Source organism: Amycolatopsis sp. VC5-11 (assembly GCF_037034185.1).
Taxonomy (GTDB): domain Bacteria; phylum Actinomycetota; class Actinomycetes; order Mycobacteriales; family Pseudonocardiaceae; genus Amycolatopsis; species Amycolatopsis nivea.
The window spans coordinates 281,991-506,805 of sequence record NZ_JBAGKF010000003.1; the positions used below are offsets into that span (position 1 = coordinate 281,991).

At 70.5% G+C, this 224,815-nt stretch carries 211 protein-coding genes, 1 tRNA gene, 1 pseudogene and 1 riboswitch (1 of these 214 running past the window's edge); of the genes and pseudogenes, 104 read left to right on the top strand and 109 right to left on the bottom strand.

Annotation, left to right across the window (positions count from 1 at the left end):
* Both cysD and cysC read left to right on the top strand, forming a co-directional pair.
* Positions 1-534: the 3' portion of a sulfate adenylyltransferase subunit CysD gene (gene cysD / locus WA670_RS12835; RefSeq protein WP_336157804.1), read on the top strand. The gene continues 384 nt to the left of window position 1, outside the view; the window shows 534 of its 918 coding nt (coding positions 385-918); its start codon lies beyond the left edge, outside the window; its stop codon occupies positions 532-534.
* Positions 534-2,396: an adenylyl-sulfate kinase gene (gene cysC / locus WA670_RS12840; protein ID WP_336157805.1), complete on the top strand. Its 1,863-nt coding sequence runs from the start codon at positions 534-536 to the stop codon at positions 2,394-2,396. The genes cysD and cysC overlap by 1 nt, the downstream gene beginning before the upstream one ends.
* Positions 2,397-2,407: 11 nt before the next feature.
* Here the strand turns inward: cysC and WA670_RS12845 are convergent, their stop codons facing one another.
* From WA670_RS12845 to WA670_RS12855, 3 genes are all read right to left on the bottom strand, one after another.
* The gene (locus WA670_RS12845; RefSeq protein WP_336157806.1) at positions 2,408-3,112 is read right to left on the bottom strand and encodes a type 1 glutamine amidotransferase domain-containing protein; all 705 of its coding nucleotides are present in this window, start codon (positions 3,110-3,112) and stop codon (positions 2,408-2,410) included.
* Positions 3,109-4,053 carry an acetoacetate decarboxylase family protein gene (locus tag WA670_RS12850; RefSeq protein ID WP_336157807.1) on the bottom strand — a complete coding sequence of 315 codons (945 nt, stop codon included), beginning with the start codon at positions 4,051-4,053 and terminating at the stop codon, positions 3,109-3,111. The genes WA670_RS12845 and WA670_RS12850 overlap by 4 nt, the downstream gene beginning before the upstream one ends.
* Positions 4,054-4,133: 80 nt before the next feature.
* Complete coding sequence (locus tag WA670_RS12855; RefSeq protein WP_037811537.1) at positions 4,134-4,715, bottom strand: TetR/AcrR family transcriptional regulator; 582 nt, start codon at positions 4,713-4,715, stop codon at positions 4,134-4,136.
* A gap of 63 nt (positions 4,716-4,778) precedes the next feature.
* Here WA670_RS12855 and WA670_RS12860 point away from each other — a divergent pair, with 63 nt between their 5' ends.
* A complete protein-coding gene (locus WA670_RS12860) occupies positions 4,779-6,047 on the top strand; it encodes an NADH:flavin oxidoreductase/NADH oxidase family protein (protein WP_037811539.1) in 1,269 nt (422 codons plus the stop codon).
* Here the strand turns inward: WA670_RS12860 and WA670_RS12865 are convergent.
* Both WA670_RS12865 and WA670_RS12870 read right to left on the bottom strand, forming a co-directional pair.
* Positions 6,016-7,647: an ABC transporter substrate-binding protein gene (locus tag WA670_RS12865; RefSeq protein ID WP_134727399.1), complete on the bottom strand. Its 1,632-nt coding sequence runs from the start codon at positions 7,645-7,647 to the stop codon at positions 6,016-6,018. The genes WA670_RS12860 and WA670_RS12865 overlap by 32 nt on opposite strands.
* A 25-nt stretch (positions 7,648-7,672) precedes the next feature.
* Positions 7,673-9,784, bottom strand: a complete 2,112-nt coding sequence (locus tag WA670_RS12870) for a hypothetical protein (RefSeq protein WP_238605849.1) — start codon at positions 9,782-9,784, stop codon at positions 7,673-7,675.
* Between the two features lie 210 nt (positions 9,785-9,994).
* On the opposite strand from WA670_RS12870, the gene WA670_RS12875 reads away from it, so the two are divergent.
* On the top strand, positions 9,995-11,272 hold the full coding sequence (locus WA670_RS12875; RefSeq protein WP_238605850.1) for a threonine/serine exporter family protein: 1,278 nt from the start codon (positions 9,995-9,997) through the stop codon (positions 11,270-11,272).
* Between the two features lie 118 nt (positions 11,273-11,390).
* Here WA670_RS12875 and WA670_RS12880 read toward each other — a convergent pair whose 3' ends face one another.
* The 4 genes from WA670_RS12880 to WA670_RS12895 are packed head-to-tail and all read right to left on the bottom strand — an operon-like array spanning position 11,391 to position 17,308.
* Positions 11,391-12,572 carry an alkyl sulfatase dimerization domain-containing protein gene (locus tag WA670_RS12880; protein ID WP_336157808.1) on the bottom strand — a complete coding sequence of 394 codons (1,182 nt, stop codon included), beginning with the start codon at positions 12,570-12,572 and terminating at the stop codon, positions 11,391-11,393.
* Positions 12,572-13,894, bottom strand: coding sequence for an MFS transporter (locus WA670_RS12885; protein ID WP_336157809.1), 1,323 nt, complete (start codon positions 13,892-13,894; stop codon positions 12,572-12,574). Before WA670_RS12885 ends, WA670_RS12880 begins: the two co-directional genes overlap by 1 nt.
* 53 nt (positions 13,895-13,947) lie before the next feature.
* Positions 13,948-15,267, bottom strand: a complete 1,320-nt coding sequence (locus WA670_RS12890; RefSeq protein WP_336157810.1) for an alkyl sulfatase dimerization domain-containing protein — start codon at positions 15,265-15,267, stop codon at positions 13,948-13,950.
* Complete coding sequence (locus tag WA670_RS12895) at positions 15,260-17,308, bottom strand: acetate--CoA ligase family protein (RefSeq protein WP_336157811.1); 2,049 nt, start codon at positions 17,306-17,308, stop codon at positions 15,260-15,262. Before WA670_RS12895 ends, WA670_RS12890 begins: the two co-directional genes overlap by 8 nt.
* A gap of 80 nt (positions 17,309-17,388) precedes the next feature.
* Between WA670_RS12895 and WA670_RS12900 the strand changes: the two genes are divergently transcribed.
* Complete coding sequence (locus tag WA670_RS12900; protein WP_275292018.1) at positions 17,389-18,558, top strand: PucR family transcriptional regulator; 1,170 nt, start codon at positions 17,389-17,391, stop codon at positions 18,556-18,558.
* Here WA670_RS12900 and WA670_RS12905 read toward each other — a convergent pair whose 3' ends face one another.
* The 7 genes from WA670_RS12905 to WA670_RS12935 form a co-directional block, all read right to left on the bottom strand.
* Positions 18,559-19,545, bottom strand: coding sequence for a hypothetical protein (locus WA670_RS12905; RefSeq protein ID WP_336157812.1), 987 nt, complete (start codon positions 19,543-19,545; stop codon positions 18,559-18,561).
* A 19-nt stretch (positions 19,546-19,564) separates the two neighbouring features.
* Entirely contained in the window at positions 19,565-20,377 is an 813-nt protein-coding gene (locus WA670_RS12910) for a DUF3592 domain-containing protein (protein ID WP_275292016.1), read from the bottom strand.
* 9 nt (positions 20,378-20,386) lie between these two features.
* Positions 20,387-20,914 (bottom strand): hypothetical protein, encoded by a 528-nt coding sequence (locus tag WA670_RS12915; protein WP_275292015.1) that lies wholly within the window; start codon positions 20,912-20,914, stop codon positions 20,387-20,389.
* A 54-nt stretch (positions 20,915-20,968) separates the two neighbouring features.
* A complete protein-coding gene (locus WA670_RS12920) occupies positions 20,969-23,839 on the bottom strand; it encodes a hypothetical protein (RefSeq protein ID WP_336157813.1) in 2,871 nt (956 codons plus the stop codon).
* Between the two features lie 124 nt (positions 23,840-23,963).
* The gene (locus tag WA670_RS12925) at positions 23,964-24,995 is read right to left on the bottom strand and encodes a hypothetical protein (RefSeq protein ID WP_336157815.1); all 1,032 of its coding nucleotides are present in this window, start codon (positions 24,993-24,995) and stop codon (positions 23,964-23,966) included.
* On the bottom strand, positions 24,992-26,290 hold the full coding sequence (locus WA670_RS12930; RefSeq protein WP_336157816.1) for a hypothetical protein: 1,299 nt from the start codon (positions 26,288-26,290) through the stop codon (positions 24,992-24,994). Before WA670_RS12930 ends, WA670_RS12925 begins: the two co-directional genes overlap by 4 nt.
* A 26-nt stretch (positions 26,291-26,316) precedes the next feature.
* Positions 26,317-29,724: an AfsR/SARP family transcriptional regulator gene (locus tag WA670_RS12935; RefSeq protein WP_336157817.1), complete on the bottom strand. Its 3,408-nt coding sequence runs from the start codon at positions 29,722-29,724 to the stop codon at positions 26,317-26,319.
* Between the two features lie 160 nt (positions 29,725-29,884).
* Here WA670_RS12935 and WA670_RS12940 point away from each other — a divergent pair, with 160 nt between their 5' ends.
* Complete coding sequence (locus WA670_RS12940) at positions 29,885-31,099, top strand: MFS transporter (protein WP_336157818.1); 1,215 nt, start codon at positions 29,885-29,887, stop codon at positions 31,097-31,099.
* A gap of 26 nt (positions 31,100-31,125) precedes the next feature.
* Here the strand turns inward: WA670_RS12940 and WA670_RS12945 are convergent, their stop codons facing one another.
* The 5 genes from WA670_RS12945 to WA670_RS12965 all read right to left on the bottom strand — a co-directional run bounded on the left by WA670_RS12945 (position 31,126) and on the right by WA670_RS12965 (position 34,222).
* Entirely contained in the window at positions 31,126-31,527 is a 402-nt protein-coding gene (locus WA670_RS12945) for a hypothetical protein (protein ID WP_336157819.1), read from the bottom strand.
* Between the two features lie 247 nt (positions 31,528-31,774).
* Positions 31,775-32,260: a bacterioferritin gene (gene bfr, locus WA670_RS12950; RefSeq protein ID WP_037811561.1), complete on the bottom strand. Its 486-nt coding sequence runs from the start codon at positions 32,258-32,260 to the stop codon at positions 31,775-31,777.
* A 78-nt stretch (positions 32,261-32,338) separates the two neighbouring features.
* Positions 32,339-32,527 carry a (2Fe-2S)-binding protein gene (locus WA670_RS12955; RefSeq protein ID WP_037717597.1) on the bottom strand — a complete coding sequence of 63 codons (189 nt, stop codon included), beginning with the start codon at positions 32,525-32,527 and terminating at the stop codon, positions 32,339-32,341.
* Positions 32,528-32,775: 248 nt separating this feature from the next.
* Complete coding sequence (locus tag WA670_RS12960) at positions 32,776-33,603, bottom strand: DUF1932 domain-containing protein (RefSeq protein ID WP_275292007.1); 828 nt, start codon at positions 33,601-33,603, stop codon at positions 32,776-32,778.
* Between the two features lie 43 nt (positions 33,604-33,646).
* Complete coding sequence (locus WA670_RS12965; protein ID WP_037811562.1) at positions 33,647-34,222, bottom strand: PadR family transcriptional regulator; 576 nt, start codon at positions 34,220-34,222, stop codon at positions 33,647-33,649.
* 68 nt (positions 34,223-34,290) lie between these two features.
* Here WA670_RS12965 and WA670_RS12970 point away from each other — a divergent pair, with 68 nt between their 5' ends.
* On the top strand, positions 34,291-34,680 hold the full coding sequence (locus WA670_RS12970; protein WP_037811563.1) for a nuclear transport factor 2 family protein: 390 nt from the start codon (positions 34,291-34,293) through the stop codon (positions 34,678-34,680).
* The gene (locus tag WA670_RS12975) at positions 34,677-35,435 is read left to right on the top strand and encodes an SGNH/GDSL hydrolase family protein (RefSeq protein WP_336157821.1); all 759 of its coding nucleotides are present in this window, start codon (positions 34,677-34,679) and stop codon (positions 35,433-35,435) included. Before WA670_RS12970 ends, WA670_RS12975 begins: the two co-directional genes overlap by 4 nt.
* 97 nt (positions 35,436-35,532) lie before the next feature.
* On the opposite strand, the gene ggt is transcribed toward WA670_RS12975, so the two are convergent.
* Together ggt and WA670_RS12985 are read right to left on the bottom strand one after the other, a co-directional pair.
* On the bottom strand, positions 35,533-37,329 hold the full coding sequence (ggt, locus tag WA670_RS12980) for a gamma-glutamyltransferase (RefSeq protein WP_037811565.1): 1,797 nt from the start codon (positions 37,327-37,329) through the stop codon (positions 35,533-35,535).
* Positions 37,330-37,457: 128 nt separating this feature from the next.
* The gene (locus tag WA670_RS12985) at positions 37,458-38,093 is read right to left on the bottom strand and encodes a TetR/AcrR family transcriptional regulator (RefSeq protein WP_238605868.1); all 636 of its coding nucleotides are present in this window, start codon (positions 38,091-38,093) and stop codon (positions 37,458-37,460) included.
* Positions 38,094-38,171: 78 nt separating this feature from the next.
* Here WA670_RS12985 and WA670_RS12990 point away from each other — a divergent pair, with 78 nt between their 5' ends.
* Complete coding sequence (locus WA670_RS12990; RefSeq protein WP_336157822.1) at positions 38,172-41,357, top strand: acetyl-CoA carboxylase family protein; 3,186 nt, start codon at positions 38,172-38,174, stop codon at positions 41,355-41,357.
* Between the two features lie 14 nt (positions 41,358-41,371).
* Positions 41,372-43,063: an AMP-binding protein gene (locus WA670_RS12995; protein WP_238605870.1), complete on the top strand. Its 1,692-nt coding sequence runs from the start codon at positions 41,372-41,374 to the stop codon at positions 43,061-43,063.
* A gap of 18 nt (positions 43,064-43,081) precedes the next feature.
* Here WA670_RS12995 and WA670_RS13000 read toward each other — a convergent pair whose 3' ends face one another.
* Positions 43,082-43,885 carry an MBL fold metallo-hydrolase gene (locus tag WA670_RS13000; protein WP_336157823.1) on the bottom strand — a complete coding sequence of 268 codons (804 nt, stop codon included), beginning with the start codon at positions 43,883-43,885 and terminating at the stop codon, positions 43,082-43,084.
* 36 nt (positions 43,886-43,921) lie between these two features.
* Between WA670_RS13000 and WA670_RS13005 the strand changes: the two genes are divergently transcribed.
* Complete coding sequence (locus WA670_RS13005) at positions 43,922-44,482, top strand: TetR/AcrR family transcriptional regulator (protein ID WP_336157824.1); 561 nt, start codon at positions 43,922-43,924, stop codon at positions 44,480-44,482.
* A gap of 46 nt (positions 44,483-44,528) precedes the next feature.
* Here WA670_RS13005 and WA670_RS13010 read toward each other — a convergent pair whose 3' ends face one another.
* From WA670_RS13010 to WA670_RS13030, 5 genes are all read right to left on the bottom strand, one after another.
* The gene (locus WA670_RS13010) at positions 44,529-44,915 is read right to left on the bottom strand and encodes a hypothetical protein (RefSeq protein WP_336157825.1); all 387 of its coding nucleotides are present in this window, start codon (positions 44,913-44,915) and stop codon (positions 44,529-44,531) included.
* Positions 44,912-45,508: a DUF6461 domain-containing protein gene (locus WA670_RS13015; RefSeq protein WP_336157826.1), complete on the bottom strand. Its 597-nt coding sequence runs from the start codon at positions 45,506-45,508 to the stop codon at positions 44,912-44,914. The genes WA670_RS13010 and WA670_RS13015 overlap by 4 nt, the downstream gene beginning before the upstream one ends.
* 199 nt (positions 45,509-45,707) lie before the next feature.
* A tRNA-Pro gene (locus WA670_RS13020) sits at positions 45,708-45,781 on the bottom strand.
* 152 nt (positions 45,782-45,933) lie between these two features.
* Positions 45,934-46,704: an enoyl-CoA hydratase/isomerase family protein gene (locus WA670_RS13025; RefSeq protein WP_336157827.1), complete on the bottom strand. Its 771-nt coding sequence runs from the start codon at positions 46,702-46,704 to the stop codon at positions 45,934-45,936.
* Positions 46,701-47,591, bottom strand: a complete 891-nt coding sequence (locus WA670_RS13030) for a PaaX family transcriptional regulator (RefSeq protein WP_078870119.1) — start codon at positions 47,589-47,591, stop codon at positions 46,701-46,703. The genes WA670_RS13025 and WA670_RS13030 overlap by 4 nt, the downstream gene beginning before the upstream one ends.
* Positions 47,592-47,712: 121 nt before the next feature.
* On the opposite strand from WA670_RS13030, the gene WA670_RS13035 reads away from it, so the two are divergent.
* Positions 47,713-49,350, top strand: a complete 1,638-nt coding sequence (locus WA670_RS13035; protein WP_336157828.1) for an ABC-F family ATP-binding cassette domain-containing protein — start codon at positions 47,713-47,715, stop codon at positions 49,348-49,350.
* Between the two features lie 13 nt (positions 49,351-49,363).
* On the opposite strand, the gene WA670_RS13040 is transcribed toward WA670_RS13035, so the two are convergent.
* Both WA670_RS13040 and WA670_RS13045 read right to left on the bottom strand, forming a co-directional pair.
* Complete coding sequence (locus WA670_RS13040) at positions 49,364-50,227, bottom strand: NAD(P)H-binding protein (RefSeq protein WP_336157829.1); 864 nt, start codon at positions 50,225-50,227, stop codon at positions 49,364-49,366.
* Between the two features lie 103 nt (positions 50,228-50,330).
* Complete coding sequence (locus WA670_RS13045; protein WP_336157830.1) at positions 50,331-51,278, bottom strand: methionyl-tRNA formyltransferase; 948 nt, start codon at positions 51,276-51,278, stop codon at positions 50,331-50,333.
* A gap of 137 nt (positions 51,279-51,415) precedes the next feature.
* Here WA670_RS13045 and WA670_RS13050 point away from each other — a divergent pair, with 137 nt between their 5' ends.
* Together WA670_RS13050 and WA670_RS13055 are read left to right on the top strand one after the other, a co-directional pair.
* Positions 51,416-52,753: a lysine N(6)-hydroxylase/L-ornithine N(5)-oxygenase family protein gene (locus WA670_RS13050; RefSeq protein ID WP_336157831.1), complete on the top strand. Its 1,338-nt coding sequence runs from the start codon at positions 51,416-51,418 to the stop codon at positions 52,751-52,753.
* Between the two features lie 20 nt (positions 52,754-52,773).
* Complete coding sequence (locus WA670_RS13055) at positions 52,774-52,977, top strand: MbtH family protein (protein WP_336157832.1); 204 nt, start codon at positions 52,774-52,776, stop codon at positions 52,975-52,977.
* 32 nt (positions 52,978-53,009) lie between these two features.
* Here WA670_RS13055 and WA670_RS13060 read toward each other — a convergent pair whose 3' ends face one another.
* From WA670_RS13060 to WA670_RS13070, 3 genes are all read right to left on the bottom strand, one after another.
* Positions 53,010-54,773, bottom strand: coding sequence for an ABC transporter ATP-binding protein (locus WA670_RS13060; protein ID WP_336157833.1), 1,764 nt, complete (start codon positions 54,771-54,773; stop codon positions 53,010-53,012).
* Between the two features lie 210 nt (positions 54,774-54,983).
* Positions 54,984-56,660, bottom strand: coding sequence for an ABC transporter ATP-binding protein (locus WA670_RS13065; RefSeq protein WP_275291994.1), 1,677 nt, complete (start codon positions 56,658-56,660; stop codon positions 54,984-54,986).
* Positions 56,661-56,766: 106 nt separating this feature from the next.
* On the bottom strand, positions 56,767-57,657 hold the full coding sequence (locus WA670_RS13070) for a hypothetical protein (protein ID WP_336157834.1): 891 nt from the start codon (positions 57,655-57,657) through the stop codon (positions 56,767-56,769).
* A 43-nt stretch (positions 57,658-57,700) separates the two neighbouring features.
* On the opposite strand from WA670_RS13070, the gene WA670_RS13075 reads away from it, so the two are divergent.
* The 6 genes from WA670_RS13075 to WA670_RS13100 all read left to right on the top strand — a co-directional run bounded on the left by WA670_RS13075 (position 57,701) and on the right by WA670_RS13100 (position 62,971).
* Complete coding sequence (locus WA670_RS13075; protein WP_336157835.1) at positions 57,701-58,201, top strand: mycothiol transferase; 501 nt, start codon at positions 57,701-57,703, stop codon at positions 58,199-58,201.
* Positions 58,202-58,216: 15 nt separating this feature from the next.
* Entirely contained in the window at positions 58,217-58,927 is a 711-nt protein-coding gene (locus WA670_RS13080) for an MBL fold metallo-hydrolase (protein ID WP_238605882.1), read from the top strand.
* Positions 58,928-59,318: 391 nt separating this feature from the next.
* Positions 59,319-60,131, top strand: a complete 813-nt coding sequence (locus tag WA670_RS13085) for an ABC transporter permease (RefSeq protein ID WP_238605883.1) — start codon at positions 59,319-59,321, stop codon at positions 60,129-60,131.
* Complete coding sequence (locus WA670_RS13090) at positions 60,116-60,820, top strand: ABC transporter ATP-binding protein (RefSeq protein ID WP_238605884.1); 705 nt, start codon at positions 60,116-60,118, stop codon at positions 60,818-60,820. Before WA670_RS13085 ends, WA670_RS13090 begins: the two co-directional genes overlap by 16 nt.
* Entirely contained in the window at positions 60,807-61,817 is a 1,011-nt protein-coding gene (locus WA670_RS13095) for an ABC transporter substrate-binding protein (RefSeq protein WP_167756312.1), read from the top strand. The genes WA670_RS13090 and WA670_RS13095 overlap by 14 nt, the downstream gene beginning before the upstream one ends.
* Positions 61,814-62,971 (top strand): LLM class flavin-dependent oxidoreductase, encoded by a 1,158-nt coding sequence (locus tag WA670_RS13100; RefSeq protein WP_238605885.1) that lies wholly within the window; start codon positions 61,814-61,816, stop codon positions 62,969-62,971. Before WA670_RS13095 ends, WA670_RS13100 begins: the two co-directional genes overlap by 4 nt.
* Before the next feature lie 26 nt (positions 62,972-62,997).
* Here WA670_RS13100 and WA670_RS13105 read toward each other — a convergent pair whose 3' ends face one another.
* From WA670_RS13105 to WA670_RS13115, 3 genes are all read right to left on the bottom strand, one after another.
* Positions 62,998-63,663 (bottom strand): GntR family transcriptional regulator, encoded by a 666-nt coding sequence (locus tag WA670_RS13105; RefSeq protein ID WP_336157836.1) that lies wholly within the window; start codon positions 63,661-63,663, stop codon positions 62,998-63,000.
* A 60-nt stretch (positions 63,664-63,723) separates the two neighbouring features.
* Positions 63,724-64,986: an alpha-hydroxy acid oxidase gene (locus WA670_RS13110; RefSeq protein WP_336157837.1), complete on the bottom strand. Its 1,263-nt coding sequence runs from the start codon at positions 64,984-64,986 to the stop codon at positions 63,724-63,726.
* Positions 64,987-65,122: 136 nt separating this feature from the next.
* Positions 65,123-66,073 carry a helix-turn-helix transcriptional regulator gene (locus tag WA670_RS13115; protein ID WP_336157838.1) on the bottom strand — a complete coding sequence of 317 codons (951 nt, stop codon included), beginning with the start codon at positions 66,071-66,073 and terminating at the stop codon, positions 65,123-65,125.
* Positions 66,074-66,226: 153 nt separating this feature from the next.
* On the opposite strand from WA670_RS13115, the gene WA670_RS13120 reads away from it, so the two are divergent.
* Positions 66,227-67,672 carry an amidase gene (locus WA670_RS13120; RefSeq protein WP_336157839.1) on the top strand — a complete coding sequence of 482 codons (1,446 nt, stop codon included), beginning with the start codon at positions 66,227-66,229 and terminating at the stop codon, positions 67,670-67,672.
* Here the strand turns inward: WA670_RS13120 and WA670_RS13125 are convergent.
* Positions 67,650-68,498: an alpha/beta hydrolase gene (locus WA670_RS13125; protein ID WP_134727453.1), complete on the bottom strand. Its 849-nt coding sequence runs from the start codon at positions 68,496-68,498 to the stop codon at positions 67,650-67,652. The genes WA670_RS13120 and WA670_RS13125 overlap by 23 nt on opposite strands.
* The gene (locus WA670_RS13130) at positions 68,495-69,712 is read right to left on the bottom strand and encodes a metal-dependent hydrolase family protein (RefSeq protein WP_275291983.1); all 1,218 of its coding nucleotides are present in this window, start codon (positions 69,710-69,712) and stop codon (positions 68,495-68,497) included. Before WA670_RS13130 ends, WA670_RS13125 begins: the two co-directional genes overlap by 4 nt.
* A 52-nt stretch (positions 69,713-69,764) precedes the next feature.
* Here WA670_RS13130 and WA670_RS13135 point away from each other — a divergent pair, with 52 nt between their 5' ends.
* Positions 69,765-70,331: a TetR/AcrR family transcriptional regulator gene (locus tag WA670_RS13135; RefSeq protein WP_336157840.1), complete on the top strand. Its 567-nt coding sequence runs from the start codon at positions 69,765-69,767 to the stop codon at positions 70,329-70,331.
* On the opposite strand, the gene WA670_RS13140 is transcribed toward WA670_RS13135, so the two are convergent.
* A complete protein-coding gene (locus WA670_RS13140; protein ID WP_336157841.1) occupies positions 70,332-71,087 on the bottom strand; it encodes an IclR family transcriptional regulator in 756 nt (251 codons plus the stop codon).
* A 39-nt stretch (positions 71,088-71,126) separates the two neighbouring features.
* Here WA670_RS13140 and WA670_RS13145 point away from each other — a divergent pair, with 39 nt between their 5' ends.
* Both WA670_RS13145 and dmpG read left to right on the top strand, forming a co-directional pair.
* Positions 71,127-72,029, top strand: coding sequence for an acetaldehyde dehydrogenase (acetylating) (locus tag WA670_RS13145; RefSeq protein WP_037805678.1), 903 nt, complete (start codon positions 71,127-71,129; stop codon positions 72,027-72,029).
* Positions 72,026-73,051: a 4-hydroxy-2-oxovalerate aldolase gene (gene dmpG, locus WA670_RS13150; RefSeq protein ID WP_037805680.1), complete on the top strand. Its 1,026-nt coding sequence runs from the start codon at positions 72,026-72,028 to the stop codon at positions 73,049-73,051. Before WA670_RS13145 ends, dmpG begins: the two co-directional genes overlap by 4 nt.
* Here the strand turns inward: dmpG and WA670_RS13155 are convergent.
* Entirely contained in the window at positions 73,045-73,650 is a 606-nt protein-coding gene (locus WA670_RS13155) for a TetR/AcrR family transcriptional regulator (RefSeq protein WP_037805682.1), read from the bottom strand. The genes dmpG and WA670_RS13155 overlap by 7 nt on opposite strands.
* A 92-nt stretch (positions 73,651-73,742) precedes the next feature.
* Between WA670_RS13155 and WA670_RS13160 the strand changes: the two genes are divergently transcribed.
* The 5 genes from WA670_RS13160 (at position 73,743) to WA670_RS13180 (ending at position 79,302) form a co-directional block, all read left to right on the top strand.
* Positions 73,743-74,669: an oxygenase MpaB family protein gene (locus tag WA670_RS13160; protein WP_037805684.1), complete on the top strand. Its 927-nt coding sequence runs from the start codon at positions 73,743-73,745 to the stop codon at positions 74,667-74,669.
* A gap of 67 nt (positions 74,670-74,736) precedes the next feature.
* Positions 74,737-75,765, top strand: a complete 1,029-nt coding sequence (locus WA670_RS13165; RefSeq protein WP_037805685.1) for an LLM class F420-dependent oxidoreductase — start codon at positions 74,737-74,739, stop codon at positions 75,763-75,765.
* Between the two features lie 177 nt (positions 75,766-75,942).
* Entirely contained in the window at positions 75,943-77,250 is a 1,308-nt protein-coding gene (locus WA670_RS13170) for an MFS transporter (RefSeq protein WP_037805686.1), read from the top strand.
* Positions 77,247-78,662 carry a pyridoxal phosphate-dependent decarboxylase family protein gene (locus tag WA670_RS13175; protein WP_336157843.1) on the top strand — a complete coding sequence of 472 codons (1,416 nt, stop codon included), beginning with the start codon at positions 77,247-77,249 and terminating at the stop codon, positions 78,660-78,662. The genes WA670_RS13170 and WA670_RS13175 overlap by 4 nt, the downstream gene beginning before the upstream one ends.
* Positions 78,663-78,732: 70 nt before the next feature.
* Complete coding sequence (locus WA670_RS13180) at positions 78,733-79,302, top strand: hypothetical protein (protein ID WP_336157844.1); 570 nt, start codon at positions 78,733-78,735, stop codon at positions 79,300-79,302.
* A 62-nt stretch (positions 79,303-79,364) separates the two neighbouring features.
* Here the strand turns inward: WA670_RS13180 and WA670_RS13185 are convergent, their stop codons facing one another.
* Positions 79,365-80,099, bottom strand: a complete 735-nt coding sequence (locus WA670_RS13185) for a dienelactone hydrolase family protein (RefSeq protein WP_336157845.1) — start codon at positions 80,097-80,099, stop codon at positions 79,365-79,367.
* A gap of 231 nt (positions 80,100-80,330) precedes the next feature.
* Between WA670_RS13185 and WA670_RS13190 the strand changes: the two genes are divergently transcribed.
* Positions 80,331-81,233 (top strand): quinone oxidoreductase family protein, encoded by a 903-nt coding sequence (locus WA670_RS13190; RefSeq protein WP_336157846.1) that lies wholly within the window; start codon positions 80,331-80,333, stop codon positions 81,231-81,233.
* A gap of 1 nt (position 81,234) precedes the next feature.
* Here the strand turns inward: WA670_RS13190 and WA670_RS13195 are convergent, their stop codons facing one another.
* Complete coding sequence (locus tag WA670_RS13195) at positions 81,235-82,923, bottom strand: MFS transporter (protein WP_336157847.1); 1,689 nt, start codon at positions 82,921-82,923, stop codon at positions 81,235-81,237.
* Between the two features lie 132 nt (positions 82,924-83,055).
* On the opposite strand from WA670_RS13195, the gene WA670_RS13200 reads away from it, so the two are divergent.
* Positions 83,056-84,120, top strand: coding sequence for a zinc-binding dehydrogenase (locus WA670_RS13200; protein ID WP_238605896.1), 1,065 nt, complete (start codon positions 83,056-83,058; stop codon positions 84,118-84,120).
* On the opposite strand, the pseudogene WA670_RS13205 reads toward WA670_RS13200, so the two are convergent.
* From WA670_RS13205 to mrf, 5 genes and pseudogenes are all read right to left on the bottom strand, one after another.
* A pseudogene (locus WA670_RS13205) lies at positions 84,101-84,349 on the bottom strand (GTP-binding protein); the annotation flags it as partial. The gene WA670_RS13200 and the pseudogene WA670_RS13205 overlap by 20 nt on opposite strands.
* Before the next feature lie 44 nt (positions 84,350-84,393).
* On the bottom strand, positions 84,394-85,521 hold the full coding sequence (locus tag WA670_RS13210) for a GTP-binding protein (RefSeq protein ID WP_336157848.1): 1,128 nt from the start codon (positions 85,519-85,521) through the stop codon (positions 84,394-84,396).
* A complete protein-coding gene (gene rpmF / locus WA670_RS13215) occupies positions 85,518-85,676 on the bottom strand; it encodes a 50S ribosomal protein L32 (protein WP_037805693.1) in 159 nt (52 codons plus the stop codon). Before rpmF ends, WA670_RS13210 begins: the two co-directional genes overlap by 4 nt.
* Positions 85,676-85,939: a type B 50S ribosomal protein L31 gene (locus WA670_RS13220; protein WP_037805695.1), complete on the bottom strand. Its 264-nt coding sequence runs from the start codon at positions 85,937-85,939 to the stop codon at positions 85,676-85,678. Before WA670_RS13220 ends, rpmF begins: the two co-directional genes overlap by 1 nt.
* A complete protein-coding gene (mrf, locus tag WA670_RS13225) occupies positions 85,936-87,177 on the bottom strand; it encodes a ribosome hibernation factor-recruiting GTPase MRF (protein WP_134727465.1) in 1,242 nt (413 codons plus the stop codon). The genes WA670_RS13220 and mrf overlap by 4 nt, the downstream gene beginning before the upstream one ends.
* A 78-nt stretch (positions 87,178-87,255) precedes the next feature.
* On the opposite strand from mrf, the gene rpmB reads away from it, so the two are divergent.
* From rpmB to WA670_RS13265, 8 genes are all read left to right on the top strand, one after another.
* Positions 87,256-87,492, top strand: a complete 237-nt coding sequence (gene rpmB, locus WA670_RS13230; RefSeq protein WP_009078885.1) for a 50S ribosomal protein L28 — start codon at positions 87,256-87,258, stop codon at positions 87,490-87,492.
* Positions 87,493-87,660 (top strand): 50S ribosomal protein L33, encoded by a 168-nt coding sequence (rpmG, locus tag WA670_RS13235; RefSeq protein ID WP_037805699.1) that lies wholly within the window; start codon positions 87,493-87,495, stop codon positions 87,658-87,660.
* On the top strand, positions 87,660-87,965 hold the full coding sequence (gene rpsN / locus WA670_RS13240) for a 30S ribosomal protein S14 (protein ID WP_037805700.1): 306 nt from the start codon (positions 87,660-87,662) through the stop codon (positions 87,963-87,965). Before rpmG ends, rpsN begins: the two co-directional genes overlap by 1 nt.
* Positions 87,962-88,207: a 30S ribosomal protein S18 gene (gene rpsR, locus WA670_RS13245; protein ID WP_037805702.1), complete on the top strand. Its 246-nt coding sequence runs from the start codon at positions 87,962-87,964 to the stop codon at positions 88,205-88,207. Before rpsN ends, rpsR begins: the two co-directional genes overlap by 4 nt.
* Positions 88,208-88,302: 95 nt before the next feature.
* On the top strand, positions 88,303-89,364 hold the full coding sequence (locus tag WA670_RS13250; protein WP_336157849.1) for a MoxR family ATPase: 1,062 nt from the start codon (positions 88,303-88,305) through the stop codon (positions 89,362-89,364).
* Positions 89,361-91,253, top strand: a complete 1,893-nt coding sequence (locus tag WA670_RS13255) for a vWA domain-containing protein (protein ID WP_336157850.1) — start codon at positions 89,361-89,363, stop codon at positions 91,251-91,253. Before WA670_RS13250 ends, WA670_RS13255 begins: the two co-directional genes overlap by 4 nt.
* A gap of 138 nt (positions 91,254-91,391) precedes the next feature.
* A complete protein-coding gene (cobA, locus tag WA670_RS13260; RefSeq protein WP_037806542.1) occupies positions 91,392-92,618 on the top strand; it encodes a uroporphyrinogen-III C-methyltransferase in 1,227 nt (408 codons plus the stop codon).
* 29 nt (positions 92,619-92,647) lie between these two features.
* Positions 92,648-93,415 carry a PIG-L deacetylase family protein gene (locus tag WA670_RS13265; protein ID WP_336157851.1) on the top strand — a complete coding sequence of 256 codons (768 nt, stop codon included), beginning with the start codon at positions 92,648-92,650 and terminating at the stop codon, positions 93,413-93,415.
* Positions 93,416-93,763: 348 nt separating this feature from the next.
* On the opposite strand, the gene WA670_RS13270 is transcribed toward WA670_RS13265, so the two are convergent.
* Positions 93,764-94,639, bottom strand: a complete 876-nt coding sequence (locus tag WA670_RS13270) for an alpha/beta fold hydrolase (RefSeq protein ID WP_037805709.1) — start codon at positions 94,637-94,639, stop codon at positions 93,764-93,766.
* Positions 94,640-94,740: 101 nt separating this feature from the next.
* Here WA670_RS13270 and WA670_RS13275 point away from each other — a divergent pair, with 101 nt between their 5' ends.
* Both WA670_RS13275 and WA670_RS13280 read left to right on the top strand, forming a co-directional pair.
* The gene (locus WA670_RS13275; protein WP_442893093.1) at positions 94,741-95,592 is read left to right on the top strand and encodes a crotonase/enoyl-CoA hydratase family protein; all 852 of its coding nucleotides are present in this window, start codon (positions 94,741-94,743) and stop codon (positions 95,590-95,592) included.
* Between the two features lie 35 nt (positions 95,593-95,627).
* Positions 95,628-97,334: an AMP-binding protein gene (locus tag WA670_RS13280; protein WP_134727469.1), complete on the top strand. Its 1,707-nt coding sequence runs from the start codon at positions 95,628-95,630 to the stop codon at positions 97,332-97,334.
* Between the two features lie 23 nt (positions 97,335-97,357).
* Here the strand turns inward: WA670_RS13280 and WA670_RS13285 are convergent, their stop codons facing one another.
* Positions 97,358-97,588 (bottom strand): hypothetical protein, encoded by a 231-nt coding sequence (locus WA670_RS13285; RefSeq protein WP_037714276.1) that lies wholly within the window; start codon positions 97,586-97,588, stop codon positions 97,358-97,360.
* 28 nt (positions 97,589-97,616) lie between these two features.
* Between WA670_RS13285 and WA670_RS13290 the strand changes: the two genes are divergently transcribed.
* The 7 genes from WA670_RS13290 (at position 97,617) to WA670_RS13320 (ending at position 102,081) form a co-directional block, all read left to right on the top strand.
* Positions 97,617-97,796: a hypothetical protein gene (locus WA670_RS13290; protein WP_336157853.1), complete on the top strand. Its 180-nt coding sequence runs from the start codon at positions 97,617-97,619 to the stop codon at positions 97,794-97,796.
* Between the two features lie 351 nt (positions 97,797-98,147).
* Positions 98,148-98,381 (top strand): hypothetical protein, encoded by a 234-nt coding sequence (locus tag WA670_RS13295; protein ID WP_037805714.1) that lies wholly within the window; start codon positions 98,148-98,150, stop codon positions 98,379-98,381.
* Positions 98,382-99,005: 624 nt separating this feature from the next.
* Positions 99,006-99,602, top strand: a complete 597-nt coding sequence (locus WA670_RS13300; protein WP_336157854.1) for a CDP-alcohol phosphatidyltransferase family protein — start codon at positions 99,006-99,008, stop codon at positions 99,600-99,602.
* 46 nt (positions 99,603-99,648) lie between these two features.
* Positions 99,649-100,032 carry a glycine cleavage system protein GcvH gene (gene gcvH / locus WA670_RS13305; protein ID WP_037805718.1) on the top strand — a complete coding sequence of 128 codons (384 nt, stop codon included), beginning with the start codon at positions 99,649-99,651 and terminating at the stop codon, positions 100,030-100,032.
* Between the two features lie 124 nt (positions 100,033-100,156).
* Positions 100,157-100,627 carry a glycogen accumulation regulator GarA gene (gene garA / locus WA670_RS13310; RefSeq protein ID WP_009078859.1) on the top strand — a complete coding sequence of 157 codons (471 nt, stop codon included), beginning with the start codon at positions 100,157-100,159 and terminating at the stop codon, positions 100,625-100,627.
* Complete coding sequence (ftsR, locus tag WA670_RS13315) at positions 100,624-101,394, top strand: transcriptional regulator FtsR (RefSeq protein WP_063697699.1); 771 nt, start codon at positions 100,624-100,626, stop codon at positions 101,392-101,394. Before garA ends, ftsR begins: the two co-directional genes overlap by 4 nt.
* 213 nt (positions 101,395-101,607) lie before the next feature.
* Entirely contained in the window at positions 101,608-102,081 is a 474-nt protein-coding gene (locus WA670_RS13320) for a bifunctional nuclease family protein (protein WP_009078856.1), read from the top strand.
* A 36-nt stretch (positions 102,082-102,117) separates the two neighbouring features.
* Here WA670_RS13320 and WA670_RS13325 read toward each other — a convergent pair whose 3' ends face one another.
* Positions 102,118-102,747, bottom strand: coding sequence for a TetR/AcrR family transcriptional regulator (locus WA670_RS13325; protein WP_037805720.1), 630 nt, complete (start codon positions 102,745-102,747; stop codon positions 102,118-102,120).
* Between the two features lie 259 nt (positions 102,748-103,006).
* Between WA670_RS13325 and WA670_RS13330 the strand changes: the two genes are divergently transcribed.
* The gene (locus WA670_RS13330; protein ID WP_009078853.1) at positions 103,007-103,588 is read left to right on the top strand and encodes a MerR family transcriptional regulator; all 582 of its coding nucleotides are present in this window, start codon (positions 103,007-103,009) and stop codon (positions 103,586-103,588) included.
* A 33-nt stretch (positions 103,589-103,621) separates the two neighbouring features.
* Positions 103,622-103,721, top strand: a riboswitch (glycine riboswitch).
* A gap of 230 nt (positions 103,722-103,951) precedes the next feature.
* Here the strand turns inward: WA670_RS13330 and WA670_RS13335 are convergent.
* On the bottom strand, positions 103,952-104,326 hold the full coding sequence (locus WA670_RS13335) for a nuclear transport factor 2 family protein (protein WP_238605902.1): 375 nt from the start codon (positions 104,324-104,326) through the stop codon (positions 103,952-103,954).
* A gap of 125 nt (positions 104,327-104,451) precedes the next feature.
* On the opposite strand from WA670_RS13335, the gene WA670_RS13340 reads away from it, so the two are divergent.
* The 3 genes from WA670_RS13340 to WA670_RS13350 are packed head-to-tail and all read left to right on the top strand — an operon-like array spanning position 104,452 to position 106,487.
* On the top strand, positions 104,452-105,036 hold the full coding sequence (locus tag WA670_RS13340; protein WP_240691194.1) for a nucleotidyltransferase family protein: 585 nt from the start codon (positions 104,452-104,454) through the stop codon (positions 105,034-105,036).
* 60 nt (positions 105,037-105,096) lie between these two features.
* Positions 105,097-105,672 (top strand): TetR/AcrR family transcriptional regulator, encoded by a 576-nt coding sequence (locus WA670_RS13345; RefSeq protein WP_336157855.1) that lies wholly within the window; start codon positions 105,097-105,099, stop codon positions 105,670-105,672.
* Entirely contained in the window at positions 105,669-106,487 is an 819-nt protein-coding gene (locus tag WA670_RS13350) for an SDR family oxidoreductase (RefSeq protein ID WP_336157856.1), read from the top strand. The genes WA670_RS13345 and WA670_RS13350 overlap by 4 nt, the downstream gene beginning before the upstream one ends.
* Here the strand turns inward: WA670_RS13350 and WA670_RS13355 are convergent.
* Positions 106,477-107,379 (bottom strand): LysR family transcriptional regulator, encoded by a 903-nt coding sequence (locus tag WA670_RS13355; protein WP_238605906.1) that lies wholly within the window; start codon positions 107,377-107,379, stop codon positions 106,477-106,479. The genes WA670_RS13350 and WA670_RS13355 overlap by 11 nt on opposite strands.
* A gap of 70 nt (positions 107,380-107,449) precedes the next feature.
* Between WA670_RS13355 and WA670_RS13360 the strand changes: the two genes are divergently transcribed.
* Genes WA670_RS13360 through WA670_RS13380 form a run of 5 tightly spaced genes read left to right on the top strand, consistent with a single transcriptional unit; the run spans position 107,450 to position 111,061 of the window.
* The gene (locus WA670_RS13360; RefSeq protein WP_238605907.1) at positions 107,450-108,139 is read left to right on the top strand and encodes a nitroreductase family protein; all 690 of its coding nucleotides are present in this window, start codon (positions 107,450-107,452) and stop codon (positions 108,137-108,139) included.
* A gap of 36 nt (positions 108,140-108,175) precedes the next feature.
* Positions 108,176-108,973, top strand: coding sequence for a helix-turn-helix domain-containing protein (locus tag WA670_RS13365; RefSeq protein WP_043834352.1), 798 nt, complete (start codon positions 108,176-108,178; stop codon positions 108,971-108,973).
* A gap of 20 nt (positions 108,974-108,993) precedes the next feature.
* Positions 108,994-109,980 (top strand): zinc-dependent alcohol dehydrogenase, encoded by a 987-nt coding sequence (locus tag WA670_RS13370; RefSeq protein ID WP_336157857.1) that lies wholly within the window; start codon positions 108,994-108,996, stop codon positions 109,978-109,980.
* A gap of 40 nt (positions 109,981-110,020) precedes the next feature.
* Entirely contained in the window at positions 110,021-110,506 is a 486-nt protein-coding gene (locus WA670_RS13375) for a GNAT family N-acetyltransferase (protein ID WP_037805737.1), read from the top strand.
* 57 nt (positions 110,507-110,563) lie between these two features.
* Entirely contained in the window at positions 110,564-111,061 is a 498-nt protein-coding gene (locus tag WA670_RS13380; protein WP_336157858.1) for a hypothetical protein, read from the top strand.
* A gap of 111 nt (positions 111,062-111,172) precedes the next feature.
* Here WA670_RS13380 and WA670_RS13385 read toward each other — a convergent pair whose 3' ends face one another.
* The 3 genes from WA670_RS13385 to WA670_RS13395 form a co-directional block, all read right to left on the bottom strand.
* Positions 111,173-111,613, bottom strand: coding sequence for an SRPBCC family protein (locus WA670_RS13385; RefSeq protein WP_336157859.1), 441 nt, complete (start codon positions 111,611-111,613; stop codon positions 111,173-111,175).
* A gap of 81 nt (positions 111,614-111,694) precedes the next feature.
* Positions 111,695-112,078 (bottom strand): STAS domain-containing protein, encoded by a 384-nt coding sequence (locus WA670_RS13390; RefSeq protein WP_336157860.1) that lies wholly within the window; start codon positions 112,076-112,078, stop codon positions 111,695-111,697.
* Between the two features lie 162 nt (positions 112,079-112,240).
* Positions 112,241-112,726: a hypothetical protein gene (locus tag WA670_RS13395; protein ID WP_134661611.1), complete on the bottom strand. Its 486-nt coding sequence runs from the start codon at positions 112,724-112,726 to the stop codon at positions 112,241-112,243.
* Between the two features lie 123 nt (positions 112,727-112,849).
* Between WA670_RS13395 and WA670_RS13400 the strand changes: the two genes are divergently transcribed.
* The 4 genes from WA670_RS13400 (at position 112,850) to WA670_RS13415 (ending at position 118,683) form a co-directional block, all read left to right on the top strand.
* Entirely contained in the window at positions 112,850-113,800 is a 951-nt protein-coding gene (locus tag WA670_RS13400) for a zinc-binding dehydrogenase (protein WP_336157861.1), read from the top strand.
* A gap of 182 nt (positions 113,801-113,982) precedes the next feature.
* Entirely contained in the window at positions 113,983-114,912 is a 930-nt protein-coding gene (locus WA670_RS13405) for a sensor histidine kinase (RefSeq protein ID WP_336157862.1), read from the top strand.
* Positions 114,913-115,315: 403 nt separating this feature from the next.
* Positions 115,316-116,287, top strand: coding sequence for an L-threonylcarbamoyladenylate synthase (locus tag WA670_RS13410; RefSeq protein ID WP_336157863.1), 972 nt, complete (start codon positions 115,316-115,318; stop codon positions 116,285-116,287).
* Positions 116,288-116,577: 290 nt separating this feature from the next.
* Positions 116,578-118,683, top strand: a complete 2,106-nt coding sequence (locus WA670_RS13415) for an ANTAR domain-containing protein (protein WP_336157864.1) — start codon at positions 116,578-116,580, stop codon at positions 118,681-118,683.
* A 151-nt stretch (positions 118,684-118,834) separates the two neighbouring features.
* Here WA670_RS13415 and WA670_RS13420 read toward each other — a convergent pair whose 3' ends face one another.
* From WA670_RS13420 to WA670_RS13430, 3 genes are all read right to left on the bottom strand, one after another.
* The gene (locus WA670_RS13420; protein WP_336157865.1) at positions 118,835-119,656 is read right to left on the bottom strand and encodes a GAF and ANTAR domain-containing protein; all 822 of its coding nucleotides are present in this window, start codon (positions 119,654-119,656) and stop codon (positions 118,835-118,837) included.
* 143 nt (positions 119,657-119,799) lie between these two features.
* Complete coding sequence (locus WA670_RS13425; protein ID WP_275293106.1) at positions 119,800-119,976, bottom strand: CsbD family protein; 177 nt, start codon at positions 119,974-119,976, stop codon at positions 119,800-119,802.
* A 73-nt stretch (positions 119,977-120,049) separates the two neighbouring features.
* Positions 120,050-120,541, bottom strand: a complete 492-nt coding sequence (locus WA670_RS13430) for a hypothetical protein (RefSeq protein WP_336157866.1) — start codon at positions 120,539-120,541, stop codon at positions 120,050-120,052.
* 252 nt (positions 120,542-120,793) lie between these two features.
* Here WA670_RS13430 and WA670_RS13435 point away from each other — a divergent pair, with 252 nt between their 5' ends.
* Both WA670_RS13435 and WA670_RS13440 read left to right on the top strand, forming a co-directional pair.
* Entirely contained in the window at positions 120,794-121,228 is a 435-nt protein-coding gene (locus tag WA670_RS13435) for an ATP-binding protein (RefSeq protein ID WP_336157867.1), read from the top strand.
* Between the two features lie 17 nt (positions 121,229-121,245).
* The gene (locus tag WA670_RS13440) at positions 121,246-121,896 is read left to right on the top strand and encodes a hypothetical protein (protein WP_336157868.1); all 651 of its coding nucleotides are present in this window, start codon (positions 121,246-121,248) and stop codon (positions 121,894-121,896) included.
* Positions 121,897-121,965: 69 nt separating this feature from the next.
* Here WA670_RS13440 and WA670_RS13445 read toward each other — a convergent pair whose 3' ends face one another.
* Genes WA670_RS13445 through WA670_RS13460 form a run of 4 tightly spaced genes read right to left on the bottom strand, consistent with a single transcriptional unit; the run spans position 121,966 to position 126,525 of the window.
* Positions 121,966-123,426 carry a glycoside hydrolase family 3 protein gene (locus WA670_RS13445; RefSeq protein WP_336157869.1) on the bottom strand — a complete coding sequence of 487 codons (1,461 nt, stop codon included), beginning with the start codon at positions 123,424-123,426 and terminating at the stop codon, positions 121,966-121,968.
* On the bottom strand, positions 123,423-124,253 hold the full coding sequence (locus WA670_RS13450) for a carbohydrate ABC transporter permease (protein ID WP_043834374.1): 831 nt from the start codon (positions 124,251-124,253) through the stop codon (positions 123,423-123,425). Before WA670_RS13450 ends, WA670_RS13445 begins: the two co-directional genes overlap by 4 nt.
* Positions 124,250-125,236, bottom strand: a complete 987-nt coding sequence (locus WA670_RS13455; RefSeq protein ID WP_134727489.1) for a carbohydrate ABC transporter permease — start codon at positions 125,234-125,236, stop codon at positions 124,250-124,252. Before WA670_RS13455 ends, WA670_RS13450 begins: the two co-directional genes overlap by 4 nt.
* Positions 125,233-126,525 carry a sugar ABC transporter substrate-binding protein gene (locus WA670_RS13460; protein WP_134727490.1) on the bottom strand — a complete coding sequence of 431 codons (1,293 nt, stop codon included), beginning with the start codon at positions 126,523-126,525 and terminating at the stop codon, positions 125,233-125,235. Before WA670_RS13460 ends, WA670_RS13455 begins: the two co-directional genes overlap by 4 nt.
* A 662-nt stretch (positions 126,526-127,187) precedes the next feature.
* Between WA670_RS13460 and WA670_RS13465 the strand changes: the two genes are divergently transcribed.
* Genes WA670_RS13465 through WA670_RS13475 form a run of 3 tightly spaced genes read left to right on the top strand, consistent with a single transcriptional unit; the run spans position 127,188 to position 129,423 of the window.
* Positions 127,188-128,492 (top strand): lysozyme, encoded by a 1,305-nt coding sequence (locus WA670_RS13465; RefSeq protein ID WP_037805761.1) that lies wholly within the window; start codon positions 127,188-127,190, stop codon positions 128,490-128,492.
* Positions 128,493-128,551: 59 nt separating this feature from the next.
* On the top strand, positions 128,552-128,917 hold the full coding sequence (locus tag WA670_RS13470) for a YrdB family protein (RefSeq protein WP_037805762.1): 366 nt from the start codon (positions 128,552-128,554) through the stop codon (positions 128,915-128,917).
* A gap of 53 nt (positions 128,918-128,970) precedes the next feature.
* Complete coding sequence (locus tag WA670_RS13475; protein WP_336157871.1) at positions 128,971-129,423, top strand: hypothetical protein; 453 nt, start codon at positions 128,971-128,973, stop codon at positions 129,421-129,423.
* A 4-nt stretch (positions 129,424-129,427) separates the two neighbouring features.
* On the opposite strand, the gene WA670_RS13480 is transcribed toward WA670_RS13475, so the two are convergent.
* Entirely contained in the window at positions 129,428-131,638 is a 2,211-nt protein-coding gene (locus WA670_RS13480) for a serine/threonine-protein kinase (protein ID WP_336157872.1), read from the bottom strand.
* Positions 131,639-131,728: 90 nt separating this feature from the next.
* On the opposite strand from WA670_RS13480, the gene WA670_RS13485 reads away from it, so the two are divergent.
* Both WA670_RS13485 and WA670_RS13490 read left to right on the top strand, forming a co-directional pair.
* Positions 131,729-133,318, top strand: coding sequence for an acyl-CoA synthetase (locus tag WA670_RS13485; protein ID WP_336157873.1), 1,590 nt, complete (start codon positions 131,729-131,731; stop codon positions 133,316-133,318).
* Positions 133,319-133,373: 55 nt separating this feature from the next.
* Entirely contained in the window at positions 133,374-133,907 is a 534-nt protein-coding gene (locus tag WA670_RS13490; RefSeq protein WP_134661601.1) for a GNAT family N-acetyltransferase, read from the top strand.
* Here WA670_RS13490 and WA670_RS13495 read toward each other — a convergent pair.
* The gene (locus WA670_RS13495; RefSeq protein ID WP_134661600.1) at positions 133,897-134,346 is read right to left on the bottom strand and encodes a MarR family winged helix-turn-helix transcriptional regulator; all 450 of its coding nucleotides are present in this window, start codon (positions 134,344-134,346) and stop codon (positions 133,897-133,899) included. The genes WA670_RS13490 and WA670_RS13495 overlap by 11 nt on opposite strands.
* Before the next feature lie 56 nt (positions 134,347-134,402).
* Here WA670_RS13495 and WA670_RS13500 point away from each other — a divergent pair, with 56 nt between their 5' ends.
* On the top strand, positions 134,403-136,682 hold the full coding sequence (locus WA670_RS13500; protein WP_336157874.1) for an FUSC family protein: 2,280 nt from the start codon (positions 134,403-134,405) through the stop codon (positions 136,680-136,682).
* Between the two features lie 12 nt (positions 136,683-136,694).
* Here WA670_RS13500 and WA670_RS13505 read toward each other — a convergent pair whose 3' ends face one another.
* Positions 136,695-137,336 (bottom strand): S1 family peptidase, encoded by a 642-nt coding sequence (locus WA670_RS13505; RefSeq protein WP_336157875.1) that lies wholly within the window; start codon positions 137,334-137,336, stop codon positions 136,695-136,697.
* 322 nt (positions 137,337-137,658) lie between these two features.
* On the opposite strand from WA670_RS13505, the gene WA670_RS13510 reads away from it, so the two are divergent.
* From WA670_RS13510 to WA670_RS13530, 5 genes are read left to right on the top strand one after another with little or no spacing between them, the layout of a single operon-like run.
* A complete protein-coding gene (locus WA670_RS13510; RefSeq protein WP_037805769.1) occupies positions 137,659-138,600 on the top strand; it encodes an ABC transporter permease in 942 nt (313 codons plus the stop codon).
* On the top strand, positions 138,597-139,598 hold the full coding sequence (locus WA670_RS13515; protein WP_336157876.1) for an ABC transporter permease: 1,002 nt from the start codon (positions 138,597-138,599) through the stop codon (positions 139,596-139,598). Before WA670_RS13510 ends, WA670_RS13515 begins: the two co-directional genes overlap by 4 nt.
* Before the next feature lie 19 nt (positions 139,599-139,617).
* Entirely contained in the window at positions 139,618-141,306 is a 1,689-nt protein-coding gene (locus tag WA670_RS13520) for an ABC transporter substrate-binding protein (RefSeq protein WP_336157877.1), read from the top strand.
* A gap of 4 nt (positions 141,307-141,310) precedes the next feature.
* Positions 141,311-142,927, top strand: coding sequence for a dipeptide ABC transporter ATP-binding protein (locus WA670_RS13525; protein ID WP_134661597.1), 1,617 nt, complete (start codon positions 141,311-141,313; stop codon positions 142,925-142,927).
* Between the two features lie 53 nt (positions 142,928-142,980).
* Positions 142,981-143,499: a dihydrofolate reductase family protein gene (locus tag WA670_RS13530; protein WP_336157878.1), complete on the top strand. Its 519-nt coding sequence runs from the start codon at positions 142,981-142,983 to the stop codon at positions 143,497-143,499.
* On the opposite strand, the gene pip is transcribed toward WA670_RS13530, so the two are convergent.
* Positions 143,496-144,440, bottom strand: coding sequence for a prolyl aminopeptidase (pip, locus tag WA670_RS13535; RefSeq protein WP_336157879.1), 945 nt, complete (start codon positions 144,438-144,440; stop codon positions 143,496-143,498). The two genes, WA670_RS13530 and pip, sit on opposite strands and share 4 nt — an antisense overlap.
* A gap of 143 nt (positions 144,441-144,583) precedes the next feature.
* Here pip and WA670_RS13540 point away from each other — a divergent pair, with 143 nt between their 5' ends.
* Together WA670_RS13540 and WA670_RS13545 are read left to right on the top strand one after the other, a co-directional pair.
* Positions 144,584-145,249, top strand: a complete 666-nt coding sequence (locus WA670_RS13540) for a hypothetical protein (protein WP_336157880.1) — start codon at positions 144,584-144,586, stop codon at positions 145,247-145,249.
* A gap of 55 nt (positions 145,250-145,304) precedes the next feature.
* Positions 145,305-146,159 (top strand): SAM-dependent methyltransferase, encoded by an 855-nt coding sequence (locus WA670_RS13545; protein WP_037805777.1) that lies wholly within the window; start codon positions 145,305-145,307, stop codon positions 146,157-146,159.
* 3 nt (positions 146,160-146,162) lie between these two features.
* On the opposite strand, the gene WA670_RS13550 is transcribed toward WA670_RS13545, so the two are convergent.
* The 6 genes from WA670_RS13550 to WA670_RS13575 all read right to left on the bottom strand — a co-directional run bounded on the left by WA670_RS13550 (position 146,163) and on the right by WA670_RS13575 (position 152,822).
* Positions 146,163-147,638: an APC family permease gene (locus WA670_RS13550; protein WP_336157881.1), complete on the bottom strand. Its 1,476-nt coding sequence runs from the start codon at positions 147,636-147,638 to the stop codon at positions 146,163-146,165.
* A gap of 33 nt (positions 147,639-147,671) precedes the next feature.
* Positions 147,672-149,015: an MFS transporter gene (locus WA670_RS13555; RefSeq protein ID WP_336157882.1), complete on the bottom strand. Its 1,344-nt coding sequence runs from the start codon at positions 149,013-149,015 to the stop codon at positions 147,672-147,674.
* A 154-nt stretch (positions 149,016-149,169) separates the two neighbouring features.
* Complete coding sequence (locus tag WA670_RS13560; RefSeq protein ID WP_336157883.1) at positions 149,170-150,576, bottom strand: aspartate ammonia-lyase; 1,407 nt, start codon at positions 150,574-150,576, stop codon at positions 149,170-149,172.
* Positions 150,577-150,601: 25 nt separating this feature from the next.
* Positions 150,602-151,726, bottom strand: coding sequence for a M20 family metallopeptidase (locus WA670_RS13565; RefSeq protein ID WP_336157884.1), 1,125 nt, complete (start codon positions 151,724-151,726; stop codon positions 150,602-150,604).
* Positions 151,726-152,403 carry a DUF1028 domain-containing protein gene (locus tag WA670_RS13570; protein ID WP_037805785.1) on the bottom strand — a complete coding sequence of 226 codons (678 nt, stop codon included), beginning with the start codon at positions 152,401-152,403 and terminating at the stop codon, positions 151,726-151,728. The genes WA670_RS13565 and WA670_RS13570 overlap by 1 nt, the downstream gene beginning before the upstream one ends.
* Positions 152,400-152,822 carry a RidA family protein gene (locus tag WA670_RS13575; protein WP_037805786.1) on the bottom strand — a complete coding sequence of 141 codons (423 nt, stop codon included), beginning with the start codon at positions 152,820-152,822 and terminating at the stop codon, positions 152,400-152,402. Before WA670_RS13575 ends, WA670_RS13570 begins: the two co-directional genes overlap by 4 nt.
* 226 nt (positions 152,823-153,048) lie before the next feature.
* Between WA670_RS13575 and WA670_RS13580 the strand changes: the two genes are divergently transcribed.
* Positions 153,049-154,329, top strand: coding sequence for a flavin-containing monooxygenase (locus WA670_RS13580; protein ID WP_336157885.1), 1,281 nt, complete (start codon positions 153,049-153,051; stop codon positions 154,327-154,329).
* A 49-nt stretch (positions 154,330-154,378) separates the two neighbouring features.
* Here the strand turns inward: WA670_RS13580 and WA670_RS13585 are convergent, their stop codons facing one another.
* Complete coding sequence (locus WA670_RS13585; protein WP_275293125.1) at positions 154,379-155,317, bottom strand: beta-ketoacyl-ACP synthase III; 939 nt, start codon at positions 155,315-155,317, stop codon at positions 154,379-154,381.
* Positions 155,318-155,382: 65 nt separating this feature from the next.
* Between WA670_RS13585 and WA670_RS13590 the strand changes: the two genes are divergently transcribed.
* Positions 155,383-155,976 (top strand): TetR/AcrR family transcriptional regulator, encoded by a 594-nt coding sequence (locus WA670_RS13590; RefSeq protein ID WP_336157886.1) that lies wholly within the window; start codon positions 155,383-155,385, stop codon positions 155,974-155,976.
* A 13-nt stretch (positions 155,977-155,989) separates the two neighbouring features.
* Here WA670_RS13590 and WA670_RS13595 read toward each other — a convergent pair whose 3' ends face one another.
* Both WA670_RS13595 and WA670_RS13600 read right to left on the bottom strand, forming a co-directional pair.
* Positions 155,990-156,901: a LysR substrate-binding domain-containing protein gene (locus WA670_RS13595; RefSeq protein ID WP_134661587.1), complete on the bottom strand. Its 912-nt coding sequence runs from the start codon at positions 156,899-156,901 to the stop codon at positions 155,990-155,992.
* A gap of 14 nt (positions 156,902-156,915) precedes the next feature.
* Positions 156,916-158,850 (bottom strand): primary-amine oxidase, encoded by a 1,935-nt coding sequence (locus tag WA670_RS13600; RefSeq protein ID WP_442893094.1) that lies wholly within the window; start codon positions 158,848-158,850, stop codon positions 156,916-156,918.
* A gap of 99 nt (positions 158,851-158,949) precedes the next feature.
* Between WA670_RS13600 and WA670_RS13605 the strand changes: the two genes are divergently transcribed.
* Positions 158,950-159,558 carry a TetR/AcrR family transcriptional regulator gene (locus WA670_RS13605; protein WP_336157888.1) on the top strand — a complete coding sequence of 203 codons (609 nt, stop codon included), beginning with the start codon at positions 158,950-158,952 and terminating at the stop codon, positions 159,556-159,558.
* Positions 159,559-159,599: 41 nt separating this feature from the next.
* Positions 159,600-159,812, top strand: coding sequence for a hypothetical protein (locus WA670_RS13610; protein WP_336157889.1), 213 nt, complete (start codon positions 159,600-159,602; stop codon positions 159,810-159,812).
* Here the strand turns inward: WA670_RS13610 and WA670_RS13615 are convergent.
* Positions 159,803-161,263, bottom strand: coding sequence for an aldehyde dehydrogenase family protein (locus tag WA670_RS13615; protein WP_336157890.1), 1,461 nt, complete (start codon positions 161,261-161,263; stop codon positions 159,803-159,805). The genes WA670_RS13610 and WA670_RS13615 overlap by 10 nt on opposite strands.
* 103 nt (positions 161,264-161,366) lie before the next feature.
* Complete coding sequence (gene erm / locus WA670_RS13620; protein ID WP_336157891.1) at positions 161,367-162,128, bottom strand: 23S ribosomal RNA methyltransferase Erm; 762 nt, start codon at positions 162,126-162,128, stop codon at positions 161,367-161,369.
* Positions 162,129-162,590: 462 nt separating this feature from the next.
* Here erm and WA670_RS13625 point away from each other — a divergent pair, with 462 nt between their 5' ends.
* Positions 162,591-163,460 carry a DUF2382 domain-containing protein gene (locus tag WA670_RS13625; RefSeq protein WP_037805795.1) on the top strand — a complete coding sequence of 290 codons (870 nt, stop codon included), beginning with the start codon at positions 162,591-162,593 and terminating at the stop codon, positions 163,458-163,460.
* A gap of 66 nt (positions 163,461-163,526) precedes the next feature.
* Here WA670_RS13625 and WA670_RS13630 read toward each other — a convergent pair whose 3' ends face one another.
* From WA670_RS13630 to WA670_RS13645, 4 genes are all read right to left on the bottom strand, one after another.
* A complete protein-coding gene (locus WA670_RS13630) occupies positions 163,527-163,658 on the bottom strand; it encodes a hypothetical protein (RefSeq protein WP_439098577.1) in 132 nt (43 codons plus the stop codon).
* A gap of 114 nt (positions 163,659-163,772) precedes the next feature.
* Positions 163,773-164,516, bottom strand: a complete 744-nt coding sequence (locus WA670_RS13635) for a succinate dehydrogenase/fumarate reductase iron-sulfur subunit (RefSeq protein ID WP_037805796.1) — start codon at positions 164,514-164,516, stop codon at positions 163,773-163,775.
* Complete coding sequence (locus tag WA670_RS13640) at positions 164,513-166,441, bottom strand: fumarate reductase/succinate dehydrogenase flavoprotein subunit (protein WP_336157892.1); 1,929 nt, start codon at positions 166,439-166,441, stop codon at positions 164,513-164,515. The genes WA670_RS13635 and WA670_RS13640 overlap by 4 nt, the downstream gene beginning before the upstream one ends.
* Before the next feature lies 1 nt (position 166,442).
* The gene (locus WA670_RS13645) at positions 166,443-167,150 is read right to left on the bottom strand and encodes a succinate dehydrogenase cytochrome b subunit (protein WP_107050837.1); all 708 of its coding nucleotides are present in this window, start codon (positions 167,148-167,150) and stop codon (positions 166,443-166,445) included.
* 83 nt (positions 167,151-167,233) lie between these two features.
* Between WA670_RS13645 and WA670_RS13650 the strand changes: the two genes are divergently transcribed.
* Positions 167,234-168,157, top strand: a complete 924-nt coding sequence (locus WA670_RS13650) for a LysR family transcriptional regulator (protein WP_336157893.1) — start codon at positions 167,234-167,236, stop codon at positions 168,155-168,157.
* On the opposite strand, the gene WA670_RS13655 is transcribed toward WA670_RS13650, so the two are convergent.
* A complete protein-coding gene (locus WA670_RS13655; RefSeq protein WP_336157894.1) occupies positions 168,158-168,718 on the bottom strand; it encodes a TetR/AcrR family transcriptional regulator in 561 nt (186 codons plus the stop codon).
* 90 nt (positions 168,719-168,808) lie between these two features.
* Here WA670_RS13655 and WA670_RS13660 point away from each other — a divergent pair, with 90 nt between their 5' ends.
* Entirely contained in the window at positions 168,809-169,621 is an 813-nt protein-coding gene (locus tag WA670_RS13660) for an SDR family NAD(P)-dependent oxidoreductase (RefSeq protein ID WP_134661577.1), read from the top strand.
* Here the strand turns inward: WA670_RS13660 and WA670_RS13665 are convergent, their stop codons facing one another.
* From WA670_RS13665 to WA670_RS13675, 3 genes are read right to left on the bottom strand one after another with little or no spacing between them, the layout of a single operon-like run.
* Positions 169,622-170,002, bottom strand: coding sequence for a PPOX class F420-dependent oxidoreductase (locus WA670_RS13665; protein WP_037805805.1), 381 nt, complete (start codon positions 170,000-170,002; stop codon positions 169,622-169,624). It lies immediately after the preceding gene.
* 11 nt (positions 170,003-170,013) lie between these two features.
* Positions 170,014-170,616: a dihydrofolate reductase family protein gene (locus tag WA670_RS13670; RefSeq protein WP_238605954.1), complete on the bottom strand. Its 603-nt coding sequence runs from the start codon at positions 170,614-170,616 to the stop codon at positions 170,014-170,016.
* Between the two features lie 19 nt (positions 170,617-170,635).
* Positions 170,636-171,817, bottom strand: coding sequence for an FAD-binding oxidoreductase (locus WA670_RS13675; RefSeq protein ID WP_336157895.1), 1,182 nt, complete (start codon positions 171,815-171,817; stop codon positions 170,636-170,638).
* A 284-nt stretch (positions 171,818-172,101) separates the two neighbouring features.
* Here WA670_RS13675 and WA670_RS13680 point away from each other — a divergent pair, with 284 nt between their 5' ends.
* Genes WA670_RS13680 through WA670_RS13700 form a run of 5 tightly spaced genes read left to right on the top strand, consistent with a single transcriptional unit; the run spans position 172,102 to position 175,687 of the window.
* Positions 172,102-172,863, top strand: coding sequence for a hypothetical protein (locus WA670_RS13680; RefSeq protein WP_336157896.1), 762 nt, complete (start codon positions 172,102-172,104; stop codon positions 172,861-172,863).
* Complete coding sequence (locus tag WA670_RS13685) at positions 172,860-173,489, top strand: cytochrome c oxidase subunit 3 (RefSeq protein WP_134661575.1); 630 nt, start codon at positions 172,860-172,862, stop codon at positions 173,487-173,489. The genes WA670_RS13680 and WA670_RS13685 overlap by 4 nt, the downstream gene beginning before the upstream one ends.
* A 55-nt stretch (positions 173,490-173,544) precedes the next feature.
* On the top strand, positions 173,545-174,288 hold the full coding sequence (locus WA670_RS13690; protein ID WP_336157897.1) for an SDR family NAD(P)-dependent oxidoreductase: 744 nt from the start codon (positions 173,545-173,547) through the stop codon (positions 174,286-174,288).
* Positions 174,285-175,400 carry a zinc-binding dehydrogenase gene (locus WA670_RS13695; protein WP_336157898.1) on the top strand — a complete coding sequence of 372 codons (1,116 nt, stop codon included), beginning with the start codon at positions 174,285-174,287 and terminating at the stop codon, positions 175,398-175,400. The genes WA670_RS13690 and WA670_RS13695 overlap by 4 nt, the downstream gene beginning before the upstream one ends.
* Positions 175,397-175,687 carry a cytochrome C oxidase subunit IV family protein gene (locus WA670_RS13700; RefSeq protein WP_199817145.1) on the top strand — a complete coding sequence of 97 codons (291 nt, stop codon included), beginning with the start codon at positions 175,397-175,399 and terminating at the stop codon, positions 175,685-175,687. The genes WA670_RS13695 and WA670_RS13700 overlap by 4 nt, the downstream gene beginning before the upstream one ends.
* A gap of 45 nt (positions 175,688-175,732) precedes the next feature.
* On the opposite strand, the gene WA670_RS13705 is transcribed toward WA670_RS13700, so the two are convergent.
* Together WA670_RS13705 and WA670_RS13710 are read right to left on the bottom strand one after the other, a co-directional pair.
* Positions 175,733-176,728, bottom strand: coding sequence for an AraC family transcriptional regulator (locus WA670_RS13705; RefSeq protein ID WP_238605960.1), 996 nt, complete (start codon positions 176,726-176,728; stop codon positions 175,733-175,735).
* A gap of 50 nt (positions 176,729-176,778) precedes the next feature.
* On the bottom strand, positions 176,779-177,609 hold the full coding sequence (locus WA670_RS13710; protein ID WP_238605961.1) for an alpha/beta fold hydrolase: 831 nt from the start codon (positions 177,607-177,609) through the stop codon (positions 176,779-176,781).
* A gap of 213 nt (positions 177,610-177,822) precedes the next feature.
* Here WA670_RS13710 and WA670_RS13715 point away from each other — a divergent pair, with 213 nt between their 5' ends.
* The 7 genes from WA670_RS13715 (at position 177,823) to WA670_RS13745 (ending at position 183,671) form a co-directional block, all read left to right on the top strand.
* Positions 177,823-178,164, top strand: a complete 342-nt coding sequence (locus tag WA670_RS13715; protein WP_336157899.1) for a 2Fe-2S iron-sulfur cluster-binding protein — start codon at positions 177,823-177,825, stop codon at positions 178,162-178,164.
* Positions 178,165-178,179: 15 nt separating this feature from the next.
* A complete protein-coding gene (locus WA670_RS13720; RefSeq protein ID WP_238605963.1) occupies positions 178,180-179,094 on the top strand; it encodes a catechol 2,3-dioxygenase in 915 nt (304 codons plus the stop codon).
* A gap of 13 nt (positions 179,095-179,107) precedes the next feature.
* The gene (locus WA670_RS13725; RefSeq protein WP_238605964.1) at positions 179,108-179,713 is read left to right on the top strand and encodes a flavin reductase family protein; all 606 of its coding nucleotides are present in this window, start codon (positions 179,108-179,110) and stop codon (positions 179,711-179,713) included.
* 24 nt (positions 179,714-179,737) lie between these two features.
* Positions 179,738-181,009 (top strand): LLM class flavin-dependent oxidoreductase, encoded by a 1,272-nt coding sequence (locus tag WA670_RS13730; RefSeq protein ID WP_238605965.1) that lies wholly within the window; start codon positions 179,738-179,740, stop codon positions 181,007-181,009.
* Positions 181,006-181,809, top strand: coding sequence for an alpha/beta fold hydrolase (locus WA670_RS13735; protein ID WP_336157900.1), 804 nt, complete (start codon positions 181,006-181,008; stop codon positions 181,807-181,809). Before WA670_RS13730 ends, WA670_RS13735 begins: the two co-directional genes overlap by 4 nt.
* Before the next feature lie 216 nt (positions 181,810-182,025).
* Positions 182,026-183,336 (top strand): ammonium transporter, encoded by a 1,311-nt coding sequence (locus WA670_RS13740; RefSeq protein WP_336157901.1) that lies wholly within the window; start codon positions 182,026-182,028, stop codon positions 183,334-183,336.
* On the top strand, positions 183,333-183,671 hold the full coding sequence (locus WA670_RS13745; protein WP_037805822.1) for a P-II family nitrogen regulator: 339 nt from the start codon (positions 183,333-183,335) through the stop codon (positions 183,669-183,671). The genes WA670_RS13740 and WA670_RS13745 overlap by 4 nt, the downstream gene beginning before the upstream one ends.
* A 171-nt stretch (positions 183,672-183,842) precedes the next feature.
* Here the strand turns inward: WA670_RS13745 and WA670_RS13750 are convergent, their stop codons facing one another.
* The 17 genes from WA670_RS13750 to WA670_RS13830 form a co-directional block, all read right to left on the bottom strand.
* On the bottom strand, positions 183,843-185,051 hold the full coding sequence (locus WA670_RS13750; protein ID WP_336157902.1) for an NAD(P)/FAD-dependent oxidoreductase: 1,209 nt from the start codon (positions 185,049-185,051) through the stop codon (positions 183,843-183,845).
* Entirely contained in the window at positions 185,048-185,368 is a 321-nt protein-coding gene (locus WA670_RS13755) for a 2Fe-2S iron-sulfur cluster-binding protein (RefSeq protein WP_037805825.1), read from the bottom strand. Before WA670_RS13755 ends, WA670_RS13750 begins: the two co-directional genes overlap by 4 nt.
* A 20-nt stretch (positions 185,369-185,388) precedes the next feature.
* On the bottom strand, positions 185,389-185,661 hold the full coding sequence (locus WA670_RS13760; protein WP_336157903.1) for a hypothetical protein: 273 nt from the start codon (positions 185,659-185,661) through the stop codon (positions 185,389-185,391).
* A complete protein-coding gene (locus WA670_RS13765; RefSeq protein WP_336157904.1) occupies positions 185,662-186,261 on the bottom strand; it encodes an aromatic-ring-hydroxylating dioxygenase subunit beta in 600 nt (199 codons plus the stop codon).
* Entirely contained in the window at positions 186,258-187,577 is a 1,320-nt protein-coding gene (locus WA670_RS13770; protein ID WP_336157905.1) for an aromatic ring-hydroxylating oxygenase subunit alpha, read from the bottom strand. The genes WA670_RS13765 and WA670_RS13770 overlap by 4 nt, the downstream gene beginning before the upstream one ends.
* Complete coding sequence (locus tag WA670_RS13775) at positions 187,574-189,130, bottom strand: flavin-containing monooxygenase (RefSeq protein ID WP_336157906.1); 1,557 nt, start codon at positions 189,128-189,130, stop codon at positions 187,574-187,576. The genes WA670_RS13770 and WA670_RS13775 overlap by 4 nt, the downstream gene beginning before the upstream one ends.
* Positions 189,127-190,623 carry a cytosine permease gene (locus WA670_RS13780; protein ID WP_107050839.1) on the bottom strand — a complete coding sequence of 499 codons (1,497 nt, stop codon included), beginning with the start codon at positions 190,621-190,623 and terminating at the stop codon, positions 189,127-189,129. The genes WA670_RS13775 and WA670_RS13780 overlap by 4 nt, the downstream gene beginning before the upstream one ends.
* 25 nt (positions 190,624-190,648) lie before the next feature.
* Positions 190,649-192,136, bottom strand: coding sequence for a glutamine synthetase family protein (locus WA670_RS13785; RefSeq protein ID WP_336157907.1), 1,488 nt, complete (start codon positions 192,134-192,136; stop codon positions 190,649-190,651).
* Between the two features lie 22 nt (positions 192,137-192,158).
* Positions 192,159-192,947 carry an SDR family oxidoreductase gene (locus WA670_RS13790; protein WP_336157908.1) on the bottom strand — a complete coding sequence of 263 codons (789 nt, stop codon included), beginning with the start codon at positions 192,945-192,947 and terminating at the stop codon, positions 192,159-192,161.
* Positions 192,944-195,082 (bottom strand): hydantoinase/oxoprolinase family protein, encoded by a 2,139-nt coding sequence (locus tag WA670_RS13795; protein WP_336157909.1) that lies wholly within the window; start codon positions 195,080-195,082, stop codon positions 192,944-192,946. Before WA670_RS13795 ends, WA670_RS13790 begins: the two co-directional genes overlap by 4 nt.
* Positions 195,082-196,857 (bottom strand): hydantoinase B/oxoprolinase family protein, encoded by a 1,776-nt coding sequence (locus WA670_RS13800; protein ID WP_037805840.1) that lies wholly within the window; start codon positions 196,855-196,857, stop codon positions 195,082-195,084. Before WA670_RS13800 ends, WA670_RS13795 begins: the two co-directional genes overlap by 1 nt.
* The gene (locus tag WA670_RS13805) at positions 196,854-198,029 is read right to left on the bottom strand and encodes a M24 family metallopeptidase (RefSeq protein WP_336157910.1); all 1,176 of its coding nucleotides are present in this window, start codon (positions 198,027-198,029) and stop codon (positions 196,854-196,856) included. The genes WA670_RS13800 and WA670_RS13805 overlap by 4 nt, the downstream gene beginning before the upstream one ends.
* 96 nt (positions 198,030-198,125) lie before the next feature.
* The gene (locus WA670_RS13810; protein ID WP_336157911.1) at positions 198,126-199,175 is read right to left on the bottom strand and encodes a LuxR C-terminal-related transcriptional regulator; all 1,050 of its coding nucleotides are present in this window, start codon (positions 199,173-199,175) and stop codon (positions 198,126-198,128) included.
* A gap of 51 nt (positions 199,176-199,226) precedes the next feature.
* Positions 199,227-200,270, bottom strand: coding sequence for a LuxR C-terminal-related transcriptional regulator (locus tag WA670_RS13815; protein ID WP_336157912.1), 1,044 nt, complete (start codon positions 200,268-200,270; stop codon positions 199,227-199,229).
* A gap of 569 nt (positions 200,271-200,839) precedes the next feature.
* Positions 200,840-201,673, bottom strand: coding sequence for a helix-turn-helix domain-containing protein (locus tag WA670_RS13820; RefSeq protein ID WP_238605976.1), 834 nt, complete (start codon positions 201,671-201,673; stop codon positions 200,840-200,842).
* 482 nt (positions 201,674-202,155) lie between these two features.
* Positions 202,156-203,499 carry an NADP-specific glutamate dehydrogenase gene (gdhA, locus tag WA670_RS13825; protein ID WP_037805849.1) on the bottom strand — a complete coding sequence of 448 codons (1,344 nt, stop codon included), beginning with the start codon at positions 203,497-203,499 and terminating at the stop codon, positions 202,156-202,158.
* A gap of 72 nt (positions 203,500-203,571) precedes the next feature.
* Positions 203,572-206,907: a molybdopterin-dependent oxidoreductase gene (locus WA670_RS13830; RefSeq protein ID WP_336157913.1), complete on the bottom strand. Its 3,336-nt coding sequence runs from the start codon at positions 206,905-206,907 to the stop codon at positions 203,572-203,574.
* Between the two features lie 93 nt (positions 206,908-207,000).
* On the opposite strand from WA670_RS13830, the gene WA670_RS13835 reads away from it, so the two are divergent.
* Positions 207,001-207,642 (top strand): GntR family transcriptional regulator, encoded by a 642-nt coding sequence (locus tag WA670_RS13835; RefSeq protein ID WP_336157914.1) that lies wholly within the window; start codon positions 207,001-207,003, stop codon positions 207,640-207,642.
* 16 nt (positions 207,643-207,658) lie between these two features.
* Here the strand turns inward: WA670_RS13835 and WA670_RS13840 are convergent, their stop codons facing one another.
* The 3 genes from WA670_RS13840 to sucC are packed head-to-tail and all read right to left on the bottom strand — an operon-like array spanning position 207,659 to position 210,616.
* A complete protein-coding gene (locus tag WA670_RS13840; protein ID WP_134727531.1) occupies positions 207,659-208,513 on the bottom strand; it encodes a LysR family transcriptional regulator in 855 nt (284 codons plus the stop codon).
* A 51-nt stretch (positions 208,514-208,564) separates the two neighbouring features.
* Positions 208,565-209,452 carry a succinate--CoA ligase subunit alpha gene (gene sucD, locus WA670_RS13845; RefSeq protein ID WP_037805855.1) on the bottom strand — a complete coding sequence of 296 codons (888 nt, stop codon included), beginning with the start codon at positions 209,450-209,452 and terminating at the stop codon, positions 208,565-208,567.
* Between the two features lie 3 nt (positions 209,453-209,455).
* On the bottom strand, positions 209,456-210,616 hold the full coding sequence (sucC, locus tag WA670_RS13850; RefSeq protein WP_037805857.1) for an ADP-forming succinate--CoA ligase subunit beta: 1,161 nt from the start codon (positions 210,614-210,616) through the stop codon (positions 209,456-209,458).
* 735 nt (positions 210,617-211,351) lie between these two features.
* Here sucC and WA670_RS13855 point away from each other — a divergent pair.
* The 4 genes from WA670_RS13855 (at position 211,352) to WA670_RS13870 (ending at position 218,317) form a co-directional block, all read left to right on the top strand.
* Positions 211,352-213,376 (top strand): thiamine pyrophosphate-binding protein, encoded by a 2,025-nt coding sequence (locus WA670_RS13855; protein ID WP_336157915.1) that lies wholly within the window; start codon positions 211,352-211,354, stop codon positions 213,374-213,376.
* A 16-nt stretch (positions 213,377-213,392) separates the two neighbouring features.
* The gene (gene frc / locus WA670_RS13860; RefSeq protein ID WP_037805860.1) at positions 213,393-214,622 is read left to right on the top strand and encodes a formyl-CoA transferase; all 1,230 of its coding nucleotides are present in this window, start codon (positions 213,393-213,395) and stop codon (positions 214,620-214,622) included.
* Positions 214,623-214,624: 2 nt separating this feature from the next.
* The gene (locus tag WA670_RS13865; RefSeq protein WP_336157916.1) at positions 214,625-216,763 is read left to right on the top strand and encodes an acetate--CoA ligase family protein; all 2,139 of its coding nucleotides are present in this window, start codon (positions 214,625-214,627) and stop codon (positions 216,761-216,763) included.
* Between the two features lie 159 nt (positions 216,764-216,922).
* The gene (locus tag WA670_RS13870) at positions 216,923-218,317 is read left to right on the top strand and encodes an OFA family MFS transporter (protein ID WP_336157917.1); all 1,395 of its coding nucleotides are present in this window, start codon (positions 216,923-216,925) and stop codon (positions 218,315-218,317) included.
* A gap of 112 nt (positions 218,318-218,429) precedes the next feature.
* Here WA670_RS13870 and WA670_RS13875 read toward each other — a convergent pair whose 3' ends face one another.
* Complete coding sequence (locus WA670_RS13875) at positions 218,430-219,164, bottom strand: GntR family transcriptional regulator (RefSeq protein WP_037805865.1); 735 nt, start codon at positions 219,162-219,164, stop codon at positions 218,430-218,432.
* A 331-nt stretch (positions 219,165-219,495) separates the two neighbouring features.
* Between WA670_RS13875 and WA670_RS13880 the strand changes: the two genes are divergently transcribed.
* The 4 genes from WA670_RS13880 to WA670_RS13895 all read left to right on the top strand — a co-directional run bounded on the left by WA670_RS13880 (position 219,496) and on the right by WA670_RS13895 (position 224,793).
* A complete protein-coding gene (locus tag WA670_RS13880) occupies positions 219,496-220,500 on the top strand; it encodes a pyridoxamine 5'-phosphate oxidase family protein (protein WP_238605987.1) in 1,005 nt (334 codons plus the stop codon).
* A 270-nt stretch (positions 220,501-220,770) separates the two neighbouring features.
* The gene (locus WA670_RS13885) at positions 220,771-221,958 is read left to right on the top strand and encodes a cupin domain-containing protein (RefSeq protein WP_336157918.1); all 1,188 of its coding nucleotides are present in this window, start codon (positions 220,771-220,773) and stop codon (positions 221,956-221,958) included.
* A gap of 418 nt (positions 221,959-222,376) precedes the next feature.
* On the top strand, positions 222,377-223,324 hold the full coding sequence (locus WA670_RS13890; RefSeq protein ID WP_051728490.1) for a sucrase ferredoxin: 948 nt from the start codon (positions 222,377-222,379) through the stop codon (positions 223,322-223,324).
* A 488-nt stretch (positions 223,325-223,812) separates the two neighbouring features.
* A complete protein-coding gene (locus WA670_RS13895) occupies positions 223,813-224,793 on the top strand; it encodes a 2-dehydropantoate 2-reductase (RefSeq protein ID WP_336157919.1) in 981 nt (326 codons plus the stop codon).
* Positions 224,794-224,815 lie beyond the last annotated feature (22 nt).

The window sequence follows — 224,815 nt, forward strand, 5'->3', positions numbered from 1 at the left end:
AACGGCTTCGACGCGGTGTTCGGCGGTGCGCGCCGCGACGAGGAGAAAGCCCGGGCCAAGGAACGCGTGTTCAGCTTCCGCGACGAGTTCGGGCAATGGGATCCCCGGCGGCAGCGTCCGGAATTGTGGAATCTGTACAACGGCAGGCATCGCAAGGGCGAGCACATCCGGGTGTTCCCGCTGTCGAACTGGACCGAGCTGGACATCTGGCAATACGTCGAAGCCGAAGACGTGACCCTGCCGTCGCTCTATTACGCGCACCGCCGGTCGGTGGTCCAGCGCGACGGGATGCTGCTCGCCGACACCCGGTTCCTCGCCGTCGCCGAGGGCGAAGTGCCTTATCCGGCAACGGTTCGCTTCCGCACGATCGGCGACGCGACCTGCACCGGGTGCGTCGAATCGACCGCTTCCTCGCCGGCGGAAGTGGTGGCCGAGGTCGCCGCGACGCGGGTGACCGAACGCGGCGCGACCCGGGCCGACGACCGGATTTCCGAGGCCGGAATGGAAGACCGCAAAAAGGAAGGCTACTTCTGATGAGCGCCGGGGACCGGGTCACGACGGTGCGGCTCGCCACCGCGGGCAGCGTGGACGACGGCAAATCGACCCTGATCGGCCGGCTGCTGTTCGATTCGAAGACGGTGTTCGCCGACCAGCTCGAAGCGATCGAGCGCACCAGCCGGGACCGCGGCGACGCGTACCCGGACCTTGCCCTGCTCACCGACGGCCTGCGCGCGGAACGCGAACAGGGCATCACCATCGACGTAGCACACCGGTATTTCGCCACGCCCAAGCGGAAGTTCATCATCGCCGACACGCCGGGGCACGTGCAGTACACCCGGAACATGGTCACCGGGGCGTCCACTTCGGACGTCGCGCTGATCCTGGTCGACGCGCGCAAGGGCGTGCTCGAACAGTCGCGGCGGCACGCGTTCCTCGCCAGTCTGCTGGGCATCCGGCACCTGGTGGTGTGCGTGAACAAAATGGACCTGGTCGACTGGTCGCAGGAACGGTTCGAGGAAATCCGCGAGGACTTCCGCCGGTTCGCGATGAAATTGCAGACCCCGGATCTGACGTTCGTGCCGATGTCCGCGCTGCAGGGCGACAACGTGGTGCACCGAGGCGCGAGCATGCCCTGGTACGAAGGCACTTCGCTGCTGCACCACCTGGAACAGGTGCACGTCGCTTCCGATCGGAACCTGGTCGACGCGCGTTTTCCGGTGCAGTACGTGATTCGCGAGCACAGCCGGGATTTCCGCGGCTACGCCGGGACGGTGGCGGGCGGCGTGTTCAAGCCCGGCGACGAAGTGACCGTACTGCCGTCCGGATTCACCACGACTGTGCGCGCGATCTGGGGACCCGGCGGGGCCGAGGTGCCCGAGGCGTTCGCATCGCTCGCGGTCACCATCGAGCTCGCCGACGAACTGGACCTCAGCCGCGGCGACCTGATCTGCCGCCCGGGCAACCGTCCGCACGTGGGCCAGGACGTCGACGCCATGGTGTGCTGGTTCTCCGACCAGGCCTCGCTCGCTCCGGGCGCGAACTACCTCGTCCGGCACACCACGCGCGAGACCAAGGCCGAGGTCCGCGCGCTCGACTACCGGCTGGACGTCACCACGCTGCACCGCGACGAGACGGCGGAGTCGTTGTCGCTCAACGAAATCGGCCGGATCCGGCTGCGGACCCGGCAGCCGCTCCTGTTCGACCCCTACGCCCGCAACCGGCCGACCGGCGGATTCCTGCTGGTCGACGAACACTCCGGCGACACCGTCGGAGCGGGCATGATCACCGGCCCGAGCGCGACTGCACCGAACGTGGTCTGGCATCCCGCGGCGGTCTCGCGCAACGAACGCGCGACCCGCGGCCGGACGGTCTGGCTCACCGGGCTGTCCGCCTCGGGCAAGTCGAGCGTGGCCGTGGAACTGGAGCGCAGGCTGGTCGCCTCGGGCCGCCCCGCGTACCTGCTCGACGGCGACAACCTCCGGCACGGGCTCAACGGCGACCTCGGCTTTGCCCCGGCGCAACGAGCCGAGAACATCCGCCGCGTCGCGGAGGTCGCGAAGCTGTTCGCCGACGCCGGGGTGGTGGCGGTGGTGTCGTTGATCAGCCCGTACCAGGCGGACCGCGAACTCGCGCGAACCGTGCACGAAACCGCGGGTCTGCCGTTCTTGGAGGTCTTCGTCGACACTCCGCTCGAAGTGTGCGAGGACCGCGATCCGAAGGGCATGTACGCCAAGGCGCGCGCGGGTGAAATCACCGGATTCACCGGAGTGGACGCGCCGTACGAACGCCCCGTGTCCCCGGACGTGGTGCTGCGCCCGGAAAACGGCGACCCGGTCGCGATGGCCGCGCTGGTTCTCGACGCCCTGGAGCTGTCAGCCGATGAGCGGAGGGCGTAACGTCGTTCGCGCTAGGCGGCGGAGACGTCTTGGATGATGCGGCGTGCGAGCGCGGCTGAGGATCCGGGGTTCTGGCCGGTGTAGAGGTTGCGGTCCACGACCACGTGCGACTTCAGCGGCAATCCCGAGGTGTAGTCCGCGCCCGCTTCCTTGAGCCCGTCTTCCAGCAGCCACTTGGCTTTCCACGCGAACGGGTTGAACCGTTCCTCGACGTTGGAGAGCCCGGTCATCCGGTAGCCCGCGAAGGGCCAGCTGCCGTCCGGGTTCTTCGCGGCCAGCGCGGCCGCCGGAGCGTGGCACAGCAGCGCGAGCGGCCGGTCGGAGGAGAGCCGTTTGGTCAGCAGGGCGCCGGAAACCGGGTCGACGGCGAGGTCTTCCATCGGGCCGTGGCCGCCGGAGTAGAAGACGACGTCGAAGTCGTCCGGGTCCAGCTTGGACAGATCGGCGGGGTGTTCCAGGACCGGGGAAAGGCGGTCGAGTTCGGCGCGCAGTTTCTTGGCGGTGTGCGGGAGCACGCCGCCTTTGACGCCGAGGCTGAGCTGGTCGACCACGGGTTGTTTGCCGCCGGGCGTGGCGACGGTGACGTCCCAGCCTTCGTCGGTGAAGAGTGTGTAGGGGACGACGAATTCCTCGGCCCAGAATCCGGTGGGGTGCTCGGTGCCGTCCTTCAGAGTCCAGACGCGGGCGGCGGAGAGCACCTGCAGAACCTTGGTCATCGCGAAACTCCTTGCTGGGGAACCGAATACGGGACCGGCAGGTGCAGGGCGAGCTGGCCTTCGGCGAGCACGTCCAGGCGGACCGGGCGGGTCGGCTTGAGCGAGCGCAGGTCGTCGCTCATCCGGCCGCGCCCGAGCTTGAGGTCGACGTCGCGCGGGAAGGACGTGCTGCCGGACGACAGCGCGTTGGTCTGGCTGAGCGTCGAATGCCAGGCGCCGTTGATGGTGGTGTACGAGGTGAGCGTCGAAACGCGTTCGCCGCTGGGGTGCCTGGTCTGCGCGGGAGTGGCGGCCGACAGCGCCAGGTCGAGTTCGCCGGAGTCGTTGGCGACCCGGGCGGTGGTGCGGTTCGCGTCGATGTCGACGTCCAGTTCGGTGACCCACTTGGGGAAGCCGTAGCCGTCGTGGCCGCGGACCTGCGCGATGTCGGTGTTGACCGGCAGCGAGAGGACGTAGGTGTCGAGGTGGTCGTTCTTGAGCGCGGCGACCAGGTCCACGAACCCGAGCTTCCCGTGCCGCGCGGGCCGGACCGCGACGCCGACGGCGGCCTCGGTGTAGAAGTCGATGTCGCACACGTCGTAGCGGAAGAACATCACCGACACCAGGCCGAGACCGGGCGCGACCTCCAGCGGCGCCAGCTCCCTCGGCAGCCGGGCGCGGATCGCGCGGGACCGGGCGAGCATGGTCAGCCGGGCCGAGGACATCCGGTAGTAGAAGTTCGGCGTCAGCGTCGGGCCGATCGGCGACTCAACCTTCGTCTTGGGCAGGCCGCGGAAGAACTCGACGCCGCTGACCCGCGGGTCGCGGGCCACCTCGTCGAGGTCGGTGTCCATCCGGTAGCGGTCGAACAGCCCGCCCTCGGGAACGGCGACGCGGCGGCCGCCGAGGTCGACCTCCACTGTCCCGGTCCTCGCCGGGCTGTCCTGGCTGGGCGGTGCCATCGGAGTGCTCCCTCACGTCATGTGTGCAGTGCTTACATCACGGTAGGCTGCGATGTGAGCACTGTCAACACCAGGAGTCGTCAGTCACCCGGCCGGGCGGCGAAGACCGCGGTGAAGGACGCTCGGACCTGGTTCGCGACGTCGTCGGCGGAGGTGCTGGCGAGCTTGCCGTCGAGGTGCAGGCAGGCCAGTCCGTGCACCAATCCCCATCCGCCGACGGTGATGCTGGCCAGGTCGGCGTCGGGGAACACGTTCGCGACGGCGCGGGCGAGCGTCTCGTGCACCGCGGCTGCCGCGGTGACGCGATCGTCGTTCGTGTCGTCGCAGGCGTTGCCGAACATGAGCCGGAACAGCGCTGGGCGGCGGAGGGCGAAGTCGACGTACGCGACGCCCAGTTCGGCCAGCTCGGCGACCGTTTTCGGCGTGGTGTCGGCTTGGTTCAGGTCGGCATCGAGGTCGCGCAGACCCTGGGCGGCCAGCGCTGATTCCAGGGCGTCGCGATCGGCGAAATGCCGGTACGGGGCGGTCGGGGAGACGCCCGCTTTCCGGGCGACCGCCCGCAGGGAGAACTGCTCGCCCTGCTCGAGCATCCCCATCGCGGTCGTCAGCAGGGCTGCCCGCAGATCGCCGTGATGGTAGCCGTCCTTCGTGGAAGTTGACACTGCTTACATCGCCTCCTACTCTTATGTGAGCACTGCAAACATACCGCATGGAGCGAAGGAATCATGACGACCTCGCCGCTGTTCACGCCATTCGCGCCCGCCCACGGGCCCGCGCTCGCCAACCGGATCGTCAAAGCGGCCATGGAAGAGAACATGGCCGGCCCCGGGCAACTGCCCGACGAGCGCATCCGCCGCCTGTACCGGCGCTGGAGCGAAGGCGGCGCCGGACTGATCATCACCGGCAACGTGATGGTCCACGCTGAAGCGATGACCGGGCCGGCGGGCATCGTCCTGGACGACCAGTCGCCGCTGGAGCCGTTCCGCGCGTGGGCGGACGCGGCCAAGAGCGGCGGTGCACGGGTGTGGATGCAGATCAACCACCCCGGACGCCAGGTGATGGCGAACATGCCCGGCGTCGCGTGGGGTCCGTCGGCGGTCAAAGTGAACCTCGGCAAGCAGAGCAAACGGCTCGCGCAGCCGACCGAGATGACAGCAGTCCAGATCGGACAGACTGTGGCGAGGTTCGCCGAGACCGCGCGTCGTGCCGAGGAGGCCGGGTTCGACGGGGTCGAGATCCACGCCGCGCACGGATACCTGCTGTCACAGTTCCTGTCGCCGCTGGTCAACCGGCGGACCGACGAGTGGGGCGGGAGCCTGGAGAACCGGGCGCGGCTGCTGCTCGACATCGTGCGAGCCGTGCGCGACGTGGTCTCCCCGGCGTTCGCGGTCGCGGTGAAACTGAACTCGGCGGACTTCCAGCGCGGCGGGTTCGACGCCGCGGATGCGAGCCGGGTGATCGAGATGCTGGCTCCGCTCGGTGTCGACGTGGTCGAGCTGTCCGGCGGCAGCTACGAAAGTCCGGCGATGTCGGGTCGTTCGGCCGACGAGCGCACGGTGGCGCGAGAGGCGTACTTCCTGACTCTGGCCGAGGAACTCGCCCAGACGAGCCCGCTGCCGTTGATGCTGACCGGCGGCATCGTCCGGCGGCCGGTCGCCGAGCAGGTACTGGCCGGGGGCATCGACCTGGCCGGGATGGGGACGGCGCTGGCGGTGGATCCCGACCTGCCGAAGAAGTGGCTCCACGGCGAGGATGCGGCGGTGGAGCTGGCACCAGTGGCGATCAAGGACAAAGCGCTGGCTTCGGCCGCTGGGATGGCTCGGGTACGTCGGCAGCTACGGCGGGTCGGGGCGGGCCGTACGCCGCGGTTGCGGACGAATCCCAAGCTGGCGCTGGCGAAAGAGACCGTCCTGCAGCAACGCGCGTTGCGTCGCTACCGCGGCTGGCTCGACGACCGAGGCGTCAGCAGGACGTTTTCGGCACCGCAGTCGTGACCGCCTTGTTCCACGCTGTCGCGGTGGATCCGTCGGCCCTGATCTCGACGACCGGGAACGGCTTCTCCACCGGGTTGCCGTACTGCGCCTGATCGGGGCTGAACTGGATGGTCCCGCTCGCACCCTGGACGGCGTTCTGGCAGCGCATCTCCTCGATGAGGCCGATTTGGGACAGCGGCGTGCGCACCACCGTGTCGGCGTTGCCGTTCGCGGCGCGGCGGGCGGCCATGACGGCGACCATCATGGCGTCATGGGCGAGGATGCCTTCGCCGCTGCCGAGGTCGGCGACGGAGAACGTCAGCGGGGCGGCGCCGTCGTCCGCGCGGACGGTCTGGCCGTCGCACACGCCGGGTTTGCCGGTGAAGACCGACTGGAAAGTGTTGTAGGCGGCCTGTTCGGCGCTGCCGTTGCACGGACCCCATTCGTCCGGGCTGGCGAGCGAGGTGAACAGCACCCGGACATGGCCGCCGCGGACGGCGTCGCGGAGGCTGGCCTCGTTGATCGCGGAGCCCCCGTCGTCGCCGGTGACGACGGTCAGTTTTCCGTTGGCGCACGGCGTGTTCCCCTGCGTCCAGGACTGCACGAACGGCCCGAGGTCGGTGCCGCGGCCGGTGAAGTAGACGACCGTCGGCGCGACTGAGCAGAGATTTTGGTTCAGGTACGCGAACTGGGTGAGCAGCGGGTCGGCGCGGGAGACGTCGTGCGGCAGCGCGCCCGGCGAGGTGAACGGGAACCGGTGCGCGGCGGGCATTTCCTTCACCGCCCGCGAGCCGAGGGTCTGGGTGTAGTCGTCGCCGGGGATGTTGTCCTGCACGATCGCGACCCGCGACGGATCCGGCTCGATGCTCGCGATGAACCGGGCGGCGGCTGCCACGGAATGCGTGTTGGTGGGCGAGGTGCGGAAGAACCCGGTGTTGAGCTTGCCCTCGGGGGTGAGGTTCATGGTGTCCCCGGTGACGGTCGCGCCGATCACCGGCAGATGCGCCTGCGCGGTCAGTTTCGCGGCCGCCGCGCGGGTGTTGTCCATGCTCTGGCCGAGCCCGATCACCGAGACCACGTGGTTGCCCGCCGCGTGCTCGGAAATCTTGTCGACGGCCTCGGACCAGCTCGCGTACTGGCTGCCCATGTTCGCCAGGAACAGCTTCACCTTCGGCACGCTGCCCTGGAACGCGGCGGTGTGGTTGGCCCGCCACGCCCCGGCGATCGCGCCCTCGATGTCCGGGTACAGATCGGGATAGAGCCGGGTGTCGACGCCCTCGTTCGGCGACATGTCCTGGAACAGCACCACGGACACGTAATTGTCCGTGATCGCCGCGTTGTTGGCCCGGACCGCGGCTTCCAGCTCCCGCATGTGCTCCGGCTCGTTCTGCCGGAACTGCGCGCTGTCCAGGTTGATGCCGACGCACGCGTCGTTCGCGTCCGCGGTCATGCCTTCCCCGCACCGCGCGAACAACGGCGGGACGAGCAGGCCCGCGGCGACGAGGACGACCACCGTCAGCGTGGCGAAACTGGTCGCCAGCACCGGACGCCGCAGCACCCAGTAGGCCAGCCGCGGGAATCGGTAGGTGAACCAGCGCAGCAGCTTGCGAATGCGGTCCATCACGCTCCTGTCGGGAAAGAGGCTTTCACCGGCCGCCGAATTGCGCGGCGGCGTCGGTCAGCGCGTCGGTGTCGTCACGGGCCGCGTAATTGCCGGCCAATCTGGTGAAGTTCTTGGAGATCCGCTGGTCGTGCGCCGGGCTGGGAACGGTGTGCGGATCGTGGTAGAGCCAGAGCCGCGCGACGATGCTGGTGATCGCGGCTTCGGCGGACTCCCGTCCCGGCTGCCCGTCCGGCACGAGCTTCGCGACGCTGTCGTCGGTCGGCTCGACCGCGGCCAGGCGGCACGGCGCCCGCGTGATCTGGTCGACCAGCCGGACCCAATCCGGGTGCCCGCTCTTGGCGAATTCGGTGACCAATTCGTCGACGACGGCCGCGAAGTTGTCGCAGGCGAGGGCGTAATACAGCCGCCGGGCCTGGTCCTCGGCCTCGCCGGTCGGCTCGGCGCAGGTGTTCGCCATCCGCCGGAACACCTCGGCCCACGTCATGGCTACCGGATGGCGGTCGGCGGCGCTCTGCGCGTGCAGACCGGCCAGCAGGCAGGCGAGGAGCCACGGGTGCAGGGCCGCCGGGTGTTCCCGCCCGGGGACGGCGACCGGCCACAGCCGCGAGGGCCGGGCGGCGAAGGTGCTGACCCACAGGTTTTCCCGCAGTGCGCGCAGGATGTCGTTCGCGTCGGGGAAGGCGGCCGGATCCAGCGGGGCCGACTGTCCCGGCTGGCCGAGCCGCACCCCCACCGCGACCGCCTGCGGAACGACGGCCGGCAGCGAGTCCGCCAGCAGCGACCGGGGCAGGAAAGAGGTCAGCGCGCGTTCCCACAGCGCGATTCCGTTGTGCGGCTGGAACAGCAGCGACCGGGCGGGCGGGCCGGCGTCGTCCGGCAGTTCGCCGGCGCGGCGGCCGATCTCCTGCGCGGCGGCGGGCAGGCCGCCGGAGAGCCGCTGGACGAACTCGTCGAAGACAGCCGGTTCCCAGCCGTCCGGCGGGGTCGGGGCGAGCTTGCGCAGCACTTCGGGACCGGGCGGGTCCAGCCACACTGGATACCACGCACGGGTCGGGGAGTCGCCCCGGTCGGCAGTGGCGGCGAGATGATGGGTCCACTGCTTGAAATCGGCCTGGGAGAGCAGAGGGATCGGCCGCTTGTCCGGGCAGTCCGCCTTCGTCCGCCACGGTTCCCGCCACCAGTGCCCCCAGGCGGACGACCACCGGTCCATCGCCGCCACGATCAGCAGCGGATCGCGTTCAGGCAGCCGATTCTGCCGTGCACGCACGAACGCGGAGAGGAATTCGCGGCCGGCGGGGGTGGCATCGACGTTGTCGATCAGCAGCGCCCAGGCGTGCTCGTGCGGGACGTCCTGTCTGTGCGGGGCCAGGCATTCGCACCGGCGCACCGGCGTCGTCCATTGATCGGCACTGCGCGACAAATCGGTCAGGAACGCGTTCAGCACGTGTGGGACCGGGTCCGAACTGCGCTGGCTCAGGTCGATCAGCGAGTCGATCGTGCTGGCTCCCTCCAGCAAGCCGCTGAACCATTTCAGCGCCTGCCGCACGCTTCGCCGCCGCCGGTTCGCGAGCCGCAGCAGCGCGCCGATTCCGCTGCTGACCGCTTGCTGGACGGCGGGTCCCGGCACCTGCGCGCCGATCCCGGACAGCGACAGCGCGAACCGGACCGCCTCGCCGGCCAGGTCCGCGACCGGGTGCTCGTCGCCCTGGTGCAAGTAGCTCCCGACGAGCTGGAGGACGTGCGCCCGGGCCGCGTCCCGGTCCTGCGGCAGGGTTTCGTTCAGTGCCAGCAGGGAAAGCCCGACGCGGTGGAAGGCCGGGTCGCGCGGCAGGTTGTCCCAGTGCCGGGCGAGTAGGAAGGACACGTACGCCGCGGCGGAGATCGGATCGGCGACCTGGGCGTCCTGGAAATCGAGCCGGGCGTGGACGAGCGTGCCGCCGCAGGCTCCGGAGATCGTTTTGAGCGCGGTGCTCTTGCCCGAACCCTTCGGCCCGAGCAGCGCGACGACCGGCTCCGGCACGGCCGTTCCCGCCGCTGGTCGCCGGAAGGCTTGCCGGACAAAGAGTTCTGCGGCGGTCAGCACGTGCGGTTCCCCCAGGTCCTGCCGTTCGGCGCGCGATGCGGTACGAGGCACGGCAGAAGGTGTATCGGTTCAGATGTGGGCCGTGTCACAGGTTTCGCGGCGGTTCACTCCAAAGTGTGGCCCTCGCGGTCGCTCGCGCAAGCGGCTGTCCGGGGGTGTTCTGCTAAGCGGAAGTCAGGATCCGCCACGATCGGGCGAAGGGTTCCGTTCGGCGCGTTCGCGGGCGCTTTCTTGTCGGGGCGGCTGCTTAAAGTGCGGGGCATGGCAGTGGACGAGCGCGAACGGGCGCGACGGGTGCTGAGCTTCGCCCTCGAGGTGGCGATGCAGATGTTCCGGCAGGGCATCGAAACTGCCGTCGTCGTGCGCACAGTCCGCGGGCTGGCCGCGGCGGGCGGCATCGAGGATTTGCGGATTTCGGTGGGAGTACGGGCAATTCACCTCCAATACTGCGGCGGCGGGGGAGAACCGCTGGTGCTGTTCGGGAGCGTGCAGGCGAACGACGCGCGCGACATCGGCCGGATGGGAGATTTGGAGGCGCTCGCCGTCCGCGCCGCCGCCGGTACGATTTCGCCTGCCGAAGCCGAGCGCGACGCCGGAATCCTCGCTCAAGCGGGGCCGACTTGGCCGTGGTACGTAAGTTTGCTCGGCGGATGCCTGCTCGCCGCGATGATTTGCCTTCAGGCGAACGGAACCGCGCTCGCCGCGGCGGTGTCGGCCGGGTTGTTCGTTCTCGCCAACCGGGTGGGTTGGGCGTTGAGCACGGTCGGCATCGCGGAGTTCTTCCAGGTCGCGGCCAAAGCCAGCACGGTGCTGGTCGTCGCGATCTCCTTGCTGTCGCTCGGAGTGCTCACCGGGCACGAGGCGGCGAGCCTTTCGGCGGCGAACCTGGTGCTGCTGTTGCCGATCCTGTCGCTGGTGTCGCTGGTCGAGGACGCGGTCGGCGACTTCCACCTGATGGCGGCCGCCCGGATCGTGACGGTCCTGCTGCTCACCGGGGCGATCGCGACCGGCGTGATGGTCGTGGTGTCGGTGGCGAACGACCTCGACATCCTCGGCGCGGCCAGCCGGGTGCAACTCGCCGCGCTGCCGCTGGCCCTGGTCCCGGTGACGGCCCTGGTGGGTGCACTGGGCAACGCGATCCTGATGGGCACGCCCGCGCGCTGGTGGCTGCTCGCGTGCGGGGCCGGGATCGTGACGTCACTGGCCAACTGGACGGGCCGGTCCGCGCTCGGCCTGTCGGCTCCGGTGTCGATTTTCCTTGCCACGACGGTGTTAGGTGTGCTGGCGGGGGTGGCTTCGCGGACGCTGAAGGTGCCGACCGCGGTGGTCACGATCCCGGGCTTGACGGGTGCGGTGCTGCCGGGGCCTGCGCTGTATTTGAGCCTGTCGCAGGTATTCGCACGGATCCCCGGCGCCTGGGACGCGGTAGCGGAGGCGATTGTGTCCACCGCAGCGATCGGGGTCGGCGTTGTGCTCGGGTTGCAGCTCGCGGCTTTGCGCCGACCTGAGGCTGCGGTGTCGGGGGCTCCTCTTGCTTAGCCGAGGGCGAAGAATGTGGAGGTTCCTGTCGTGGTTGTCTCGACCACGCTTGCCTCGGTTGCTGCGGTCTGTGCTTCCGAAGGTCGGCGCTGGCCGGACGTCAACTGTCGCCGCGGCATCACCAGCCGCTGCGGTAAAAACTCCGCGACACGTAACTGCTAGCCTCCTCCGCCCGCACTGCGCACAGCTCTTCCTTCATCGCCCGAGCCTGCTTCACCAACGGATCATCGCCAGGCGCGAGCGCCAGCAGATCGATGACATGCAACGCTTCCTGCACCCGCCCGTCACCGCGCAGCCGCTCGGCCTGGTCGAGCACCGCCTGCTTGTCCGTGATCGCCTCCGCGCGGGCAGCGGCCGCGACGTCCGGGCGGGACGGGTGCAGGGTCGTCGGATTTCCGTCCCACCACCCGGTTTCCGAGCGGACGATGTCCCGGACGATGTACTCCCGGTGCCCGTAGTGCTCGCGCATCCACGGCACGTCGAACAACTCAGCCGGGTACCGGAGATCGTGCACGATGTCGTCCACCCTCCGGCCCCGGTTGAGCTGGTCCACCACCGCGCTGCGCAGCCACCGGAGCGCGGCGGCGGTCATGGTGAGCTGCCGGACCGGGTCTTCGCGCACCACCGGGCCGAATTCCGGCACCAGGACCGCCGGGTTGAGTGCGGCGAGCCGGTCCAGGGTGTCGGCCCAGCGGACGGTGTCGCGCATGGTCCGCATGGGCGTCCCGATGTTGGGGATGCCGTTGATCACCGCGGCGCTGCCGTACAGAACCCGCTGGGAAGGCAGCCACACCGCGGTCACGTCGTCGGTTTCGGAGGGTGCCCACAGCAGCCGGACGTCCGGGGTCAGCGTCAGCGCTTCCCGGTAGGTCTGGTCGGGGAAGGTGAGCGGCGGGGGAGCCGACAGGTCGTCCATCGGGCGGCGGAACTGCCGGGTGTTGATGTGGTTCTGCAATCCGGCCGTCTCGAGATACCGCTGGTAGCGCCGGACGACGTTCTCGTGCGCCACGACGGTCGGGCGGCGTTCGCCGTGCGCGGCCGCGTAATCGAAGAACCCGGGCACGCCGTAGTTGTAGCCGAGATGCCCATGGCTGTAGACGATCCACCGCACCGGTTCGCGCAGCTGGTCCAGCACCGGCGCGACAAGGTCGGGGGACGGTCCGGTGTCGACCACGACGAGGCCCGACGCGGTTTCCACCGTCAGGCTGTTGCCCTGCAAGCCGATCGAGCGCACGCCGGGCGCGACCTCGGTGACCTGGCCGCTGCCGTAGAGCGGGTTTTTGGTGTCCTGGAAAGGCATCAGCGAACCACCTCGGTGCGGAGCCCGAGCCGCCGCGCGGTGCGGTCGGGGTTGACGAAGAAGACGGCCAGCAGACCGCCCACAATGGACAGCAGGCCGCTGATCGTGAAGGCGAGCGTGAAGCCGCTGACCGGCGACGAGGCGGCCTGGATCAGCCGTCCGGTGAGGTACGGGGCGAGCAGTCCGGCGGTGGTCACCAGGCCGACGGTGATCGACAGCACCGCGCCGCGCTGGCGGGTCGGGCTGATCTCGGCGTTCATCGTGACGCCGAGCGCGAACACGACGCCGCCCAGGCTGAAGGCGACGGTCAGCAATGCGATCTGGAACCAGCCGCCGGTGTGCGGGAACAGCAGCATCGCGAGACCGGAGATCAGCACCGCGATCCCGCCGAGCACGCCGCGCGCCACCCGGCTCGACACGCCGCGCCGCATCAGCCGGTCGCTCAGCGCGCCCTGGGCGAGGTTGAACACGACCGAGGCGATCCACGGCAGCGCGACCAGGGTCCCGGTGGTCACCGTGCTGTAGTGCAACGCCGTTTCCAGGTAATGCGGCACCCACGCGACCAGCACGGCCAGCGCCCAGTACGCGGCGAATCCGGCCAGGAACCCGCCGAGCCAGGTGCCGTTCAGCAGGATCCGCCGGTACGGCACACGCGGTTCGTCCGCTTCGGACTTGACCGCGTTCGCGTGCACCGACGCGGTTCCGGCGACCTTGCCCTCCCGCCCGAAGATCGCCCACAGCACCGACCACAGGAGGCCGACGACGAGCAGCGCGAAGAACGCCCACCGCCAGCCGTACCCGACGATCAGTGCGGTCAGCAGCGGCGACGCGAGCGCCACGCCGATGCCCGAACCCGCGTTCAGCAACGCGCTCGGCAGGCCGCGTTTCTCGTTGGGGAACCACTTGTACGCCGCGTGCATGGCCAGCGGGTTCGCCGGGCCCTCGGCCGCGCCCAGAACGATCCGGCTGACCAGCACCGCCCCGAACCCGACGGTGCCGAGCATCGGGGCCTGGGTCAGCGCCCAGACGACGCCCAGCACCAGCAGGATCCACTTGGTCGGCACGCGGTTCGACACGAAGCCGACCACGATCGCGGAAATGCTGAACAGGAAGTAGAACCCGCTGCTGATCAGGCCGTACGCCTCGGGCGACAGGCCGAGATCGTGCATCAGCGGTTTCGCGGCGAGACCGAGCACGGCCTTGTCCGCGAAGTTGATCAGCATGAACACCAGCAGCAGCCCGGTGACGACCCAGCCGCGGGCGCTGGTGCCGCGGGTGCGCGCGCCGGCGGCGGTTTCGGCGGGGAGAGCGGGAGCGTTCATCGTGGGGTCCCCATTTCAACGTCGTTGTCGGACGGGGTGGTGCGGAAGGCGGGTCAGAAGGCCCAGCGGGTGCGGCCCGCGGTGCGGGCGCGCAGTTGTTCGGCGCGGTCGGTTCCGTCGAGCACGGCTTGGGATTCGGCGGCGGCCCAGGCGTAGACGCCCTTGGCCATCGTCGAGGTCGCGGCCTTTTCCAGTGCGGTGAACACTTCCGCGCGGGCGGTGTGCGCGGTTTCGTCGTCCGGGGCCGCGTCCACGGCGAGCTGGGCGAAGTGCCCGGCCAGCCGGTGTTCGCCGGCGGCGAGCAGTTCCCGCGCCCGCGCGGCCAGCCGGTCGGAGCCGCCGGACAGGTCGGCGAGTTCGCGGGACAGCTCGGCGCGGCGCGCGGGTTTGAGGTTGGCCGGGTTGCCGTCGTACCAGCCGCCGTAGAGCCGCCAGATGTTGCGGACGACGAATTCCGGCTCGTCGTAGGACGGTTTGAGATACGGCTTGGCCAGCAGTTCGGCGGGCGCGGTGACGCCGTGGACGACCTCGTCGAGCGTGGCTCCCGCGTTCATCGCGTCCACGGTCTGGTCGTGCAGAGTCTCGAGGAACTCGGCGGTGTCGGACAGCGCGGTCCGGATCCGGTCGGCGCCCACGATCGGCACGCCGTGCCCGGGCAGCAGCAGTTCCGCGCCCAGCCCCGCCATCCAGCGCAGCGCCCGCGCCCACTCGGCGGCGTAGCGCTGGACCTTCTGCGGGTTGCCCGGGTTGGGGGAGGACCAGATGAAGAAGTCGCCGCAGCACAGGATTTTCCGGTCGGGCAGCCACGCGATCGTCGCGTCGTCCGTCTCGCCGCGGCCGTGTTTCAGCTGGAGGTCCAGGTCGCCGATCCGCAGGGTCGTGGTGTCGCGGTAGGTGACGTCGGGGTGCCGGTACCGGTCCGGCCAGCGGAATCCGGGCGACTGGAACTGCCGCTGGTTGATCACCGTGTTGTAGCCGCGGGTGCGTTCGTACCGCTCGAAGCGCGGCGGCGTGTTCTCGTGGGCCAGCACGGACGGGCGACGCCAGCCGCGCTCCTCGGCTTCGAGGTCGAACGGGCCGACGCCGAAGACGTGGTCGATGTGCCCGTGCGAGTAGACAGCGGTGTGCAGCGGCGCATCGGTGCGGGCGCGGGTCGCGCCGAACAGGTCCTTCGCGGTGCGGCGTTCGCCGGTGTCGAAGCAGAACAGGCCGTCGGCGGTGGGGAAGAGGAAGACGTTGCCGAACGCCGGCCACATCCAGACGCCCTCGGCCAGCTCGTGCAGACCGTCCTTGCGCAGCGTGCCGGTGTGGTAGACGCGGGTGTCGGCCTCGCCTCGCCAGACCTTGTCGGCATAGTCGAGTAGGTCAGTCACGGGATGCCTCCTGAGCGTTCTCGGTGAAGAGCGCGTCGACGGCGACCAGGTCGTCGCCGGTGACGCAGAGCGGGTTGAGGTCGGCTTCGGCGAATTCCGGATGGTCGCCGAGGATGCGGACGAGCCCGTCGATCGCGGCGGCGACGGCGGGGACCGGTGCGGCGAGGACGTCGCCAGCCCAGGTGGCCAGTTCGGTCCGCTGCTCTGGGGTAGCCGGGAGCAGCAGCGCGCGCCGGGGCGCAGTGGGGTCTTCGGCACGGTCGCCGCCCGCGCCGAGGACGATTGCCGTGCCGTACAACGGGTCTCGCGTCGCCCCGAGGGCGAGTTCGGCGGTGTGCGGCAGCAGGGGTTGCACGACGAGGATGCGGTCCGGGTCGGTGGAGACCTCGTCCAGCCGCGCTTGGAGCGTGTCCAGCACCGCGGGGAGCTCAGCCGCCGTGACGCCGACGCGGACGAGTCCGGCCCGGGCCCGATGCGGCACGTCGGCGGCATCGCCCTTGACCACATACGGCCCCGGCCAGCCGTTTTGTCTTATCTTGGCGGCAAGATCGACCCCGGCGAGGGTGTCCACATGCGGGATGCCAGCGCCTTCCAACAGCGGGATGGCGCGCAGTTCAGTCCACACTGGACGGTCATCGGCCGTGGTGTGGCTCGCGGGCTCGAGGACCCGGTCGGGCACCAGCACCCGAAGGCGACGCACGAGAGCGCCGATGCTGGGCAGCACGGTGTCCGGCCGTCCGACGTTCGCCAGCTCGCCGGGCGGCGCGCAGGCCCAGACGAACCACGTCGGCGTCCGCATCGCAGCGGCGGCCGCGGCCAGCCGGTGGTAGGGCTCGCGGAACCGGTCGCCGAACGTCAGATAGAGCACGACGCCGTCCAGTTCCGGGTCTTCGTCGAGCGCGCCGAGCAGATCGCCGACCCGGTCGAGCCAGCGGTCGATGTTGCCGCCGAGGTCGACGGGGTTCTCATCAGCGGCCTCGACGCCGCCGACCTCCGCGAGTTTCGCGCGCGTCGCACCGGAAAGCGGCGGAATCCGCACTCCCAGCGCGGTCAGGTTGTCGGCGAGGATGCCGCCCGCGCCGCCGGACATGGTGAGCACGGCGAGCCTTGGTGCCGGAGGCAGCGTCGTGCCTTTGCGGGCGCAGAGCACCGCGTCCACGAGCTGGTCGTCGTCGGTGACCAGGTGGATTCCTTCCTGACGGCACAGCGAAGCGAGCAAGAAGTGATCACCGGCGACGGCCGCCGTGTGCGACAGCGCGGCCTGTCGACCGGCGGCGCTGCTGCCCACCGCGAGCGCGACCACGGTCTTGCCCGCTGCCCGCGCCTGACGGCCGAGCGCGCGGAGACCGTCCGCGTCGCGCACGCCTTCGAGGTAGAGCACGAGCACCTCGACGTCCGGCTGGTCGAGCAGGCCGCTGCCGATTTCGTGGCTGGACAGGCAGGCTTCGTTCCCGACGCTCGCGTAGTAGGAGTAGCCGATCCCGGCCTGTTCGAGCAGGTCAGCGAGCACGAATCCCATCGCGCCGCTCTGCGTGACGATCGCGATCGGACCCGGCGGCACGCGCTCGCGGTCGAGGAAAACCGTCGTCGACAGTTGCACTCCGGCCGGGTGGCTCACCACGCCCAGGCAGTTCGGGCCGAGCACCGGCAGGTCTCCGGCAGCTTCGCGCAGTTCGTCTTCGAGCGCGGTGTTGCCGCCCTCGGCGAAACCGGACGCGAACACGATGACCGCCCCGGAGCCGAGTTCGCGCGCCTGCCTGACCAGCGTGGGAACCGTTTCCGCCGGGGTCGCGAGGACCACGAGGTCGGGGCCGTAGCCGATCTCGGCGAGCGAGCCGACCGTGCGGACGCCGGGCAGGTCGAGCGGGCCGCGGGAGACCGCGAAGATCTCGCCGCCGTAGCCGCCGCGCAGCAGCCGGTCCAGCGCGATCCGTCCCCAGGAGAGCGCGGTGGTCGCGGAAACGCCGACCACGGCGACCGATTTCGGGCGGAACAGCGGCTCGCAGCGCATCGGTGCGGGACCTCCTGTGATCGCGGTCATGGACACAACCCCAACTGTCGCCGCTGGCCTCTCCAGCTGGTAGCGCACATTGCCCAGGGTTTCGGCTACCGTGCTGTGACATGTCACAACTGTCGTGGCGCAGCTTCGAGCACCGGCTGCCGAAGCTGGCCGAGCGGACGATCCGCCGGTACGTCGAGACCTCGCCGCACTACCGCGGCAAGGCGCCCGCGCACCTGCACCAGCACATGGCGCACACGGTCCGCGAGTTCGGCCGGATGTTCTCCCGCGCGGCGCGGGAGGGGGACGAGCCGCGCGAGGACGAGCTGGAGCTGTTCCGGCAACGCGGCCGGGAGCGAGGCGCGGAGGGGCTGCCGGTCGGCGAGTTCGTGCACGCCTACCTCCTGGTGGCCGAGGAGATGTGGGCGGAGGTCGACGACCTGTCCGGCGGGTCTCCGCCGGACGGCGCGGCGGCGGTGCTGCTGAAGTGCACGCACCGGGTGATGAACGCGGCGGTGCAGGCGCACCAGAAGGAATTCCAGACCGCGGACCACGAACAACGCGAGGCGGCGCGGGCGCTGGTGCGGCGGCTGGCGGCGGGGGAGTCGGTCCCGGAGCCGGCGGACGTCCGGCTAGCCCCGGCGTACGGCGTGCTGGCGCTGCGGTTCGCCGTGGACCCAGCGGATTCCGTCGGCGACGCGGTCGGCCGCCATCTCGCCGGGCAGAGGAAGGTGCGGTTGCTGTTGCAGCACCTGCGTCGCGAACTCTCCGGAGACGTGCTGGCCGCGCTGGATCCCGACGGCGGCCTGTTGTTGCTTCCGTCCGGTTCGGACAATGCCGAAGCGGTGCTGGATGAGGCGCGGTTGGCGGTGCCGCGAGCGCATCAGACCACGGGCGTGGAGATCACCGGCGCGTTCGCCCACGCGGCAGAACTGTCGGAAGTCCCGGCGGCGGTAGCGGAAGCGGAGCGGCTGCTGCGGTTGAACGCAGTCCCGGATACCGTTGCGGTGCTTGCGGATCACCTCTTCGAATACCAGCTCAACCACGACAGCGCGGCCACCCCGCAGTTGCGCGCGCTGGCGTCGCGGCTGGATGGCGAGCCTGATCTGACGACGACACTGCGGACCTATTTCGAGACTGACTTCAACCGTCGCGAGACCGCGCGGAAGCTGCACGTCCATCCGAACACAGTGGACAATCGCCTGTCGCGCATCGCCAACCTGACCGGCGCGGATCCGCGCACCGCCAAAGGACTTTTGCTGCTCGGCGCTTCGCTGGGACTGACGGGCTGATCACCCAGCGAGGGAAGCGCTGCCGTTGGGGCCGGTCACCGTGACGCGGATGGTGCGTGCGGACGGCAGCTGCGCGATGGTGACCTGCCAGGTCTGCGGTGTCCCGACGTCGAGGGTCTGCAAGGCTTTCCGGACCAGGCGCGGGATCTCGGTGACGGGCAGGGTGCGGAGATCGAATCGCGGGACCTGGACCTCGGTCGGGGCGAAGACGACCGTCAGCCGGTGCTCCTGGACGACCGCGGTGAGCGTCTGCGAGACGTCCGTGGCCTGGGCCAGCCCGTCGACGGCGCGGCGCAGTTCTCCCTCGTCCAGCAACGATTGCTCGGGGCCGACGTCGACCGTCGCGGACCCTGAGGAAGTGGTCTCGGTGGAGGACGCGGGAGGCGGTGACGGAGCTTCCGGAGCGAACAGTTCGGCGCGGAAGAGCCCGAGAACGGCGCCCGCGCCGAGCAGTATCCCGACGAGGGTGAGGGCACCGGCCGCGCACCCCTCCGGCGGCGGGGCGACCAGAGCGGACTCGGGAGCGGGTTCGATGACCGCTTCCGCCGCCCGGCGCTGCCATTCCGGCGTCGGGTTGTCCACGAGCCGGACCTTCCACGGGCGCTCCGGCGGGTAAGCGACCACCAGGACGTCGCCCTTGCGGTAGTTCGGGAGATCGGCCAGGTTGACCGTGCGGGTCGCCGTCGCGCGATGTGCCGGCTCCCCGTCCGGTGCCACCGTGAGGACGAACTCGACCGGGAGATCGCCCGTTTCGGTGCCGCCGGCGCGGAGGCTTTCGATCCGGGCGAGTGCCACTGTCGGCGGGACTGCCGCCTCGCGGGCGCGTCGCGGCAGACCGCCGAGCCAGACGAGAACGCCGTAGCCGAGCGGAATTCCGAACCCGGCCACGAACAGCGGAACACTTTCGACGATGATCCCGACGACGAGCGAGCAGACGGTCGCTCCGACGACGATGCCGGTCAGGAAACCGAGCGCGATCGTGCGCATGGACGTGCTCCAGACTTGGTCAGCGGGAAACCGGTTCCACCAGAACGGCTTTCGGGTCCTGCGGGTCGTAGCGGACCCGCACTGCCGAACCCTCGGAAGGGGCTTGGAAGAGCGGCGTGATCATCGTGGTCACGGCCTCGCGCTCGCCGGTCTCGGTGGGAAACCGCACGTGGACGCTGAATCGCGGATTCCCCATCACCCAGACGTTGGTGAAATCCACCCGGGTGAGGACGCCCGTCGCCTGGCGGCCGCAGTGCCGCAGCGCCTGCTCGCGATCGTCCGCCTCGGCCGCGCGGAGGAAAGACCGCAGCAGCACCACGATTAGCACCAGTGTGATGAGCCCGGACACCGCGGGCACCAGAAACGGCTCGTAGTAGATCACCCAGTCCACATCGGACCACGGCTCGGCCTTGCCGTCGAGGAAGGGCAGTCGCTCGCCGACCGATTCGGGCGGTGTCCACGACGGAGCCGCCACACCGCTACCCAGCGTCACGCCGAGTGCTGCTGCCAGCGAGCTGGCCCGGAAGCTGATTCCCATGCGGCGCAACGACATCCCGCCGCCCCACAGCATCGCGAACCCCAGCGACGACGCGATCGTCACCGCCAGGCTGAAGAACAACACGAGGGAACCCGCCGGTCCCGCGTCGGCCCCCCACGCGCCGACGCGGTTCAGCGACATCAGGCGGAAGCCGTCCAGCAGCCCGAGCGCGCCGGACCAGCCGGCGACCGCCCAGGCGAGCGTCGTGGGAATCCCGAGAAGCCACAGCCGCCGGGTCGACGCCCGGTTCTGTTCAGGGTCGTCCGCGAGCCCGAATGCCAAGGAGTTGAACACCGCGGCCGCCTACGCGATCGGCCCGAACACGGCGACCTTCGCCGGATCGGCGGGGTCGAGACGGGCTTCGTGCCGGGTGCCGGGTGCGTACTGCTGGATCGTCGCCTGCGGGGTGATCAGCGGGGTGACCGTGCGGTACATCATGCCGTCGGCGCGGGTGACCTCCAGGGTGGCGGTGTACTGCGCCTGCCCGGCGACCGTCCGGCCGGTGGGCTCCAGCGCGCGGATCACCAGGGTGGCCTTCTCGCCGGTGTCGTACAACCGGCGCAGTTCGGTGCCGTAGGCCTGCAGTTCCTGCTGCTGGCGCAGCTGCTCGTGCATCGGCAGCGCCAGGAACGCAGCCGTCTCGGGGTCGGCCGCGACGTTGCGGTACGCCTGCGCGGCGAGCTGCGGCGTCGGCAACTGCGGCGTGATGTCGTGCCCCTGCGCGGCGGCCGCCTGCCGGAACAGCTCGGCGTGCTGCTGGAAGTCCTGCGCGCCCTTCGCCATGCCCTGCTGGGTGGCTTCGTTGATCTTGTCGCGGATCTTCTTGAACATCGGGTGCCTTTCGCTGTGTCGGTGTGCTGGACACAGCTTCGGGCGGGCGGGCTGCTACCGAACCCAAGTTTTGGCGTCGTCGGTGGCGTCGAGGCAGGTCAGGGCTGCCCAGAAGATCGGGGAATGGGCTGGTTCGGGTCGCTCGCGCCAGTGAGCGAGCCGGGCCCGCTGCCACGCGCACAGCTCGGCAACCGGGTCGGCTCCGGCAAGCGCGGTGTCCACGGCAATGATCAACTCAGCCATCGGATCCGCGCCCGGCACCGCGGCCGACGTCGGCAGCGCCCACACCGTCGCGGCGACCAGACCGGCCCCGGAGGCGACCGCGGCGAGCAGGACGCCGAACGGTTCCGGCAGGCCGAAGTCGCTCGCGCTGGCGCAGCCGATCAGCGCGACCCGCGCGGGCATGTCCACTTCGGACAGTGCCAGGTCAGCGGCGGTGAACGGCCGGTGCGCCCCGATCGGCGCGGCGGTGCCGGGCAGGTCGGCCGAGCACGACAAATGCAGGGCGGTCTGCGGACCGTGGACGTCCTGGATGCGGCTGACGTGCCCGGCGAACACCAGCCGCGAACACGGTTCCGTCAGCAGGTCGGCGAGGAGCCGGCGGTCGGTGTCGGTGCGGCGGACCAGGTCGAGGCCGCGCTCGGCGGCGGGGCGGACGGGGCCCGCGGCGAGTTGTGCGTCGAGGTGGCGGATCAGCGGGGAAGCGGCGGTTTGCTTGCCGAGCACGGAGCCCAATTCGCCGAACGCGCTCTGCCCGGGGATCCGCGGGTCGAGCAGGTAGACGGGCGGCCCGCCGGGAGCCGGTTCGCGGCGCGGGATTGCGGCGGGGGCGAGCAGCGAGACGTCGGCGAGGTCGAGGATCCGGGCGTCGCTGTCGAAGCAAGTGTCGACCTCGTCAGCGTCGAGCGCGTGGTCCGGGCGACGGTGGGGCAGAGCGAGCAGGCCCCACGGGACCACGGCGAGCGCTGGGGACGGCTGGATTCGCAACAGCGGACGGTTGGCGCGACGGAGTTGCGCGACGAGATCGGCGGGCAGGAGGTTGAGCGCGAGGACGCGAGCAAGGCGTTGCTCCGCGGTGAAACTGCCGAAAGCGTCGAGCGAACGACGGACCGCGGCCGCGACCGGCTCGCCTTCCCGCGGTGTCGGGGAAGCCTCGGCGAGGAAGCCGCGCGCGGTGTCGACGAGATCGGCGTCGATGGGGTGCGTATGGACAGTGTCGAGGTCACTGGTGGTGCGCCAGCTGAGGTAGGTGTGCCCGGCGTCGGCGTAGCGAAGGATGAACGTCTCGCGACCGGGTGCGGCGGCGGGCCAGGTCTCGACAGTCCCCGGTGCCGATCCGCATCCGTAACGCTCGGCGGCCAGCTGGGACCAGCCGTCCAGCTCCATCGGCGAGGACGGCGACCACCGCAGCCCGGGCGGCGCGGCGAGCCGGAGCGGCAGCGACGAGGTGACCGAACCCAATGCTGCCAAGGGAAGCTGACCGTCCTCGACCGGCGGTGCCAGCGCGGGGAGCGTGCCGGTAAGGTTCAGCGAACGGTCCTCCGGATACGCCCCGACCGCGCACGCGCGTTCGATCAGCTCCGCGGTCAGCCGCGTTTCGCGGAGTTGGGTCAGCAGGACCATCAGCAGCTCCGCCGCTGGGCCCGCGACGCTGTTCGCCCACGCGGTGCGGGCCTGAGCCGACGCGAACGCGAACCGGTACTCCTGCGCGGCGAGGGTCACTGGCAACAGCAGGTCCAGCACCGCCCGCGGGTCTTCGCCGCGTTCGTAGCCGATCGCGGCCGCGAGGTAATCGGCTCGCAGGCACTCCAGCCATTCGCCCGACTCGCGCGCCGCCGCCTGGAGCTGGGCCACGTGCTCTTCCGCCGACGTCCAGTCGCCGTCGGCCGCCGCACAGCGAGCCAGCGCCGCGACGAGCCGTCGCGCGCCGGGGGTGTCGCCGTTCGCGGCCCACAGCTTTCCCGCGTGCTCGAACTGTTCTCGCGCCTGCGCTGCAGCACCGGCGAGCAGGAGCAAGCTGCCCAGCGCGTAGCTCGCCTCGGCGACGTCGCCGGTGACCCCTGCGGCAGCGAGTTCGTCTCGGGCCTGGACTATCGCCGCCATCGCGCCGCTGAAATCTCCGTCGAGCGCGCGGGTTTCGGCCAGGCTGATCGCGAATTTCGCCGCCGTCGGACCTTCGTGCCGGGCGTTGAGCCGCAGGAAATCCGCCGTCGCGTCCGCTTCCTCGCCGCCTGCCTGGCGGATCCGGGCGCGTTCGGCTCGCGCCATTGCTTGCAGCGCCGCCACCTGGTCGCGGACCTCGGCTATGTCCGCGAGGCGGTCCAGGCTAGTCAGGATCTCGTCGATCGCGTCCCGCGCACCGGCCGGGTCCCCGGCGGCCACCTGCACGCGCGCTTCGAGGATGCGCAGCTCCAGCTCGTCGGCGCCGTGCGGGTCGAGCTGTTCGCGCGGGAACTGGCCGGGTTCGGCGGCCTTCCGGAACGCCGCGCGCCGCCGCTGATCCGCCAGCAACTCGCGTGCCCTGGCGAGATCACCCTCCTCCGTGGACAGTGAGATGAGGACGCGTTCCGCTACCTCGCGAGAGCCTTCGATCATCCGCAGTTCGGCATACTGTCCGAAGTGGACGATGGCGGCGATGCTGACCGCGAAGACGTTGAGGACGGCTTCCGCGCACTGGCGCGCATTGCGGAGATCGCCCGCGGAGTAGCAGACCGTGGCCAGATCGCTGACCGCGGCGACTTCGAGGCTGACGCGGTCGAGCTGCTGAGCGAGCTGTCGCATCCGTGCATAAGCCCGCTGTGCCCCGGCGACATCCCGTGCTGCGGCGAGTTTCTTGGCCTCGTTCTGGACGGCGAAGGCCTCGGCGAGCAGCGCGTCGTACTCGGCTTGGCTCAGCGAGCAGGCGGGCAATTCCTGGTACGCCATCGGGTCGAGGCTGAAATGCCTTGCGACACAACGACAGTTGTAGCCGTGCGACACCGCATCGGCCAGTTCGGCAGGCAGTGGCCGATCCGGTGAGGCGAGCGGAGGCGGCAACCCCACGAGCACGTCAGAACTCCTCGTCGGCTGCGGCTCGCTCAGCCAAGGTGCGGGCCTCCGGCGGCAACGATTCGCGGGACCGCACCAGGGAGATCACCTCTGCGCGGTCCTCGGACGTGGTGCCGTCGACGTCCGGGTCTGCCGCGCCGACGATGAGATCGATCCGGCCGGAGGACGTCGCGGCGAGCCTGGCACCGGCTTCGTCCAAGTCGGTCGTTCCGGCGAACCCTGCGCTGCCCAGGTGCAGGGCAACCTCGGCGAACTGCGCACCGTCGCGGGTCGCCACGGCGGTGAGCGACGCGTCGTCGAGCGCGCCCGAGACCTCGACGTCGAGCCGGGCAGCAGTCCTGGTCGCCACGATCCGCCAGGCGACCGTGTCCTCGGCTGCGTCCAGAACACCGGGCGGCACCCGCGCCCAGTCGACACTGGCGCGTCCCTCTGCCAGCACACCCTCGCCAGACGCGGCGGGACCGGAACCCGCTGCCAAGGCGTATACACGTTGCCCTGGTGCCACCCGAGCCGCCAGTGAGGCCGCGGCTTCGGCCCGATCGAGGTCGTCCTCGCGGTCGAACCAGGCCGAAAGCTGCTCGCACAGACGGCGGACTTCGTCGGCCACCGGTCCGGCCGCAGCGACCAGACCCGCGCTGACGGCCTGGTCGAACAGCTCAGCCGGGGTGGCCTCGAACCCGTCGAGCAACCCCTCGGCGAGGTCCGCGGTCGCGACGGCTGCTTCGAAATCCAGCAGCGCCGGATCGAGCGACGGGATCCCGAGCAACGGGCTGGCAGGCCACCACCGGCGGGCCCACAGCAGTCGTGCGAGGCGGGCCAACTCCGGGCTCGCCGGGACGTCGACGTATCCGTCGCGGAGCGCGGTCAAGCTGGCTTCGGCGCCGACGAGCCTGGTCAGCCACGGTTCGGCCGCGCTGGCGTCGGTGAGTTCGATCCGCATCGACGGCACCGAAGGGCCCAGCAGATCCGCCAGCGCGAAGCGAATGAGGCCGCCGTCCGCCGCGAGGACCGGAGTGTGCACCGGATGGGTCACGAGGCGGCCTCCAATCGCGGCAGGTTGGCGACGAGTGCGCGGCGTACTTTTGTCCGCAGGTCCAGCGAGGTCGACCGGACCACCCCGGTGAGGAGGTCTCGGAAGTTGTCCGGGACCTCTCCGCCGACGTCGAAGCCGTGCAGCCGCGCCCACAACCGGGCGAGGAAGCGCTTCGCGAATTCGCGCAGTTCCCGGAGGATCTCGGCGTCCGGCTGCGCGGTGAGGGGCGTCGAACCGGCCAACGCCCGGCGTGCGTACAGGACGTATCCCTCCCGCGCGACCTGAGCGTTGAGCCGCTGGGCGAAGCCCGGGAGGTCGCGGGGCCCGTCGAGCGGCCGAAGCGCGGGCGCGAGGACGACCCCGAGCACGAAACACGTTGCCAGCACGGGTAATTCCAGCCCGAACCCGGCGGCTGCACGGCGGAGTTCCTCGTCGACCAGGTCGGCGACGGCGCTTTGCCCGTCCACCCGGCGCAGCGTCGCTCGGACCCGGCGTTCGATGCTGCGTTCGAGAAGCCCGTTCCCCGTTTCGTCGCGCTGGCTCAACGGAGGTACAGCAGTGCGTTCGCCGCGTTGCAGGCCGAGATCAGGCGTGGGCAGACCGGAAATCTCGCGGACGGCCCGGGTGAGCACGGCAGCACCGCCGGGCTGCCGCAACGCGAGACCGAACGCGTGCCCAGCGGGGGAGTCGGCGAGCTTCTCCCAAGCCTCGTCGGTGAAGCCGTCGGCGACCGCGTCGAGCAGCGCGACGAATGCTGCGGGAGATCCGTCCGGTGCCGCAGCCCAGCGACGGCGCAATTCAGCGGCCAGTTCAGCGGCGCGCTGGGGATCAGCGAGGTACTGGCTCACCTGATCGACCCCGGCCGCACCGTCTTCGCCGTGCCATTCGCGCAACGCCGCCGCGGCCCGCTCCGGCGCGGAGTCGTCCGGCATGCCGAAGCCGGTCGCGAGTTCGTAGGCGAGGGGAAAACACACGTCCTGAACGTTCCCCGCGGTGATGCGCAAGGCCCGCCGCTGGCGCTTGAGGTGGGTGAACCACGCCGCCGTGGCGCGCAGCCGCGCCGAATCGGCCAGCAGCAAATCGGTCACTTCCGCCGCGGCGGCCGGATCCAGCAGCGGACGGCCCAGCCGGGTCCGCGCCGAGGTGCGGATCACGAGCGGGTCGATGATCTTCTTGATCGTGCGCGTCAGCGGCCCGCCGTCGGCCGCCGAAAGCACCTCGACGTCCGGGATCCGCTGCCAGGCCCGCGCGAGAACAGCCGAGCGCAGCTGGGACTGCCCCTCGCCTGCCGTCATCACGCCCCCCTCGCTCCGACTGCACTTTATCCTGCCGGGCAGTTCCGCATCCGCGCGGAATTCGCGCACTCAGCTGTTCCCGCCGCGATCGCGGCTTCGACGGACAACCCCGCGCCACGCTGGAACGCCTCGGCGAAGCCGGATTCCGAAAGGATCGCTTGTGCGGCCGCGGTAATGCGGTCCGTGTCGCCGCGTTCGGCGCGGGGGAGCGGCGCGTCGACCCGGCGGCGGGCGGCGTCGGCGGTGCCCAGCAGCAGTGCGGCGCATTCGGCGGTGCCCTTCCGGGCGGCCGCTCCCGCCAAGCCTTCCAAGGACAGCGCCAGCGCACGCGGTTCGTCGAGCGTCCGGGCGATGTCCAGGCTCCGGAGATGAAAAGCCGTTGCCTGCCCGGCATCGCCACGGAGTTCGGCGACGAATCCGAGTTCCGCGTACAGCAAATGGTCCCCGGCCAAGGAGGACAGGCCGGCGTAGCTGTCGCGGATGTGGTGTAGGTGCTTCTCGGCGGTGTCGAGGTCGCCGGAGCGGCGCGCGCCGAGGGCGAGGCCCATCTTGGCGTGGATCTGGCCGTAGGTGTAGCCGTGTTCGACGGCGATGCGGTGCGCCTGCTGGTGCAGGTCGCGAGCGCGTTCCCAGTCGCGCTCCAGCAGCGCGAGCCTGCCGAGGCCGGACAGCCGGGCGGCCACCTCCGCCTGCAGGTCCAGTTCGCGGGCGATCGCGAGGCCGGCGTGCTGACGGTCCGCCGCGTCCTGGTAGTCGCCCTTGATCTCGGCGAGGGCGGCCAACGGTGGAATGGTCTGCATTTCGCCCCAGCGGTCGCCGAGAGCGCGGAAGAGCGCGGCGCTGCGGACGCCGTCGCGGCCGAGACTGGCGAGGTCGCCGCGGACCAATGCGAGCATGGCCCGCAAGCCCAGCGCCGCGGCGACGCCCCACTGGTCTTCCTCGGCGGTGAACAGATCGAGGGCGAGGGCATTCGTTTCGGCACTGGCTGTCGCGTCGCCGACGCTGAACAGGCTGTAGGCCCGCAGCCACAGCGCACGACCGCGGCGGATCGGGTCGCGAATGGCCGCGGCGTCGGCAGGGGCGGCGGCTTGATCGCCGGTCAGCAGGGCGAAAGCGTGGTGCAGCACAGCGAGTTCCGCGTCCGGAGATACCGCGTTGAGAACGGTCGAGAGGGCGCGGCGGCCTTCGGCGAGACGGCCACGAAGCAGCCACCACCACGAGAGCGCCGTCGCCAGCCGGACGGCCTCCTCCGTGGCGCTCGCGCGGACCGCCTCGTCCAGTGCCGCGCGCATGTTCCCGGCTTCGGCGTCCAGACGCGTGAGCCAGGTTCGCTGTTCGTTGCCGCGCAACCGGGGCTCGGCTCGCTCGGCAAGAGCCAGATAGTGGCGCAGGTGCCGGATGCGGGTTTCGGCAGCGTCCGACGTTTCGTGGAGGCGTTCGGCGGCGTAGGCGGCGACCGATTCCAGGAGCCGGTAGCGGATTCCGGCGGGCCCGTTCGCGACGACGACGAGAGAACGGTCCATGAGCCGCGTCACGAGGTCGAGCACCTCCTCGTGCCGGACGCCGTCTCCCGCGCACACCGCTTCGGCGGCTTCCAGGCCGCAGCCGTCGCGGTGGACGGCCAGTCGCCGCAACACGATCCGCTCCGGGGCGCTCAGGAGCTCCCAGCTCCAGTCGATCACCGCGCGCAGAGTCTGCTGCCGGGCCGGGGCACCGCGCTTTCCCCGGGTCAGGATCGAAAACCGGTCGCTGAGCCGCGTCGCCAGCTCGCGGACGCCGAGGCCGCGGACGCGGGTGGCGGCGAGTTCGAGCGCGAGCGGGATGCCGTCGAGCCGACGGCAGATTTCGGTGACGGCCTCGAGATCGGCGGGCGCGCAATCTTCCGGCTGCCGGGGAAAACCGGGCGCGGACGCGGCGGCCCGTTCGACGAACAGCCTCACCGCTTCCGTCGTCGGCAGCGGTTCCACGGCGAAGACGCCTTCGCCCGGGAGGCCGAGAGGTTCCTGGCTGGTGGCCAGAATTCGCAGTCCAGGTGCGGAGTGCAGGAGCAGTTCGGTGAGTTCGGCGGCGGCGTCGACCACGTGCTCGCAGTTGTCCAGCACGAGCAGCGCACGCCGGTCGCGCAGTGCGGCCGCGAGACGCCGCGTCGGTGCGGCGGCCCCGGTGCTTGGCGGTGTCGCGGAGGAGCCGTCGCGGATGCCGAACGCGGCTGCGGCAACTTCGGCGAGATCGTCGGCCGTCCCGTCGCGCACCCCGGCGAACTCGACCAGCCGGACGCCGTCCGGGAATTCCGCCGCGGCTTCGGCTGCGGCCGCGACGGCCAGGCGCGACTTGCCGACCCCGCCGGGACCGGTGAGGGTGACGAGCCGCGTCGTGCCCAGCAGGCCGCTTAGCTGCGCGAGCGCCTGCTCCCGGCCGATGAGCGAGGTGAGCGCGCTGGGCAGGTTGCTGTGCGGGCGCGGCGCGGCGGCGAGCGGGGTGAGTGCGTTGGGCAGGGTGCCATGCGGCTGCGGTGCGGTGGCGGCGTGCGGGCCGGGCGGGGTGCTGTGCGGCTGCGGTGCGGTGGCGGCGTGCGGGCCGGGCAGGTCGCCGTGCGGCTGCGGTCCGGTGGCGGCGAGCCCGGTGGGCAGGTTGCCGTGCAGCTGCGGTGCGGAGGCGGCGAGCGCGGTGGGCAGGTTGCCGTGCGGCTGCGGTCCGGCGGCGAGCCCAGGATCCTGCCGGAGCATCGCTTCGTGCAGGGCGCGCAACTCCCGGCCGGGGTCGACGCCCAGCTCCTCGGCAAGACGTTCGCGCAGTTCCGCGTAGGACGCGAGCGCGTCGCCCTGCCGCCCGCTCAGGTACAGGGCTCGCATCTGCACCCCGCGCAAGCTTTCCCGCAGCGGGTGCGCGGGCACGAGGACCGCGAGTTCGTCGGCAGCGGCGGCGTGCTCTCCCGTTTCGAGCCAGGCTTTCGCCCGTTCCTCCGCCGCGGTCAGCCGCTGCTCGGTCAGCCGGTGCGCGTCCGCCCGCGCGAAATCCTCGTCCGCGAAGTCCGCGTACGCCGCGCCTCGCCACAACTCCAGCGCCTCGGTGAGCAGCGCCACCCGGCTGCGCGGGTCCGGCGTCGAGCGGGCCTTGGCGACGAGTTCGCGGAACCGCCGGGCGTCGAGGTCTTCGGTGTGCTCGATCCGCAGCCGGTACCCGGCGGGCTGGCGTTCCAGCCGGTCCCGGCCGACGACTCGGCGCAGCTGGGACACTTTCGCCTGCAGCGCGCCGAGGGGCTTGCCCGGCAGCTCAGTGCCCCACAGGTCGTACAGGAGCCGGTCGGCGGAGACCGGCCCGCCGTCGCTGGCCAGCAACACCGCGAGCAGCCTGCGGACCTTGGCCTCGGGCACGGCGACCGGTTCCCCCGCGTCGTCCCACACCGCCAGCGGGCCGAGAACCCCGAACCGCATCCGTCGCCCCCGCGCTGTCGTCAGATCGCCGTCAGCCGATCGTAAGCAATCCCGAAGCCCCCGTCCGCAGAGTGGTCGCCGGGGCGCGGAAGGAACAGTCCGACGACCGGACCCGGAAGCGACCTCCACCAGCAGTCACTTCCAGAAGAGAAGCCGGAGCATGAGCACCACACCAGAATCCACTGTGGAGACCGCAGCGGGAGAAGACCCGGCCGGACCGCGGTTTCCGCTGTTCGCGCTGTTCGCCCTCGCCACCGCCGTGTTCATCACGAGCCTCACCGAAACCTTGCCCGCCGGCCTGCTTCCCGCGATGAGCGGTTCGCTGGGTGTGAGCGAGTCCGCGACCGGCCAGACTGTCACGATCTACGCGCTCGGCACCGTCCTGACCGCGATCCCGCTCTCCGGAGCCACCGCGGGCTGGCGAAGGAAACCGCTGCTGCTGACCGCGATGACCGGGTTCGCCGTCGCCAACACGGTTACGGCGGTGTCGTCCGAGTACTTCCCGACGATGGTCGCGCGGTTCGTCGCGGGAGTCGCCGCCGGGCTGGCCTGGGCGCTGCTCGCCGGGTACGCGCGGCGGATGGTCCCCGCCCATTTGCAGGGCCGGGCGATCGCGATCGCGATGGCGGGCATCCCGGTCGCGCTGTGCCTCGGCGTGCCCGCCGGGACCTTCCTCGGCCAGGCCGCGGGCTGGCGCACCGCGTTCCTCGCCATGACCGCCTTGACGGCACTGCTGCTGGTCTGGATCGCCGCCGCAGTGCCGGACTTCCCTGGCCACCGCAGCGGCGAGCGGCCGAAGCTGCTGCCGACACTGCGGGTGCCCGGGGTCGTCCCGGTGCTGTTCGTGACGCTGGTTTTCGTGCTGGCGCACACGATCCTGTACGCCTACATCGCCACCTTCCTCGCCGGGCTCGGCATGGGCGGAAGCACCGACCTCGTCCTGCTCGCCTTCGGCATCGCCTCGATCGCGAGCATCTGGCTCGTCGGCGCGCAGATCCACCGGCGGCTGCGGCTGCTGACCATCGTCAGCTCGCTGCTCGTCGCCGCGGCCGCGCTGCTGCTGGCCACCATCGCGCACGATCCGGTGCTGATCTACGCGTCGGCGGTGCTCTGGGGCCTCGGCTGGGGCGGCGTGCCCACCCTGCTGCAGACCGCGGCGGGGGAGGCGGGCGGCGAATCCGCCGACGCCGCACAGGCGATGCTCGTGACCCTGTGGAACGTCGCCATGGCGGCGGGCGGCGTCGTCGGCGGGGTGCTGCTCGGCCTCGCGGGCAGCGGCTCGTTCCCGTGGGCCGTGCTGCTGCTGATGCTGCCGGTGATCGTGGTCGTCGTGGCCGCCCGCAGGCACGGCTTCCCGGCGGAAACCCAGGGCTGACCGGGCGCACGACCCGCCCGCGGAGCTCAGGCCGATACGAGGCTCGTGACGGCCCAGGTGACGCACGCGACCCCGGCGATCTCGAGAACGATCGCGACGAGCAGGGTCCGCGCGGTGCTGATGTTGATCGCTGGCGAGTTCTGCGGCACCGTGAGCCGGGTTTTGGCGACTTCCCTTTCCGCGTAAATCCACGGCGCGTTCCAGTAGCGGTCCTCGGCGATCAACGGCGTGAGGTTTTTCAGCGCGATCGCGTCGCTTCTTCGGGGCGCATTAGTGAAGATTCCGGCGGCCGCGGCGAGCACCAGCAGTGCGGCCGCCAGGTACAGCGGAAGCTTGACCGCCTCCGGGGGCACGAAGTTCGGGGCTTTCGTCGACAGCGCGGAGAGCCCGAAAAGCAGCGTGACCAGCCTTCCGGAAGAACTGATCACCGCCAGTCCGCGGACCTGCAGGGAACTCGCGTTCGCGCGCGCGTTGCCGATCTCTTTGTCTATCAGGCTCGCGATGACGGGGCCCGGATTTCTTCGCGCTGTCCGCCGGTTCAGGCCCGGCGGTCATTTGTCGCGGTCTTCCGCGGGGTCAGGAAGAATGCCTCCGTCGAGGACTTTTTCGGTCTCGATGGCCGGATTCTGTGACAGTGAGTCGCCGTGCCGCGGTGTTTCGTTACCCGGGCGGAGGTCAGCCCGCGGTGGGCGGTTGATCCACGAGCTGCGCCAGATACAGCTGCTCGCCGAGTTTGTCGATCAGCTCCAGCTGCGTTTCCAGGTAATCGACGTGATGCTCCTCGTCGAGAAGGATCTTCTCGAGCAGGTTCGCACTGCCCGCGTCGCCGTGGGCGCGGCACATCGGGATGCCGGGCCGGAGCCGGTCGAGCACGTCGATTTCGATCGCGAGGTCCGAGGAGAACATCTCGGGGATCGTCTGGCCGACGTTGATCGGCAGGAGCCGCTGGTAGTTCGGGAGACCGCCGAGGAGCAGGATGCGGTCGGTCAGCCATTCGGCGTGGTGCATTTCCTCGATCGACTCGGCGCGGGTTTGCGCGGCCAGCTTCGTGAATCCCCAGTTCGCCTGCATGCGGGCGTGCAGGAAGTACTGGTTGATCGCGGTCAGCTCGCTGGTCAGCTGCTCGTTGAGCAGCGCGAGAACTTCGTCGTCGCCTTGCATCGTCCGCACCTCCGGCCTCGACCGGTCCGGATGCTACCCACGCGTGATGCGCCTCACAACCGGAGCGGAACGTGCCGGTCAGGCGCTGTGCGCGAGGTCCTGCGGTGCGGCGCGCTCGAGAAGGATCCGGTTCAGCCGTTCGTGACAGGTTCCGCAGCCGGTCCCGGCGGCGCAGCGCTCGCCGATCTCCTCGACGCTGCGGGCTCCGGCCATGACGGCGGCCTCGACCTGCGGCATCGTCACAGCCGCGCAGACACATGCGTACATCGCCGACGACACCCCTTTGCCGGTCCGGATGATTAGGTAAGGCTAAGCACAACAGATCAACTGGGGTCTGGCAAGGCGCGGGTCGAGTGGCCGCGGTCACTCGGGACGGGCGACCGCGGCATCGGCCGCGGGGTGCTCGCGGGTGACGCCCGGGCCGCCAAGAATCCCCGTCAGTCGCGTGTGGACTGCGGGCGCAAGCTAAGCCTCGGTCTCGCGGCATCGCCGGGCGAGAGCGCGGCCCGGCCCGGTCACTCGCGGTGCAGGCGGCGCAGCGTGGCCGGAAGGTCGAGGCCGAAGTCGTCCTTGTCGTCCGCCCAGCGCGACATCACCTCGGCCGCGCCGGTGGCGAGGGCGTCCGGGAGACCGAGCGCCCGTGCGGTTTCGGCGACCTCCAGCATTTCCGGCGCCCATCGCCAGGCCCGCGCGGCCGCGGAAGGCAGCCCGTCGGTGTCCGCCAGTGCGTTGCCGCCGAAGGCGTTCGCTTCCTTGAGCAGGTGGTCGCCGACGCCGTAGTCGTCGGCGATCGCATGGCTGACCGCGGCCAGCGCACGCGAGGCCTTCTGGAACGATCCGTAGGCCATCTTCACCGCGCTCGCCGCGCCGATCCGTCCGCCCAGCGGCACCGGTTCGGCCCTGCTCCCGGCCAGCAGTCCCCGCACCAGTTCGACGGCTTCGTCCGGGCCGGACAGGTAGACGCGGGCGGTCGAGCGCTCGTCCGGGGGAGGACCGATGATCGATCCGTCCACCACGGTCGCGCGGACCCGGCCGGCGATCGCGACCGTCCGATGCGGACTGATCGCGTTCGCCTCGACGCAGATGCCGCGGTAGTCCCCGAGACATCCGGCGACCTCCTCGGCCGCGGCGGGCGGGCAGATCGAGAACACGACCGCGCTCCGTTCGAGGAGCTGGGGAATCGTCTCCACCGCGGTCAGCCCGGTCTCCTCGGCTCGGCGCGCGGTTCCCGCCGACCGCCCGGCCGGGCACCACAACACCCGATGCCCGCCCGCGATCAGTTGCGCCGCGATCGCCGAACCCATCCGGCCCGGATGCAACAGCCCCACCGTCGTACCCGTCACCGCACGGGTATACGTCACCCAGGACGGTTCCGCCACCTTCGCGCTAGGCAGGCCTGGAAACGCCCGATTCGGCGCGCTGCCGGAGGATCCGCGCGGCGTGCTCGCCCCACCGCAGGTTCTCCTTCTCGAACGAGATTCCGCGCAGCAACGTCAGATAAGGCCCGACGCGGTCGTTCTCGCGCAGATAGTCGCTTTCCGGCCGGCCGTCCAGCATGCGCTCGCGCAGCCGCTCGAACCGGGCGAGCTTGGCGCGGCTCCACTCCATGCGCTCCTCGACGGCGGCGATCACGGCTTCGGCGTCGCCCGCGTCGCTTCCCTGCACCTTGACCAGGAGGTCGTCCCGGATCGTGGTGGGCTGGACCGGCGTCGCGGTGAACTCGTGCAGCGCGCGCCGCCCGGCGGGCGTAAGGCGGAACACGCGCTTGTTCGGCCGGCGCTCCTGCTCGACGACGCGCGGCGCGATCATGCCCTCGGTCGAGAGCCGTTCGAGTTCGCGGTAGAGCTGCTGCGGGGTCGTCTGCCAGAAGTTGGCGACCGACGCGTCGAACGACTTGGCCAGGTCGTAACCGGAGAACTCGCCCTCCAGCAGAGCGGCGAGGATCGCGAACTTCAAGGACACCTGGACACGGTAACACCCCGGTGATTAATCTCGGCTGCACCTAATCAACAAAGTTAGTAGGAGGCAGCGTGCACCCGTTCCGCAAGGCCGTCGAAAGCGGCGACCACACCGCCGTGGAAGCCCTGCTCGCCGACGACGTGACCTTCACCAGCCCGGTCGCGTACCGGCCGTACCCAGGCAAGCCGGTCACCTCGGCCATCCTGCGCGCCGTGAGCCGGGTTTTCGCCGACTTCCGCTACGTCCGGGAGATCTCCAGCGCCGACGGGCACGACCATGCCCTGGTCTTCACTGCGAAGGTGGGGGACAAGGAGATCAACGGCTGCGATTTCCTGCACACCGACGACAACGGGCTGATCGACGACTTCGTGGTCATGGTGCGCCCGCTCTCCGCGGCGACGGCGCTGAGCGAAGCGATGGCCGCCCGGTTCGAGCAGATCAAACAGGAGGCCGGTGCGTGACCATCCGTTACGTGGCCTTGGGCGACAGCCAGACCGAGGGCATCGGGGACGGCGACGAGGCCACTGGCCACCGCGGCTGGGCGGACCGGTTCGCCCAGCATCTCGCCGCGACCGGCGAGCGGGTGGAGTACGCCAACCTCGCCGTCCGCGGACGCCTCGCGGGCCAGGTGCGTGCCGAACAGCTCGCTCCGGCCCTGGCTCTGCGGCCGACGCTGGCCACCGTGGTCGCCGGAATGAACGACGTGCTCCGCCCCGGCTACGACGCCGGCGCCGTGGAAGCGCACCTGACGGCCATGTTCGCCGCACTCACCGCCGCGGGCGCCGAAGTGGTCACCCTCGCCTTCCCCGACCTCGGCCGAATCGCGCCGATCGCCGCGCCGTTGCGCCCGCGAGTCGCTGATCTCAACCGCCGGATCCGTTCCGCGGCAACCCGATACGGGGTAACAGTCGTGGACTGCGACCGGCACGAGGTCGCCAGCGACCCACGCCTCTGGTGCGCGGATCGCTTGCACGCCAACCCGATCGGACACGCCCGCATCACGGCGGCCGTCGCGCACAGCCTCGGCCTCCCCGGCAGCGACGACAGCTGGAGCGCCCCGCTGCCGCCCGCCGTCCGCGAACCGGTGTGGCGCACGGTCGGCGCGGAACTCCGGTGGCTGGCGGAGTTTCTCGGCCCTTGGCTGGTCCGGCGGTTGCTCGGCAGGTCTTCCGGGGACGGCCGCAGCGCGAAACGTCCATCGCTGCTTCCCGTGTGAGCGCGAACCCGTCGCGGTCTGCCGCGGCTCAGCACGGGGAGCGGCAACGCCGATCGAGACGGCCCGCCGCCCGGAAAGGCGGCGGGCCGTCCAGGCGTCAGTGCTTCCCGTTCACCACGGCCGCGGAAGTGCCGCCGCGCCGTGCCGGTTCCCCGGCGGCCAGCAGCTGTCCGTGCGGCAGGAATTCGATCCCCGCCGCCACGCCGATGCTGCCGGCGTTCTTGAACTGCTGCCCCAGCGCCTCGAGACCCTTCACCACGGGCAGGGCGAGGAATCCCGGTTCGGCGTCCGTGGTCGCCGCGTTGCGCTGGGAGGCGCGCGGGGCGGCGATCGCGTCCGGCAGGGTCATGCCGAGGTCGAGCCGGTTGACCAGGATCTGCAGGACGGTCGTGATGATCGTCGCGCCGCCCGGCGAACCGACCGCGAGGAAGGGCTTGCCGTCGTGCAGCACGATCGTCGGCGACATGCTCGACCGCGGCCGCTTGCCCGGCGCGGGCAGGTTCGGGTCGGGCGCCGAACCCTGCGTCGGGGCGAAGTTGAAGTCGGTGAGCTCGTTGTTCAGCAGGAAACCGCGTCCCGGCACGGTGATCCCGCTGCCGGCCAGCTGCTCGATCGTGTTGGTGTAGGACACGATGTTGCCCTGCTTGTCGGTGACGACGAAGTGGTTCGTGTGCTGCTCATTGCTGTCCGAGGACGCAGCCGGAGCGGTGGCGCAGCCCGAACCGGTCGCGTACGGGTCGCCCGGCGCGACTGGGCTCGACCCCGCCTTGGCCGGGTCGATCAGGCACGCGCGGGTCGCGGCGAACTGCTTGGAGAGCAGTTGCTGCTGCGGCACGTTGACGTAGCGCGAGTCGCCGATGTACCGGTTGCGGTCGGCGAAAGCGAGCCGGCTCGCCTCCAGGTAGTGGTGCAGCGCCTGGGTCTGGTCCATTGTGGACATCGGGAAGTTGCCGAGAATGTTCAGCGATTCGCCGACGGTGATGCCGCCGCTGGACGACGGCGCCATGCCGTACACGTCGTAGCCGCGGTAGTTGATGTGCGTCGGCGTGCCGTCGAGCGCTCGGTAAGCGCGCAGGTCGGACAGCTGCATCGGGCCGGTCAGCGGGGTCGCGGTGCCCGGCGCGGCCGGCGGGTTCTGCACCGTGCGCACGAGATCGCGGCCGACCGAGCCGCCGTAGAACGCGCCGATGCCCTCGCGCGCGATCTGCCGGTAGGTCGCGGCGAGATCGGGGTTGCGCAGCACGGAACCGGCCTTCGGGGCGGCTCCGCCGGGCAGGAACAGCTGGGCGCTGGGGGAGAAGTGGCCCAGCTTCGCCGCCACGGACTGCGTCTGCCGCTCGAACTCCGGCGTGACTACGAACCCGCGCTGCGCGACCTTTTCCGCGGGCTTGAGGTTGTCCGCGAGACTGAACTTGCCCCAGCGCTGCAGCGCACGCTGCCAGGTGGCGAGCATTCCCGGCACGCCGACGGACCGGCCGCTCTCGACAGCGGTCTCGAAGGCGTACGGCTTGCCGGTGGCCGGGTCGATGAACATCGACGACGAGTCGCCCGCGGGTGTGGTCTCGCGCCCGTCGATGGTGGACACGGTCTTGGTGCGGGCGTCGTAGTAGACGAAGTACCCGCCGCCGCCGAGCCCGGCGACGTACGGGTCGGTCACGCCGAGCGTCGCGGCGACGGCGACCGCGGCGTCCGCTGCGGTGCCGCCCCGGCGCAGCACGTCGATCCCGGCCTGGGTGGACTCGACGGTGTCGGAGACGACCGCGCCTCCGGAACCCTGCGCTACCGGAGTCGGCGGCGGCGCCGGTCTCGCCGAGGCAGCGGGCGCCGCGGCCAGTGCGCAGACGGCGGCGAGCCCGGTGGCCATTGTGGAGGTGAAGATGCGCTTCACAGGCATGGCAACCCTTTCTCGGCGGTGCGCCCAGGACCCCGGACCGGGCGCACCGGGTAAAGCGGCGGTGAAACCAGGGAGGTCCTGTTTAGCATCCGGCGCGCCGAGATGACAGAAGCTTCGCGGCGGCGGGGTCAGCTCCGGCCGGCGGGCTTCTCCGGCGGCAGCCCCAGCAGCCGCAGGTACATCCGGGTGAGATCGGCGAGGATCCGGTCCCGGCGTTCGGGGTGCCGGGCCAGCACGGGGGCGAGGACCGCGACGAGACCGCCGCCGCCGAGCGAGACCGTCTCCGGGTCGGCGGCCGGGTCGGCCAGCCCTCGCTCGGCGAGCCGCCGGATGTAGCGGCCGCCCCGTTTCGTGGGCAGCTCGTGGATCTCCTCGCGCAGTTCGGCCATCGCCGGGTCCGCGATCGCCTGGTGGTCGAGGACGGTCAGGAAGGACAGGTTTTCCGCGTACGCGTCGAGGTACGCGGTGGTGGTGGCCGCCGCCACCGCCCACGGGTCGTCCGGGTCGAGGCCGGTCAGCTCCTGCGCCTGCACCAGCTGGTCGCGCACCTGGCGCGCGAGCACCGCGAAAACCTCCTCCTTGGCCGCGAAGTACACGTAGAACGTGGCGCGCCCGACGCCGGCCTCGCGGGTGATGTCCGCGACGGTGGCCAGCGCGAAGCCCTTTGTCTCGAAGACGCGGCGGGCGGCGGCCAGCAGCACGTGCCGGGTCGCGCTGTCGGCGCGGTCGAGCTTCTCGCGCACGGCCCAGGTTCCGGATGCCATGGGCGCCAGCATACCTATTGACGTTGACGTCAATGTCAACGCAGGATGAGGGCGGCTCACGTCCCGAAGGAGCAGCCCTTGCCTTCCGTCCTCATCGCCAACCGCGGCGAGATCGCCCTTCGCGTCCTGCGCGCCGCCCGCGCTCTCGGCTGGCGGGCGGTGGCCGTCAAAGCCGCAGAGGAGCCCGACGGCCCGGTGCACCGGCTGGCCGACGAGGTCGTGGTGCTCGCCGGGGACCGGCCGTATCTCGACGCGGACCAGCTCGTGTCGGCCGCCGAACGCACGGGCTGCGAGCTGCTGCACCCGGGTTACGGCTTCCTGTCCGAAAGCGCCGCGCTGGCGGAGCTGTGCGCGGCGCGCGGGGTCCGGTTCGCCGGGCCGGACGCGGCGGTGCTGCGGACGTTCGGAGACAAGGCGGACGCGCGGCGGCTGGCGGAGAAGCTCGGTGTGCCGGTGCTCCGCTCGACCTCGGACGTCGCCGAGGCTGGCGCGTTCCTCGCGAGCCTCGGCGCGGGCCGCGGGGTGATGGTCAAGGCCGTCGCGGGCGGCGGGGGACGCGGGATCCGGCGAGTCGTCGACGCGGCCGAACTGCCGGGGGCGATCGAGCGGTGCCGGTCGGAGGCGTTGCGGGCATTCGGCGACGACACCGTGTTCGTGGAGGAGCTGGTGCCGAGGGCGCGGCATGTCGAGGTGCAGATCGTCGGCGACGGCACGGGCTCGGTCAGCCACGTGTGGGACCGCGAGTGCAGCCTGCAGCGCCGCCACCAGAAGGTGGTCGAGGTCGCGCCCGCCCGCACGGTGCCCGAAGAGTGCCGGGCGCGCCTGCGCGACGCGGCGACGAGGATGACCGCCGCGGTGTCCTATCGCGGGTTGTGCACCGTCGAATTCCTGGTCGACGCGGACGATCCCGCGCGGTTCGCGTTCCTGGAGGCGAACCCGCGGATCCAGGTCGAGCACACCGTCACCGAGGCGATCACGGGACTGGACCTGGTGGTCGCCCAGCTGCGGATCGCGGCGGGCGCGACGCTCGCGGAACTCGGGCTCGCTCAGGAGGCCGTCCCGCCCGCGCGCGGGACGGCCGTGCAGTGCCGGGTCAACCTGGAGGAACTGCGGCCGGACGGCACCGCGCACGCCACGGCCGGGCGGATCGAGGCCCTGGACCTGCCGGGCGGACCGGGGGTGCGGGTCGACACCGCCGCGCACGCCGGCGCGGTCGCGACCACGACGTACGACTCGCTGCTGGCGAAAATCGTCACGCACGTTCCTTCGGCGGACCTGCCCGCGGCGATCGACGCCGCCCGTTCGGCGCTGGCGGAGGTGCGGGTCGACGGACCGGGCACGAACGCGGACTTCCTCCGGGAACTGTTGTCCCGCGAGGAAGTCCGGCAGGGATCGGCGACCACGTCCTTTGTGGACGAACACCTCGCCGAGCTGGTGCCGGAACACCGTCCGGCCGCGGCGGAAGGCGACGGGATCGCGGCCGACTTCGCCGGTTCGGTGGTCTTCGTCGCCGAGTCAGGCGCTCGCGTCGCGGCTGGCGACCCGGTCGTGGTGCTCGAAGCGATGAAGATGGAACACGTGCTCGCGGCGCCGGTCGCGGGCGTGGTGCGGTCTGTCCACATCGGAGTCGGGGACCTCGCCCGGCCCGGGCAGCCGCTCGTGGAACTGACTGCGGACGCCGACCAGCACGGGGCGAGCAGCGGACCGGCCGAACCGGACCCCGCGCACGTGCGGCCGGACCTCGAAGAAGTGCTGGAGCGGCACCGGGTCGGTCTCGACGAGGCACGTCCGGAAGCCGTGGCGAAGCGTCGGCGCACCGGGCACCGGACCGCGCGGGAGAACATCGCGGATCTGTGCGACGACGGCAGTTTCCTGGAGTACGGCGCGCTCGTGATCGCCGCGCAACGCCAGCGCCGCACCGAAGCGGACCTGATCGCCGCCACCCCGGCGGACGGCCTGGTCGCGGGAATCGGCACGGTCAACGCCGAGCACACCGCCGACGCGCGCTGCGTCGTGCTCTCCTACGACTACACCGTGCTCGCCGGCACCCAGGGTTTCATGAACCACGAGAAGACCGACCGCATGCTGGATCTCGCTGCGCGGCAACGGCTTCCGCTCGTGCTGTTCGCCGAGGGCGGCGGCGGGCGGCCGGGCGACACCGACGTGGTGACGGCAGGCGGGCTCGACCTCGGCACGTTCGCCGCGATGGGCAGGCTCAACGGGCTGGTGCCGACCGTCGGCATCGCGTCCGGCCGCTGCTTCGCCGGGAACGCGGCGCTGCTCGGGGTGTGCGACGTGGTGATCGCGACCGCGGACGCGAACGTCGGCATGGGCGGCCCGGCGATGATCGAGGGCGGTGGCCTCGGCACGCACCGGCCGGAGGAGATCGGCCCGGTTTCGGTGCAGGAACCCAACGGCGTGCTCGATCTGGTCGCCGCGGACGAGGCCGAGGCGGTGGAGCTGGCGCGGCGGTACCTCTCGTACTTCCAGGGCGACCGTCGCGAATGGACAGTCGCGGACCAGCGCCGGTTGCGGCACGTGGTGCCGGAAAACCGGGTCCGGGTCTACAACGTGCGGCGCGCGATCGAGCTGCTGGCCGACGAGGATTCGGTGCTGGAGCTGCGCCGCGGTTTCGGGGCGGGCGTCGTCACGGCGCTGGTGCGCATCGAGGGCAGGCCGATGGGGTTGCTGGCCAACAACCCGCGCCACCTCGGCGGCGCGATCGACGCCGACGCCGCGGACAAGGCCGCCCGGTTCCTGCAGCTGTGCGACGCGCACGGGCTCCCGGTCGTGTCGCTGGTGGACACGCCGGGGTTCATGGTCGGCCCGGACGCCGAGCGGACCGCGACCGTGCGCCGGTTCGGCCGGATGTTCGTCGAGGGCGCGCATCTGGACGTGCCGATGGTGGGCGTGGTGCTGCGCAAGGCGTACGGGCTCGGCGCGATGGCCATGGCGGGCGGCGGGTTCCGGGTGCCCGAGGCGATGGTCGCGTGGCCGACCGGCGAGGTCGGCGGGATGGGCCTGGAGGGCGCGGTGCGGCTGGGCTACCGCCGCGAACTCGACGCGATCTCCGACCACGCCGAGAAACAGCGCGAGTTCGACCGGCTGCTCGCCGAGAGCTACCGCCGCGGCAAGGCGCTGGCCGCGGCGACCGTGTTCGAAATGGACGACGTGATCGACCCGGCCGACACCCGCGCCTGGATCACCCGGACGCTGCCGCGCGAGCGCACCGCCGGTCCCCGCAAGCGCATCGACACGTGGTGACGAAGGAGTCTCACATGGACCTCGAGACCTATCTCGACGACGTCCGCGCTCGCCAGGCCCGGGTACGGCCGGCGAACACTCCGGACCGCCTCGTGCTGCCGCTCGGCGAACTGAGCATTCCCGGGCACGTCGACCACTGGGCGCGGGAACGGCCCGACCAGCCCGCGATCGTCTACGAAGGACGGACGATCGACTACCGCGAGCTCGCCGGCCTGGTCGCCCGGGTCGCCGGATGGCTGGCCGCCGCGGGCGTGCGGGCAGGGGACCGGGTGGCGGTGGACCTGCCGAACTGCCCGCAGTTCACCGTGGCGATGCTGGCGGTTCTGCGGCTCGGCGCGGTGCACGTGCCGGTGAACCCGATGTTCCAGCGGGAGGAACTCGTCTACGAACTCGCCGACAGCGGCGCGACGGTCCTGGTCGCGGTCGACACCGTGCTGCCGGTCGTGGCGGCCGCGCTGCCGGAGACGCGGGTGCGGCAGGTGCTCGTGACGGCGCTGGGGGAGTTGTCGGCGGCAGGCGGTTCCCCGGTGCTGCCCACCGGTTTCGCCGCCACCGCCTGGGCGGAAGCGGCCGCGCACCCGCCCGCGCCGGAGCACCCGGCCGACCTGGACGCGTTGGCGGCCTTGAACTACACCGGCGGGACGACCGGCCTGCCCAAGGGCTGCCAGCACACGCAGCGGCACATGCTCTACACCGCGGCGACGGCCGTGGCGGCGACCGGACACACCGTGGAGACCGGGTACGTGCCGTTGTGCTACCTGCCGGTTTTCTGGATCGCCGGCGAGGATCTGGGAATCCTGAACCCGATCGTCCTCGGCGGCACGTCGGTGCTGATGACCCGGTGGGACGCGGAGGCCGCGCTGACGGCGATCGAACGGCACGGCGTGACGTCCATGGTCGGCACGGTGGAGAACTACCTCGAACTCCTGGAGCGCCCCGACCTCGCGGCCCGCGACCTGTCCAGTCTCAAGATGCCGATGGCGGTTTCGTTCGTGCGCAAGCTGACCCAGGACGTGCGCGCGGCGTGGCGCGAGGCCGTCGGCGCACATTCGGTCCTTTGCGAAGCGGCGTACGGGATGACTGAGACGCACACCTTCGACGCGACGCCGTACGGCATGGCGGACGAGGACCAGGACCTGTTGGCGGAGCCAGTGTTCTGCGGTGTCCCGATGCCCGGCACAGACCTCGCCGTGGTCCGCTTCGGCACGCTCGACCCGCTTCCGCTCGGCGAAGCGGGGGAGATCGTGGTGCGCAGCCCGTCGGTGATGACCGGTTACTGGAACCGCCCCGACGCGACGGCCGCGCAGTTGACCGGCGGCTGGCTGCACACCGGCGACAACGGCCGTCTCGACGAGAACGGCTGCCTGCACTATCTGGGGCGGGACAAGGACTTGATCAAGGTCAAAGGGATGAGCGTGTTCCCGGCCGAGGTGGAACTCCTGCTGTCCCGGCACCCCGCGGTCCGCACCGCCGCGGTCGTGCCCGCGGAGCATCCGGAATCGGGACAGGTGCCGGTGGCCTTCGTGAGCCTCGCCCCGGACGCGTCGGTGACCGCCTCAGACCTGCGCACGTGGGCGAAAACCGCGATGGCGCCGTACAAAGTGCCGCTGGTGGAGGTCGTCGGCGAGTTCCCGATGACCGCGACGGGCAAAATCCGCAAGACCGAACTCTCCGCCCGGGCGCAGCGCGTCGCAGACGAGCACTGAACCCAGCTCGGCTTTCGGTCAGGACGAAACCCCTTCGTGCCGGAGCGCCCACCGGCCGGGTTTCGTCGGAACCAGACGAGACCGGATCCCGGCTTCGGCGAACTCGCGCTCCAGATCAGCGAAATTCTCGCTGTAGACGGACCAGCCCTCGTGATGGACCGCGACGACCTGGCCGACGTCGAGCAACGCGGCCACGTCGGCGGCCCGGGCCGAGGTGAGCGTCAGCGCCCTCCCCGCGTTCTTGCCCGGCACCCGCGCGGCCCCGGCGTGCAGAACCGCGACGTCGATCCGGGGAAACGCGGCCCCGATCGCCTTGACCGGCCCGATGCCCGCGTTGTCGCCGCTGACGTACACCGTGGGCAGCCCGGCGGATTCGAGGACGAACCCGTGGACTTCGGTGTTGATGTTGCCGGCGTCGTCGCGCTCGCCGTCGAGGGGTCCGTGCTGCGCCGGAACCACGTGCACGCGCACCTCCGCTATCCCGTGCACCTCGAAATCGCCGAGCCCGATCGCCGGAGCCCCGAGGCGCTCGGCACTCTGCCTGCCCGTGACGATCAAGGGAGCGCGCCGGGCGAAAACCCGGCCCTCGCGGTCGAAATTGTCCCAATGGAGGTCTTGGCTGAGCAGAACCGCGTCGACGCTGCCCAACGCGGCGGGCGAAACCGCCGGGCCCTCGGTCTTGCGGTACGCGCCGTAATCGCCGGGCGGATCGAAGGTCGGATCGGTCACGAACCGCAGCCCGCCGTAGTCGAGCACCGCGGTGGGCCCTCCGACCGTGCCGATCGCGAAACGGTGCCGGTCCGGCGTGATTTCCTCGCTCATGCAGCCACCATACCTAGAGGTAGGTATGCTTGGAGCGTGAGCGACAACCGCACGAAGCTGATCGAGACGGGCGCGGAGCTGATCTGGCAGTCCGGCTACACGGCGACGAGCCCGCGCCAGGTGATGGCCGCCAGCGGGGTCGGCCAGGGCAGCTTCTACCACCACTTCCCGGCGAAGACCGACCTGGGAGCCGCCGCGATCGCCGCGAACGCGAGCGCCGTCGTCGCAGCCGCGGAAGCCACCCTCACCGGACCGGAACCCGGTCTAGTCCGATTGCGCCGCTACCTGCTGGACGAGCGAGACGCGCTCGCCGGATGCAAGATCGGCGGTCTCACGTACGACCGCGCGGTGCTCGACGACCCACGCCTGATCGAGCCCATCGGCGAGGCCTTCCGCCGGGTCGCCGAACTGCTCGAGCCCGCGATCCAAGACGCTCAGGAAGCCGGTGCCGTACGGGCCGACCTCCCGGCGGCGGAGCTGGCGACGATGGTGCTGTCAGTAGTCCAGGGTGGCTACGTCCTGGCCCGCGCCCGCTCGGACGCGAGCCTCCTTCGGCAGGCCGCTTCCACCGCGTACGCACTGCTCGCCCGCGGTTGACGTCAGGCGAGCTCTTTTGTTCTCCGGCTTGGCACCAGGTGCGCAGCTACGAGAACAGCTTGGTGAGCCGATCAAGGAGCTGGCCGAATCTGTCGACGTCAAGCGGATCGTTCCACCCGGGCGCCTCCACGATGCCGGTGCCGTCGTCGACGCCGTTATAGAACATGAAGTCCGCCCAGCCGCCGGCGAACAGCACGATGATTCCCAGCTGCGTGCCTTTGGCGAGCTCGACACCGATCGAATCGGCGTCGGCGGCCGTCGCGCGATCAGTCGTGATCCGGTGCGGCCATCCGTCGCACTCCCGCCAGGTGGTCTCGCCCGCGACAATGCCGAGCCTGCGCCAGCCGACGCGCCGTTGTGCGATCTGCTGCTCGGCGGCGTCGAGGTCGATGTTGTTGTCCACGAAGCCAGTCTGGCCGTGGTTCTCAATCATGGACCGTCCGGCAGCTGCCTGCGACGTCGCCGGGGAATCGCTCCGGCCGGAAGCGCGGCATCGAGCACGAGCGCCGTGTCTGCGACCAGGCCGGTCAGCGTCGCAGCCAGCCTGTGCAGCCCAGCGCCCTCCACCATCGCCCCGCCGTCGGGGGAGATGCCGCAGGCCCGCATCTCGGCGACCAGACTGTCGGGGCGGCTTCCTGTCCGGACGGAGGGATTGATCGGGTCGAACTGGCACCACTGTTCACCGTCGCGCCAGTAGCTGAAGTTCTCCATCCCCGATCCGGTGCGAAAAACCTGCACGACCTCACGCCCGCGGGACAGCGCGGCGAGGATCTCCGATTTGGTAGCCGCCAGGGATTCCAGCTCGACGACCACCGCCCACTGACCGTCCTGCGCGATGCGAATGCCGCTGTTGGTGCTGTCTGTCAAGTCGCCCAACGAGAAGGGCGTGGCCACTGTCCCGAACGGCTGCGCGGCGAGCACCCTGAAGATCTCGTCCAGGGATGCATCCCGGACGAAGGTCAGGCACACCATGACCACCGACGGATCATTGGCCCAGCCGAAAGGTTCGTCCCCCACATCCGACACCCGGGAATGCTATCCGGCCCGCAACCCGCTTTTCCCATTGATCGGGGGAGAGGCCGGATCACCCTCCACATCGGACGCGGCGGGGTCCCATCTGGTCCCCAAGCGGCTGCTTGGGACGTCGTGGGCAAGACCAAGTCCCCGAAGCAAAAAAGCCGCCCGACCTGGGTTTTCACCCAAGCCAAGCGGCTTGTTCGTCCGGTCGGGCTGACAGGATTTGAACCTGCGACCCCTTGACCCCCAGTCAAGTGCGCTACCAAACTGCGCCACAGCCCGGACTCCTCACTCCCCGAGGAACCCCTCGTGAAGTGCGATGCGACTACTCTAGCGGGTCCTCCAACCGCCCCTGCAACGAGGTCTCCTTTATCTCCTGACCTGCGCAAACCGGCTTAAAAACCGACCCCAGCACAGGGGGCAGCGAAGCCGCATCAGCGGCCGCTGAACCGAGCCTTCCCGGGGCCCTCAGCGAGGAACGACTTCACCGCGCCCCGCAAGTCCTCGGTGTTGTACAGCTCTGCCGCGATGGCAGTCACGTGCTCGTTCGCCTCCGGCACCCCGCCGTGCTCGAAGTGCGCCAGGATCTGCTTCGTGGCGGCATGAGCCTGCGTCGGTCCCTCGGCGAGTTGCCGCGTGAATTCCCGTGCTGCCTCGTCGAAGCCCTCGTCCGGCAGGACCCGGTTGACGACGTTCCACTGCTCCAGCGTGGCGGCGTCGAAAGGAGTGCCGGTGAAGACGAACTCCTTCGCGCGGGCGACCCCGGCCCGGGCGGCTAGGCGTTGGGTGCCGCCCATGGTGGGGGTCAGGCCGACGACCTTCTCGACCAGGCCGAACTTCGCGCGGGAGGACGCCAGCAGCAGATCGCAGGCCATCGCGACCTCGAAAGCCCACGTCAGGCAGAGGCCGTGGGCGGCGAAGACGGTCGGGAACGGCAGTGCGGCAAGGCGATCCGGGAGGCTGAGCATCTCGTCGAACAGCACTTTGGCTTCCGCCGCAGAAGACTGAGCGTCGAAGAGCGCGACATCGACACCGCCGCTCACGACGCGGCCTTCGGCGCGGATCAGGAGGGCTCGGGCTGGGGTTTCCTCCAGCGAGCCGATCGCGGCGAAGAGCGCGTCCTGCAGCGGCTTCGTGTACAGGTTGAGCGGCGGTTCGTCGATGGTGAGCACGGCGAGCCCGCCGTCGCGTTCCAGCCTCGTCATGCTTGCTCCTCGTTCGCGGTGAGTTCGTCCCAATACGCCTGCGCGGCCGGCCGCCATTCCACGTGTTTGCGGTGGAACAGTTCGGCTGCCTTGGCTCCGCTCCAGCTCGCGGGCAGCAGCTCCGCTGGCAGCTGCGGGTCGAGGAACGGGAAACGCCGCCACTCGTGCACCAGTTCGGTCTGCGCGCGCAGAACCGCCTGCGCGCCCGAGGGCGACACGCCGGTGAAGCGGTCGATGAAGTCCTCGTACCGGTCGGTCAGCTCGGAGAGGTCCCACGACCGCGCGACCATGCTTTCCTGGTCGCCGATCGCGCCGTACTCCGCGGTGAAGGACATGGCCTGCGCTTCGAGGCCGAGTTCCGCGACGATCTTCTGCGCCTCGGGCTCGCGGCTCGGATCGGGGCTCACCCAGACGCCCGCCACCGGCGAACCGAAACCGGCCCAGGTGAGGCGGGTGCGGAGGCGGTGGCGCAGGTCGCGTTTCGCCTCCGGCACCGAGACGATCAGCATCAGCCAGCGGTTTTCCCAGGCGTGCGCGTCGCGGCCGAAGGCGTATATGCGCTCGGCGCCCTCGGTCAGCAGCCGCCGCCCCGGCGGGGTCAGCGACCACCGGACGCGGCGGCCGATGCGCTCCGACACCAGCCAGCCCTCGCCCGCGGACCGGGCCAGCGCCTGGCGCGCGGACTTCTCCTCGATGTCGAGCATGCCGAGCGATTCGACCAGGATCGACGTCCACACCGGACGGTCGCGGGGCAGCACGTACTCGCCCAGCACGGTCATCAGCAGCGACCGCGCGCTGGCGTGGCTCACCTCGCGCCGCCTGCTGACGGTCGGCCGGGGAGCCCGCTGCTTCCCCTGTCCGAACGGGACCGGGGCGGGTTCCGCCATCGCTTTTCACCGACCTCACTGCTCTTGTTGGACCCGGCAACCCGCCCAGAGTACCCACTCGGAGTGACGGAGCCGACACGCGGCACGCTGCGCGCGGGCTCCCCGTAAACTCGGCTCCGATATGAGCGCCACACTCGTCGCGAAGGACCTGGCCGCGGGCCACGGTGACCGCGTCCTCTTCTCCGGTCTCGATCTCGTCGTCGCCCCTGGCGAGGTGATCGGGCTCGTCGGCGTCAACGGCGCCGGGAAGTCCACCCTGCTCCGGACGCTGGCCGGGCTGGCCCGCCCGGAATCCGGGGAGGTCCGGCTGAACCCGCCGACCGCCACCGTCGGGCACCTGCCGCAGGAACCGGAGCGGCGCGAGGGCGAGTCGGTCCGCGCCTTCCTCTCGCGGCGCACCGGGGTCGCGGCCGCGCAAACCGCACTCGACGCGGCGACGGATGCGCTTACCGCGGGCGAGGACGGCGCCGACGACGCATACGGCACCGCGCTGGACCGCTGGCTCGCGCTCGGCGGCGCCGACCTGGACGACCGCGCCGGCGAGGTCGCCGCGGACCTCGGGCTGGCGGTCGACCTCGACCAGCCGATGGTTTCGCTCTCCGGCGGGCAGGCCGCGCGCGCCGGGCTGGCGTCGCTGCTGCTCAGCCGCTACGACATCTTCCTGCTCGACGAGCCGACGAACGACCTCGACCTCGACGGGCTCGCCCGGCTGGAACGGTTCGTCACCGGGCTGCGCGGGGGAACCGTGCTGGTGAGCCACGACCGCGAGTTCCTGGCCCGCACGGTGGACCGCGTGGTGGAACTGGACCTGGCGCAGCAGCAAGTGAAGACGTACGGCGGCGGGTACGAGTCCTATTTGGAGGAACGGGCGGTCGCGCGGCGGCACGCGCGCGAGGACTACGAGGAATATGCCAATACCCGGGCGGCGCTGGAGGCCCGGGCGGGCATGCAGCGCGCGTGGATGGAGAAAGGCGTCAAGAACGCCCGCCGCAAAGCGACCGACAACGACAAGGTCGGCCGCAAATTCCGCAGCGAGGCCACCGAGAAGCAAGCCTCGAAGGCGCGCCAGACGGACCGGATGATCGAGCGGCTCGACGTCGTCGAGGAGCCCCGCAAGGAGTGGGAGCTGCGGATGGAGATCGCGGCCGCTCCGCGCGCGGGCGCGGTGGTCGCGACGCTGCGGGGCGCGGTCGTGCGGCGCGGCGAGTTCACGCTCGGGCCGGTGGACCTGCAGATCGACTGGGCGGACAAGGTCGCCATCACCGGGGCGAACGGCGCGGGCAAATCCACGCTGCTGGCGGCGTTGCTGGGCCGGCTGCCGCTGGACGAGGGCGACGCCGCGCTCGGACCGGGCGTGGTGGTCGGCGAGGTCGACCAGGCCCGCAGGCTGTTCCTCGGCGACCTCCCGCTGGCGGACGCGTTCGCACAGGAGGTCCCGTCGCTCGCCGACGCGGAAGTCCGTACCCTGCTGGCGAAATTCGGGCTCAAGGCCGCACACGTGCTGCGCTCGGCCGCGACGCTTTCGCCGGGCGAGCGCACCCGGGCGGCGCTGGCGCTGCTGCAGGCGCGCGGCGTCAACCTGCTGGTGCTGGACGAGCCGACCAACCATCTGGACCTGCCCGCGATCGAACAGCTCGAGTCCGCTTTGGACAGTTACCCGGGCACGCTGCTGCTGGTGACGCACGACCGCCGGATGCTGGACGCGGTTTCGGTGACGCGGCGGCTGGAAGTCGACGGGGGCAAGGTTTCCGAGCGCTAGAACGGAACCGCGGTCACTTCGGTGCGCCCGCGGACCACACGCCCGTCGCCGCCGCCCGCTTGGCGTAGTCGGCGAAACCCCTCGGCTCGCGCCCGATCGCGCGCTGGACGCCGTCGCTGAGGAAGCCGGTTTTCCCCCGGTGCAGCCATTCGAACGGGCCTGCCTGCATTTCCGCCGACGCCCGGTCGTAGCCGCGGCCGATCAGGCGGCGCACGTACTCCGGTATCTCCACCGGCATCTGCCTGATCTCCCGGCCGGTCGACCTCGCGATCTCGGCTACCGCCTCCGGGAACGTCAGCGGTTCCGGTCCGGAAAGTTCGTAGGTCTGCTCCTGATGCCCGTCTTCGGTGAGGGCGGCGACGGCGACCGCGGCGATGTCGGTGGCGTCCACGAAGGGCACTGCGCCGTCGCCGACCGGGATCGCGACTTCGCCGTCGCGCAGTTCGGACAGTTTCGGGTCTTCCTCGAAGGTCTGCGCGAACCAGCACGGGCGCACGATCGTCCATTCCGCGCCGCTCTCGCCGGCCGCGCGCTCGCCGTCGATCACCGCCTGCGCCCAGGGGCCGTACGGGGTTTTCAGCAGGTAGTCCTCGCCGTCGTCGCCGCGGCCGGACAATGCCACGATCCGCCGGACTCCCGACCGCACCGCCAGTTCCGTGAACTCCGCGGGATCCGCCGTGCCGACCACGCCCCATACGTTGAGGTACAGCGTGTCCGCCCCGGCGAGCGCGGGCTGCCAGGTGGAACGGTCCGCCCAGTCGAAGCGGACCGGGCTGGACCGGGAGACGGGCCGCGCCGCGTGCCCCAGTTCCCGCAAGCGGGCCACCACGTGCCGGCCGACCTTTCCGGTCGCGCCCATCACCAGAACAGCGCTCATGCCGCCAGGCTAGCGGTGCGAGGTAGGTAAGGCTAGCCTAACCTGAATCTCGGCCTCGGACCCGGCTCGTCGCGGAGGTGGGGTCCGAGGCCGAGGGCGGCGGCTACGGACGGTCGGTGAGATACCCGCCCATGGTCGTGAAGTACTCCGCCGCCGAAAGTTCCCGGTCGTCAGCCGTGCGGACGCGTTCGATCCGGAGCCCCGGCGACTGGCCGCGCCGTGCGTCCCGTCCGGCGACGATCACCACGCCCTCGCCTTCGCGGATGAAGATGCGGCCCGGAGTTCCGCCGTAGCGGCCGTCCGAAACCGAGGCGCGCACGATGCGCAGTTGCTCGCCGCGGTGGTAGGTGAAGGCGTTGGGGTACGGGTCGGATTGGGCGCGCACCAGGCGGTCCAGTTCCTCGGCGGACCAGGTCCAGTCGATGAGGCTGTCGCGCGGGGCGCGTTTGTGGAAGAAGCTCGCCTTGGTCCGGTCCTGCGCGATGGGAACCACCGTGCCGGATTCGATCAGGCCCAGTGCTTCGGTCACGAGCGGTTCGATGAGATCCACGGTGCGGTGGAACAGATCCGTGGCGGTGTCGCGCGGGCCGACCGCGACCGCGCGCTGGGCGACGATGTCGCCGGCGTCGAGTTCGTCGTTCATCATGTGCGCCGTGACGCCGACTTCCGGTTCGCCGTTGATCAGCGCCCAGATGATGGGGGAGAAGCCGGCGTACGCGGGCAGCAGCGAGTCGTGCACGTTGAGGGTGCCGTGGCGCGGTAGGTCGAAGATCTCCGGCGGCAGCCAGGTGCGCCAGTTGTTCGCGACGATCAGGTCGAGGTCCGCCGCCTTCAGTTCGCCGAGCAGTTCCGCGTCGTCCGGGCGGGTGCGCAGCAGGGTGCGGATTCCGTGCTCCTCGGCCAGTCCGGCGACCGAATCGCTCCAGATCCGTTCGTAGGCGTGGTCGCTCGGCGGGTGGGTGACCACCAGCCGCACGTCCTGGCCTGCGTCGAGGAGGGCCTTGAGGGTGCGGTGTCCCCAGGTCTGGTAGCCGAACATGGCCACGCGCATCGGCGGTGCACCTTTCGTGGTCGGGACGAACATCACCCAGACAGTACTAGTTGAGGCTTACCTAAGTTAGGTTAGGGTTTCTTGAGCATTGGTCAGTCGAGAACGGTGATGCGGCAGTGCCGCGCTAGGGGACTTTCATGTCACGAGCAGGGGCCGAGGACAGCCAGGTGCCGGTGTACGACGTGGTCGGAGTCGGGTTCGGGCCGTCCAACCTCGCGCTCGCGATCGCCCTCGCCGAGCACAACGCGGGCTCGGGGGAGACGGTCACGGCGCACTTCCTGGAGCGCCAGCCCCGCTTCGGCTGGCATCGCGGGATGCTGATCGACACCGCGACCATGCAGGTGTCGTTCCTCAAGGACCTGGCGACGATGCGGAACCCGGCGAGCGCGTTCACCTTCCTCAACTACCTGCACGAGAAGGGGCGGCTGGTCGATTTCATCAACCACAAGACCCTGTTCCCGCTGCGCGTCGAGTTCCACGACTACTTCGAATGGGCCGCGGCGAAGGTCGACGACCTGGTGTCCTACGGCAGCGAAGTCGTTTCGGTCGAGCCGGTGCACGACGGCGCCGAGGTCGCGTTCTTCGACGTACGCGCCCGCGTGGACGGCGAAATCATCGAGCTGCGGGCGCGGAACCTCGTGCTGGGCACCGGATTGCGCGCGAAGCTGCCGGACGGGGTCGTCGCCGGAGACCGGATCTGGCACAACAGCGAGCTGCTGCACCGCGTCGAGTCGTTGCGCGGCACGGACGCGCGGCGGTTCGTGGTGATCGGCGCCGGGCAGAGCGCGGCCGAGGTCGCCGCCTTGCTGCACGACGAGTTCCCGCGCGCCGAGGTGTGCGCGGTGTTCGCGCGCTACGGCTACAGCCCCGCCGACGACAGCGCGTTCGCCAACCGGATTTTCGACCCGGAGGGGGTCGATTCCTTCTACGCGGCAAGCGAACCGGTCAAGGAACGACTGATGCGCTACCACGGCGCGACGAACTACTCCGCGGTCGACCTCGATCTCATCGACGAGCTGTACCGGCGGCGCTACCAGGAAAAGGTGCTCGGCGTGGAACGGTTGCGGCTGTTCAACGTTTCGCGTCCGGTCGAGGTCGCCGACCAGGGAACGCACGTGCGCGCGACGGTCGAATCTCTGGCGACCGGCGAGCGTTCGGTGCTGGACGCCGACGCGGTCGTCTACGCGACCGGCTACCTGCCCGCGGACCCGACGCCGCTGCTCGGAGGCTTGGCCGGGCACTGCCGCCGGGACGGCGAGGGCCGGTTGAAGGTCGAACGCGACTACCGGATCACCACCGACCCGTCTGTGCGCGGCGGGCTCTACTTGCAGGGCGGCACCGAGCACACGCACGGGATCACGTCGTCGCTGCTGTCGAACACCGCGGTGCGGGTGGGCGAGATCCTGCAGTCCATTGTGGACCGGCGGGCGGCCGGAGCGGATCCGGTGGAGTACGCGGTCAGCGGGATCCGCTGAGGCACGGAAAGGACTGAGCCATGACGAATCCGTTCGAAAACCCCGACGGCGTTTACCGGGTCCTCGTGAACGACGAGGGCCAGTACAGCCTGTGGCCGGACTTCGTGGCCGTGCCCGACGGGTGGCGGACCGCTTTCGGGCCGGACGCGCGGCAGGCCTGCCTGGACCACATCGAGCGCACCTGGACCGACCTGCGCCCGCTTTCGCTGCGCCGAACCTCCTGAAGGCCGTGAGGGGAACTCGACCAGGGTTCCCCTCACGGACGGTGGCTGCGCAGGCCGGACCAGGCGGTCCAGAGCGTGGCGTACCGGCCTCCTGCTGCGACCAGCTCGTCGTGCGTCCCGGACTCCACGACCACGCCGGCGTCCAGAACGACAATGCGGTCCGAAGCCGCTGCCTGGGTCAATCGGTGCGCCACGATCAGGCCGGTGCGTCCTTCGAGCGCGGCGGCTGCAGCGGCTTCCAGCGTTTTCGCCCCGGCGCTGCCTGCCTCCGCCGTCGCCTCGTCGAGGATCGCGACCGGCGGATCGGCGAGCACCAACCGTACGAGCGCGAGCTGCTGAGCCTGCGTGACGGTCAGCCGATGCCCGCCCTCGCCGACGACCGTCGCGAGCCCGTCCGGCAATGCCTCGACCCACTCGGCCGCGCCGACCTTGGCCAGTGCCGCCTGGAGGTCTTCGTCGCTGGCTTCGGGAGCGGCGAGGCGGAGATCGTCGGCCAGCGGCCCGCTGAAGACGTGCACCTCCTGGCTGATCAACGCGACCGCGCGCCGGGTGGCGGCCGGGCCGAGCTGGTCGAGCGGAACGCCGCCGATGGAGACGGTGCCGCTGCTGGCCTGATGGATCCCGGCGATCAGCTTGGCCAGCGTCGTCTTCCCGGCCCCGCTCGCCCCGACCAGCGCGACGCGTTCGCCCGGCGCGACCTCGAGGTCGACGTCGCGCAGCACCGGATGGTCGTCCACATAGGAGTGTCCGACGCCGGCTGCCTTCACCGAAGCGTCGACGGGACGGCCGACACGGGTCGGTTCGGCCCCTGCGGGCAGATCCGCGACGCCGATCAGTCGGGACAGGCTCGCGGTGGCTGCCTGCGCGTCGTCGACTAGCGCGAGTGCGGTGTTGATCGGCCCGAAGAGGCTGTGGAAGTACAACGCGGCCGCCGTCGCGACGCCGACCGTCGCGAGATTCGCGCCCACCAACAGAAAACCGGCCGCCAGTACCGCGGAAAGGCCGACGAACTCGGCGAGATTCAGCCGGCCGTAGAACCGGGTGGCGAGGCGGACTCCGCGCAATGCCAGCTCCACCGCGCCAGTGGATCGTTCGCGGACCCGGTCGACGTGCGCGTCCGCGAGCCGGAACGCGCGGACGGTTTTGGCACCGCCGATGGTGTCGAGAAGCTGTTGCTGCTGCGCGCCGACGGCGGTTCGCTGGGCGGCATACAACGGGGTCGCGCGGCGGACGTACCAGCGGACGGTGTGGAGCTGGATCGGGACCGCCAGCAGGGCGGCGGCGAGGAAACGCCAGTCGAGGATCGCCATCGCGACCAGAGTCAGCACGATCGTCAGCACCGAACGGGCGAGCGCGGGCAGCGCTTGCCGGACCGCGTCGGCGACGACTGAGACGTCGTTGGTGACCCGGGTGGTCAGGTCGCCGGAACCGGCTTTTTCGACCTGCTCCAGCGGCAGGCCGAGGGCGCGGTCGATGAACCGTTCGCGCAGGTCGGCGAGCATGGTTTCGCCGAGCCGGGCGAGCATCGAGACGCCGATGGCGGTGGCGACCGCGGACGTCGCGGCGACCAGGACCAGACCGGCGATCGGGTACGCGAGCGCGGCCGCGGGCTGCCGGGTGGCGACGAGGTCGACGACGCGGCCGAGCAGGGGAGCGGTGAGCAGGCCGATCGCGGTCGCGCCGACGACGAAGGCGAAGGACCCGATCGCGCGGGCTTTCGCTTGCCGCAGGAGGTCGAGCAGGACGGCCCGGATGCGCGGGCCGGGGGCGGTGGGGAGGAGTTCGCGTTGGGTCATGGGAGGACCGCCGTTCGGTGGGCGGGTTCGGTGTGGCCGAGTTCGGGGAGTGCGGTGACGACGATCGTGGTGCGGTGGGGGCGCGGTTCCGTGACGTGTTGGTTCATGGGAGGGCCGCCGTTCGGTGGGCGGGTTCGGTGTGGCCGAGTTCGGGGAGTGCGGTGACGACGATCGTGGTGCGGTGGGGGCGAGGTTCCGCGACGCGTTGGGTCATGAGAGGACCGCCGCTCGGTAGGTCGCGTTCGTGCGGACGAGTTCGGGGTGGGTGCCTTCGGCGGCGACCTGGCCGTCCTGGAGGAGTACGACCCGGTCGGTGACGGCGAGCAGCGCCGGGCTCGTGGTGACCACGATGGTGGTGCGGGTGCGGCGAAGTTCCGCGACCCCGGCGGCGATGCGGGCTTCGGTGACGGTGTCGACGGCGGTGGTCGGATCGTGCAGCACCAGGACCGGAGCTTCGGTGGCGAGGGCGCGGGCGAGGGCGACCCGTTGTCGTTGTCCGCCGGACAGGGAGCGGCCGCGTTCGGTGACGGTGGTGGCGGTGCCGGAGGGGAGAGTCGCGGCGACCTCGTCGGCGGCTGAGGCGGTGAGCACTCCGTCCGGGATGGCGGGCATGCCGCCGCGGACGTTGTCTTCCACGGTGCCTTCGAAGAGGTCTGTGTCGTGCGCGGCGACTAGGACGACCTCGCGGACTCGGTCGGGGTCCACAGTGGACAGATTCACCTCGTCGACGTGGACGGTGCCGGCGTGTGGATCGGCGAAGCGGCCTAGGCAGTCGAGGAGATCGGTGGCCGTGGCGGGGTCGGTGGTGACGATGCCGAGCAGTTCGCCGGGCGGGACGGTGAGGTCGAGTTCGTTGAGTTTTCCGTGCGATACCGCGGAAAGCTCAACGCTGCCTGTCGCTGGGGCGGGCAGTTCGCCGGTGCCGTCCGGGACTGCGGGAGGTGTGCTGAGCACTGCGGCGACTCGGGCGGCGGAAGCGCGGCCCTGGGCGAGTTGGCCATTGACCCAGGCGAAGATGGTGAACGGCGTCTGCAGGAACTGCGCCAGCCCGACCGCGGCGACGAGGTCGCCGACGGAGATCTCGCCGTTCGCGGCGAGCGAGCCGCCGAGGAGGGCGACGATCGCGATGAAGATCCCGGTGAGCGCGAGCAGGGCGCCGTTGTGCCACGCCTGCGCGCGAGCCGCGCGGATGGTCGCTCGCAGGGAATCCCGGCTGGTGCGTCGATACCGCGCGGTCGCCGCCGGTTCCGCGCCGATGCCTTTCAGCACGCGCAGCCCGCTGACCAGGTCGGCCGCGACCCCGGAGGCGTGCGCGGCGCGTTCCTGTTCCAGTGCGCTGCGCTTCTCCAGCGGTTTCCCGATGAGATGGGCGAGGAACAGCAGCGGCGGGGTGCCGAGAAGGACGAGCAGCCCGAGCGGCACCGACATCCGGAGGAGCACGACCGCGCTCACGACCAGCCCGGCGAGCGCGGCGATGCCGAACGGAAGCACCGCGTTGATCATCCCGACCCGGCGGGCGTCCGAGGTTCCGACGCTCACCAGTTCCCCGGCGAGCGCACCGTTCTCCGCGCCGCCGCGAGGATGCAGGACGCGACGGCTGACCGCGAGCCGGATCTCGTGCGCGGCCCGCTCGGACGCGCCCTCTGCGGCCCGCGCGCCGAAGCGGTAGCTGGAGGAGAGCACCAGGAAGACCACCGCCAGCACGGCCAGCCAGCCGAGGAGCGTCAGCACGGAGCTGTCGGCGACGGCCCGGTCCAGCACCACGCCGATCACTACCGGGACGAGCGCCTCGCCACCCTGGTGCCCCGCCGCGAGGACGGCTGCGGCGACGACGGATTTCCGTTGTCCGGCGATCGCACTGCGCAGGACGTCCCGGCCGGTGGTCATCGGCGCCTCCGTTCGTGCGGACGAGGCCGGTCGGGTCGCCGGTTCCTCCCTTTCGTCCGCTGGAGAAGGCTAGCCTAACCTTTCACCAAGACCGTGTCGGGCGGCGTCATCGGCGGACGTCGCGTCCCGCGGGCTCTGCTTCCGGCGGCTGGTCTCCGACGGAGGCGACAGCCGGTTCGGGCTCGCCGAAGCGGGTCAGGGCCAGCGCGGCGGCCACGGCGAGGACGAAGCCGATCAGTGCGACCACGGCGAACCCGGGCCGGGTCCGGTCGCCCAGCAGCAGGACGCCGATCAGCGACGGCATGACCGTTTCGCCGAGCACCATCATCGCGGTGGCGGTGGTGACGCTGCCGCGTTGCAGTGCGGTGGCGAAGAACAGCATGGCCAGCGCGCCCGCCACCGCGACGACGTACAGCGCGGGGTCGCGCAGCAGGTCCAGCGGCGCGAGGCTCTGGATGACCCGGCCCGCCACCGCGACCAGTCCGAAGCACAGCCCGGCGACCAGCCCGAGCCCAGCGGTGCGTACGCGGTCGCCCGCGCGCCCGACAAGGAGACCGGCGATCCCGAGAACCACGGCGGCACCGGCGAGCGTCAGGCGGAAACCGAGGCCGACCTCGCTGGAACCTTCGCTTTCCGCGGACGAACCGAGCAGCGCGAGCCCGGCGACCACGACGCCGACAGCGGTCCATTCCCGCGCTCCGAGCCGGACTCCGAACACCCGCACCGCGACGGCCGTCACCGCCAGGCTCGCGGCTTGCGTCGCCTGGACCAGAAACAGCGGCAGGACGTGCAGGGCAGCGATCTGCGCGACGAAGCCGACGCCGTCGAGCAGCAGTCCGACGACGAACTTCCACTGCTTCAGCACCCGGAGCAGCAAACGCGGGTCGACCCCGGCGCCGCCCTCGTCCGGCGCGGCCTTCGCGGCCACCGCCTGCATCACCGAAGCGACGCCGTAGGCCACCGCGGACAGCAGCGCACACAGAAATCCCCACACCATGAGGCCGAGCGTATTCCTCTCCGGCGCCAGTAGGGTCGGGGCCATGGCGGAGGCAGAACGCGTCTGGCCGGATCCGCTCGACGGCGACGAGATGACCGTGCAGACGCGGTTCCTCGACTTCCTCCGGGCGACCGCGGTGCAGAAGATCACCGGGCTGACCCGGGAACAGGCGGCCGCGACGCCGCTGCCGAGTTCGCCGCGCACCAGCGCGCTGGGCGTGCTCAAGCATCTGACCGCGGTCGAGCGGTGGTGGCTGGTGATCGAGGCGGGCGGCTCCGACGAGCCCTCGCTGTGGCCGGGCTCGCCGGATCCGAGCTGGGACTTGACTCCGGAAGACGACGTCACGACGGTCGTCGCGGCTTATCGGGCGGAAAGGGAACGGGCGGCGGCAGCGCTGGCCGGGCTTTCGCCGGAGGACCGCACGCGCCGGTCGGGGGAGTTCACCGTCCGCTGGGTGCTGGCGCATGTCGTGCAGGAGACCGCGCGGCACGTCGGGCATCTCGACGCGCTGCGGGAACTGGCCGACGGCTCCGTGGGGGAGTGACGTTACGCTGCGGGCATGGCAGACCAGCTCTACTTCCGCCAGTTGCTCGCCGGCCGCGATTTCGCCGTCGGGGACGCCGTCGCGACCCAGATGGTGAATTTCGCTTACCTGATCGGGGACCGCGAATCGGGCGAGGCGGTGCTGGTGGACCCCGCGTACGCGGTGGGCGACCTGGTCGAGACGCTGGAAGCCGACGGGATGCGGCTGACCGGCGTGCTCGCGACGCATCACCACCCCGACCACGTCGGCGGCGACATGATGGGCTTCTCGCTGCCCGGGATCGCGGAACTGCTCGCGCTGCGGCCGGTGCCGATCCACGTCAACGCGCAGGAAAGCGAGTGGGTGCGCCGGGTGACCGGCGTGTCGGACACCGACCTGCGCGCGCACGAGCACGACGACGTGGTGACGGTCGGCTCGATCGACATCCGGCTGCTCCACACGCCCGGGCACACGCCGGGCAGCCAGTGCTTCCTGGTCGGCGACCGGCTGGTCTCCGGGGACACGCTGTTCCTCGAGGGCTGCGGCCGGACCGACTTCCCCGGCGGCGACGCGGACGCGATTTTCCGCAGCCTGCAATGGCTGGCGACGCTGCCCGGCGACCCAGTGGTGTACCCGGGACACCAATATTCGCCAGAGTCTTCGGCGTCGCTGTCCCGGGTGAAGAGCTCGAATTTCGTGTTCCGGCCCCGGTCGCTCGAGGAATGGCGGATGATGTTCGGCGGCTGAGCCAGGCCGTCGCCGGTCCGGCTCGGCGGAGAGTGCTTGCTGTGCCTGGAAAAAGTACATGGTGATCTTGTACCCCACGGCACCGACAATTTCGTGACGCCCACGCGCCGGTGTTCGGCAGCGGACCGGGAAACCTGTCCCGGATCCCGGGCACAGGGCTGCCCGCCCGGTGAACAAAACCCGTACACCGCGGCACGGATTCCAGTGCGTGAGAGCCGTCCGGCCCGACATTGACTTCACCCGTCCGGGGATCGAAGCTCGGGGACATGAAGCGCGGCGTCCTCCTCGTGTGCCGCCTGCACGTCGACCTCCGGCAGCAGGCGAGCGCGGTCTGTCTGACCCGCGGCTGAATCCCTTTCCCTGAACCGAAAACCCCACCCGGGAGAAATCCGTGTCGATTTCCACCACGGGCGTGCTGCCGCGCGCCGAAACGGCCGTGCCCAAGCGCGCGCCGCGGCGGCTGCCGTCGCCGCGCCGCTGGATCAGCCCGGTCGCGCTGGTCGCGGCGTGGCAGATCGCCAGTTCGACCGGCGCGTTGCCGCCCGACAAACTCAGCTCGCCCTGGACTGTCCTGCAAGCCGGAGTCGACGTCGCCCGCAGCGGCGAACTCGGCAGCGCCTTCGCGGTTTCGCTCGGCCGCGTCGGCGCGGGATTCGCGCTCGGGGCGCTCGCCGGACTGCTGCTCGGGGCCGTCGCTGGATTGTCGCGCTGGGGCGAGGCATTGGTCGATCCGCCGGTGCAGATGCTGCGGACCTTGCCGTTCCTCGGGTTGATCCCGTTGTTCATCCTGTGGTTCGGGATCGGCGAAGAGACCAAGATCTTCCTGGTGGCGCTGGGCGTGGCGTTTCCGCTGTACTTGAATGTCCACTCGGGAATCCGCACCGCCGACCCGCAGCTCGTGGAAGCCGCGCGGGCGCTGGGATTCACCCGCGCCGAACGGCTGTGGCACGTCGTCCTGCCAGGGGCTTTGCCGCAGGCGCTGGTCGGGCTGCGGCAGTCGCTCGGCGTCGCGTGGCTGGCGCTGATCGTCGGCGAGACGGTCAACGCGGACGCCGGGATCGGTTATCTCATCAACAATGCCCGCGAATTCCTGCGCACCGACGTCGTGGTGGTCGGGCTCGTGGTCTACGCCGTGCTGGGCCTCGTCACCGACGCCCTCGTCCGGCTGCTCGAAAGGAGGGCCTTGCGATGGCGAGCCCGGTAGTCGAGGTCCGTGACCTCGCGAAGAAATTCGGCGACCGCACTGTCCTCAACAGACTCGACCTGGACATCGGGCGCGGCGAGTTCGTCGCGCTGCTCGGGCGGAGCGGGTCCGGGAAGTCGACGCTGCTGAAGGTGCTGGCCGGGCTGGATCAAGAGATCGAGGGCACGGCCGCCGTGGACGGCACGGTTTCCGTCGCGTTCCAGCAACCGCGGTTGCTGCCGTGGCGCAAGGTCTGGCGCAACATCGTGCTCGGCCTGCGTCCGGACCACGACCGCGCGGTCGCGGAGAAAGCGCTGGCCGAGGTGCGGCTGGCGGAGCATGCCGACAAGTGGCCGCTCACGCTGTCCGGCGGTGAGGCGCAACGGGTTTCGCTCGCCCGGGCCTTGGTCCGCGAGCCGGATCTGCTGCTCCTGGACGAACCGTTCGGCGCGCTCGACGCGTTGACCCGGCTGGCGATGCACCGGCTCGTCGAAGACCTGTGGCGCACGCACGAGCCCGCCGTGTTGCTGGTGACTCACGACGTCGACGAAGCGCTCGTGCTCGCCGACCGGATCCTCGTCCTGGGCGACGGCCACATCGTCGCCGAACACGTTCTCGGCCAGCCGCGTCCGCGGAAGGCCGCCGACCACGCCGAGGTGCGCAGCCGCGTCCTGGCCGATCTGGGAGTGACCGAAGGTGCATCTGCGTAACGTCCTGGCCGCAGCGCTTCTGCTGACCGGGCTCGCCGCCTGCTCGTCGTCCGCTTCGGACGGTCGCGCGCCGGTTCCCGCCGCGGTTTCGCCCGCGGAGCTGAAGAAGGTCACGCTGCGCGTCGGCGATCAGAAGGGCGGGGTGAAATCCCTGCTCACCGCGGCGAATCAGCTGACCGGCACGCCGTACCGGATCGAATGGTCCACGTTCACTTCCGGGCCGCCGCTGCTGGAGGCGGCTTCGGCGGGGGCGATCGACGTCGGCCGGGTGGGCAATACGCCGCCGATTTTCGCGGCCGCGTCGAAGGCGAAGATCTCCGTGGTGAGCGTGGCGAAGAGCAATGTGGAGCGGGAAACCATTCTGGTGCCGCCGGATTCGCCGCTGACGGATGTCGCTTCCCTGCGGGGCAAGACGGTGGGTGTCGCGAAGGGGAGTTCGGCGCACGGGCAGCTGCTCAACACGCTCAAGAAGGCTGGTCTCTCCACCAAGGACATCAAGATCTCGTTCCTGCAGCCGTCCGAGGCGTTCGCGGCGTTCACACAGCACCAGATCGACGCGTGGGCGATCTGGGATCCCTACACCGCACAGGCCCAGATCGACGCGCATGCCCGCGTGCTCGCCGACGGCCGCGGCGCGTCCAACGGGCTCGCTTTCGAGACCGCCAGCACGACCGCGCTGGCCGATCCGGGCAAGAACTCGGCGATCAAGGATTTCGTGCAGCGCGTGGTGAAAGCCCAGCTCTGGTCCAATTCGCACCCCGACGAATGGGCGCGCGCGTGGGCGGCGGAAACCGGGTTGAAACCGGAGGTGGCGAAGAAGGCCGTCTCCGCCGGAAGGGACCGGCCGATCCCGCTGGACGACGCCGTCGTCGCGTCCGAACAACAGCTCTCCGACGCGTTCACGAACGAGGGCACGCTGCCCGGGAAGGTCGACTTCGCGGCGTTCGTCGACCGCCGCTACGGGCCCGACATCGAGGCCGCGAGGAGGAACGGATGAGCCTGAAACTGCACTGGTTCCTGCCGACCACCGGGGACGGCCGGACGATCGTGGAACGCTTCCACGCCAGCAAGTCCCAGGGCCCGAGCGCGCAGCGACCGGCGGATCTGGACTACCTCGCGCAGGTCGCGCGCGCGGCCGAACAACTGGGTTTCGAGGGCGTGCTGACCCCGACTGGCACCTGGTGCGAGGACGCCTGGCTGACCACCGCCGCGCTGATCCGCGAGACGAGCAGGCTGAAGTTCCTGGTCGCGTTCCGGCCGGGCGTCATCTCGCCGACGCTCGCCGCGCAGATGGCCGGCACCTTCCAGCGGCTGTCCGGCGGCCGGGTCCTGCTGAACATCGTGACCGGCGGCGACGCGGTCGAACAGCGCCGGTTCGGCGACTGGCACGACCACGACGCCCGGTACGCCCGGACCGACGAGTTCTTGTCGATCGTGCGCGGCGTGTGGTCGGGAAAGCCGTTCGACTTCGCCGGCGACCACTTGCGCGTCGAAGGAGCCACGACGCTCGCCGCGCCGGATCCGGTGCCGCCGCTGTACTTCGGCGGTTCGTCGTCGGCGGCGCTCCCGGTCGCCGCGCGGCACGCCGACGTCTACTTGACCTGGGGCGAACCGCCCGCGCAGGTCGCGGAGAAGATCGGCAGGGTGCGGGAACTGGCTGAGCGGGAGGGTCGCACGGTCCGGTTCGGCGTCCGGCTGCACACGATCGCGCGCGACACGTCGGCGGAGGCCTGGGCGGAGGCGCAGAAGCTGCTGGACGCGTTGAGCCCGGAGCAGATCGCGAAGGCGCAGTCGCAGCTGGCGGCGAGCGAGTCGGTGGGGCAGCGGCGGATGGTCGCGCTGCACGGCGGCCGGGCCGGGACGACGGCGCGGGAGCTGGAGATCCATCCGGCGCTGTGGGCCGGGATCGGCCTGGTGCGCGGCGGTGCGGGGACGGCGCTCGTGGGGAGTTATGCGGAGATCGCGGACTTGATCGAGGAGTACCGCGAGGCCGGGGTCTCGGAGTTCGTGCTGTCCGGGTATCCGCATCTGGAGGAGGCGTACTGGTTCGGCGAGGGGGTGCGGCCGGAGCTGGCTCGGCGCGGGTTGCTGGACGCGGGACCGGTGGCGGTGCGGGCGGTGCCGGGGGAGCGGGCGGTGGCTGCTCTGTAGGGGAGCCGGGGTCCCGGCAGGAACGCTCACGGCAGCAGGTGGGGCACCTCGTTCCGGCGGCGCAGCGCGAGGTGCATCATCGCGCGGCCGCCGAGTTCGAGGTCGTCCTCCAGGGCCTTCAGAGCGGTCTGGCCGCCGATGCGGAGCTGGTCGACGAGGTGCCGGTGCGTCGTCGCCAGGTGGGCGGCGGAGGACTCGGCGCGGATCGTCGCGAGCATGCAGTTCAGTTCGTTCTCGCAGGCCCGGTGCGCGGCGAGCACGCGAGGGTTTCCGCTGGCCTTCACGATTTCCGTGTGCACCGCGCTGTGCGCCTCGATCACGTGCCGCCACGGGGTTTCGGCGGTCATCATTTCGAGTCGCCGCACCGCCTCGTCCACCGCGTCGAAGTTCGCGTTCTGCAGCAGAGCCAGCCGGAGCGCGCCGAGTTCCAGGATGGAGCGGTACGAGCACATCGCGTCGATGCGTTCGGTCGTCACCGCGGGGACGACGATGCCCTTGTTGCGCTGGTGTTCGAGGAGGCCCTCGGACACCAGCGTCTGCAGGCCGGACCGCACCGAATGCCGTCCGGCGCCGAAGCGGGCGCTCAGCGATTCCTCGGTGAGCCGCGTCCCGGGTTCGAGGAGGCCGTCCAGCAGGTCGTCGCGGAGGGCTTGCGCGATGCTTCCCGGCGTACTGCCCGCCTGTTCGCGCACTTCGCCACTCGTTTCAGCAGAACTTCCCACAGCGACTGCCGATCTTAGCCGAGCCCGCCGTCAAAGCCGGGCGGGCAGCCGCAGGGAGGCGTGTTCCGCGGTGATCTCGTCGGTGCGCTTGACGCCGAGAAGCCGCAACGTCCTTACGTACTCGGCGCGGAGGATCTCCATCGTGCGCTCGACGCCTTGCTCGCCAGCCGCCATCAGGCCGTACAGGTAGGCCCGGCCGACCATCGCGGCCGACGCGCCCAGCGCCCGCGCGGCAACGAGGTCCGCGCCGGTCCGGACGCCGGTGTCGAGGATGACCTCGCAGTCGTCCCCGACGGCGTCCACGACGCGCGGCAGCAGTTCGAGCGGGGTCGGCGCGCGGTCGAGCTGGCGACCGCCGTGGTTGGAGAGCACGAGGGCGTCGACGCCGGAAGCGGCCATCTCCTTGGCGTCCGCGACGCTCTGAATCCCTTTGACGATCAGCTTTCCCGGCCACAGCCCGCGCAGCCACCGCAGGTCTTCGACGGTGAGCGACGGGTCGAACATCGTGCCGATCAGTTCCTCGACGGTGCCGTCGAAGTTGTTCAGGGCGGCGAATTGCAACGGTTCGGTGGTCAGCAGGTTCATCCACCAGGACGGCCGGACCGCGATCCCGGCGAGGGTGCGGACGGTGAGCGTCGGCGGGATCGTCAGTCCATTCCGGACATCGCGCATCCGCGCCCCGCCGATCGGGGTGTCGACCGTGAGAACGAGCGCTTCGTACCCGGCCTGAGCTGCGCGTTCGACCAGTGCTTCGCTCGCGGCGCGGTCTTTCCAGAGATAGAGCTGGAACCATTGCCGCGCGGACGGTGCGCTGGCGCGGACGTCTTCGAGGTCGGTGGTGCCCATTGTCGAGAGCACGTACGGGATCCCGGCGCGGGCGGCCGCGCGGGCGACGGCGATCTCGCCCTCGTGGTGCATCATGCGGGTGAAACCGGTCGGTGCCAGCACAAGCGGCAGCGCGGACTGTCCACCGAGGACGGACGTCGCCGGGTCCACCTCGGTGACGTCCTGCAGCACGCGCGGATGCAACTCGACGTTCTCGAAGGCCTGCCGCGCCCGGCCCAGGCTGATTTCCTGCTCCGCCGCGCCGTCGACGTAGTCGAAAACCGGCCGCGGCGTGCGGCGGCGGGCGATGGTGCGCAGGTCGTCGATGGTGTGCGCGGTGGCGAGGCGGCGCTCGCGGACGTCGAACCGGGGCTGCCGGAACTTGAGCAGCGGCCGGATCTCCGACGGCCGGGGCAGCCGCCGCTTGATCGCCCGCCGGGGCAGGTGCTCGGGTTCGAACGTGGTCATCCGCTGCCTCCTGGCCGCCGGGGGATCGGTACACAATCGTGAGCCGGTGAACTTCGTTCTCCATCGGCGTTTGCGCGATTCATGGGCAGGAGGAGTGAAACACGGCCCCATCAGGAGCGCAAGGATTGTGACACAATCAGCGGTATGCGGCCTCCAGCGCGCCGAGCGTGTCGAGGTTGTGCTCGAGCGCGTGCCGGGCCAGCGCGGTCCGGTTCGAGCAGTCGAGCTTCACCAGCGAAGACTCGACGTGGCTGCGCACCGTCCGAACTGCGATCCCCAGTGCCGCCGAGACCCGCTCGTTCGACCATCCGCGCGCGACCAGCCCGACGACATCCAGTTCCCGCCCGGTCAACAGCCCGGGATCGGGCAGACGGGAAATCCGCAGCAGCACTCCGTCCGGACGGCGCGCCCGGGCGAGCACCTGCCACCAGACGCCGTCCGCGTCCCGATGGCGGAAGCCGGTCCGCTCGCCCGTAGTGCACCGCGCGGCGAGCCGGGCCTCGTGCTCGCTCAGCGGCAGGCGCTCCATCGCAGCCGAGCGCACGTCGACCCTCGCCGGTGAGACGAGCAGCACGACGTCGGCCGCGGGATCGCCCGGTTCCGCGCCGGGGTCGGCCAGCGCGGCGAAATCATGAGACAGCATCGTGAGCGCGAGGACGGATCCGTCGTCCAACGGCCGATCGTGGAGGGAACTCAGCGCAACAAAGCTGCGCTCCGGACCGGAACCGGGCGAGAGCGGCAGCGTCACGCCTTCGCGGAAACCGTAGGGCTGAATGCCTTCCCGGTACGTCCGGGTCTCGTGGACCTCCGGGATGTCGACGAAGCGCAGCGGCAGGCCCAGCCGGGCGGCGCGCAGGTGGATCGGGCATTTCCAACGGTAGGTCGTGGTCATATAGCCGAGCATGTCCGCGGGATAGCCAAGGTTGACCGTCGTGGTGCGCTGTTTGCTGCCGGTCACCAATGCGACGCAGGCGAAACCGAGTTTGTCCCGCACCGCTCGGAGCGGGGTTTCGACGGGCAGATCGCCGCGGCCCGCCGCGCGCACGTCCCGGGCGAGCCGGGCCCACCACTGCACATCCGCGGTCATTTCCGCACCTCCGCTGCCGGACGGAGCATGAACGGCCGCCGCCGCGGATGTCAACGGGACGCACATCCGCGGCGGCGACGGAACGGCTTTTCGGCCGATGCCGCCGCCCGCGCCCGCTCATAGCCTTCCGTTCCCCGGCTGAAGGAGACTTCGATGAACCTTGACGAATACGCCGCCCTCGACGCGACCGCGCTGGCCGCCGTCATCGCCTCCGGGGAGGTCACCGCCGCGGAGGTCGCGGCGCTGGCGGTCGAAGCCATCGGCAAGGTGAACCCGGAGCTGAACGCGGTTGCCGACGGCCCGTTCGAGCGTCCGCTCGACTACTCGCCCGACGGCAGGTTCGCCGGAGTTCCGTTCGCGATCAAGGATCTCGTGCTGCACGCTGCCGGAGTGCCGACCCGGATGGGCACGCGGATGCTCGGCCAAGGCATCGTGCCGCCGGCGGACACCCACCTGATGGAGCGCTTCCGCGCGGCGGGCCTGGCGACGCTGGCGGTCACGACCACGCCGGAGCTGGGGTTCAACGGCAATTCCGAAGCGCTGGCCTACGGTTCGACGCGCAATCCGTGGAACACCGAGCACAGCGCCGGCGGATCCAGTGGCGGTTCGGCGGCGCTCGTCGCAGCCGGGGCGCTCCCGATCGCGCACGCCAACGACGGCGGCGGCTCGATCCGCGTACCCGCGGCCTGCAACGGCCTGGTCGGACTGAAGCCCAGCCGCGGCCGGGTGCCGACCGGCCCGGACTACGCCGATCCGTTGTACGGCATGGGGGTCGAACTCGCGGTGTCGCGGACGGTCCGGGACACCGCGGCCCTGCTGGACGAGGTCGCGGTGAGCTATCCGGGCGACCCGTACGTCCTCGCCCCGCCCGCGCGCCCGTGGCTCGACGAGGTCGGCGCCGATCCCGGACGGCTGCGCATCGGCCTGCACACCGAATCCTGGGCGGGCAGCTACGTCGACCCGGAGGTGGCGCGCGCGGTCGAAGCCGTGGCCGAGGTGCTCGAAGCGGCGGGCCACCACGTCGAACGCGCGACGCCGGTCTTCGACTGGGAAGCGTTCCTGCACACGAATCACGTGCTGTGGTCCGGATTCCTGGCCGGTTCGGTCGCCGGCATCGAAGAGCTGACCGGGGTCGCGGCGAGTCCGGAGAATCTCGAACGCACCACGTGGGCGTGCGTCGAGTACGGCCGTTCGATCAGTGCGATGGAACTGACCGCGGCGTTGGGCGCGATGAACGCCGTTTCCCGGGAGGCAGGCCGCTTCTTCACCGGATACGACCTGCTGCTGACCCCGACGATCAACACCCCGGCGCCGCCGCTGGGCCGTCTGGACGCGAACGCGGATCTCACCGCGGCCGAGTGGACGAAGCAGCTTTTCGACGTTTGCTCGTTCACGCCGTTGTTCAACCTGATCGGTGCTCCGGCGATCAGCCTTCCGCTGGGCGAGTCCTCGCGGGGGTTGCCGATCGGAGTGCAGCTGGGCGGGCCGGTGTGTTCGGAATCGTTGCTGCTGCGGGTCGCCGCGTTCCTGGAAGAGGCGATGCCGTGGGCAGCCCGGCGACCCGCAGTCCACGCCGCTACTGGGACCGGCACGTCCTGAGGTAGCTGAGGAACGACGCTTGCAACCCGGTCACGTGCGTTTCGCGCAAGACCTCGCTGGTGACGGCGGGCGACGTGACGCGGTGCAGGAACGTGGCCGCGTGTTTCGCGAGGTTCTGGTAGACGGCCAGGTCTCCGAAAAGCTCCCGGTCGTTGACGGTCACGTGCAGCTTGGCGGCGGGCCGCCGGTCGCCAAGCTCGCGGAGTTGGGCGAAAACCTGACTGTCTTCACCGATAACGCCGGGGCTGCCCGCTCCGACGCTCTCGAAGAGCGGGCAGCCGCTGAGCCAGGCGTAGAGGCTGAAAAGTCCGCCGTAGGAGTAGCCGAAGAGGCCGTGACCGCTCTCGGCCGTGCCGTAGTCACGTTCGATGCGCGGGTGGAGTTCCTCGGTGAGGAAGGCCAGGAACGCGTCGGCGCGGGTGTCGCGCAATTCGGCGAGGTAGGCGTCGGCCTCTTCGCGGGTCATCCGGCCCGTGCTGACGCCCATCTCCACGGCATCCACGAATTCCGGGGCGACGGGTTCGCCGGGCGGCACGAGGTCGCGGTTGCGCAGCCGCGCCCAATGCTGCGCGTCCTCGCCCGCGTAGCCGACGCTGACCTGCAGGTACGGCTGGATCTGCTGCATGGGATCCGCCTGCGTGACGATCAGCGGGGCGGTCTGGCCCACGGCCCAGTTGCCGTCGAGCACGTAGACGGCCGGTGCCCGCGTCGTGGCGGGGTCGTAGCCCGGCGGCGTGGTGACCCAGACGCCGTAGTCGTACCCGCTGCCGGAACGCATTTCGAAGTATTCGGTGTCGGCGAAGCAGCCGTGCCACAGGGTGCTCATCGGAGGTCCTTCACTACGCGTCCGGCCTGGACGACGACGATCGCGTTGGCCGGGTCGGAGAAAAGCTGCGGATTCTCGAGCGGATTTCCGTTCCAGAGCACGAAATCCGCCTGAAAGCCGGGAGCGATGACTCCCACTTCGCCGGCAAGGCCGAGGATCTCGGCGTTGGTTTTCGTGGCTGCCACGAGAGCATCCATCGGCGTCTCCAGACCGGCTCGCAAGGCGAGTTCTTCGCCTCGGTGGTGCTGGGCCGGCCCGATGAGGTCAGACCCCAGCCCGATCCGCAGCCCGGCCTTCTTGGCGACAGCGAGCGCCTCGGCCATCCGCTCGCGAACGCCCAGCACTCGCTCGCGGATCGACTCGTTGAGGCCAGTGCTCGCGGTGTCTCGAAGCAGTTGTTCAACGACGGCGAACGTGGGCACCAGGGCAACGTCGTGCGCGGCCATCAAGGCGGCTGTCGGCTCGTCGATGTCGGTGCCGTGCTCGACGCAGCGCACCCCGGCCTCGACGGCGTTCCGGATGCCTTCGTTGTTGTGCGCGTGAACCGTCACGTAGGTGCCGCGCGCGGCGGCTTCTTGAACCGCGACAGCGATTTCTTCGCCGGTGAACTGGGTGTCGGTCAGCTGGTCATGCGAGCTGACCACCCCGCCGGTCACGCAAAGCTTCAAGAAAGAGGCTCCGCGACGGAAGGCCTCGCGCACGTTGCTGCGCAGCTCGTTCGCGTTGCCCGACTGCATGGACAGGGCGCACAGGCCCGGGATGTGATGGTCGCTCCACCGTTCGGTCGGCTCCCATTCGGCTCCGTAGTAGCCGTGGCCGCCGGTCTGACATTGAACCGGTCCGCACGACAGGACGCGCGGACCCCGGACCTTCCCTTTGGCGATCGTGGTGACGACGCCGCCGTCGATGCCGCCGGTGTCCCGGACCGTCGTGAACCCGGCGTCGAGCGCCGCGCCGGCCGTGGCGAAGATGTCCGCCGCGAGCTCGGCGGCACTGAGCCGAAACGCGAACTGCGGCTCGATCGGGCTCGACAGTCCCAGGTGGACGTGCGCGTCGATCAGACCGGGCGTCATCGTCAGCCCGTCGGCAGCGAAGCGCTCGCCGGACGCGTCGGACTCGGCGATCAACCCGTCTTCGACCGTCACCGTGACGTCGGCGGGATCTCGCCCCGACCCGTCGACGACCGTCGCGCCGACTACCTGAAACCGTCCCACGAGCTGTCCCTCCGCCGTTGCACCGTTCTTTTCCAATGGATAAACTGCGGAGGTGACCTTGTCAAGCACGGAACCCCAGGGCGACGCCCGCGAGCGTCTTCTGGCGCGGCTTCTCGACGCCTTCGACGGGACCCTTCCCTCGCCGGAGGTGTCGCTGCGCGAGGTCGCCGCCCGGGCCGACACCAGTCATGCCTTGCTGCGCTACCACTTCGGGTCGCTGCCGGGGGTTCTGGCGGCGATGCTCAAGGCTCAGCGATCCCGCGACAACGAGGCACTGTTCGAGACGGCTCGCGACAGCACCTTCGACGAGTTCGTCGTGGCGATCTGGCGGACCTATACCCGCCCGGAGCAGCTGTCTCGGGTTCGCGGGTTCTTTCATGTCGCAGGGCTGGCGGCGTACCGGCCGGAGGACTTCCGCGAGCTGGTCGAGTCGCTGGACGACCTGACGAAGATGCTGGCTTCGCTCGCGGAACGGGAAGGGCGGAGTGCCAGGGAGGCGCTGACGATGGCGACTGTCGCCGTCGCGGCGATTCGTGGTTTGTTGTTGCAGGAGGTGCTGACTCCGGAGGGTCACTCGGAGGATGCGGTCGCGTTGATCCTGCGGATGAGCAAGGGCTGATCAGGTCTCGGAAATCGTCCGCGACAACGCCAGTGCCACCGTCCGCACCGCGGGTGCGACGCGTTCGGTGCGCATCCGCGTCGCCCATCCGGAGATGGACACCGCGGCCACGGCGAGTCCGTTCGCGTCGACCAGCGGGCTCGCCGCGCACACGACACCCACGCCGGATTCCTCGCGCTCGAAGGCGATCCCGTCCTCGCGGATCCGCGCCAATTGGCGGCGCAGCAACCCGGGTGCGGTGATCGTCCGCGGGCTGACCCGGGGCAGCCCGGCGTCGATCACGCGCGTCACGACGTCGTCGGGGGAGCAGGACAGGATCGCCTTCCCGACCCCGGTCGCGTGCGCGGGAAACCGCCCGCCGGTGCGCGAAGGCAGATCCGGCGCGTCCGGGCCGCGCAGCACGTCCAGGTACACGACTTCGGTGCCTTCCAGGACCGCGAGATGCACCGTGTTCCGCGTGGCCTCCCGCAGATCCGCCAGGTACGGCCGCGCCGCCTCCACCAGACCGCGGCGGCGCACCGCGAGCTGGCCGATCTCGAAGAGCCGCAGTCCTAATCGGACCGAGGTGCCGTCGCGTTCCAGCAGGCCGGTGTCGGCCAGGTGCCCGGCGAGCCGGTGCACGGTCGTCTTCGCCAGGCCGGTCCGGCGCGCCAGCTCGGACACGCCGAGCGCGTCGTCGCCGGGGCGGAAGGCTTCCAGCACGGCGGCGACCCGTGCGGTTACGAGCCCGTCGCCGTTCCGTCCAGTGGTACGCATGGGTTGAGTGTGCCCCATCCCGGCGAGCACCGTGGCGGCATGGCGGAACGCAAGGTGACGGCCGCGATCGTCGGCCCGGGCAACATCGGTACGGACTTGCTGGCAAAACTCCAGCGCAGCGAGCACGTGGAAGTGCGCTACATGGTGGGCGTCGACCCGGCGTCGGACGGGCTCGCCCGCGCCGCGAAGCTCGGGCTCGAGACGTCCGCCGAGGGCGTCGACTGGCTGCTGGCGCGCGCGGAACTGCCGCAGCTGGTGTTCGAATCGACGTCGGCGAAGGCGCACAAGGCCAACGCGCCGCGGTACGCCGAGGCCGGCATCCGCGCGATCGACCTGACGCCCGCTGCGGTCGGCCCGCTGACCTGCCCGGCGGTGAATCCGCCCGACCAGCTGACCGACCGCAACGTCAACATGATCACCTGCGGCGGCCAGGCGACCATCCCGATCGTGCACGCGGTTTCGCGGGTGACGCCGGTGTCGTACGCGGAGATCGTCGCGTCGGTGTCGTCGCGGTCGGCCGGACCGGGCACGCGCGCGAACATCGACGAGTTCACCGAGACCACCTCGCACGCGATCGAGAAGGTCGGCGGCGCGGACAAGGGCCGCGCGATCATCATCATCAACCCGATGGACCCGCCGATGATCATGCGCGACACGGTGTTCTGCGCGGTCGACCCGGACGCCGACTTCGACGCGATCAGCGAATCCGTGCACCGCATGGTGAAAGACGTCCAGCAGTACGTGCCGGGCTACACACTCAAGGCCGATCCGCAGTTCGACCCGCCGCGGCCGGACTGGAGCGGCAAGGCCCGCGTGGGCGTCTTCCTGGAGGTCGCGGGCAACGGCGACTACCTGCCCAAGTACGCGGGCAACCTCGACATCATGACCGCCGCCGCCGCGCGCGTCGGCGATCTCTTCGCCGCTCAGGAGGTGGCCGCGTGAACAACACCGACGTCCGGCTGGTCGACACCACCCTGCGCGACGGCAGCCACGCCATGGCGCATCAGTTCACCGAAAAGCAGGTGCGCGACACCGTCCGCGCGCTCGACGACGCGGGCATCTCGCTGATCGAGGTGACCCACGGCGACGGCCTCGGCGGCTCGACCTTCAACTACGGCTTTTCCTTGGTGGACGAGCGAAAGCTGATCGCCGCCGCGGTCGCCGAGGCGAAGCAGGCGAAGATCGCCGTGCTCCTCCTGCCCGGCCTCGGCACGGTCACCGACCTGCGCGCGGCGGCCGACCTCGGCGCGGGCGCGGTGCGGATCGCGACCCACTGCACCGAGGCCGACGTATCCATCCAGCACTTCGGCGCGGCCCGCGATCTCGGCCTGGAAACCGTCGGATTCCTGATGCTGTCGCACATGTCGACGCCGGAGGACCTCGCGAAGCAGGCCCGGATCATGGCCGACGCGGGCTGCCAGTGCGTGTACGTCGTGGACTCCGCGGGCGCGCTGATCCTGGACGACGCGTCCGACCGGGTCGCCGCCCTCGTCGCGGAACTCGGCGACGACGCCCAGGTCGGCTACCACGGGCACCAGAACCTGAGCTTCGGCGTCGCCAACTCGGTGCTCGCGTACCGCGCGGGCGCCCGGCAGATCGACGGTTCGCTCGCCGCGCTCGGCGCGGGGGCGGGCAACTCGCCGACCGAGGTCCTGGCGGCCACGTTCGAGCGGCTGGGCATCAAAACCGGCGTGGACAAAGACGTGCTGATGGAAGCCGCGGAGAACGTGGTGAAGAAGTACCTGACCCGGCTGCCGGTGATGGACCGGTCGTCGATCATCCAGGGCTACGCCGGCGTGTACTCCAGCTTCCTGCTGCACGCCGAACGCGCCGCCGAGCGCTACGGCGTCCCGGCGCACGAAATCCTGTACAAGGTCGGCGAGGAACGCTACGTCGGCGGTCAGGAGGACATGATCATCGACATCGCGCTGCGGCTGCGCGACGAGCGGGCAGCCGCTCAGTGAGCTCCAGGGTCGAAAGCGTCCGCGCCGAGCACGAGCTGCACGCAGTGCTCGACGAGACGCTCGCGGCTCACCTTCAGCGTGCCGTCGAGGTAAGCGATGAACACGTTGCTGAGCGCGCCGACGAGGCCGATCGCCACCAGCTGGCGGCCGGTTTCGTCGCCGCGCGACAGCTGTTCGCCGACGAGCGTCGTGAACGCCGGGAGCAGGTGCAGGCCGCGCTGGGTCAGCGCCGGGTCGGTCAGCGGCGCGAGCAGCAGCACGCGGCCCTTGCGCGGGTCGTCCAGCACCAGCTCCACGAACGCGGTCACGGCGCGTTCGGCCCGGCGGCTCGGATCGGCCTCGCCGGAAACCGCGTCGGCCAACGCTTGCCTTGCCTGGTCTCCGACGTCCTCGTACACCGCGGCGACCAGGCTTTCCCGGTCGGCGAAGCTTTCGTAGAAGTACCGCTCGGTCAGTTTCGCCGACCGGCACACCGCGCGGACGCTCACCGCCGCGCTGCCCTGCGCGCCCAGCAGGTCGAGCCCGGCGGCCAGCAGCTGGGCCCGGCGCCGGGCCTTGCGGTCGTCCAGCGTCGTGCCCGCCCACGTGCGGCCCGGCATGCCCCGCTCCCGTCCCGAGTTGACCACAGATGTTGTCACATCCTAACCTGACAACAGCTGTAGTCACTTCGCCGACCCGCCGAGGAGCCGCGATGAGGGACGCACCGGAGCCGCTGGGACCGGACTCGCTGACCTGGAAGTACTTCGGGGACTGGCGCGGGCTGCTGATCGCGCTGTGGGCCGGGTCGATGCAGAACATGCACCCGGGCCTCGGCGCGGGCGTCGAGGAGCATTCGAGGTTCTTCGAGGAGCGCTGGCAGCGGCTGTTCCGTTCGCTGTACCCGATCGGCGGCGTGGTCTACGACGGCCCGCTCGCGCACCGCACGGCGCTGGAGGTGCGCGGTTACCACGACCGGATCAAGGGCGTGGACGCGAAAGGCCGCCGCTACCACGCGCTCGACCCGGACACGTATTACTGGGCGCATTCGACGTTCTTCGTCAGCACCGTCCTGATCGCCGACCATTTCATGGGCGGCATCGGCGAAGAGGAGAAGCGCACGCTGTTCGACGAGCACGTGCGCTGGTGGCGGATGTACGACATGACGATGCGGCCGGTGCCGGAATCGTGGGAGGACTTCCAGCGGTACTGGAAGCACATGTGCGCCGAGGTGCTGGAGGACAACAAGGCCACCCGCGACGTCCTCGACCTCCGCGGCATCGCGAAACCGCCGTTCCTGCCATGGCTTCCGGATCCGCTGTGGAAACCGGTCTCGAAGGTTGTCGCGAAACAGTTCGTGTGGCTGACCGTCGGGCTGTACGACCAGGAAGTGCGCGACCTGCTCGGCTACCGCTGGACCGCGCGGGACGCCCGCCGGCACCGCCGCGTGGGCAAGCTGATCAACGCGGCGTTCTCGCTGGTTCCGCACGACCGCCGCTACCATCCGCGGGCACGGGCGGGCTGGCGGCGCGCCCGCGGCGAACTGGCCCCGGGGACGCCGCCGGTCGAAACCCCGCGCCGCAATCTTCCCCCGCTCGCCGAGCGCGGGAAACCGGAGCACTACTCGCCGGACGTGCCGTGAAGGACTCCTTCCGGGACTCTGGTTCCCGGAAGGAGTCCTGCACGGGCTTCGAGATCAGGAGGGCTTGATGAAGCTGGGCTTTCACCTCGGGTACTGGGGGAGCGGGCCGATCCCGGGCGCGCAGGAGAGCGTGCTCGAAGCCGAACGGCTCGGGTTCGACTCGGTGTGGTCGGCCGAGGCGTACGGGTCGGACGCGTTCACCCCGCTGGCCTGGGTCGGCGCGGCGACCAGCCGGATCAAGCTCGGCACCAACATCGTGCAGATGTCCGCGCGCACCCCGACCGCGACCGCGATGAGCGCGCTGACCATGGACCACCTGTCCGGCGGCCGCTTCGTGCTCGGGCTGGGCGCGTCCGGGCCGCAGGTGGTGGAGGGCTGGTACGGGCAGCCGTATCCGAAGCCGCTGGCGCGCACGCGCGAGTACGTCGAGATCGTGCGCAAGGTGCTGGCCCGCGAGGAACCGGTGACCCTCGACGGGCAGTTCTTCCAGCTGCCGCTCAAGGGCGGGACCGGACTGGGCAAACCGCTCAAGCCGACCGTGCACCCGCTGCGCGCCGACCTGCCGATCTACCTCGCCGCCGAAGGCCCGAAGAACGTCGCGCTGGCCGCGGAGATCTGCGACGGCTGGCTGCCGCTGTTCTTCTCGCCCAAGTCCGACGGCTTCTACCGGGCCGCGCTGGAGGAGGGCTTCGCCCGCCCGGGCGCGCGGCGGAGCGGCCTGGACGGGTTCGAGGTCGCCGCGTCGGTGCCGGTGATCGTGCACGACGACGTCGAGGAGGCGGCGAGCTTCATCAAGCCGGCGCTGGCGCTGTACATCGGTGGGATGGGCGCGAAGAGCGTGAACTTCCACCACGACGTGTTCGCCCGGCTCGGCTACGCGGACGTGGCGGACAAGGTGCAGGAGCTGTACCTGGCGGGGCGGAAGGAAGAAGCGGTCAAGGCGATCCCGACTTCGCTGGTCGAGGACACTTCGCTGATCGGCCCCGCGGAGAAGATCCGCGAAGAGCTGGCGGCGTGGGAAGCGACGGTGGTGACGACGCTGCTGCTGCGCGGGGACGCCGGGTCGCTGGCGAAGGCGGCGAAAGCGCTGTCCTGACGAGAGAAGGTCGTGAGCGGCGAGGCCGGTCAGAACCGGCGTCGCCGCTCACGAGGCGGTAGTCGGCCCGGTACGGCCAGTGCATCACGACGGTGGCACGATTCCTCCCGACCACTACCCGGAACCGGCGAAGATCCATTAGGCATGCGTTCGTCGTTCCGCCTTGGAGGAGGACCTTTGGCGTCGCTGTCCCGCCGCACGAGATTCCGCTACTCGCTCGGCTCCTTCGTCACCGGCGGGTTCGGCACGGTGCCCGGGCTGCTCCTGCTCCCGTACCTGACCGACACCATGGCGGTGCCCGCCGCGGCGGCCGGGATCATCGTGTTCGTGCCCAAGGCGTGGGACGTGGTCTTCAACCCGGTCGCCGGGCGGCTGTCGGACGCCGACCTCGCGCGCACCGGCAGCAGGCGGCGCTTCCTGCTGCGCGGTGGGATCGGCGTCGCGATCCTGTTCTTCGCCTTGTTCGCGCATCCCGGCTTCGGCACGCCGGTGTGGGACGCGACGTACGTCGTCGTGATGTTCTTCCTGTGCGCCACCGCGTACGCGTTCTTCCAGGTGCCGTTCAACGCGCTCCCGGCCGAGCTGACCGATTCCGCCGAGGAACGCACGAAGCTCACCAGCGTCCGGATCGGCGTGCTGGCGGTCGCGGTGCTGGTGTCCGGCGGCGGCGCCCCGGCGATCACCGACCTGCTGCCCGGCGTGGCGGGCTACCGGGTGATGGGCCTGGTGATGGCGGTGATCATCCTGGCCGCCACGCTCGGCGTCTACTTCGGCCTGAAGGGCGCGCCGGTCGGCTCGCTGCGGCCCAACACGGTGCGGCTCAAGGAATTGGCGCGCACCATCGCGCAGTGGCGTTCGTTCCGGTGGCTGATGGGCGTCTACTTCATCCAGGCGCTCGGCATCGGCACCGTGCTGGCCGCGATCCCGTACTTCGCGCAGCACGTCCTCGGCGACCCGAGCTACCGCACCTACCTGTTCGTCGGCTTCGTCGGGCCCGCGCTCGTCACCATGCCGCTGTGGCCGCGGGTAGGCGCGCGCTGGGGCAAGCTCGCCGGCTTCCGGATCGCCACCACGTCGTTCTTCGTCGGCCTGGTGGCGATGTACTTCGCCGACCGGCTTCCGTTCGCCGCGACGCTGGTGTTCGTCGCGCTCGCCGGCGTCGGCTACGCGGGCATTTCGGTGTTCCCGCTGGCGATTCTCCCGGACCTGATCAGCGCCGAGGAGGAGCGGACCGGCGAGACCCGTGCGGGCGTGACGGCCGGCGTGTGGACCGCGTCCGAAACGCTCGGGCTCGCGCTCGGGCCGGGACTGTTCGGGCTCGTGCTGCAGGGCGGGAGCTACGTGTCGAGCACCGGCACGACCGCCGTCCCGCAGCCGCATTCGGCGATCACCGCCATCGTGATCGGCGCGTCGGTGCTGCCCGCGGTGCTGATCGCGCTCGGCATCCCGCTGCTGCGCCGTTCGGTCCTGGAGAAGCAGGCGTGAACGACGTACTGGCGCGGCTGCGCGAACTCCGCTCCGGCGACCTGCCGACGCACGGCGGGCGCACGCTCGCCTACGTGTACGACAGCGGACTGTCCGAAGTGGACGAAATCGCCGCCGCCGCGCACGCGCTGGCCAGCTCCGCCAACGGACTCGACCCGACCGCGTTCCCCAGCCTGCTGCGGATGGAGAACGACCTGGTCGCCCGCGCGGCCGGACTGCTCGGCGGGACGCCGGAGACGGTCGGCACGGTGACGTCCGGCGGCACCGAATCGTGTCTGCTGGCGGTCCTCGCCGCCCGCGACGCGCGGCCGGACATCGCTGTGCCGTCGATCGTGCTCCCCGAGACCGCGCACGCCGCGTTCCACAAGGCCGCGCATCTGTTCGGCGTGCGGAAGATCGTGGTGCCGGTCGATCCGGAAACCTTCCGCGCGGACCCGGCGGCGATGACCGCGGCCATCGACGACTCCACCGTGCTCGTCGTGGCGAGCGCGCCGTCGTACGCGCACGGCGTCGTCGACCCCATCGAGGAGATCGCCGCCGCCGCTTCGGCACGCGGGGTGCGCATGCACGTGGACGCGTGCATCGGCGGCTGGGTGCTGCCGTACTTCGCGAAGCTGGGCGCGGACTTGCCGCCGTTCGACTTCCGCGTTCCGGGCGTCACCAGCATTTCCGTGGACCTGCACAAATACGCCTACTGCGCCAAGGGTGTCTCGGTCTTGCTGCACGCCTCGGCGGAACTCCGGCGCACTCACTACTTCGCCAGCGCGGCCTGGCCCGGCTACACGATGCTCAACCCGACGCTGCAGAGCACCCGCTCCGGCGGTCCGCTCGCCGCCGCGTGGGCCGTCGTGCACCACCTCGGCGAGGACGGTTATCTCCAACTGGCCTCGCGGACGCGGGAAGCCGTCGGACGGATTCGTGCTGGCGTGGCTTCGATTCCGGGCCTGCACGTGCTGGGCGAGCCGGTGTCGACGCTGGTCGCGTTCACCGGCTCGGACGGCTTCGACCTGTTCACCGTCGCCGACGAGATGAAGGCACGCGGCTGGTACGTCCAGCCGCAGTTCGCGCACGGGACTTCTCCGCTGAACCTGCACCTCACCGTCACCGCCGCGAACCACGGCAGCGAGCCGGAATTCCTCGCCGACCTGGCGGCCTCGGTCGAGGCGGCGCGGACGCAAGGCCCGGTACGGGTCGATCCGGACGTCGCCGCGTTCGTGGCCGCGCTGGATCCGGAAACGCTGACGTCTGAGCAGTTCGGTGGGCTGCTCGCCGCGGCGGGCCTGAGCGGTGGCGGTGGGTTGCCGGGGCGGATGGCTCCGGTCAATGCGCTGCTGGCGGCCGCGCCGGAAGCGTTGCGGGAGCGGCTGCTGGTGGAGTTCCTCGGCGCGCTGTACACGCCGTCCTCGGAGTAGCGCAACCGATCAGCCGGTCGCCCGTCCAGGGATCGTGGGGAGTTCCGAGGAAAATCGAAGACCGGGTTTGGTGCGGGCTGTAGTCGTCTTCGGGTGCGGCTGGCTGCCCTTGGCCGCGGTGAAGTACTTCGCCGTCGGTCTCGGCCGGGCTATTCCGTTGCCCGAGATCCTGTACCTCGGTCCGGCGTGGCTGCTCGCCGCGATCGGGACCGCGGTCAGCGCGCGGATGGCGACGCGCAGGCTGGGCCGACGCGGCGCGGCTGGGTGGGCGGTGGCCACCGCCGCGGTGATCGCGCTGATGGTTTGTGTCAACTGGGTGCTCTTCCATGCCACGACCTGGTACGCGATGCACCGGTCGGAGTACGCCGCCGTGCTGCGCGATGCCGAACACCGCGTGCCGACCGAGCCGTTGCCCGAAGACGTCTTGTCGATCGACACCGGCAACGGCCCGCGGGTGTGGTATATCCGCGTCTGGAAAGGGTTTCTCGCGTGCTCGGCCGGATACGCGCACTGCGACGGTTCCCCGGCGAAGTACATGCCCGGCGTGGCGATCGACTCGCACGACTACCTCGACGACGGCCTGGGCTGCGCCCTCCGTCCCACGGTCGAGGTCGTCGACGGCTGGTGGTGGGTCGAGTAGCGGCCGGACCCGGCACCCGGTCGTGATCCAGACCGGGGCACCGGGTCAGCTGTTCAAGTCCCTCAGCCGCAGGACAAGGCGCGTCCGAGGAGCGGCACCAGGTTCTCCCAGTGCTGCCGCAGCGCGGCGGGATCGAACGTGTCGGTGTCGGCCATGGTGAAGCCGTGGACCGTGCCGGGGTAGATCTCGGACGTGCAACTGACCCCTGCGGCATCGAGTGCGCGGTTGAGTTCGGCGAGAGTTTCCGGCGTCAGATCCGATGCGGCGTGGCCGAAGTGCGCTTCCGCGGTGATCCGGGAGAAGACCTCCGGCCCGGCAGCGCCGACCGGGGCGTGGAATCCGGCGACGGCGGCCACCTGATCCGGATGGGTCGCAGCGGTGCGGACCGCGAGAAGGCCGCCGATGCAATAGCCGGTGACCCCGACCGGTCCGGCGCTGACTTCGGGCTGGGCGGCGAGGAATTCGAGATAAGCGGCGGCGTCGCGAAGGACCAGTTCGGGGGTGTGCGCTTCGATCATGGGCAGCACACGAGCGAAAACCCCGGGACGCTCCTCCGCTCCGATGAACTCCGGAAGTTCGAGCACTGGCGCCGGGCCGTGCCGGTAGAAGTAGTTGGGCACGAGCACGTAATAGCCGTGTCCGGCCAGTTCTTGGGCCATCTCGCGGATTACGGGCCGGATCCCGAAGCCGTCGGCGTACATCAGCACGCCGGGGTGTGGCCCGCCGCCGGCGGGAAACGCGGCGAACGCGTCGGCCTGGCCGTCAGGGGTGGGGATCCGCAAAGTCTTGTCGGGCATGAATTCTCCTGTCGTCGGTTGAGGTGGCTGTCAACACGACGAAGCAGGCGGGGCCCGCGCGGCGCTCAGGAGAGCACCGGGTAGCCGATCCGTGAGTGGCGCGAGGCCGTCCCGGTAGTCATCGCTGATCAACCTAGCCCATCGCGCGGCGCCGGTCGACCCCGCGGCTTGACGTCAAGTCCGCTTGATGTCGAACACTGGCGGTGATCGACACGAGCGCTGGAGGCGGCGATGAGCAAGGCGATGGGGTTCCGCGAACTGGGCGGGCCGGAAGTGCTGCGGCTGGAGGAGGTGGCGGAACCGCGTCCCGGGCCGGGGGAGGTCCGGATCCGGGCGACGGCGGCGGGGGTGCAGGCGTTCGACATCGCGGTGCTCGCGGGGCTCATCCCGGTGCCGGAGCCGGGCGCGTTCACCGTGCCGGGCAACGAGTTCGCCGGAATCGTCGACGAAGTCGGGGAAGGTGTCGCGGGATTCACCGCGGGCGACGAGGTGCTCGGTTTCGGGCGGCTGGGGGCGTATCAGGAACTGGTGGTCGCCGGAGCGGACCAGGTGGTGCCGAAGCCGCCGGAGATGCCGTGGGAGGTCGCGGGCGCGTTCACCGCGGCGGCGCAGACGGCGGAGATCGCGATCGAGCGGATCGACGTCGGTCCCGGCGACACGGTGCTGGTGCACGGCGCGGCAGGCTCCGTCGGGGCGATGGCGGTGCAACTGTCCCGGTTGCGTGGCGCGAAGGTGCTCGGCGTCGCGCGTCCGGCGTGGCACGAGCAGGTGCGGGCACTCGGGGCGATTCCCCTTGCCTACAGCGAGGATTTCGTCGAACGGGTGGCTCCGCACGGCGTCACGGCGGCGATCGACGGGGTCGGCGGCATCGCGCTGGAGTACACATTGGACCTCATCGAGGACCGGTCCCGGATTCTCACTCTGGTCGAGCACGACCGCGCCGACGAGCTGGGCATCAAGCTCACCGTGAACGACCGCTCGGCGGCTCGCCTCGCGCGGTTGGCGGCTCTGTACGCGAAAGGCGAGCTGACGCATCGCATCATGGCGACCTTCCCGCTCGCCGAAGCCGCCGAAGCGATGCGGACCTATCAGGCGGGCAACATCCACGGCAAGATCGCGCTCACCATGGACTGACCTAGTCCTGGTGGAAGTACCGCTTCCCTCGCGACGCGGACGCCAGCGCGGCGACCAGCGCCATCACCGCGGCCGCGACGAACACGGTGACCAGTCCGTCGTGGAACGGCCCGGAAATCAGGGTGGGGAAGAACTCCTTGCCGGTCAGCGCGGCCGAATCGGCGGGGGAGAGCTGGCCGAGCACGCCGGGGCCGACCAGGTGCGCCACCGGGTTGCTGCCCAGGAACGCGGCGAAGAGGGTGCTCACCGGCGGCAGCTGGGCGATGTTCGCGGCGACGTCCGCCGGGACGCCGTGCGCCTGCAGCCCGCCGGTGAGCGTCGCGGGCAGCGACCCGGCCAGCCCGGCGATCATGAGCGAGAAGAACACGCCGATGGACAGCGACGTCCCGGAGTTCTGGAACGTCGAGCGCATGCCGGACGCGACGCCGCGCTGGTGGTCCGGCACGCTGCTCATGATCGCGGAGGTGTTGGGCGCGGAGAACATGCCCTGTCCGATCCCGCTCAGCACGAGCAGCGCCGCGAACGCCGGATAGCTGAAGTCCACCGGCAGCGCGAGCAGGCCGAGGAAGGATCCGGCGACCAGCAGCAGCCCGCCGGTGGAGAAGAGCCGCGCGCCGAAGCGGTCGGAGAGGAATCCGGAGACCGGACCGGCGATCAGGAACCCGGCGGTGAGCGGCAGCAGGTAGATCCCGGCCCACAGCGGGGTCTGCTCGTAGTCGTAGCCGTGCAGCGGAAGCCAGATTCCTTGCAGCCAGATGATGAGCATGAACTGCATCCCGCCGCGCGCGATCGCGGTGAGCAGCGCGGCGAGGTTCCCGGCGGTGAACGCGCGGATGCGGAACAGCGACAGCTGGAACATCGGTGCCGGCACCCTGGTCTCGATCACGCAGAACGCCGCGAGCAGCGCGATCCCGGCGCCGAGCCCGCCGAGCACCCACGGGTTGCCCCAGCCGGTCGCCGCGCCGCCGTAGGGCTGGATGCCGTAGGTGATCGAGGCGAGGATGACCGCGGTGCCGAGCGCGAAGGTCACGTTGCCGCCCCAGTCGATCCGCGACCGCTGCGGCGTGCTGATCTCGCGCAGGCTGCGGATCGACCAGACAGTGCCGAAAATTCCGAACGGCACGCTCACCCAGAACACCGCGCGCCAGTCGAGTTCGGCGAGCAGGCCGCCCGCGACCAGGCCGAGGAACTGCCCGGCCAGCGCGGTGATCTGGTTGACGCCCAAGGCCATTCCGCGCTGTTCGCGCGGGAAGGCGTCGGTGAGGATCGCGGCGGAGTTCGCGGTGAGCATCGCGCCGCCGACGGCCTGCACCACCCGCCAGCCGATCAGCCACAGCGCCCCGCCGCCCGCGTGGAACGGGTCGAACGACAGCGCCACCGACGCGGCGCTGAAGATCACGAACCCGATGTTGTACATCCGGACGCGGCCGAACATGTCGCCGAGCCGCCCGAGCGTCACCACCAGGACCGCGGACACCAGCAGGTAGCCGAGGATCATCCACAGCAAGTAGCCGATGTTGGCCGGGGCCAGCGGGTCGAGCCCGATGCCGCGGAAGATCGCCGGCAGCGAGATGATCACGATCGACCCGTCCAGCGCCGACATCAGCACGCCGAGCGTCGTGTTGGAGAGCGCGACCCACTTGTAGCGCCCGCCGTGCCGTGCCTGGGTGTCGATCGTCCGGTCCGCCACAATCGACAGCCTAGACTGATAAACCTAGCCTGTTCAACTCGTGCGAAACGGACGAACCATCCTGGTAGCGACGGACTCCTGGTTGCCGCCCCCGATTGTGCCGACGATGGGGGCGGGACGAAGGAGGATTCGGTGAAGGCTGCTGTGCTCAGGGAATTCGGGCGCCCGTTGTCGGTCGAGGAGGTCGCGGAGCCGGTGCCGGGCACCGGGGAGGTGGTGGTGGACGTCGTCGCGGCGCCGGTGCTGCACTACACCGCCGAGGTGGTCAGCGGCGCCCGGCGGTACGCGCTGGAACTGCCCGCGATCCTGGGCACCGGCGCGGTCGGACGGGTGCGGTCGGTCGGCCCCGACGCGACGAAACTCCGGCCGGGCGATTGGGTCCGCTGCGACCCGACCGTCCGCTCCCGTGACGACGCGGTGACGCCGGACGTCGTCCTGCAAGGCTTGACCGCGCGCGGCGACGGGGGACTGGCTCTGCAGCGCCACTTCCGGAACGGCGGGTTCGCCGAGCAGATCATGGTCCCGACGGAGAACGCGGCCCCGCTGGGCGAGATCGACGAGGCCGACGCGGGCCGGTGGGCCGCGCTCGGGATCTGCCTGGTGCCGTACGGCGGCCTGCTCGACGGCGGATTGCAGCCGGGGGAAACGGTGCTGGTGAGCGGCGCGACAGGCACGTACGGCGGGGCGGCGGTGGCTGTGGCGCTCGCGATGGGCGCGGGTCAGGTGATCGCGCCGGGTCGGAACCGGTCCGCGCTGGCCGATCTGGAACGGCGCTTCGGCCACCGGGTCCGGACAGTCGTGGTGAGCGGCAACGAAGACGAGGACCGCGAGGCCATGCTCTCCGTGGCGGGACCAGTGGATCTGGTGCTGGATCTGCTGCCGCCGTCCGCGTCGGTCACCGCCGTGCGCGCGGCCGCGATGACGGTCCGGGAGTTCGGCCGCGTGGTGCTGATGGGCGGGATCGGGGACGACCTCGCGCTGCCGTACCCGTGGCTGATGCTGAACAGCGTGACGGTGCGGGGCCGGTGGATGTACCCGCGCGACGCAGTGCCGAAGCTGATCGCGCTGGCCCGGTGCGGACTGCTGGACTTGACGCAGTTCTCGGTGGACGAGTTCGCGCTGTCCGCGGTCGGCGAGGCGGTGGAGCACGCGGCTGCGGTGGGTGGCCGGTTCCGGCTCACGGTGGTGCGGCCGTGAGCCGGAACTGTCCTTGGTGGACGTGGACCGGTTCCCATTCGGGGAACGGGTCGTCGGTGGCGGGGGCTTCGGAGAGGCAGGTTTCGAGCGCGTCGAGGAGCGCGGCGTGCTCGAGCCCGACGCCGATGAACACCAGTTCCTGCCGGGGCCCGTCGGCGACGCCTTGCGGTTCGAACCGTGCGACGCTGCCTGCCTGTGACCACAGCCCGAGCGTGCCCGGCCGGGGTGCTGAGGCGGTGGAGCACGCGGCTGCGGTAGGTGGCCGGTTCCGGCTCACGGTGGTGCGGCCGTGAGCCGGAACTGTCCTTGGTGGACGTGGACCGGTTCCCATTCGGGGAACGGGTCGTCGGTGGCGGGGGCTTCGGAGAGGCAGGTTTCGAGCGCGTCGAGGAGCGCGGCGTGCTCGAGCCCGACGCCGATGAACACCAGTTCCTGCCGGGGCCCGTCGGCGACGCCTTGCGGTTCGAACCGTGCGACGCTGCCTGCCTGTGACCACAGCCCGAGCGTGCCCGGCCGAGTGCTGAGGCTGAAGAATCCCTTCGACCGCAGCACCGTGCCGAACTCGCCGGAGTCCAGTCGCGAGGTCACGAACTCCCACAACCGCACCGGGTCGAACGCGCGCGCGGAGCGGAACACGACGCTGGAAATGCCGTACTCCTCGGTCTCCGGCACGTGATCGCCGTTCAGTTCCGCCACCCAGCCCGGCGCTTCCTGCGCGCGTTCGGCGTCGTACCGGCCGGTGCCGAAGACCCGCTCCAGCGGCACCCGGCCGAACTCGGCGGACACGACGTCGGCGGCCGGGTTGAGGCGGCGCAGGGAGGCGAGCAGCCGGTCCCGTTCGGCCGGGGTGACGAGGTCGGTTTTGTTCAGCAGCAGCACATCGGCGAACTCCACCTGGTCCATCAGCAGGTCGCTGACCGTCCGCTCGTCGCCCTCGTACTGGTCCAGCCTCCGCTCGGCCAGGCTGTCCCCGCGCGCCAGTTCGCGCGCGAAGTTCGCCGCGTCCACCACGGTGACCATCGTGTCCAGCCGCGCCGACGACAGCACCGGGGAACCGTCGTCGGCGGGGAAGGAGAACGTCGCCGCGACCGGCATCGGCTCGGAGATGCCGCTCGACTCGATGAGCAGGTGGTCGAACCGGCCGTCCTCGCACAGCCGGGCGACCTCGTCGAGCAGATCCTCGCGCAGGGTGCAGCAAATGCACCCGTTGGTCATCTCGACCAGCCGCTCCTCGGTCCGCGACACGCTGTCCCGCACGAGCGCGGCGTCGATGTTGACCTCGCTCATGTCGTTCACGATCACCGCGACGCGCAGGCCCTCGCGGTTGGCGAGGATCCGGTTGAGCAGCGTGGTTTTCCCGGCGCCGAGGAATCCGGAAAGGACAGTGACCGGGACGCTCACCGCTCGAGCCGCTGGAAGTGCTTGATCAGCTTGCGCGGCACCAGTTTCCGCTCGCCGTCCACGACGATCGGCACCAGGTCCGGCGCCGCCGCCTTCCACTGCGAGCGCCGCGACCGGGTGTTGCTGCGCGACATTTTCCGCTTCGGGACGGCCATCAGCGCGCACCCCCGGCGCGGCGCTGCCCGTACCGGCGGTGGAACTTCTCGACCTGGCCCGCCGAGTCGAGGATCCGCTGGGTGCCAGTCCAGAACGGATGCGACCACGAGCTGATGTCCACCACCACCAGCGGATAGGTGTTCCCGTCGGACCATTCGATGGTCCGTTCGGAGGTGGCGGTGGAGCGGGTCAGGAACGCGTCGCCGGTCGACGAGTCCTTGAAGACCACCGGGTGGTAGTCGGGGTGGATGCCGGGTTTCACAGGGTTTCGTCCTTCTGGTTGGCGGCGTTCGCGTGCCGGTCGGGTTCTTCGGTTTCTTCGCAGGGGTCCTCGTGCCAGTCCCCGAACGGATCGGGGTAGGCGCGCCAGGCCGCTTCGCCTTCGGCGAGTTCGGCGTCGGTGAGCAAGGCGGCTTGCAACGCGCTCTCGATCTCCGCGGGAGCGGCTTGGTCGGTGACGATCACCAGCTCCTGCGCGCGGTCGCCGTGCACCGGGTCCCAGCGCAGCGAGGCGAGCGTGCGGCGTTCGGGGGAGACGTCGGCCCAGTCCGGTCCGTCCGGCGAGGCGAGCCACGGGCCGGCGTGCCCGATGCCGAGCCCGCCGCCCGCCGATTCGATCCAGAACGCGACGTCCGGCTGACTCGCCACCCAGGCCCGGCCACGAGTGCGGACCACGCCGTCGAGCAGCAGGTCGATCGCCTCGTGCAGCCGCTCCGGATGGAACGGGCGCTGCGCGGTGAACCGCAGCAGTTCGATGCCGCAGTCCGGGTGCAGTGGCGGAGCGCCGCGCAGCAACGCGCCGTGCAGGTCGGTGACCTCGCCGCGGCGGGCGTCGGCCGGGATCGCGGCGAACAGCCCGGCGGCGTCGGTGCGGGCCAGCTCGACGCGCGGGACGGACGGCGCGACCCGGTCCAGCACCGCGGCGGATTTGGCCGCGCACCACGCGTCCGGCGCGGCTCCGGCGAGCACGAGCACGTCCGCGGATTCCACTTGGGACAGTGCGACCTGCGCGACCGTCCGCTCGTCTTCGGGGCTGCCCTGCAGGCCGCGCTCGGCGAGCAGGTCGTCGCCGGTGACGTCGGCGAGCCAGGTCGCGCAGTCCAGCACGGTGAACACCGCTTCGAGTTCGACGTCGTCGCTCACCGGGCGGTCGCCGACCAGCACGTTGCGGATCGCCCAGCTCACCGGCTCCGGCTCCATCGCCTCGTCCAGCCGCACCACGATGCGGTCGACCTGCGGCATCCGGGCCAGCCGGCGCAGCAGCGGCAGCAGGTCCTCGCGCAGCGTGCAGTTGACGCAGCCGTGCGCGAGTTCGAGCGGGGTCAGCTCGTCGCGCCCGCGCAGCAGGATCCGGCGGCGGACGACGCCGGAACCGATGTCGCGCAGGTCGTGGTGGACGACGGCGGTGCCGGGGCTCGCGCGGAGCAGGAGCGCGGCGAGGTCGCCGGTGCGGGCGATCCCGCTGCAGAGCACGAGCGGGACACGCGGACGTTGGGGCACTGGATCTCCAGACGACGGGGCGGGGTACGGTGACGAGCGTAGTTGAACATGAATGTCACTATCAACTTGGGAGGGTCCGTGTCAGCCGTGTGCCAGGTCACCGGCCGCAAGCCGGGCTACGGCAAGCAGGTCTCGCATTCGCACCGCCGCACGTCGCGCCGGTGGGAGCCGAACCTGCAGACGCGCCGCTACTACGTGCCGAGCCTCGGCCGCACCGTGCGGCTCAAGGTGTCGGCGAAGGGCATGAAGACGATCGACAAACGCGGCATCGACGCCGTGGTCGCCGATCTCGTCGCGAAGGGAGCGAAGTTCTAGATGGCGAAAAGCACCGACATCCGGCCGATCGTCAAACTGCGGTCGACCGCGGGCACCGGCTACACGTATGTCACCAAGAAGAACCGCCGCAACAATCCGGACCGGATGGTGTTGCGGAAATACGACCCGGTGGCGCGCAAGCACGTCGAATTCAAGGAAGAACGCTGATGGCGAAGAAGTCGAAGATCGCGAAGAACGAGCAGCGGAAGGTGATCGCCGCGCGGTATGTGGAACGCCGGCGCGCGCTCAAGGCGGTGATCGCGTCGCCGTCCGCCTCGGCCGACGAGAAGGCGGACGCAGTGGTTGCGCTGCAACGGATGCCGCGCGACGCGAGCCGCACGCGGATTCGCAACCGCGACGCCGCCGACGGCCGCCCGCGCGGATACCTGCGGAAATTCGGGCTGTCCCGGGTGCGCATGCGGCAGATGGCGCACAACGGGGAACTGCCCGGCGTCTCGAAGTCGAGCTGGTGATCGCCGTGCCCAAACCGGACCGCACGCCGCGCCGCCGCCCGAATCCCTTCCATACGGCCGGAATCACCCAGGTCGATTGGAAAGACGTCGACCTGCTGCGGAAATTCATCTCCGACCGCGGCAAGATCCGGGCCCGCCGGGTCACCGGATTGACGCCGCAGCAACAGAAACAGGTGGCCACCGCGATCAAGAACGCACGGGAGATGGCGCTCCTGCCGTACCCGACGGCGGCGCGGAGCTGAAAAAACCGGATGCGGGCAGCGGGCCGGGCGCGGGACGATAACGGCACGAAACGGGCGTCGCACGTGGATGTCCTGAAACCGGAAAGGTCCGCGTTGTGCACGCCCAGCTCACGGTCACGCCTGCCCAGCTGCCCGACATCCTGCTCACGACCGCCGTCGTCCGGCCGGTCTTCCTCTGGGGCGCGCCCGGAATCGGGAAGTCGTCGCTGGTCCGGGAATTCGCGGCGGCGCTCGGCCTCGAATGCGTGTCGCTGCTCGGCACCCAGCTCGCGCCCGAGGACCTGATCGGCGTCCCGCAGATCGCCGACGGCCGCAGCCGGTTCTGCCCGCCGGAGCAGATCGCCCGCGACGAGCCGTACTGCCTGTTCCTGGACGAGCTCAACGCCGCGTCGCCGGACGTGCAGAAGGCGTTCTATTCGCTGATCCTCGACCGCCGGATCGGCTCCTACGAGCTGCCGCCCGGTTCGGTGGTGATCGGCGCCGGGAACCGCGCCACCGACCAGGCGCTCGCCCGGCCGATGGCCTCGGCGCTGGTGAACCGCCTGGTCCACCTCCACCTGCGCGCGTCGGCGGGCGACTGGCTCGCCTGGGCGGCGGGCAACGACATCCACCCGGCGGTGGTCGAGTACCTGACCCAGCGCCCGGACCACCTGTGGAGCCAGCCGCCGAAGACCGAGGAACCGTTCTCCACGCCGCGGTCCTGGCACATGCTGTCCGACCTGCTGCACTCGGCGGGCGATCCGCTCGACGACGAGACCGTCGGGCTGCTCGCGTACGCCACGCTCACCCCGCAGCACGCCGGAGCGTTTCGGTCGTACCTCAAGGTCGCGCGGCACGCCTACGACCTGGAAGCCATCCTCAAGGGCGACGCGCGCTGGCCCGCCGAGCCGGACGAGCGCGACCTGCTCTACTTCCTCGCCGAGACGTTCCGCGTCCGGCTTGCCCGCGACCTGCCCGCGGACAAGCGGCACGCGTCGGCGGCGGTGCGCCAGTTCGCGTTCCGCGCGAAGAGCCTGCTGGTGGAACTGGCGGAGATCTCGCTGGAGATGGCGCAGCTGGTGATCGCGGACGACGAGGCGGGCAACCCGCGCCTGCCGTCGTGGTTCCTGGTCGAGGCCGCGCGCGATTTGCCGCGGCTGGTGGCGGCTCGGGCATGAGCAGTGTCCGTTCCGACGCCCGCCTCCGGGAACGCCGCAACAAAGCGATCGACGCGGGCTGGGCACTGGTCCGCGCGAACACCGTGCTGAAGCGGCTCGCGGAGCGCGCGAGCCTGGACCGCGTCAGCCTGACCGGCTCCGAGGCCTGGGCTGTCGTCGCCGACACGGGACTGATCACCGCGAACCGTGCCCGCGACGCCGATCCCGCCGAGTGGGCGTGGGTGTTCGCGCATCTGCTGCTGCACCTCGGCCTCGGCCATCTGGACGAGGAACAGCTCGCCGAGGCGGACGCGATCACCGCTGACCGAGCCGTCGACGCGAGCTACAGCGCGGCGTGTTGCGTTGCGGTGCACCGATTCGCGGAGGCAGTGCGGGTCGGGACGCCGCTCACGCTCCTGCCCGAACTTCCCGGCACGGACGAGCTTTCCCTTGCCCGCTCTTGGCGCGACACCGGCGTCCCGGAGGTCTTCCGTGCGCTCGGCACCGGCGGCGACCGGCCGTGCCTCGCGCTCGCGGAGCCGCCGAGCCGCTGGCACGTCCAGTACCACGGCAAGTCCGCGCCGTGGACCGAGCGGTTCGCGCAGGGCCTGATCGCCTCGGCCACCGAGGCGATGGAGCGGGCCGCCGACGCGCGCGGCCAGACCCGGCACCGGCGGACCCTGGGGGAGTGGGACCGCGCGCTGGGCTGGTTCGCGTCGTCGTTCCCGCTGCTGGGCGCGGTGGCCGCCGGGTTCACGCTGATCGCCGATCCGGAGGTGGTCCGCGCCTGGGACATCTCGGTCGCGGCGGTCGACGCCGAACACGGCGAGATCTACGTCAACCCGCACGCCGCGCTGACCGCCGAGGAATGGCGGTTCGTGCTCGCGCACGAGATGCTGCACGCCGCGCTCCGGCACGACCGCCGCGCGCTCGGCCGCGACCCGTACCTGTGGAACGTCGCCTGCGACTACGTGATCAACGGCTGGCTGGTCGTCCTCGGCGTCGGCGAGCTGCCCGGCGACGGGCTGCACGATCCGCAGCTCGCCGGGCTGTCCGCGGAATCGGTATACGACACGCTGACCACCGACCTGCGCCGCGCCCGCAAACTGCGCACGCTGGGCGGCCGCGAGGCAGGCGACGTCCTCGGCGACTGGCTGTCCGAACCGGACGCCGCCGCCCGCCGCTCGTCGCGCCGCGCGGAACCCAAGCCGCTGCCGTGGCGCGAGGGCGACCGGGCCGGCGGCGTCGACCTGGACGAGTTCTATCGCCGCGCGCTCGGCCAGGGCCTGGTCTATCACCACGCGCAGGGCCGCGGCCTGCTGCCGCTCGGGCTGGAACAGGAGATCCGCGCTCTGGACCACCCGCCGCTGCCGTGGGACGCGCAACTGGCCCGGTGGTTCGACGAGCACGTCCGGGCCGAGCAGCTGGTGCGCAGCTACGCGCGGGCGTCGCGCCGTCAGTCGGCGACGCCGGACATCCCGCGCCCGGGCCTGGTCCGTCCGGAACGCATCGACCGCCGCGCGACCTTCGGCGTCGTGCTGGACACGTCCGGGTCGATGAACGCGGAACTACTGGGCAAGGCGCTCGGCGCGATCGCGTCGTACGCGCGGGCCCGCGACGTCCCGGCCGCCCGGGTGGTCTTCTGCGACGCGGCCGCTTACGACGCCGGATACCTTGCGGTGGAAGACATCGCGGGCCGGGTGAAGGTCCGCGGCCGCGGCGGCACCCGGCTGCAGCCCGGGGTCGATCTGCTGCGCCGCGCCCCGGATTTCCCGGCGGACGGCCCGGTGCTGATCATCACCGACGCGCAGTGCGACCACGTGCGGCCGTCGCGGGAGCACGCGTTTCTGGTTCCGCGCGGCGCTCGGCTGCCGTTCGTGCCGCGCGGTCCGGTTTTCCGCGTGGAGTGACGCCCGAAGCGCGGGCGCGACGACGACATGTCCGAATTGCGAACCGCGCCGACGGACTCAGCGGCCTGAGCCACACTCCGGCGTGGCATGACCCACGCTCGCCGTGCGAGACCGCGCCTCGCCCATATGCTTCCGCGCATGGACGACCCGCACTACCTTTCCGGCCTCAACCTGACCGGCCGCCGCGTCGTGGTGTTCGGCGGCGGTTCCGTCGCCCAGCGCCGGCTGCCCCGCCTGATCAGCGCGGGCGCCCGCGTCGAACTGGTGTCGCCGCACACGACGCCGTCGGTGCAGGGGATGGCGGACGCGGGCGAACTGGTGTGGCATCAGCGCCGCTACGCCGAAGGCGACCTGAAGGACGCCTGGTACGCGCTGGCCTGCACGAACGACCCGGAGACCAACGCCGCGATCTGTGCCGAGGCCGAGCGGGAACGCGTCTTCTGCGTCCGCGCCGACGAGGGCGAGTCGGGTTCGGCGGTGACCCCGGCGACCGGGCGGCACGGCGGTCTCCTCTTCGGCGTCCTGTCTGGCGGCGAGCCGCTCCGCTCGGCCGCGGTCCGCGATTCGATGCTGGACGGCCTGCACGCGGGCACCATCGAGGACGGCCGCCAGCCGCATCCGGAAGGCACGCTGCCCGGCGTCGCGCTGGTCGGCGGCGGGCCCGGCGACCCGGACCTGATCACCGTCCGCGCCCGGCGGCTGCTCTCGCGCGCCGACGTCGTGGTCGTCGACCGGCTCGGCCCGCGCGATCTGCTGGACGAGCTCGCGCCGGAGGTCGAGGTCGTCGACGCGGCGAAGATCCCGTACGGCCGCGCGGCGAGCCAGGACGTGATCAACCGGACACTCATCGAGAAGGCCAAGGAAGGCAAGTTCGTCGTCCGGCTCAAGGGCGGCGACCCGTACCTGTTCGGGCGCGGGTTCGAAGAGGTCCAGGCGTGCGCCGAGGCGGGCGTGCCGGTGACCATGGTCCCGGGCATCACCTCGGCGTTCGCGGTGCCCGCGGTGGCCGACGTGCCGGTGACGCACCGCGGGGTCGCGCACGAGGTGGTCGTCGTGTCCGGGCACGTCGCGCCGGGGGACGAGCGGTCGCTGGTGGACTGGTCGCTGCTGGCCCGGATGCGCGGGACGATCGTGCTGATGATGGGCGTCGAACGGCTGCCGAAGTTCGCCGCCGCCCTGCTCGAGGGCGGCCGCCCCGGCGACACGCCGGTCGCGGTGATCGAGGACGGGACGATGCGGACCCAGCGGGTGCTGCGCTCGACGCTCGCCTCGGTGGCCGAGGAAGCGGCGGCCGCGGGAGTCCGCCCGCCGGCGGTGATCGTGTTCGGCCCGGTGGCCGGGCTGGACCGGAATCAGCCCGGATAACGCAGACAGCGGGCCGTCCGCGCGCGAAGATGTCCGGTATGACCTTGCCTGCCCTGCCCGAGGAGTCCTTCCGGCGCGTGCTCTGCGTCGTCGCGCACCCGGACGACATGGAGTACGGCACGTCCGCGGCCGTCGCGCGCTGGACGGCGCGCGGCATCGAGGTCGGCTACCTCCTGCTCACCCGCGGCGAGGCAGGCATGCCGAACCCGCCCGAGGAGACGGCCCGCCTGCGCGTCGCCGAACAGCGCAACGCGTGCGCGGCCGTCGGCGTCGAGCGCCTCACCGTCCTCGAACACCCGGACGGCGTGCTCGTCTACGGCCTCGACCTGCGCCGCGACATCGCCCGCGAGATCCGCCGGTTCAAGCCCGACGTCGTGCTCGGCTGCGGATTCGACGTCGAAACTCCGTACGGCTTCGACCAGGCCGACCACCGCGCCGCCGGGCTCGCGACCCTCGACGCGATCCGCGACGCGGGCAACCGGTGGGTCTTCCCGGAGCAGATCGACGACGAGGGCCTCGCTCCGCATTCGGCGCGCTGGTACCTGGTCCCGGGACTTCCGGGTTCCGGGGCGACCCACGGCGTCGACATCACGGGAGAGCCGGTGCGGCGCGGCGTCGCTTCCCTGGAGGCGCACGCCGCGTACCTGGCCGCGCTTCCGGACCACCCCGCGCCCGCCGACTTCATCCCGCAGTTCACGGCGATGAGCGGCAAGGCGATGGGGGTGGCGCACGCGGTGCTGTTCCGCGCCCACGACCTCCAGGCGCCGCCGGAATTCCCCGAATCCGACCAGGACTGACCGCGGCCGGTCGGAAGTCTGAGGGGAGCCCGGTAGGACGCTGCTTCCGCGGGTCTCCCTTCCTTGCCGGGCGCGGGTCCGGAGGGTGCCGTTCGCGGACGAGCCCTGCCGCCGGAACGCACCCAATGTGGCATTGGGTGCGTCGCACGCACCCAATGCCACATTGGGTGCGCTAGCCCGGCCCCCGCGAGTTCCAAGCCCGCCCGCCCAGCCGACCGCGGTCGAGCCACCAGCGCAGCCGCCCCGCTGTGAAGCCAAAACGCGGTCGCACCCCACCAAGTCCGTGAAGGGCTCCTTGAGGGAATCAGATTCCCTCAAGGAGCCCTTCACGGACCGCGGGGGCCGGGCTCAGGCGGGGTACCGGCGAAACGCGAAGTCCCGGATCGCCGCGCTCAGCCGCTTCGGGTCGAACCGCAGCTCGACCGGGCTGCGGGCCTGGACGAACTCGGCGTTCGGCAGGTCCTCGGCCAGGCTGCCCGCGTCGCCGAACGGATGGATTGGGTCGCCCTCGTGCCCGATCACCAGCGTCGGCGTGGTGATCGTGCCCCGGATCGACTTGGGCGGCGCGACCCGGCCGAACAGCACGCCGTGCAGCAGCGCGGCCATCGGCGCCGGCTCCTGGCTCAGCGTGTCCGTGATGACGTCCACCCACTGGTTCCCGTGCGGCACGAGGTGCGCGGCCAACGCCACCCCGCGCACCGTCGCGGGCAGGAAGCGGGCGGCGAACAACAGGGGTGCGAAGGTCAGCAGCCCGGCGATGATCGCGTTGTCCAGCACCGGCATTTCGACCACCAGCCCGCGCACCCGCGACGGCGCGGCCACGGCCACCTCCAGCGCCACGTTCGCGCCCAGCGAGGTGCCGCCGACCACCGCGTCCTCGATCTCCAGATGGTCGAGCAGCGCGACGGCCTGTTCGGCGAACGCGGGCATCGAATAGCGCCACGACTGCGTCGGCCGGTCCGAATCGCCGTGGCCGAGCAGGTCGAGGGTCACCACGCGGAACCCCGCGCGGGCGAGCCGCCTGGCCAGCGGCGCGTGCATCCGGCGGGTGAACATGATCCCGTGCATCAGCACCACGACGCGGTCGCCGCTGCCGTACTCGGTGTAGCACAGGCGCTGGCCCTCGTGCCGGAACGAGCCGGACAGCTCGATCGGCCGGGCCTTGCGGGCCGCCGCGGGTTCCGCCGGCGGGGCGTCGGCGACGGGCACGGGTGCCGGGTCCATACGGGCGCCTCCCTCTCCACCTCGGGTCTCCAGGAAAGCATCCCGCAGCGCCGTTGGCACCGTGTCAACCGGATGGGCTGGGGTCGGGGGGATGAGTCAAGATGATCGGCATGACCGAACCAGTAGCCGCCCTTCCCGAACTCGCCTCGCTCCGCGTCGACCTCGACGGACCGGTCGCCGAGGTGACCCTGCTCGGCCCGGGCAAGGGCAACGCGATGGGCCCCGACTTCTGGCGCGAGCTGCCGCTGGGGTTCGCCGCCCTCGACGCCGACCCGCGCGTGCGCGCCGTCGTGCTGACCGGAAGCGGCAAGCACTTCTCCTACGGCCTCGACCTGCCCGCGATGATGGGCGGCTGGGCCCCGCTGCTGGCGGGCGACGCGCTGGCCGGGCCGCGCACCGAGTTCCACCGCGAGATCCAGCGGCTGCAGCAGGCGGTCAGCTCGATCGCCGAATGCCGCAAACCGGTCGTTGCCGCCGTGTCCGGCTGGTGCATCGGCGGCGGCGTGGACGTCATCACGGCCGCCGACATCCGCCTGGCCAGCGCGGACGCCAAGTTCAGCGTCCGCGAGGTGAAGGTCGCGATCGTCGCCGACATCGGCAGCCTCCAGCGGCTCGCGCCCATCATCGGCGAGGGGCACGTCCGCGAGCTGGCGCTGACCGGCAAGGACGTCGACGCCGCGCGCGCGGAGAAGATCGGCCTGGTCAACGACGTGTACCCGGACCAGGAGACGCTGCTCGCCAAGGCCCGCGAACTGGCCGCGGAGATCGCCGCGAACCCGCCGCTGGTCGTCCAGGGCACCAAGCAGGTGCTGTCCACGAACACCGAACGCCAGGTCGCCGAGGGCCTGCGCTACGTCGCCGCGTGGAACTCCGCCTTCCTGCCGAGCAAGGACCTCCAGGAAGCTGTCCAGGCCTTCCTGGAGCGACGAGCGCCGGACTTCAAGGGCGAGTAAAACAGGCACGGGAAAGCGAGCACGAGGAGTACGACGTGAGCAACGGCGCTGAGGTCACCGGCTACCAGGCATTCCGCGCGGCGCGGGACTATCTGCAGGCCCACCGCTTGGACTACGAAACCGCCTACCGCGAGTTCGCGTGGCCGCAGCTGGACGAGTTCAACTGGGCCACGGACTGGTTCGACGCGATCGCGGCGGACCCGGCGAACGCGCAGCGGTACGCGCTGTGGATCGTGGAAGAGGACGGCACCGAGAACCGCTGGACGTTCCCGGAGATGTCGGCGCGGTCCAACCAGGTCGCGAACTGGCTGCGCGGCCTTGGCGTCGCGCGCGGCGACCGGGTGATCGTCATGCTCGGCAACCAGGGCGAGCTGTGGGAGACCATCCTCGCGGCGATCAAGCTGGGCGCGGTCGTGATCCCGGCGTCGACGCTGCTCGGCCCGGCCGACCTCGTGGACCGGGTGGAGCGGGGCAACGCCAAACACGTGATCGTGCGCGACGTCGACGCGGAGAAGTTCGCCGACGTCGCAGGCGACTACACGCGGATCGCGGTCGGCGAGCCGGTTTCCGGTTGGCACGCCTTCGAAACCGCGTACGCCTCGGCCGCCGAATTCACCCCGGACGGGGTCACCCGCGCCGAGGACCCGCTGCTGCTGTACTTCACCTCGGGCACCACCGCGAAGCCGAAACTCGTGCAGCACACGCACGTTTCCTATCCGGTCGGCCATCTGTCCACAATGTACTGGATCGGGCTGGAACCGGGCGACGTCCACCTCAACATCTCGTCGCCGGGCTGGGCCAAGCACGCGTGGAGCAACTTCTTCGCTCCCTGGAACGCCGAAGCGACGGTGTTCCTGTACAACTACGCGAGGTTCGACGCGGCCGCGCTGATGGCGCAGATGGACCGCTGCGGCATCACCAGCTTCTGCGCGCCGCCGACGGTGTGGCGGATGCTGATCCAGGCCGACCTCAGCGCGCTGCGGACGCCGCCGAAGAAGGTCGTCGGCGCGGGGGAGCCGCTCAACCCCGAGGTGATCGAGCAGGTCGAGAAGGCGTGGGGCGTCACCATCCGGGACGGCTTCGGGCAGACCGAGACCAGCGTCCAGGTCGCGAACACGCCGGGCCAGGACGTCGTGGCCGGGTCCATGGGCCGCCCGCTGCCCGGATTCGCGGTCGCGCTGGTCGACCCGGTCACCGGCGAGCGCGCGACCGAGGGCGAGATCTGCCTGGACCTCGCGCACCGGCCGGTCGGCCTGATGGCGGGCTACGCGGACGACGACGAACGCACCTCGGCGGCCTTCGCGAACGGCTACTACCACACCGGCGACGTCGGCTCGATCGACGAACGCGGCTACATCACCTACGTCGGCCGCACCGACGACGTCTTCAAAGCGTCGGACTACCGGATCTCGCCGTTCGAGCTGGAGAGCGTCCTGCTGGAGCACGAGGCGGTCGCCGAGGCGGCCGTGGTGCCCGCGCCGGACCCGATCCGGCTGGCCGTGCCCAAGGCGTACGTCGTGCTCGCCTCCGGGCGCGAGCCGAACGCCGAGACCGCGCGCGAGATCCTGGCGTACGCGCGGGAGCACCTCGCGCCGTACAAGCGGATCCGGCGGCTGGAGTTCGGGGAGCTGCCGAAGACCATCTCGGGCAAGATCCGCCGGGTCGAACTGCGCGGCCGGGAAGGCGGCGAGCGGCCCGAGGGCGAGTTCCGCGAGGACGACTTCCCGGACCTCAAGTCCTGAGAGCCGCGGTGGCGGTCCCGGTCCTATTCGGCCGGGACCACCGCCGCCAGCACGGTCTGCTCGCCCTTGCTGCACGTGGTGCCGCCCTGCGCGGCGGGCGGGCCCGACACGCACAGCCAGCCGTCGACGGTCGCGTTGACCGGGTTGTTCGAGCCCGCCGCCTGGCGGCCGTTGATCGCCTGGTGGAACTTCTTGACGAGCGCCATCGCGTCCGCGCACGGGATGGCTTTGTTGTCGTAGACGTACAGCGTCATCCCGCTCGCCGCGGTGACGGTGCCGCACGTGCCCGGAGTGGACGGCGACGCCTGCTTTGACGGTTTCGGCGCGGGCGCGGTGCTGCTGGGCGCGGCGGGCGGGCTGCTCGCGCCCGCGGTCTGCGGCAGCGGCGGGGGAGCGTGCGTGCTCGGCGCGGCCGAGGCGACAGCGGAGGGCGCCGACGAGGCGGCTGCCGGTGGCGCTTGATCCCCCGAACAGGCGGTGAGCGCGGGCAAAACCACCACAGCCGCGCACAGCGGCCCGTACACGGTTTTCGACGGGAGCACCGCGATCCTTTCTCCGGGGTCGCGCCCATTCTGGCCCCTCGCGCCCCCGCTGAGCGGCACCGACACACCGGAGCGGCGCCGGTTGAGTCTACTGTGGACGGTTGGTTTCGCTTTCCGGACGGGGAAATCCGCATCGCCGGGACGCATCGTTCGGAGGAATCCGTCCCGGGGCGGTTAACGCTCGGCGGTCCCGCGCCGACGTAGAGGACAGGCGCCCCGCGCGTTCCAGGTCCCCGAAGCCCGACGCCAGAGAGCACGAGTCACCGAGAGCATGAGCACCGAAACCGCCCCCGCAGCCGAGACCGACGCCCCGACCGACCCGCCGACCGAACCCTGCAGCGTGGTGTGGTGCGGCGGCCGCCCCTACGTGCTCGAAGCCGGAGCCGTGCGCCCGCGCTGGGTGGGCACCGACGGCCGCGGCCGCCCCGAAACGCTCAGCAACGCGCAGCTGCAGCGCCGCGGCTGGAGCCACCGCCGGGCGGCCAGCAGGCGACGCTCCCGCTGAATCTTCCGCCGGACGGCGGCCGGAACCGGGGAGGGGTTCCGGCCGCCGTCCGGCGGATCCGCGGTTTTTCCCGGCGCTGCACCGATTCACCCGCTGCGGCGGCTCGGCCGCGGCAGCGATTCACCCGCCGTGCTGGCTCGCCTGCCGCACCTCCTTGCCGCACTGCCTTACCGCGGCGCCGGTTCGCTCACCGTGCCAGCTCGCCCTGCCGCGCCGGACCGGCTGTCGCACCGCCTTGCGCGGCGTTGGCCCGCCCGCCGTGCTGACCTCCCCGCCGCTCCGATTCACCCGCCGCACCGACGGAATCGTTCCAGGGCCGAGCCGAACGGGTCCGGCCGCGCCGATTCGTCGAGCACCCCGCGCCGCGCAGCGAGGTGCGGGTGCGCGGCGGGCGCGCCGCGGCGCGGCTCCCCAAGGCACCGCACCGGCGGCGAGACACACCCCGGCCTCGCACAGCGCCCGTCAGCCGAAGCGAGAAACCCACCGCCACGCATGCCCAACGCCGCGCCAGACCAGGGCACCCCGGGACGTCCCGCGCCCGAAGCCACCCTCAGCACAACCGAACCCCTGCCTTTCACCCGCCAGGACAAACCTCGCGATCCCGTCCGCTCTAGGCTGACCGGCGTGACCACGGTCCCCGACGAGCCCCAGACCGAGCCCTCCCTGTGGCGGCAGGCGCTCAACATCCCCAACCTGCTGTCGCTGCTGCGCCTGGCGGGCGTCCCGGTGTTCCTGTGGCTGCTGCTCGGCCCGAAGGAGGACGGCTGGGCGCTCGCCCTGCTGATCTTCTCCGCGCTCACCGACTGGCTCGACGGCAAGCTCGCCCGCTGGCTCGACCAGATGTCGCGGCTCGGGCAGCTGCTCGACCCCGCCGCGGACCGGCTCTACATCCTCGCCACGCTCGTCGCGTTCCTGATCCGCGACATCATCCCGTGGTGGGTCGTCGTGCCGCTGGTGCTGCGCGAGCTGGTGCTCGGGGTGTGCGTGGTGCTGCTGCGCCGCGGCGGGTTCGCGCCGCCCGAGGTCACCTACATCGGCAAGGGCGCGACCTTCGTTCTCATGTACGCCTTCCCGTTCCTGCTGCTCACGCAGGGCGGCTCGGACGTCGCGGCGGTCGCGCGGCCGATCGCCTACGCGTTCATGGTGTGGGGCGGCGTCCTGTATGTCTGGTCCGGGGCGCTCTACGTCGTGCAGGCGGCTCGCGCGCTGCGCACCCGGTGATGGAAGATTGTCGGCACGAAAGCCAGCACCAGGAAGGGGAGCGGCGTTGACCACTCCGGAAGAACTGCGCTACACCGAGGAGCACGAGTGGGTCGCGACCCGCGAGGGTTCGCTCGTGCGGGTGGGCATCACCGAGTACGCGCAGGACCAGCTCGGCGACGTCGTGTTCGTCGACCTGCCCGAGGTCGGCAAGCAGGTCGGGGCGGGCGACGCGTTCGGCGAGGTCGAGTCCACGAAGAGCGTCTCGGAGCTGTTCGCGCCGGTCGACGGCGAGATCGTGGCGGTCAACTCGGCGGTCGCCGATTCGCCGGAGCTCGTCAACTCCGACCCCTACGGCGAGGGCTGGCTCGTGGAGATCCGGCTCGACGACCCGGCCGGTCTCGAGGCGCTGCTCGAGGCCGAGGCGTACCAGGCCCTCATCAAGGGCTGAGCCGTTCGGCCGGGCCCCGGAGCCTCAAGGGGAGCCCGAGGGTTCCGGGCCGGTCGGGCACGGTACGTTGACAGCTGCACGTTCTTGGTCGATGACAACACTTCATGCGTAGAGGAGAGCTCAGGTGAGCACGAACGACGGGCCCGGCGTTCCCCCGGAGCAGTCTCCGGAGCGGACCTCTGTCTTCCGGGCCGATTTCCTGGCCGACATGGAAGGCCAGCAGGAGTCCGCGCCGGCCGCCGAGGCACCGGTGCAGGGCGTCGACGCCCTTCCGCCGGGTTCCGCCCTCCTGGTCGTGAAGCGCGGGCCCAACGCGGGCTCCCGCTTCCTGCTCGACCGCGACACCACCAGCGCGGGACGGCACCCCGACAGCGACATCTTCCTCGACGATGTCACGGTTTCCCGCCGCCACGCGGAATTCCGGCGCGAGGGCGGGGAGTTCGTCGTGATCGACGTCGGCAGCCTGAACGGCACCTACGTCAACCGCGAGCCGGTCGACCAGGCCGTCCTCGCCGGCGGCGACGAGGTGCAGATCGGCAAGTTCCGCCTGGTCTTCCTGACCGGCCCGGGGCACGGGGGCCAGGGGGCGCAGTGACGGCGGCCGGGCAGCCCGGTCGTCAGGAGGCCCGGCGGGACGGGTTGAGCATCGGGGCGGTGCTCGCGCAGCTGCGCGGGGACTTCCCCGATGTCACGATTTCCAAGATCCGCTTCCTCGAGGCGGAAGGCCTGGTCCGCCCGGGCCGCACGCCCTCGGGGTACCGGCAGTTCTCGCCGGCGGACGTGGAACGCCTGCGGTACGTGCTGTCCGCGCAGCGCGACCACTACCTCCCGCTCAAGGTCATCAAGGAGCAGCTCGACGCGGCCGACGCGGGCGCGCAGCCGCCCGCGCCGGTCCCGTCGGCTCCGCAGCTGCCGCGGCGGCTCGTGCCGCTCGGCGACGGGAGCGATCCGGCGGGACTGCCCGCGGCGGCGGACTTCGAGACCGGGCCGGACACCCGGCTCACTCAGGAAGACCTGCTGGAGCAGGCGGGCATCGACGACGCGATGCTCGCCGAGCTGTGCCAGTACGGCCTGCTGCGCCCCGGCGCGGCGGGTTTTTTCGGCCCGGAATCGGTCCTGATCGCCCGCACCGTCAAGGCGATGACCGAATTCGGGCTCGAACCGCGGCATCTGCGCGCGTTCCGCGCCGCGGCCGACCGCGAGGTCGGCCTGCTGGAGCAGATCGTGACCCCGGCGTACCGGCATCGTGACGCGGACGCGAAGGCGCGCGCGGACGAGGTCGTGCGCGAGCTGGCCGCGCTGTCGGTCACGCTGCACACGCTGCTCGTCAAAGCCGGCATCCGCGGCGTCGCCGGCGATTGACCCTTATGCCCGAGACGCGTTTTCGTCTCACTTGTCAATGACTGAACCTCAGCGCCGGGATGCCGTACCGTGAGAGACGGTTCGCGAGACCACGAACCGAGAATGTCCGCTGCGAGCGAGCACAGCGCCCGGATGACGGGTAGCGTCGGAGACAACGGTCGTCAGCCGTCGCCAGCGCTGCGGCCCGTGTGCACGAGAGGGAGGCGAAGCCCGATGAGCGAGATGCGCGTCGTCGGAGTGCGGGTCGAACTGCCCGCGAATCAGCCGATCTTGTTGCTGCGGGAGACCGAGGGCGAGCGGTACCTGCCGATCTGGATCGGCTCGGTCGAAGCCACCGCGATCGCCCTGGAACAGCAAGGCGTGCGGCCCGCCCGGCCGCTCACCCACGATCTGCTCAAAGAGGTCATCGGCGCGCTCGGCCGCGAGCTCGAGCAGGTCGTGATCACCGACCTCAAAGAAGGCACGTTCTTCGCCGAGCTGGTCTTCGACGGCGACATCCGGGTCTCGGCCCGCCCGAGCGATTCGGTCGCGCTGGCGCTGCGGATCGGCGTCCCGATCCACGCGGTCGACGCGGTGCTCGAGGAAGCCGGCCTGATCATCCCGGACGAGCAGGAGGACGAGGTCGAGAAGTTCCGCGAGTTCCTCGACTCCGTGTCCCCGGAAGACTTCCGCGGCGCCGACACCTGATCGCCCCTGCCCGGCGGTCTCCCGCCGGGCACGAGCTCACCGCGCGGTCGCGCGGGCGAACAGGTCCGCCAGTTCCCGGCCGTACCGGTCCAGGTCCACGGACGGATCGGCGGCGTAGGCGGCCGCGACCCCGTCGACGGCCTGCGCGATCGACAGCGCCACGATCTCCGGCGAGATGTCGCCGAACGCCCCCTCCTTGCGGCCCTGTTCCAGCTGCCGTTGCAGCGCGCCGGTGCGCAGCTGCCCGACCATGACGCCGGTCATCGCCCAGCCGTCGCGGTCGTCGGCGTGCGCGGCCATCTCGACCAGCACCCGCTCGCATTGCGGGTAGTCGCGCAGGAACGCGACCGAAGTCTCGATGTACGCGCGCAGGTTCCCCGGCCGGTCCGCCGGGTCGACGCCTTCGCTGCGCTCGCGCAGGTATTCCGATTTGGTCTCGGACACCGTGCTCAGCACCGCCTGCATGAGGCCGGCCTTGTTGGTGAAGTGGTACGAGATCAGCCGGGTGCTGCTGAGCCCGGCCCGTTCCTTGATGCGCGCGAAGGTGGTGCGCGCGTACCCGTGGTCGGCGATCGTGGCGATGGTCGCGCCGATGATCTGGGCCCGGGTGGTGGCCTCGGTGACGCTCAGGCCGAGTTCGGCTTGCGTGTCGATGTTTACTTGCATGAGTAATAAGTTACTCAGCCGAGTAAAAAAGGTCAATCCCGTACGGCGAACGGGCCAAAGCCTCGACACGGCCTCGAGGTCCGCCGCGCGTCGCGTTGACCGGCTCGCGGCGCAGCCTTACCGTCAAAGGCGGTAAATCGCCACGATGTGATTCGCCGACCCGGCGCGCTCGTGGCAGTTTTCCCCGGCCGATCCCGATCCTGGGCTCGACCGGCCTGTCGAACGCCCCGCCGCGAGGCCGGGCGAGGGGAGGCTTGCGGTGGTCGAGGCTGGTCGTCCGGAGATACCTGCCGGACCTGTCGCCGACGGCGAGCAGGGCGAGCTGTTCCCCGACGCCTCGCTGCCCGACGAGCTGGTCGGCTACCGCGGTCCCGCGGCCTGCCAGATCGCCGGGATCACCTACCGCCAGCTGGACTACTGGGCGCGCACGAAGCTGGTCGCGCCCAGCATCCGGACGGCGCACGGTTCGGGGTCGCAGCGGCTGTACTCGTTCAAGGACATCCTGGTCCTGAAGGTCGTGAAGCGCCTGCTGGACACCGGGGTCTCGCTGCAGAACATCCGCGTCGCGGTCGACCATCTGCGCGTGCGCGGGGTGCGCGACCTGGCGAAGGTCACGCTGTTCTCCGACGGCACCACGGTGTACGAATGCACGTCGCCGGAGGAGATCGTGGATCTGCTCCAGGGCGGCCAGGGCGTGTTCGGCATCGCGGTCAGCGGGGCGATGCAGGAGATCAGCGGCACCATCCACGAGTTCCCGGCCGAGCGCGCCGACGGCGGACTGGTCGAGGCCGTCGTGCCGGACGAGCTGACCCAGCGCCGCAACGCCCGCCGCACGGGCTGATCTTCGTCCGCGCTAGACTGGGCGCGCGGTCGACGAACCCGCGCGGGAGAGACCGAACCGGCATCCCCGGTCCGGCGCCGAAGGAGCAAGTCCTCCCCGGAACCTCTCAGGCACCCTGGACCGCGCGGACGAGACGCCTCTGGAAAGCGCATCGGCAGGAGACCACCAGCCGGTGCCGCCGACGGTGCAAACCCGGCTATCCACGCGGGTGAAACTCTCAGGCGCCCCGCGGGGTACGGACAGAGTGGGGAGGGCCACGCCTGTTTCGCGGCGTGGCGGCTTGGCCGGGTGAGGTTCAGACCTCCCGGGTGGTCTGAACCTCGTGCCTGTGGTCAAGACCACATCCCCGGCGTTTCCGGCGGCTCAGCCCGGAATCTTGTCCAGGAAGCCGTGCACCTTGGCGATCCGGCCGTCGGCGATCTCCACGACGTCGAACCCGATCGCGATCGGCTCAGCGGCGCCGGGAGCGCACAGGTGCCACTGGAACCGCGCGAGATCGTGGTGCGCGTCCGGCTCCGCGGGCAGGCTGAAGACGAGTCCGGCGAACTGCGCCTGCGCGCCGCCGATGAATCCGTCGATCTCGTCCTGGCCGGCGACCGCGCCGAGCGGATCGGTGTAGGTCGCGCCCGGCGCGAAGACCTCTGAGACGAGCTGGCGGCGCCGCTGCGGGTCGGTCTCGTTCCAGACGTCGACGTAACGGCGGGCGAGGTCGGCTGCGGTCGGTGCGGTGGTGGTCATGTCGGGGTTCTCCTTGTGTTGTCCCGTTTTCGGTAGGGCCAAGCCTGGCCGACGATCGGCGGCTGGTCGATTACGCGGGAGGTAATCGGCTGGCCGTGCTAAACCGGGGCATGGACTACGGCCGGATGGCGATCGACAGGCAGCTCGGGACATTCCGCGAGCTCGTGACGCGCAACGAGCTGGTGCCGGAAGTGCTGGCACGGGCGGCGAAACTGGCTCTTCCCGGCTGGTACCTGACCGCGGGCTGCCTGTGCCAGACCGTGTGGAACGTGGTGACCGGACGCCCGCCCGCCGAGAGCATCAAGGATTACGACCTGTTCTACTTCGACGACTCGGATCTCAGCTGGGACGCGGAGAACGCGGTCATCGAGGAGGGCGCCCGGAGGTTCGGGGATCTCCCGATCACGGTGGAAATCCGCAACGAGGCGCGGGTGCATCTCTGGTACGAGGACCGCTTCGGCGTCCCGTGCGCGCCGTACCCGTCCACCGAGGCGGCCATCGACTCGTTCCCGTCCACGACGCCCTGTCTGGGGATCCGGTTGGCCGAAGGAGGGGAGTGGCAGGTCTACGCGCCGCACGGGTTCGCGGACATGTTCAATCTCGTCGTCCGGCCCAATCCCGGACACGCGCCGCGGAGCAGTTACGAGGCGAAAGCCCGGCGCTGGCAGGAACAATGGCCGGAGCTGACCGTCCTGCCTTGGCCCGGTTGACGGGGTGCCGGCTCGGGCGTACTTTCGATACGCAACGGGAGCGTATCGAAAAGAGGCATCGTGTCGGAGGAGTTCTCGGTGGGCAGGCCGCGTGATGCCCGAAGGGATGCCGCGATCCACGAGGCGGCCTTGGCGCTGCTGCCCGAAGTCGGCTACGACCAGTTGTCCATCGAGGCGATCGCGGCCCGCGCCGGGGTTGCCAAGACGACGGTTTACCGGCGGTACCGCGACAAGGCGGCGGTCGTCGCGGCGGCAGCGGAGCAGCGGCAAACCTCGGCTCCGCCCGAGGCCGTCTCCGGCGGACTGCGGGAAAACTTGCTGGCCGTCGTGCGATGGCTGGCGCGCGAGATCGCCGAGCAGGAGATCGGGGTGCTGGGCGCGCTGTTCGCGGGGATGCGCAGCGATCCGCGGCTCGCGGACGAGATGCGCCGGATCCTGCACCGGGACCAGGCGGCGATGGCGGATCGGGTGCGGCAGACCGCATCGGCGCCTGGTGCGGCCGAGCTGTTCGCCGAGGTCGCGCCGGGAGTGATCGTGCACCGGATCGTCTTCGCCGGCGAACCGTGCGACGACCGGTTCCTGCGGCATCTCGTGGACGACATCCTGCTGCCATTGCTGAAGGGAGTCCGGAGATGATCGTGATCACGGGGGCGACCGGCGCGCTCAACGGGGCGACTGTGGAGCATCTGCTCAAGCGCGTCCCGGCGGAGGAGATCGGCGTGAGCGTCCGGGATGTCGCCAAGGCGCGACACTTAGCGGACCGGGGCGTACGGGTGCGGCAGGGGTCCTACGAGGATCCCGAGGCACTGCGGAAATCGTTTGAAGGGGCCGAAAAAGTCCTGCTGGTTTCCTCGAACGATCCGCGCGCGGACGGGGTCGGCCTGCATCGTGCCGGCGTCGAGGCGGCGATAGCGGCCGGGGCGCAACGGATTCTGTACACCAGCCATCAGAATTCCCGGATGGACACACCTTTTCCGCCAGGCCCGGAGCACGCGGCGACCGAGCGGATCCTCGCCGGGTCCGGGGTCGCGTGGACCGCGCTGCGCAACGGTTTTTATGCGCACAGCATCGGCTGGCTGCTCGGGAACTGGCGGGAGGACGGGGTGATCGCGGCTCCGGAGGACGGCCCGGTTTCGTGGACCGATCGGGCTGATGTCGCGGAAGCGGCGGCGGTGATTCTGGCCGGGGACAGGAAGTTCGACGGGCCGGTTGCGCTGACCGCGCGGCAGGCGGTGACGTTCGACGACGTGGCCGAGCTCGCGTCGCGGGTCAGCGGGCGTGCGGTGCGGCGCGTGGTAGTAGCGGACGAGGAGTGGGTCGCGGGCGAGCCGGAGGAGGTGGCGCGGATGAAGCTGTCGATGTTCGAGGCCTCCCGGCAAGGCCACTTTGCCGAGACGAGCCCAGTACTGGCCGAGCTTCTCGGCCGCGAACCACGCGGAATCACGCTCTAGCACCGAAAAACTCCCGGCAGAAAGTGCGAAACGTCTCCGCCCGCCGAGTCAGCCGCGCACCCTCCGCGCGGGCCAGCACGACCGGAGTCGTCGGGACTCGCTCGCGCAGCGGACGTACCGCGAATGGCGTGCCCTCGACGGAAAGTTCCAGCGGCGGTCGCTGCACCGAGAGGGTGTAGCCGAGTCCTCGAGCCACTAACGCGCGAGCGAGTTCGAAGCTCGTCGTGCGGTGTGCGACCGGCATCGGCAGGCCGACCGCGGCGAAGACGTCCCGGAAATAGCGTTCCGACGGCGGTACGTCCAGCAGGATGAACGGCTCGTCGGCCAAGGCGCGCAACGAAACCGTCTTCCGGCGCGCCAAGGGATGCGCCGACGGGAGGAGCACGCTCGGCGGCTGGTCGTAAAGCTGGTCCACTGCGATGCCCGGCACGAGATCCTGCCGGTACAGCACGGCGAGGTCGCAGCGGCCTTCCCGCAGGAGATGCTGCAGGTCCGGCAGGGTTCCTTCGACGAAGGAGACGTCGACTTCCGGGTGCTGGGTGCGGAAAGTCGCCAGCGCGGCGGGGACGTGGAGTGGCGCGAGAGGGGTGTAGCAGCCGAAATTCAGGCGTCCGGCGAGGTCTTGGCCGTAGTCGCGGGCGGTGGTGCCGAGTTCCGCCACCGAGGTGAGCACCGCGCGGGCCTCGCCGACGACCTGGCGGCCGGCGTCGGTCAGCGCGGTCGTGCGGCCGGGGCCGCGGAGGATGAGCTGGACGCCCAAAGTCCGTTCCAGCGAAGCGATCGCCAGCGACACCGCCGACTGCGACACGTGGCAGCTGTCCGCGGCCGCGGTGAGGCCGCCGGTGTCCGCGACCGCGACCAGGTACTCGAGCTGGCGCAACGAGGGAGACATCAGTTCAGCTTATGTCCTTCACCAGAAATGTGAACTGGACCGATGACCGCCGACGCGGCAGGGTCGGGGCATGACCCGGCACCAGCACCCGTTCGTCCCGTACGCGCCGCCGCGGCTGTCCCCGGAGGAGAGCCTCGCGCGCGGGCAGGAGCTGTACCGGCTGCTCGACCGCCGCCGGTCGGTCCGCTGGTTCTCCCCGGACCCGGTGCCGCTCGAAGCGATCGAGACCGCGGTGCGGATCGCGAACACCGCGCCGAGCGGGGCGCACCACCAGCCGTGGACGTTCGTCGCGACGGCCGACCCGGACGTCAAGCGCGCGGTGCGCGAGGCGGCGGAGGTCGAGGAGCGGAAGTTCTACCGCGAACGCAACGCGCCGGACTGGCACGCGGCGCTCGCCCGGCTCGAAACGGACGAGCACAAGGAATTCCTCGAGGTCGCGCCGTGGCTGGTGGTCGCGTTCGCGCAGAAGAGCACCCCGCTGCCGGACGGTTCGCTGCGGAAGAACTACTACGTCAACGAGAGCGTCGGGATCGCGTGCGGCATGTTCATCACGGCGCTGCACACGATGGGGCTGGCGACGTTGACGCACACGCCGAATCCGATGGGTTTCCTCAACGAGGTTTTCGAGCGGCCGGTGACTGAGCGGCCGTACATCTTGTTCCCGGTGGGTTATCCGGCACCGGATTGCGAGGTGCCGGATCTGGACCGCAAGCCGCTGGCGGAGGCGTTGGTGGTGCACGCGCCGTTACCTCAGGGGTAATGGTCTCCCGGCGCGCGACCCCGTAGCTTCGGACGCGTGACGACCACGGTGAAGGCCCCGATCGGCGAACTGCTCCGGGAATGGCGCGACCGCCGCCGCATCAGCCAGCTCGATCTCGCGATCTCGGCGGACATCTCGACGCGCCACCTGAGCTTCGTGGAGACCGGCCGGTCCAAGCCGAGCCGCGACATGGTGCTGCGGCTGGGCGAGCATCTCGACATCCCGCTGCGCGAACGCAACCGCCTGCTGCTCGCCGCGGGCTACGCGCCCGCCTACGGCGAGTCCGACATCGGAGCGCCGGAAATGACCGTGATCCGCGAGGCCGTCCGGCGGCTGCTCGCCGGGCATGACCCGTATCCGGCGGCGGTGGTCGACCGCGGCTGGAACCTCGTCGACGCCAACCTCAGCCTCGGCGTGCTCACCGAGGGCATCGCGCCGTCGCTGCTGACCGGTCCGGTGAACGTGCTGCGCGCGACGCTGCACCCGGACGGGATGGCGCCGCGGGTGCTGAACCTGGGGGAATGGCGCGCGCATCTGCTGGGCCGGCTGCGTCGTCAGGTCGAGCAGACCGCGGACGCGGGACTGGCCGAGCTGCTGGAGGAACTGCGCGGGTATCCGTGCGACGACGAGGTCCCCGAGGTGGAGATCCCCGGCCCGGGCGACATTTTCGTGCCGTTGCGCTACCGGCACGGGGATCTGGAGCTGACGTTCTTCAGCACGGTCGCGACCTTCGGGACGCCGCTGGACGTGACGGTCGCCGAGCTGGTGATCGAGTCGTTCTATCCGGCCGACCCGGCGACGGCGGCGTTCCTGCGCGAGCGCGTGACCGGCTGAGCGCCGCTACGATCGGGGCCATGCGGGCGTTCGTGGTGACCGGACCGGGGGAGGCCGGGCCTGCCGAGGTGCCGGAGCCGGAAGCCGGGGTCGGCGAGGTCGTGGTCGACGTGGAGCGGGCCGGGGTGTGCGGCACCGACGTCGAGTTCTTCACCGGCGAAATGCAGTACCTCGCCGAAGGGCACGCCCGGTACCCGATGCGGCTCGGCCACGAATGGTGCGGCACGGTGTCGGCGGTCGGCCGGGGCGTGCATCCGGCGTGGGTCGGCCGCCGCGTCACCGGCGACACGATGCTCGGGTGCGGGGACTGCCGGCGGTGCCGGGGCGGGCATCAGCACGTCTGCGCGGACCGGCAGGAGGTCGGCATCCGCGGCGGCCGGGCGGGTGCGCTCGCCGAACGCCTCGCCGTGCCGGTGCGCTCGCTGCACGAACTGCCGGACACGGTGGATCCCGTCGCGGGCGCGCTGGCCGAACCGGGCGGCAACGCCTTCCGGGCGGCGCGGGCGGCCGCGGGCGAACGGGTGCTGGTCCTCGGCCCGGGGACGATCGGGTTGCTCACCGCGCTGTTCCTCCGAGCCGCGGGAAGCGAGGTCCACCTCGTCGGCGCGACGCTGTGGTCGGTGGAATTCGCGCGCGGCTTGGGTTTTTCCGCCGGGACGAGCGTTCCGGAGCCGCCGTTCGACGCGGTGGTCGACGCGACCGGCGACCCCTCCGCTCCCGCGCTCGCTGCCGAGGTGGTCGAACCCGCGGGCCGGATCGTCTGCATCGGGCTGTCCGGGCGGCCGAGCCTGCTGGACACGCGGATGCTGGCGCTGAAAGACGTCACCGCGATCGGGGTGCTGAGCGGTTCGCCGGGCTTGGCGCAGGCGATCGACGCGTACGCGTCCGGCGAGGTGGATCCGCGGCCGCTGGTGGCGGCGACGGTCGGGTTGGGCGAGGTCGCGGCGGTGCTCGGCGGGGAGCGGCCGGCGGGGGCGCCGAAGATCCACGTCGACCCGCGCCGGTAACCAGGTTGCCCGGCGGGCGCGGAAACGAGAGGGTCGGGACATGAGTGCCGACCTGACTTTCCGCCAGCCGACCGAAAACGACCACGCGCGCGTGCTCGCCGCGCTGGGACCGTGGTGGGGCGGCCTGAAGGGCGAAGCCGGTGCGCAGGAGCGGGCGCTGCTGGTGCCGCGGCTGTACTTCCAGCACTTCACCACGACGAGCCGCCTGGTGGAGCGTCCGGACGGGACGCTGGCGGCCTTCCTGATCGGCTTCGTCTCGCAGACCGACCCCGACACCGCCTACATCCACTTCGTCGGTGTCGACCCGGCGCTGCACGGGCAGGGGATCGGCCGTTCGCTGTACGAGTGGTTCTTCGGGCAGGTGCGGGAATCGGGGGTGCGCAAGGTGAAGTGCATCACCAGCCCGCAGAACACCGCGTCGCGCGCGTACCACGCCCGGCTCGGGTTCGAGGTGTCCGACGTACTCCCGGATTACGACGGGCCGGGCTTGGACCGGGTCGCGTTCACCCGTAGCATCGCGGCCTGACTCCCGGCAGAACGCGGATCCGGCTTCGGGAGCGGGCTGGCCGGGTATGCGTTCGGCATGGGAGGACGAAGACCGGAGGAGCTGGAACCTGGCGAAACGGTGCTGTGGACCGGCCAATCGCCGCCCGAACGGAGAAACCGGTGGCTGCGGCTGGGGTTCCTCGGGTGTGTGCTCGGACTGTTCGTGCTCGGTGCCGCCGGGGGCTGGGACATCGTGTTCCGCGTCGCGGGGATCGCGCTGACCTGCACGCTGCTCGAGCGGTACAGCATGAAGAGGACGCTCACCCGCGGCCGCTACACCGTCACGACCCGGCGGGTCTTGGTCGAAGGCCTGTGGTGGGGGCGGCCGATCTGGCGCACTGAGCGCCTGGCGGATCTCGTGCAGCCTTCGATCACCGACTACCGGGGCGGGCGAGCGGTCGAGTTCGGCGACCGGGAGAAGCGCGAACTCACCGGGCATCGCGCCAGCGGAGCGCTGATCGCCCCGCTGGCGCTGTTCGTGGGCGATGAGGCGAACCAGGTGCTCGAAGTGGTTCGCGCGGCGCAGAAGCGCTGAGCAGGCCGTCGGTTCACCGATCAAGCCGTTGAGCGCGTACGCGAGCTGCCGTCAGGTAGGCGAGAACCGCGTCCGGGCGTGGATGCACCGTAAAGGGGCGCGAGACCGTGGTCACCGGGCTTCGATGACCGTCCGAAACTGTTCGGCAGCCCGCTCGACCTTCTTCTGCGGATCGGCCAGCAGCGAAGCGACCGCCTCGCCGAGTTTGCCTGCCGGGGGCTCGTATTCGAGGGAGATCTCCACGCCGGTGCGGCCGTGGCCCTTGTCGTCGAACCGGACGACGCCGGAGTTGCGCACGTCCGGATCGGCGTCGTCGACCGTGGTCCAGGCGATCTTGCGCGGCGGTGCGTCCTCGACGATCCGGGCCTGCCATTCCACTGTGGACCCCGCGGGTCCGTCGACCTTCCACCGGGTGCGCGTCCCGTCGCCGTCCAGGGCTTCGACCGACTGGACTTCGGAGAAGAGCTCCGGCAGCCGGGTCAGCGGACGCCACCAGTCGTAGCACGCCTGCGCGGGAGCGTTGACCTCGACGTAATGCGCTGCAGCAGCCATGGGCACCTTTCCTCGGAGTTCAGCGAAGTCTTGCCGAACTCCCCGGCTACCCGGCTGATCGGAGGCGCAAACCGCCCGCGGTTACGAGAGTTCCTTGCGGGGCAACGGAACGAGACGGACGTCGAGGGTCCGGTCGAGGCCGAGCAGCCGGAGGGGACGCAGCACGGCGCGGTGGCGCGCCAGCACGGTGAAGGACACCTCCGCGAGGCGAGCCGTGTGGTCGGCCGCCAGCACAACGGACAGCCCGCGGCAGCTGCAGAACGTGACGGCGCCCAGATCGGCGATCACTCCGCCGGGCGACTGGGCGATCGCCGTGACGGTGTGCTCGAAAAACGTGTCAGCGCTTGAAGAATCGAGGTCTCCGGAGACCGCGACGACCGTGCTGTCGTCGGCGGTGCTGACGGTGATGTCCGCGAGGGGCGCTGCGCGGGTGGGCAGCCTCGCCGGGCGAACGGGGTGAGTCATCGGGGGCCTCCTGCGGACCGGCGGAGGCGGACCGGCGCTGGACTGCCTCGCTTGTGCTGGGCGGCCGGCTCCTTGCTGAACCGATGCTGCCACGGTAGCTGCGCCGCGGAATTCCGACAACCAGGCGCCGGGGCCCGGGGGATCCTCGGTTTCGCTGCCTGGTCAGGAGTGCCGGGCGAACGCGTCCTCGCCCGCCCGGACGCGCGCCGGCTCCAGCAGCGAGCGCTGCCGGTCCGCGCGCAGCAGGAGGGCGTCGAAATCCACGTCGGCCAGCCGCTTTCCCAGGTTCGCCGAGTCGCGCAGCGTGGTCCACAGGATCTTCTTGCCCTCGATCCCCATGGCCAGCGCCTCGAGTTCCCAGAACCGGCTCAGCGGCGAGTGCGACGTGATCCTGCCGTTCAGCTTGAACCGTCCCAGCCGCTCGGCCACGATCGCGAGCCCGGCTTTGACCGGATTCGCCCGCACCGGAACTGCCTGCATGATGCCGCGGAAAGTCTCGACGTCCTCCGCGATCGCCGACGCCACCTCGCGCAGCGGCGTCTCGAATTCGGTGCCCTGGTTGGTGCGGGCTGCCCGGCGCGCCAGCTCGCGCCAGGCCAGTCCCATGGCCAGCTGGTCGTTGAGGTAGATCCCGAGCAACGTGTCCATGCGGGCGGGGATACCCGGCCGGGCGGCGGGTAACCGGCGGTCGCGCAGCGGTCCACAGTGGACCGCTCGGCTTCGGCGCGGAACAGGACGTTTCGCCGCGCCGGTGCCGGGTATCAGGGCGGAATGTCTGTGCGAGCTGTGGTGATGGACGAGTTCGGCGGCCCGGACGTCTTGACGCTGCGCGAGGTCGAGCGTCCCGAGCCGGGGCCGGGCGAAATCCTGGTGCGCGTGTTCGCGTCCGGCACGAACCCGGTGGAGGCGAAGATCCGGCAGGGGGTGGCGATACCGGATCTGGAACTGCCCGCGGTGCTGGGCGGCGACGTCTCGGGCGTCGTGGCGGCAGTCGGCCCCGGCGTGACTGACTTCGCCGAGGGCGACGAGGTGTTCTACACCCCGGAAATGGCGTCCCGCCTGGGCAGTTACACCGAACTGAACGTCGTCTCGGCGGCCATCGCGGTGCCCAAACCCCGGGGGCTCAGTCACGTCGAGGCAGCGGCGATCCCGCTCGCCGGCGGGACGGCATGGGAGGCGATCGTCCGCCGGTTGGCGGTCCGGCCGGGGGAGACGGTGCTGGTGCACGCCGGTGCGGGCGGGGTCGGCTCGTTCGCCGTGCAGTTCGCGGTCGCGGCGGGCGCCCGGGTGCTGGCGACGGCGGGCCCGGACAACCAGGATTTGCTGCGTGACCTGGGTGCCGTTCCGATCGACTACCACGAGGCCGACCCGGTCGAAGCGGCGTTCGAGCACACCGGCGGCCAGGGTGCCGGCGCGGTGCTGGACCTCGTCGGCGGGAAGAACGTCGCGAAGAGCTCCGCCGCGGCCCGGGCGTTCGGCCGGATCGCGACGGTGCTGCCGCCGAAGGGCGAGCTGCGCTCCCTCTACCAGCGGAATCAGCAGCTGCACGGGATCCTGCTCACCCGGGAGCGTCGCCGGCTGGAGGAGCTGACGCCGCTGTTCGAGCGCGGCCAGGCCCGTCCCGTCGTCGACCAGGTCCTGCCGCTCGACCAGGTGCGCCAGGCCCACGAGCGGCTCGATTCCGGGCACGGGCGGGGGAAGACAGTGCTCGACCTGGCGTGATCGGCGACAGAAGGGCAGGTCTCCGGGCCTGTCGCACCGCGGCGTCCGGTCGGGCGTGCGGAACTGTCGGACGGCTGGGTTAGCCTTGAGGGGCAAGGTGAACCGAGCTGTCCGGCGGACGGCAGAGGTGAGGTAGTGATCGTGGTGGCCGCGAAGATGTCGGTGTTTCCTTCGGGGCGTCCATGAAGTACTCGGAGCAGGCGTTCCTGCATCCGGCGCTTTTCTACCGAAGCGCCGAGGAGTTCACGGCAGGGGTGGTCGCCTTCGTCCGCGAGGGGCTGGCGGCGGGCGAGCCGGTCGCGGTCGCCGCGCCGCCAGAGCACGTGAGCCTGGTCCGGGCCGAACTGGGCGCGGACGCCGAGCGGGTGCTGCTGGTCGACATGACCGAGGCGGGCCGCAATCCGGGCCGGATCATCCCGGGCGTGCTGCGCGCGTTCGCCGACGGGCATCCGGACCGGCACGTGCGGATCGTCGGAGAGCCGATCTGGGCCGGCCGGTCGCCGACGGAGTACCCGGCGTGCGCGCAGCACGAGGCGTTGATCAACCTGGCGTTCGAGGGCCGCTGGGCCACCATCCTGTGCCCGTACGACGCCGAAGCGCTCGGCGCGACCGAGCTGGCCGACGCGCTCCGCACGCATCCCTGGCTGATCGACGGCACGGGGGAGTGGCGCTCGAGCGGCGACTACGCGCCCGACGCGGTGGTCGCCGACTACAACCGCGAGCTGCCGCCCCCGCCCGGCGCCCGGTCCTTCGTCGTCGCCGAACCCGACCTCGTCGACCTCCGGGCGGTGACCGCCGAGACCGCGCGGCGGCACGGCCTGCCCGAGGACCGGGTCGAGGACGCGGTGATGGCGGTGTCGGAGCTGGCGGTCAACAGCGTCGAGCACGGCAGCGGGGCCGCGGTGGTGCGGCTGGGGTTCGCCGACGGCGAGCTGGTCTGCCAGGTCCGGGACGAGGGCTGGCTGGCGGATCCGATGGCCGGTCGCGTCCCGGCTGCCCCGGACCAGGTCCGCGGCCGGGGTCTCTTGCTGGTGAACCATCTGGCGGATCTGGTGCGGATGCATTCGGATCCGGCGGGGTCGACGGTGGAGGCGCGGTTCGCTGCCGGGTGAAGCTGCCTGGCGGGGGAGGCTTGGGCTGACGGGCGAGGAGAGCTATCTGCGGCAGCTGGCGATGTCGAGAGGGCGGCCGGGGTCTGCTGCTGGTGAACCATCTGGCGGATCTGGTGCGGATGCATTCGGATCCGGCGGGGTCGACGGTGGAGGCGCGGTTCGCTGCCGGGTGAAGCTGCCCGGCGCATGCGGCTTGGCTGACGGGCGAGGGAAGCTATCTGCGGCAGCTGGCGATGTCGAGAGGGCGGCTGGGGTCTGCTGCTGGTGAACCACCTCGCGGACCTGGTGCGGATGCATTCGGACCCGGTGGAGGCGCGGTTCGCCGCCGGGTGAAGCCGCCCGGCGCGCGCGGCTTAGGCTGACGGGGCGAGGAAAGCTATCCGTCTGGCAGGAGAGTGCGAGCGTGACCGCGGCAGCTGGCGACATCGAGAAGGCGGCCGGGGTGCTGCGCGCCGGGGGCTTGGTGGCCTTCCCGACCGAGACGGTCTACGGCCTGGGTGCCGACGCCTCGGACCCGGCCGCGGTGTCCCGCATCTACCAGGCGAAGGGCCGCCCGCCCACGCATCCGCTGATCGTGCACCTCGCCGGCGCCGGGCACCTGGACGGCTGGGTCGAGAAGGTGCCCGAGCCCGCGCGGCTGCTGGCCGAGCAGTTCTGGCCGGGACCGCTCACCTTGGTGCTGCGGCGCGGCCCGCGCGTGTCGTCGGCGGCGACCGGCGGGCTGGAGACGGTGGGGGTGCGCGTCCCGGACCATCCGGTGGCGCTCGCGCTGCTGTCGGCGTTCGGCGGCGGCGCGGCGGCTCCGTCGGCCAACCGGTTCGGCTCGGTCAGCCCGACCACCGCCGAGCATGTCCGCGCGGAGCTGGGCGAGGCTGTCGATTTCATTCTGGACGGCGGTCCCTGTCAGGTCGGTGTCGAGTCCACCATCGTCGACGCCACCAGCGACACCCTCAGCGTGCTGCGGCCCGGCGGCGTGCCGCGGGAAGACCTCGAAGCGGTGCTGGGGAGTTCCCTCGAGGTGCCGTCCGTGAGCCCGATCCGGGTTCCTGGCCAGCATCCGTCGCACTACGCGCCGCGGGCCCGGGTGATTCTCGTCGAGCCCGACGAGGTGGCCGCCGAAGCGGAGCGGGCGCGGAAACTCGGGCACCAGGTGGGTGTCTTCCTGCCGCCTTCCCAGGACGTCGCAGCGCCGCATGCGCACGCGGTGGTGGCGGTTCCGGCTTCGCTGGCCGAGTACGCGCGTGGTCTTTACGGCTTTCTGCGCGAGCTGGACCGGAAGGGATGCGACCTGATTGTCGCGTCGCTGCCGGAAGAGAAGGGGCTGGGGCTCGCGATCGCGAACCGGCTTCGCCGCGCCGCGGGGCCGCGCGGCTGAACGGGCCGCTCCGTCGGTAGTCCACAGTAGACAGTCCGGCCGGGAACGCCCGCCGCCGGTTCCGGCGTGCCCCGCTCCGGCGGAAGATCGTGCCGGGTAGGCTTTTTCCTCGGTGCGTTAAGCAGGCAGCGTCCACAACTCCCTGGCTGAGGCGCGCCCTGCGCCCGGTCCGGCCCGCTCCTAGGAGTGCGTGTGGCGACCGCCGAGAGCCGAGCATCCCGTCCGGCGCAGAGATGCGCGGCCAAACCCGATCCGGGCGATTTCGGGCGAAGCGTGGTCGTGCGGCTGCCGTGACGGAGCTGAAGATCGCCCCTCGGCAGCTCGGGGATGCCGTGGTGCTGACCTTGCCGGACCGGCTCGCGAAGACTCACTCGGCCGAAATCGTCGAGGCGCTGCACGCGGCGGGCCGCGCTGTCGCGCCGGGCCCGCGCCTGGTGGTGGACCTGCGCGGGATCAGGCCACTGACCGCGCTGCTGGCTCGGGCGCTGGTCTCGTTCGCCCGCGATCGCGACTGCGTGCTGGTGGCGGCGCCGGACCAGGCCACGACGCTGGACAGCGCTGATCCGGACGCGGCCGTCCGGCGGGCCGCGTCGCTGGCGGAGGCGCTGGCCGAACCCGACGACGCCCGGCAGCCGTTCGCGGCGAGCGGCGCGGTGCGGTCGCTCGCCTTCGACAGCGACGATCTCAGCCGCACCGAAGCGTTCCTGAGCAGCGCGTACGCGCCGATGCGGATCGGCAGCGACACCGGACACGCGGGCACGCACATCCGCAGGCACGCGGTGGACGGGCTGAGCGCCGACCGGCTCGACCTGTCCTTCGAGATGAGCTACTCCGTCGAGCCGCTGGGCACGATCTGCCTCTGCGACGTCGAATCGGGCACGATCGAGGACCACCGCATGGACGGCTCGCCGGAAGCGGAGACCTTCGGCCCGGGGGATCTGGTGTCCTACTCTCCGGATCGGCCCTACACCGGGCGGATCGCGCGCGCCAAATACAGCATCACCATGCTGGATCCGACCCTGCTGAGCCAGGCCGCGGGCGTCGACCGGCCGGTGCGGCTGCTCGACCACCGGCCGGTCGACGCCAGCGCCGCCCAGCACCTGCGGTCCACTGTCGCGCATCTGCGGGACGACGTCCTCGGCGTGCCCGGCGTCGGGGAGAATCCGCTGGCTGTGGCGACTGCGGCGCGCTACCTCGCCATAGCCGTGCTGAACGCGTTCCCCCACACGGCCTCCGCAGAGCGCACCGGGGACGGGCTCGACGCCCATTCGCAGACGCTCCGCCGCGCGATCTCCTTTATCGAAGCCAATCTCGACCGGCCGATCGACATCGCGGAGATCGCCGCGGATGCCCGGGTCTCGGCCCGTGCGGTGCAATTGGCCTTCCGCAGACATCTCGGCACGACCCCGATGGCCTACCTGCGCCGGGCCCGTCTCGACCGCGCCCGAGCGGAACTGCGCGCCGCCGTGCCGGAGCAGGACACCGTCGCTCGGATCGCGGCCCGGTGGGGCTACGCGCCCAGTGTGTTCGCCGCGCACTACCGAACCGCGTACGGCGAGTCGCCGTCGTCGACGCTGCACCGGGACACAGCCGAGCAAGTTCGTTTCCCTGGCAGCCGGAGCTTCGTTCGGACGGCGATCGCGGTGAAAAGCGAATCCGGTGCGGCTGATCGCGCCAGGCCGGACGCCGCGGACCGGTTCGAGTCGCTGAGCAGGATGCTGCTGTCCGCGAACTCGGTCGCGGACGTGCTGCGCCAGGTCGTGGAAGCGACCGCGGCGGCGGTCGCCGGAGCGGACTGGGTCAGCGTCACGGTGCTGGGTTCCGACGGCCGCTTTTCCACCGCTGCCCGGACCGGGAAGACCGCCGCCGAGCTGGACCGGATCCAGTACCGCGACGGGGAAGGCCCCTGTGTGGAGGCGGCCCGCGCGGACGGCCCGAGCTATGTCGCGAGCGCGGACCTGGCGGCCGAGGCCCGATGGCCCCGGTTCACCGCCGCCGCGCGAGCCCTCGGCTGCCGCGCGGCGTTCTCCACCGAACTCCCGGCAGCACCCGGCCTCGACCGGACGGCGGGCTCGCTGACCGTCTACTCGCGCCGCCCGGACAGCCTGGCCGAGACCGACCGCCGCATCGCCCTGCTGCTGGCTACCCACGCGTCGCTGGCGCTGGCGAACACGCATCTGCGGAAGACCGCCGAACTGCGCCGCGCCGAGTTCCGGCGAGCCGTCGATACGCGGGACGTGATCGGGCAGGCCAAAGGCATCCTGATGAACCGGGAGGGCCTCACCGCGGAGGAAGCGTTCGACCTGCTGCGGCGGACTTCGCAGGACCTGAACGTGAAACTCGTCGAGGTGGCCCGCACTCTGACCGGCCGCCACGGCGAACTCGAACGGGAGTGACCGTTTCCGGGCGGTTCCGCCGGCCTCGGGTCTCGACCGGCGGAACCTGGGTCCCGGCCCCCTGCGCGCCGGAGGCCGTCCCTGGTCCCCGGCTACCCGTTCGCCGGGAATTCACGCAAGCCGGACGGACCGGGACGGAAACCGGCGGGAGTCAGAGGTCGAGTTCCCGGTGCCGTTCGGTCACCGTGCGGGCGAGTTCGACCAGCTTGACGTTGAGGTCCTGGGACGTGCGGCGCAGGATGTCGAACGCCGCGTCGGCGGAGACCCCGCGCCGGTTCATCAGGATGCCCTTGGCCTGCCCGATGAGGTCGCGGCTGTCGACGGCGCGCTTGAGGTGGACCTCCTTGAGCGCGGCCGCGGTGTGCGCGGACGATCCGGAAAGGGCGAGCGAGGCGTGCGAAGCCAGGATGAGCGCGCTGTCGACGGCGTCGTCGTCGAACGCCCCCGGCTCGCGGCTGTAGAGGTTGATCGCGCCGGGCGGCAGGTCGGACTTGGCGTCCGGCAGCAGCGTCGTGGCCAGCAGCGAGCCGAACCCGAGCCGCCCGGCGCGCACGCCGAATTCGGGGAAGGCGTCGGACTCCGGAAGGTTGTTGGTCAGGGCGTGTCCCGGCCGTTCGTGCCGGGCGGCTTCGAGGCACGGGCCCTCGCCGGTCTGGTACTGGATCCGGTCCAGCTCCTCGGCGGCCGGGTCGGTGCAGACCGGGGTGTGGAACCCGCCGTCGGACGACCGCAGGGTGATGCTGGCCAGATCGGCTTGCGGCACGATCCGCAGCGCGGCGGACACCACGCGCTCCATCGCTTCGTGCAGGGAGTCCGCGTCGAGCAGGAGAAGCGCGAGCGTGCCGAATTGCCGGGAGAGCGGGCCGTCGAGGGCCACGCCGCTGCGGGCCCAGCCGTCGACGGCCGGTTCCGCGCAGAACGCGACCCGGTCGGCTTCCCAGCCCTGATCGGTCTGCGTGTCGGTGTCCGTCACCCCGGCCTCCTTGTTCGCTGCCCGCCACCGGGCCGCACCGACGGACTTTACCGGGCCGCGAAACCGGACCGGCGGACTGGAGGACGGGCGGACGCGAAGCGGCGGCCGGAACCGCAGTCCCGGCCGCCGCTCGGCGCCGCAGGTCAGTCTTTCACGTCTTTGACGGCGTCCCTGACCTTTTCTCCCGCTTGCTTGAGCGCGCCCTTGGCCTGTTCGGCCTTCCCCTCGGCCTGCCACTGCTCGTTCCCAGTGGCGTTGCCGAGCGCTTCCTTGGCCTTGCCCTTGAGTTCCTCGGCCTTGTGTCCGGCGGTGTCGCTCATCGTCGATGCCTCTCTTCGTGTCCGGGGGTTCCCCGGCTACCCGCTGAAGGCAGGGCGCAAACCGGCCGCGCGGTCAGCGAGGCGCCTTCGCGGCGGCGATGTACTGATTGGCTTCCGGCAGAAAGGAAAGGACCACGCCGAGCACGGCGAGGCCGGTGCTGACGTAGCCGATGACCGTGCTCTGCCCGGCCAGCAGGGAAATCACCTGGAGTGCGGTGAGCACGGTGAGCACGATCCTCGCCCAGTTGCGGCCCGCGCGGAGTTTGAACGCGAACAGCAGGCGAAGCAACGCGATCACAACGGCGATCACGACCCCGACGGCGATCCCGATCGTGACCGCCTGGTCGATCTGGGCGTCGGTGAGACGTGCGGCGTTCTGCCCGTTCGCTCTTCGCATCGCGTCGGCCAGCGCGTCATGCGCGAAAAACAGGAACACGGCTCCGGCCAAGCCGACGAGCGTCGCGGCGACGAACGCCCAGAAAGCGACCGTGATCACCGCGGGGCGCGGCGGGGCTTCGGCGGGAGTTCCGGCGGAAGGGGACGGGTAAGCAGGCATGTCAGTCATGAAAAAACGGTGGCACAGCACACGAAACCCCGCACGGCAAGCGCGAAACCGGGCCGGGAAAACTGCGCGGCGGGCGACTTCGCGCGCCATTCCCGGGATTCCGGTTTGCCGCCTCCGCTCCGCGGGTATCCAGTTCCGGAGAACTGCCGGGAAATCGCCGCGGAATTCGCGGGCAGCGCCGAAAGATTGGCAAGACGTCGCGCGGGTACCTGTCCCCGGACAGGCGCAGTACGGCCGAGAGGAGGTCAAGCGATGAGTGTGGACGAGTTCCAGCCCAGCCGCTTGCCCGCGCGCGCCGCGTCGCCGGAGGGCGCGATCCCGCGACTGGACCTGATGCTGACGCAGGATTCCACGACGTTGCGCGGGATCCGGGACCAGGCAGCGGCGTTCGTGCACGGCCACCGCCCGCACACTGACGCGGACGCGGTGGCGGACGTGCGCCTGGTGCTCGACGAGATGGCCTGCAACGCGATGCGGCACGCCCGTCCGCCGTGCACTGTGGCCCTGTCCTTGCCGGGAGACCGGCTCCTGATCGAGGTGTCCGATTCGCTTCCGGTCCTCGCCCGCTACCGGGAGGGGTACGAGGGCGGCGGACGCGGACTGGCGCTGATCAACGCGATCGCCGTGCGCTGGGGCCAGACGCCCCGGGAAGGCGGGAAGACCGTCTGGGCCGAACTGGCCCTCTGATCCGCTATGTTGCGGCAGTGGACATCCAAGTGGTGGAGGGGGCGCTGCTCGAGGCGCCGACCCGTGCGGTCACGGGAATGGACCGGCGGGCGTTCGGGGAGTTCGTGGGACCGCGGGGAGAATTGGCTTCGTACGCGCTCGGCTGGACGACCGGCGCGGACCCGCACGTGGCGCGATTGTCGGTCGGGATCGGCGCGGGCAACCCCGGCGGCGGGACCTTTCACGCGGTCATCTTCGACAGCGAAGACGGGCACGCCTTCTCGCTGACCGACGACCCGTTCGAACGCGTTCCGGAAGGCGGTCCGGACCTGACGGCGGACCAGGCGCGCGCTCACCCGGACCTGCCGTTCGTCTGGGCGGTCGCCGATCTGGTCGTGGAGCGCGACCGGCGGGCGTGGTGGCTGCTGCACTGGCTGCTCGGAACGCCCTGCGTCCAGACCTCCGAGGTTTTCGAGCGCCAGGAGCCGATTCTGCACGTCAGGCACGACGCGGCCGACGGCGTCTGGCTTCTCTCCGGCGCTTCCGAGCCCGACCGGGGCACGGCGAAGGTCGGCCATCTGCATCACGCCATCGACGAAGACCAGAGCCTGCTCGACGTCCTCGACCTGGAACCCGGGAGCAGCGCGTTCCGCGCGGACGCCGGATCCCCTTGGAACGGCAGGGGTTAACCGCGCGAAAGTTCGTGAGGGGAACCCTCAGGGAAGGTGATTCCCTGAGGGTTCCCCTCACGTACCGCGTCAGGTGCGGGCGAGATACTCCGCCGCTGCCCGCAGGCTCACGTAGGAGCCGCTGAACGTGTCGATCCGCGGCGCGGCACCGGCTTCCGGCCCCGGCACCCCGGTCTCGACCCGAATGTAGTCCACAGTGGACAGACCGGCCAGGAACTCCCGCACCGCCGGGTGCCGGTGCGCTTCCCGGGTCACCACCACGATGCTGTCCACTGACGAGGCTTCGGCCACCACCGTCGCGACGTCGTCCGGGGACACCGAAAGCGTCCGGGTTCCCGGAACCAGTTCCGCCAGATGCGCGCCCAGCCCCCACGGCATCGGCCCGGCGGCGATGCCCGGTTCGGTCTGCACGTCCACCACGAGCGACCGGCCGGTCAACCGCGGCGTGCCGGTGATCCGCAAGGCGGCCCGCGCGGCGGACAGGCCGAGCGAGTAGTCCACCGGCTGCACCGCGGCGGGAGCGGGGGAGGAGCCCAGCGAAGCGGTCCGGGCCGCGGCATCGGCCAGGCGCGCCAAGGAAAGCCGCCCCTCGGTCACCGCCGCGACGATCGCCTCCGCGGTCCGGTCCAGCGTCTCCGCGTCGAACGCGGCCCCGCCGAGGCACAGCGCGTCCGCGCCGCCCAGGAGAGCCCGGACCGAGGCTTCGCCGATCCCGTCGTGCCGCCCGTACGCCCCGGAGATGGCGCCCATCTCCAACGCGTCGGTGATGACCGCGCCGGTGAACCCCAGTTCGCCGCGCAGCACGTCGACGAGCGCGGTCCGGTTGAACGTCGCCGGTTCCTCGCCCCATTCCCGCACGACGAGGTGCCCGGACATGACCGTCCGGACGCCCGCCTCGATCGCCGCGGCGAACGGAACCAGTTCCACCTCCCGAAGCTCGGCGGCGGTCCGCGGCAGCACCGGCAGCGAGAGGTGCGAGTCCTCGGTCGCCGCACCGTGTCCGGGGAAGTGCTTCGCGCACGCGGCGACCCCGTACTTCTGCATGCCGGTCACGAACGCCGCGACGTGCGGCGAGGCGGCCGCCGGGTCCGAGCCGAACGCCCGCACGCCGATGCCCGGATCCTCCGCCGCGAGCGTGAGATCCGCGCACGGCGCGAGGTTGACCGTGACCCCGCACGCCGCGAGCCGCTCGCCGAGAGCGGCCGCGACGGACGCGGTCAGCTCCGGATCCCCGGCCGCGCCGAGTGCGAGCGGACCGGGCACGAACGAGCCCTTGCCGACGTCGAGGCGGGTGACGTCGCCGCCTTCCTCGTCGATCCCGACGACCACGCCGTCCCGCTCGGACCGCAGCGCCGAGGTGAGCGCGGCGACCTGTTCGTCGTCGACCACGTTGCGGCCGAACAGGATCACGCCGCCGAGCCCCTCGGCGAGCCGGCGGCGCACCCAGTCCGGCGCCGTGGTCCCGGCGAATCCGGGCAGCAGAACGGCTTCGGCCAGCCGGCGGGTTTCGGACAGGTCAGCCACCGTCATCCCTTCACCGCGCCGGCGGTCATGCCGGACACGAGTTTCCGTTGCACGATCAGGAAGAAGATCACCGCGGGGATCGCGTAGATCACCGAGGCCGCCATGACGCCGCCCCAGTCGATCGAGAACGCCGTCTTGAACGACGACAGCCACACCGGCAGGGTCTGCTTCGACTGGTCGCGCATGAACACCAGGGCGAACAGGAATTCGTTCCACGCGGTGATGAAGCTGAACACCGACGTGGTGACCAGTCCCGGCCCGAGCAGCGGCAGCGTGACCCGGCGGAACGCGCCGACCCGGCTGCAGCCGTCGATCATCGCGGCCTCTTCGAGGTCGTACGGGATGCCGTTGACGAACCCGTAGAGCATCCACACGGTGAACGGCAGCGACGTCGCGAAGTACACCAGCAGCAGCGACGGCAGCGTGTTCAGCAGCCCGATGTCGCGCATCAGCAGGTACATCGGGATGAACAGCGCCGAGAGCGGGGCCAGCTGCGCCACCAGGATCAGCAGCAGGAACCCCTTGCGGCCGCGGAAGCGGAAGCGCGCCAGCGGGATCGCCGCGAGCACGCCCACCACCAGCGCGGCCAGCACCGCGCCGAGCGTCACGATCAGGCTGTTGGTCAGGTACGTGACGAACCCGGGCTTGGTCAGCGCCGACGCGAAGTTCGACAGCGTCGCCGAAGTCGGGATCAGGTCGTACTTCGGCGACAGCACGTCGCCCGGCGTCTTGAGCGACGTCGTGAACATCCAGTACGTCGGGAAGAGGAACAGCAGCGCCACGAGGATGCCGGCGGCCGACACCAGCACCCGGGCGGGCAGGGACTTCCTCATGCGATCTCCCCGTCCTTGGTCCGGACCAGCAGCTGCACGTACCGGCCGGTGACCAGCAGGAGCAGCACCAGCATGATGGTGGCGATGGCCGCGGCGGAGCCGAAGTGGCTGCCCGCGATGCCCTTGAGGTACTGCAGGATCGCCAGCGTCGTGCTCGCGCCGTCCGGGCCGCCTTGGCGGATGGCCCACACCTGGGCGAACATGTTGAAGTCCCACAGCATCGACAGGAACGTGACCATCGTCAGGATCGGCCGGATCGCGGGCCAGCTGACCGCGCGGAACGTCTGCCACGGCCCGGCCCCGTCGATGCCCGCCGCCTCGTACTGCTCGCGCGGCACGCCGATGAGGCCCGCGTAGAGCGTGAACGCGACGAACGGCACGGCCTGCCACAGCACCAGCAGCCCGATCACCACGAGCGTGCTCGTGCCGGTGGAGAACCACGAGTACCCGATGAACGAATGGAAGCCCAGCCGGTCCAGCGTCTTGTTGAGGATGCCGTACTGCTGGTCGAAGATCCACTGGAACACCGTGGTGGTGGCGATGACCGGCACCGCCCACGCGAGCACCAGCGAAACCTGCACGAAGATCCGCAGCACCGGGTTGAGGTGGCGCATCAGCACCGCGATCAGCAGCGCCACGAGCAGGGTCCCGGCGACGAGCGCGCCGGTGAAGAGGATCGTGCGGAGCGCGACTGCCCAGAACTCGGGGTCGGACAGCACGTCGGTGTAGTTCTTGAAGCCGATCCACACCATCTTGCCGGTCACCAGCTCGCGCAGGTCGAGCCGGCGCAGGCTGATGCCGAGCATCTGGACGGTGGGCCAGCCGAGCAGCACCAGCACGGCCGCGAGCGCGGGCAGGATCAGCAGGTACGGCATGAGCCGTTCGCTGAACCAGCCGCTTCCCCGCTTCCGCGCCGCCCCGACGTGCGCCGATGCCGGCGGGGTCGCCCCCGCCGGCATCGGCTTGTCCTTCGTCGCGGTCATCCGCCGATGATCTTGTCGAGGGCCGTGTTCGCGTCGGCCGCCGCCTGGTCGAGAGTCTTCTTCCCGGTCAGGTACGCGGTCAGCATGTCCTTCAGCGGGTTCTGGCCGGATTCGACCTCGCCCCACTTCGGGCTGGCCGGCATCGCGCGGCCGTTCTTCGACGCCTTCGCCATCACCGCGCCCAGCGGGTCCTTGTCCAGGGCGCTGACGTCGGTGGAGGTGCCCGGCACGTAGCCGCCGGCGGCGAGCTGCGTCATGTACTTGGTGCTGGTCAGCAGCTTCAGGTAGTCCTTGGCGAGGTCCTGGTGCTTGCTGTTGAGCGGGACGACCAGGTTCGAGCCGCCGAGGAACACCGGGGCGGTCTGGCCCGCGGTCTTCGACGGGATCGGGAACGCGCCGGTCTTGGCGGTGATGCCCGGGTCGGTCTTGGCGGCGGTCGCCACCTCGTTCGGGGTGCCGATGAACATGGCGACCTTGCCCGCGCCGTAGATGCCCGCCTGCTGCGGCGTGGCCTCGTCGTTGTCCTTGGGCGCGGTGGTGCCCGAGGAGTCCACGAGCTTCTTGTAGAACTCGAGGCCCGCCTTGGCTTCCGGCGTGTTGAGCGACGACTTGAACGACTTGCCCTCGGCCTTGGCGATGTCGCCGCCGTTGTCCCAGATGAACGACGACAGCGCGTACCAGTTCTGGCCCGGCATGTAGAGCGGCTGGAACTGCGGGTCGCTGCCGAACTTCGTCTTCAGCTTCGCGATGTCCGCGAGCCATTCGTCGTTCGAGGCGGGCGGCTGGGTGATGCCGGCCTGCTCGAACATGTCCTTGCGGTACATGACGACGCGGTTGGCGGCGTAGAACGGCACGCCGACGGTTTTGCCGTCGTACTGGCCGGACGCCTTGAGCCCGGCGAGCCACTGCCCGCCGTTGAGGTTGTTGACGTCGCCGGAGAGGTCGGCCAGCACGCCCTGCGCGGCGAACGCGGGCGTCTGGGTGTTGCCGACCTCGATGACGTCCGGCGGGGTGTCGCTCGCCAGCGCGGTGGTCAGCTTCTGCTGGATGCCGTTCCACTGCTGGATCTGGTAGTCGACCTTGACGCCGGGGTGGGCGGCTTCGAATTCCTTGTTCAGGGCGGCGGTCAGGCTGTCCGGCGCGGAGCCGGTCATGAGCCAGACCGTCAGCTTGCCGTCCTGCGCGCCCCCAGCGCTCGAGGCGTTCTCACTCCCGCCCGAACCGGCACAGCCGGCCGTGGCGAGCGTGATGGCGGCGGCTCCCGCCGCCAGCATGAGCCAGCGCTTCACGTGTCTCGTCCTTTCGGTGCCCGGTCGTCGGCGACCGGGGCGGTATGACAAATGGTGTAGACCAATGTCCTGCAGGGTGGTCCGGACCACAGCCGGTGTCAAGCCGGTTGCCAAGATGTTGCGAAGACGTCCGCCTGGTTGACGCTGTGTGTCCGCGCGATTACCGGCGCTGGCGCGAAAAGTGCTGGTAGAGCGCGATTTCCGCAGTGCGGGCAAGGGTTTCCGGTGCGGGGGAGTTGTTCGTGAACGGCTCGCCGGGCCGGGCGTGTCGCGCGCCGCGGGCGGGTCTCGGACAGTTCCGGGCGAACGACCTTCGGCCCTTGCGCGACGGCAAGACTTCGGATCCGGGGCGGCCGCTGTCCGGTCCGGGCGGTCCAGCCTCTCCGGCGCGGCCGAGCGTGATCACCCGCTGCTACGAGTGGCGGAATCGCCGCCGACAGTGACCCGGGGTGGGTGAGTTTCATTCCGGCGCGGACCGGGCGCACCCCCGGTGACCTCGGAAAACCTCTTGTGTACCACGCGTCACATCACTCCCAGTGGTTTACAGGCGTCCCGCGTGTCACACACACTGGGGCTCGCCCAGGTGATCCGGTGCCGCTCTTGGGGAAGAGAGGCGGACGGCCGGAGCGCTCCCAGGGCGGGAAAAGAAGAGGGAGTAGAGGATGACGGGCTCCGGGCGGATAGCGGCTCGGGCGGGTGCGGTCGTCGCGGCGGCAGCGGTGGCTGCCGTCGGTGCGCTGGGGCTGCTGCACGCGCCCCAGGCGGTGGCAGCGCCTGCCGAGGTGCCGGGCATGGACGTGTCCGGGCACCAGGGCAATGTGGACTGGAAAGCGGCCTGGAACGCGGGCGCGCGCTTCGCGTACGTCAAGGCGACCGAGGGCACCGGGTATCGCAACCCGTACTTCGCGCAGCAGTACAACGGTTCTTACGACGTCGGGATGATCCGCGGCGCGTACCACTTCGCGCGTCCGGACGTGTCCGACGGCGCGACCCAGGCGGACTATTTCGTCGCGCACGGCGGCGGCTGGTCCGCGGACGGCCGCACCATGCCGCCGATGCTGGACATCGAATACAACCCCTACGGCTCGACCTGCTTCGGCCTGTCCAAGCCGGCGATGGTGTCGTGGGTGAAGTCGTTCTCCGAGCGGCTGCACGCGAAAACGTCGCGCTGGCCGATGCTCTACACCACGACCGACTGGTGGAAGACCTGCACCGGGAACTCGGCGGCGTTCGGCGACACGCATCCGCTGTTCATCGCCCGGTACGCGCAAAGCGCGGGCCCGCTGCCCTCGGGCTGGCGCTACTACACGATCTGGCAGTACTCCGACTCCGGCAACAAGCCCGGCGACCAGGACTCGTTCAACGGCTCGATGGAGCAGCTGATCAAGCTCGCCGGCGGCGAAGCCCCGAAGAGCGAGGCCCCGGTGCCGCCGAAGCCGAGCACCTCGACGAAGCCGCCGACGTCGGCCAAGCCGACGACGAGCGCGCCGCCGACGTCCTCGGCGACCAAGACTCCGACGAAGACGCCGACCAGCTCGGCCACCACGTCGCCTTCTCCGAGCACCACGACGAAGGCGAGCCCGACGACGTCCAGCAGCCCGACGTCCTCGGCGACGAAGCCGCCCGCGTCCACCTCGTCGCCCGCGGCGAAGAAGGACATCAGCGGCCTCGTCTGGGCGGGCGGCAAGCAGGCGAACCCGCCGGGGTCGCTGTCGGACGCCAAGCACGCCGACTCGCTCACCGCCCGCGTCCACGAGGTCGCGAAGGTGACGCCGAAGGCTTCGGCTCCGCAGAAGGTCACGACGAGCCAGCCGACGCAGACCTCTGCGCCGGAAGCCAGCCAGCCCAAGCAGCAGGCGCTCGCGAAGACCGGGGTGAGCACGCCGCGGCTCGCGGTGTTCGGTGCGGCGTTGCTGGTGTTCGGGGCGATTCTGATGACGTTGTCCCGGATGGTGGCGCGACGCTGATTCCGGCCGGGTCCGCACTCCGCGCACGGAGCGCGGGCCCGGCCGTTAGGCTTCGCGGCGTGACCACCACTCGACCCGCATCGCGCGGTTTCCCCGGCGCGGTGCTCGCCGTCCGCTTCCTGACCGAACTGGCGCTGCTGGCCGGTCTCGCGGTCGCCGGCGCGCGGCTGGGCGGGAACGTGTTCCTGAACATCCTGTCCGCGGTGCTGTGGCCCGCGCTGGCGGCGGCGATCTGGGGGCTCGTGATCGCGCCGAAGGCGAAGCGGCGCAGTCCGGAGCCGACCCGGTTCTTCCTGGAGGTCGCGCTGTTCGCGGCCGCGGCGCTCGGGCTGATCGCGTCCGGGCTGCTGGTCGCGGGGATCGTGCTCGGCGTCGCCGGGATCGCGGTCGCGGTGGCCGTGCGCGTGTGGGCGAAAGACGGCTGAGCGGATTTCCCGAGCGGGGACCGGTCCCGGCCGCGGATCAGTACGGTGCGCGCATGGAACTTCGCACTGCTGCCCGGACGGTGTTCGCGCCGGTCGCGCTCCTCGCCGCACTGACCGCGTGTTCGGGCAGCCCCGCCCCGGCTCCCGCGCCCGCACCGGCGTCGTCGTCGTCTTCCGCCGCGCCGGTCAAGGAACAGGTGCCGGATCGCCAGCCGCACACGCTCGTGCTGAACGCGACCGGTTCCGGTTCCCTGAAACAGATCACCTACACCTTGGACGGCGTCACCAAGGAAACCGGGCAGGTGAAGATGCCGTGGCGGCAGTCGCTCACCGTGCCCGCGGACGGGAAACCGCACCAGTGGACGCTGGAGATCACCTATTCCGGCGCGAGCGGCCAGGTGGACATGTACTCCGTCGTGGACGGCAAGGAATCCGTGCACACCGCGAGCGGCGGGCACGGGAACGTCACCGGGTCGGCCTCGATCGGCGGCTCCGTGGAGGGCTGAGCGCTCAGGACGGGCCGGAGTCGTGGTTCCACCAGTCGATCATCGCGAACGGCTCGGTGCCGCGGTGCGCGACCGCGAGGATCCCCGACTGGTCGTCCGTCCACTTGAGATAGCGCTCGCCGCTGGGCCGGAGGGTCGCGCAGGCGAGGCGTCCGGTGCGGCCGCCGCGCGCGTACGGGCGGTCGGCGGCGAAATCGGGCGGCTGGTCGGTGCACGCCTTCTCGGTGGTCTGGGTGCTGTTGAAGACCTGGTTCATCGTGGCGGTGTCGGGCAGTTGGTAGTAGACGACCAGTCCGGCGCCGCTGGTCTGTCCACACGCGACAGCGGCGTCCGCCTGCACCGCGCCGAGGTCTTGCCAGCGCTGGTCCGCGGACGGGCGCACGCAGTTGATCCGCGAGGCGGGCGGGATCCGGTGCAGCAGCGCGTTTTCCGCCGGGGTCGGGAACGCGGGGGAGGACTCGCGGTTGACCTGCGCGACGATCCGGCTCAGCGGCGCGAGATGCCATTGCGTCCACCAGCCGCCGGTGCCTTCCTGGCTGGCGCCGGCGACGTGGCCGAGGACGTGGAAGGAATCGAGGCTCCAGTCGATCGCGACGGTACCTTCGCGGCCGGGACGGCAGAGCACCTGGCCGAGGTCGACGCTCAGCCAGTCGAAACGGGTGGTGCTCGGCGACGCGCCCGGACAAGGTTTCCCGCTCGGCGCCTTCGCGGCGGTGACGAGACCGTCGAAGCTGGCGCGCAGCGTCCGGGTGTCGGGGAAACGGTAGTAGGACACGTCGCGGGCGCCGGTCCCGCGTGGCGTGCAGGAGATTCCGGCGATGGCTCCGGGGTAGTTGCCGAGATCCGCTGGTGCCGCGCGGTGGCATTTGTTCCCGGCGGCGATCTCGGCGAGGGCGGTTTCGTCCGGGGTCGGGAATGCCGGTGCCCCGGTCCAGCCGACCCAGGCGGCGCGCAGGGCGGCGTCGTCGTTCGCCGAAGCCGTGGCGGTGGTGACCGCGCGGGCGGCGTCGTCCTTCCAGACCACCATGGACTGTCCGCCTCCGGCATGGCAGAACACGCGGCCGAGGGCGGGGCCGGTTGCCGGGTAACGATGTTCGGCCCCCGAAGCGACGGCGCAGTCTCCTTGCCCGGCCGTCTCGCCGACGCGCGACAGCAAGGCGGAGTAGGCGTCGGAGGCTTGTTTCTGGTCGGCGTACAGCGCGGTCGTCGCGGCGCGGCCGGACGGGTCGTGACAGGTGATCGTCGCGGTCGCGCCGGAGACGGGCGTGTCCGCGGTCGCGCAGTCGGTCCGCAAAGCGGCGGGCATCCGGGCGAGCGTGGCGTCGTCCACCCCGGACAGGGCACCGGTGGTCAGCGAGGCGACGAGCAGCCCGGCCGCGGCGACCGCCGGGACTCCCGCGCGCAGCAGCCACCGGCGCCGCCGGTCCCAGCGTTCGGCGGCGACCAGGTCCTCGACCAGCGCGGTGCAGGTCGGATGCCGGGCGGCCGGATCGGTGCTGAGCGACCGGCGAAGCGCGCGCACGCCGGGGTGGCCGAGTTCGGCGTGGTGGCCCGGGGGAGCGCCGGCCAGGCATTCGCAGAGCACGCAGGCGAGCGAGTACACGTCGGCTGCCGGTCCGGCCGGTTTGCCCTGGCGTTGTTCGGGCGCGGCGTAGCCGACCGTGCCGAGGAACGCCCCGGTCGCGGTGAGCTGCGTGAGGTCGAGCTGGCGGGCAATGCCGAAGTCGCACAGGTACGCGCGGCCGTCGGCGTCGAGCAGGATGTTGCCGGGTTTGACGTCCCGGTGCACGAGCCGCCGGTCGTGCGCCGCGTCGAGGGCGGCGGCGATCTCGCGGCCGATGCCGAGAGTCTCCTTGAACGACAGCGGACCCCGGTCGGCGAGCGTCCGCGCGAGGTTCGTGCCCCGCACGTACTCCATCGCGAGGTAGCCGAGGTAGCCGTCTTCGGTGAACCCGGCGTCCAGCACCGGGACGATGTTCGGGTGCTCGAGCTCGCGCGCGATCCGGGTTTCGCGCTCGAACCGGGTGCGGAATCCGGGCACCGCCATGAACTCCGGCCCGACCACCTTGAGCGCCACCGCGCGCCCGTCCGTCGTGTCGGCCGCCTCGAAGACCTCGCTCATCCGGGTGCGCGCGAGCTGGCGGACGAGCCGGTACCGGGGCAGCCGGCCGGTGATGTCCGGCCGGTCGAGCGTCGGTGCTTCGGTCTCGTCCACGCGCCCCTCCCCGGGTGGTGCCGGAGAGCCTACCGAGGGCCGCCGCCGGTCCTGCTTGCGCGCGCCGCGCCGGTGGATGAGACTCCCGCTATGCCGAGCCCGTTCAGCGCCGAAACGGCGGAAGCGATCCAGCACGCCCGCCAGCATTCCGTCGGGGATCTCCTGCGGCGCACCGCGTTGCGCCTGCCGGACAAGCTCGCGATCGTCTCCGGCGAGCGCCGCGCGACCTACCGCGAGTTCGACGCGGCGGTCAACCGCTGCGCGCACCGGCTCGCCGAGCGCGGCCTCGCGAAGGGCGACCGGCTCGCGCTGCTCAGCCGCAACTGCTGGGAGTACGCGGTGCTCGTGTTCGCCACGGCCAAACTGGGCGTGGTGCTGGTGCCGGTGAACTTCATGCTCGGCGCGGAGGAGGTCGCGTTCATCCTCGGCCACGCCGGGGTGTCCGGGCTGATCGCCGAGGACGCCTTGCTCGACACCGCCGCGGAGGCGTTGAAGCGCTCCGGCCGCACCGACGCCCTGCGGGCCCGGATCGGCGGCAGCGGCGGCGAATGGGAGAGCGTCGCGGACTGGATCGACGAGCCGGGCGACGAAACCGCGCCCGCGGTGCTGGTGGCGGACGACGACCCGCTGCGGCTGATGTACACCTCAGGCACCGAATCGCGGCCGAAGGGCGTGCTGCTGTCGAGCCGCTCGCTGATCGCCCAATATGTCTCGTGCGCGATCGACGGCAGCATGACCGGCGACGACATCGAGGTGCATTCGCTGCCGCTCTACCACTGTGCGCAGCTGGACTGTTTCCTGTCGGTCGACGTCTACCTCGGCGCGACGAGCGTGATCCTGCCCGGCCCGGACCCGGCGGCGCTGCTGGCCGCGGTGGAACGGGAACGCGCGACGAAGCTGTTCGCGCCGCCGACGGTGTGGATCTCGCTGCTGCGCCACCCGGCGTTCGACACGACCGACCTGTCGAGCCTGCGGAAGGGCTACTACGGCGCGTCGCCGATGCCCGCCGAGGTGCTGCGCGAACTCGCGCGCCGGCTGCGGGACGTGCAGCTGTGGAACTTCTACGGCCAGACCGAAATGGCCCCGCTCGCCACGATCCTGCGCCCGCACGAACAACTCGCGAAAGCGGGTTCGGCGGGCCGGGCGTCCATCAACGTCGAAACCCGGATCGTCGACGAGGACGGCCGCGAACTGCCGCCCGGCGAGGTCGGCGAGATCGTGCACCGCAGCCCGCACGCGACGCTCGGCTACTACGAGGACGAGGAGAAAACCGCGGCGGCTTTCGAGGGCGGCTGGTTCCACTCGGGCGACCTCGGCGTGCTGGACGAAGAGGGCTACCTCTCGGTGGTGGACCGGAAGAAGGACATGATCAAGACCGGCGGCGAGAACGTCGCGAGCCGCGAGGTCGAGGAAGCCCTGTACCTGCTCGACGGGATCGCCGAGGTCGCGGTGTTCGGCGTCGCGCACCCGCACTGGATCGAAGCGGTCACCGCGGCGATTGTGCCCCGCGAGGGCGTCACGCTCACCGAGGACGAGGTGCTCGCGCACGCCCGGCAGCATCTGGCCGGGTACAAGTGCCCGAAGTACGTGGTGTTCGTGGACGCGCTGCCGAAGAACCCGAGCGGGAAGATCGTGAAGCGCGCGCTGCGGGAAGGGCACGCGGACCTCGCGCAGGCGTGACGCCCGGACGCGGAAATGAGCTGTGCGGCGGGCTTCCGGCAGGAAGACTGGCCCGATGATCCGTCTCGTCGAACCGCCCCGTCTCGTCTTGCCCACGACTGCGGTGCGGACGTCGTACCTCGTCGGAGAGCAGGCTGACTGCTTGCTCGAAGGCCGTCCGACCGAATGGCTGGACGAGGCGAGCGACGACTTCGCCGGGTTCGTCGCCGCCCGGCGCGGAGTGCGGCAGCGGTGGGGAGTGCCGTCCACGATCTTCTGGTACGTCTCCGGCGAGTACTACCTGGGCACCCTGGTGGTCCGGCACGAACTCACCGCCGAACTCGCCGAAGCGGGCGGGCACATCGGGTATCACGTGGTGCCCCCGTGGCGGCGGCAGGGCCATGCCACGCGGATGCTGGCCGCCGGGCTCGCGGAATGCCGGGGCCTCGGGCTCGACCGCGTCCTGCTGACCTGCGCCGAGGACAACGAACCCTCGCGCCGGGTGATCCTCTCGAACGGCGGCGTGCCAGACGGTCGGAAGCGGGGCGAGGATCGGTTCTGGATCGACCTCGGCGGCGGCGGGCAGCCGTCCGGCGAGGTCAGTCGCTGAGGTAGCGGCGGGTGACCGCGCTGTTGTAGCGGGTCAGCAGTTCGGCGAAGGCGTCGAGTTCGCCAGGCGTCCAGTCGCCCAGCAGTTCCCCGACGGTGGATCGCCGCCGGGCCCGGGTGCGGTGCATGAGGTCGCGGCCGTGGTCGGTCGGGGTGATGACGCAGCGTCTGCGGTCGTCGCTGGCGGGGTTGCGTTCGGCCAGTTCCTTGCGGAGCAGCGCCGAGACCTGCCGTCCGGCGGTGGACGGGTCGAGGCCCAGCGCGCCGGCCAGGGTGCCGATGTCGGCGGGGCCCAGGTCGTCGAGCGTGCGCAGGATCAGGTACTCGGCCTGGTCCAGTTCGGCGTAGACGTCGGTGCGGCGGCGCAGCATCTCGAAGTTGCGCACCAGCACCGCGGTGGCGCGTTCCAGCACGTCGAGCGGTTCGGGGGGCTGGTCCATGGCCCGGGTCCTCCGATGAGCCGAAGAGGCGTCGCGGAAATATCGGTATCATACCGGTGATCGCGCACGAGGACGGGAAGGCGGGGTGGATGCTGCCCAGGGCAACGGAGATCCGGGACCGGGTGGCCGCCTCGGACCCGGGGCTGAGCCGGTTGCGCTCGGCGCTCGCGGCGACCGTGTCGATGGGCACCGCGCTGGGGGTGGAGTACCTGCTGGCGCATCTCACCGGCGCGGATCCGAAGGGCGCGCTGGTCGGGATGCTGCTCGGCGCGGTGGTCGCGATGATGGGGTCGATGGCCCTCGGCGACTCGCCCGCCTGGACGAAGACGAAGACCGCGGTGTTCTTCCCGGTCGCGTTCGGGGCCGGGATGGCGCCGGGGGCCGCGGTCGGCGCGCATCCGGACCTGATGCTCGTCGTCTTCGTCGTAGTGATGTTCCTGGCGGTGTTCGTCCGCCGGTTCGGGCCGGTTTTCTTCTTTTACGGCTTCATGGCCTGGATGGGCTATTTCTTCGCGTCGTTCCTGCACGCCAGCGTCGCGACGCTGCCTTCGCTGCTGCTCGCCGTGGTGGTGGCGTCGGCGTGGGTGCTGCTGTTGTCGCTGACGGTGCTGCGCACCAGCCCGAAACGCACGCTCGGCCAGGTGGTGCGCGCGTTCGACGCACGGGGCCGGGCGCTCGCCCGGTCCTGCGCGGATCTGCTGAGCAGCCCGGACCCGCATCAGGACGCGCGGCTCCGACGGCGAGTGCAGCGGCGGCAGGCGCGGATCGCCGAAGCGGCACTGATGATCGAGGCGTGGTCGGCACAACCCGGTGCGGTGCCGGAAGGTTTCTCGGCGGCCGCGCTCCGGCGCGCGATGGTCGACGCGCACCATCTGCTCGACCAGCTGGCGACCTCCGCGTGCGCGCTCGTCGACAGCGGTTCCGGACTGACCGTGCTGGCGGCGGAGGTGTCCGACCGGCTGGCCCGGCACGACGACCGGGGTGCGGCGCAGGTCGCGTACCGGCTGGCCGCGCTGGCGGAGCGGACGGGCGGCACGGCGGGCGGGTGGTGGCCCGCCCGGCACTTCGCGGCGGCCGCGCTCGAACTTGCCTCAGTGCTCGAACGGGCGCGGCGGCCCGGTGCGACCGGGGCCGAACCCGTCGACGATTTCCAGCCGGCGGTGGGCCTGGTCTTCGGCGCGCTGCCGGGTTCGGCGGCGGCCGCGGGCGAGGTCCCAGCCCGGCACGCCGGGTGGAACCCGTTGTCCCGCCTCGATTTCGTGAGCAGGCAGGCGGTGCAGGGCGCGATCGCCGGCGCGCTGGCGATCCTGGCGGGCAAGCAGTTGTCCGACGCCCGCTACTACTGGGCGGTGCTGGCCGCGTTCGTCATGTTCACCGGCACCGCCACCCGCACCGAAACCTTCCTCAAGGGCTTCAACCGGGTGCTCGGCACGTTCGTGGGACTCGCCGCGTCGATCGGCCTGGCCGCGCTGACCGCAGGCAACGCCGCGGCGGTGCTGGCGACCATCTGCGCGAGCATGTTCTTCGGCTTCTACCTGATCCGCCTGTCGTACGCGTACATGATCTTCTTCGTGACCATCATGGTCGGCCAGCTCTACAGCGTGCTGCACGAGTTCTCGCCCGGCCTGCTCCTGCTGCGGCTGGAGGAAACCGCGATCGGCGCGGCGGTCGGCCTGCTGGTCGCGCTGCTCGTGACCCCATTGTCCACTCGGGACACCGTGCGCACGGTGCGGAACAACCTCCTCGGCGCGCTGCACGAGGTGCTGACCGCCGCCGCGGCGCGGCTCGAGCGGAAACCCGGCGCAGAGGCGGACTTCGACGCCCTCGCCCGCGATCTCGACCACCGGCTGTACCAGCTCGCACTGGTCGCGCGCCCGCTGACCCGCCCGGTGCTCGGCGGCACGACCTCGCCCCGGTTGCGGCACCGGTTGTCGCTCTACGCCGCGCTGACCACGCACGGCAGGGCGCTCGCGGTCGCGATGCGGTCGCCCGGTTCGTGCACTCGGCATCCCGAAGGCCCGGTGGCGGCGTGCACCGCGCTCGCCGAGGCGGTCGAGGAATTGACCGCGGCTCCGCCGGGAACGGGTCGACCGGCCGCGGAGGGCCCGCTGGCGCGCGCCGACGTGGCCCTGTTCGCGTATACCCCGGCTGCCGCCGGAGAGCGGGCGAAAGACCCGGCTTTGCGCGCGCTGAGCCACCTTTACCACGTCTTGTGCGATCTGGCCGCGACCGGATCCGCCAGCCCTCGGAGGCTGTCGGCGCTGCCCGCGCCAACGGTCCCGCGGCTGTACCGGCAGGTCCGCGCGGGGATCCCAGGGGAGGCTCCGAGCGCGTGACGCACAGCGCGCTCAGGCGAGCGTTGCTCCGTAGGCGGCGAGCACCGGAGGCAACGGCTGGAAGAAGCTGACCTGGTTGTTCCCGCCGGACAGCACCCCGTACCCGACCCCGGCGTAGAACAACGGGCCGCCGCTGTCGCCGGCCCCGACCGGGATGTCCGTGGCGATCGTGCCGACGACCTGCTTGCCGTCGCCGAAGTTCACGGTCTGGTTGAGGCCCAAGACCTTTCCGCACGTCTTCTTGGTGGTCATGCCGCTCTTGCAGACCAGTTGCCCCACCTGCGGAGTGCCCGCGCGCAGGATCCGCTGGGTGCTGCCGTCGTACAGATCGACCTGGCTGTGCCCGGAACCTGAGCGGTCCTCGACGCGGCCGTAGTCGGTCACCGGGAAGTGGCTGTCCACATTGCGCCCGATGTCTTTCCAGTCGAGCCCGTGCTCGGTGCAGTGCCCCGCGGTGAGGAGGTAACGGACGTCCTTGACCAGGATCGCGAACCCGGCCGAGCAGTAGTAGGGCTCGCGCCCAGGGCCCGGCGAGACGGTGTACATCGCGTCGCCGCCGTTCACTGCCGCACCGGCCGCCGAGGCGGGCGGGCTGACCAGCAAGACGGCCGCGAAAACGAGCACTCCGGCCAGCTTGCGCGAGCAGCGAGACATCGGCGGGTCCTTCCGTCCACAGGAGACTGGCTACGTGCGCCCAGTCCAGTGCCGGGCGGGCGGCGGCACAAACGGAGTCAGCCGACCGTCCCGAGACTGCGTCCGAACGGGTGACAACAAGGCTGGCCGGACAGGTGTCCGCACGGCACACTGGCCCGGGCCGCGCGACCGCCGGTGACCTGCGCGAACACCACGTATTCCCGGGGGAGGTGCGATCTTGCCGGCGTCTCACGATCCGGGAAGGGCACCGCCGTCGTGGTGAATTTCCTTCGGGTTCTTTACTGTCACGTCGTCAAGTAACGCTGATCTGCATAGGGAACCGTTGTCCGACATCCTGTCGCCGGGCGGCGCCGGGGTCCCGGCGGCCGCTCCGGCCTCCCGGAACCTGTGGCGCGCGTTGCGGCACGACCGCTGGGCGCAAGCCAGCGCGGTCGTCATCGTGCTGGTGATCGTCACCGCTCTCGCGGCTCCTCTGCTCGCCCTGATCGAGGGCCAGGATCCGTACACGTACCACACCGACCTGCTCAATCCGGCCGACGGCACCGGCGCGGGATTCCTCGGCGGCATCAGCGGCAGCCACTGGTTCGGCGTCGAACCGCTGACCGGACGGGACCTCTTCGCGGTCGTCGCGTACGGCGCGCGCACGTCGTTCCTGATCGGGCTCGCCGCGACCGCGGTGTCGATGCTGCTGGGCGTGCTGCTCGGGGCGAGCGCCGGATACCTCGGCGGCTGGTGGGACACCGCGGTGAGCCGGGTGACCGACGTGCTGCTCGGATTCCCGCAGCTGATCTTCATGATCGCGCTCGGCGCGGTCGCCCCGCAGTCGATCCCGCGGCCGCTGCTGCTGATCGCGGTGATCGGGCTGTTCGGCTGGCCGCGGGTGGCCCGGGTGGTCCGCGCGCAGACGCTGAGCCTGCGCAACCGCGACTTCGTCAAGGCGGCCCGGGCGCTCGGCGCGGGCGGCGTGCACGTCTTCCGCCGCGAACTGCTGCCGAACCTGTGGGCGCCGATCATCGTGCTGGCGACGGTGAGCATCCCGGCCAACATCGGGCTGGAAGCCGCGCTGTCGTTCCTCGGCGTCGGCATCCCGCCGCCCACGCCGAGCTGGGGCCGTTCCATCAGCGACGCGATCAACTGGGTGCAGACCGATCCGATGTTCCTCATTTTCCCCGGCGCCGCGCTGTTCGTCGCGACGCTCGCGTTCAACATGCTCGGCGACGGGCTGCGCGACGCCCTCGACCCGAAGACGGCGGTCCGCCGGTGAACCGCACCCTGCGTTTCGTGGGCATCCGCCTGCTGGGCATGCTCGGCGTGCTGCTCGTGGTCAGCTTCGGCACCTTCGCGGTGTTCTACCTGCTGCCCACCGACCCGGCGTACATGTCCTGCGGCAAACCGTGCACGCCGGAGAACCTGGCGCTGGCGCGGGAGTTCATGGGCTTCGACAAGCCGTGGATCCAGCAGTACTTCGACTTCCTCGGCGGCATCTTCACCGGCCGCACCTTCGGCACCGGCGTGACCGCGATCGTCTGCTCCGCGCCCTGCTTCGGCTACTCGTTCCAGCAGAGCGAACCGGTGCTGACACTGATCGGCGACCGGCTGCCGATCACCGTCTCGCTGGCGATCGGCGCGTCGGTGATCTGGCTGATCGCCGGGGTCGCGACCGGGGTGTTCTCCGCGCTGCGGCGCGGGAAGTTCGCCGACCGGGCGGCGATGACGGTGACGCTCGCCGGGGTGTCCGCGCCCGCGTACCTGGTGGGGCTGCTGGGAATCCTGCTGTTCGGTTTCACGCTCGACGTGGTGCCGGTGAGCGGCTACGTCACGTTCGCGCAGAGCCCGGTCGAGTGGGCGTGGCACCTGGTGCTGCCGTGGCTGGTGCTGGCGTTCATCAACGCCGCGGTGTACGCCCGGCTCTCGCGCGGGCAGATGCTCGAAATCATGGGCGAGGACTTCATCCGCACCGCGCGGGCGGTCGGCCTGCCGGAGCGGACGGTCGTCGGAAAGTACGCGCTGCGCAACGTGTTGCTGCCGGTGGTGACGGTGTTCGCGGTCGACCTCGGCGCGCTGCTCGGCGGCGCGGTGATCACCGAGCGGGTGTTCGCGCTGCCCGGTCTCGGCGGGCTGCTCGTCGACGCCGTGCACCAGGTGGACCTGCCGGTGCTGATGGGCGTCAGCCTGTTCGCCGCCTTCTTCGTCGTCCTCGCGAACTTCGCGGTGGACGTGCTCTACGGGGTCCTCGACCCCCGCGCTCGGCTCGGTTCGTGAGAAAGGGAACGGAAAAACCATGGATCGCAGGGACTTCCTGAAGGCGCTCGGCATCACCGCCACGGTCACCGGGGCAGGGGCGTTCCTCGCCGCGTGCAACGCGAACGAGCAGTCCGGCGGCGGGGGAGCGGTCGCGGTTTCGTCCGGCGGCACGCTGTACATCCTCAGCGACACCACCTCGCAGCACCTCGACCCGGCGAAGAGCCAGAACCTGGCGATCACCACCATCAGCCTGGTGCACCGCAGGCTCACCGCGTGGAAGACCGCCGGGGACGGCCCGGCGACCGTGGTCCCGGACCTCGCCACCGACACCGGCCGGGCGAGCGCGGACGGCAAGACCTGGACCTACACGCTCAAGGACGGCCTGAAGATGGCCGACGGCACGCCGATCACCAGCGCCGAGATCAAGTACGGCATCGAGCGGTCGTTCGACTCGGCGTTCTCCGGCGGACTGGGCTACCACAAGAACCTGCTCGCCGGCGGCCCCGACTACAAGGGCCCGTTCAAGGGCGGCGAACTGGCGTCGATCGAGACGCCGGACCCGAAGACGATCGTGTTCCGCCTGGCCCGCCCGTACGGCGACTGGCCGTGGATCGCGAGCATGCCCGCGTTCGCCCCGGTGCCGAAGGGCAAGGGCACCGACGCGACCTACGACACGAAGCCGGTCGCGTCCGGCCCGTACCAGGTCGAGTCGTACCAGAAGGGCGTGCAGGTCAAGTTCGTCCGCAACCCGAACTGGGACGCCAAGACCGACCTCGCGCGCACTGGCCTGCCGGACTCGGTCGTGATCCAGATGGGCCAGGACACCGGCGTCGTCGCGAAGCGGCTGCTGGCCAGCCAGGGCAACGACGCGTTCGCGTTCGGCTCGTCGTTCGTGAACCCGGCGCAGCTGGCGCAGATCCGCACGAACCCGGCGGCGAAGAACCAGCTCGTCACGTCGAAGTCCGGCGCGCTGGCCTATCTCGCGCTGAACACCAAGCGCGGTCCGCTGGCGAATCCCAAGGTGCGCCAGGCGTTCCAGTACGCCGTGGACAAGACCGCCTACCAGGTCGCCGCCGCGGGCAGCGCGGACCTGGCCGGTCCGATCGCGACGACGCTGATCACCGAAGGCATCGCCGGGCGCGAGGTGTACGACCTCTACCCGGCCCCGCCGAACGGTGACGTGGCGAAGGCGAAGCAGCTGCTCGCCGAAGCGGGTTTCCCGAACGGCATCGACAACCTGGACTTCCCGGTGTCGACGGCCAACAACGAGGCGGACAAGGCGCAGGCGATCCAGGCCGCGCTGCAACGAGCGGGCATCCGCGCCAAGCTGCGCCCGCTCGACGACGAGGCGTGGACCACGCTGGTCACCGGCAACGACGGCAACTACGACCTGACGCTGGGCTCGTGGCAGCCGGACTTCCCGAGCGCCAACGCGAACATCGAGCCGCTGTTCGGCACGTCGGAGATCGGCAACGGCGGGTACAACGAGTCGCGCTACTCCGTGCCGGAGGTGGACGCGCTGATCACGCAGGCGCAGGGCACGGTCGACCCTGCGGCGGCCGGGAAGCTGTGGGCGAAGGCGGACAAGCGGATCATGCAGGACTCGCCAGTGGTCCCGCTGATCTACACGCGCAACTCGTTCCTGCACGGCGCGAAGGTCGGCAATTTCGCGATCGGCGCGTTCCCGGCGTACCCGAACTACCTCCAGATGGGCCTGGCGAAGTAATCCCGTGTCCGAGCAGCTGCTTTCCCTGCGCGACGTCTCCGTCCGGTTCGGTTCCGCCGAAGCGGTGCGGGAGGTGACGTTCGACGTGCGCCCCGGCGAGGTCGTCGCCCTCGTCGGGGAATCCGGTTCCGGCAAGTCGGTCACCGCGCTGTCGCTGCTCGGCCTGCTGCCGGACACCGCGACGGTGACCGGCTCCGCGGTGCTCGACGGCCGCGATCTGTACACAGTGGACGGTCCGGCGCTGCGCGCGGTGCGCGGCGGCGAGATCGGCATGGTGTTCCAGGAGCCGATGAGCGCGCTGAACCCGGTGTTCCGGATCGGCACGCAGCTCGTGGACGCGGTCCGGGCGCACCGGAAGGTGTCGCGGGCCGCCGCGCGGGAACGGGCCCGGGAACTGCTGGAACTCGTGGAACTGGACGCGCGGCGCGTGCTGCGGGCGTACCCGCACGAGCTGTCCGGCGGGCAGTTGCAGCGGGTGGTCATCGCGATCGCGCTGATCCACGACCCGAAACTGCTGGTCGCGGACGAGCCGACGACCGCGCTGGACGTCACCGTGCAAGCCGGGATCCTGCAGCTGCTGCGGTCGCTGCGGGACCGGCTCGGCACGGCGATCCTGCTGGTGACGCACGACATGGGCGTGGTCGCGGACGTCGCGGACCGGGTCGTGGTGCTGCGCGAGGGCCGGGTCGTCGAGCAGAACACCGCGGCCGGGCTGTTCGCCTCGCCGCAAGCCGACTACACGCGGGAACTGCTGGATTCGGTGCTGTCGCTGGGTTCCGCGCCCGGCGGTGCGGTGCGGCCGGCGTCGGCTCCGCTGGTGTCGGTGGAGGATCTCGCGGTGACCTACCGGGTCGGCGGCGGCGCCCCGCCGGTGCGCGCGGTCGACGGCGTGTCGCTGACCATCGGGACCGACGAGGTGCTCGGTCTCGTCGGCGAATCCGGTTCCGGCAAGAGCACCATCTCGTCCGTGCTGACCGGTTTGGTCGCTCCCTCGGCGGGCTCCGTGCGAATCGACGGCGTGGACGTCGCGCGCGCGTCGGCCCGGCAGCGGCGGGAGATCCGGCGGCAGATCGGGATCGTGTTCCAGAACCCGGCCTCCGCGCTCAACCCGCGCGCGACGATCGGCGCGAGCATCGCCGAACCCCTGGTGGTGCACGGCGAACGCGGCGAACACCGGGAGCGGGTCGCGGAACTGCTCGCCGCCGTGCGCCTGGACCCGGGCTGGAGCAACCGGTACCCGCACGAACTGTCCGGCGGGCAGCGGCAGCGGGTCGGGATCGCGCGGGCGCTGGCGCTGCGGCCGCGGCTGCTGATCGCGGACGAGCCGACGAGCGCGCTGGACGTCTCGGTGCAGGCCTCGGTGCTGGACCTGCTGGCGGACTTGCAGCGGGAACTGGCCTTCGCGTGCCTGTTCATCAGCCACGACCTGGCGGTGGTGGAGCGGGTCGCGGACCGGGTCGTCGTGCTGCACCACGGCAAGGTGGTCGAGGAGGGCCCGGTGGCGTCGGTGCTGGGCTCGCCGCAGGAGGACTACACGCGCCGATTGGTCGCCGCGGCTCCGGTGGCGGATCCGGAACGGCAGCGGGAACGCCGGGAGGCTTGGCGCGCGCTGTCCGGCTGACCGATGAGTTTCGGCCCTTCCGGGAGTCGGTACGGAAAACGGAAGGGGCTGACATGGGAAAGCTGCTGTACTCCGCCGCGATGTCGCTGGACGGGTTCATCGCCGGGCCCGGCGGGGACATGGGATGGCTCGCGCCGTACACCGGGGAAGCCGCCGACGACCTGGCCGCGGAGGTCGGCGCGCTGCTGGTCGGCCGCCGGACTTTCTCCGGCGACGACCCGTATCGCGGCACCGAGGGCGAAGGCAAGGCTTTCGGCGGCGGATGGGACGGGCCGCAGGTGGTCTTGACCCGGGGTGACGCGCCTGTGGTGCCCGGGGTGACGTTCTGCTCCTCGCTGGAGGAAGGCGTCGCGACGGCGCGGGCGGCGGCGGGGGAGAAGGCGGTGAACGTGCTGGGCGCTTCGGTCGGGCGGGTTTGTGTGGAGGCTGGCCTGCTGGACGAGGTCGTGGTGGTGGTGATGCCAGTGCTGCTCGGCGGCGGGGTGCGGCTGTTCGAACGGCTTGGTCCGCCGGTGCGGTTGGAGTTGCTGGCGCAGCGGGGGACGAGGCTGCGGTATCGCGTGTTGGCTTAGCGGTCCTCGAACCGGGCGATCGCTTCCAGCACCGCCGTCCCCATCGAGGGGCTGCCAGTGTGCCCCGCGTCGTCGATCACGACCAGTTCGGCGTCCGGCCATGCCTGGGCGAGCTGCCACGCCTTCCGCAGCGGTGCGCTCAGGTCGGCGCGTCCGTGGATCAGCACCGCCGGAATGCCGTGCAGCAGGTGGATGTCGCGCAGCAGCTGATCGTCCTCGAGCCAGGCGTGGTGGCGGTAGTAGTGCGCGCAGAGGCGGGCGAGCGTGATCAGTTCGTCGTCCGGGCCCGCGCTGAATTGGCCGGTTCGTCCGCCGACCCATTCGTGCGAGATCACCGCGTCTTCCCAGGCGCACCAATCGCGGGCGGCGCGGAGCTGAACCGCGCGGTCCGGGCTGGCGAGGAGCTGCGCGTACCCGGCGAGGAGGTCTCCGTCCGGGTCGGGCGCGCCTGCCCGGAACGCTTCCCATTGCGCGGGCAGCAGCCGCCGGACGCCGCGGTAGAGCCAGTCGATCTCGTCCGGCGACGAGGTGAACGCGGCGACCAGCACGATGCCGCTGACCCGTTCCGGATGCCGCTGCGCGTAGGCCAGCGCGAGCGTCGCGCCCCAGGAACCGGCGTAGAGCAGCCAGTTCTCGAAGCCGAGGTGGACGCGCAGCCGCTCCATGTCGGCGATCAGGCGGTCGAGGGTCTGGTGCTCCAGGCTCACCGCCGGGTCCGCGACGCTCGGCGTGCTCCGTCCGCAGCCGCGCTGGTCGAACACCACGACGCGGAACTTCTCCGGGTCGAAGCCGCTGCGGCCGAAGCTGCCGCCGCCTCCGCCGGGGCCGCCGTGGACGCACAGCACCGGCTTGCCGGAGCCGCTGGCGTCCCAGTAGATCTGCTGTCCGTCGCCGGCGTCGAGCATGCCGGTCGCGTCGGGTTCGACCGAAAACGGCCGCATCGCGGGCCTCCTCCCCGGGCCGGAAACCCGTCGAGCGTACTGGATCACGCCCGAGCCGGGTTTACAGCGCGGACCGGGGGTCCCTAGGATCTGGCGCGCCGGAAGCGCCGCGGACGCGCGGCCCCGGAGGGGTGGAGGTCTGGATGGGGAACCCGGAGTCCGGCAGCGACCTCGAGTCGGTCGCGAATCTCGTGCGGCTGTCCGAGACGGCGCCGATGCCCCGGATCGACGGCAGCGAACCCCCGCCGCTGGTGCGCCGCCGGGCCGACAGCGCCGACGAACCGACCTCGGCGTTCGGCGGGGTCCTCGACGTTTCGACCGGCTCCCCGGCCGAACAGCTCGCCAAACGCGGCCCGGCGCCCGCCGCCGATCCGCCCGCGCCGGCCGCCGCGACCGCGCCGCCCGCTCAGCGAAAGCCGCGCTACGGCCTCTTCGCCGGTGCCGCGGTGGTCGTGTGCGCGGGGCTGGGCTCGTGGGCGTTATGGCCGTCGGCGTCCGGCGGGACTGACTCGCAGCCGGTGCAGCCGCCGCCCGCTCCGGTCCGCACCACGTCGTCCGCGCCGCCCGCGGTGAGCACGCTCAGCGCGTCCCCGGCCCCGGCGAGCGACCAGGTGCGCGACACGGTGATCCGGGCCAGCAGCCGTCCCGCGACGACCGCGCCGCCGCCGCGCGTCCAGCCGACGCAGAACCCGCAGCAGGACAGCCGGGACCAGTCCCACGACTCGATGGAAGACGCGTTCCGCTCGGCGGTCAGCTCGTACATGGAGCAATGGGGTAACGGCGACGGGCCGCGCCGCTGGCACGGCTGAGCGGCAGTACTACTCTGAGTAGGTCACTGCCGACCGACCGCTCCGCGAGGTGTCCATGACCGGCTCGTCGTCCCCGTTGTCGCCCAGCCAGGTGCCGGTGGGGGTGGACCCGAACCGCCCGAGCATCGCGCGGATCTACGACGGGTTCCTCGGCGGGAGCCACCACTACGAGGTGGACCGCGCGGTGATGGAGAAGATCAGCACGGCGGTCCCGGAGGCGGTGCACATCGCGCGCGGCAACCGCGGTTTCCACAACCGCGCGCTGCGCATGCTGGCGAGCCAGACCGACATCCGCCAGTTCCTCGACTGCGGTTCCGGCCTGCCGACCGCCGAGAACACCCACCAGATCGTCCAGCGCTACCACCGCGACGCGCACGTGGTGTACGTCGACAACGACCCGGTGGTGCTCGCGCACGGCCGCGCGCTGCTGGAGGACAACGACTTCACGCACATGGTCGAGGCCGACATCTTCGAGCCGCGGGCCGTGCTGCAGCACGAAACCGTGCGCGAGTACATCGACTTCTCGGAGCCGGTCGCGCTCCTGCACATCGGCACCATGCACCACTACGAGGGCGACGGTGCGGTCGAGGTGATGCGCGAGTACATCGACGCCCTCGCGCCCGGTTCGTACGTCGCCATGGCGCACTTCTACGACCCCGAGGTGCCGGAGCTGACCGCGGTCGCGAAGCGGATCGAGGAGATCCTCGTGTCCGGACCGCTGGGCGCTGGGCGGTTCCGGACCCGCGCCGAGATCGAGGCGATGCTGCCCGGTCTCGAACTGCTCCCGCCAAGCCGGACGGACGGGCCCGGCTTGTCGGTCGCCGACGAGTGGTGGCAGGACGGGCCGAGGCTGAAGCCGCTGAGCGACGCCGCCCGGTGCGTGGCGGGTGTGGTGGGCCGGAAGGTCTGATTCCTACGCCGGTTGCGGGACTTCCGCGACCGGCGCGGGTTGCCTGCGGGCGATGAGGTAGCCGACGAACCCGAACCCGATCAGCACCGCCAGGGTTCCGGCAGTGAACAGTTCGAAGGTCAGCCGCGACACGCCCCAGGTGCCCTCGAAGTCGTAGGGCACCCCGAGCGCGCGGTCCAGCACCCCGGGCACCACCGTCTGCCACGCGCCCAGCAGGATCCACGCGTAGATCAGCACCGAGCTGACCCACAGCCCGATCCGTCCGCCGGGAACCCGGAACGGGCGGTCCGCCGCGGGGTATTTCCGCCGCAGCACCAGGATCGTCGGGAAGATCAGCAGGTACGACAGCAGCAGCGTGCTCACCGCGATGTTGAGCACCACCGCGAACACCGCCGAGGCCGAACTGCTCTGCACGATCGTCGCCACCACCGTGAACGCGGTCGCGACCACGCCGGAGAGCAGGTTGACCCGCAACGGCGTGTTGAGCTTCGGATGGAACGCCCCGAACCATCGCGGGAACGCGCCGTCGACGGCGGCCATCGCCTGGATGCGGTCCGAGGCGATCATCCACGAGCAGCCCTGGTTCAGCAGGACGAAAATGAACACGACGGCGGCGAGCGTCAGCATCGCGTCCGCAGCGCCGCCGTAGACGGAGAACACCTGGCGCACCGCGTCGAGGAACCCGCCGAGCCCGTTGATCTTGTCCGGCGGCATCACCAGCACGATCCCGAAAACCGGCACCAGGTAGCACAACGCCGACACGAGACCGGAAACGCCGACCGTGATCGGGACGTCGCGCCGCGGGTTGTGCATCTCCTCGGCGGCGCCGTTGGGCGCCTCGAAGCCGACGAGGGCGAACATCAAAACCGGGACCACGGCGAGGAACCCGCCGATGGTGGGGGAGAAGGCCAGCGAGCCGTGGACGCCGTTGCGCGCCGCGTAGATCGCCGCGGTGACGGCGAAAAGCACCACGAGCCCGACCTTCAGCAAGGCCCCGGCGGCGATGAACCACTTGCCGTACCGCAGGCTCACCACCGCGCCGAGGATCGCCAGCCAGATGAAAACCAGCTTGAACGCGTAGTCCGCGAACCCGCCCGGCGAGGCCGGCACGAGGTACTGCTGCCAGGTCGCCGCCGCGAGGAAGGTGATCGATCCGCCGAGCCACACCGGGTTGGTGATCCAGTACAGCAGCGTGCCGAGCGCGGCGGGCAGCTTCCCGAACGCGAGGCGCAGCCAGACGAACGGCCCGCCCTCCGCCGGGAACGCGCTCCCCAGTTCGGCCATGACCAGGCCGTACGGGAACAGGAACAGCACGAGGAGCACGGCGGTCCAGGTGACCGCCTCCGCCCCCGAGGTCGCGATCTGGCCGATGGTGTCCACCGAGATGATGGCCGCGATCGCGAGGAAGATCGAGTCGATCCGGCGCAGATTCCGGCGCAGGTTTCCGGATTCGCTGTTGACGAAGGTGGGTTCGGACACGCTTCACCGCCTTTGGTGAATCGAGGGAGGGAGTCAGGCTTCGGTGTTCTCCAGGTCTTCCTTGTGCAGCAACGGGGTTCCGGCGGTCTCGCGCATCGAGAACGCGGCGACGAGACCGACCGCCGCGGCGGCCATCAGGTACGGGCCGGGCACGAGCGTGCTGCCGGTCGCGGAAATCAGGACGGTCATCAGGTACGGCACGGTGCCCGCGAACAGCGCCGCGGTGATGTTGTACGCGATGGACAGTCCGCTTTGCCGGGTGCGGGTCGGGAAGATCTCCGCCGACCACACCGCGTAGGTGCCGAGGATCGCCGCCAGGATGGCGCCGAGGGCGAGCCCGCCGATCCAGGTGCCGACGAGGCCGGTGCGCATCAGCAGGTAGGCGGGGATGGCGAAGACGAACAGCGCCGCGCCCGCGCCGATCAGGACCGGCCGTCGCCCGACCCGGTCGGAAAGGCGGCCGAAGAACGGCACGAGGACCAGCCCGACGAGCGAGATCACCGTGGACAGTGCCGCCGCGCTGCCGGACGAGTGGCCGAGGTAGTCGGTCTCGTAGGTGACCAGGTAGGTGAGCACGGCGTAGAACGGCACGTGCATCATCGTCATCAGCCCGGCCGCCTGGAGCAGCTGCTTCTTGTTGTGGCGGAACAGTTCCCGGACCGGGCTGCGGGGCACGTTGTCGGTCGCTTCGAGGGCGCGGTACTCGGGCGTGTCCTCGATCTTGCTGCGGATGACGAACCCGATGATGCCCAGCGGCGCGGCGATCAGGAACGGGACGCGCCAGCCCCACGACGCCAGCTGCGCGTTCGTCAGGCCGATCGACAGCAGCAGGAACACGAACGAACCGGCGAGGAAGCCCAGCAGCGAACCGACTTCCAGCCAGCTGACGCCGAACCCGCGCCGCCGCCGCGGCGCGTACTCGGCGAGGAAGCTCGCCGCGCTGCCGAATTCGCCGCCCGCGGCGAGGCCCTGCAACAGGCGCAGCAGCACCAGCAGGATCGGGGCCGCGATGCCGATCGTCGAGTAGCCCGGCAGCAGGCCGATCACGAGCGTGGCCCCGGACATCACGAAGATGACCACCGACAGCGTGCGCTTGCGGCCGACCTTGTCGCCCAGCGGCCCGAAGATCAGCGCGCCGACCGGCCGGATCCCGAACGACACCGCGAAGACGCCGAACACCGCGAGCAGGCCCGCGGTCGAGTTGCCTGCCGGGAAGAACACCGAGGCGATGGTGCCGGCGAGGTAGGCGTAGGCGGCCCAGTCGAACCAGTGCACGAAGACGCCGACGGCACCGGCCGCGACACTGCGGCGCAGCGTCGCGGGATCGGCGCTCTGTTCGGCGAGGTCGGGCGCCGGAGAGGCGTCGGATGCGGTCATGAATGGCCTCCTTGGACCGGTTCTCCGGGAGGACGCTAAGAGCGGCCCACGGCATCTAACAAGAAGTAATAAGCAAAGCAATGCATCGGTTCGAGTTATGCAGAAGCGCTGAGCTGTGCCGATACGAGGGGCTGACGGCGGCGAAACACCGTGTTCACGTGCGGGACGGCCCGCCAGTGAGGGCCTGCGGGGTGATCAGCGCGCCCACCTGGTCGTCGGTCAGCAACCGCCGTTCCCGCACCAGTTCCAAGGCCGGGCGTCCGGTTTGGTGCGCTTCCAGGGCGAGCCCGCACGCGGTTTCGTAGCCGAGCGCCGGGCTCAGCGCGGTGACCAATCCGGTCGAGGTGGCGACGAGGTCGGCGAGGTGCTCTCGGCGCGCGGTGATGCCGCGTACGCAGTGTTCGGCGAGCACCCGGGCGCCGGCGGTGAGGTGGTCGAGCCCGGCGGTCAGCGCTCGCGCGATGATCGGTTCGAAGGCGTTGAGCTGGAGCTGCCCGCCCTCGGCGGCGAACGTGATCGTCACGTCGTGGCCGATGATTTCGAAGGCGATCTGGTTGACCGCCTCCGGGACGACGGGGTTGACCTTGCCCGGCATGATCGAGGACCCGGCCTGCCGGGCGGGCAGTTCGATCTCGCCGAACCCGGCCTGCGGCCCGGACGAGAGCAACCGGAGATCGTTGCAGATCTTGGACACTTTGACCGCCACGCGTTTCAGCACGCCGGACAGCTGCACGAACACGCCGACGTCCTGGGTCGCCTCGATCAGGTCGGGCGCGGAGACGAGCGTCGCGATGCCGGTCAGCTCGCGCAGGTGCGCGACAGCCCGCTCGCGGTACCCGGGACGCGCGTTGAGACCGGTGCCGATCGCGGTGCCGCCGAGGTTCAGCTCGTGCAGCAGCAACCGGGCTTCGGCGAGCCGCTGTTCGTCCTCGCCGAGCGTGGCGGCGAACGCGCCGAACTCCTGGCCGAGCGTCATCGGGACGGCGTCCTGCAGCTGGGTGCGGCCCATCTTGAGGACGTCGGCGAACTCGATCGCCTTGTCCGCGAACGCTTCCCGCAGCCCGGCGAGCGCGGCGAGCAGTTCGGCGAGATGCCGGTCGAGGGCGAGTTTGACCGCGGTGGGGTAGACGTCGTTGGTGCTCTGGCCGAGGTTGACGTGGTCGAGCGGATGCAGCTCGGTGTACTCGCCGCGCGCGTGGCCGAGCAGTTCCAGGGCGCGGTTGGCGATGACCTCGTTGGCGTTCATGTTCGTCGACGTCCCGGCACCGCCCTGGATGAGGTCGACGACGAACTGGTCGTGCAGCCGACCGCTCCGGATTTCCGCGCACGCCTGCCCGATCGCCGCGGCTCGGTCCGGCGGGAGGGCACCGACTTCCGCGTTGGCCCGCGCGGCGGCCTCCTTGACGGTGGCGAGCGCGGCGACGAGATGCGGCCGGTCGGCGAGGGTTTCGCCGGTGATGGGGAAGTTGACCAGCGCACGGGCGGTGTGCGCGCCGTAGTAGACGTCGCCGGGCACGCTGATTTCGCCGAGCATGTCGTGCTCGGAGCGGGTGCTGGACATCGGTGTCCTTCCCGGTGCAGGAGGTTCAGAGGGTGCGGTCGACGCCGGTCCACGCCAGCGCGATAGCGCCGTCGAGCAGGGCGCGCTCCGCGGTGCCGCCGACGCAGTGCGCGGCGAATTCGCGCTGGTGGTTGATCGCGGGCAGCGACCCGATGCCGATGTAGGGATGAATCGCGGGCACGACCTGCGAGACGTTGCCCATGTCGGTGGACGCGCGGTTCATCCGCGACGCCGTGCCGTCCGGCGCGAACTCGCGGCCGAGTTCGAGGGCGTTGGCGCGATAGGCGGCCAAAGCCGGTTCATCGGCGCGGAATTCGGCGTATGGCTTGCTTTCCGGCTCGACCCTCAGCTCGCAGCCAGTGGCCAGTGCCCCGGCCTCGAAAGCCCGCATGACGCGTGGCTCCAATTCGGACAGTTCCGCCAGCGTCTCGGCTCGCACGTACCACCGGCCGGACGCGTGCTCGGGGATCGCGTTGGGGGCGTCCCCGGCGTGCGTCACGATCCCGTGCACGCGTGCCGAGGCCGGAAGTTGTTGCCGCAGAAGGCCGATCGCGACCTGGGCGACGGTGAACGCGTCGGCGGCGTTGACCCCGGCTTCGGGATACGCGGCCGCGTGCGCGGACTTGCCGGTGTAGGAGATCTTCGAGTGGCTGACGGCGAACGGCCGCGCTTCGGCGACGTCGACCGGCGCCGGGTGCACCATCATCGCGAGGTCGACCCCCGCGAAAGCGCCGCGCTCCAGCAGTTCGATCTTCCCGCCACCGCCCTCCTCAGCCGGGGTTCCGTAGACCTCGACGGTGATCCCGAGGTCGTCGGCGACCTGGGCGAGCCCCAGCGCGGCCCCGATTGAGCTGGCCGCGATGAGGTTGTGCCCGCACGCGTGGCCCAGGCCAGGCAGCGCGTCGTACTCGGCGCACAGCGCGATCCGCCGGGGCCCGGAGCCGAAGCTGGCGTGGAACGCGGTGTCCAGACCGAGGTACTTCGCCGTGACCGCGAACCCGGCCCGGTCGAGCAGTTCCGGCACCGCGGCGGCCGCGCGATGCTCTTCCCACGCGGTTTCCGGGTCCGCGTGCAGGCGCTCGGACAGCTGGATCAGCTCGTCGGCGTGCCGCTCGACCGCGGCGCGGGCGGCCGCTTTGGGGGTGGCCATCACTCGTCTCCCGGCACGCCGTAGGACGGCGCGGCGGCGGGGTTCAGGCCGCGGGTGACGTAGTCGTCGCGCTGGGGGAGCCAGACGTCGAGGAGTTCGGCGAGCTGCTCGATCGGCTCGTCCGCCCAGTCCACGCGCAGATCGGTGACCGGCCAGTCCGCCCCGGACACGACGACCAGCCCGGCTGACCGCACCGGGCCTTCCTCGCCGCCCGCCGCGAGCCCGGCCCGCATCGCCGCGACGAGGCGTTGTTCCAGCTCGCCGGTGGCGTCGGTGAAAGCGTCCACCATGGACTGTGGGATGTGGTTACCCGCCAGCATGTTGCCCGCCACCACTACGCCGTCCGCTGTCGCCGACGCGTGCGTGCCGAGGGTTTTCGAGCCGCTGTAAGCGAAACCGGGCCCGGTCTGGCCGAGCACGGTCAGCTGCCGGTACTCGATGTGCTCCGCCGCCGACGTGACCTCGGCGAGCGCCTTTTCCGGGTCGCCGTGCTCGGCGAGCCGGTCCAGCAGGCGTCCGCCGAGCCGCGGGTCGGTGATGTTCTGCGAGGCGGCCGCGCCGAGGCCCGGGCGCAGGTGCGCGACCCGGGCGACGACCGCCGGACTGGACGAGCTGGCCGCGATGCCGAATCGGACGGTGCCGCCGGACGTGTCGCGGGCGACGATCGAAAAGGTCACTTCTCCTCCTCCGGGATCACCGCGATGGCGTCGATCTCGCACAGCCACTCCGGCCGGGCGAGCGCGGACACGACCACGCCGGTCGAGATCGGGTGCACGCCCTTGGTCCAGCGCCCGACGGTGCGGTAGACCGCCTCGCGGTAGCGCGGGTCGACGAGGTAGATGGTGAGCTTGACCAGGTGTTCCATCCGGCTGCCCGCTTCTTCGAGCAGCATCTTGATGTTCGCCATCGCCTGCTCGGCCTGCGCGGCGACGTCGCCGATCCCGACCGATTCGCTCGTGTCGAGGTCCTGCCCGATCTGGCCGCGCACGTAGACCGTGCCGTTGGCGACGACGGCCTGGCACAGGTCGTTGTCGAGGTTCTGCTCCGGGTAGGTGTCCCGCGTGTTGAACGGGCGGATGCGACGGTGGACAGTCACTGCGGGGCCTTCCGTGCGGCGGTCGTCGGACGCCTCAGCCTGACCGCGCCGCCGAGGTTCTGTCCAGTAGATGTTTCCGGACCAATGCATCGGTTGAATCGATGCACCCTGCATCGGGAAAACAGATCTTGAGTGCCGGAAACATCTGTTGGACACGGGCAGTGCGGGCCGTGAGGATCCGGGGAGGCGGCGCTGAACCGCGCCGGAGCCGGAGCGGAGGTCTGGGATGTCGAGCGAACAGGTGGAGGCCCTCGTCGTGGGCGGGGGACAGGCCGGCCTGGCGATGAGCGAGCACCTGAGCGAGTGCGGCGTGCCGCACGTCGTCCTGGAACGGAACCGGATCGCCGAACGCTGGCGCTCGGAACGGTGGGACTCGCTCGTCGCGAACGGCCCGGCGTGGCACGACCGGTTTCCCGGCCTGGAATTTCCCGACGTGGCCCCTGGTGAGTTCGCGTCGAAGGAACAGGTCGCGAACTATTTCGAGGCGTACGCGGAAAAAATCGCCGCTCCGGTCCGCACTGGAGTGGAGGTGACGTCCGTGCGCCGGCACGAGGGCAGGCCCGGATTCCGCGTCGAAACCTCGGACGGCGCCCTCGACGCCCGGTACGTCATCGCCGCGACGGGCCCGTTCCAGCGTCCGGTGATCCCGCCGATCGTGCCCGCCGATGCCGGACCGGTGCAGCTGCACTCCAGCGGTTACCGGAACCCCGGGCAGCTTCCCGAAGGCGCGGTCTTGGTGGTCGGCGCGGGTTCGTCAGGCGTGCAGATCGCCGAGGAACTCCGCCGCGCCGGACGCGAGGTGTACCTGTCCGTCGGCCCGCACGACCGGCCGCCGCGCAGCTACCGCGACCGCGACTTCTGCTGGTGGCTGGGCGTTCTGGGCAAGTGGGACGCCGAGACGCCGCCCGCCGGAGCGGAGCACGTCACCATCGCGGTGAGCGGCGCTCGCGGCGGGCACACCGTGGACTTCCGTGCACTGGCCGGGCTCGGCATCACGCTCGTCGGCATGACCGGTGCCTATGCCGAAGGCAAGCTCAGCTTCGCGACCGACCTGGCGAAGAACATCGCGGCGGGCGACGAGAATTACCTTGCCCTGCTTGACGAAGCCGACGCCTACGTGGCCCGCAACGGCCTCGACCTGCCCGAGGAACCGTCCGCCCGCGACCTGGGCCCGGACCCGGCGTGCGTCACCGATCCGCTGCTGGAACTGGATTTGGCCGCGGCCGGGGTGACCTCGATCGTCTGGGCCACGGGGTTCGCCGTCGACTACAGCTGGCTGCAGGTGGACGCCTTCGACGAGAACGGACGGCCGAAGCACCGTCGCGGAGTGTCGGTGGAGCCGGGCGTGTACTTCATCGGCTTGCCGTGGCTGGCGCGGCGCGGGTCGAGTTTCATTTGGGGTGTCTGGCACGACGCGAAGTTCGTGGCCGATCACGTGGCGATTCAGCGCGGGTACCAGAGCCAGCCCTCGACGGCGGCCAGCCAGCGGTCCGGCGCCCAGGAATGAATGCGGTGCCGGACGCTGACCTGGACCGTTTTCGCCGGGCCCAGGTCCTTCACGGACACGTCACGACCTGCCCGGCCCAGGAGAGCCCGCCGCCGAACGCGAACAGCAGCACCGGCCCGCCGGACGGCAGCTCGCCGCGCGAGACCATTTTGGACAGTGCGAGTGGGACGGACGCCGCCGACGTGTTGCCGGAATCCACCACGTCGCGGCCGATCACCACGTCCTCGCGCAGTTCGAGCCGGGCGGTCAGTGCCTCGATGATCCGCAGATTCGCCTGATGGGTGACGACCCCGGCGAGGTCGGTGGTGGCGATGCCCGCGCGAGCGCAGGCTTCCGCCGCGACGGCGGGCAGTTCCTGGGTCGCCCAGCGGAACACCGACTGGCCGTCTTGCGCGAACGCGGGCTGCCATTCGTCCACGAGCCGGACCAGTTGCCGGCGCGTCGGGTCGGAGCCCCAGACGACCGGGCCGACCGCCGGAGCGTCGGCCGTGCTGAGGATTGCGGCACCCGCGCCGTCGCCGAGGAGGACGCAGGTGCTGCGGTCGGTCCAGTCGGTGATGTCCGACATCTTCTCCGCGCCGATGACCAGCGCGTGCCGGGCCGCACCGGCTTGGACGGCGTGGTCCGCGGTGGCGAGTGCGGTGCAGAAGCCGGCGCAGCCGTTGTTGAGGTCGAAACAGACCGCGGCCGGAATGCCGAGACGGCCCGCGACCTGGGCGGCGATCGACGGGCAGCGATCGATCGCGCTGCAGGTGGCGACCACGACCAGGCCGATCTCGCCGGGTTCGAGCCCGGCCCCGGCGAGCGCCTTCGCGGCGGCTTCGGCGGCCAGGTCGGCGACCGAGCCGTCCGCGATGTGCCGGGTGGCGATGCCGGTGCGGCGGCGGATCCACTCGTCGGTCGTGTCGACCATGTCTTCGAGGTCGGCGTTGGTCAGCACGCGGGCGGGCTGGTGGTGGCCGAGTGCGGTGATGCGGGAAGCGGGCATCTGGGTCTCCTCACGGGGTCCGGCTCAATATAGCGACCGATCGTTCGTAATCTATAGTGGGTTTCATGAGTCCCCGGAAGACCGCCGCCGAGACCCGCCACACCCGGCAGCGCATCCTCGACCTCGGCCTGGTGCTCGCCTCCGCCGAAGGCCTGGAGGGGCTGACCATCGGGCGGCTCGCCGCCGAGCTGGGGATGAGCAAGGCGGGCGTGATCGGGCATTTCGGCACCAAAGAGAGCCTGCAGCTGGCCGTGATCGACGCCGCCGCCGAACTGTTCGTCCGCGAGGTGCCCGAACGCGCGCGCGGTGTCCCGCGCGGCCTGCCCTACCTCCGGGCGGCGGGGGATGCCTGGATCTCCTACCTGGAACGCGACCTGCTGCCCGGCGGCTGCTTCTTCACCGCCGCGGCGGCCGAGTTCGACGGGCGAGAAGGACCGGTGCGCGACGCCGTCGTCCGGATGAGCGCGTTCTGGCAACGGGAGCTGCGGGTCAACATCTGGCGCGCGGTGAGCCTCGGGGAATTGCCGCCGGACACGGACATCGACCAGCTGCTCTACGAGATCGTCGCGATCATGCTGGCGCTGAACCATTTCCGGCAGCTGCACGGCGATGTGCAGGCTGCGGCTCGCGCGCGCCGGGCGTTGGAACGGCTGCTTTGACGCGGCTCTCCGCTCAGGACGAGTACTGCGCGCGGCACAGTTCCCGGAACTCCTGCGCCCGCCGGGTCAGCCGAACCCCGCGCATCGTCGCGAGCACGATCTCCAGCGACGGAACATCGTCCGTCAGCGCGAGCGGCACCACGCTCGCCCCCGCGTAAGTCGTGTCAGCAGGCGGGCGCTGGTTGAGCAACGCGAAGCCGTGCCCGGAAGCCACCAGCGCCCGCACCGTCTCGTATCCGCTCGTCCGGTGCCGAACCCGCGGGGCCACCCCGGCGTCGCTCAGGATCGACTGCAGGTACTCCCGGCTGTGCGGCAGATCGAGCAGCACCATCGGCTCCTCCGCCAGCTCGTGCAGCGACACCTTGCGGTTCTTCCGCCGGGCGAGCCGGTGGTCCTCGGAGACGAGCGCGTACGGCGCGGCGGTGCCGACCACCTCGCGGTCGATGTCGTCGTCGAGGTCGTAGCCGTACAGCATCGCCAGCTCGGTCTCGCCGGCTCGCAACGCGGCCTTGAGCGCCTTGTGCTCGCCCTCGCGCAGGGACACGTGCACGCGCGGATGCCGGGTTTCGAACTCGGCCAGCAGGCTCGGCAGGCGGAACGGCGCGAGCGTGGTGAAACAGCCGACGGTGAGCGTGCCGACCAGGTCGGTGCCGGACTGCCGCGCGGTTTCGACCAGCTCCGCGCCGTGCGCCAGGAAATCCAGCACCCGCTTGTAGAACTCCTCGCCGGCGGTGGTCAGGCTGAGCCCGCGGGCGTGGTGTCGCAGCAGGAACTGCACGCCCATTTCCTTCTCCAGCTGCGCGATCGCCGTCGAAACGGCCGACTGCGAAACCATCAGCTCCTTCGATGCGGCAGTCATGCTCAGGTGCCGCGCCGCCGCCTCGAAATAGCGCAGCTGCACGAGGGTGAAGGAAGGCTCGCTCATGCCGACATCCTGCCTCAGTGGCAGCAGCCGGGATGCTGCGGTTTCGGCGCGGGCGTGTCCAGCGCGGGGTTGACGTCGAAGAATCCGCTGGGCTTGAGCGTGAACCCGGTGTGGTCGACAGGCATGATCGGCCAGTCCTCGGTGCGCGGGTAGTGGGTGAGCCCGAAGGTGTGCCACACGACGAGGTCGGCGCCGTCGAGGTCGCGGTCGGCCTGGATCCAGGTGTCGATGCCGGTGTTGCCGTCGTTCTGGTTGACGTACTCGCCCGCCGGGAAGCGTTCGTCCTCGGCATACGCGGTGACCCAGAGGTGCTTGCGGGTGAAGGCGGCGCGGCGGGCGATCGAGGATGCGTCGTCGGCCAGCAACGGCGGCTGGCCTTCGGGATGCAGCGTGTACCCGACGGGCTTGCCGAGGGCGTTGCGAGACTCGGGATTGCTGATTCGCCAGGTGCGGCCGAGGTTGCCGTCGGCGAGCCGGGCGGCCTCGGATTCCTTGGCCAGCCTGGTGATCTTCCGGGTGAAAGCGTTGCCGTGCGGATTGCCCGGGCCGATCGGGACGCGTTGCGCGTCGATTTCGTCGACGGCGTTCGTGAGGCCGTCGACCATCATGTCCAGCCGCGCGGAGAACAGGTGCTGGTGGAACGGCGCGCCGATGCCGGGGGCGATTTCGGAGGCCCACGGGTAGTCGTCGTCGGCGGGGAAGGCTGAGGTGAAGACGATCCCGGTGGCCTTGCACTCGAGTTCGATCGTGCCGTCGAGGTAGAGGTACCAGTAGAAGCCGTAGTCGTAATTGCCGACCGTCACGAAGAACGAGATGACGAGCCGACGCTGCCGGCGGGTGGAAACACTGCCGTTGTAGTGGTCAGTGTGCTTCCACAGCACGCCCGCGTCTTCCTCGTGCATGCAGATCGCGTTCGCGATGGTGTGCGGATGGCCGTCGTCGTCGTGCAGGACGGCGTCGAAGTAGCGGATCTCGCCGAGGCAATCGCAGCCAAGCGTCAGCGAGTTGGCTTCCTTGCCCAGCGAGTACTCGCCTGCGTCGAAGTAGTTCTGCCAGAACCGGACCGGGCTCGGATCCCCGTACGGCACGACCATCTCGGCGACCGAAGCGCGGTAGACGACCGGACGCAGCCGGTCGCCGTCCTGGAAGCCGATTTGGTGCAGGGTAAGGCCTTCGACCGCGTTGAAGCCGATCCGGAACTGCCACTTCTCCCACGTGACGACGTCGCCGTCGACAGTGAAGCTCGGCCCCTCGGGCTGGGTGATCACGATGGGTTTCTGCGTGTCGCGGACCGGTCCGTCGAGGTGGTAGTCGTAGGCGGTGCGCGGGATGTCGGCCGGGCCGTCGTCGATGAGGTCGTGCACGCGGCCGGCGATCAGGTCGACGTAGGCGACGACGCCGTCGATCGGGTGGGCCCAGAGGTTGTCGTCCTTGTTGAGCTGCAGGAACGCCAGGCAGCGCACGAGCCGCAGCCCGGTCTCGCCGGGGATGTCGAAGCATCCGGCGCTCAGGGCGGAGATCCGGACCGAACGGGGTTCGTCGATGCCGCGGCGGCGCATCGCCGCATTCCACGCCTCGTCCTTCCAGAGGATCTCCTCGACCAGGTCGAACTCCTCGTGCAGGATCGGCGGCTGCCCCTCGGCGACCACGTCCACCGCCCGGTCGGCCACGACCTCGCCGCTGGTCAGCGACACGACCGTTTCGCGCACCGCGCCGGTCCGCCGGTCGAGCAGCAGCGAACGGACGCGGCGGTCGACCGGGTCGCCCGGCTGCCAGGCCAGCACGGCCGCTTTCGCCGGTTCGAGCAGCGAGACGAGCGCGAACCGGGTGCTCTCGGTCGCGATCCCTGCTCCGGCCAGCAGCGCGCGGTTGCGGGCGACCTCGTCTTCGGTCAGGCGCGAGAGGGGGTGGGCCATGCGCGTCTCCTCATTCTTTGCGGTCTGTCGCAAAGAATGCGCGCTGCCGGTCCGGGAGGCAAGGCCCTTACGGGGCGGGTTCTCCGGAAGCGGTACTGGGTTTTTCGATGCACGTCATCAATAATCCTGGACGTGGCACGACCCAAGGACCAGGCGAAGCGGCGCGACGAGCTGGTGGCGGCGGCCGCCCGCGCGATCCGGACGCGGGGGCTGGCCGGGCTCCGCGTGCGCGACGTCGCCGAGGAGGCCGGGCTGTCGGCAGGCTCGGTCAGCTACTACTACCCGGACCTCGACGACCTGCTGTTCGAACTGCACCGCGACGCGGTCGACCGGTTCTACTGGGCGCGAGCGCGCGCCGCGGAAGCCGAGGACGATCCGGTCCGCCGGCTGGTGCGGCTGGTCGACGCGGGGCTTCCGGCGGGGGAGGGCGATCCGCTGAGCCGGGTGCTGTACGAAATGCACGTCCACGCGGCGCGCAACCCGGCGCACGCGGCGTTGATGACAGCGTTGTGGGACCGCGAGGTGTCGCTGTACTCGGCCGCGCTCGCCCACGGTCAGGACACTGGGGCGTTCCAGCTGCGGTCGCCCGCGGCGGACATCGCGGCGAACGCCGTGGCACTGGAAGACGCTTACGGCCTGCATCTCGCCGGGCGCAACACCAGCCTGTCCGCAGCCAGGACACGCGAGTTGCTGCTCGGGTACCTGGCCGCGGAAATCGGACGTGACCTCGGTCAGGCGTAGGCCGTCCAGACTGTCTTGAGGCCGGTGTACTTGTCGAACGAGTGCAGGGAGAGGTCGCGGCCGAAGCCGGACTGCTTGAAACCGCCGAACGGGGTCGCGGTGCTGAGGACATCGCGGCGAACGCCGTGGCACTGGAAGACGCTTACGGCCTGCATCTCGCCGGGCGCAACACCAGCCTGTCCGCAGCCAGGACACGCGAGTTGCTGCTCGGGTACCTGGCCGCGGAAATCGGACGTGACCTCGGTCAGGCGTAGGCCGTCCAGACTGTCTTGAGGCCGGTGTACTTGTCGAACGAGTGCAGGGAGAGGTCGCGGCCGAAGCCGGACTGCTTGAAACCGCCGAACGGGGTCGCGGTGCTGAGCGCGTCCACTGTGTTCACCGAGACGGTCCCGGCGTGGATTCCGTCGGAGACGCGGTGCGCGCGGGCGAGGTCGCGGGTCCAGACGGACGCGGCGAGGCCGTACGGGGTGTCGTTGGCGAGGCGGATCGCTTCGGCTTCGGTCTCGAACGGGAGGGTGGCGAGCACCGGCCCGAACAACTCGTCGGTGACCAGCGGATCGTCGGCGGCCAGGCCGGTGACGACGGTCGGATCGAGGAACGCGCCGCGACGCGTGCCGCCCGCGAGGACAGTTCCGCTGCTGGCCTCGACGGCAGCCAGCACGCGCGCCGCGGCGTTCTCGTCGATCATCGGACCCAGTTTCGTGGCCGGGTCCAGCGGATCGCCGGGCACCCACTCGCCGATCTTCTCCCGCAGCCGGGCGAGGAATTCGTCCGCCGCCGATGCCTCGACGAGCAGGCGGGTCGTGGCCGAACAGACCTGGCCGGAGTTCGCGCAGAACCCGAACGCGACCAGATCCGCCGCGGCGTCGAGGTCGGCGTCGGCGAACACCACGACCGGGCTCTTGCCGCCGCATTCGAGCCAGACCTGTTTGAGGTTCGACTCCCCGGCGTAGCGCAGGAACAGCCCGCCCACCGGCGTCGATCCGGTGAAGGCGAGGACGTCGACGTCCGGATGGCGTCCCAGCGCCTGCCCCGCGGTTTCGCCGAAGCCGGGCACGACGTTGAGCACCCCGTCCGGAATCCCCGCCTCCGCGGCCAATTCTCCCAGCCGCAGCGCGGACAGCGGCGACTGTTCTGCGGGCTTCAGGACGACGCTGTTGCCCGCGGCCAGCGCCGGGGCGAGTTTCCACCCGGCGATGTCGAGCGGGAAGTTCCACGGGACGACCGCGCCCACCACTCCGAGCGGGACCCGCCGGATCGCCGCGAAATTGCCCGGAGGGGTGGGCGCGACCTCGTCGTAGCGCTTGTCGAGCGCTTCGGCGTACCAGGCGAAGCATTCGGCGGTCGCGGGCACGTCCTGGCCGAACGTGTCCGAGATCGGACGGCCGACGTCCAGGGTGTCGCAGAGCGCCAGTTCCGGTCCGTGCGCCGTGATCAGCTCGGCCAGCCTCAGCAGCCGTTTCTTGCGCTCGGCCGCCGCGAGCCGGGACCAGCGGCCGTCCTCGAACGCGCGTCGCGCGGCGGCGACCGCGGCGTCGATCTCGTCCCGGCCGCATTCGGCCACGTGCGCGACTGGGTGCCCGGTGGCGGGGTTGACGTCGGCGAAAGTCTTGCCGGACTTGGCTTCGAGCCAGTCACCGTCCACAAAGGCCGCTTCGCGGGGCCGCAGTCGCGCGGCCTCGTGCACCCAGTCGCCCTGGTTCATTCCCGGAACCGCCTTTCGTCGCTTCCGTTCACTATCACCAGCTCCCCGGGGTGCGGGAAAGCAGAGCTTTTCGCTGCCCTGCATCGGGTCAATCGATGCAGGCTCACCGCGCCAGCTCCCACAGCGACGCCCATTGCCCGGCGGTCAGGTCGCGGGGGAGCGCTTGCGGCGACAGCCGTTGCCGCCCAAGCCAAGTCCGCGTCGCGCGGACGCTGAGGCGGCCGGTGCGGGGCAGGATCCCGCCGAGCCCGCGGCCGCGTCCGGTGAAGACTTCGCGGACGAACTCCTGGTATTCCGCCTGGCCGGTGACGAGCGGTTCCGGGCGGCGGGTGATCACGAGGATCCCGCCGTCCACGGCCGGGCGAGGACGGAACGCGTGCGCCGGGACCCGAGCGGGGACGGCGAACTCGAACCACGGCCACCAGGCGGCGGTCATCTGGGAGGCGCCGCCGATCCCGGCCCGGCGGCGGGCGACTTCCCATTGCACCAGCAGCACCGCGAGTTCCCAGTGCGGCTGCCGGAACAGCCGGCGCAGGGCCGCGGTGGTGAGGTGGAAGGGAAGGTTGCCGACGACGGTGTGCGGAACGTCGGGCAGCCGGTGCCGGAGCAGGTCGCCGTGGACGACCTCGACGTGGTCGGCGGTGCGCCGGGCGAGGCGGCGGGCACGGCGGGGGTCGAGTTCGACCGCGGTGAGCGGGCGGCCGGTGCGGCTGAGCGGGACGGTCAGCGCGCCGTCGCCCGCGGCGAGTTCCACGAGGGGGCCGGTGGTGCGGGCGGCGGCAGTGCAGACAGCGGCGATGACGGCGGGGTCGGCCAGGAAGTTCTGGCCGAGCTCGTGCCGTCCGCCGAAGGGTCGGGCAGACATCGGGGTGCGTACTCCGCGCATGAGGAAGCGACCCGGGTGCCAAGACAAGCAACCCGGATGGACAACGGGAGAGTGCGACGGAGCGGTGTGCGTCCGGCGCTCAGGCGTTGCGCAGGCGAGTCAGCGCGCAGGCAGAGAAAAAGGCACCCATGGGCCGGAAGCCTAGCCGACCGGTCCGGCGGGTCGCATCCGGTTTTCGCGCAGGCGGATCCCCGCGGGCCGCGGGCCTCTTCCGGAATTCGGCGGCGGCTATTCTTTCCCTGGTGGGCGAACAATTCGCGCCCATTCCGCCGGGCCCGTGAGAACGGTCCTCTTACGACGGAAGTACCCGCTGATTCCGGTCCGCAAACTGACACGAAACGGGGTCGCTCGGCTGAGGGGTACGACGCTTGCGCGGGGCTGTGACCAGCCGGAGAGTGGGACGCGGAGGAGAAATTTCGATTCGGGAAATGGAGTGGATCCATGGTACGCGCAATGCAGCCGCAGGACCTCGTCGACAGCACCGTGATGGACAATTCCGGCAGCAAGATCGGCAAGGTGGGCACGGTTTATCTCGCCGACGACACCAGGCGGCCGGAGTGGGTGACGGTAAAAACCGGGCTGTTCGGCCAGAAGGAGAGCTTCGTGCCGCTGTCGGGCGCGGACATGGAGAGCGACGGCCTGCACGTCCAGGTCGCGAAGGACCAGGTGTCCGACGCGCCGCGCATCGACGCCGAGGGCCATCTCTCCGAAAAGGAAAGCGTCGAGCTGTACAAGTACTACGGCTTGCCCGCTCCGCGCGCCGGGAACGGCGAGAACATGCGTGACCGCGGCCGCGACGCGGCAGCCGGTGGCGCGGCTGGCGGTGCGGCAGGCGGCGTTGCTGGCACGACGCGGCCGACCGGCCGGGACACCGCCCAGGCCAAGGGACGCCCGACCGCCGAGCACGCCGCCAAGGGCGGACGGCACGACGCGTCCGGCGCCGGCGACGTGGTGCGGTCCGAGGAACACCTGCGGGTCGGCACCGAACAGGTCGAAACCGGCCACGTCCGGCTGCGCAAGTACGTGGTGACCGAGGACGAGCAGGTGACCGTGCCGGTCACGCACGAGGAGGTCCGCGTCGAGCGCGAGCCGATCACCGACGCCAAGGCGGCGGGCCGGACCGAGATCGGCGAGGCTGAGCAGGACGTCGTGCTGCACGCCGAGAAACCGGTGGTGCAGAAGGAAACCGTGCCGGTGGAGCGGGTGCGCCTGGGCACCGAGCAGGTCACCGAGGAACAGACCGTCCAGGGCAAGGTCCGCAAGGAGCGGATCGACATCGACGACGACACCAAGCGGGGCAGGAAGTCCTGACCTGCCCGCGCCGCGGCTGTCTCCCGCCGGAGCCGTTCCGGACGGGAGACGGCCGCGCGCGTCTGGTTACCGCCGTGAGCGGCTGGCTTTGAGGAATTCGCGGTTGAGGTTCGCGATGCTGGTCAGCGGGATGCCTTTGGGGCAGGAGGCGACGCATTCGCCGGTGTTGGTGCAGCCGCCGAAGTCGGCTGCGTCCATGGTTTCGATCATGTCGAGCACGCGTTGGGCGCGTTCGGGCAGGCCGCGCGCGCATGCGCGGCGGCGGTCTCCCGCCGGAGCTGTTCCGGACGGGAGATGGCCGCGCGCGTCTGGTTATCGTCGTGAGCGGCTGGCTTTGAGGAATTCGCGGTTGAGGTTCGCGATGCTCGTCAGCGGAATCCCTTTGGGACACGACGCGACGCATTCGCCGGTGTTGGTGCAGCCGCCGAAGTCGGCTGCGTCCATGGTTTCCACCATGTCGAGCACGCGTTGAGCGCGTTCCGGCTGGCCCTGCGGCAGCGAGTTCAGGTGCGCCACCTTCGCCGAGGTGAACAGCATCGCCGACCCGTTCGGGCAGGCCGCTACGCACGCGCCGCAGCCGATGCAGGTGGCGTTGTCGAAGGCGAGGTCCGCGTCCGGCTTCGGCACCGGCGTCGCGTGCGCTTCCGGTGCGCTGCCGGTCGGGGCGGTGACGTAGCCGCCCGCCTCGATGATCCGGTCGAACGCCGATCGGTCGACCACCAGGTCCTTGATGACCGGGAAACCCTTGGCGCGCCACGGTTCCACGTCCAGCACGTCGCCGTCGCGGAACGAGCGCAGGTGCAGCTGGCAGGTCGTGGTGCGTTCCGGGCCGTGCGCCCGGCCGTTGATCACCACGCCGCACGAGCCGCAGATGCCCTCGCGGCAGTCGTGGTCGAACGCGATCGGCTCGGCGCCGTCCTCGATGAGATGCTGGTTGAGGACGTCGAGAAGTTCCAGGAACGACATGTCCGGGCTGGCGTCGTCGACCGGGTAGTCGACCAGCCTGCCGTCGTCGTCCGGGCCGGACTGGCGCCAGACCCGCAGGGTGAGTTTCACGTGTAGCTCCGCTGGGTGGGGTGGACGTGCTCGAAGTTCAGGATTTCCTGGTGCAGCACCGGCTTTTCGCCGTACTCCCAGGCCGAGACGTACGAGAACCGCTCGTCGTCGCGCTGCGCCTCGCCGTCTTCGGTTTGGTGTTCCTCGCGGAAATGACCGCCGCACGATTCCTCGCGCACCAGTGCGTCGAGCAGCAGCAATTCGGCGAGTTCGAGGAAATCGGCGACGCGGCCGGCCTTCTCGAGTTCCTGGTTCAGTTCCGCTCCGGTGCCCGGGACGCGGACGTCCCGCCAGAATTCGGCGCGCAGCTCCGGAATGCGGTCGAGCGCTTTCCGCAGGCCTTCGGCGGACCGGGACATCCCGCAGTGGTCCCACATCAGGTGGCCCAGCTCGCGGTGGAAGGAGTCGACGCTGCGGGTGCCGCGCACCGACAGCAGCCGTTCCAGCCGGTCGCGCACCGCGGTTTCCGCTTGCGCGACCGCGGGATCCGCCGGGTCGAGCGCGGGGAAGCTGCCGCGGGCGATGTAGTCGTTGAGCGTGGCCGGAAGCACGAAGTAGCCGTCGGCGAGACCCTGCATCAGCGCGGACGCGCCGAGCCGGTTCGCGCCGTGGTCGGAGAAGTTGGCCTCTCCGATCACGAACAGGCCGGGCACCGTGCTCTGCAGGTCGTAGTCGACCCACAGCCCGCCCATCGTGTAGTGGATCGCCGGGTAGATCCGCATCGGAACCTCGTACGGGTTCTCCGCGGTGATCCGCTCGTACATGTCGAACAGGTTGCCGTACTTGGCTTCCACCGCCGGGCGGCCCATCCGCTCGATCGCGTCCGCGAAGTCCAGGTACACGCCGAGCCCGCCGGGACCGACGCCGAACCCGGCGTCGCAGACGTTCTTCGCGGCCCGCGACGCGATGTCGCGCGGCACCAGGTTGCCGAAGCTCGGGTACATCCGCTCCAGGTAGTAGTCCCGTTCGGACTCCGGGATCTCCTGCGGCGGACGCGGGTCCTGCGGCTGCTTCGGCACCCAGATCCGGCCGTCGTTGCGCAGCGACTCGCTCATCAGCGTCAGCTTCGACTGGTGTTCGCCCGAACGCGGGATGCAGGTCGGGTGAATCTGCGTGAAGCACGGGTTCGCGAAGTACGCGCCGCGCTTGTGCGCCCGCCAGATCGCGGTGGCGTTGGAGCCTTTCGCGTTGGTGGACAAGTAGAAGACGTTGCCGTAGCCGCCGGTCGCGAGCACGACGGCGTCCGCGAGATGCGTGGTCACCTCGCCGGTGACCAGGTCGCGCGCGACGATCCCGCGTGCCTTCCCCTCGGACACGACGAGGTCCAGCATCTCCGTCCGCGGGTGCATCTCCACGCCGCCGGCGTCGATCTGCCGCGCCAGCGCCTGGTACGCGCCGAGCAGCAGCTGCTGCCCGGTCTGGCCGCGGGCGTAGAACGTGCGCTGCACCTGGACGCCGCCGAACGAGCGGGTGTCGAGCAGCCCGCCGTACTCCCGGGCGAACGGCACGCCCTGGGCCACCGCCTGGTCGATGATCTGCGTGGACACCTGCGCCAGCCGGTACACATTGGACTCCCGGGACCGGAAGTCGCCGCCCTTCACCGTGTCGTAGAAGAGCCGGTAGACCGAATCGCCGTCGTTGCGGTAGTTTTTCGCCGCGTTGATCCCGCCCTGCGCGGCCACCGAGTGCGCGCGCCGCGGCGAGTCCTGGAAGCAGAACTGGACCACGTGGTAGCCCTGTTCGGCGAGCGTCGCTCCGGCGGACGCCCCGGCGAGACCGGTGCCCACCACGATCACCCGGTGCCGCCGCCGGTTGGCCGGGTTGACCAGCTTCGCGCCGAAGCGGCGGCTGTCCCAGCGGCCCTCGATCGGGCCGTCCGGCGCTTGCGTGTCGGCGATCGGCTCGCCGAGCGTGTAGTCGCTCATGTCAGGCCACCCATCCCGCCATCACGGCGATCGGCACGATCAGGAAGCCGCCGGTGATCACGACGGCGAGGACGGACCCGACGGTTTTGAGCGCCCGGTCGCGGGTTTTGCTGGTGATGCCCAGCGTCTGTGCCGCGCTCCAGAAGCCGTGGTTGATGTGCAGGCCGAGCATCAGCAGCGCGACGATGTAGATCAGGTTGACCCACCAGACCTGGAAGTCCGCGACGATGTTGTGGTACGGCTGGCCGTCGCGGAAGTCCTGGTTGGCCACGCCGACGGTGAGGTCCAGGATGTGCCACACGATGTAGAGCGCGAGCGTCGCGCCGCCCCAGCGCATGGTGTGCGTCGCGAAACTGGCCTTGCGCCGCTGTCCGTGCGCGTACTTGACCGGACGCGCTTGCCGGTCCCGTTTGGACAGTTGCACCGCCGCGACCACGTGCAGCACCAACGCGATCAGCAGCACGACCCGCTGGATCGAGAGATACCAGGCGTTCTGCAGCACCGGTTCGCCGATGGTGCGCAGCCAGGCGGCGTAGTCGTCGAAATGCTGCGGCCCCAGGAAAACCTTGAGGTTCCCGGCCATGTGCACGAACAGGAACGCGACGAAGATCAGGCCGGTGACGGCCATGACGACTTTCTTGCCGATCGTCGAACGCCAGAACGTCACGAGCGCCGGGCGACGGCGGGGCGGAGCGGGTGCGAGTGCCACGGAACCGACGGTAAGTCGGCGCTGACGAGAGGGCAAACACATGATTTCTCTCGACAGGATAGGCAGCGCCTATGATGGCGGTCATGCAGTTCCAGCAGCTGGCGTATTTCCTGGCAGTGGCCGAGACGCGGCATTTCACGCGCGCCGCGGAACAGATGCGTGTGGCGCAGCCCTCACTGTCGCAGCAGATTCGCGCGCTGGAACGGGATGTCGGCGCGGGGCTGTTCCACCGGATCCGCGGGAACGTCACGCTCACCGAGGCGGGGGAGACGCTGCTGCCGATCGCGCGCCGGATCCTCGCCGAGACCGAGACGGCGTACCGGGCGATCCGGGAACTGGACGAACTGGGCCGCGGCCGGGTGCGGCTGGGCGCGACGCCGAGCCTGTGCACCGGCCTGCTGCCCGCGATGCTCGCCGCGTTCCGCCGGGACTATCCCGGGATCGAGCTGGTGCTGCACGAAAGCGGCTCGCGGGACCTGCAGACCGCGCTGTCGGAAGGCGGGCTGGACCTGGCGATGATCGTGGACAGCCGCGTCCACGACGATCCCCGGCTGGAGAGCCGCGCGCTGTTCGTCGAGGACCTGGTGGTGATCTCGCCGAAGGACGCGCCCGCACCGTTGCGCGGCCGGATGCCGATCGCGGCGCTGCGGGACCGGCCGCTGGTGATGTTCCGGCAAGGCTACGACCTGCGCGAGGCGACCGTGGCGGCCTGCCGCGCGGAGGGTTTCGACCCGCTGTTCGCCATCGAAGGCGGCGAGATGGACGCGGTGCTGGAGCTGGTCCAGGCCGGACTGGGCTTGGCGGTCGTGCCGAGCACCGTGGTCGGGGACCGGTTCCGCCGCACGCAATTCACCTCGCCCGGACTCAGCCGGGTGGTGCGGCTGGCGTATCGGCGGGATGTCGAGCAGCCTCGCGCGGTGCGGGCGTTGCAGGAGGCGGTGGTGCAGTACCTGGGCGGCGGGGTGGCGCAGTTGCCGCCTGGCACGCGTCCGCTGGTGGGCCGGTGATCAGCGGGCGAGCGAGTCCAGCACCAAGCCGATCAACCGCTGCGTCTGCGGTTTTTCGCAGTGCTGCGCGGAGTACGCGATCCCGCCGATCAGCACCAGCACGTCGTCGGCGCGCACGTCGTCCCGCAGCGTGCCGTCCTCCGCGCCTGCGGAGAGGAGCTCACTGACCGCGTCGACGAGCAGCTTCCGGCTGTCCGAGTAAGGATCGACGCCGGACGCGATCACCGCGTTGAGCGCCTCCGACATCCCGTGCTTCGCGCTGACGTAGGCGAGGAAATGCGTCAGCCACTCCCGCAGCGCTTCCGCGGCCGGGTGCTGCGCGAGGAGCGTCGATGCCTGTTCGCAGACCACCGCGAGCTGATGCCGGTAGGCGGCGTCGATCAGGGCTTCGCGGGTCGGGAAGTGCCGGTAGAGCGTGCCGACGCCGACCCCGGCCTGTTTGGCGATCGCTGCCGGCGCCGCGTCGAGGCCTTCCGCGGCGAAGGCCTTCGCGGCGACTTCCAAGAGCCGGGCGCGGTTCTCGAGCGCGTCTCGGCGGGGGCGGCGCGGGGCGTCGGGCATCGGTTCCTCCGGGGTTGCTATCCGGAATGCATTCCGGATAGCGTGAACCGGAACGCATTCCGGTTGACCTTACCCCTGGAGGATCCCGTCATGCCCGCACGGCATTGGTTCGTCACCGGCGCTTCCGGCGGTCTGGGCCGCCACCTGGTCGAGGAGGCGCTCCGGCGCGGCGAGCACGTCACCGCGACGGTCCGACGGCCGGACGCGTTGCCGGAGTCGCCGCGGCTCACCGTGGAGCAGCTCGACCTGACCCGTCCGGCCGACGTCGCCGCCGTGGTCGAGCGGACGTTGCGGCGGCGGCCGGTGGACGTGGTCGTGAACAACGCGGGCTACGCCGTCGTCGGCGCGGCCGAGGAGATGACGCCCGAGCAGATCCGGGACCAGATCGAGGTGCTGCTGCTCGCCCCGATCCTGATCACCCGCGCGTTCCTCGGCCCGATGCGCGAGCGGGGCGGCGGCCGGATCCTCCAGATCTCCAGCATGGGCGGGCAGATCGGCTCGCCGACGCACAGCGCGTACCACGCGGGGAAGTGGGGTCTGGAGGGGTACACCGAGAGCGTCAGCCGGGAGGTCGCCGAGTTCGGCGTCCACCTGACGCTGGCACAGCTCGGCGGGACCCGGACCGGCTTCGCGTCCGCGCTGCGGTACACCGCCGAAACGGCTCCCTATCGCGACAGCGCGGTCGGCCGGACCCGCCGATACCTCGAATCCCTCGACGACAGCGACCTCCCCGGCGACCCGGCCAAGATCGCCGCGCTGCTCTACGAGACCACCCTCCGGCCGGACCCGCCGCTGCGCCTCTCCCTTGGTTCAGACACCTACGAAGCCGTCCACAATGCACTGACCGAACGGCTGAACGTCCTTGAGTCGCAACGGGAAACGGCCGCGTCGGTCGCCTTCTGACTACATCCCCACCGACTGCGTCTCCGGCTCGATCAGGCCCACGACGCGCACCTGCTCGCGCGTGTAGGGCTGTCCGATGTACTTCTTCGCCACCTCGTCGACGATCTCCCACGCCGGATCGCCCTCGATCCATTCGGCCACCCGGCCGCGGATGATGATCGGCTCGAACGGATTGTCCGGCGGGGTAAGGGAAATCGCCACCCGGGGGTCGCGGCGGAGGTTGCGGGCCTTGCGGCTGTCCGGGCCGGTCAGGAAGACGATCCGGTCGCCGCGCGTGCCGATCCACACCGGGACGACGTGCGGCGACCCGTCCGGGAGCACGGTCGCGAGGTGGGCGATCGGGGTGCCGTCGAGGACGCGGCGGACTTCGGGGTTCAGCATGGGGATTCCTTTCAGCGGAGGATTTCGTAGTGAAGGTGGGTGACGCCGGGTGCCGGGACGGCCTCGACCAGCCGCAGCCGCACGTGTTCGGGCAGTTCGCCGAAGAAGCTCCGCCCGCCGCCCAGCAGGATCGGCACCTGGTGAAGCACGACTTCGTCGACCAGCCCGGCCTTGATCGCCTCGGTGACCAGAACGCCGCCCATGAGCGCGACGTCCTTGTCGCCGGCCGCCGCGCGCGCGCCTTTGACGGCTTCTTCGACGCTGGTCGCCTGGGTTTGCGCCTCGCTCAGTTCCGGCACCGGCTGGTGGCTGACCACGAACAGGGGAGCGGTCGGATGCGGACCACTACCGCCGAAGTGGCTTGAGTGGTCGTACGTCGCGTGCCCGACGACGGTCGCCCCGACGCGCGCTGCGAGCGAGTCGAAAACCTGGGCGCTGGGCTCGGAAAGCTTGAACCCGTCGAAGACCTTGCTGGGCGTGTCGCCGGTGAAGTACCAGTCGAACAGCGCCCCGGCGTCGCCGAGCCCGCTCCCGACCTCGTCCGCCCCTTTCTCGCGGCGGCCGCTGATGTACCCGTCCACCGAAACGGAAAGGGCACTGAACACTTTGTTCATGACGCTCCTTAGTAGTCGCTCAGAGAGCCTGGGGAAAGTCGAAAAGGCGCTGCGGGTCGACGCTTTTCTTGACCGCGGCGAGCCTGGCGCGGTTGCCCGCGTGATACGCGCGGCTCGGATCATCCAGCGCGAGATCGGGAAAGTTCGGATAAACCCGACCGGACCCCTCCGCGTGCGCGACGGTCCACGCCTCGTCCACCCACGGATCGCCCGGGTCGCCGGCCTGCTCCAGCAAGTACCGCTCGCCCCGGTGGGCGAACGCGGTGTCCTCCTCCGCGACCCGGTTGTACGCCCCGCCCATCGCGGTGAACGCCAGCCGCCGGTTCCCGCCGAGACCCCGGAGAAGCTCGCCCGCGGTCCGCTCGGACAGCGTGCGCGCGAAGAACTCCGACCGGACGCGGCGGGTTTCCGGGGCGGGATCCACCACGCTGAATGTCGGCTTCACCATGCTGTAGGGAACATCCAGTCGGATGTCTATTGCATACAGAACACCGGCCCGTGCGGTGAACTCCCGGAGCAGCCCCTCCGTCTCCGTGGGCGGCAAGGTGGAAATGCCGAAGAGCGTCACGCGTCCCGCCTGGACGGCGAGGTTCACGGTCAGCCCGTCCGGGGCGTCGGGTGCCCAGTCCTGCCAGGTCTGGACGAGGTTTCCGTCCGTCCAGGTCCCCTCGATCCGGCAGACCGACGGCTCCGGCACCGTCGCGAACCGCAACTCCGTGACGATTCCGAACTGCCCGCCGCCCACGCCGCGCAACGCCCAGAACAGGTCGGTTTCCCGGTGCTCGGAGCACTCCACGACGCTCCGGTCGGCGAGCACCACCTGCGCGCCGACGAGCCGGTCGCAGGTCAGCCCGTACTGGCGGCCGAGCAGCCCGATGCCGCCGCCGAGCGTCAGCCCAGCGATGCCGACGGTGTCGCCGCACCCGGCGGGAATCGTCCGGCCGCGCTCATGCAGTGCCGCGTACACCGGGCCGAGCCGAGCGCCCGCCCCGATCGTCGCGATGCCACTCTCGTCGACCATGATCCGGTCCATTCCGGACAGATCCGCCACGATCCCGTCGGCCGGGCACCGGTCAACGAAGCAATGCCCGCCACCGCGCGGCACCACGCGCCGCCCGGTGGCAGCCGCGTAATCCAAGGCTTGGACGACGTCGGCGACCGAATGGCACCGGAGGACGTCTCGCGAGGTCTGGTCGATCACGGAGATGACGCTACGGGCCGGAGGGAGGGCCGTTCTTGAACAAAACGCGCATGCTGCCGGGACGCGGGATCTCACCGCCTGCCGGACTCGCCGGGGACGGTCCACTGCGGACGGCGGAGATTCTCTGCGCGAGCCGGATGAATCCTGCGCGCAGCGGATCGACCGGGCGGCAGTGGCGTACCTAACATTCGCCTGCGGTCGGCGATGCTTCCCGGCAAATCGTTCTCGAGCAGCGCGGGGCGGCGTCGCGGGCAATGTCGCTCGCCGCTGGAGAGGACCAGTGAATGGGTTCGAGTCAGATCAGTCCGACGGTTAAGAAATGGTTCATCTGGTCAGGGCCATTGTCCCTGGCTCCCTTTGTCGCCGCGCTCGTCCTGCTGGCGCGGATGGTGCCGCCGCCGAGACCTTCGTGGTCGGCCGAGCGGATAGCCGAGGTATACGCCGGAAATCAGACTGGGATCCTCGTCGCGGCCTTTGTCGCCATCGTGTCCATTGCGTTGTGGGCCAACTGGGCGGGAGTGGTCATCGCAGAGTGCCGGTCCGTGGAGACCTCGTCGCCTTTCCTGACGTACACGTTGACGATCTTCGCGTCGGCGATGTTCTTGATCACGTTGTCCTGCCCGGTTCTGCTGGGTTTCGGCGCGTATCGGGCCGGGGAAGTGCCGCCGGAGATCACCCGGCTGATCAACGACGCGTTCTGGTTCGCCGCGGAATACCCGTATTCTCCGTTCGCCGCGTTCATGGTCGTGCTCGCCATCGTCGTTTTCAGCGACAAGCGCGATACGCCGGTGTTCCCGCGCTGGGTGGGCTACTTCTGCCTGTGGTGCGCACTGTTGATGTTCCCCGGCGGCATGCTGGCCTTCTTCAAGACCGGCCCGTTCGCCTATGACGGGCTGCTGGCCTTCTATGTCCTCGCGGGGGCGTACACCACTTTCACGATCGCCTTGTCCGTGGTCATGCACAAGCAGATGAACCGAGACGCGGCGCGAGAGCGCGGATCGCGGCCTGAGGTCGCCGCGGCCGAGGAACCGGTGGTGGCGCGATGACGATCGACGGCCAGGCGGCAGTCAGCACTGAGAAAGGCGCCGCAGCACGACGCGAGCGTCTCGGAAAACCGGCGAAGCGGGTCCCGGGTGAAATCGGCATCTGGGTCTTCATCTACGGCGACCTGGCTGTTTTCGGGCTGCTGTTCTGCATGTACGTCATTTACCGTCGGCGGCAGCCCGACGTGTTCGACAGGTCGCAACAGACGATGTTGCACGATCTCGGCTTCGCGAACACGGTCATCCTGTTGGTCAGCTCGGTGTTCGTCGTCATCGGCATGCGCGCGATCAAGGCCGGGGCCAGGCGCGCGGCGTCGAGAGCGCTGATGGCGGCGATGGCGTGCGGGGCGGCTTTCGTGGTGCTCAAGGCGGTGGAATGGCACGCCGAAGCGGCACAGGGAAACACTCCCTACACGAACGACTTCTATCACCTCTATTACGTGCTCACCGGGCTGCACCTCGTGCACGTCCTCGTCGGCCTCTGCGTGCTGGTCCACCTGTTCCGGACCGCACAGCTGCCGGTCGCGGGAAACACCAGGCTCGCCGCGGCCGAATCGGGTGCCTGCTTCTGGCACATGGTGGATCTGTTGTGGGTCGTCATTTTCCCGTTGATCTACCTGCTCCGGTGAGACAGCCCGGAGCGGAAAACCTGTCTCGAACACTCAAGGAAATCCAGGAGATCCGATGAAATCGCACCAGAATCGCGTTGCGGTCGTGACCGGAGCCGCGCGGGGAATCGGGCAGGCGGTCTGCCGCCAGCTCGCCGGCCGGGGCGCGTCAGTGATCGCTGTCGACATCGCCGAACCGGCCGAGACGCTGGACCAGCTGGCCGAATCCGGCCACAAAGCCCTCGGACTGGTCGCCGACGTGTCCGATCCGGACCGGACACGGGAGATCGGCGACGAAGTCCGGGAACGGTACGGACGCTGCGACATCCTCGTCAACAACGTCGGCATCTACCCGTTCGTCGACATCGGTGACCTGACCTACGAGACGTGGCGCAAGGTGCTGACGGTGAACCTGGATTCGCAGTTCCTGATGACCAAGGCCGTGCTGCCGTCGATGAAGGATGCGGGCTGGGGCCGGATCGTGAACCTCACCTCCAACTCGATCGGCCTGGTCGTGCCCGGGCTCTCCGCGTACATGGCCAGCAAAATGGGCGCGATCGGATTCACCCGGGCGCTGGCGAACGACGTCGCGGCCCACGGCATCACCGTCAACGCGGTCGGCCCGACCCTCACCCGGACCCCGGGAGTCGTGTCGGCCGTGTCGCCGGAACTGCAGGAGATCGTCTCGCAGGGGCAAGCCATCAAGAAGATCGGCGAAGCCGACGACGTCGTCGGCACGATCCTGTTCCTCACCAGCGAGGATTCGCACTTCGTCACCGGCCAGACGATCATGGCCGACGGCGGGCTGGTGCGGCTGTGACCGGGCAGGCACGCGCGAGCCGCGTCGCCGTCCTCGCCGAGGGCGGCGGCCCGGTCGACAGCGGGCGGATCGAGGTGCCGCCGCCCGGACCCGGGCAGATCCTGGCGCGCACGCTGCTCGGCGGCGTCTGCGGCACGGACGTCCACCTGCGTCGCGGCGATTTCGCCCTCCCGTTTCCGGTCGTGCTCGGCCACGAAGGAACCGGCGTGGTCGAGGAACTGGGTGCCGGCGTAACTCACGACGCGGCGGGTGTCGAGCTGGTTCCCGGCGACGCGGTTTACTGGTGCCCGATACCGCCCTGTCACCGCTGCTACTACTGCACGGTCGAAAAAGACTTCTCCTCCTGCCCGCACGGTGCCTGGTTCCACCCCGCCGATCAGCCGGGCTGGGGCAGTTACGCGGACCTGGTCACCCTTCCGTCGGGGATGGCGGTGTACCGCATACCCGACGGCGCCTCGCCGGAGGCGGTCATCGCGCTCGGGTGTGCGTTGCCGGCGGTTCTGCAGGGGTTCGACCGGGCCGGGCTCCCCGGCGTCGTCGACAGTGTCGTCATCCAAGGGGCCGGTCCGATCGGCCTGTCCGCCGTGCTGGTAGCGCGGCAGCGCGGCGCGCGCACGATCGTGGTGATCGACCAGCACGAAAACCGCCTCGAGACCGCACGCGAACTCGGTGCCACCGCGACGATTCCGCTGTCGGTCGACGCGGAGCGCCGCCGGGAACGGGTGGCCGAACTGTGCGGTCCGCGCGGCCCGCGGCTGGTTGTCGAAGCCGCGGGGGTGCTGTCCGCGTTCGGCGAGGGCGTCGACCTCGCCGGGCACAACGGGTGCTATCTGCTGATCGGGCTGTGGTCAGGACACGGTGCCGCCTCGATCGACCCCACCGTCGTCGTGCACAAGAACCTTCGGATCGTGGGCTCGTGCTATGCCCAGCCCGAGCATTACTACCGGGCGATGAATCTGGCCGCGCGGCTCGAACGAACAATTCCGCTGGCGAGGATCATCACGCACCGGTTCGATGTCGCGGAAGCCGATGCCGCGCTGGACGCCGTCGAGCGCGGCGACGCGGTGAAGGCCGTGATCAGCCCGGGCGAAGCGAAGGAGCGCGAATCGTGACCCAGGCTGAGATCGGCGAACGAAGTTCGGCCGGCCGCAACAGGGTGTTCCTTGTCTGGCTGGGCCTGATCATCGTCACCTGTCTGTCGTTCTGGCTGGGCAGCGGCCACGGTTTCTCGTCGGCCACGGCGGCGAATATCGCGGTGGTCGCGGTCGCCTTCCTGAAGGTCCGCTGCATCGGGCTCTACTTCATGGAGCTGAAAGACGCGCCGCGGCGGCTGCGCGTCATTTTCGAGAGTTACTGTCTCGGGCTGTGCGCCGTGCTGATCGTCTTGTTGGCCGGCTAGTCCGGAACGCGTGGGCGGGACGCGAGTGTCCCGCCCACGCCCGGATCACGTGCGCAGGGTTTGCGACGGCAGCTGGCCGTAGCGTTCCCGATAGGCCGCGGCGAAGCGGGGCACATGCCCGAATCCCCAGCGGAAGGCGATGTCGGCGACCGAAAGACCGTCGCCGGAAACCGCCTCCCGCAGATCCTGATGCGCCCGGGACAGCCGTACTCGGCGGAGGTATTCCATCGGCGTGAGCCCGAGATGCTCGGCGAAGGCGGCCTGCAAGGACCGGACGCTGGTCCCGGCGACCTTGGCGAGGGCAGAGACGGTGTGCGCGGCGGCGGGGTCGGCGTCGATCACGTCGATGACGCGCGACAGGAGATGGGGCCGGGCCGGGCGGGCGGCGCCGCGGAGGAGGCGGTCGGAGAAGTTGTTGGGCTGGGCGGCGAGGAGCTGGCCGACGACGAGTTCTTCGAGCGGGCGCAGGACCAGGTCGGGGGCGTCGGAGTCGACGGCGTCGCGCAGCAGCATGACGGCGCGGAGCCAGTTGCGGCCGGGTCCGTCGGCGAGGTCGAACCCGATCGAGAAGTGCACGGCCTCGTCGGGCGGGCAGCCGAGCACGCCCTCGACGGTCCGCTCGACCACCTGCCTGCTCACTTTGACCGCGAGCTGGGCGCAGTCGGCGCTCCAGCGCATGCTCGATTCCTCGGTCGGGGTGAGCACGGCCGCCCGCCCCGGGCCGGATTCGATCTCGTCGGGTCCGCACTGCGAGAGGGTGTGGCCGCGGAGCGGGACGTTGATCTCGTAGTAGGAGTGCAGCCGGCCGGGGCGGACCACGACCTCGGTGCCGTGCCGGATGTCGGCGATGGTGAGGTCTTCGGTGCGCCGGGCCCGGAGCGCGACGTCGAGGTCCGCCCCGGGGCCGGCCACCTCGAGGGTGTGCGTGCTGAACACCTCGGAGATCTCCCGCTGGGCCTCGTCCCGGTCGGCGGTGCGCACGACGTCGGTGGCCCACCTCGGCGAAGTCCGGGGGAGCGGCCGGTTCGGTGTCGCGGTCATGGTGATCACCTGGCGCAGTCGTCGTTGTCCACGTGGTGACGGGGCGTGGTTCAGAGTGCCCCGGAGAGGAAGGCGTCCGCAAGCGCGGCGAAGGCGGCGGCGTGTTCGATCTGGACCCAGTGTCCGCAGCGGGCGAACACGTGCAGCTGGCTGTTCGGGATCAGATCGAGCAGCCGATAGCTGGTCGAGGGCGGGATGACCTGGTCGTCGCGGCCGTGCACGAGGAGCGTTTCGTGCGGGAGGACGGCGATGGCGTCTTCGGGGACGGCCATGGCCGCGACCTTGTCTTGGCGCGGGGCCGGGAACATGGCCGCGTACGCCTCGTGCACGCCCGGCCGGGTCGCGGCGCGGTAGCGGAGTTCGGCGAGTTCGTCGGTGGCGTACCGGGGGTCGTGGGCGAACACGTCGAGCAGGCGGCGCATGTTCTCCACGGACGGTTCGAAGCCCCAGACCGCTTCCAGTCCCGGGGTGATCGGGAAGTGCACGCCGACGCTGCCCATCAGCACGAGCCGGTCGACCCGGTCCGGATGCCGGGTGGCCAGCCGCAGCGCCAGCGAGCCGCCGAAGCTGTTGCCGACCACGGACACCCGGTCGAGGCCGAGCGCGTCGAGGAAGCCGACGAGGTGCTCCAGCCAGCTTTCGGCGTCGTAGACGGCGTCCTCGGGCCGTTCGGTGTAGCCGAAGCCGAGGATGTCCGGAGCGACGACCCGGTGCCGCTTCGCGAGTTCGGGCAGGACGAGACGCCAGTTCGCCCACGCGGACACGCCGGGGCCAGAGCCGTGGATCAGCAGCACCGGATCGCCGGAGCCTTGGTCGTGATAGTTCGTGGCGACGCCGTGCACGTCGACCGTCAGTCCGATCTCGGGTGATTCTTCGGTCATCGCGAACTCCTTTTTCCATTACGTCAGTGGCTGGCTGTTGCGAATCTGACACGCGCGAGAACTGCTGGGCAACGGCTTGCGTGCGGTAGTGCACAAATGCTTGCGCGAACTGGATGAGCCTCGCGCGCAACGGATCGAAATGGGCCCGGGAGCCCGCCTACAGTCCGTCGGACAGCGCGAACGAATCGACTCGACGACGAGGCGGGGTGTGCGATGAGCGATCAACCGGAAGTCTCCGGCGCGGTGCGGATCCTTCCCGCCGGCGTGCGGCTGACTGTCCACAGCGGAGAGTCGATCGTGGACGCGGTCCGCAGGCACGGCTACCGGACGCGCTATTGCTGCCGCCGGGGCGGATGCCGCGCCTGCAAGGCCGATCTGGTCGAGGGCCAGGTCCGCTATCCCGTCCCGGTCGCCGAATCCGTGCTCAGCGCGGAGGAGCGCGCCGCGGGCAAATGCCTTCCCTGCCGGGCACGGCCCGAGGGCGAGGTCGTCGTCCGGCTGTCCGAAAAGGACGCTTTGACGCGGGTCTTCGGAGCTTTCCGGCCCGCCAGCTGAAAACCGGGAGCGAACATGGGTGTGATCAGACTCGGGTACGTCCACGTGCGAGTCACCGATTTGCCGGGCTCGGCCGAGCACTACCGCGAGACGCTCGGCATGGACCAGGTCGCCGAGCAGGACGGGCGGCTCTACCTCAAGTCCTGGGACGAGCACGACCACCATTCGGTCGTTCTCGAGGAGGGCGGCGTCGGCCTGGTCAAACTGGGCTACAAGGTCGAGAAGTCCGGCGACCTCGACGAATTCGAGCGCCGCGCGGCGTCCTTCGGCGTGCGGGTCGAGCGGATGAGCAAGGGCGACAACGAAGGCGTCGGCGACGGCCTGCGGCTGACGCTGCCATCGGAACACACCCTCGAGCTGTACAGCGACGTCGAATATCTCGGCAACGCGACCGGGAACTGGAATCCCGATCCCTGGCCGCGTTCGGGACTGCGCGGCATCGGCGTGCCGCGTCTGGACCACACGCTGATCACCACCGAGGACCCGGCGCTGCTGGAACGGTTCTTCTCCGAGGTGCTCGGCTTCCGGGCGGCGGAACGGCTGGTCGGCGGCGCGGACAACGACGAACTGGTCGGCTCGTGGATGTTCTGCGGCGAACAGCCGCACGACATCGCGTTCGTGAAGGGGGAGCAGGGAAAACTGCACCACTTCGCCTACCACGTCGACGACTGGAACACCCTGCTGCGCGCGGGCGACCTGTTCTCGATGCACGACGTGCCCATCGACTTCGGGCCGGCGCGGCACGGCATCACCCGGGGCGAGACGATCTATTTCTTCGACCCGGCGGGCAACCGCAACGAGGTCTTCGCCGGCGGCTACCGCACCGGCCCGGATTTCCGCACCATCACGTGGACGATGGACAAGGCCGCGCAGGGCATCAACTACACCCACCGCGAACTCGACCCCGACTTCCTCAACGTCGTGACCTGACCGGAGAAACGACATGACCACTATGCGCGCACCGGGCAACGCGAAACGGCTCCGCACGGTTCTGGGCGAGTTCTCGACCGGCGTCACCGTCGTCACCTATCGCGACGCCGACGGGCAGCCGCGCGGCGCGACGATGAACTCGTTCACGTCGGTGTCGATGGATCCGCCGCTGGTCCTCGTGTCCGTGGCGCGGCAGGCGCGGGCGTGCGAAGGCTTGACCGGCAACGAGTTCACGGTCAACATCCTCGCCGCCAACCAGCTCGACGTCGCCCTGCACTTCGCGGGAAAACCGCGGAACGGCGCGGTGTCCTGGCACGAACCGGAAACCGGGCCGCCGCGGCTGACCGGTGCGGCGGCGTGGCTGCAATGCCGGCCGTGGCGCACCTACGACGGCGGCGACCACGTGCTGGTGCTCGGCGAGGTCGCCTGCCACGACGCCCGCCGGCTCGAACCGTTGACGTTCCACCGCGGCGAATTCCGCCGCTCCGGCCTGAAACTGCCGCAGCTGCCGCGCACGGCGGCCTTCGCCGGGCGGCCCGCCTGCGCGTGGGTCGGCCGCGTGCACGAACTGCATGCCCTGTCCGACGCGGGGAACTGCGGCGAACCGCTCGACATCTGACCTTCGAACGAACTGGAGAACACCGTGAAAGTCACGTACTTCCAACAGGTTCCGTACCGGCGGCTCGCCGAGGACTTCGAGCAGCGGTTCGAATCCGTCATCACCACCCCGTACCACGAAGTCACCGAACCGCAGCACGTCGCCGCTGCGTTCCGCGAAGCGATGGACGAGCTGATGCACGCCGCCCGCGCGGGATTCGACGGCCTGGCCGTCACCGAGCACGGCCAAAGCTCCTACGACATGGCGCCGAACCCCGACATCATCGAGTCCGCCCTCGCCTACGCCACCGAGGCCGAGAACATCGAGACGGCCATCTACCCGGTCGGCCGGTCGCTCGGAAAGAGCCGGGAACCGCTGCGCGCGGCCGAAGAACTGGCCATGCTCGACTGCATGTCGAACGGCCGCCTGGTCAGCGGTTTCCCCGTCGGCCTCGCCTACGACGCCAACCTCAACAACGGCGTCCCGCCCGCCCAGACCCGGCAGCGGTTCGACGAAAACCTCGAACTGGTGCTGAAGGCGTGGACGCACCAGGGCGGCGCCTTCCCGTGGAACGGCAAGTTCGGGCAGTACCCCGGCGTCAACATCTGGCCGCGCCCGCTGCAGCAGGCCCCGCACCCGCCGGTGTGGATCACCGGCATCGGCAACCCGCGCACCATGCAGATGACGCTCGAACGGGAATTCGGGTTCAACTACTTCGGCTGGTTCGGCCTGAAAGTCACCGGCCGCCGGATCTTCGACCGGTTCTGGGAAATCGCCGACCGGCTCGGCAAGGACGCCAACCCGTACCGCCTCGGCTTCATGCAGACCGTCTGCGTCGCCGACACCGACGCGAAGGCCGAAGCGCTGTATGCCAAGCACGCGGAGTACTTCTTCCGCAAAGGCATCGGCTCCATCCCGATGGAACGGCTCGCGCTGCCCGGCGGCATCGACATCCGCGGCGTCGAAGCGATCATGCGCGACCCCGGCGACTTCGGCATCTACAGCAAGATGCGCACCGCCACCTTCGCCGAACTGGTCGACGCGGGCTCGGTGATCTGCGGTTCGCCGGACACCGTCGCCGAACAGCTGCTCGCCTACGCGCGGGAATACCGCATCGGCAACCTGCACGCGATGCTGCAGTTCGGCTCCATGCCGCACGAACTGGCGAAGGACAACATCGACCTGTTCGCCAGCGCGGTCATGCCGCGGTTGCAGGAACTGTGGACCGAAGAGGGCTACCGGCACCACTGGTGGCCCGAACGACTCGGCGGCACGCCGCTGGCCGATTCCGCCCGCCTGACAGGAGCCCTCGCATGACCAGCACCCTCGACCTCACCGAAAAGACCGTCGACGTCTGGGGCGGCGAGATCCAGCTCCGGGTCAAGGTAACGGGCCAGGGCCCCGGCCTGGTCTATCTGCACCCGGCGGCCGGGCTCGCGTGGGATCCGTTCCTGGACCGCCTCGCCCAGGACTTCACGATCTACGCCCCCGAATTCCCCGGCACCTCGCCCGCCGATCCCTACGCCGTCCACAAAATCGACGATCTGTGGCAGCTCGTGCTCATGTACGAGGAGGCGATCCGGAAACTGGAAATCGGCACGCCAGTCCTCATGGGACAGTCCTTCGGCGGGATGCTCGCGGCGGAACTGGCCGCCGCCTACCCCGACCGGTTCGCGAAACTGGTCCTGCTCGACCCGATCGGCCTCTGGCGCGACGAGCATCCGGTCGCGAACTGGATCGCCGCCCCGCCCGCCGCGCTGCCGGAGCTGCTGTTCGCCGACCCCGAAGGCGACGCGGCGAAGGCGATGCTGACCCCGCCCGAGGACCCCGAGGAAGCGATCGCGGCGGGCGCGGGCCTGGTGTGGGCGCTGGGCTGCACCGGCAAGTTCGTCTGGCCGATCCCGGACAAAGGCCTCGAACGCCGCCTGCACCGGATCAGCGCGCCGACCCAGATCGTCTGGGGCGAGCAGGACAAGCTGATCCCGGCCGCCTACGCCGACGAGTTCGCCGCCCGGATCACCGGCAGCAAGGTCGCGATCGTCCCCGGCGCGGGACACATTCCACAGGTCGAAGCCACGGACGCGACCTTCGCCTTGGTGGACGGATTCCTGCGCTGATCCGCCGCGGGGTGGTGCGGGCCTCCGAGCCGGCACCATCCCGGATCCGTTTTGTCCCGCAGTGCGCGCTAATTCCGTCTCCTCGCCGTCCTTTCGCTCCGATACGCCCGATTCGCCGGACCGCGGGTCGCTAGCGGAAGCACGACGGAAACATTCCGGTAACACCGCCCGGTTAACTTCCAGCGGCCGGGCGATGAGACGAGGAGTGTCTGAGGCGTGGTCGATACCGGAAGCACGGCGTGGTTGCTGGGCAGTGCGGCACTGGTGATGCTGATGACGCCCGGCCTCGCGTTGTTCTACGGCGGGATGGTGCGCGCCCGGAGCGTGCTGAACGTGATGGCGATGACGTTCGTCTGTCTCGCCACCGTCGGCCTGATCTGGGTGGTCTACGGGTATTCGCTCGCGTTCGGACCCGATTGGTTCGGCGGGCTGCTCGGCACTCTGCGGCTGGCCGGGCTGCACGGGCTCGCCGAGCAGACGGTCGGGCCCGCAGGGAACCAGGTGCCGCTGTACGCGTTCGTGGCGTTCCAGATGATGTTCGCGGTCATCACGGTCGCGCTGCTGGCCGGTGCGATCGCCGAGCGGGCCCGGTTCTGGACGTGGACGGTGTTTTCCGTCGTCTGGACCACCCTCGTGTACATCCCGGTGGCGCACTGGGTTTTCGCTCCCGACGGCTGGATCGCGGCCAAGCTGCACGTGCTGGACTTCGCGGGCGGCACCGTCGTCGAGGTGAACTCCGGGGCGGCCGCGCTGGCGCTGGCGCTCGTGCTCGGCAGGCGGCACGGCTGGCCGAAGCAGGCGGTCCGGCCGCACAACCTGCCGTTCGTGATGTTCGGGGCCGGGTTGCTGTGGTTCGGCTGGTTCGGGTTCAACGCCGGGTCCGCGCTGGTCGCGAAGGGCTCGGCGGCGACGTCGTTCCTGAACACGACCGTCGCGGGGGCGGCCGCGGTGCTGGGCTGGCTGCTGGTCGAGCAGTTCCGCGACGGGAAGCCGACGACCCTCGGCGCCGCGTCCGGCGCGGTGGCCGGGCTGGTCGGGATCACGCCCGGCTGTGCTTACGTCGAACCGCTCGGCGCGGCCGCGATCGGGATCGTGGCCGGGGTCGTGTGCTCGTTCGCGGTGAGCCTCAAGTACAAGTTCGGCTTCGACGACTCCCTGGACGTGGTCGCGGTGCACGGGCTCGGCGGGTTCGCCGGGACATTGCTGATCGGTCTTTTCGCGACCGCAGGCGTGGCTCCCGGCGGCGTGAACGGCCTGTTCTACGGCGGCGGCTTCGACCAGCTGTGGCGCCAAGCGGTCGGAACTCTGGCGGTACTAGGGTATTCGCTGGCAGTGACCCTCCTGCTCGGCTGGGTCATGCACAAGTTCATGGGATTCCGGATCGACCGCGAAGCCGAGATCGACGGCGTCGACGAGGCCGAGCACGCCGAAGGGGCGTACGAGCTGGCAGTCCAGTCCGGACGCCGGGGCAGCGCGCTCGCCGGCGGACCGGGATCGCACCGGCCCGCGCGCGAGGAGACCCGATGAAGCTGCTGACCGCCGTGGTCAAGCCGTTCGTGCTGGACGACGTCCGGATCGCCCTGCAGGAGCTGGGCATCGCCGGGATGACGGTGAGCGAGGTCCGCGGCTACGGCAGGCAGAAGGGCCACACCGAGATCTACCGGGGCGCGGAGTACGAGGTCGACTTCATCACCAAGTACCGGCTGGAGATCCTGCTCGACGACGACCAGGTCGACGCCGCGCTGCGGACCGTGCTGGACACCGCGCACACCGGCAAGATCGGCGACGGCAAGATCTGGGTGACCCCGGTGGAGACGGTCGTGCGTGTCCGCACCGGGGAGCGTGGCCGCGACGCGCTCTAGGCCTCCGTCACGAGGGTTTTCAGCGGCCGGGCCGGGTCTGCGGCGTTCTCCGGCGCGGTAGTACAGGACGGTCAGTCCGCCGCCTCGGACGACGTACCGGTCGTGTTCGTCGGGGGCCCCGGTGGAGACGGTCGTGCGCGTCCGCACCGGGGAGCGTGGCCGCGACGCGCTCTAGGCCTCCGTCACCAGGGTTTTCAGCGGCCGGGCCGGGTCTGCGGCGTTCTCCGGCGCGATCGTCTTCCCGGCGGCCAGCGCGCGTTTCACCGCCATGAAGTCGCCCGGCCGGTTGACCGCGTCGGCCGCTATGAGCGACCCGGCGCGGTAGTACAGGACGGTCAGTCCGCCGTCGCCGCCTCGCACCACGTACCGGTCGTGTCCGTCGGAGACCCCGGCGATCTGGATTTTCAGGTCGCCCTGGTCGGACCAGAACCACGGGACCGCTCGCGGCGGTGCGGGCCTTCCGGTGAGGGTCGCGGCGGCGGCTCGGGCCTGGTCGCCCGCGTTCTGCACCGATTCCAGCCCGAGCGACGCGCCCGGCCGGTGCGGATGGGGCTGGGCCGCGCAGTCGCCGATTGCCACCACGGCGGGGTTGCTGGTGCGGCAGAAGGCGTCCACGAGCACGCCGCGGTCGCAGGCTAGACCGAGGCGTTGGGCCAGGCCGATTTCCGGCACCGCACCGACCCCGGCGACGATCGTGTCGGCGGCGACGAACTCGCCGTCCGCCAATCGCACGCCGTCCGGCTCGACCGCGGCCACTCCGGAGCCGAGGACGAACTCGGCGCCCCAGCCGCGATGCGCGGCCAGCAGAAACTCTGACAGCGGTTCAGCGGCGACCCGGCTCAGCAGCCGCGGCTGTTGTTCGAGGACGACGACCTCGATGCCGCGTTTCCGGGCCACGGCGGCGATTTCGAGCCCGATGAAACCCGCGCCGATCAAGACGACCCGCTTGGCATGTTCCAGCGACAGCCGAAGCCGGACCGCGTCGTCGCGGCTGCGCAGGACGTGCACATTGCCGCCAGAAAACGGCAGCGTGCGCGCCCGCGCCCCGGTCGCCAAAGCGAGCCGGTCGAAAGCGACGGTCGTCCCATCGGACAGCGAGGCGGTGCCCCGGCCGTCCGCGTCGAGAACCGCGTCCTCGACCCGCACGCCGGTCCGGACAGAGATGTCCTGCTCCTGATAGAACTCGGGCGAACGCAGCGCGAGCGCGTCGTCCCCGGCGGTCCCGGACAGGAACGCCTTCGACAGCGGCGGCCGTTGGTACGGCGGATGCATTTCCTCTCCGACGAGCAGAATCGACTCGGCGTAGCCGTTTTCCCGCAGCGCGGCGGCGAGCCGGACGCCCGCTTCGCCAGCTCCGGCGACCAGCACCCCGGCGCTCATTGGACTGGGGCGACGGTGACGGCGAGCCCGTCGAGTTCGTCGCACATCGCGATCTGGCAGGAAAGCCTGCTGGTGGGCCGCCGTTCGCTCGCGGCGTCGTCGAGCATCTCGTCCTCGAAGCCCGCCGCCGCCCCGACGAGCGGCAGGTGCTCCTCGCCGACGTAGACGTGGCAGGTCGCGCACGAGAGCGCGCCGCCGCATTCGGCGACGATTCCCGGCACGCCGTGCTTGATCCCGGTTTCCATCACCGACGCCCCCGGGCGGGCGTCGACGGTCTGGGCGGTGCCGTCGGGGCGGGTGAACACGATCTTGGGCATCGGTGCTCCTGAAAGAAAAGTCAGGGTCGGGGGCGGGGTTCGAGCCGGGTCGACCACGGGTGCCAGTGGTCGACCCGCGCGAGCGCGGCCAGCAGTGTTTCGGCGCCGCCGCGGTCCACGGCGAGCCACGAGGCGTCGGGACTGACGCGGTACGGGCTGAAATCCCAGAAGGCCAGGTCCTTGACCTCCCGGACGACCCCGGCCGCGGCCGCCAGTTCGCGTTCCAGCCGGGCGACGCGCAGTCGCAGCAGCTCGTTCTCGTGGCGCAGCTCGGTTTCTCCTCGGCTGTCCATTCAGAACACCAGCGTCAGATTCTCGTGCAGCTGCTCGGAATCGAGCAGGTTGACCTGCTTGAGCCGGATCCGCCAGCCGGACTCGCCGGGTTCCAGGACGTGGCCGTACCAGCCCGCGTGGATTTTCGCGATCCCGGCGCGGAACTCGTGCACCGCGAAGTTCGAGCGGATCATCCGGACGCCGGAGCCGGGATCGGTGGTCGTTTCGACGTTCGTGGTCAGGCGGCGGGTGCGCGAGGCGGGGATCTGGCTGAACGCGAGGCCGGTGCGCAGCCAGTAGACGCGGTCGGTCAGCCGCCTGCGGTCGTCGAAGGCGTGCGACACCTCGGCGAGCGGGTCGCCCGCGCCGGGGGTGACCGGGACCCAGTAAAGACAGTCGTCGGTGAACAGGTCGAGCCATTCGTTGAACCGGCCTTCGTCCAGCAGCCGGGCTTCGGCGGCGAGGAACGACTGCGCTTCCGCCAGTTCCGCGGCGCCGGCGGTCGGCCAGTCCTCGCGCAGTGCGGCCGAATCGCGGGCCAGGTCCGCGTAGAACTGGTCGTCCACGTGGTACGACCAGGCCGAGGTGTCCGCGTACTCGGCGGGGATCGGGCGCATCATCGGGTTTCCTCCTCCATCAGCGCGAGCCACGCCGGGTAGTAGCTGCGCATGTGCAGTTCGTCGGTCGCGGTGCTGGTCACGACGCCGTCCGGGCCGACCTCCTGCCATCCGTCGACGCCGAACCCGCGGTTCATCAGCACCCACTCCGCCTCCGCGGCGGCGAGGCCCCGCTGGACCTCCTCGAAATTCGCCTGGTCGTCGGGCTCGCCGAAGGCCGGGAAGTCCTCCTGGGTGCGCATCCGCATGGTGTTGACCACCGGCGGCACGCCGGACACCGCGGTGGCGTGCCAGGTCAGCTGCGTGTGGTCGACGGCCAGCGGTTCGACGACCTGGATCTGATTGCCGATGACGAGCAGGTTGGGGAAGATGCTCAGGTTGATCTGCGAGCCGACGCACAGGTCGAGCAGCCGGTCCGCGTCGGCCCCGTGCTCGGCGCGGATCCGTTCCTCGAACGCCTCGCGGCCGGGCTGGGGCCGCTGGTTGGCCCAGAAGCTGCCCGGGCCGTCGTAGTTGGGCCGCTGGTCGATGACGCTGTGGCCGTTGCCCAGCATGTGCGTGCGCATCGGCCCGTCGTCCGGGGTGCGGCCGAAGTAGGCCATGTCCTTGCTTTCGCCGAGCCGGGACGCCATTTCGAGCAGCGACCGGTGGGAGAACGCGGGATGGTAGCCGTCGCCCGCGTTGTCGTAGGCGAGCTTCCAGTTGCCCCGGTAGCTCATCCGGTGGGCGGCGGCCCGGACGAGCACCTCGCCCGGCGAACGGTCGATCCAGTAGTCGAGCCACGTCGTCGCCGGTCCCAGCCAGTCGGCGACCGACGGTGCGGCTTCGTTGAGCGTGCCGAACACGAAGCCGCGGTACGACTCCACGCGCGGCACGACGTGGAGCCCGAACTCGGTTTTGTCGAACCCCGGGCCGTACCCCTGCGGCCACGGCGTGCCCACGAGCTCGCCGGTGTTGCGGAAAGTCCAGCCGTGGTACGGACATTGGAAGCTCTTCGCGACGCCCTGTTCCTCGCGGCAGATCGTCGCCGCGCGGTGGCTGCACCGGTTGAAGACCGCGTGCAGTTTCCCGGCGCGGTCGCGGGTGACCAGGACCGGGCGGAGTCCCATCCGGACGGACAGGAACGAATGCGGTTCGGGCAGCTGGGATTCGTGCGCGAGATACACCCACGAGCGGCCGCCGAAGACCTTGGTCATCTCCTCGGCGAAGACGGCGGGATCGGTGTAGAGCGTGCGATGGACCCGGTCGGGCCGGACGAGCGGGCCGAAGCGCGTCGCCGTCGATTCCGGGGCCAGGGCTGGTTCTTGCTGGAGAGTCATCCGTCGACCTTCTGCGTTCGGGGGTGCGCGGCACCCGGGGACACGGTGGTGCCCGACGCGCGGTGCCGGGCGAGCAGGCGCGCGCCCACCCGGGCGTATGCGGACGGGTTGAGCGGCCGGAGCCATTCGGCGAACCGTTCCGCGCGGCTGACGCCGATGCCGATGTCGCTGAGGAGCTCGTCGATGTTGTGCACGGAGAACGGAACGATGTTGGTCCCGCGCGCGTGCCTGCCTTCGGTCCGCCGCTCCATCCAGGCGAGCCGTTCGGCTACCTGCGCCCGGCGTTCCTCGACCGGCGGCAGGTCGAGATTCCCGGTGAGGTGCGCGGCGATCCACCAGGCGGCGATCTCCGCGCTGAGCGGGCTGAAGAACGACGAGTTGTAGCCGCAGAACGTCAGCGCGGGCACGTCGTGCGGCAGCACCTGCCGGTACAGCGCGAAGTTGCCCGCCTCGTCGGTGATCCGGCGCTGCAGATCTTCGTCGAGGAACGGGAGCGACTGCCGCCACCCGGTGCCGCAGACCACGACGTCCGCGGGCAGGATCGTCCCGTCGGACAGCTCCGCGACAGTCTGTCCACTTCGGACCGCCAGGCGCTGGATCGTGCGGTCGCGGTGCACGGCGATCCGGCCGTCGGCTACCGACTCGTAGAACGATTCCGTCGCGAGGCTGACCGTGCTGCGCGCGATCCGTTCGAGCGGGCCCTCGGGGACCAGCCCGGTTTCGCGCAGCCGGAGCTGGCGGGTGATGAGCGCCTGCACGCTCGCCAGCATCGCGTTGCGCAGCGGCCGGCCGGGTCCGTGCAGGAACCGCTCGAACCCGCGCGGCCGCAGGTAGCGGAACAGTCCTTCGCCGAGCCGGGTCAGCAGCAGGTACTTGTAGTTGACGACCCCGCCGAGCTTGCGCGGGATCTTCCACAGCAGCTCCCGGGCGACTACCGAGGTGGACGCCGCGACGCCGCTGAACACCGCGGCCGCGTCGCAGGCCGATTTCCCGTACCCGACGACCAGTGCGTGTTTCCCGGCGACCTGGTCGAGGTCGGCGACGTCGGAGACGCTGCAGATCCGCCCGCCGGCCGCGGTGAACTGCTCCGCGCCGGGGTAGTCCGGCACGAATGGGGTGCTGAAGATGCCGTTGGCGACCACCAGGTGGTCGACCGTGCAGGGCGGCAGGTCCTTGCCGGAGGCGATGTCCTTCAGCCGGAGCGTCCACTGTGGAACGGATTCGTCGAGTTCGGCGCGCGTGACCCGGGTGCTGAGCCGCAGCAGCGGTTTCAGGTCGCGTTCCTCCACATAGGACTCCAGGTACTGCTGCACCTGCTCGCCGGTCGGCCATTCCGGGTAGTCGCGCGGCATCGGGAAATCCGAGAGCGCGTAGCTGTCCTTGCCGTTCTGGGTGGTGAGACCGGGGTAGCGGCGGGTGCGGCTCCACACGCCGCCGACGTCCGGGCTGCTGTCGAAGACGGTCACGTCGAAGCCGAACTCGCGCAGCACCTTGGCGGAGCTGAGCCCGGCGAAGCCCGCGCCGATGATGCCGATCCGGTACGGCCTGGTCATGGGGTCACCTTTTCTGGTCGGGGGCCGTCGAGACGGGTCCAGCGACCCGGCGGCAGGACGGTCAGCCGCAGCGCGGGGTAGAGGACGGCGGTCGTGGCGATGGCGACGAGGAAGCCGAGTCTCGTGACCCCGCTCAGCACGAGCGTTTCCGCCAGCGTGGAGGCGGCCAGAAGACTGAGCACGCCCGCCCAGTTGACCCGCTCGACCGCGCCGGGGCGGGCCGGACGGCGGCGCCGGACGACGAAGTAGTCGACGATCATCAGCGTGCACAGCGAGGTGGTCAGGATGCCGAGGGCGTCCAGCCAGGACGCGAGCACGTTCAGGATCCCGCCCGCGATCATCGCGAGCGCGGCGGCGTTCGCGACCACCAGCATGACCAGCCGCCCGGGGCTGCGCCCGGTCAGCCCGTCGACGAGATTCGTCAGCGACAGGCTCGCCGAATACGCGTTGACGACCTGCGCTTTCGCCTGCGCCGCATAGACCAGCGCGAAGCCGACCGCTCCGGCGAGCACGACGAAGAACGCACCGGGATTGGCCGAGACCATGCCCGCGACCTTCTCCTCGGCCGACCCGCCGGGCTGTGTCGCGGCGAGGGCCGGATCGCTGTTCAGCCGGATCCCGACCACCACGCTGCCCGCCTGCACGATCAGCGTGCCGAGGATCGGCACGAGGAGGTTCACCACGACCGAACCGCCGACGGCCATCACGCCGACGTCCTTGCTGGTGCGGGCGTAACGGGCGAAGTCGGCGCCCAGCAGTGCGAGCGCACCCGCGATCCCGGCCAGCAACGCCAGCGCCGCCTGCACACGGTCGGCCTGCCCGGCGAATCCCGGCATCCCGGGACCGGAGCCGAGGATGGCGCCGACGGAGCGTCCCGACGAGGACACCGCGATGCCCGCGACGACCACGAACAACACGGCCGAAACAGCGGTGAGGAGCCCGGAAGTCCGCTGTACCAGGGAAATCCCGAACGTCGGCAGCACGAGCCACAGCACGGTGAGGACGCCGAGGATCAGCACCGCGTGGCCGAGGCTCGGCGCCCAGCCGAAGAGGAACAGCGTGCCGTTGTACAGCATCGCGTTCTCCAGGGCGAGGAAGCTCACGATCATGACCGCGAAGATCAGCGAGGCGAGCACCGAACCGCGCGAACCGAGCCCGTAATACCGGGCGGTCAGCGTGCTGGAGGTCCCTTGCACGCGGCTGACGTGGCCGACCGCCCAGCCGAGCCCGCCGCCGAACAGGGCGGTGGCGGCTCCGACGGCGAGGCCCCAGCCGACCCCGGCGATCAGGGTCACGGCCGCGCCGACCGACAGCACGACGAGGGTCGACCCGGCCCCGGCGGTGTTCCACAGCAGGCCCCAGCCGCCGCGGCGGGCGGATTCGGGCACGCGTTCCAGCGCGTAGTCCTCGATCACGGCGCCGAGGCCGGTCTTCGGCGGCGCGGCGGCGGGGACGGGAGTTCTTGGCGACGAATCGGGTGTGTCGACAGACATTGGCGACGCTCCAAACGATGGCGGGTCAGAAGAGTTCGAAGTACTCGCGGTGCTCCCATTCGGTGACCTCGGCGGCGTACGCGGCCGGGTCGGGCTGCTCGTTGACGTGCGCCTCGTACCGCTCGACCTCGCTGCGCTTCATGCGCACGAGGTAGTCGACGAAGCTGTCGCCGAACTCCGCGCGGAAGAACTCGCTCGCGTCCAGTTCGTCCAGCGCCGCCCGCAGGCTCGTCGGCAGCTGCGGCGCGTCCGAGGCGTAGGGGTCGTCGGACAGCGCTCCGGGGCTGCGTTTGCCGAGGATGCCGTCGAGCCCGGAAGCGGTTTGCGCGGCGAGATACAGGTACGGATTCGCAGACGGTTCGCCGACCCGGTTCTCGACGTGCGTCGCCGGGTCTCCGTGCCCGCCGATGACCCGCATCATCGCGGCGCGGTTGTCCAGCCCCCAGGTGCAGCGGTCGGGCGCGAGGGAATGCGGGCGACGGCGCCGGTAGCCGTTGATCGACGGGGTGGTGAAGACCGACGCCGCGGCGGCGTGCGCGAGCGTGCCGCCGACGTAGTGCGTCCCGGTCTCGGACAGCGCCTCCGCTTCGGTGCCGGGCACCATCGCGTTGACTCCGCTCACCGCGTCGACCAGCGAGGTGTGCAGATGCCAGCCGCTGGCGTAGAAACCGGGGATCGCCGGGGTGCACATGAACGTCGCGTGGTGACCGTGCCGGCGCGCGACCTGCTTGACGACACTGCGGAACAACAGCACCGAATCGGCGACGGCCAGGCCCTGCTGGACGTCGAAGGTCGTCTCGACCTGGCTGGGCGCCCACTCGTCGTCGATCGAGCGCAACGGCAGTCCCAGCGCGGAGACTGCTTTGCGGATCGGCCGGAGCACGTCGTCGATCTCGTCGAGGTGTCCGTCGAGCAGGTAGTTGTAGCCGCGGGCGACGGGCGCCACCTTGGGCGGGTCGCCGGGCAGCCCGGGCGCGCCGAGCGAGCCGGTTTCGAGCATCGGGTCGAGCACGCGGGTGAGGTACCACTCGAGTTCGATCCCGGCGACGAGCGAGAACCCGGCTTCGGCCAGTTTTTCCAGCTGCCGCCGGAGAATCGCGCGCGGAGCGAAGGGGAACGGCGACCCGTCGCGCAGGTACAGATCGCACACGACCCACGCGGTCTCCGGCACGTGCGGCAGGACGGCGAACGTCTCCGGGTCCGGCACCATGGTCACGTTCGGGCTGCCGGAGAGTTCCGGGATGCCGAAGCCGCCGCCGGGGCTGAACGGGTTGAACACGATGGCGTTGGCGGTGTCGAAGAAGAACGGCGCCATGGTGATCTCCATGCCGTCGCGCAGCGCCGCCGCGTACGCCTTGACGGTCACGGACTTGCCGCGCGGGAGCCCGTGCTGGTCCGGCCACACGAGGCGGACCATTTCGACCCCGGCGGCCTCGATCTCGGCGAGGTTCTTCTCCGCGGCGGCGCGCTGCTCCGGGCTGTGCAGGCCGTGGCGGTCCACGAAAGTGCTCACTGGGTTTCTCCTTGTCGGCCGGTCACTCGGCCAGCTGGGGGATGAGGATTTCGCCGCGTTCGGGCCCGATCGCCGAATAGCCGCCGTCCACCGCGAGGTCGGCGCCGGTCACGAACGAGGCCGCGGGGGAGCAGAGGAAGAGCACCGCGGCGGCGATCTCGGCCGGGTCGCCGGCGCGCCCGAGCGGATGCAGGGGAGCGGCGACCCGGTCGGTCTTCTCCCGGTCTCCGCCGGACAGCCGGTCCATCACCGCGGACCAGGTCCAGCCAGGGCAGACGGAGTTGACGCGGATGCTGTCGGCGGCCAGGTCTAGCGCCATCGACCGGGTCAGCTGCGCGACCGCGGCCTTGCCCGCCGGGTAGAGCCAGCGCCCGGCCTGCGCGACGCGGCCCGAGATCGAGGTGAAGTTGACGACCGCGGGCCGGTCCGAGGCGGTGAGCAATGGCAGCAGCGTGGTGGTGACCAAAGCCGTGCCGATGACGTTGACGTCGAGGCTTTGCCGCCAGTCCGCTCGGGTGGACTTGCTGCCGTCGTCCACATAGGAACAAGCGAGGTTGACCAGCGCGTCGACCTTTCCCGGACCGGCCGCGAGCGTGTCGCGGACGCGGCCGAGCGCGGCGTCGTCGGTGATGTCGACGTGGTGGAACGTGACGGCTTTGCCCAGTTCGCCAGCCAGCGCGGTTCCGCCGGGTTCGTCGATGTCGAGCACCACGACCTGCGCGCCCGCGTCGGCGAACGCGCGGACGATCGCCGCGCCGATGAGCGTCGCACCGCCGGTGACGACGGCGGTCGTTCCCTCGAAGCCGGTCATCGCAGCACCAGGTCTTCGGCGAGGGACAGCCGGTCGGCCAGCTCGTGCGCGCGTTCGCGGAGATACAGCACGAACGAACCGCGGGGGTCGACCACGAGGTCGTATTCGTCCAGCACCACCAGGGAAGTGGTGCCGAGTTCGACCACGGCCGGTCCGGGCAACCGCGCCCCCGGTGCCATCCGGTGGCCGTCCATGATCCGGGCGGGCACCATCGCGCGCTGTGCCGGCGACCAGATCTCCCGCTCGCCGATCTGCGGGTCCTCGGTCAGATCCGCGTCGAGCGCGCCGAGATCCAGCGGCGGACGGGGCGTCGCGCCGATCGCGGTCAACCGGACGTTGAGCACCTCGACCGGCTCGTCCTCGGCCCGGTAGCCGAACAGAATGTCGTGCTGGGCGTGGAAAAGCTCGGCCAACTTGGTCCGGTCGGGCGCGTCCATGCCGTCGATGCCGACCGGCACGTTGATCTCGAACCACTGACCCGCGTACCGCATGTCCAGCGACGGCTCGAAGGTGACAGCGCTTTCGGGAATTCCTTCCCCGCGAAGGGTTTCGCGCCCCTCGGCGGCCATCGACGCCCAGATGTCGCGCAGCCGGTCCAGGCTGAACTCGGCCAGCGAACCGGAAATGCTGCGCACGTAGTCATGCTTGAAATCGCAGGCGAGCATCCCGGCCGCGCAGAAAATGGAGGACTGCCGCGGCGTCACGAGGACGGGGATCTCCAGCTCCGACGCGATCGCCGCCGCGTGGACCGGGCCCGCGCCCCCGGCGACCACGATCGGGAAGTCGCGCGGGTCGAGTCCCCGCCGCACCGTGATCGCCTGGACCCCGGCCGCCATGGTCACGTTCACCAGGTCGTAGACCCCGGCCGCGGCCGAGACGACGTCGAGGCCCAGCGGCTTGGCCACGTCCCGTTCCAGCGCCGCTCGGGACGCCGCCGCGTCGAGCGGGATCCCGCCCGCCATGAACGAACTCGGGTCGATGTAGCCGAGCGCGACGTCGGCGTCGGTGACGGTCGCGCGGGTGCCGCCTCGGCCGTAGCAAGCAGGACCGGGGACGGCTCCGGCGCTTTCCGGCCCGACCCGCAGCATCCCGCCGTCGTCGACCCGCGCGATGCTGCCGCCGCCCGCGCCGATGGTGTGGATGTCGACCATCGGCAGCGCGATCCGCCAGCGGTCGATCGTGCCGTCGGTCATCACCAGCGGGCGGCCGTCGTTGACCACGGCGGCGTCGAAACTGGTGCCGCCCATGTCGACGGTCAGGCAGCGGTCCCAGCCGTGCGGGGCGACCTCGAACAGCCCGGCGGTCGGGCCGGACGCGGGCCCGGACAGCAGGGACAGCGCGGCGCGACGGGCGAGTTCGGCGGGGGTGGCGACGCCGCCGTTGGACTGCATCAGCAGGAGCAGGCCGCCGAACCCGGCTTCCTCGAGCGTTTCGGTCAGCCCGGCGAGATAACGGCTGATGATCGGTCCGGCGTAGGAGTTCAGCACCGCCGTCGAGGTCCGGTCGTAGTAGCGGACCTGGGCCAGCAGCGCGCTCGACCGGGTCACGTAGATCCCGGGCAGTTCCTCGGCCAGGATCTCGGCGGCGGCGTCCTCGTGCTCCGGGCTCGCGTGCGAGTGCAGGAAGCTCACCGCGACCGCTTCGACGCCCGCGTCCCGGAACGTCTTCGCCGCGCGCCGCACGGCTTCCGGATCGAGCCCCGTCACCTCGGCGCCCGTGTGGTCGAGCCGCCCGGGCACGGGGAGCCGGAGGTGGCGCGGGACGAGCGGCACCGGAGCTTCGAGCCGGTTGTTGTACGCCTCCTCTCGGGTGCCGTCGCGCATCGGCAGCACGTCGCGGAATCCTTCGGTGGTCAGCAATCCGGTGGCGGCGCCGCGCCGGGTCAGCAGCGCGTTGGTGGTCACGGTCGTGCCGTGGACGATGGTGCCGACGCTGCCGAGCAGTTCCTCGACGGACTGCCCGCGCAGGTCCGCGATCTCCCGCAGGCCCTGCACGATCGCCCGCGAGGGATCGGACGGGACGGAACTCGTCTTGTGGGCGAGATGGCTGCCGTCCGGGTGGACCACGAGGAAGTCGGTGAAGGTGCCGCCGACGTCGATCCCGATCCGCAGCTCGCCGCTTCGTGCCGCGCTCATCAGTGAGTCCTTCCGTTCGAGTTCCGCAGGGCGGCCGTGGCCGCCTCGTCGACGGCCCAGCCGCCGTCCGGTCCGCCGGCCAGGACGACGCCGTAGTCGTCCCGCGCCCGTTCCGCGCTCAGCAAGCCGTCGCGCACCTCGCGGCAGACGGTCTCCGCCGGGCGGCGCCGCGGATCGCCGTATCCCGCCCCGCCGCCGCTCTCCGAGCGCACGACCGATCCGGCGGGCAGCGCGACCATTTCCTTGGAGCCCCACAGATGCGTGGTCCCGTCCGGGAACTCCACGACGATCCGGTTGCGCCCGGCGGGATGCCCGCCGAACAGGCCCGGCGCGGCTTCAGCCCCTTCGCATTCGACGTCGTCGCCGATCGTGACTCCGACCTCGGTTTCGCCGTAGCACCGCCAAGCCGAGCGGGTGCCGAGGCCGCCGCGCCATTCGCCCGCGCCCGCCGAATCCGGCAGATACTCGTGGTATTCCAGGAAATGCGGCGACGTGAGTTCGAACATCTCCGGGTCGGGCGCGCGCATCTGGCCCGCGGTGCCGGTGAAGCCGAACGCGTCCCAGCCGTCGGCTCCGCGCATCGCGCCCGGACCGCTGCGCTGGAACACCGTCAGCGTCACGAACGGGCCGCCGCTGCGCGGGTCGACGCCGTTGAGCGCGGTGCAGATGAACTGGTTCCAGCCCGCGGTGACCCGGTCCGGCAACGCGTCCGCCAGCGCGGTCATGATCGCTTCGAGGACTTCGTCGCACATCTGGTTGCCGAAGATCGTCGCGGCCGGGAACCGCGGGTTCAGCAGCGAGCCCTCCCGGAAAACGGTGCTGAGCGGGGCGAACAGTCCCTGGTTCGTCGGGATGACGATGCCGCCCGCGGCGATCAGCATCAGGAACACGATCCGCACCGCGCCCTTCGCCGACGCGGGCGGCATGTTCGCGATGCCGGGGGACTGGTCGTCGGTGGCGCTGAAGTCGAAGGTGATCTCGTCGCCCTCGATCCGGATCTCGCACGCGATCCGGTACCGGGCGGAGGCGTCGACGCCGTCGGACACCATCCAGCTCTCGCCGTGGTAAACCCCGTCGGGCCAGCGGGCGATCTCGGCGCGCACCTGGCGTTCGGAGCTTTCCAGGACGTAGTCGAGATGCCGGTCGAAGGTGTCTCGCCCGTAGCGCTCCAGCACGTGCAGCAGCCGGCGGCGGCCGACCTGGCAGGCCCCGATCATGGACTGGATGTCCTGCATGACGAAGTCGATCCGGATGTTCGCGCCGACGAAGTCCCACACGTCCTTGCGGACCTTGCCGCCCGCGTGGATCTTGACCGGGGTGATCCGCAGGGCTTCCTGCCAGATCTCGCGCGCCTGCGGGTTGTAACCGCCCACGGTCATGCCGCCGATGTCGGCCATGTGGCCCTTCGCCGCGGCCCACGCGACGAGTTCGCCCTCGTGGAAGATCGGCAGGTACACGCCGGTGTCGGCGTTCTGGTTGCCGCCGGTGAAGACGTCGTTGTGCAGGATCACGTCGCCCTCGGCGAGGTCGTCGCCGAAGTAGTCGATGATGTACTCCAGCGGCGGCTGCGCGCCGAACGCGATGATCGCGGCGAACTCGGCCTGCGCGAGCGCCCGGCCCTTCGCGTCGAACAGCACGGTCACCAGGTCGCCGATCTCGTTGAAGATCGGCGACCGCGACGAGCGCATCAGCATCGTCGCCATTTCCTTGGCGATCGCGTCGACCCGGCGCTGCAGGACCGAGGCGAGGATGGGGTCTACTTCGGTGGTCGTCATTTCCGGCCTCCCGCGGCCAATCGGTAGAGCTGGACCGGGAACTCGGACAGCGTCCGGCAGCCCTGCTCGGTGACGATGTGCGTGTCGGCCATGTAGCCCATGGCCGAGGTTTCGGCTTCCCAGAGCATCGGGTGCAGCGCGAGCACCATGCCCGCGCCGAGCACCGGCACCGCGCCCGCGGAACTGTCGTTCTGGACGACGTCGAGGCCGACCCACGGCTCTTCGAGGACGTCGAGCCCGAGCCCGTGCCCGGACCAGTACGACGATTCGACGCCCTGTTCCTCGACTGCCCGGATGACGTTCTTCTGAACGTCCGAAGTGGCCACGCCCGGTCCGATCGAGGCGGCCGCGGCGGCCATCCCGGCGGCGACGGCGTCGGAAACCCGTTGCACTGCACCGGAAGGCGGCGCGAAAGTGACCATTCTGGACAGTTCCACCCAGTACCCGGCCGGTCCGACGACCTCGTAGGAGAAGGTGAACACGTCGTGTGCGCGCAGGATCCGGTCGCGCGGAGCGCCGAAGGTCGGGCACGGCCCGGACGGTTCGTCGTCGGCGTACATGGTGAGGAACAGCGGATCCTCGCCGCCCAGAAGTGCCGCCGTGGCATACATTTCCGCCGCCACCGCGCGCTCGGTGATGCCCGGGCGGGCGATCTCGAGAAGCCGCTCGAAGCAGCGATCGGTGATATAGGCCGATTCCTCGGCTCCGGCGAGTTCTTCCGCGCTCTTGACCGCGCGCACCCGCTCGAACATCGCGGACGCGTCGACCAGCTTGGCGCGCGGAAGCTCCGCGGCGAGGCGGAGGTACTCGCGGACCTTCATGATCTCGCCGAGCCCGACGATGCCGATCCGCCCGTTGCGCGGCCGGGATTTCAGGACCTCGACCAGTCCGTCGCCCAGCTCGTGCGGATACCGGTAGTCCGACACCCACGCAGACCGCGGCCGCCTGCCGCCGGACAGGTTCTGCGGCAGCACCATGACCGGTTCCTCGCCCGCGAAGACGACGCAGTACCCGTAGCGGTGGGCCAGGTTGTAGTCGGCCACGTACCGGAGAGTTCCTTTGTGGCCGCGGTAATCGCTGCCCGCGACCACCAGGACGTCGAAACCTTCCTCCGCCATCGCGGCGTGCAGCCGCTCCCAGCGCCGGTCGCGTTCCCGCAGTGAAGCACTCATCCGCCGTTTCCCTCCCGGTGTGAACCCGTTCACGCCTGGGGGAAAAGCTACGAGCGCGGCGACGTCAGGCCGATCCCTCGCGGGAGGCCGGGCCGGTTACCCCTCGAAGGAGGGAGGCGCGCTCAGGACGACGCGGGTGAGCGCTTGCCGCGAGCCGATTCCGAGCTTGCGGTAGACGGCTTTCAGGTGCTGTTTCACCGTGTAGGGGCTCAGCAGGACCCGCGCGGCGATCTGGTCGTCGCTGAGGCCTTCCACGGCCAGCACAGCGATTTCGCGTTCCCGCGGCGTCAGCCGTGCCGCGATTGACGGCGGAAGCCCGGCCGCGTCCCGTTCGAGCCGCAGGACCGCGACCGCGACCTCGTCGTCCGGAACGGGCCGGGAACGCAGCGAGAGCCGCAGTCCTCGCTCGGCAAGCGGCACCGTCCACGCGAACCCGTCGCGGGGATTCCGGGCGGCCATCGTCTCTTCCAGCCACGATTCGGGGTCCTCATCGGACACTTCGCGCAGCAGCTGCCGGGCCGCTTCGTTGAGCCGCCGCTTCCCGGTGCGCAGATCGGTCGTCACGAGCGCGACGGCGGCGAGGTCCAGCGCGGCCCACGCGTTGTCGCGTTCGCGCCGAAGATCGTCGCGCGCTTCGAGCGAGGCGACCGCCGAGCCGACGACCCGCCCGAGCGCGGAGGCGACCGCGACCTCGGCTTCGCCGGCGAGCAGCCCCGGATCCCGGTCGGCGAAGTTCAGCGTCCCCAGCACCTGGCCGCCCGCGACGATCGGGGCCTCGAGCACCATCCGCATCCCGTGCAGCGCGAGGACGTCCTGGTAGAACGGGAGATCCTGCCAGTCGTCGGGCGGCATCAGGTGCGCGCTGTGCGCCGCGCTGCGGGTGTCCACGGCCCGGCGCAGGACCGGATCCTGCTCGCGTCCGGCGTCCTCGTACCGGGCCAGGAAAAGGTCGCTGACGCCTTCGGTCGCGGAACGGTGCCGCGCCGGCGAGAACAGATAAATGCCGAACGACCGCGTCGGCAGCGCGGACCGGGCCACGCGGAGATAGACCTCGAGCAGCTCTTCCGTGCTCGTGGCCGCCGACAGTTCGTCGGTGGCGGACACGACCAGCCGGGCTGTTCGTTCGTCGGGACCGCGCTGGGACATCGTTTCGTTCTCTCGGCCGGATTTCGGGATTCTAGCCCCTGCGGCCGGAGATCACGTGCCGTGCAGCACGAGCCGCGCGAGCGCAGTGCGGGAATCCACGCCCAGCTTGCGGTAAATGCTCTTCAAATGCTGCTTCACCGTGTAGCGGCTGAGAAAGATCTTCGCCGCGATCTGATCGTCGTGCAGCCCGGACACCGCGAGCCGGGCCACCTCCCGTTCACGAGGCGACAGCAATGCCGACAGCGAAGGACTCAGCGCGATCTCGCCGCCCGGGCCGTCCTGGATGTCCAGTGTGGTCACCGACAGCGCGGGCTGGCTGGGCACCCGCACCGTGCGCAGCGTCGCTCTAACCCCGCCGGCCTCGGCGAACTGTGTGCTGGCGTCGGGATTCGCCGCCATCACGTTCTCCAGCCATTCCGTCGGCCCGTTCGGTGCCACCCGGCGCAGCGCTGCCCTTGCGGCCGCGTTGAACCGCCGCTGTCCGCCTCGATGGTCGGTCAGGACCAGTGCGTTGTCGCATACGTCGACCGCCGTTTCGAGGTGATCGCGTTCCCGGAGAAGGGTTTCCTGCCGGAGCAGCCCGCTCAGCACCAGCCCCACGACCCGCCCCAGCGCCGTCGCGACGGCCAGGTCCTCGTCGGAGGAGAGCGCCCCGGCGTCGCGATCGGCGAAGTTGAGCGTGCCGACGATCTCGGCCCCCGCGACGATCGGGGTCTCCAGCACCATCCGCCAGCCGTGCAGCGACATGACTTCGCGGTACACCGGATGCTCGGTCCAGCGGTCCTGGCTCATCAGACGCGAACTGTGCGCCGCCTGGTTCGCGGTGAGACATTGCCGCAGGACCGGGTCGCGCTCGCGGCCGAGCTCCTCGTACCGGGAGAGGAAGACGTCGCTGGCCCCTTCGGTGGCCCGGCTGACTGGCGCGCGGTTCCGCGGGTCGCGCACGTAGATGGCGAACGAACGCGAGGACAGCAGTTGCGGTACTGCGCGCATGTAGCAGTCCTGCAACTCGGCGACGCTGGCCGCGGCGGCCAGCGAGTCGACGACCGCGACGAGCGCCGGGGACGCCACACCGGGGCGAGCTGGTCCGGTCATCCAAAACCCTCCTCCGGATCGTTCTTCCCGCCCGCGCGGCGGGGTTGCGGCCTGCGAACGGGGCCACAGTGAACCATCCCGGGCATCCCTCGTAGGAGGGAATCGCCTGGTCGCGCCGGGTGGAATGGGTGCTTGGCCGGGCCGCCGGTCTCGTGGCACGGCAGGCTGGGGGCGGGTCGGCCCGCCGTCGGGGCGGACGGCTGGGCTTGGCGGCGTCGGATGTGCGGGCGGGGTCGGCCCGGCATCGGGAGCGGGTGGCTGCGCTCGGCGGAGGTCGGATGTGCGGGCGGCGGGTCGCGGGCGAGTCGGCCCGTCGTCGGGAGTGCGTGGCTGGGCTCGGCGGGGGTCGGTTGTGCGGGCGGGGTCGGCCCGTCGTCGGGAGTGTGTGGCTGGGCTCGGCGGGGTCGGATGTGCGGGCGGGGTCGGCCCGGCATCGGGAGCGGGTGGCTGGGCTCGGCGGGTCGGATGTGCGAGCGGCGGGTCGGCCGATGTCCGGAGCGGGAGGGCCTGGGCGAAGGTGGTCCTTCGAGACCCCGCCCAGCCGCGATTGCCCGCAGCCCATGCTCCGCTCACCCGCGCAACGGCGACCGCCCGCGGCCCTCGAGAAACGGCGTGTAGGAAGCGGAATGATCGTGCCCGCACGCGCACCGGTCGAGATCGCCCCCGAGGAGCTGCCTCGGCGTGACCCCGGTCAGCCGGAGACATTCCCGGCTGAGATGCGCCTGGTCGGCATACCCGGCGTCGACGGCCAGCCCCGCCGTCCCGTCCGCACCCCGCCGTCCGCTCGCGACCGCCCCGGACTGGGCCAGCGCCAGAAACCCTTGGAACCGCAATGTCCGCTGAAGCACCTTCGGACTCGTCCCGACCGTGTGCAGGCACCTCCGCCGCAACTGGCTCGCCGACAACGCCAAGTGCGCGGCAACCGCGTCAACGCCGACCGGCTCCCACGGCATCAGCACCCGCACCGCTTCCCGGATCAGCGGATCCAGGCCGCCGACCCGCCGGTACTCCCGCAGCAAATGCGCTTGCAACGCGGCAAGCCCCGCCTCGGGCGTCGGAGCAACCGCCACGGCCTCCACCAGCCGATCCACGACCCGCCCCCACACGTCAGCCAGCCCGACGCGCTGGTCGGCCAGCTCGTCGAGCCCCGTGGGCAGGGGAGGAGCCGCCCCCGGCCGGAACCGCACCCCGACGACCGTCGTATGCGCCGGAATAACCTCGACCTGCGGCCCGGTCAACGGCCCGAGCAACTGCGGACGACCGCCGACCGGGAAGTGGATCTCGACACCACCGGCAGGCAGATGCCGCTGCACATACGGGACGTCTCCAGTGCGCTGGATCCAGACCGTGCGCACCACGGCGCTCAGGCCCGGCACCGGCGGACGCTCCACATACGCAGTCACCCTCGTACCGAAGCGCCCCACCAGCCGCGCGTCAAGCACGGACACACTGTGCCCCTATGTCTGGCGCAGTTTTTCCGGATAGCCACCTAGCGTGGCAAGCATTCCCCGGCTGGCGGTTCGCTCCTCCTCGGCACGACAACACCGGCTCGGCATCCGCATCGCGGGGAGTCCGCCCACAGCGCATCCCATCATCGCCGACGCGCAGACTGCCGACCGGAAGACCGAAGATCGCCAACTGCCGCCCGGCGGACTGTCGGCCAAAGACCGCCGACCGCCGACTGGCAGACCGCCGACCGACGACAGCCGCCCGGCGGACTGTCGACCGAAGACAGGCGACCGGAGACAGCCGACCGCGGACTGTCGACCGGCAGACCGAAGACCGCAGATCCCAGACCGAAGACCGCCCACCGTCGACCGGCAGACCCCCGACGAAATACTGCATACAAAATCCTGCCGAACGAAGACCGTCCGCAGGATCCGGCTCAGATGTACCCGCACACGTCCATCGCCGCGACCACCTTCCGGAACCCCGCGATATTCGCCCCGCTCACGTAATCCCCGGCCACCCCGTGCTCGTCGGCCGTCTCGAGGCACGTCCGGTGAATGTCGGTCATGATGTCCCGCAACGTCCGGTCGGTGCGCTCGAACGTCCACCGCTCCCGCGCCGCGTTCTGCTGCATTTCCAGCGCGGACACCGCGACGCCGCCGGCATTCGCGGCCTTCCCCGGCCCGACCGCCACCCCGGCCTCGCGGAAGATCTGCAAAGAACCGGGCGTGCACGGCATGTTCGCACCCTCCGCGACCGCCCGGACGTTGTTCTTCACCAGCCGCAATGCGGACTGCTCGTCCAGCTCGTTCTGCGTCGCGCACGGCAACGCCAAGTCGCACGGCACGTCCCACGGCGTGCCGTCGGTGACGTACTTCGCCGACGGCACATGGTCGACGTACTCGGAAAGCCGCCCGCGCCGCGCGACCTTCAGCTCGTGCAACAGCTCCAGGTCGATCCCGCGCGGATCGTGGACGTACCCGCCCGAATCCGAGCACACAACCGGCTTCGCGCCGAGCTCCTGAAGCTTCGCGATCGCGTGGTAGGCGACATTGCCCGACCCGGACACCACCGCGGTGCGGCCGGAGAACGAGTCGTCGCGCGCGCCGAGCATCGCCTCGAGGAAGTACACCGTGCCGTATCCGGTGGCCTCCGGCCGCGCCGGAATACCGCCCAGCAACGGGTTCTTGCCGGTGATCGTGCCCGCGTCGTAGCGGTTGGTGAGCCGCTTGTACTGGCCGAACAGGTACCCGATCTCGCGCCCGCCGACGCCGATGTCGCCCGCCGGGACATCGGTCTCCGGGCCGATGTGCCGGACCAGTTCGGTCATGAACGCCTGGCAGAACCGCATGATCTCGCCGTCGCTGCGGCCCGCCGGGTCGAAGTCGGACCCGCCCTTGCCCGCGCCGATGCCGAGGCCGGTGAGCGCGTTCTTGAAGATCTGCTCGAAGGCGAGGAACTTGACCGTGCCGAGCGTGACGTCGCCGCGGAAGCGCAGCCCGCCCTTGTACGGCCCTAGCGCCGAGCTGAACCCGACCCGGAAGCCGCGGTTGACGTGCACCGCGCCCGCGTCGTCGGTCCAGACCACCCGGAACATCACCTGCCGCTCCGGCTCGCACAGCCGCTCCAGCATCGCCGCGTCGCGCAGGTCCGGATCCCGCTGCAGCGCGGGCCGGATCGCTTCCAGCACTTCGAAGACGGCCTGGTGGAACTCCGGCTCGGCCGGGTTCTTCCGGACGATCTCCTCGTACACTGCGCGCGATGTCTGGTCGAGAGCCATCCGCCGATGATGCCGTCCGAATGCCGGATTTCGCACCCCAGACGGGGTTTGCGAGGTTAGGGGTGACCAGACTCACGCATCGAGCACTACATCCGCAGTGGGGATCGCCTGACAGGAAAGGCACTGGTCAGCGGGCAGATCGTCGGCGATCGCGACCAGGTGCGCGACCGTTCCGCCCAGCACCGTCACGGCGCAGCTCTCGCACTGCCCGAGCCGGCATCCGCTGGGCAGCGCGACCCCGGAAGCCTCGGCGAACCGCAGCAGGTCCCCGTCGCCCGCCCGCCAGGTGGCCTCGCGGCCGGACCGCGCGAACCGCACGGTGGCTGTCGCGTCGTCCGGGATGTGGACCGGCGCGGGCGCGGCGTGGAACTTCTCGGTGAAGATGTCGAAGCGCGGCACGCCCCGCTCCACCAGTCCGGAGGTCAGCTCGTCCAGCATGCTTTCCGGACCGCACAGGTAGAACCGCGCTCGCCGCCGGATCAGCTCGGCGTCGACGCGGTCGGCGGTGATCCGCCCGGTGAAATCGCAGGACTTCTCCGGACCAGGACGGCTGTAGTGGTCCACGATCTGGACAGAGGGCAGCCGAGCCGCCAACCCTGCGATGCGCTCGCGGAACGCGTGCCGGGAGCGGTCGCGGCTCCCGTGGTGCAGCACGATCTCCGGCGCGGACGCGGGTTCGAGGGACTCCAGGTAACTGAGGAACGGCGTGATCCCGATCCCGGCCGCCAGGAGCACGATCGGCCGCGAATGGACAGTCGGCAGCGCGAACCCGCCGGAAGGAGCCGTGACCAGCAACCGAGTCCCGGGCTCTAGCCGGTCGTGCACGGCGGGCGAGAACTGCCCGCCCGGCACCCGTCGCACCGCGATCGCGTACCCGCCGTCGGCGGCTTTCGCCGACCCGGTCAGCGAGTAACTGCGGGTCAGCCCAGGCGCGTCCGGCCAGGCGACGGTGATGTGCTGCCCGGCGCGGAATTCCGGCACCGCCCGCCCGTCCACCGGCTTGAGCCGCACCGACCGGATGTCCTCGGTCTCCAGCTCCGCCCGCTCGACCGCGAACTCCCGCTGCCCGGTCCACGGCTCGGGCTCGTCCGGCCGGACGTCGCAGAACGTCGAACGCAACGGAACCGACCCGCTCACCGGATCATGGGCGTCGTCGCCGACGAGCAGGTTGTAGTTGGTCCCGCCGTCCTCGAGCGGGTCCGAACCGGGCAGCGCGAGGTCGGGAGCCGGCTGCCACCAGCCGTACTCCGCCACGACCACGTCGCGATGCAGCGCGGGATCGATCCGCGCGCGCATCCGGACGTCCGCCGAGGCCGTCGTGATGCGGACCCACTGCCCGTCCTCAATCCCGCGCTCCGCGGCGAGTTCCGCGCTCAGGTCGACGGCCGGCTCGGGAGAACGCTTGCGCAGCGACGAAATCCCGCGATGCTGGCTGTGGCAGAAGTATCCGTTCTTCGCGCAGGTCAGCACCAGCGGATGCCGAGCGTCCGGGACCGGCGGCTCGGCAGTCGGAACCGCCGGGTAGCCGTGCTCAGCGAGCCGTTCGGAATACAGTTCGACCCGGCGAGTCGGCGTCGCAAACCCAGTCACCACGCCATTTTCCGCAAGATCGGCGTATTTGCGATATTCAGTTTGCAACGGCAGATCGACGCCGCCGGGCTGTTCGCGCAACTGCGCGGCAGTGAGGCCGAGCGGGGCCAGCTGGTGATCCCAGCCGTCCTCGATGCGCCCGTTGAAGAAGTCCGCGCCCATCCCGAGCCGTCCGGCCAGTTCGAACACGACCTCAGTGTCCGAACGCGACTCGCCGACCGGATCGGTCATCCTCGGCCGCAGTTGCACGTGTTCCTGCGCCGCCTGGCTGATCTCGAAACCGGCCTTGACCGCCTCGTGCTCCCACGGCGTCTGAACCGGCAGCAGCAGGTCGGCGAAGCGCGCGGTCGGGTTCTCGAACAGATCGAGATGCACCGCGAATTCCAAGCGGCGCAACGCTTCCGCGGTGCGGTTCGGATCCGGTTGTGAAAGCAGAAGATTCCCGCCGAAGGACACCAGTGCCCTCACTCGATAAGGCTTTTCTTCGAGGACCGCGCGGCAGAAGTTCCGCGCAGTCACCCAGCCCTGGTCCGGAGGCCCGAGTGGGAACTCTTGCAGGCCAAGGGCTTTCGCCCGCTGCTCAGGTGCGAGCTGGTCCGCCGACGTGACCGGCGCGACCGCGAGCTTCGGAAGCACGACGTTGCCGCCGGGGGAGTCGTAGCTGCCGGTGAGCGCGTAGAGCGTGGCGATCGCGCGCTCGGTCTGCGTCGCGTTCGCGTGCTGCCCGACGCCCGACCAAGCCGCATACGTCACGGACTTCGCCTCGGCAAGGTCGGCCGCGAAGGCTTCGATCGCCGGGGCTTCGACGGTCGTCACGGCTTCGGTCCGTTCGAGCGGCCATGCGGCGGAGGCCTGCGCGTAATGCTCGAACGCGGGCACGCAGTCGACCGGGCCAGCTAGCGTGCGCACCCGGCGTTTTCCGTGTAGGGCAAACCTTTCCGGCCCTTGTGCTGGATAATTCGTGTCGTACGGCTCAGCTTGCCCGGCGACCTCGTCCCACACCGCGAACCCAGCCGCGCCGGGATCGATTTCCGCCGCCCGGAGAAACCGGCCCGTGTCGGTGCGGACCAGCAACGGAGCGTTCGTCCACGACCGCACGAAAGCCTCGTCGTGCCCGCGACGTTCGAGCAACTCCCGTGCGACGCCGAGCGCGAGCGCGCCATCAGTGCCCGGCCGCACCCGGAGCCAGTGCTCAGCCCGCACCGCGCTGGCCGTCCGCCGCGGATCGACGACGGCCAGCTTCGGCGTGCGAGCCTCGGCCAGCGCGGCTGACTGCGCGAGCCACGCCTTGGCCGGATTGTGCCCCCACAGCACCGCGAATTCCGTACCCGCGTAATCCGGCGCGGGCAACGCCGAGCCGAACGTGAACGCGTGCGCGTAGTCCTTGTGCCAGTTGCAGATTTCGGTTGCGTACAGCGTATTGGGGCTGCCGAAAAGCCGGATGAACCGCTCGACCCAGTCGATCGAGTCGGACATCGGCGTGCCGCTGGGGGAGGTGACCGAGAACGCGACAGCCTCGGCCCCGCTGGTCGCGCGGATGCCGCCGAGCCGTTCGGCGATCTCGGACAGCGCTTCGTCCCAGCTGATCTCGCGCCAGCGCGGATCTGGATCGGACTTCGGCGTCGTGCGGCGCAACGGCCGGCGCAGCCGCTCGGGGGAGTGCACCAGTTCCGGCGCGGCGCGGCCCTTCGGGCACAACGCGGCGCCGGTCGGATGCGCCGGATCCGGCCGGACGCCGCGCAGCGCGCCGTTCTCGACCGTGTAGACCGCGCCGCAACGCGACCGGCACAACGTGCAGTAACCCCGGATCTCAGGCATTAGTTACTCCTTAGTAACCGGCTACCGGTTACTCCTGTACCCTGCTGGACCTAGGCGGGCGAAGTCAAGCCCGGGGAAGCGGAGGTGCGTCCCGTGACGCAGCTGCAGCGCACTAACCTGCGCGAACAAGTGCTCGAAGTAGTACGGCAGGCGATGGTGTCCGGCGAACTGCGTCCCGGCGACATCTATTCGGCCGCCGCGCTCGCGACACGGCTGGGTGTGTCGAGCAGCCCGGTGCGCGAGGCGTTGCTGACGCTGGTCAACCAGGGCCTGCTGGAACCCGTCCGCAACCGGGGCTACCGGGTCGTCGCGATCACCGAACGCGACCTGGGCGAGATCTACGAGATGCGGGTGCTGCTGGAGGTCCCGGCAACCCTGTCCGCCGGAGCGGCCGCCGGTCCGGACGACCTAACCCGGCTGGACGGACTGGCGGCCGAGATCGAGTCCGCAGCCGAGGCAGGTGATGTCGCGCGCTTCCTGGAGGCGGACCGCCGGTTCCATCTCGATTTGCTGGCCCTCGCCGGAAACGGGCGGCTGATCGACGCCATCGCGACGTTGCGCGACCAGACACGCTTGTACGGCTTGGAAAAGCTCGCCGAACGCGGCCGGCTGGCGGATTCGGCGCGGGAACACCGGGAGATGCTGGCGACGATCGCGGAGCGGGACTGGGCCCGGCTGGAGGACCAGGTCCGGGCGCACTTGAAGCACGTCAGAGCCGAATGGGCAGCTGGCTGAACCGGGGGATGCCGGATCAGGTGAGATGGCGCAACACCGCCGCCACCGCCGGCCGCGGATCGCCCGGGTGGGTCGCGGTGATGTTCCACGTCGGGCCGCCGCGCGTGAACCGGCGGCCGGTGAGGTCGGGGAACTGCGCGGCGACGGACACCGGCAGCACGCAGCCGCCGAGGTCGTGCCGGACCAGTTCCGCCGCGGCGGACGCGTCGGTGACCTCGTGCACGACGGTCCGGCGCACCCGAGCCGACTGGAAAGTCCGGTCGGTGGCCTCCCGGATCGCCCAGCCCGGCGCGAAATCGACCACCGCGGTACCGGCGGCTTCGGCGGCCGACACCGGCCGGTCCGCTGCTCCGTCGCCGGCTGCGGTGACCAGCACCATCTCCTCCCGCCGGACCGGGCGGCTGACCAATCCGTCGCTCGGGGCGCACCCCGCGACGGCGACCATGATGTCCACAGTGGACGTCACGACCGCCTCGCGGAGCTGATGCGGCGGCGCGGTCCGCACCAGCACTCGCACGCCGGGGTGATCCCGGCGCAACGCGCTCAGCGCCCGGTGCGGTTCCGGCCACGCCCCGGGCATGACCCCGATCCGGACCTCGCCGGTGATCTCCCACCGCGCCCGGTCGACGGTGGCCCGAGCGTGGCTGGCCGCCTCCAGCGCCGCTCGCGCCGCCGGGAGAAACGCTTTGCCCGCAGGCGTCAGCGCGACCCGGTGGGTAGTGCGCTCGAACAGTTCAGTGCCCAGATCGCGTTCGAGCGCACGGACCACAGTGGACACTGTCGACTGCACGGTATGCAGCCGACGCGCGGCAGCGGTGAACCCGCCCTCCTCGGCCACCGCCACGACGGTTTCCAGCTGCCGCAGGTCCATCCGTCCTCCTGGGTTCGTCCTTGAACCACTCCGGTCGTAGTACTACGCGTGCTACGCGCTGGTCCCGGCGAGTACCTCGCGCACCAGCCGCGCGGTTTCGCTCGGCGTGCGCCCCACCCGGATCCCGGCCGCCTCGAGTGCTTCCTTCTTGGCCGCCGCCGTCCCGGAGGACCCGGACACGATCGCTCCCGCGTGTCCCATGGTTTTGCCTTCGGGAGCGGTGAATCCCGCGACGTACCCGACGACCGGCTTCCGGACGTTCTCCCGCACGTACGCCGCCGCGCGCTCCTCCGCGTCACCGCCGATTTCGCCGATCAGCACGATCACATCGGTGTCCGGGTCCTTTTCGAACGCCTCGACCGCGTCGATGTGCGTGGTGCCGATGACCGGGTCGCCGCCGATGCCGATGCAGCTGGAGAAACCGATGTCGCGGAGTTCGTGCATGAGCTGATAGGTGAGCGTGCCGGACTTCGACACCAGCCCGATCCGTCCCGGGCCGGTGATGTCAGCGGGAATGATCCCGGCGTTCGACAGCCCGGGGGAGATGAGCCCGGGACAGTTGGGTCCGATGATCCGGGTGCGGCTGTCACGCGCGTGCGCCCAGAACGCGGCGGAATCGTGCACCGGCACGCCCTCGGTGATCACCACCGCGAGCCCGATGCCCGCGTCGACCGCTTCGAGCACCGCGTCCTTCACGAACGGCGGCGGCACGAACAAGACCACTACATCCGCACCGGTCTCCGCCATCGCTTCGGCGACGCCACCGAAGACCGGCAGCTCGTGCCCGTCAAGGGAAACTGTCTGCCCGGCCTTGCGCGGATTGACCCCGCCCACGACATTCGTGCCCGCTGCCAGCATCCGGCGGGTGTGCTTGGTCCCTTCCGCGCCGGTGATGCCGGAAACGAGGACCCGGCTGGTGCTGTCGAGGAAAATAGCCATCGTTCAGCCCTCCGTCCCGGCCGCGAGCTTGGCCGCTTCGCGCGCGGCGTCGTCCATCGTCGCGACGACTGTCACCAGCGGATGCGCAGCCTCGTCGAGGATCCGCCTTCCTTCCGCGACGTTGTTCCCGTCGAGCCGGACCACCAGCGGTTTCGTCGCGCGATCGCCCAGCAGCGCCAGCGCTTTCACGATGCCGTCCGCAACCGCGTCGCACGCAGTGATGCCGCCGAAGACGTTCACGAACACACTGCGCACGTCCGGATCCCCGAGGATCACCCCGAGCCCGGCCGACATGATCTCCGCGGACGCCCCGCCGCCGATGTCGAGGAAATTCGCCGGCCCGACCGCCCCCGCGTCCCGTGCCGCGGCAGCCACTACATCCAGAGTGGACATCACGAGCCCGGCACCGTTGCCGATCACGCCGATGTCGCCGTCGAGCTTCACGTAGTTGAGCCCCTGCTCGGCGGCCTGCTGCTCGAGTGGATCACCGGTGTCCGCTTGCGCGAACGCCCGATGCCCGGGATGCCGGAACGCGGCGTTGCCGTCCAGCGTGACCTTCCCGTCGAGCGCGACGATCTCCCCGCCGCGCGTGCGGGCGAGCGGATTGACCTCGACGAGCGTCGCGTCCTCGGCGGTGAACACGTCCCACAACCGGACCAGCACCCCCGCCGCTTCGACCGGAAGCCGTGCCGCCGCCGCGATCCGGCGCGCTTTGACGAGATCGACCCCGACCCGGATGTCGATCGGCACCTTGACCAGCGCCTCCGGCCGGGTCGCGGCGACCTCCTCGATGTCCATCCCGCCGGCCGCCGACGCCATCGCGAGGAAACTCCGGTCGGCGCGGTCGAGGAGATAGGAGACGTAGTACTCCTCGGCGATATCGCTGGCCTCGGTCACGAGGACGCGATGCACGCGGTGCCCTTTGATGTCCATCCCGAGAATCTCGTCGGCAACCGCCGCCGCGTCCTCGGGCCGGGCCGCGAGCTTGACCCCGCCCGCCTTGCCCCGCCCGCCGGTCTTGACTTGCGCCTTGACGACAACCGGCCCGCCGATCTCGACGGCCGCGGCGCGCGCTTCGTCCGGCGTCGCGGCCACGCGGCCACGGGGAACCGGCACGCCGTGCGCGGCGAAGAGGTCGCGCGCTTGGTGTTCCAAGAGGTCCATCGGAATTCCTTCCTTGCGGGCGGGGGAGCGGGTTGTTCGGGGTTGGTGGTTCTGCGGTAGCGGAGCGCTTGCTGGTTCGGCTGCGGTTTCTGGCCGGGCGATGGATGGCTGGTCTGGATAGCTGGGCTGTGGATGGCCGCGCGGCGAACGACTCGGCCGCCCGGTGCCGCGCGAGCGACCGACCGTCGAACCTGCCGCTGTGCCGCAGCCAGTTCGGCCGAGCGGCCCGACGGGCTTGCTGCCGTGACGCAGCCCGCTCGACTGAGCGGCCCGACGGGCTTGCTGCCGTGACGCAGCCCGCTCGACTGAGCGATCCGACGGGCTAATCGCCGTGCCGCAGCCAGCTCGGCCGAGCGGCCCGACGGCTAGCCGCGGTACCACCGAGCACCTCGGCCGAGCAACGACGCCCGCCTTGTCACCAAGCCCCGGCCGATGAGCCGCCCCGCCGCGCGTGTCGTGCAGCAGGCCGACCCCGCGAATCAGCCGGCGAGCCGCCGTCGAAGCCGGTGGCGGATCGTCCGGTCGGTCGGCCGGACAAACCTGCGGATGCCCCTGGACAGCGGGCGGCTCGAAGAGTAAGTCTAATGCCTACCTCATACGGTATGCAATCTACAGTCTTCTGGCGACGAGCCGCTGACCTGCGGCGACAGATCCGGCGGGCTGCGGAGAGGCACGAGCAGACCGGGACGAGCGCGCGGGTCAGAGAGGTCCGGCGCGGGACAGGAGGAGTTGCGCATGTCGCCCACCACGACCGGCCGGCAAGCAGGCCAGCACACCGGCGAGAACGCCAGCGGGCAGACCGGGGACAAGGCCGAAGCGAACCCCGTCGGCGAAGCCAGCGAGAACCCGCAAGCCAGCCAGAGCTCCGGGGACGAGAATCGGCAAACCAGCCCGAGCGCCGGGGACAAGGACCAGCAAGCCAGCCCGAGCGCCGGGGACAAGGATCAGCAAACCAGCCCGAGCGCCGGAAGCAAGGCCAGCAAGGAAACCCGCCAAAGCGCGGGACACAAGGCCATCGAGAACGGGCAAACCAGCCGAAGCGACAAACCCGGCGGGACCGCAGGTCAGCACCCAGCCACCACCGGGGCTGCGCCGGACACGATCTCCGGCGGTCACCTGGTCGCGAAAGCCCTGAAGGCCGAAGGCGTGGACACCATCTTCACCCTCTGCGGCGGCCACATCATCGACATCTACGACGGCTGCGTCGACGAGGGCATCAGCGTCATCGACGTCCGCCACGAGCAGGTCGCGGCGCACGCGGCCGACGGGTACGCGCGGATCACCGGTCGCCCGGGGTGTGCGGTGGTCACGGCGGGGCCGGGGACGACGGACGCGGTCACCGGTGTCGCGAACGCGTTGCGCGCGGAGAGCCCGATGCTGCTGATCGGCGGCCAGGGCGCGTTGAGCCAGCACAAAATGGGCTCGCTGCAGGACCTCCCGCACGTGGACATGATGACCCCGATCACCAAATTCGCCGCCACCGTCCCGCACACCGCGCGGGCCGCTGACCTGGTGTCGATGGCGTTCCGCGAAGCCTTCGCGGGCGCGCCCGGACCGTCCTTTTTGGAGATTCCCCGCGACGTCCTCGACGCGCGCGTGCCGGCGGAGAACGCGCGCATCCCGCAGTCCGGCCGCTATCGGGCCTCCACGCGGAACGCGGGCGATCCGGCGGATGTCGAAAAGCTCGCGGATCTGCTGGTACACGCCAAGAAACCGGCGATTCTGCTCGGCAGCCAAGTCTGGACGACCCGCGCCACCGAGCCCGCGACGGAACTCGTGCGCGCGCTGAACATCCCGGCATACATGAACGGCGCCGGCCGCGGAACTCTGCCTCCGGGCGATCCGCACCATTTCCAGCTTTCCCGCCGTTATGCCTTCGACAACGCGGACGTGATCGTCATCGTCGGCACGCCGTTCGACTTCCGGATGGGTTACGGCAAAAGGCTTTCCCCGGACGCGAAAGTGGTGCAGATCGACCTCGACTACCGGACCGTCGGGAAGAACCGCGACATCGACCTTGGCATTGTCGGCGACGCGGGACAGATCCTCGCCGCGGTCGCGGACGCCGCGTCCGGCCGGGTGGACAACGGGGCGGTGGGCCGCAAGCCGTGGCTGGAGGAATTGCGGGCGGTCGAAGAAAAAGCCAAGCAGAAGCGGTTGCCGCAGCAGCATTCCGACGCGAATCCGATCCACCCGTACCGGCTGGTGCACGAGATCAACGAGTTCCTGACCGAGGATTCGATCTACATCGGCGACGGCGGCGACATCGTCACGTTCTCCGGCCAAGTTGTGCAGCCGAAAGCGCCGGGGCACTGGATGGATCCCGGTCCACTCGGGACACTCGGTGTCGGGATTCCGTTCGTGCTGGCCGCGAAACACGCGCGGCCTGACCAAGAAGTCGTCGCGCTCTTCGGTGACGGGGCGTTTTCCCTTACCGGGTGGGATTTCGAGACGCTCGTGCGGTTCGACCTGCCGTTCGTCGGGATCGTCGGCAACAACTCGTCGATGAACCAGATCCGCTACGGCCAGGCGCAGAAATACGGCCTGGCCCGCGAGCGCATCGGCAACACCCTCGGCGACGTCCCCTACGACCAGTTCGCCCGGATGCTCGGCGGCTACGGCGAGGAGGTCCGCGACCCGGCGGACATCGCCCCGGCACTGCGTCGCGCCCGGGAATCCGGCAAGCCGTCGCTGATCAACGTCTGGGTCGACCCGGACGCCTACGCCCCCGGAACCATGAACCAGACGATGTACAAGTAGTCGGGAGGAGCCGAAGATGGGAAAGGCACTGGAGGGCGTCCGCGTCCTCGACATGACCCACGTCCAATCCGGACCGTCGTCGACGCAGATCCTCGCCTGGCTCGGCGCGGACGTCGTGAAGCTCGAAACCCCCGGACGCGGCGACATCACGCGCGGCCAGCTGCGCGATCTGCCCGGAGTGGACAGTCTCTACTTCACGATGCTGAACGCCAACAAGCGCAGCATCACGCTCAACATGAAAAGCGAGCAGGGCAAGGAAGTCTTCACCAAGCTGGTGTCCTCAGTGGACGTGCTGGTGGAGAACTTCGGACCCGGCGTCGTGGACCGTTTCGGGTTCTCCTGGGATCGGCTCCGCGAGATCAACGAGCGCCTGATCTACGCGTCCATCAAGGGTTTCGGCCCGGGCCGGTACGCGAATTTCAAGGCCTACGAGGTGATCGCGCAGGCGATGGGCGGCTCGATGAGCACGACCGGCTTCGAACAGGGACCGCCCACCGCAACCGGCGCGCAGATCGGCGATTCGGGCACCGGCATCCACCTCGTCGCGGCGATTCTGGCGGCGTTGTACCAGCGTACGAGCACGGGGCGCGGGCAGCGGGTGCAGGTCGCGATGCAGGACGCCGTGCTCAACCTGTGCCGGGTCAAGCTGCGCGACCAGCAGCGGCTGGCGCACGGGCCGCTGGGCGAGTACCCCAACGAACGGTTCGGCGACGAGGTGCCGCGGTCGGGCAACGCGTCCGGCGGCGGCCAGCCGGGCTGGGCGGTGCGGTGCGCGCCGGGCGGGCCCAACGACTACATCTACGTCATCGTCCAGCCGGTCGGCTGGGCTCCGCTGACCGAGCTGATCGGGCGCCCGGAACTCGCCGAGGACCCGGACTGGGCGACCCCGGAGGCCCGGCTGTCCAAACTGGACAAGGTGTTCGCGATGGTCGAGGAATGGACCGAACAGCGCACCAAATGGGAGGTCATGGAGCTGCTCAACGCCCGAAACATCCCTTGTGGACCGATTCTGTCCACTAAGGAGCTGATCGAGGACGAGACGCTGGCCGAACTGGGGTCGGTGGTCGAGGTGCCGCATCCGGAGCGCGGCGCGTTCAAGACCGTCGGCTGCCCGTTGAAGCTGTCCGATTCGCCGGTGGAGGTCGAGCGTTCTCCCTTGCTGGGCGAGCACAACGACGAGGTGCTCAGCGAACTCGGCTACAGCGCGGCGGATGTCGAGCAGCTGCGCACGGCGGGCGTGATCTGACGATGACGACGGAAACGGGCCGCGCGTCGGTCGAAGAAATTCTCAAGCGAGTAGCCGAGGAAGGCCGCTCCGCGTTGACCGCACCGGAGGGTCGCGCAGTTTGCGAGGCATACGGCATCCCGACGCCGCAGGAACGGCTCGTCACTTCCGCGGAGGAAGCGGTGGCACAGGCCGGGGAAATCGGCCTTCCGGTGGTGCTGAAGATCGTGTCGCCGGACATCCTGCACAAGACCGAAGCTGGCGGCGTGCTCGTCGGCCTCGGCAGCGACCAGGAAGTCGCTGACGGCTACGCCAAGATTCTGGCTAACGCCAAGGCTTACGACGCCTCGGCGCGGATCACCGGCGTGCAGGTGCAGCAGATGCTGACCAGCGGGCAGGAGGTGATCATCGGCGCGGTCACCGATCCGAGCTTCGGCAAGATCGTCGCGTTTGGACTCGGCGGAGTTCTGGTCGAGGTGCTGAAGGACGTCACCTTCAGGCTGGCACCCACCAGCACCGACGAAGCTCTGTCCATGGTGGACGGTATCGCGGCCGCGGAAATCCTCAATGGAGTGCGCGGCAGCGAGCCGGTCGACAAGGCGGCGCTGGCCGACGTCGTGCATCGGCTGTCGCAGCTGGTCAGCGACTTTCCGCAGCTGGCCGAGGTCGATCTCAACCCGGTGCTCGCCACCGGCGACGGGGCGACCGCGGTGGACGTGCGGATCCTCGTCGACCCGGCGGCGGCAGCGGAACCGGTGCGGTTCAGCCAGGACGAGATCCTCGCGGCGATGAACCGGATCATGAAACCGGCCGCGGTCGCGGTGATCGGCGCGTCCGCCGAGGACGGGAAGATCGGCAATTCGGTGATGAAGAATCTCGTCAACGGCGGCTACGCGGGCGAGATCTATCCGATCAATCCGAAGGCCGCGGAAATCCTCGATCGCAAGGCGTATCCGAGCATCGCGGACGTCCCCGGCGACGTGGATGTGGCCGTCTTCGCGATCCCGGCCAAGTTCGTGCCGGCGGCGCTGGAAGAGGCCGGCGAGAAGGGCGTCGCCGGGGCGATCCTGATTCCGTCCGGCTTCGGCGAGACGGGGAACATCGAGCTGCAGAACGAGGTTCTGGCCATCGCGCGCAAGCACGGCGTGCGGATTCTCGGCCCGAACATCTACGGCTATTACTACACGCCGGAGAATCTGTCCGCGACGTTTTGCACCCCCTATGACGTCAAAGGCGGCGTCGCGCTGTCCTCGCAGAGCGGCGGGATCGGGATGGCGATCCTCGGCTTCAGCCGGTCGGCCGGGATGGGCGTGTCCGCGATCGTCGGCGTCGGGAACAAGGCCGACATCGACGAAGACGATCTCCTCACCTTCTTCGAGCACGACGACAACACCGAACTCGTCGCCATGCACTTGGAAGACCTCAAGGACGGACGCGCGTTCGCCGAGACCGCGAAACGGGTTTCCGCGAAGAAGCCAGTGGTGGTGCTGAAGGCGGGACGGACATCGGAAGGCGCGAAAGCGGCCGGGTCCCACACCGGCGCACTGGCCGGCAATGACCGCGTTTACGACGACATCCTGCGGCAGAGCGGTGTCATTCGCGCACCCGGGCTCAACGACCTGCTCGAATACGCGCGAGGCGTGCCGAAACTGCCCACGCCGAAGGGCGAAAACGTCGTGATCATCACCGGCGCGGGCGGTTCCGGAGTGCTGCTTTCGGACGCCTGCGTGGACAACGGGCTCACGCTGATGCGGATCCCGGACGACCTGGACGCCGCGTTCCGCGAGTACATCCCGCCGTTCGGCGCGGCCGGAAACCCGGTCGACATCACCGGCGGCGAGCCGCCGTCGACCTATCGGAACACCATCGCGTTAGGACTGTCCGACGATCGTATTCACTCGTTGGTTCTCGGTTACTGGCACACGATCGTCACGCCGCCGATGGTGTTCGCCGAGCTGGTCGTGGACGTCGTGGAGGAGTTCCGGCGGAAGGGCGTCCACAAGCCGGTGGTCGCGTCGCTGTCCGGAGATGTCGAGGTCGAGCAGGCCAGCGATCACCTGTACGCGAACGGCGTCGTGGCCTATCCCTACACGACCGAAAAGCCGGTCGCGGTGCTCGGCGCGAAGTACCGGTGGGCGCGTTCGGCGGGTCTGCTGCCTTGATCAAGTCCGGAGGGAGGCGTACGTTGCCCGACACCTAACCGCTGGTCAGCGGAGTGCGGCGAGGAAGGGACGCCGGGACGCGGGGTCGCGTCCCGGCTCGGGGGAACGGAGACAGCCCGGCACGGGAACCGAAGTCAACGGTGACGAAAGAGAATTCTCATGACCGCAGCCCAACCGACATACCAGGAGATCGTCGACGACAACGGGCGGACGTACCGGATCGGGGAGAGCCCCCGGGACCTGATGGGCCGGTCCCGCAGCTGGATGGTCTGGCTGCCGTGGGTGGCCATGATGGCGGTGAGCGTTTTCGAATACGGCTGGGGAGCCGTCGAGGGGACGCTGGAGGAAAAATACGGCTGGTCGTTGTCGGACGCGTTCTGGCTGGCCAGCATCTGGGCCGTGTTCCAGGCCGGGGTCGCTTTCCCGGCCGGCCGGCTCCGGGAGAAGAACATCGTGTCGGCGAAAACGGCGATGCTGGCCGGGGCGGTGTGTTCCGGGATCGGCTACTTCTCCATCGCGCACAGCGGAAATCTTGTGGTGGCGTTCATCGGGTATTCGGTGCTGGGCGGGATCGGCGCCGGACTCGTGTACGCGACCTGCATCAACATGGTCGGGAAATGGTATCCGGAGAAACGCGGCGCCCGCACCGGATTCGTGAACGGCGGGTTCGCGTACGGTTCGGTGCCGTTCATTTACCTGTTCAGCGCCTTCCTCGGCCATGAGAACGTGACGATCACGCTCGACGCGATCGGCCTGTACATGCTCGTGGTGGTCGGGCTGTGCGGGTTCGTCTTCAAGGACCCGCCGAAGAACTGGTGGCCCGCCGAGGTCGACCCGATCGCCTGGCTGAAAGGCAGCGCGGCGGGGAAGGCCCGGAGCCTGGAAAAGAACCCGCCCGCGGTACGGCAGTTCACGCCGATGGAGGCGATCCGCACCGGAATGCTGCCGCTGATGTGGGTCACCCTCGTGGTGATCGGCGGGGTTTCGCTGTTCGGGATCAATTTCCAGGTCGATTTCGCCAAGGAAAGCCAGTTCGGCGCCTTCGTGGCGGCTTCGTCGGCGGGAATCCTGGCCATCGTGAACGGCGTCGGCCGGGGGATCGTCGGCTGGGCTTCCGACCGGATCGGCCGGAAGGCGACGTTGTTCTGGGTGCTGGTGATCGCGGCATTGGCGCAATTCGGCGTGCTGTGGTCGGGCAAGACGCACAGTTTGTTCTGGTTCATGGTATTCGCGGTGCTGACCGGATTCGGCAGCGGTGCGTTCTACCCGCTGTTCGCCGCGCTGGTGCCGGATTACTTCGGCGAGAACCACAACGCGACGAACTACGGCATCGTCTACAGCGCGAAACTGGTCGGCGGTGTCGGCGGCGGCGGTCTGGCGGCCGGAGTGATCGCCGCGTGGGGCTACACCGGCGCGTATGTGCTGGCCGGGTGCATTGCCCTGCTGTCCGCGGTGATGACGTTGTTCCTGCGGCAACCAGGACGTTCCGGCCGCGGCTCGACGGAAAAGGCGGGCGAGCGGATCGCGCGCACCGCTCCGGCGGCGGGTAACTGAATTTCCCTTGCGGGCCCGGGAGCGACGGGACGGCTGGCACCCGCCCCGTCGCTCCCGGGTTGCTTTGTTTCGTCTCGCGGGACCATTCAGCTGGCTGATCCGCGCGCGGTGATTACTCCGCCGCGTCGGGCCGTTCGTGGAACGCCTGGCGCGTGCGTTCGGTGTGCTGAGCCATGATTTTCTCGGCTTTTTCGACGTTGTGCGCCGCGATCGCCTCGATCAGCGCGGCGTGCTCCTGCCACGCGTCGCGCCCGCGAGGCCGGGCGATCGGCGTGTAGTACCAGCGCACGCGGCGGTCGACCAGGCCGATGAGCTCGGTCAGGACGGCGTTGCCGGTCAGCTCGGTGATGTACGCGTGCAGGTCGGCGTTCGCCGCGACGAGCCGCTCGCTGTCGTCCGCGGCGAGGGCCTTCATGCCGACGTCCTGCAGCTCCCAGAGCCGCTTGATGTCGTCGTCCGTCGCACACGCCGCGGCGAGACGCGCGGAGTGGGTCTCCAGCACCGCCCGGACGCCGAGGAGCTGGTCGGCTTCTTCGTCGGTGGGCAGGTGCACGAACGCGCCCTGCGCGGGACGCAGGTCGACCCAGCCCTCGCTTTGCAGGCGCTGCAACGCCTCGCGCACCGGCTGGCGGCTGACGCCCAGGTACTCGGCGAGGTCGGCCTCGACGAGGTGCTGCCCGGGTTCGAGGGTGCGGTTGATGATCAGCTCGGCGAGCGCGTCGTACACGACCTGCCGCAGCGGCGCGGGCCGCTCCACCCGGTTGGCGCTCTTTCCGGAGAGCGACCCCTTGGCCGTCCGGCGGCCGGTGGGCCCGCGTTCGGGCAGGGGAGAAACGGACTCGGTCACGGTGCACCTCGGGTGGGATCAGCGGCGGGATTCGAGGAACTCAGTTTTCAGGATACAGGTTTTAGTATGCAAAATCCCAGGATTCTGGATCACGTGGGCGATCTTCCCTCGCGCGGGTGGCGAGCCGGGCCGGGCGAGGGAGCCAGACGCTGGTGGGGAGCGGTTGCCGGTCTGTGTCCGGCAGGGAAGTGGATCCGCGGGCGGTCGGCCGTTCCCGACGGGGAAGTGGATCCGTGGCGGTCGCCGCATCGTGCACGCTGGGCATCGGCGCGGATCCTGGTGCGGGCGAAGCTCGTCCGCGGGGATCTGATGCTTAGGCTAACCTAACTCCATGGGGATCATCCGTGCGGTGCCGGACCTGGAACGCGTCGTGGGCGAGCGGCCGCTGCCGGTCATGATGAAGTCGATCGACCATCTCGACCCGCATTGCCTCGCGCTGCTCGCGCATAGCCCGGCCGCGGTGCTCGGTTACGTCGACGCCGGAGGACGTCAGCGGGCCGAACTGGTCGGCGGGACACCAGGATTCGCCGTAGCGGTGAACAGGTTACGGCTGCGGCTGCCGGTCCCGTCGTCGGCCGCGCCGGGTGCCGGTGCCGCGCTGCTGGTGCTCGTCCCGGGGTGGCGCGAGACCTTGCGGATCAACGGAACCCTCGCCGAAGACGGTCTTCTCGTCGAGGAAGCGTTCCTGCACTGCGGCAAAGCCGTCCTCCGCTCGAACCTGTGGGGACCGGGGTCAGCGCCGGAGGACGCCGTCGAAGAGGGGACTGCGCTCGGTCCCGCAGCGGCTGCTTTCCTTGCTGCCGCACCGTTCGCCGTGGTGACGTCGCGGGACGGATCCGGGCGCGCCGACGCGAGTCCGAAGGGCGATCCACCCGGCGTGGCCCGGATGATCGGACCGACGACGGTCGCGCTCGCTGACCGGCCCGGCAACCGGCGTACCGACACGTTCCACAATGTCGTCGAGCGCCCTGAGGTGGCTGTCTTGGCCGTCGTTCCCGGCGACGTTCGCACGTTGGAGATCACCGGGAAGGCGGTAGTCAGCACGGAGGACGGGCTGCGCGAGTCGATGACCGAGCGCAACCGCACCCCGAAAGCGGTGCTCAAGGTGGAGGTCGAGACCGTCCGGCTCGCGCGGAACGGTGCCCTGCGCGAGTCCGGGTTGTGGGACTCCGCCAAGCACGTCGATCTCGCCGACCTGCCGCGGTCGTCGACCATCTGGACGGACCACCTCAAGCTGAACGAGACCGCGGGCGCGGCTGCGGAACTGGTGCGGGCCGGGGTGAACGAACCGCTGCTCCGAGCGGGTCTCGACGAGGATTACCGGCAGAATCTGTGAGCCGCCGGGTGGGCTGAGGGTGATCATCGGCCCGGCGAAGACTACTCAAATGACCGATGTCCGTCCCGGCGATCTCCCGTAGCGTGAGGCGCGCCCAGTCGTCGACGTTGCGAGGTCCGGATGGCTCAAGAACGCATGACAACCGACACCGACACGGCCGCCAGCGGTCTGCTGCTGAGCGTGGAACCGCTGACCGCCGCGGTGGACCGCGGCAAGGCCAACGGCGCCGTGGCCGACAACGACGGCAACGACTAGCCGTTGTCGCGCTCCATGACGGAGATTCCCGGACTGGCCGGCCTCGTGGCACCGCTCGAGGCCGGCCAGTTCTTCGCAGAGGTCTTGGGCAAGGAGCCGCGGCGGTTCCCGGGGGAGAAAGGCCGGTTCGCGTCCCTGCTGCCGTGGCCGGAGCTGGACCGGGTGCTGCGCCAGCACCGCCTGGAGTTCCCCCGGCTGCGGCTCGCGCTCGACGGCGACGTCGTCCCCGCGCACACCTACACCGAAATGGTGTCGACGCGGCGCAACGGCCTGGTCCCGCGCGTGCTGCCGGCCCCGTTCGCCGAACACTTGCGCGCCGGCGCGACGCTCGTGCTCGACTCGGTCAACGAACTGGTCGGCGAAGTCGGCGAATTGGCGGGCAAACTCGAACACGACCTGCGCGAGCGGATCCAGGTCAACCTGTACGCGGGCTGGGGCACCACGCACGGCTTCGACGTCCACTGGGACGACCACGACGCGTTCATCATCCAGCTTTCCGGGCGGAAACGGTGGCGCCTGCACGGGGTCACCCGGCGTTCGCCGCTGCAACGCGACGTCGAACTTCCGGAACGCCCCGAAGGCGAACCGCACGACGACTTCCTGCTCGAGGACGGCGACGTCCTCTACCTGCCGCGCGGGCACTGGCACGACGTGTCGGCCGTCGGCGAGGAGTCGCTGCACCTGACGATCGGGTTCAACGCCGCCACCGGCGTGGACCTCGTGGCGTGGCTGGCTGACCAGCTGCGATCCGACGAACTGTTCCGCGCGGACCTGCCCCGGTTCGCCGGTCCGGACGCGCGGGCCGAACGGGCCGAAGCGCTCCGCCGGCGGCTCGCTGAGGTGACCGCGGGCGATGTCGTCGATCGTTTCCTCGCCGACCGGGACGCCCAGGCCCCGGCCCAGACCCGCATCGGCCTGCCGTGGGCGGCGACGGCGGACCTGCTGCCGCCGGACGACGATTTCGAGGTCCGGCTGCTCGTCCCACGCGCCGCACTGGTGGACGACGACGGGACGGTTGCGCTGGTCGGTGCGGGGAAACGGCTGGTCTTTGCCGAGGCCGCGCGTCCGGTGCTCGCTGCGTTGCTCGAGTGCGGTCCGCAGCCGTTCAAGGTTCTGGTCGATACCGCGCCAGGGGTGCCGCCGGAGACGGTGCGGGCGCTGTTGAAGGAGCTGGTGGTTCAAGGGCTTGTTGCTCGGGCTTGACTGCGGGCTTCGTCGGGTGCCTTGGTGGTGCGGGGCAGCGTGAGTTGGGTGCTGTGAGGCCTCGACGCTCGGCCCTGGTCGCAGGGTTCGTCGGGGTGCGAGGCTGGCTCCGGGTCTGGGGCTGCGGAGTTTCGCCAGGCGCGATCGCGTGAGGCTTCGGCGCTCGGCCCCGGTCACCGCCGTCGTCGGGTGTGCGGGTGCTGCCCGGGTGGCTGGTGGTGAGAGGCCAGGCTGCACAGGCTTGAAGGTGGGCGTCACGCGGCCCGGCGACATTGCCGCCGCGACCTGGCGGCCATGACGGTGCGAGCGCTGGTCGCCCGCGGTCTCGGACTCCCGGCGCATTGCCCGATCGAGTGACGTCGCGCGACAGTGACGGTCGCCTCGAAAAGACCTGGCGCGCCGTCAGCTATACTTAGGCATGCCTAAGCCCGACGTGCCGCACTCGGGCCCGGGGATCTGCTTCCCGGGCCGGAATGCTGCGCCCGGATGCGCCGCGCTCACCCGGGAGCTCGGTGGCGAGCCTGCCGGGACCGCCGCGCGCATGACGTCCTGGCTGCTGGTCGAGCAGCCGGGTTCGTGGGGCCCGGACGCGCTCGAAGACGTGCTGTCCACCGTGTTCCCCGCCGAACGCCTCGACGCCGCCCGCGCCGCTGGCCTGCGCCCCCTGCTGATCCGGAAGCCGGGACGGCACGCACGGACGCCAGGCGCCCCCCGCGCGGTCTACGTCGCGAGCGGACATCCCGGCGACCGTTGGACGGAGCGGCTCGACCTCGCTGATCTGGCTGATCTCGCCCATCTTGATCTCGAAGCAGTCGCGGCCGGACGTCGCGGGCACGGGGAACCGGTGTCCGGTCCGCTTTTTCTGGTCTGCACGCACGGCAGCAAGGACATGTGCTGCGCCGTTTTCGGCCGTCCGCTGGCGACGAGCCTCGCGCAGAACCATCCCGGGCGGGTGTGGGAGGTCAGCCACGTCGGCGGGGACCGCTGGGCCGGAAACCTCCTGACCGTGCCGGACGGTTTCCTCCACGGCAGCCTCGCGGTGCCCGACGCCGAACTGGCGGCGAAGGAAGCACTCAGCGGCAACGTCCGGCTGGAGAACCTGCGTGGCCGGACGTCGGCGGAGAGCGCGTGGTCGCAGTTCGCCGAGATCGAGGTCCGCGGACGCACTGGCTTGCGCGGTCTCGACGCGGTGCTGGCCGTGACCGAGGAACCCCGGGGCGACGCCCGGAGTGTCCTGGTCGAGGCGGGAGAGCGGCGGTACGAGGTGGTGGTCCGGCGGATGGCGCCGACGTCCTCCGTGCACAGCCGATGCACTGCGCGGCTGGTGCTGTCGGGGTTCGTGGCGGAGTCGGTGCGCGAAGTCTGACCTCGGTGTTTGGGCTGCTCGACGAGGGGACTTCGAGGGCTGGCCACGCCACCGACTGACGGTCCGCAGACGGCGGCCGGTTTGCCGGACGACTTCAAGCGGCAGGTGCATCGCAAGACCCGAAGGTGGCCCGGCATCTCGCGCTCGTGAGTGGCGATGCCGGTTCTAACCGGAATCGCCACTCACGAGCCCCAACCGGGCTTCTCCGCAGCGGGGACGCAAGGTTCGCCCCGCCGATGGGCGCGGTCGGCCTCGCGGAGTTCCGTAAGGGGAGCGCTTCGGTTCTCCGCGAGACGAATCAGATTCCCCCAAAGGACCTCTCACCGTCCTCCGCAGGAGCGGGAGCACATGCCCGGCGCACCGACCCCCGGCGCGCCGACCCCGTCGTTCGTCATCGGCGCTTCCGATCACCAAAACCTGGCCCGTAGTCACCAGACGGGATACTGTATGCAATCTATCATCGGCGGGATACCGACCGGGAGGCGACCATGCGGGTGGCGGTTCTGGGCGCAGGAGCGATCGGCGCGTACGTCGGCGCGGCGCTGCATCGCGGCGGCACCGAAGTCCACCTCATCGCGCGCGGTGCGCATCTCGCGGCGATGGCGGCGGACGGGGTGCGCGTCCGGAGTCCCCGCGGGGACTTCACGGCGCATCCGCATGTCACGTCGGACCCGCGCGAGGTCGGGCCGGTCGACTACGTTTTCCTTGGCCTCAAAGCACATTCGTATCCGGACTGCGGTGCCCTCCTCACCCCGTTGCTGCGGGAGAACACCGCGCTCGTCGCGGCGCAGAACGGCATTCCGTGGTGGTATTTCCACGGGCTGGCCGGTCATCCGCTGGCCGGCCGCCGCGTGGAAGCCGTCGATCCGGGCGGGGCTACCAGTCGGGTGCTGGACGTCGAGCGGGCGATCGGGTGTGTCGTCTACTGCTCGACCGTCATCGAGGAACCGGGCGTCATCCGGCATCTCGAGGGCACGCGGTTTTCCCTCGGGGAACCGTCCGGGGAGAGTTCCGTCCGCTGCCGGAAGCTCGCCGACGCGATGGTCGCGGGCGGGCTCAAAGCCCCGGTCGAGCCGAGGCTGCGCGACGACATCTGGGTCAAGCTGATGGGCAACGTCGCGTTCAACCCGCTGTCCGCGCTCACCCGGGCGACCATGGCGCAGATGTGCGAGCACGACGAAACCCGCGCGCTCGTCGCGGCGATGATGACCGAAACCCTGGCGATCGCGCGGGCGGCGGGTGCGGATCCGCAGGTCTCGGTCGAGAAACGGATCGACGGCGCGTGGCGCGTCGGGCACCACAAGACGTCCATGCTGCAGGATCTGGAAGCGGGCAAACCGCTGGAGATCGACGCGATCATCGGTGCGGTCGTCGAGCTCGCGGATCTCACTGGCGTCGAGGCGCCCGCGTTGCGGCATGTGCACGCCGCGATCGGATTGCTCAATCGTACGGCGATTCCGGTCGGCTGAAAAGGAAAGCACGCGACAGTCC

Excerpts from the sequence above, each read along its gene's own strand:
- cysC (WP_336157805.1), top strand. The coding sequence starts at position 534 with ATGAGCGCCGGGGACCGGGTCACGACGGTGCGGCTCGCCACCGCGGGC.
- WA670_RS12845 (WP_336157806.1), bottom strand. The coding sequence starts at position 3,112 with ATGACCAAGGTTCTGCAGGTGCTCTCCGCCGCCCGCGTCTGGACTCTG.
- WA670_RS12850 (WP_336157807.1), bottom strand. The coding sequence starts at position 4,053 with ATGGCACCGCCCAGCCAGGACAGCCCGGCGAGGACCGGGACAGTGGAG.
- WA670_RS12860 (WP_037811539.1), top strand. The coding sequence starts at position 4,779 with ATGACGACCTCGCCGCTGTTCACGCCATTCGCGCCCGCCCACGGGCCC.
- WA670_RS12865 (WP_134727399.1), bottom strand. The coding sequence starts at position 7,647 with ATGGACCGCATTCGCAAGCTGCTGCGCTGGTTCACCTACCGATTCCCG.
- WA670_RS12875 (WP_238605850.1), top strand. The coding sequence starts at position 9,995 with ATGGCAGTGGACGAGCGCGAACGGGCGCGACGGGTGCTGAGCTTCGCC.
- WA670_RS12880 (WP_336157808.1), bottom strand. The coding sequence starts at position 12,572 with ATGCCTTTCCAGGACACCAAAAACCCGCTCTACGGCAGCGGCCAGGTC.
- WA670_RS12885 (WP_336157809.1), bottom strand. The coding sequence starts at position 13,894 with ATGAACGCTCCCGCTCTCCCCGCCGAAACCGCCGCCGGCGCGCGCACC.
- WA670_RS12895 (WP_336157811.1), bottom strand. The coding sequence starts at position 17,308 with ATGACCGCGATCACAGGAGGTCCCGCACCGATGCGCTGCGAGCCGCTG.
- WA670_RS12900 (WP_275292018.1), top strand. The coding sequence starts at position 17,389 with ATGTCACAACTGTCGTGGCGCAGCTTCGAGCACCGGCTGCCGAAGCTG.
- WA670_RS12905 (WP_336157812.1), bottom strand. The coding sequence starts at position 19,545 with ATGCGCACGATCGCGCTCGGTTTCCTGACCGGCATCGTCGTCGGAGCG.
- WA670_RS12915 (WP_275292015.1), bottom strand. The coding sequence starts at position 20,914 with ATGTTCAAGAAGATCCGCGACAAGATCAACGAAGCCACCCAGCAGGGC.
- WA670_RS12920 (WP_336157813.1), bottom strand. The coding sequence starts at position 23,839 with ATGGCGTACCAGGAATTGCCCGCCTGCTCGCTGAGCCAAGCCGAGTAC.
- WA670_RS12930 (WP_336157816.1), bottom strand. The coding sequence starts at position 26,290 with ATGACGGCAGGCGAGGGGCAGTCCCAGCTGCGCTCGGCTGTTCTCGCG.
- WA670_RS12935 (WP_336157817.1), bottom strand. The coding sequence starts at position 29,724 with ATGCGGTTCGGGGTTCTCGGCCCGCTGGCGGTGTGGGACGACGCGGGG.
- WA670_RS12940 (WP_336157818.1), top strand. The coding sequence starts at position 29,885 with ATGAGCACCACACCAGAATCCACTGTGGAGACCGCAGCGGGAGAAGAC.
- bfr (WP_037811561.1), bottom strand. The coding sequence starts at position 32,260 with ATGCAAGGCGACGACGAAGTTCTCGCGCTGCTCAACGAGCAGCTGACC.
- WA670_RS12955 (WP_037717597.1), bottom strand. The coding sequence starts at position 32,527 with ATGTACGCATGTGTCTGCGCGGCTGTGACGATGCCGCAGGTCGAGGCC.
- ggt (WP_037811565.1), bottom strand. The coding sequence starts at position 37,329 with ATGCCTGTGAAGCGCATCTTCACCTCCACAATGGCCACCGGGCTCGCC.
- WA670_RS12985 (WP_238605868.1), bottom strand. The coding sequence starts at position 38,093 with ATGGCATCCGGAACCTGGGCCGTGCGCGAGAAGCTCGACCGCGCCGAC.
- WA670_RS12995 (WP_238605870.1), top strand. The coding sequence starts at position 41,372 with ATGGACCTCGAGACCTATCTCGACGACGTCCGCGCTCGCCAGGCCCGG.
- WA670_RS13000 (WP_336157823.1), bottom strand. The coding sequence starts at position 43,885 with ATGAGCGAGGAAATCACGCCGGACCGGCACCGTTTCGCGATCGGCACG.
- WA670_RS13010 (WP_336157825.1), bottom strand. The coding sequence starts at position 44,915 with ATGATTGAGAACCACGGCCAGACTGGCTTCGTGGACAACAACATCGAC.
- WA670_RS13025 (WP_336157827.1), bottom strand. The coding sequence starts at position 46,704 with ATGACGAGGCTGGAACGCGACGGCGGGCTCGCCGTGCTCACCATCGAC.
- WA670_RS13030 (WP_078870119.1), bottom strand. The coding sequence starts at position 47,591 with ATGGCGGAACCCGCCCCGGTCCCGTTCGGACAGGGGAAGCAGCGGGCT.
- WA670_RS13035 (WP_336157828.1), top strand. The coding sequence starts at position 47,713 with ATGAGCGCCACACTCGTCGCGAAGGACCTGGCCGCGGGCCACGGTGAC.
- WA670_RS13040 (WP_336157829.1), bottom strand. The coding sequence starts at position 50,227 with ATGAGCGCTGTTCTGGTGATGGGCGCGACCGGAAAGGTCGGCCGGCAC.
- WA670_RS13045 (WP_336157830.1), bottom strand. The coding sequence starts at position 51,278 with ATGCGCGTGGCCATGTTCGGCTACCAGACCTGGGGACACCGCACCCTC.
- WA670_RS13050 (WP_336157831.1), top strand. The coding sequence starts at position 51,416 with ATGTCACGAGCAGGGGCCGAGGACAGCCAGGTGCCGGTGTACGACGTG.
- WA670_RS13055 (WP_336157832.1), top strand. The coding sequence starts at position 52,774 with ATGACGAATCCGTTCGAAAACCCCGACGGCGTTTACCGGGTCCTCGTG.
- WA670_RS13060 (WP_336157833.1), bottom strand. The coding sequence starts at position 54,773 with ATGACCCAACGCGAACTCCTCCCCACCGCCCCCGGCCCGCGCATCCGG.
- WA670_RS13065 (WP_275291994.1), bottom strand. The coding sequence starts at position 56,660 with ATGACCACCGGCCGGGACGTCCTGCGCAGTGCGATCGCCGGACAACGG.
- WA670_RS13070 (WP_336157834.1), bottom strand. The coding sequence starts at position 57,657 with ATGGTGTGGGGATTTCTGTGTGCGCTGCTGTCCGCGGTGGCCTACGGC.
- WA670_RS13075 (WP_336157835.1), top strand. The coding sequence starts at position 57,701 with ATGGCGGAGGCAGAACGCGTCTGGCCGGATCCGCTCGACGGCGACGAG.
- WA670_RS13080 (WP_238605882.1), top strand. The coding sequence starts at position 58,217 with ATGGCAGACCAGCTCTACTTCCGCCAGTTGCTCGCCGGCCGCGATTTC.
- WA670_RS13090 (WP_238605884.1), top strand. The coding sequence starts at position 60,116 with ATGGCGAGCCCGGTAGTCGAGGTCCGTGACCTCGCGAAGAAATTCGGC.
- WA670_RS13100 (WP_238605885.1), top strand. The coding sequence starts at position 61,814 with ATGAGCCTGAAACTGCACTGGTTCCTGCCGACCACCGGGGACGGCCGG.
- WA670_RS13110 (WP_336157837.1), bottom strand. The coding sequence starts at position 64,986 with ATGACCACGTTCGAACCCGAGCACCTGCCCCGGCGGGCGATCAAGCGG.
- WA670_RS13115 (WP_336157838.1), bottom strand. The coding sequence starts at position 66,073 with ATGACCGCGGATGTGCAGTGGTGGGCCCGGCTCGCCCGGGACGTGCGC.
- WA670_RS13120 (WP_336157839.1), top strand. The coding sequence starts at position 66,227 with ATGAACCTTGACGAATACGCCGCCCTCGACGCGACCGCGCTGGCCGCC.
- WA670_RS13125 (WP_134727453.1), bottom strand. The coding sequence starts at position 68,498 with ATGAGCACCCTGTGGCACGGCTGCTTCGCCGACACCGAATACTTCGAA.
- WA670_RS13140 (WP_336157841.1), bottom strand. The coding sequence starts at position 71,087 with ATGCGTACCACTGGACGGAACGGCGACGGGCTCGTAACCGCACGGGTC.
- WA670_RS13145 (WP_037805678.1), top strand. The coding sequence starts at position 71,127 with ATGGCGGAACGCAAGGTGACGGCCGCGATCGTCGGCCCGGGCAACATC.
- WA670_RS13155 (WP_037805682.1), bottom strand. The coding sequence starts at position 73,650 with ATGCCGGGCCGCACGTGGGCGGGCACGACGCTGGACGACCGCAAGGCC.
- WA670_RS13160 (WP_037805684.1), top strand. The coding sequence starts at position 73,743 with ATGAGGGACGCACCGGAGCCGCTGGGACCGGACTCGCTGACCTGGAAG.
- WA670_RS13165 (WP_037805685.1), top strand. The coding sequence starts at position 74,737 with ATGAAGCTGGGCTTTCACCTCGGGTACTGGGGGAGCGGGCCGATCCCG.
- WA670_RS13185 (WP_336157845.1), bottom strand. The coding sequence starts at position 80,099 with ATGCCCGACAAGACTTTGCGGATCCCCACCCCTGACGGCCAGGCCGAC.
- WA670_RS13190 (WP_336157846.1), top strand. The coding sequence starts at position 80,331 with ATGAGCAAGGCGATGGGGTTCCGCGAACTGGGCGGGCCGGAAGTGCTG.
- rpmF (WP_037805693.1), bottom strand. The coding sequence starts at position 85,676 with ATGGCCGTCCCGAAGCGGAAAATGTCGCGCAGCAACACCCGGTCGCGG.
- rpmG (WP_037805699.1), top strand. The coding sequence starts at position 87,493 with ATGGCGAAAAGCACCGACATCCGGCCGATCGTCAAACTGCGGTCGACC.
- rpsN (WP_037805700.1), top strand. The coding sequence starts at position 87,660 with ATGGCGAAGAAGTCGAAGATCGCGAAGAACGAGCAGCGGAAGGTGATC.
- WA670_RS13255 (WP_336157850.1), top strand. The coding sequence starts at position 89,361 with ATGAGCAGTGTCCGTTCCGACGCCCGCCTCCGGGAACGCCGCAACAAA.
- cobA (WP_037806542.1), top strand. The coding sequence starts at position 91,392 with ATGGACGACCCGCACTACCTTTCCGGCCTCAACCTGACCGGCCGCCGC.
- WA670_RS13265 (WP_336157851.1), top strand. The coding sequence starts at position 92,648 with ATGTCCGGTATGACCTTGCCTGCCCTGCCCGAGGAGTCCTTCCGGCGC.
- WA670_RS13270 (WP_037805709.1), bottom strand. The coding sequence starts at position 94,639 with ATGGACCCGGCACCCGTGCCCGTCGCCGACGCCCCGCCGGCGGAACCC.
- WA670_RS13275 (WP_442893093.1), top strand. The coding sequence starts at position 94,741 with ATGATCGGCATGACCGAACCAGTAGCCGCCCTTCCCGAACTCGCCTCG.
- WA670_RS13285 (WP_037714276.1), bottom strand. The coding sequence starts at position 97,588 with ATGACGCTGTACGTCTACGACAACAAAGCCATCCCGTGCGCGGACGCG.
- WA670_RS13295 (WP_037805714.1), top strand. The coding sequence starts at position 98,148 with ATGAGCACCGAAACCGCCCCCGCAGCCGAGACCGACGCCCCGACCGAC.
- WA670_RS13320 (WP_009078856.1), top strand. The coding sequence starts at position 101,608 with ATGAGCGAGATGCGCGTCGTCGGAGTGCGGGTCGAACTGCCCGCGAAT.
- WA670_RS13325 (WP_037805720.1), bottom strand. The coding sequence starts at position 102,747 with ATGCAAGTAAACATCGACACGCAAGCCGAACTCGGCCTGAGCGTCACC.
- WA670_RS13335 (WP_238605902.1), bottom strand. The coding sequence starts at position 104,326 with ATGACCACCACCGCACCGACCGCAGCCGACCTCGCCCGCCGTTACGTC.
- WA670_RS13340 (WP_240691194.1), top strand. The coding sequence starts at position 104,452 with ATGGCGATCGACAGGCAGCTCGGGACATTCCGCGAGCTCGTGACGCGC.
- WA670_RS13350 (WP_336157856.1), top strand. The coding sequence starts at position 105,669 with ATGATCGTGATCACGGGGGCGACCGGCGCGCTCAACGGGGCGACTGTG.
- WA670_RS13355 (WP_238605906.1), bottom strand. The coding sequence starts at position 107,379 with ATGTCTCCCTCGTTGCGCCAGCTCGAGTACCTGGTCGCGGTCGCGGAC.
- WA670_RS13360 (WP_238605907.1), top strand. The coding sequence starts at position 107,450 with ATGACCCGGCACCAGCACCCGTTCGTCCCGTACGCGCCGCCGCGGCTG.
- WA670_RS13370 (WP_336157857.1), top strand. The coding sequence starts at position 108,994 with ATGCGGGCGTTCGTGGTGACCGGACCGGGGGAGGCCGGGCCTGCCGAG.
- WA670_RS13375 (WP_037805737.1), top strand. The coding sequence starts at position 110,021 with ATGAGTGCCGACCTGACTTTCCGCCAGCCGACCGAAAACGACCACGCG.
- WA670_RS13380 (WP_336157858.1), top strand. The coding sequence starts at position 110,564 with ATGGGAGGACGAAGACCGGAGGAGCTGGAACCTGGCGAAACGGTGCTG.
- WA670_RS13385 (WP_336157859.1), bottom strand. The coding sequence starts at position 111,613 with ATGGCTGCTGCAGCGCATTACGTCGAGGTCAACGCTCCCGCGCAGGCG.
- WA670_RS13390 (WP_336157860.1), bottom strand. The coding sequence starts at position 112,078 with ATGACTCACCCCGTTCGCCCGGCGAGGCTGCCCACCCGCGCAGCGCCC.
- WA670_RS13395 (WP_134661611.1), bottom strand. The coding sequence starts at position 112,726 with ATGGACACGTTGCTCGGGATCTACCTCAACGACCAGCTGGCCATGGGA.
- WA670_RS13400 (WP_336157861.1), top strand. The coding sequence starts at position 112,850 with ATGTCTGTGCGAGCTGTGGTGATGGACGAGTTCGGCGGCCCGGACGTC.
- WA670_RS13405 (WP_336157862.1), top strand. The coding sequence starts at position 113,983 with ATGAAGTACTCGGAGCAGGCGTTCCTGCATCCGGCGCTTTTCTACCGA.
- WA670_RS13425 (WP_275293106.1), bottom strand. The coding sequence starts at position 119,976 with ATGAGCGACACCGCCGGACACAAGGCCGAGGAACTCAAGGGCAAGGCC.
- WA670_RS13430 (WP_336157866.1), bottom strand. The coding sequence starts at position 120,541 with ATGACTGACATGCCTGCTTACCCGTCCCCTTCCGCCGGAACTCCCGCC.
- WA670_RS13435 (WP_336157867.1), top strand. The coding sequence starts at position 120,794 with ATGAGTGTGGACGAGTTCCAGCCCAGCCGCTTGCCCGCGCGCGCCGCG.
- WA670_RS13445 (WP_336157869.1), bottom strand. The coding sequence starts at position 123,426 with ATGACGGTGGCTGACCTGTCCGAAACCCGCCGGCTGGCCGAAGCCGTT.
- WA670_RS13450 (WP_043834374.1), bottom strand. The coding sequence starts at position 124,253 with ATGAGGAAGTCCCTGCCCGCCCGGGTGCTGGTGTCGGCCGCCGGCATC.
- WA670_RS13455 (WP_134727489.1), bottom strand. The coding sequence starts at position 125,236 with ATGACCGCGACGAAGGACAAGCCGATGCCGGCGGGGGCGACCCCGCCG.
- WA670_RS13465 (WP_037805761.1), top strand. The coding sequence starts at position 127,188 with ATGACGGGCTCCGGGCGGATAGCGGCTCGGGCGGGTGCGGTCGTCGCG.
- WA670_RS13475 (WP_336157871.1), top strand. The coding sequence starts at position 128,971 with ATGGAACTTCGCACTGCTGCCCGGACGGTGTTCGCGCCGGTCGCGCTC.
- WA670_RS13485 (WP_336157873.1), top strand. The coding sequence starts at position 131,729 with ATGCCGAGCCCGTTCAGCGCCGAAACGGCGGAAGCGATCCAGCACGCC.
- WA670_RS13490 (WP_134661601.1), top strand. The coding sequence starts at position 133,374 with ATGATCCGTCTCGTCGAACCGCCCCGTCTCGTCTTGCCCACGACTGCG.
- WA670_RS13495 (WP_134661600.1), bottom strand. The coding sequence starts at position 134,346 with ATGGACCAGCCCCCCGAACCGCTCGACGTGCTGGAACGCGCCACCGCG.
- WA670_RS13505 (WP_336157875.1), bottom strand. The coding sequence starts at position 137,336 with ATGTCTCGCTGCTCGCGCAAGCTGGCCGGAGTGCTCGTTTTCGCGGCC.
- WA670_RS13520 (WP_336157877.1), top strand. The coding sequence starts at position 139,618 with ATGGATCGCAGGGACTTCCTGAAGGCGCTCGGCATCACCGCCACGGTC.
- WA670_RS13530 (WP_336157878.1), top strand. The coding sequence starts at position 142,981 with ATGGGAAAGCTGCTGTACTCCGCCGCGATGTCGCTGGACGGGTTCATC.
- pip (WP_336157879.1), bottom strand. The coding sequence starts at position 144,440 with ATGCGGCCGTTTTCGGTCGAACCCGACGCGACCGGCATGCTCGACGCC.
- WA670_RS13540 (WP_336157880.1), top strand. The coding sequence starts at position 144,584 with ATGGGGAACCCGGAGTCCGGCAGCGACCTCGAGTCGGTCGCGAATCTC.
- WA670_RS13545 (WP_037805777.1), top strand. The coding sequence starts at position 145,305 with ATGACCGGCTCGTCGTCCCCGTTGTCGCCCAGCCAGGTGCCGGTGGGG.
- WA670_RS13555 (WP_336157882.1), bottom strand. The coding sequence starts at position 149,015 with ATGACCGCATCCGACGCCTCTCCGGCGCCCGACCTCGCCGAACAGAGC.
- WA670_RS13560 (WP_336157883.1), bottom strand. The coding sequence starts at position 150,576 with ATGTCCAGCACCCGCTCCGAGCACGACATGCTCGGCGAAATCAGCGTG.
- WA670_RS13565 (WP_336157884.1), bottom strand. The coding sequence starts at position 151,726 with ATGGCCACCCCCAAAGCGGCCGCCCGCGCCGCGGTCGAGCGGCACGCC.
- WA670_RS13580 (WP_336157885.1), top strand. The coding sequence starts at position 153,049 with ATGTCGAGCGAACAGGTGGAGGCCCTCGTCGTGGGCGGGGGACAGGCC.
- WA670_RS13585 (WP_275293125.1), bottom strand. The coding sequence starts at position 155,317 with ATGCCCGCTTCCCGCATCACCGCACTCGGCCACCACCAGCCCGCCCGC.
- WA670_RS13590 (WP_336157886.1), top strand. The coding sequence starts at position 155,383 with ATGAGTCCCCGGAAGACCGCCGCCGAGACCCGCCACACCCGGCAGCGC.
- WA670_RS13595 (WP_134661587.1), bottom strand. The coding sequence starts at position 156,901 with ATGAGCGAGCCTTCCTTCACCCTCGTGCAGCTGCGCTATTTCGAGGCG.
- WA670_RS13615 (WP_336157890.1), bottom strand. The coding sequence starts at position 161,263 with ATGAACCAGGGCGACTGGGTGCACGAGGCCGCGCGACTGCGGCCCCGC.
- erm (WP_336157891.1), bottom strand. The coding sequence starts at position 162,128 with ATGTCTGCCCGACCCTTCGGCGGACGGCACGAGCTCGGCCAGAACTTC.
- WA670_RS13625 (WP_037805795.1), top strand. The coding sequence starts at position 162,591 with ATGGTACGCGCAATGCAGCCGCAGGACCTCGTCGACAGCACCGTGATG.
- WA670_RS13630 (WP_439098577.1), bottom strand. The coding sequence starts at position 163,658 with ATGGACGCAGCCGACTTCGGCGGCTGCACCAACACCGGCGAATGCGTC.
- WA670_RS13640 (WP_336157892.1), bottom strand. The coding sequence starts at position 166,441 with ATGAGCGACTACACGCTCGGCGAGCCGATCGCCGACACGCAAGCGCCG.
- WA670_RS13650 (WP_336157893.1), top strand. The coding sequence starts at position 167,234 with ATGCAGTTCCAGCAGCTGGCGTATTTCCTGGCAGTGGCCGAGACGCGG.
- WA670_RS13655 (WP_336157894.1), bottom strand. The coding sequence starts at position 168,718 with ATGCCCGACGCCCCGCGCCGCCCCCGCCGAGACGCGCTCGAGAACCGC.
- WA670_RS13660 (WP_134661577.1), top strand. The coding sequence starts at position 168,809 with ATGCCCGCACGGCATTGGTTCGTCACCGGCGCTTCCGGCGGTCTGGGC.
- WA670_RS13665 (WP_037805805.1), bottom strand. The coding sequence starts at position 170,002 with ATGCTGAACCCCGAAGTCCGCCGCGTCCTCGACGGCACCCCGATCGCC.
- WA670_RS13670 (WP_238605954.1), bottom strand. The coding sequence starts at position 170,616 with ATGAACAAAGTGTTCAGTGCCCTTTCCGTTTCGGTGGACGGGTACATC.
- WA670_RS13680 (WP_336157896.1), top strand. The coding sequence starts at position 172,102 with ATGGGTTCGAGTCAGATCAGTCCGACGGTTAAGAAATGGTTCATCTGG.
- WA670_RS13685 (WP_134661575.1), top strand. The coding sequence starts at position 172,860 with ATGACGATCGACGGCCAGGCGGCAGTCAGCACTGAGAAAGGCGCCGCA.
- WA670_RS13690 (WP_336157897.1), top strand. The coding sequence starts at position 173,545 with ATGAAATCGCACCAGAATCGCGTTGCGGTCGTGACCGGAGCCGCGCGG.
- WA670_RS13705 (WP_238605960.1), bottom strand. The coding sequence starts at position 176,728 with ATGACCGCGACACCGAACCGGCCGCTCCCCCGGACTTCGCCGAGGTGG.
- WA670_RS13710 (WP_238605961.1), bottom strand. The coding sequence starts at position 177,609 with ATGACCGAAGAATCACCCGAGATCGGACTGACGGTCGACGTGCACGGC.
- WA670_RS13715 (WP_336157899.1), top strand. The coding sequence starts at position 177,823 with ATGAGCGATCAACCGGAAGTCTCCGGCGCGGTGCGGATCCTTCCCGCC.
- WA670_RS13720 (WP_238605963.1), top strand. The coding sequence starts at position 178,180 with ATGGGTGTGATCAGACTCGGGTACGTCCACGTGCGAGTCACCGATTTG.
- WA670_RS13725 (WP_238605964.1), top strand. The coding sequence starts at position 179,108 with ATGACCACTATGCGCGCACCGGGCAACGCGAAACGGCTCCGCACGGTT.
- WA670_RS13735 (WP_336157900.1), top strand. The coding sequence starts at position 181,006 with ATGACCAGCACCCTCGACCTCACCGAAAAGACCGTCGACGTCTGGGGC.
- WA670_RS13745 (WP_037805822.1), top strand. The coding sequence starts at position 183,333 with ATGAAGCTGCTGACCGCCGTGGTCAAGCCGTTCGTGCTGGACGACGTC.
- WA670_RS13750 (WP_336157902.1), bottom strand. The coding sequence starts at position 185,051 with ATGAGCGCCGGGGTGCTGGTCGCCGGAGCTGGCGAAGCGGGCGTCCGG.
- WA670_RS13755 (WP_037805825.1), bottom strand. The coding sequence starts at position 185,368 with ATGCCCAAGATCGTGTTCACCCGCCCCGACGGCACCGCCCAGACCGTC.
- WA670_RS13760 (WP_336157903.1), bottom strand. The coding sequence starts at position 185,661 with ATGGACAGCCGAGGAGAAACCGAGCTGCGCCACGAGAACGAGCTGCTG.
- WA670_RS13765 (WP_336157904.1), bottom strand. The coding sequence starts at position 186,261 with ATGATGCGCCCGATCCCCGCCGAGTACGCGGACACCTCGGCCTGGTCG.
- WA670_RS13770 (WP_336157905.1), bottom strand. The coding sequence starts at position 187,577 with ATGACTCTCCAGCAAGAACCAGCCCTGGCCCCGGAATCGACGGCGACG.
- WA670_RS13775 (WP_336157906.1), bottom strand. The coding sequence starts at position 189,130 with ATGACCAGGCCGTACCGGATCGGCATCATCGGCGCGGGCTTCGCCGGG.
- WA670_RS13780 (WP_107050839.1), bottom strand. The coding sequence starts at position 190,623 with ATGTCTGTCGACACACCCGATTCGTCGCCAAGAACTCCCGTCCCCGCC.
- WA670_RS13790 (WP_336157908.1), bottom strand. The coding sequence starts at position 192,947 with ATGACCGGCTTCGAGGGAACGACCGCCGTCGTCACCGGCGGTGCGACG.
- WA670_RS13795 (WP_336157909.1), bottom strand. The coding sequence starts at position 195,082 with ATGAGCGCGGCACGAAGCGGCGAGCTGCGGATCGGGATCGACGTCGGC.
- WA670_RS13800 (WP_037805840.1), bottom strand. The coding sequence starts at position 196,857 with ATGACGACCACCGAAGTAGACCCCATCCTCGCCTCGGTCCTGCAGCGC.
- WA670_RS13805 (WP_336157910.1), bottom strand. The coding sequence starts at position 198,029 with ATGAGTGCTTCACTGCGGGAACGCGACCGGCGCTGGGAGCGGCTGCAC.
- WA670_RS13810 (WP_336157911.1), bottom strand. The coding sequence starts at position 199,175 with ATGTCCCAGCGCGGTCCCGACGAACGAACAGCCCGGCTGGTCGTGTCC.
- WA670_RS13815 (WP_336157912.1), bottom strand. The coding sequence starts at position 200,270 with ATGACCGGACCAGCTCGCCCCGGTGTGGCGTCCCCGGCGCTCGTCGCG.
- gdhA (WP_037805849.1), bottom strand. The coding sequence starts at position 203,499 with ATGGCTCTCGACCAGACATCGCGCGCAGTGTACGAGGAGATCGTCCGG.
- WA670_RS13830 (WP_336157913.1), bottom strand. The coding sequence starts at position 206,907 with ATGCCTGAGATCCGGGGTTACTGCACGTTGTGCCGGTCGCGTTGCGGC.
- WA670_RS13840 (WP_134727531.1), bottom strand. The coding sequence starts at position 208,513 with ATGGACCTGCGGCAGCTGGAAACCGTCGTGGCGGTGGCCGAGGAGGGC.
- sucD (WP_037805855.1), bottom strand. The coding sequence starts at position 209,452 with ATGGCTATTTTCCTCGACAGCACCAGCCGGGTCCTCGTTTCCGGCATC.
- sucC (WP_037805857.1), bottom strand. The coding sequence starts at position 210,616 with ATGGACCTCTTGGAACACCAAGCGCGCGACCTCTTCGCCGCGCACGGC.
- WA670_RS13855 (WP_336157915.1), top strand. The coding sequence starts at position 211,352 with ATGTCGCCCACCACGACCGGCCGGCAAGCAGGCCAGCACACCGGCGAG.
- frc (WP_037805860.1), top strand. The coding sequence starts at position 213,393 with ATGGGAAAGGCACTGGAGGGCGTCCGCGTCCTCGACATGACCCACGTC.
- WA670_RS13865 (WP_336157916.1), top strand. The coding sequence starts at position 214,625 with ATGACGACGGAAACGGGCCGCGCGTCGGTCGAAGAAATTCTCAAGCGA.
- WA670_RS13870 (WP_336157917.1), top strand. The coding sequence starts at position 216,923 with ATGACCGCAGCCCAACCGACATACCAGGAGATCGTCGACGACAACGGG.
- WA670_RS13880 (WP_238605987.1), top strand. The coding sequence starts at position 219,496 with ATGGGGATCATCCGTGCGGTGCCGGACCTGGAACGCGTCGTGGGCGAG.
- WA670_RS13885 (WP_336157918.1), top strand. The coding sequence starts at position 220,771 with ATGACGGAGATTCCCGGACTGGCCGGCCTCGTGGCACCGCTCGAGGCC.
- WA670_RS13890 (WP_051728490.1), top strand. The coding sequence starts at position 222,377 with ATGCCTAAGCCCGACGTGCCGCACTCGGGCCCGGGGATCTGCTTCCCG.
- WA670_RS13895 (WP_336157919.1), top strand. The coding sequence starts at position 223,813 with ATGCGGGTGGCGGTTCTGGGCGCAGGAGCGATCGGCGCGTACGTCGGC.